General features: G+C 71.9%; 212 protein-coding genes and 6 pseudogenes (2 of these 218 only partly in view). 113 read left to right on the top strand and 105 right to left on the bottom strand.

The window, feature by feature from the left end; all coding sequences use genetic code 11:
- The 4 genes from R2D22_RS14350 to R2D22_RS14335 form a co-directional block, all read left to right on the top strand.
- Window positions 1–806 carry the 3' portion of an ABC transporter permease gene (locus tag R2D22_RS14350; protein WP_318103567.1) on the top strand. Its footprint begins 484 nt before the window's first position, so the window shows 806 of its 1,290 coding nt (coding positions 485–1,290); its start codon lies beyond the left edge, outside the window; it ends in the stop codon at window positions 804–806.
- Window positions 803–1,207, top strand: coding sequence for a cytidine deaminase (locus R2D22_RS14345; RefSeq protein WP_318103566.1), 405 nt, complete (start codon window positions 803–805; stop codon window positions 1,205–1,207). The genes R2D22_RS14350 and R2D22_RS14345 overlap by 4 nt, the downstream gene beginning before the upstream one ends.
- A 90-nt stretch (window positions 1,208–1,297) precedes the next feature.
- Window positions 1,298–2,575 carry a thymidine phosphorylase gene (locus tag R2D22_RS14340; protein WP_318103565.1) on the top strand — a complete coding sequence of 426 codons (1,278 nt, stop codon included), beginning with the start codon at window positions 1,298–1,300 and terminating at the stop codon, window positions 2,573–2,575.
- A gap of 96 nt (window positions 2,576–2,671) precedes the next feature.
- Complete coding sequence (locus tag R2D22_RS14335) at window positions 2,672–3,235, top strand: Uma2 family endonuclease (RefSeq protein WP_318103564.1); 564 nt, start codon at window positions 2,672–2,674, stop codon at window positions 3,233–3,235.
- Here the strand turns inward: R2D22_RS14335 and R2D22_RS14330 are convergent.
- Entirely contained in the window at window positions 3,228–4,313 is a 1,086-nt protein-coding gene (locus tag R2D22_RS14330) for a HEAT repeat domain-containing protein (RefSeq protein WP_318103563.1), read from the bottom strand. The genes R2D22_RS14335 and R2D22_RS14330 overlap by 8 nt on opposite strands.
- Window positions 4,310–4,987: an HAD family hydrolase gene (locus R2D22_RS14325; protein ID WP_318103562.1), complete on the bottom strand. Its 678-nt coding sequence runs from the start codon at window positions 4,985–4,987 to the stop codon at window positions 4,310–4,312. The genes R2D22_RS14330 and R2D22_RS14325 overlap by 4 nt, the downstream gene beginning before the upstream one ends.
- A 21-nt stretch (window positions 4,988–5,008) precedes the next feature.
- On the opposite strand from R2D22_RS14325, the gene R2D22_RS14320 reads away from it, so the two are divergent.
- On the top strand, window positions 5,009–5,326 hold the full coding sequence (locus tag R2D22_RS14320; RefSeq protein WP_318103561.1) for an STAS domain-containing protein: 318 nt from the start codon (window positions 5,009–5,011) through the stop codon (window positions 5,324–5,326).
- 1 nt (window position 5,327) lies between these two features.
- Here R2D22_RS14320 and R2D22_RS14315 read toward each other — a convergent pair whose 3' ends face one another.
- A complete protein-coding gene (locus R2D22_RS14315; RefSeq protein ID WP_318103560.1) occupies window positions 5,328–6,305 on the bottom strand; it encodes a sigma-70 family RNA polymerase sigma factor in 978 nt (325 codons plus the stop codon).
- A 53-nt stretch (window positions 6,306–6,358) separates the two neighbouring features.
- Entirely contained in the window at window positions 6,359–7,669 is a 1,311-nt protein-coding gene (locus R2D22_RS14310) for an MFS transporter (protein ID WP_318103559.1), read from the bottom strand.
- A 62-nt stretch (window positions 7,670–7,731) separates the two neighbouring features.
- Here R2D22_RS14310 and R2D22_RS14305 point away from each other — a divergent pair, with 62 nt between their 5' ends.
- Window positions 7,732–8,700 (top strand): LysR family transcriptional regulator, encoded by a 969-nt coding sequence (locus R2D22_RS14305; protein WP_318103558.1) that lies wholly within the window; start codon window positions 7,732–7,734, stop codon window positions 8,698–8,700.
- 7 nt (window positions 8,701–8,707) lie between these two features.
- On the opposite strand, the gene R2D22_RS14300 is transcribed toward R2D22_RS14305, so the two are convergent.
- Complete coding sequence (locus R2D22_RS14300) at window positions 8,708–9,484, bottom strand: alpha/beta hydrolase (protein WP_318103557.1); 777 nt, start codon at window positions 9,482–9,484, stop codon at window positions 8,708–8,710.
- Window positions 9,485–9,600: 116 nt separating this feature from the next.
- Between R2D22_RS14300 and R2D22_RS14295 the strand changes: the two genes are divergently transcribed.
- The 3 genes from R2D22_RS14295 (at window position 9,601) to R2D22_RS14285 (ending at window position 12,090) form a co-directional block, all read left to right on the top strand.
- Window positions 9,601–10,755, top strand: a complete 1,155-nt coding sequence (locus R2D22_RS14295) for an adenosine deaminase (RefSeq protein ID WP_318103556.1) — start codon at window positions 9,601–9,603, stop codon at window positions 10,753–10,755.
- 167 nt (window positions 10,756–10,922) lie between these two features.
- Window positions 10,923–11,324 (top strand): ATP-binding protein, encoded by a 402-nt coding sequence (locus tag R2D22_RS14290; protein ID WP_318103554.1) that lies wholly within the window; start codon window positions 10,923–10,925, stop codon window positions 11,322–11,324.
- Window positions 11,325–11,400: 76 nt separating this feature from the next.
- Window positions 11,401–12,090, top strand: coding sequence for a hypothetical protein (locus R2D22_RS14285; protein ID WP_318103553.1), 690 nt, complete (start codon window positions 11,401–11,403; stop codon window positions 12,088–12,090).
- Window position 12,091: 1 nt separating this feature from the next.
- Here the strand turns inward: R2D22_RS14285 and R2D22_RS14280 are convergent, their stop codons facing one another.
- From R2D22_RS14280 to afsQ1, 5 genes are all read right to left on the bottom strand, one after another.
- On the bottom strand, window positions 12,092–12,292 hold the full coding sequence (locus tag R2D22_RS14280; RefSeq protein WP_318103552.1) for a PspC domain-containing protein: 201 nt from the start codon (window positions 12,290–12,292) through the stop codon (window positions 12,092–12,094).
- 80 nt (window positions 12,293–12,372) lie between these two features.
- Window positions 12,373–12,993 (bottom strand): VanZ family protein, encoded by a 621-nt coding sequence (locus tag R2D22_RS14275; RefSeq protein ID WP_318103551.1) that lies wholly within the window; start codon window positions 12,991–12,993, stop codon window positions 12,373–12,375.
- A gap of 196 nt (window positions 12,994–13,189) precedes the next feature.
- The gene (locus tag R2D22_RS14270; protein ID WP_318103550.1) at window positions 13,190–13,813 is read right to left on the bottom strand and encodes a hypothetical protein; all 624 of its coding nucleotides are present in this window, start codon (window positions 13,811–13,813) and stop codon (window positions 13,190–13,192) included.
- A complete protein-coding gene (locus R2D22_RS14265; protein WP_318103549.1) occupies window positions 13,810–15,333 on the bottom strand; it encodes an ATP-binding protein in 1,524 nt (507 codons plus the stop codon). Before R2D22_RS14265 ends, R2D22_RS14270 begins: the two co-directional genes overlap by 4 nt.
- A complete protein-coding gene (gene afsQ1 / locus R2D22_RS14260) occupies window positions 15,330–16,007 on the bottom strand; it encodes a two-component system response regulator AfsQ1 (protein WP_189600923.1) in 678 nt (225 codons plus the stop codon). Before afsQ1 ends, R2D22_RS14265 begins: the two co-directional genes overlap by 4 nt.
- A 169-nt stretch (window positions 16,008–16,176) precedes the next feature.
- On the opposite strand from afsQ1, the gene R2D22_RS14255 reads away from it, so the two are divergent.
- Window positions 16,177–16,896, top strand: a complete 720-nt coding sequence (locus R2D22_RS14255) for a SigE family RNA polymerase sigma factor (protein WP_318103547.1) — start codon at window positions 16,177–16,179, stop codon at window positions 16,894–16,896.
- 191 nt (window positions 16,897–17,087) lie between these two features.
- On the opposite strand, the gene R2D22_RS14250 is transcribed toward R2D22_RS14255, so the two are convergent.
- Complete coding sequence (locus R2D22_RS14250) at window positions 17,088–17,783, bottom strand: uridine kinase family protein (protein WP_318103546.1); 696 nt, start codon at window positions 17,781–17,783, stop codon at window positions 17,088–17,090.
- 54 nt (window positions 17,784–17,837) lie between these two features.
- Between R2D22_RS14250 and R2D22_RS14245 the strand changes: the two genes are divergently transcribed.
- Window positions 17,838–18,239, top strand: a complete 402-nt coding sequence (locus R2D22_RS14245; protein WP_318103544.1) for a hypothetical protein — start codon at window positions 17,838–17,840, stop codon at window positions 18,237–18,239.
- Here R2D22_RS14245 and R2D22_RS14240 read toward each other — a convergent pair.
- Together R2D22_RS14240 and R2D22_RS14235 are read right to left on the bottom strand one after the other, a co-directional pair.
- On the bottom strand, window positions 18,236–19,744 hold the full coding sequence (locus R2D22_RS14240; RefSeq protein ID WP_318103543.1) for an MDR family MFS transporter: 1,509 nt from the start codon (window positions 19,742–19,744) through the stop codon (window positions 18,236–18,238). The two genes, R2D22_RS14245 and R2D22_RS14240, sit on opposite strands and share 4 nt — an antisense overlap.
- 13 nt (window positions 19,745–19,757) lie before the next feature.
- Window positions 19,758–20,348, bottom strand: a complete 591-nt coding sequence (locus R2D22_RS14235) for an NADPH-dependent FMN reductase (RefSeq protein WP_318109752.1) — start codon at window positions 20,346–20,348, stop codon at window positions 19,758–19,760.
- A 121-nt stretch (window positions 20,349–20,469) separates the two neighbouring features.
- Between R2D22_RS14235 and R2D22_RS14230 the strand changes: the two genes are divergently transcribed.
- Window positions 20,470–21,201, top strand: coding sequence for a TetR/AcrR family transcriptional regulator (locus R2D22_RS14230; RefSeq protein WP_318103542.1), 732 nt, complete (start codon window positions 20,470–20,472; stop codon window positions 21,199–21,201).
- A 61-nt stretch (window positions 21,202–21,262) separates the two neighbouring features.
- On the opposite strand, the gene R2D22_RS14225 is transcribed toward R2D22_RS14230, so the two are convergent.
- From R2D22_RS14225 to deoC, 3 genes are read right to left on the bottom strand one after another with little or no spacing between them, the layout of a single operon-like run.
- Complete coding sequence (locus R2D22_RS14225) at window positions 21,263–22,156, bottom strand: aldehyde dehydrogenase family protein (protein ID WP_318103541.1); 894 nt, start codon at window positions 22,154–22,156, stop codon at window positions 21,263–21,265.
- The gene (locus R2D22_RS14220; RefSeq protein ID WP_318103540.1) at window positions 22,149–23,585 is read right to left on the bottom strand and encodes an aldehyde dehydrogenase family protein; all 1,437 of its coding nucleotides are present in this window, start codon (window positions 23,583–23,585) and stop codon (window positions 22,149–22,151) included. Before R2D22_RS14220 ends, R2D22_RS14225 begins: the two co-directional genes overlap by 8 nt.
- A 5-nt stretch (window positions 23,586–23,590) precedes the next feature.
- Window positions 23,591–24,547, bottom strand: coding sequence for a deoxyribose-phosphate aldolase (gene deoC / locus R2D22_RS14215; RefSeq protein WP_318103539.1), 957 nt, complete (start codon window positions 24,545–24,547; stop codon window positions 23,591–23,593).
- 274 nt (window positions 24,548–24,821) lie between these two features.
- On the opposite strand from deoC, the gene R2D22_RS14210 reads away from it, so the two are divergent.
- The 3 genes from R2D22_RS14210 (at window position 24,822) to R2D22_RS14200 (ending at window position 27,359) form a co-directional block, all read left to right on the top strand.
- The gene (locus tag R2D22_RS14210) at window positions 24,822–25,856 is read left to right on the top strand and encodes a hypothetical protein (protein ID WP_318103538.1); all 1,035 of its coding nucleotides are present in this window, start codon (window positions 24,822–24,824) and stop codon (window positions 25,854–25,856) included.
- A 155-nt stretch (window positions 25,857–26,011) separates the two neighbouring features.
- The gene (locus R2D22_RS14205; protein WP_318103537.1) at window positions 26,012–26,632 is read left to right on the top strand and encodes a class F sortase; all 621 of its coding nucleotides are present in this window, start codon (window positions 26,012–26,014) and stop codon (window positions 26,630–26,632) included.
- Between the two features lie 82 nt (window positions 26,633–26,714).
- Entirely contained in the window at window positions 26,715–27,359 is a 645-nt protein-coding gene (locus R2D22_RS14200; protein ID WP_318103536.1) for a PH domain-containing protein, read from the top strand.
- Between the two features lie 52 nt (window positions 27,360–27,411).
- On the opposite strand, the gene R2D22_RS14195 is transcribed toward R2D22_RS14200, so the two are convergent.
- From R2D22_RS14195 to R2D22_RS14180, 4 genes are all read right to left on the bottom strand, one after another.
- Window positions 27,412–28,605 carry a hypothetical protein gene (locus R2D22_RS14195; protein ID WP_318103535.1) on the bottom strand — a complete coding sequence of 398 codons (1,194 nt, stop codon included), beginning with the start codon at window positions 28,603–28,605 and terminating at the stop codon, window positions 27,412–27,414.
- Between the two features lie 180 nt (window positions 28,606–28,785).
- Window positions 28,786–30,447 (bottom strand): phospho-sugar mutase, encoded by a 1,662-nt coding sequence (locus R2D22_RS14190; protein WP_318103534.1) that lies wholly within the window; start codon window positions 30,445–30,447, stop codon window positions 28,786–28,788.
- A gap of 214 nt (window positions 30,448–30,661) precedes the next feature.
- Entirely contained in the window at window positions 30,662–31,465 is an 804-nt protein-coding gene (locus tag R2D22_RS14185; protein ID WP_318103533.1) for a purine-nucleoside phosphorylase, read from the bottom strand.
- 183 nt (window positions 31,466–31,648) lie between these two features.
- Window positions 31,649–32,086, bottom strand: a complete 438-nt coding sequence (locus R2D22_RS14180; RefSeq protein ID WP_318103531.1) for a gamma-glutamylcyclotransferase family protein — start codon at window positions 32,084–32,086, stop codon at window positions 31,649–31,651.
- 216 nt (window positions 32,087–32,302) lie between these two features.
- Here R2D22_RS14180 and R2D22_RS14175 point away from each other — a divergent pair, with 216 nt between their 5' ends.
- Window positions 32,303–33,742 carry an NAD(P)H-quinone dehydrogenase gene (locus R2D22_RS14175; protein ID WP_318103530.1) on the top strand — a complete coding sequence of 480 codons (1,440 nt, stop codon included), beginning with the start codon at window positions 32,303–32,305 and terminating at the stop codon, window positions 33,740–33,742.
- Between the two features lie 166 nt (window positions 33,743–33,908).
- Window positions 33,909–34,865 carry a DeoR/GlpR family DNA-binding transcription regulator gene (locus R2D22_RS14170; protein WP_318103528.1) on the top strand — a complete coding sequence of 319 codons (957 nt, stop codon included), beginning with the start codon at window positions 33,909–33,911 and terminating at the stop codon, window positions 34,863–34,865.
- Between the two features lie 66 nt (window positions 34,866–34,931).
- Here R2D22_RS14170 and R2D22_RS14165 read toward each other — a convergent pair whose 3' ends face one another.
- Entirely contained in the window at window positions 34,932–35,483 is a 552-nt protein-coding gene (locus R2D22_RS14165) for a TetR/AcrR family transcriptional regulator (RefSeq protein ID WP_318103527.1), read from the bottom strand.
- A gap of 87 nt (window positions 35,484–35,570) precedes the next feature.
- A complete protein-coding gene (locus R2D22_RS14160; RefSeq protein ID WP_318103526.1) occupies window positions 35,571–37,325 on the bottom strand; it encodes an acetyl/propionyl/methylcrotonyl-CoA carboxylase subunit alpha in 1,755 nt (584 codons plus the stop codon).
- Window positions 37,326–37,775: 450 nt separating this feature from the next.
- On the opposite strand from R2D22_RS14160, the gene R2D22_RS14155 reads away from it, so the two are divergent.
- The gene (locus R2D22_RS14155) at window positions 37,776–38,216 is read left to right on the top strand and encodes a hypothetical protein (RefSeq protein ID WP_318103525.1); all 441 of its coding nucleotides are present in this window, start codon (window positions 37,776–37,778) and stop codon (window positions 38,214–38,216) included.
- Here R2D22_RS14155 and R2D22_RS14150 read toward each other — a convergent pair.
- The 5 genes from R2D22_RS14150 to R2D22_RS14130 form a co-directional block, all read right to left on the bottom strand.
- Entirely contained in the window at window positions 38,203–42,285 is a 4,083-nt protein-coding gene (locus tag R2D22_RS14150) for a caspase family protein (RefSeq protein WP_318103524.1), read from the bottom strand. The two genes, R2D22_RS14155 and R2D22_RS14150, sit on opposite strands and share 14 nt — an antisense overlap.
- Window positions 42,282–43,145, bottom strand: coding sequence for an antibiotic ABC transporter ATP-binding protein (locus R2D22_RS14145; protein ID WP_318103523.1), 864 nt, complete (start codon window positions 43,143–43,145; stop codon window positions 42,282–42,284). The genes R2D22_RS14150 and R2D22_RS14145 overlap by 4 nt, the downstream gene beginning before the upstream one ends.
- Before the next feature lie 90 nt (window positions 43,146–43,235).
- Window positions 43,236–43,841 carry a nucleoside triphosphate pyrophosphatase gene (locus R2D22_RS14140; RefSeq protein ID WP_318103522.1) on the bottom strand — a complete coding sequence of 202 codons (606 nt, stop codon included), beginning with the start codon at window positions 43,839–43,841 and terminating at the stop codon, window positions 43,236–43,238.
- 113 nt (window positions 43,842–43,954) lie between these two features.
- A complete protein-coding gene (gene mmpB, locus R2D22_RS14135) occupies window positions 43,955–44,083 on the bottom strand; it encodes a morphogenic membrane protein MmpB (RefSeq protein WP_318103521.1) in 129 nt (42 codons plus the stop codon).
- Between the two features lie 70 nt (window positions 44,084–44,153).
- Window positions 44,154–44,783, bottom strand: a complete 630-nt coding sequence (locus R2D22_RS14130; RefSeq protein WP_318103520.1) for a TetR/AcrR family transcriptional regulator — start codon at window positions 44,781–44,783, stop codon at window positions 44,154–44,156.
- A 90-nt stretch (window positions 44,784–44,873) separates the two neighbouring features.
- On the opposite strand from R2D22_RS14130, the gene R2D22_RS14125 reads away from it, so the two are divergent.
- On the top strand, window positions 44,874–46,277 hold the full coding sequence (locus tag R2D22_RS14125) for an MFS transporter (protein WP_318103519.1): 1,404 nt from the start codon (window positions 44,874–44,876) through the stop codon (window positions 46,275–46,277).
- Between the two features lie 106 nt (window positions 46,278–46,383).
- Here the strand turns inward: R2D22_RS14125 and R2D22_RS14120 are convergent, their stop codons facing one another.
- Both R2D22_RS14120 and R2D22_RS14115 read right to left on the bottom strand, forming a co-directional pair.
- Window positions 46,384–46,593 (bottom strand): acyl-CoA carboxylase epsilon subunit, encoded by a 210-nt coding sequence (locus R2D22_RS14120; protein ID WP_318103518.1) that lies wholly within the window; start codon window positions 46,591–46,593, stop codon window positions 46,384–46,386.
- Window positions 46,594–46,614: 21 nt separating this feature from the next.
- Window positions 46,615–48,219, bottom strand: a complete 1,605-nt coding sequence (locus R2D22_RS14115; protein WP_318103517.1) for an acyl-CoA carboxylase subunit beta — start codon at window positions 48,217–48,219, stop codon at window positions 46,615–46,617.
- 134 nt (window positions 48,220–48,353) lie between these two features.
- On the opposite strand from R2D22_RS14115, the gene R2D22_RS14110 reads away from it, so the two are divergent.
- The 5 genes from R2D22_RS14110 to hutH all read left to right on the top strand — a co-directional run bounded on the left by R2D22_RS14110 (window position 48,354) and on the right by hutH (window position 54,495).
- Window positions 48,354–49,229 carry a biotin--[acetyl-CoA-carboxylase] ligase gene (locus R2D22_RS14110; RefSeq protein ID WP_318103516.1) on the top strand — a complete coding sequence of 292 codons (876 nt, stop codon included), beginning with the start codon at window positions 48,354–48,356 and terminating at the stop codon, window positions 49,227–49,229.
- 236 nt (window positions 49,230–49,465) lie between these two features.
- Window positions 49,466–50,596: an adenylate/guanylate cyclase domain-containing protein gene (locus tag R2D22_RS14105; RefSeq protein ID WP_318103515.1), complete on the top strand. Its 1,131-nt coding sequence runs from the start codon at window positions 49,466–49,468 to the stop codon at window positions 50,594–50,596.
- Between the two features lie 39 nt (window positions 50,597–50,635).
- Window positions 50,636–51,430: an enoyl-CoA hydratase/isomerase family protein gene (locus R2D22_RS14100; protein WP_318103514.1), complete on the top strand. Its 795-nt coding sequence runs from the start codon at window positions 50,636–50,638 to the stop codon at window positions 51,428–51,430.
- Between the two features lie 127 nt (window positions 51,431–51,557).
- Window positions 51,558–52,676: a GGDEF domain-containing protein gene (locus R2D22_RS14095; RefSeq protein ID WP_318103512.1), complete on the top strand. Its 1,119-nt coding sequence runs from the start codon at window positions 51,558–51,560 to the stop codon at window positions 52,674–52,676.
- Between the two features lie 277 nt (window positions 52,677–52,953).
- On the top strand, window positions 52,954–54,495 hold the full coding sequence (hutH, locus tag R2D22_RS14090) for a histidine ammonia-lyase (RefSeq protein WP_318109750.1): 1,542 nt from the start codon (window positions 52,954–52,956) through the stop codon (window positions 54,493–54,495).
- Window positions 54,496–54,585: 90 nt separating this feature from the next.
- Here the strand turns inward: hutH and R2D22_RS14085 are convergent, their stop codons facing one another.
- Entirely contained in the window at window positions 54,586–54,855 is a 270-nt protein-coding gene (locus tag R2D22_RS14085; protein ID WP_318103511.1) for a hypothetical protein, read from the bottom strand.
- A gap of 110 nt (window positions 54,856–54,965) precedes the next feature.
- Between R2D22_RS14085 and R2D22_RS14080 the strand changes: the two genes are divergently transcribed.
- Entirely contained in the window at window positions 54,966–55,322 is a 357-nt protein-coding gene (locus tag R2D22_RS14080) for a hypothetical protein (protein WP_318103510.1), read from the top strand.
- Window positions 55,323–55,510: 188 nt separating this feature from the next.
- Window positions 55,511–56,779: a L,D-transpeptidase gene (locus R2D22_RS14075; RefSeq protein WP_318103509.1), complete on the top strand. Its 1,269-nt coding sequence runs from the start codon at window positions 55,511–55,513 to the stop codon at window positions 56,777–56,779.
- A gap of 72 nt (window positions 56,780–56,851) precedes the next feature.
- On the opposite strand, the gene R2D22_RS14070 is transcribed toward R2D22_RS14075, so the two are convergent.
- Window positions 56,852–57,433 carry a hypothetical protein gene (locus tag R2D22_RS14070; RefSeq protein ID WP_318103508.1) on the bottom strand — a complete coding sequence of 194 codons (582 nt, stop codon included), beginning with the start codon at window positions 57,431–57,433 and terminating at the stop codon, window positions 56,852–56,854.
- 174 nt (window positions 57,434–57,607) lie between these two features.
- Here R2D22_RS14070 and R2D22_RS14065 point away from each other — a divergent pair, with 174 nt between their 5' ends.
- On the top strand, window positions 57,608–58,729 hold the full coding sequence (locus tag R2D22_RS14065; RefSeq protein WP_318103507.1) for a sensor histidine kinase: 1,122 nt from the start codon (window positions 57,608–57,610) through the stop codon (window positions 58,727–58,729).
- Window positions 58,726–59,352, top strand: a complete 627-nt coding sequence (locus tag R2D22_RS14060) for a response regulator transcription factor (RefSeq protein ID WP_318103506.1) — start codon at window positions 58,726–58,728, stop codon at window positions 59,350–59,352. Before R2D22_RS14065 ends, R2D22_RS14060 begins: the two co-directional genes overlap by 4 nt.
- Before the next feature lie 28 nt (window positions 59,353–59,380).
- On the opposite strand, the gene R2D22_RS14055 is transcribed toward R2D22_RS14060, so the two are convergent.
- A complete protein-coding gene (locus R2D22_RS14055) occupies window positions 59,381–59,911 on the bottom strand; it encodes a hypothetical protein (RefSeq protein ID WP_318103505.1) in 531 nt (176 codons plus the stop codon).
- 103 nt (window positions 59,912–60,014) lie between these two features.
- Between R2D22_RS14055 and R2D22_RS14050 the strand changes: the two genes are divergently transcribed.
- Entirely contained in the window at window positions 60,015–61,358 is a 1,344-nt protein-coding gene (locus tag R2D22_RS14050) for an AfsR/SARP family transcriptional regulator (RefSeq protein ID WP_318103504.1), read from the top strand.
- Between the two features lie 232 nt (window positions 61,359–61,590).
- On the opposite strand, the gene R2D22_RS14045 is transcribed toward R2D22_RS14050, so the two are convergent.
- From R2D22_RS14045 to R2D22_RS14035, 3 genes are all read right to left on the bottom strand, one after another.
- Window positions 61,591–62,337 (bottom strand): class I SAM-dependent methyltransferase, encoded by a 747-nt coding sequence (locus R2D22_RS14045; protein ID WP_318103502.1) that lies wholly within the window; start codon window positions 62,335–62,337, stop codon window positions 61,591–61,593.
- Between the two features lie 88 nt (window positions 62,338–62,425).
- Window positions 62,426–62,836: a hypothetical protein gene (locus tag R2D22_RS14040; protein WP_318103501.1), complete on the bottom strand. Its 411-nt coding sequence runs from the start codon at window positions 62,834–62,836 to the stop codon at window positions 62,426–62,428.
- 9 nt (window positions 62,837–62,845) lie between these two features.
- Window positions 62,846–63,481 (bottom strand): hypothetical protein, encoded by a 636-nt coding sequence (locus R2D22_RS14035; protein ID WP_318103500.1) that lies wholly within the window; start codon window positions 63,479–63,481, stop codon window positions 62,846–62,848.
- Between the two features lie 215 nt (window positions 63,482–63,696).
- On the opposite strand from R2D22_RS14035, the gene R2D22_RS14030 reads away from it, so the two are divergent.
- The 3 genes from R2D22_RS14030 (at window position 63,697) to R2D22_RS14020 (ending at window position 66,269) form a co-directional block, all read left to right on the top strand.
- Window positions 63,697–64,398 carry a VanZ family protein gene (locus R2D22_RS14030; protein ID WP_318103499.1) on the top strand — a complete coding sequence of 234 codons (702 nt, stop codon included), beginning with the start codon at window positions 63,697–63,699 and terminating at the stop codon, window positions 64,396–64,398.
- A gap of 73 nt (window positions 64,399–64,471) precedes the next feature.
- Window positions 64,472–65,176: a response regulator transcription factor gene (locus R2D22_RS14025; RefSeq protein ID WP_318103498.1), complete on the top strand. Its 705-nt coding sequence runs from the start codon at window positions 64,472–64,474 to the stop codon at window positions 65,174–65,176.
- 58 nt (window positions 65,177–65,234) lie between these two features.
- Window positions 65,235–66,269, top strand: coding sequence for a sensor histidine kinase (locus tag R2D22_RS14020; protein ID WP_318109748.1), 1,035 nt, complete (start codon window positions 65,235–65,237; stop codon window positions 66,267–66,269).
- A gap of 27 nt (window positions 66,270–66,296) precedes the next feature.
- Here R2D22_RS14020 and R2D22_RS14015 read toward each other — a convergent pair whose 3' ends face one another.
- Together R2D22_RS14015 and R2D22_RS14010 are read right to left on the bottom strand one after the other, a co-directional pair.
- Entirely contained in the window at window positions 66,297–66,896 is a 600-nt protein-coding gene (locus tag R2D22_RS14015) for a DUF3885 domain-containing protein (RefSeq protein ID WP_318103497.1), read from the bottom strand.
- A gap of 164 nt (window positions 66,897–67,060) precedes the next feature.
- Window positions 67,061–67,294, bottom strand: a complete 234-nt coding sequence (locus R2D22_RS14010) for a hypothetical protein (RefSeq protein ID WP_318103496.1) — start codon at window positions 67,292–67,294, stop codon at window positions 67,061–67,063.
- A 278-nt stretch (window positions 67,295–67,572) separates the two neighbouring features.
- Here R2D22_RS14010 and R2D22_RS14005 point away from each other — a divergent pair, with 278 nt between their 5' ends.
- Entirely contained in the window at window positions 67,573–68,235 is a 663-nt protein-coding gene (locus R2D22_RS14005; protein WP_318103495.1) for a hypothetical protein, read from the top strand.
- Window positions 68,236–68,277: 42 nt separating this feature from the next.
- Here the strand turns inward: R2D22_RS14005 and R2D22_RS14000 are convergent, their stop codons facing one another.
- From R2D22_RS14000 to R2D22_RS13990, 3 genes are read right to left on the bottom strand one after another with little or no spacing between them, the layout of a single operon-like run.
- Entirely contained in the window at window positions 68,278–69,492 is a 1,215-nt protein-coding gene (locus tag R2D22_RS14000) for an MFS transporter (protein ID WP_318103494.1), read from the bottom strand.
- A 7-nt stretch (window positions 69,493–69,499) separates the two neighbouring features.
- Window positions 69,500–69,964 (bottom strand): ArsI/CadI family heavy metal resistance metalloenzyme, encoded by a 465-nt coding sequence (locus R2D22_RS13995; protein WP_318103493.1) that lies wholly within the window; start codon window positions 69,962–69,964, stop codon window positions 69,500–69,502.
- A 39-nt stretch (window positions 69,965–70,003) separates the two neighbouring features.
- Window positions 70,004–71,386 (bottom strand): NAD(P)-binding domain-containing protein, encoded by a 1,383-nt coding sequence (locus R2D22_RS13990; RefSeq protein ID WP_318103492.1) that lies wholly within the window; start codon window positions 71,384–71,386, stop codon window positions 70,004–70,006.
- Window positions 71,387–71,534: 148 nt separating this feature from the next.
- Here R2D22_RS13990 and R2D22_RS13985 point away from each other — a divergent pair, with 148 nt between their 5' ends.
- Both R2D22_RS13985 and R2D22_RS13980 read left to right on the top strand, forming a co-directional pair.
- On the top strand, window positions 71,535–71,897 hold the full coding sequence (locus R2D22_RS13985; RefSeq protein WP_318103491.1) for an ArsR/SmtB family transcription factor: 363 nt from the start codon (window positions 71,535–71,537) through the stop codon (window positions 71,895–71,897).
- Window positions 71,894–72,394: a GNAT family N-acetyltransferase gene (locus R2D22_RS13980; protein WP_318103490.1), complete on the top strand. Its 501-nt coding sequence runs from the start codon at window positions 71,894–71,896 to the stop codon at window positions 72,392–72,394. The genes R2D22_RS13985 and R2D22_RS13980 overlap by 4 nt, the downstream gene beginning before the upstream one ends.
- Window positions 72,395–72,400: 6 nt before the next feature.
- On the opposite strand, the gene R2D22_RS13975 is transcribed toward R2D22_RS13980, so the two are convergent.
- The 4 genes from R2D22_RS13975 to R2D22_RS13960 form a co-directional block, all read right to left on the bottom strand.
- Window positions 72,401–72,943, bottom strand: coding sequence for a DinB family protein (locus R2D22_RS13975; protein WP_318103488.1), 543 nt, complete (start codon window positions 72,941–72,943; stop codon window positions 72,401–72,403).
- A gap of 98 nt (window positions 72,944–73,041) precedes the next feature.
- Entirely contained in the window at window positions 73,042–74,103 is a 1,062-nt protein-coding gene (locus tag R2D22_RS13970) for an ArsO family NAD(P)H-dependent flavin-containing monooxygenase (protein ID WP_318103487.1), read from the bottom strand.
- On the bottom strand, window positions 74,100–74,870 hold the full coding sequence (locus R2D22_RS13965; RefSeq protein WP_318103486.1) for an aquaporin: 771 nt from the start codon (window positions 74,868–74,870) through the stop codon (window positions 74,100–74,102). The genes R2D22_RS13970 and R2D22_RS13965 overlap by 4 nt, the downstream gene beginning before the upstream one ends.
- Before the next feature lie 41 nt (window positions 74,871–74,911).
- Entirely contained in the window at window positions 74,912–75,226 is a 315-nt protein-coding gene (locus R2D22_RS13960) for an ArsR/SmtB family transcription factor (protein ID WP_318103485.1), read from the bottom strand.
- An 81-nt stretch (window positions 75,227–75,307) separates the two neighbouring features.
- Here R2D22_RS13960 and R2D22_RS13955 point away from each other — a divergent pair.
- The 7 genes and pseudogenes from R2D22_RS13955 to R2D22_RS13925 all read left to right on the top strand — a co-directional run bounded on the left by R2D22_RS13955 (window position 75,308) and on the right by R2D22_RS13925 (window position 81,110).
- A pseudogene (locus tag R2D22_RS13955) lies at window positions 75,308–75,785 on the top strand (arsenate reductase ArsC).
- Window positions 75,786–75,828: 43 nt separating this feature from the next.
- Entirely contained in the window at window positions 75,829–76,245 is a 417-nt protein-coding gene (locus tag R2D22_RS13950; protein WP_318103484.1) for an arsenate reductase ArsC, read from the top strand.
- A 56-nt stretch (window positions 76,246–76,301) separates the two neighbouring features.
- Window positions 76,302–76,532, top strand: a pseudogene (locus R2D22_RS13945) (NAD(P)/FAD-dependent oxidoreductase); the annotation flags it as partial.
- 220 nt (window positions 76,533–76,752) lie between these two features.
- A complete protein-coding gene (locus R2D22_RS13940; RefSeq protein WP_318103483.1) occupies window positions 76,753–77,280 on the top strand; it encodes a hypothetical protein in 528 nt (175 codons plus the stop codon).
- A gap of 234 nt (window positions 77,281–77,514) precedes the next feature.
- Window positions 77,515–78,381, top strand: coding sequence for a GNAT family N-acetyltransferase (locus tag R2D22_RS13935; RefSeq protein WP_318103482.1), 867 nt, complete (start codon window positions 77,515–77,517; stop codon window positions 78,379–78,381).
- Between the two features lie 531 nt (window positions 78,382–78,912).
- Window positions 78,913–79,509, top strand: a complete 597-nt coding sequence (locus tag R2D22_RS13930) for a DUF485 domain-containing protein (protein ID WP_318103481.1) — start codon at window positions 78,913–78,915, stop codon at window positions 79,507–79,509.
- Window positions 79,506–81,110, top strand: a complete 1,605-nt coding sequence (locus R2D22_RS13925) for a sodium/solute symporter (protein ID WP_318103479.1) — start codon at window positions 79,506–79,508, stop codon at window positions 81,108–81,110. Before R2D22_RS13930 ends, R2D22_RS13925 begins: the two co-directional genes overlap by 4 nt.
- 122 nt (window positions 81,111–81,232) lie before the next feature.
- Here R2D22_RS13925 and R2D22_RS13920 read toward each other — a convergent pair whose 3' ends face one another.
- The gene (locus tag R2D22_RS13920; RefSeq protein ID WP_318103477.1) at window positions 81,233–81,868 is read right to left on the bottom strand and encodes a TetR/AcrR family transcriptional regulator; all 636 of its coding nucleotides are present in this window, start codon (window positions 81,866–81,868) and stop codon (window positions 81,233–81,235) included.
- Window positions 81,869–81,933: 65 nt separating this feature from the next.
- Here R2D22_RS13920 and R2D22_RS13915 point away from each other — a divergent pair, with 65 nt between their 5' ends.
- Entirely contained in the window at window positions 81,934–82,788 is an 855-nt protein-coding gene (locus R2D22_RS13915) for a class I SAM-dependent methyltransferase (RefSeq protein WP_318103476.1), read from the top strand.
- Window positions 82,789–82,876: 88 nt separating this feature from the next.
- Here R2D22_RS13915 and R2D22_RS13910 read toward each other — a convergent pair.
- A pseudogene (locus R2D22_RS13910) lies at window positions 82,877–83,022 on the bottom strand (transposase family protein); the annotation flags it as partial.
- 36 nt (window positions 83,023–83,058) lie between these two features.
- Between R2D22_RS13910 and R2D22_RS13905 the strand changes: the two are divergent.
- The 6 genes and pseudogenes from R2D22_RS13905 to R2D22_RS13880 form a co-directional block, all read left to right on the top strand.
- Window positions 83,059–83,202 (top strand): annotated as a pseudogene (locus R2D22_RS13905) (transposase); the annotation flags it as partial.
- A 46-nt stretch (window positions 83,203–83,248) separates the two neighbouring features.
- Complete coding sequence (locus R2D22_RS13900) at window positions 83,249–84,118, top strand: hypothetical protein (RefSeq protein WP_318103475.1); 870 nt, start codon at window positions 83,249–83,251, stop codon at window positions 84,116–84,118.
- Window positions 84,119–84,394: 276 nt separating this feature from the next.
- On the top strand, window positions 84,395–85,405 hold the full coding sequence (locus R2D22_RS13895; RefSeq protein ID WP_318103474.1) for a quinone oxidoreductase family protein: 1,011 nt from the start codon (window positions 84,395–84,397) through the stop codon (window positions 85,403–85,405).
- A 156-nt stretch (window positions 85,406–85,561) separates the two neighbouring features.
- A pseudogene (locus R2D22_RS13890) lies at window positions 85,562–85,891 on the top strand (sporulation protein); the annotation flags it as partial.
- Window positions 85,892–86,003: 112 nt separating this feature from the next.
- Window positions 86,004–86,408, top strand: coding sequence for a hypothetical protein (locus R2D22_RS13885; protein ID WP_318103473.1), 405 nt, complete (start codon window positions 86,004–86,006; stop codon window positions 86,406–86,408).
- A 200-nt stretch (window positions 86,409–86,608) separates the two neighbouring features.
- Window positions 86,609–89,329: an Ig-like domain repeat protein gene (locus tag R2D22_RS13880; RefSeq protein ID WP_318103472.1), complete on the top strand. Its 2,721-nt coding sequence runs from the start codon at window positions 86,609–86,611 to the stop codon at window positions 89,327–89,329.
- 178 nt (window positions 89,330–89,507) lie between these two features.
- Here the strand turns inward: R2D22_RS13880 and R2D22_RS13875 are convergent.
- The 3 genes and pseudogenes from R2D22_RS13875 to msrA form a co-directional block, all read right to left on the bottom strand.
- Window positions 89,508–90,422: pseudogene (locus R2D22_RS13875) on the bottom strand (phosphotransferase enzyme family protein).
- Window positions 90,423–90,740: 318 nt separating this feature from the next.
- A complete protein-coding gene (locus tag R2D22_RS13870) occupies window positions 90,741–91,556 on the bottom strand; it encodes a sulfite exporter TauE/SafE family protein (RefSeq protein ID WP_318103470.1) in 816 nt (271 codons plus the stop codon).
- A 202-nt stretch (window positions 91,557–91,758) separates the two neighbouring features.
- Window positions 91,759–92,421, bottom strand: coding sequence for a peptide-methionine (S)-S-oxide reductase MsrA (gene msrA / locus R2D22_RS13865; RefSeq protein WP_318103469.1), 663 nt, complete (start codon window positions 92,419–92,421; stop codon window positions 91,759–91,761).
- A 144-nt stretch (window positions 92,422–92,565) separates the two neighbouring features.
- Here msrA and R2D22_RS13860 point away from each other — a divergent pair, with 144 nt between their 5' ends.
- The gene (locus R2D22_RS13860; RefSeq protein ID WP_318103468.1) at window positions 92,566–93,774 is read left to right on the top strand and encodes an FG-GAP-like repeat-containing protein; all 1,209 of its coding nucleotides are present in this window, start codon (window positions 92,566–92,568) and stop codon (window positions 93,772–93,774) included.
- Between the two features lie 158 nt (window positions 93,775–93,932).
- On the opposite strand, the gene R2D22_RS13855 is transcribed toward R2D22_RS13860, so the two are convergent.
- Complete coding sequence (locus R2D22_RS13855; RefSeq protein WP_318103467.1) at window positions 93,933–95,036, bottom strand: hypothetical protein; 1,104 nt, start codon at window positions 95,034–95,036, stop codon at window positions 93,933–93,935.
- Window positions 95,037–95,109: 73 nt separating this feature from the next.
- Here R2D22_RS13855 and R2D22_RS13850 point away from each other — a divergent pair, with 73 nt between their 5' ends.
- Window positions 95,110–96,264 carry a cystathionine gamma-synthase gene (locus R2D22_RS13850; protein ID WP_318103466.1) on the top strand — a complete coding sequence of 385 codons (1,155 nt, stop codon included), beginning with the start codon at window positions 95,110–95,112 and terminating at the stop codon, window positions 96,262–96,264.
- 112 nt (window positions 96,265–96,376) lie between these two features.
- On the opposite strand, the gene R2D22_RS13845 is transcribed toward R2D22_RS13850, so the two are convergent.
- The 3 genes from R2D22_RS13845 to R2D22_RS13835 form a co-directional block, all read right to left on the bottom strand.
- On the bottom strand, window positions 96,377–96,631 hold the full coding sequence (locus R2D22_RS13845; RefSeq protein ID WP_318103464.1) for a hypothetical protein: 255 nt from the start codon (window positions 96,629–96,631) through the stop codon (window positions 96,377–96,379).
- A complete protein-coding gene (locus R2D22_RS13840) occupies window positions 96,628–97,047 on the bottom strand; it encodes a sigma factor-like helix-turn-helix DNA-binding protein (protein WP_411977022.1) in 420 nt (139 codons plus the stop codon). The genes R2D22_RS13845 and R2D22_RS13840 overlap by 4 nt, the downstream gene beginning before the upstream one ends.
- A gap of 277 nt (window positions 97,048–97,324) precedes the next feature.
- Entirely contained in the window at window positions 97,325–97,855 is a 531-nt protein-coding gene (locus R2D22_RS13835) for a MarR family winged helix-turn-helix transcriptional regulator (RefSeq protein ID WP_318103462.1), read from the bottom strand.
- A gap of 146 nt (window positions 97,856–98,001) precedes the next feature.
- Here R2D22_RS13835 and ilvA point away from each other — a divergent pair, with 146 nt between their 5' ends.
- The 3 genes from ilvA to R2D22_RS13820 all read left to right on the top strand — a co-directional run bounded on the left by ilvA (window position 98,002) and on the right by R2D22_RS13820 (window position 101,313).
- On the top strand, window positions 98,002–99,234 hold the full coding sequence (gene ilvA, locus R2D22_RS13830) for a threonine ammonia-lyase (RefSeq protein ID WP_318103461.1): 1,233 nt from the start codon (window positions 98,002–98,004) through the stop codon (window positions 99,232–99,234).
- A 196-nt stretch (window positions 99,235–99,430) separates the two neighbouring features.
- Window positions 99,431–100,465: an ATP-binding cassette domain-containing protein gene (locus R2D22_RS13825; RefSeq protein ID WP_318103460.1), complete on the top strand. Its 1,035-nt coding sequence runs from the start codon at window positions 99,431–99,433 to the stop codon at window positions 100,463–100,465.
- A gap of 5 nt (window positions 100,466–100,470) precedes the next feature.
- Window positions 100,471–101,313 carry an ABC transporter permease gene (locus R2D22_RS13820; RefSeq protein ID WP_411977136.1) on the top strand — a complete coding sequence of 281 codons (843 nt, stop codon included), beginning with the start codon at window positions 100,471–100,473 and terminating at the stop codon, window positions 101,311–101,313.
- A gap of 16 nt (window positions 101,314–101,329) precedes the next feature.
- Here R2D22_RS13820 and R2D22_RS13815 read toward each other — a convergent pair whose 3' ends face one another.
- The 4 genes from R2D22_RS13815 to R2D22_RS13800 form a co-directional block, all read right to left on the bottom strand.
- A complete protein-coding gene (locus tag R2D22_RS13815; protein WP_318103458.1) occupies window positions 101,330–103,654 on the bottom strand; it encodes a protein kinase domain-containing protein in 2,325 nt (774 codons plus the stop codon).
- A 21-nt stretch (window positions 103,655–103,675) separates the two neighbouring features.
- Window positions 103,676–106,123 (bottom strand): protein kinase domain-containing protein, encoded by a 2,448-nt coding sequence (locus R2D22_RS13810; RefSeq protein WP_318103457.1) that lies wholly within the window; start codon window positions 106,121–106,123, stop codon window positions 103,676–103,678.
- Window positions 106,124–106,249: 126 nt separating this feature from the next.
- On the bottom strand, window positions 106,250–106,747 hold the full coding sequence (gene greA / locus R2D22_RS13805) for a transcription elongation factor GreA (RefSeq protein ID WP_318103456.1): 498 nt from the start codon (window positions 106,745–106,747) through the stop codon (window positions 106,250–106,252).
- A gap of 183 nt (window positions 106,748–106,930) precedes the next feature.
- Window positions 106,931–107,332 carry a DUF4307 domain-containing protein gene (locus R2D22_RS13800; RefSeq protein ID WP_318103455.1) on the bottom strand — a complete coding sequence of 134 codons (402 nt, stop codon included), beginning with the start codon at window positions 107,330–107,332 and terminating at the stop codon, window positions 106,931–106,933.
- A 156-nt stretch (window positions 107,333–107,488) separates the two neighbouring features.
- Here R2D22_RS13800 and mca point away from each other — a divergent pair, with 156 nt between their 5' ends.
- Entirely contained in the window at window positions 107,489–108,370 is an 882-nt protein-coding gene (gene mca, locus R2D22_RS13795) for a mycothiol conjugate amidase Mca (RefSeq protein ID WP_318103454.1), read from the top strand.
- 1 nt (window position 108,371) lies between these two features.
- Window positions 108,372–108,605, top strand: a complete 234-nt coding sequence (locus R2D22_RS13790) for a hypothetical protein (RefSeq protein ID WP_411977021.1) — start codon at window positions 108,372–108,374, stop codon at window positions 108,603–108,605.
- Window positions 108,606–108,680: 75 nt separating this feature from the next.
- Here the strand turns inward: R2D22_RS13790 and R2D22_RS13785 are convergent, their stop codons facing one another.
- Window positions 108,681–111,905, bottom strand: a complete 3,225-nt coding sequence (locus tag R2D22_RS13785; protein WP_318103451.1) for a tetratricopeptide repeat protein — start codon at window positions 111,903–111,905, stop codon at window positions 108,681–108,683.
- A 231-nt stretch (window positions 111,906–112,136) separates the two neighbouring features.
- On the opposite strand from R2D22_RS13785, the gene R2D22_RS13780 reads away from it, so the two are divergent.
- The 4 genes from R2D22_RS13780 to R2D22_RS36120 all read left to right on the top strand — a co-directional run bounded on the left by R2D22_RS13780 (window position 112,137) and on the right by R2D22_RS36120 (window position 116,989).
- A complete protein-coding gene (locus R2D22_RS13780) occupies window positions 112,137–112,529 on the top strand; it encodes a rodlin (RefSeq protein WP_318103450.1) in 393 nt (130 codons plus the stop codon).
- 178 nt (window positions 112,530–112,707) lie between these two features.
- On the top strand, window positions 112,708–114,747 hold the full coding sequence (locus R2D22_RS13775) for a thioredoxin domain-containing protein (RefSeq protein WP_318103449.1): 2,040 nt from the start codon (window positions 112,708–112,710) through the stop codon (window positions 114,745–114,747).
- A 210-nt stretch (window positions 114,748–114,957) separates the two neighbouring features.
- Window positions 114,958–115,191, top strand: a complete 234-nt coding sequence (locus R2D22_RS13770) for a chaplin (RefSeq protein WP_318103448.1) — start codon at window positions 114,958–114,960, stop codon at window positions 115,189–115,191.
- A 280-nt stretch (window positions 115,192–115,471) separates the two neighbouring features.
- Window positions 115,472–116,989, top strand: a complete 1,518-nt coding sequence (locus R2D22_RS36120) for a glycoside hydrolase family 26 protein (RefSeq protein WP_411977020.1) — start codon at window positions 115,472–115,474, stop codon at window positions 116,987–116,989.
- A gap of 37 nt (window positions 116,990–117,026) precedes the next feature.
- On the opposite strand, the gene R2D22_RS13760 is transcribed toward R2D22_RS36120, so the two are convergent.
- From R2D22_RS13760 to R2D22_RS13725, 8 genes are read right to left on the bottom strand one after another with little or no spacing between them, the layout of a single operon-like run.
- A complete protein-coding gene (locus R2D22_RS13760) occupies window positions 117,027–118,142 on the bottom strand; it encodes a GNAT family N-acetyltransferase (RefSeq protein WP_318103446.1) in 1,116 nt (371 codons plus the stop codon).
- Window positions 118,139–118,825, bottom strand: coding sequence for a YveK family protein (locus tag R2D22_RS13755; RefSeq protein WP_318103445.1), 687 nt, complete (start codon window positions 118,823–118,825; stop codon window positions 118,139–118,141). The genes R2D22_RS13760 and R2D22_RS13755 overlap by 4 nt, the downstream gene beginning before the upstream one ends.
- Window positions 118,822–120,276 (bottom strand): glycosyltransferase, encoded by a 1,455-nt coding sequence (locus R2D22_RS13750; RefSeq protein WP_318103444.1) that lies wholly within the window; start codon window positions 120,274–120,276, stop codon window positions 118,822–118,824. The genes R2D22_RS13755 and R2D22_RS13750 overlap by 4 nt, the downstream gene beginning before the upstream one ends.
- On the bottom strand, window positions 120,273–121,076 hold the full coding sequence (locus tag R2D22_RS13745; protein WP_318103443.1) for a polysaccharide deacetylase family protein: 804 nt from the start codon (window positions 121,074–121,076) through the stop codon (window positions 120,273–120,275). Before R2D22_RS13745 ends, R2D22_RS13750 begins: the two co-directional genes overlap by 4 nt.
- Window positions 120,967–122,736, bottom strand: coding sequence for a murein biosynthesis integral membrane protein MurJ (murJ, locus tag R2D22_RS13740; RefSeq protein ID WP_318103442.1), 1,770 nt, complete (start codon window positions 122,734–122,736; stop codon window positions 120,967–120,969). Before murJ ends, R2D22_RS13745 begins: the two co-directional genes overlap by 110 nt.
- On the bottom strand, window positions 122,729–124,237 hold the full coding sequence (locus R2D22_RS13735; protein WP_318103441.1) for an O-antigen ligase family protein: 1,509 nt from the start codon (window positions 124,235–124,237) through the stop codon (window positions 122,729–122,731). Before R2D22_RS13735 ends, murJ begins: the two co-directional genes overlap by 8 nt.
- 2 nt (window positions 124,238–124,239) lie before the next feature.
- A complete protein-coding gene (locus tag R2D22_RS13730) occupies window positions 124,240–125,682 on the bottom strand; it encodes a sugar transferase (protein ID WP_318103440.1) in 1,443 nt (480 codons plus the stop codon).
- Window positions 125,679–126,845, bottom strand: a complete 1,167-nt coding sequence (locus R2D22_RS13725; protein ID WP_411977019.1) for a glycosyltransferase — start codon at window positions 126,843–126,845, stop codon at window positions 125,679–125,681. Before R2D22_RS13725 ends, R2D22_RS13730 begins: the two co-directional genes overlap by 4 nt.
- A gap of 351 nt (window positions 126,846–127,196) precedes the next feature.
- Between R2D22_RS13725 and R2D22_RS13720 the strand changes: the two genes are divergently transcribed.
- The 5 genes from R2D22_RS13720 to R2D22_RS13700 all read left to right on the top strand — a co-directional run bounded on the left by R2D22_RS13720 (window position 127,197) and on the right by R2D22_RS13700 (window position 130,361).
- Complete coding sequence (locus R2D22_RS13720) at window positions 127,197–127,436, top strand: chaplin (protein ID WP_318103438.1); 240 nt, start codon at window positions 127,197–127,199, stop codon at window positions 127,434–127,436.
- A 298-nt stretch (window positions 127,437–127,734) separates the two neighbouring features.
- Window positions 127,735–128,397: a hypothetical protein gene (locus tag R2D22_RS13715; RefSeq protein WP_318103437.1), complete on the top strand. Its 663-nt coding sequence runs from the start codon at window positions 127,735–127,737 to the stop codon at window positions 128,395–128,397.
- Between the two features lie 239 nt (window positions 128,398–128,636).
- Entirely contained in the window at window positions 128,637–128,906 is a 270-nt protein-coding gene (locus R2D22_RS13710) for a hypothetical protein (RefSeq protein WP_318103436.1), read from the top strand.
- Between the two features lie 296 nt (window positions 128,907–129,202).
- Window positions 129,203–129,715 (top strand): hypothetical protein, encoded by a 513-nt coding sequence (locus R2D22_RS13705; protein ID WP_318103435.1) that lies wholly within the window; start codon window positions 129,203–129,205, stop codon window positions 129,713–129,715.
- Between the two features lie 370 nt (window positions 129,716–130,085).
- Entirely contained in the window at window positions 130,086–130,361 is a 276-nt protein-coding gene (locus tag R2D22_RS13700) for a chaplin (protein WP_318103434.1), read from the top strand.
- 72 nt (window positions 130,362–130,433) lie between these two features.
- Here R2D22_RS13700 and R2D22_RS13695 read toward each other — a convergent pair whose 3' ends face one another.
- On the bottom strand, window positions 130,434–131,300 hold the full coding sequence (locus tag R2D22_RS13695; RefSeq protein ID WP_318103432.1) for a tyrosinase family protein: 867 nt from the start codon (window positions 131,298–131,300) through the stop codon (window positions 130,434–130,436).
- Window positions 131,284–131,721 (bottom strand): tyrosinase family oxidase copper chaperone, encoded by a 438-nt coding sequence (locus tag R2D22_RS13690; RefSeq protein ID WP_318103431.1) that lies wholly within the window; start codon window positions 131,719–131,721, stop codon window positions 131,284–131,286. The genes R2D22_RS13695 and R2D22_RS13690 overlap by 17 nt, the downstream gene beginning before the upstream one ends.
- Window positions 131,722–131,877: 156 nt before the next feature.
- On the opposite strand from R2D22_RS13690, the gene R2D22_RS13685 reads away from it, so the two are divergent.
- The 3 genes from R2D22_RS13685 to R2D22_RS13675 are packed head-to-tail and all read left to right on the top strand — an operon-like array spanning window position 131,878 to window position 134,085.
- Window positions 131,878–132,378 carry a DUF5949 family protein gene (locus R2D22_RS13685; protein ID WP_318103430.1) on the top strand — a complete coding sequence of 167 codons (501 nt, stop codon included), beginning with the start codon at window positions 131,878–131,880 and terminating at the stop codon, window positions 132,376–132,378.
- Between the two features lie 32 nt (window positions 132,379–132,410).
- The gene (locus tag R2D22_RS13680) at window positions 132,411–133,061 is read left to right on the top strand and encodes a vitamin K epoxide reductase family protein (protein WP_318103429.1); all 651 of its coding nucleotides are present in this window, start codon (window positions 132,411–132,413) and stop codon (window positions 133,059–133,061) included.
- Between the two features lies 1 nt (window position 133,062).
- Window positions 133,063–134,085, top strand: a complete 1,023-nt coding sequence (locus tag R2D22_RS13675; protein ID WP_318103428.1) for a glycoside hydrolase family 26 protein — start codon at window positions 133,063–133,065, stop codon at window positions 134,083–134,085.
- Here the strand turns inward: R2D22_RS13675 and R2D22_RS13670 are convergent.
- Together R2D22_RS13670 and trhA are read right to left on the bottom strand one after the other, a co-directional pair.
- Window positions 134,051–134,677, bottom strand: coding sequence for an acyl-CoA-like ligand-binding transcription factor (locus R2D22_RS13670; protein ID WP_411977018.1), 627 nt, complete (start codon window positions 134,675–134,677; stop codon window positions 134,051–134,053). The two genes, R2D22_RS13675 and R2D22_RS13670, sit on opposite strands and share 35 nt — an antisense overlap.
- 8 nt (window positions 134,678–134,685) lie before the next feature.
- Window positions 134,686–135,372, bottom strand: coding sequence for a PAQR family membrane homeostasis protein TrhA (trhA, locus tag R2D22_RS13665; protein WP_318103426.1), 687 nt, complete (start codon window positions 135,370–135,372; stop codon window positions 134,686–134,688).
- 197 nt (window positions 135,373–135,569) lie between these two features.
- On the opposite strand from trhA, the gene R2D22_RS13660 reads away from it, so the two are divergent.
- Window positions 135,570–137,393: a phosphoenolpyruvate carboxykinase (GTP) gene (locus tag R2D22_RS13660; protein ID WP_318103425.1), complete on the top strand. Its 1,824-nt coding sequence runs from the start codon at window positions 135,570–135,572 to the stop codon at window positions 137,391–137,393.
- Window positions 137,394–137,535: 142 nt separating this feature from the next.
- Here the strand turns inward: R2D22_RS13660 and R2D22_RS13655 are convergent, their stop codons facing one another.
- From R2D22_RS13655 to R2D22_RS13630, 6 genes are all read right to left on the bottom strand, one after another.
- Complete coding sequence (locus tag R2D22_RS13655; protein WP_318103424.1) at window positions 137,536–138,147, bottom strand: hypothetical protein; 612 nt, start codon at window positions 138,145–138,147, stop codon at window positions 137,536–137,538.
- Window positions 138,134–139,720 (bottom strand): substrate-binding and vWA domain-containing protein, encoded by a 1,587-nt coding sequence (locus R2D22_RS13650; RefSeq protein ID WP_318103423.1) that lies wholly within the window; start codon window positions 139,718–139,720, stop codon window positions 138,134–138,136. Before R2D22_RS13650 ends, R2D22_RS13655 begins: the two co-directional genes overlap by 14 nt.
- Window positions 139,717–140,916: a toxic anion resistance protein gene (locus tag R2D22_RS13645; RefSeq protein ID WP_318103422.1), complete on the bottom strand. Its 1,200-nt coding sequence runs from the start codon at window positions 140,914–140,916 to the stop codon at window positions 139,717–139,719. The genes R2D22_RS13650 and R2D22_RS13645 overlap by 4 nt, the downstream gene beginning before the upstream one ends.
- Window positions 140,917–140,926: 10 nt before the next feature.
- The gene (locus tag R2D22_RS13640; protein ID WP_318103421.1) at window positions 140,927–142,027 is read right to left on the bottom strand and encodes a hypothetical protein; all 1,101 of its coding nucleotides are present in this window, start codon (window positions 142,025–142,027) and stop codon (window positions 140,927–140,929) included.
- 129 nt (window positions 142,028–142,156) lie between these two features.
- Window positions 142,157–142,549 carry an SCO4983 family protein gene (locus R2D22_RS13635; protein WP_318103420.1) on the bottom strand — a complete coding sequence of 131 codons (393 nt, stop codon included), beginning with the start codon at window positions 142,547–142,549 and terminating at the stop codon, window positions 142,157–142,159.
- A gap of 86 nt (window positions 142,550–142,635) precedes the next feature.
- Complete coding sequence (locus R2D22_RS13630; RefSeq protein ID WP_318103419.1) at window positions 142,636–143,847, bottom strand: pyridoxal phosphate-dependent aminotransferase; 1,212 nt, start codon at window positions 143,845–143,847, stop codon at window positions 142,636–142,638.
- Between the two features lie 191 nt (window positions 143,848–144,038).
- Between R2D22_RS13630 and R2D22_RS13625 the strand changes: the two genes are divergently transcribed.
- Together R2D22_RS13625 and mptB are read left to right on the top strand one after the other, a co-directional pair.
- Window positions 144,039–144,389 carry a hypothetical protein gene (locus tag R2D22_RS13625; protein WP_318103418.1) on the top strand — a complete coding sequence of 117 codons (351 nt, stop codon included), beginning with the start codon at window positions 144,039–144,041 and terminating at the stop codon, window positions 144,387–144,389.
- Window positions 144,390–144,400: 11 nt separating this feature from the next.
- Window positions 144,401–145,885 carry a polyprenol phosphomannose-dependent alpha 1,6 mannosyltransferase MptB gene (gene mptB, locus R2D22_RS13620; RefSeq protein WP_318103417.1) on the top strand — a complete coding sequence of 495 codons (1,485 nt, stop codon included), beginning with the start codon at window positions 144,401–144,403 and terminating at the stop codon, window positions 145,883–145,885.
- A gap of 111 nt (window positions 145,886–145,996) precedes the next feature.
- On the opposite strand, the gene R2D22_RS13615 is transcribed toward mptB, so the two are convergent.
- Complete coding sequence (locus R2D22_RS13615; protein WP_318103415.1) at window positions 145,997–147,607, bottom strand: N-acyl-D-amino-acid deacylase family protein; 1,611 nt, start codon at window positions 147,605–147,607, stop codon at window positions 145,997–145,999.
- 8 nt (window positions 147,608–147,615) lie between these two features.
- Complete coding sequence (locus R2D22_RS13610; protein ID WP_318103414.1) at window positions 147,616–148,893, bottom strand: amino acid deaminase; 1,278 nt, start codon at window positions 148,891–148,893, stop codon at window positions 147,616–147,618.
- Window positions 148,894–149,010: 117 nt separating this feature from the next.
- On the opposite strand from R2D22_RS13610, the gene R2D22_RS13605 reads away from it, so the two are divergent.
- From R2D22_RS13605 to R2D22_RS13595, 3 genes are read left to right on the top strand one after another with little or no spacing between them, the layout of a single operon-like run.
- The gene (locus tag R2D22_RS13605) at window positions 149,011–150,036 is read left to right on the top strand and encodes a sugar kinase (RefSeq protein WP_318103413.1); all 1,026 of its coding nucleotides are present in this window, start codon (window positions 149,011–149,013) and stop codon (window positions 150,034–150,036) included.
- Window positions 150,033–150,797, top strand: a complete 765-nt coding sequence (locus R2D22_RS13600) for an IclR family transcriptional regulator (protein WP_318103412.1) — start codon at window positions 150,033–150,035, stop codon at window positions 150,795–150,797. The genes R2D22_RS13605 and R2D22_RS13600 overlap by 4 nt, the downstream gene beginning before the upstream one ends.
- Window positions 150,794–151,204: a RidA family protein gene (locus R2D22_RS13595; protein ID WP_318103411.1), complete on the top strand. Its 411-nt coding sequence runs from the start codon at window positions 150,794–150,796 to the stop codon at window positions 151,202–151,204. Before R2D22_RS13600 ends, R2D22_RS13595 begins: the two co-directional genes overlap by 4 nt.
- A gap of 45 nt (window positions 151,205–151,249) precedes the next feature.
- Here R2D22_RS13595 and R2D22_RS13590 read toward each other — a convergent pair whose 3' ends face one another.
- The 7 genes from R2D22_RS13590 to R2D22_RS13560 all read right to left on the bottom strand — a co-directional run bounded on the left by R2D22_RS13590 (window position 151,250) and on the right by R2D22_RS13560 (window position 159,948).
- Window positions 151,250–153,262, bottom strand: a complete 2,013-nt coding sequence (locus R2D22_RS13590; RefSeq protein WP_411977017.1) for a serine/threonine-protein kinase — start codon at window positions 153,260–153,262, stop codon at window positions 151,250–151,252.
- Window positions 153,263–153,372: 110 nt separating this feature from the next.
- On the bottom strand, window positions 153,373–154,710 hold the full coding sequence (locus tag R2D22_RS13585; RefSeq protein ID WP_318103408.1) for a M14 family metallopeptidase: 1,338 nt from the start codon (window positions 154,708–154,710) through the stop codon (window positions 153,373–153,375).
- A gap of 201 nt (window positions 154,711–154,911) precedes the next feature.
- Complete coding sequence (locus R2D22_RS13580; RefSeq protein ID WP_318103407.1) at window positions 154,912–156,624, bottom strand: chitinase; 1,713 nt, start codon at window positions 156,622–156,624, stop codon at window positions 154,912–154,914.
- A 186-nt stretch (window positions 156,625–156,810) separates the two neighbouring features.
- The gene (locus R2D22_RS13575; protein WP_318103406.1) at window positions 156,811–157,260 is read right to left on the bottom strand and encodes a hypothetical protein; all 450 of its coding nucleotides are present in this window, start codon (window positions 157,258–157,260) and stop codon (window positions 156,811–156,813) included.
- A gap of 106 nt (window positions 157,261–157,366) precedes the next feature.
- Window positions 157,367–157,789: a DUF3592 domain-containing protein gene (locus tag R2D22_RS13570; RefSeq protein ID WP_318103405.1), complete on the bottom strand. Its 423-nt coding sequence runs from the start codon at window positions 157,787–157,789 to the stop codon at window positions 157,367–157,369.
- Between the two features lies 1 nt (window position 157,790).
- Window positions 157,791–158,360 carry an outer membrane protein assembly factor BamD gene (locus tag R2D22_RS13565; RefSeq protein WP_318103404.1) on the bottom strand — a complete coding sequence of 190 codons (570 nt, stop codon included), beginning with the start codon at window positions 158,358–158,360 and terminating at the stop codon, window positions 157,791–157,793.
- 28 nt (window positions 158,361–158,388) lie between these two features.
- On the bottom strand, window positions 158,389–159,948 hold the full coding sequence (locus R2D22_RS13560) for a hypothetical protein (RefSeq protein WP_318103403.1): 1,560 nt from the start codon (window positions 159,946–159,948) through the stop codon (window positions 158,389–158,391).
- Between the two features lie 410 nt (window positions 159,949–160,358).
- Here R2D22_RS13560 and R2D22_RS13555 point away from each other — a divergent pair, with 410 nt between their 5' ends.
- The 14 genes from R2D22_RS13555 (at window position 160,359) to R2D22_RS13490 (ending at window position 172,402) form a co-directional block, all read left to right on the top strand.
- The gene (locus tag R2D22_RS13555) at window positions 160,359–161,213 is read left to right on the top strand and encodes a hypothetical protein (protein ID WP_318103402.1); all 855 of its coding nucleotides are present in this window, start codon (window positions 160,359–160,361) and stop codon (window positions 161,211–161,213) included.
- A gap of 197 nt (window positions 161,214–161,410) precedes the next feature.
- On the top strand, window positions 161,411–162,127 hold the full coding sequence (gene cpaB, locus R2D22_RS13550) for a Flp pilus assembly protein CpaB (RefSeq protein WP_318103401.1): 717 nt from the start codon (window positions 161,411–161,413) through the stop codon (window positions 162,125–162,127).
- 7 nt (window positions 162,128–162,134) lie between these two features.
- Window positions 162,135–163,391 carry a CpaE/TadZ family protein gene (locus tag R2D22_RS13545; RefSeq protein ID WP_318103400.1) on the top strand — a complete coding sequence of 419 codons (1,257 nt, stop codon included), beginning with the start codon at window positions 162,135–162,137 and terminating at the stop codon, window positions 163,389–163,391.
- A 46-nt stretch (window positions 163,392–163,437) separates the two neighbouring features.
- Window positions 163,438–163,854 (top strand): TadE family protein, encoded by a 417-nt coding sequence (locus R2D22_RS13540; RefSeq protein WP_318103399.1) that lies wholly within the window; start codon window positions 163,438–163,440, stop codon window positions 163,852–163,854.
- A 2-nt stretch (window positions 163,855–163,856) separates the two neighbouring features.
- Window positions 163,857–164,225 carry a TadE family protein gene (locus tag R2D22_RS13535; RefSeq protein ID WP_318103398.1) on the top strand — a complete coding sequence of 123 codons (369 nt, stop codon included), beginning with the start codon at window positions 163,857–163,859 and terminating at the stop codon, window positions 164,223–164,225.
- 66 nt (window positions 164,226–164,291) lie between these two features.
- On the top strand, window positions 164,292–165,629 hold the full coding sequence (locus tag R2D22_RS13530) for a TadA family conjugal transfer-associated ATPase (RefSeq protein ID WP_318103397.1): 1,338 nt from the start codon (window positions 164,292–164,294) through the stop codon (window positions 165,627–165,629).
- Between the two features lie 65 nt (window positions 165,630–165,694).
- On the top strand, window positions 165,695–166,633 hold the full coding sequence (locus tag R2D22_RS13525) for a type II secretion system F family protein (RefSeq protein ID WP_318103396.1): 939 nt from the start codon (window positions 165,695–165,697) through the stop codon (window positions 166,631–166,633).
- 17 nt (window positions 166,634–166,650) lie between these two features.
- Entirely contained in the window at window positions 166,651–167,535 is an 885-nt protein-coding gene (locus R2D22_RS13520; protein WP_318103394.1) for a DUF5936 domain-containing protein, read from the top strand.
- Between the two features lie 46 nt (window positions 167,536–167,581).
- Entirely contained in the window at window positions 167,582–168,910 is a 1,329-nt protein-coding gene (locus R2D22_RS13515; RefSeq protein WP_318103393.1) for a sensor histidine kinase, read from the top strand.
- Window positions 168,911–168,929: 19 nt separating this feature from the next.
- Complete coding sequence (locus tag R2D22_RS13510) at window positions 168,930–170,021, top strand: response regulator (protein ID WP_318103392.1); 1,092 nt, start codon at window positions 168,930–168,932, stop codon at window positions 170,019–170,021.
- Between the two features lie 233 nt (window positions 170,022–170,254).
- Window positions 170,255–170,488, top strand: coding sequence for a hypothetical protein (locus R2D22_RS13505; protein WP_318103391.1), 234 nt, complete (start codon window positions 170,255–170,257; stop codon window positions 170,486–170,488).
- Window positions 170,485–171,144, top strand: a complete 660-nt coding sequence (locus tag R2D22_RS13500) for a pilus assembly protein TadG-related protein (protein ID WP_318103389.1) — start codon at window positions 170,485–170,487, stop codon at window positions 171,142–171,144. The genes R2D22_RS13505 and R2D22_RS13500 overlap by 4 nt, the downstream gene beginning before the upstream one ends.
- 29 nt (window positions 171,145–171,173) lie before the next feature.
- Entirely contained in the window at window positions 171,174–171,764 is a 591-nt protein-coding gene (locus R2D22_RS13495; RefSeq protein WP_318103388.1) for a hypothetical protein, read from the top strand.
- Entirely contained in the window at window positions 171,764–172,402 is a 639-nt protein-coding gene (locus tag R2D22_RS13490; protein ID WP_318103387.1) for an OmpA family protein, read from the top strand. The genes R2D22_RS13495 and R2D22_RS13490 overlap by 1 nt, the downstream gene beginning before the upstream one ends.
- 504 nt (window positions 172,403–172,906) lie before the next feature.
- On the opposite strand, the gene R2D22_RS13485 is transcribed toward R2D22_RS13490, so the two are convergent.
- Window positions 172,907–173,293 carry a DoxX family protein gene (locus R2D22_RS13485; protein WP_318103386.1) on the bottom strand — a complete coding sequence of 129 codons (387 nt, stop codon included), beginning with the start codon at window positions 173,291–173,293 and terminating at the stop codon, window positions 172,907–172,909.
- 179 nt (window positions 173,294–173,472) lie between these two features.
- Between R2D22_RS13485 and sigJ the strand changes: the two genes are divergently transcribed.
- Complete coding sequence (gene sigJ / locus R2D22_RS13480; RefSeq protein WP_318103385.1) at window positions 173,473–174,423, top strand: RNA polymerase sigma factor SigJ; 951 nt, start codon at window positions 173,473–173,475, stop codon at window positions 174,421–174,423.
- 72 nt (window positions 174,424–174,495) lie between these two features.
- Here sigJ and R2D22_RS13475 read toward each other — a convergent pair whose 3' ends face one another.
- A complete protein-coding gene (locus R2D22_RS13475; RefSeq protein WP_318103384.1) occupies window positions 174,496–174,942 on the bottom strand; it encodes an anthrone oxygenase family protein in 447 nt (148 codons plus the stop codon).
- 191 nt (window positions 174,943–175,133) lie between these two features.
- On the opposite strand from R2D22_RS13475, the gene R2D22_RS13470 reads away from it, so the two are divergent.
- The 3 genes from R2D22_RS13470 to R2D22_RS13460 all read left to right on the top strand — a co-directional run bounded on the left by R2D22_RS13470 (window position 175,134) and on the right by R2D22_RS13460 (window position 177,096).
- Window positions 175,134–176,027, top strand: a complete 894-nt coding sequence (locus tag R2D22_RS13470; protein ID WP_318103383.1) for a hypothetical protein — start codon at window positions 175,134–175,136, stop codon at window positions 176,025–176,027.
- A gap of 83 nt (window positions 176,028–176,110) precedes the next feature.
- Window positions 176,111–176,707: a DinB family protein gene (locus R2D22_RS13465; protein ID WP_318103382.1), complete on the top strand. Its 597-nt coding sequence runs from the start codon at window positions 176,111–176,113 to the stop codon at window positions 176,705–176,707.
- A gap of 35 nt (window positions 176,708–176,742) precedes the next feature.
- On the top strand, window positions 176,743–177,096 hold the full coding sequence (locus R2D22_RS13460; protein WP_318103381.1) for a hypothetical protein: 354 nt from the start codon (window positions 176,743–176,745) through the stop codon (window positions 177,094–177,096).
- A 60-nt stretch (window positions 177,097–177,156) separates the two neighbouring features.
- Here R2D22_RS13460 and R2D22_RS13455 read toward each other — a convergent pair whose 3' ends face one another.
- The 3 genes from R2D22_RS13455 to R2D22_RS13445 all read right to left on the bottom strand — a co-directional run bounded on the left by R2D22_RS13455 (window position 177,157) and on the right by R2D22_RS13445 (window position 183,177).
- Window positions 177,157–179,565 (bottom strand): protein kinase domain-containing protein, encoded by a 2,409-nt coding sequence (locus tag R2D22_RS13455; RefSeq protein WP_318103380.1) that lies wholly within the window; start codon window positions 179,563–179,565, stop codon window positions 177,157–177,159.
- Window positions 179,566–179,650: 85 nt separating this feature from the next.
- Entirely contained in the window at window positions 179,651–182,134 is a 2,484-nt protein-coding gene (locus R2D22_RS13450) for a serine/threonine-protein kinase (RefSeq protein ID WP_318103379.1), read from the bottom strand.
- Window positions 182,135–182,172: 38 nt separating this feature from the next.
- Window positions 182,173–183,177: a hypothetical protein gene (locus R2D22_RS13445; RefSeq protein WP_318103378.1), complete on the bottom strand. Its 1,005-nt coding sequence runs from the start codon at window positions 183,175–183,177 to the stop codon at window positions 182,173–182,175.
- A gap of 86 nt (window positions 183,178–183,263) precedes the next feature.
- On the opposite strand from R2D22_RS13445, the gene R2D22_RS13440 reads away from it, so the two are divergent.
- The 12 genes from R2D22_RS13440 (at window position 183,264) to R2D22_RS13385 (ending at window position 195,585) form a co-directional block, all read left to right on the top strand.
- Complete coding sequence (locus tag R2D22_RS13440; protein ID WP_318103376.1) at window positions 183,264–185,105, top strand: hypothetical protein; 1,842 nt, start codon at window positions 183,264–183,266, stop codon at window positions 185,103–185,105.
- A gap of 219 nt (window positions 185,106–185,324) precedes the next feature.
- Window positions 185,325–186,740 (top strand): nucleic acid/nucleotide deaminase domain-containing protein, encoded by a 1,416-nt coding sequence (locus R2D22_RS13435; RefSeq protein WP_318103375.1) that lies wholly within the window; start codon window positions 185,325–185,327, stop codon window positions 186,738–186,740.
- A gap of 49 nt (window positions 186,741–186,789) precedes the next feature.
- Entirely contained in the window at window positions 186,790–187,395 is a 606-nt protein-coding gene (locus R2D22_RS13430; protein WP_318103374.1) for an SUKH-4 family immunity protein, read from the top strand.
- A gap of 132 nt (window positions 187,396–187,527) precedes the next feature.
- The gene (locus R2D22_RS13425) at window positions 187,528–189,186 is read left to right on the top strand and encodes a polymorphic toxin-type HINT domain-containing protein (protein WP_318103373.1); all 1,659 of its coding nucleotides are present in this window, start codon (window positions 187,528–187,530) and stop codon (window positions 189,184–189,186) included.
- Window positions 189,186–189,575, top strand: coding sequence for a hypothetical protein (locus R2D22_RS13420; RefSeq protein ID WP_318103372.1), 390 nt, complete (start codon window positions 189,186–189,188; stop codon window positions 189,573–189,575). The genes R2D22_RS13425 and R2D22_RS13420 overlap by 1 nt, the downstream gene beginning before the upstream one ends.
- A complete protein-coding gene (locus tag R2D22_RS13415; RefSeq protein WP_318103371.1) occupies window positions 189,572–189,952 on the top strand; it encodes a hypothetical protein in 381 nt (126 codons plus the stop codon). Before R2D22_RS13420 ends, R2D22_RS13415 begins: the two co-directional genes overlap by 4 nt.
- Window positions 189,953–189,976: 24 nt before the next feature.
- A complete protein-coding gene (locus R2D22_RS13410; protein WP_318103370.1) occupies window positions 189,977–190,216 on the top strand; it encodes a hypothetical protein in 240 nt (79 codons plus the stop codon).
- A gap of 17 nt (window positions 190,217–190,233) precedes the next feature.
- Window positions 190,234–191,115 (top strand): hypothetical protein, encoded by an 882-nt coding sequence (locus R2D22_RS13405; protein WP_318103368.1) that lies wholly within the window; start codon window positions 190,234–190,236, stop codon window positions 191,113–191,115.
- 139 nt (window positions 191,116–191,254) lie between these two features.
- Window positions 191,255–192,700: a toxin C-terminal domain-containing protein gene (locus R2D22_RS13400; protein WP_318103367.1), complete on the top strand. Its 1,446-nt coding sequence runs from the start codon at window positions 191,255–191,257 to the stop codon at window positions 192,698–192,700.
- A complete protein-coding gene (locus R2D22_RS13395) occupies window positions 192,697–193,560 on the top strand; it encodes a hypothetical protein (RefSeq protein ID WP_318103366.1) in 864 nt (287 codons plus the stop codon). The genes R2D22_RS13400 and R2D22_RS13395 overlap by 4 nt, the downstream gene beginning before the upstream one ends.
- 68 nt (window positions 193,561–193,628) lie before the next feature.
- Window positions 193,629–194,765 carry a mannosyltransferase family protein gene (locus tag R2D22_RS13390; RefSeq protein WP_318103364.1) on the top strand — a complete coding sequence of 379 codons (1,137 nt, stop codon included), beginning with the start codon at window positions 193,629–193,631 and terminating at the stop codon, window positions 194,763–194,765.
- A gap of 61 nt (window positions 194,766–194,826) precedes the next feature.
- Window positions 194,827–195,585 (top strand): hypothetical protein, encoded by a 759-nt coding sequence (locus tag R2D22_RS13385; protein ID WP_318103363.1) that lies wholly within the window; start codon window positions 194,827–194,829, stop codon window positions 195,583–195,585.
- On the opposite strand, the gene R2D22_RS13380 is transcribed toward R2D22_RS13385, so the two are convergent.
- Window positions 195,575–195,934 (bottom strand): DUF192 domain-containing protein, encoded by a 360-nt coding sequence (locus R2D22_RS13380; RefSeq protein WP_318103361.1) that lies wholly within the window; start codon window positions 195,932–195,934, stop codon window positions 195,575–195,577. The two genes, R2D22_RS13385 and R2D22_RS13380, sit on opposite strands and share 11 nt — an antisense overlap.
- Before the next feature lie 111 nt (window positions 195,935–196,045).
- Here R2D22_RS13380 and R2D22_RS13375 point away from each other — a divergent pair, with 111 nt between their 5' ends.
- The gene (locus tag R2D22_RS13375; RefSeq protein WP_318103360.1) at window positions 196,046–196,909 is read left to right on the top strand and encodes a prepilin peptidase; all 864 of its coding nucleotides are present in this window, start codon (window positions 196,046–196,048) and stop codon (window positions 196,907–196,909) included.
- A 139-nt stretch (window positions 196,910–197,048) separates the two neighbouring features.
- Window positions 197,049–198,461 carry a DUF2079 domain-containing protein gene (locus R2D22_RS13370; RefSeq protein ID WP_318103359.1) on the top strand — a complete coding sequence of 471 codons (1,413 nt, stop codon included), beginning with the start codon at window positions 197,049–197,051 and terminating at the stop codon, window positions 198,459–198,461.
- 57 nt (window positions 198,462–198,518) lie between these two features.
- Here R2D22_RS13370 and R2D22_RS13365 read toward each other — a convergent pair whose 3' ends face one another.
- Window positions 198,519–199,676 carry a winged helix DNA-binding domain-containing protein gene (locus R2D22_RS13365; RefSeq protein ID WP_318103358.1) on the bottom strand — a complete coding sequence of 386 codons (1,158 nt, stop codon included), beginning with the start codon at window positions 199,674–199,676 and terminating at the stop codon, window positions 198,519–198,521.
- Window positions 199,677–200,011: 335 nt separating this feature from the next.
- Complete coding sequence (gene mgrA, locus R2D22_RS13360; protein ID WP_318103357.1) at window positions 200,012–201,049, bottom strand: L-glyceraldehyde 3-phosphate reductase; 1,038 nt, start codon at window positions 201,047–201,049, stop codon at window positions 200,012–200,014.
- Between the two features lie 109 nt (window positions 201,050–201,158).
- Between mgrA and R2D22_RS13355 the strand changes: the two genes are divergently transcribed.
- The 4 genes from R2D22_RS13355 to R2D22_RS13340 all read left to right on the top strand — a co-directional run bounded on the left by R2D22_RS13355 (window position 201,159) and on the right by R2D22_RS13340 (window position 206,204).
- On the top strand, window positions 201,159–201,920 hold the full coding sequence (locus R2D22_RS13355) for an isoprenyl transferase (RefSeq protein WP_318103356.1): 762 nt from the start codon (window positions 201,159–201,161) through the stop codon (window positions 201,918–201,920).
- A gap of 270 nt (window positions 201,921–202,190) precedes the next feature.
- The gene (locus R2D22_RS13350; RefSeq protein WP_318103355.1) at window positions 202,191–203,513 is read left to right on the top strand and encodes a PhoH family protein; all 1,323 of its coding nucleotides are present in this window, start codon (window positions 202,191–202,193) and stop codon (window positions 203,511–203,513) included.
- Window positions 203,514–203,933: 420 nt separating this feature from the next.
- Window positions 203,934–204,623, top strand: coding sequence for an aggregation-promoting factor C-terminal-like domain-containing protein (locus R2D22_RS13345; protein ID WP_411977016.1), 690 nt, complete (start codon window positions 203,934–203,936; stop codon window positions 204,621–204,623).
- A 129-nt stretch (window positions 204,624–204,752) separates the two neighbouring features.
- Window positions 204,753–206,204, top strand: coding sequence for an AI-2E family transporter (locus tag R2D22_RS13340; RefSeq protein ID WP_318103352.1), 1,452 nt, complete (start codon window positions 204,753–204,755; stop codon window positions 206,202–206,204).
- Between the two features lie 65 nt (window positions 206,205–206,269).
- Here the strand turns inward: R2D22_RS13340 and R2D22_RS13335 are convergent, their stop codons facing one another.
- Both R2D22_RS13335 and R2D22_RS13330 read right to left on the bottom strand, forming a co-directional pair.
- Window positions 206,270–206,806, bottom strand: a complete 537-nt coding sequence (locus tag R2D22_RS13335) for an alkyl hydroperoxide reductase (protein WP_318103351.1) — start codon at window positions 206,804–206,806, stop codon at window positions 206,270–206,272.
- Window positions 206,807–206,808: 2 nt separating this feature from the next.
- On the bottom strand, window positions 206,809–207,363 hold the full coding sequence (locus R2D22_RS13330) for a peroxiredoxin (protein WP_318103350.1): 555 nt from the start codon (window positions 207,361–207,363) through the stop codon (window positions 206,809–206,811).
- 152 nt (window positions 207,364–207,515) lie between these two features.
- Between R2D22_RS13330 and R2D22_RS13325 the strand changes: the two genes are divergently transcribed.
- Entirely contained in the window at window positions 207,516–208,469 is a 954-nt protein-coding gene (locus R2D22_RS13325; RefSeq protein ID WP_318103349.1) for a hydrogen peroxide-inducible genes activator, read from the top strand.
- Here R2D22_RS13325 and R2D22_RS13320 read toward each other — a convergent pair.
- Genes R2D22_RS13320 through R2D22_RS13310 form a run of 3 tightly spaced genes read right to left on the bottom strand, consistent with a single transcriptional unit; the run spans window position 208,456 to window position 212,029 of the window.
- On the bottom strand, window positions 208,456–210,828 hold the full coding sequence (locus R2D22_RS13320) for an FtsX-like permease family protein (protein ID WP_362733615.1): 2,373 nt from the start codon (window positions 210,826–210,828) through the stop codon (window positions 208,456–208,458). The two genes, R2D22_RS13325 and R2D22_RS13320, sit on opposite strands and share 14 nt — an antisense overlap.
- Window positions 210,825–211,508, bottom strand: a complete 684-nt coding sequence (locus R2D22_RS13315) for an ABC transporter ATP-binding protein (protein ID WP_318103348.1) — start codon at window positions 211,506–211,508, stop codon at window positions 210,825–210,827. Before R2D22_RS13315 ends, R2D22_RS13320 begins: the two co-directional genes overlap by 4 nt.
- On the bottom strand, window positions 211,505–212,029 hold the full coding sequence (locus tag R2D22_RS13310) for a PadR family transcriptional regulator (RefSeq protein WP_318103347.1): 525 nt from the start codon (window positions 212,027–212,029) through the stop codon (window positions 211,505–211,507). The genes R2D22_RS13315 and R2D22_RS13310 overlap by 4 nt, the downstream gene beginning before the upstream one ends.
- Window positions 212,030–212,299: 270 nt before the next feature.
- On the opposite strand from R2D22_RS13310, the gene R2D22_RS13305 reads away from it, so the two are divergent.
- Window positions 212,300–214,501 carry a transglycosylase domain-containing protein gene (locus R2D22_RS13305; protein ID WP_318103346.1) on the top strand — a complete coding sequence of 734 codons (2,202 nt, stop codon included), beginning with the start codon at window positions 212,300–212,302 and terminating at the stop codon, window positions 214,499–214,501.
- Window positions 214,502–214,603: 102 nt separating this feature from the next.
- On the opposite strand, the gene R2D22_RS13300 is transcribed toward R2D22_RS13305, so the two are convergent.
- The 3 genes from R2D22_RS13300 to R2D22_RS13290 form a co-directional block, all read right to left on the bottom strand.
- Window positions 214,604–216,742 carry a SpoIIE family protein phosphatase gene (locus R2D22_RS13300; RefSeq protein ID WP_411977135.1) on the bottom strand — a complete coding sequence of 713 codons (2,139 nt, stop codon included), beginning with the start codon at window positions 216,740–216,742 and terminating at the stop codon, window positions 214,604–214,606.
- A gap of 523 nt (window positions 216,743–217,265) precedes the next feature.
- Window positions 217,266–217,940 carry a cytidylyl-2-hydroxypropylphosphonate hydrolase gene (fomD, locus tag R2D22_RS13295; RefSeq protein ID WP_318103344.1) on the bottom strand — a complete coding sequence of 225 codons (675 nt, stop codon included), beginning with the start codon at window positions 217,938–217,940 and terminating at the stop codon, window positions 217,266–217,268.
- A gap of 44 nt (window positions 217,941–217,984) precedes the next feature.
- A complete protein-coding gene (locus tag R2D22_RS13290) occupies window positions 217,985–219,385 on the bottom strand; it encodes a class II fumarate hydratase (protein ID WP_318103343.1) in 1,401 nt (466 codons plus the stop codon).
- A 137-nt stretch (window positions 219,386–219,522) separates the two neighbouring features.
- On the opposite strand from R2D22_RS13290, the gene R2D22_RS13285 reads away from it, so the two are divergent.
- Window positions 219,523–221,049, top strand: a complete 1,527-nt coding sequence (locus R2D22_RS13285) for a ricin-type beta-trefoil lectin domain protein (protein WP_318103342.1) — start codon at window positions 219,523–219,525, stop codon at window positions 221,047–221,049.
- A 71-nt stretch (window positions 221,050–221,120) separates the two neighbouring features.
- Here the strand turns inward: R2D22_RS13285 and R2D22_RS13280 are convergent, their stop codons facing one another.
- The 4 genes from R2D22_RS13280 to R2D22_RS13265 all read right to left on the bottom strand — a co-directional run.
- The gene (locus R2D22_RS13280) at window positions 221,121–221,741 is read right to left on the bottom strand and encodes an HAD family acid phosphatase (RefSeq protein WP_318103341.1); all 621 of its coding nucleotides are present in this window, start codon (window positions 221,739–221,741) and stop codon (window positions 221,121–221,123) included.
- A gap of 144 nt (window positions 221,742–221,885) precedes the next feature.
- Window positions 221,886–222,680 carry an MBL fold metallo-hydrolase gene (locus R2D22_RS13275; RefSeq protein WP_318103340.1) on the bottom strand — a complete coding sequence of 265 codons (795 nt, stop codon included), beginning with the start codon at window positions 222,678–222,680 and terminating at the stop codon, window positions 221,886–221,888.
- A gap of 37 nt (window positions 222,681–222,717) precedes the next feature.
- Entirely contained in the window at window positions 222,718–223,590 is an 873-nt protein-coding gene (locus R2D22_RS13270; RefSeq protein WP_318103339.1) for an NAD-dependent epimerase/dehydratase family protein, read from the bottom strand.
- A gap of 141 nt (window positions 223,591–223,731) precedes the next feature.
- Window positions 223,732–225,117, bottom strand: the 3' portion of a protein-coding gene (locus R2D22_RS13265; protein ID WP_318103338.1) for an ATP-binding protein. The gene runs 1,365 nt beyond the window's last position; the window shows 1,386 of its 2,751 coding nt (coding positions 1,366–2,751); its start codon lies beyond the right edge, outside the window — the gene reads right to left on this strand; the stop codon is at window positions 223,732–223,734.

Below are 225,117 nucleotides of genomic sequence, written 5' to 3'. Positions count from 1 at the left end.
TCAACTCCGGTGAGGCGGCGGCCAAGGGCGGCAGCCCGAAGCAGTCCCCGCCGTCCGAGGAGATCACCTCGGTCACGATCCCGGGCCTGTCCGACTGGCTGGCCGACATCGAGAAGCACCACTGGTTCCTGGTCTCGGACGTCGCAGGCATCCTCGGCGGCCTGGTCACCAACCTCTCGCTCGTCACGGTCCTCGCCGTGGTGCTGCTGATCGCCACGTTCTTCGTGCTCTGGAAGACCGCGTTCGGTCTGCGGCTGCGCTCCTGCGGCGAGAACCCGATCGCCGCCGAGTCGCTGGGCGTCAACGTCTACAAGTACAAGTACATCGCCGTGGTCGTCTCCGGCGGGCTCGCCGGACTCGGCGGCGCGTTCCTGTCGCTGGTCACCTCGCACATCTACAACGAGGGCCAGACCGGTGGCCGCGGCTACATCGGCCTCGCGGCGATGATCTTCGGCAACTGGCGTCCGGGCGGCCTCGCCATGGGCGCGGGCCTGTTCGGCTTCGCCGACGCGCTCCAGCTGCGCAGCGGCGGCGAGTCCGTGCACGCGCTGCTCCTGCTGCTGTTCGTGGCGCTCGTCGGCATCGCGGCCTGGAAGGCGTACAAGAAGCGCTGGATCACCTCCTCGATCGCCATCGTCATCGGCGTCGGCATCCTGATCTGGTACCTCGGCACGACCACGGTCCCGGTCGAGTTCGTCAGCGCCACGCCGTACGTGGTCACCCTGCTGGTGCTGTCGCTCTCCGCGCAGCGGCTGCGGATGCCCAAGGCGGACGGCATGCGGTACCGCAAGGGCGAGGGCAAGTGACCTCGCCCGGCTCCGCCGTCGACTGGGAGGCCCTGTGGGAGGCCGCGCGGGACGCCATGTCCCACGCGTACGCCCCGTACTCGGGCTTCCCGGTCGGCGCGGCCGCGCTGGTCGACGACGGGCGGGTGGTCTCCGGCTGCAACGTGGAGAACGCCTCGTACGGGCTCGCTCTGTGCGCCGAGTGCGGGCTCGTCTCGCAGCTCCAGGCGACCGGTGGCGGTCGGCTCACGCACTTCGTGTGCGTGGACGGCAAGGGCGAGGCCCTCGTCCCGTGCGGCCGGTGCCGGCAGCTCCTGTACGAGTTCGGCGGCCCGGCGCTCGTCCTGGAGACCCCGGCGGGCCGGCTGACCCTGGACGAGATGCTGCCGCAGGCCTTCGGCCCGGACCACCTCGCGAAGTAGTACCTCGGAGCGGCCCTTCCGGCACGATGGAAGGGCCGCTCCTCCCTTTCCTCCCCGCACCACCTCTATGCGCGTAGAAAGAGGCACCACATGGACGTCATCTCCGTCATCCGCACCAAGCGGGACAAGGGTGAGCTGACCCCCGAGCAGATCGACTGGGTCATCGACGCCTACACCCGCGGCGAGGTCGCCGACGAGCAGATGTCGGCCCTGGCCATGGCGATCCTGCTGAACGGCATGAACCGCGACGAGATCGCCCGCTGGACGGCGGCGATGATCGCGAGCGGCGAGCGCATGGACTTCTCGTCCCTCTCCCGTCCGACCGCCGACAAGCACTCCACCGGCGGCGTCGGCGACAAGATCACCCTGCCGCTCGCCCCGCTGGTCGCCGCCTGCGGCGCGGCCGTCCCGCAGCTGTCCGGCCGCGGCCTCGGCCACACCGGCGGCACGCTGGACAAGCTGGAGTCGATCCCCGGCTGGCGGGCGCTGCTCTCGAACGAGGAGATGCTGTCGGTGCTGGACGGCACGGGCGCGGTCATCTGCGCGGCCGGCGACGGCCTGGCGCCCGCGGACAAGAAGCTCTACGCCCTGCGCGACGTCACCGGCACGGTCGAGGCGATCCCGCTGATCGCCTCGTCGATCATGTCCAAGAAGATCGCCGAGGGCACCGGATCGCTGGTCCTGGACGTGAAGGTCGGCACCGGCGCGTTCATGAAGAACATCGACGACGCGCGGGAGCTCGCGCGGACGATGGTCGGCCTCGGCACCGACTCCGGCGTGAAGACGGTGGCCCTGCTCACCGACATGTCCACCCCGCTCGGCCTGGCCGCCGGCAACGCGCTGGAAGTCCGTGAGTCCGTCGAGGTCCTGGCCGGCGGCGGCCCGGCGGACGTCGTGGAACTCACCCTGGCCCTGGCCCGCGAGATGCTCGACGCGGCCGGCATCAAGGACGCCGACCCGGCGAAGGCCCTCGCGGACGGTTCGGCGATGGACGTCTGGCGCCGCATGATCGCCGCCCAGGGCGGCGACCCGGACGCGACCCTCCCGGTCGCCCGCGAGCAGCACGTCGTCACGGCACCCGCCTCGGGCGTCCTGACCCGCCTGGACGCGTACGACATCGGCATCGCCGCCTGGCGCCTCGGTGCGGGCCGCGCCCGCAAGGAGGACCCGGTCCAGGCGGGCGCGGGCGTCGAACTCCACGCCAAGCCCGGCGACACGGTCACCGCGGGCCAGCCCCTGCTGACCCTGCACACGGACACCCCGGAGAAGTTCGACTACGCGCTGAAGTCCCTCGAGGGCGCGTGGGACATCGCGGCGCCGGACGCGGAGTTCACGCCGACGCCGATCATCCTGGACCGCATCGCGTGATCATTTGATCGCCCTTGGCATGTGCCGCTGACACCTTCGGGTGAACGGGACCGGTGGACCGCCGCCGGTCCCGTTCGGCATGTTGGGATCCCTCCCATGAGTGCTGATGAGAGCTGGGCTGAACTGCTCGGCGTCTGGCAGCAGGTGGACGCGCCCAAGAACTGCAAGGTCGAGATCATCGACGGGATCATCACCGTCGCACCCCCGGTGCCGCTGTGGCACCACATGATCGCCGATACGGTGCATCGACCCCTGTACGGGGTGGTCCCGGAGGACTGGGGCGTGTACCAGAGGCAGGCCGTCACGACCCCCGCTCGCAGGGGCCTGTTCGTCCCGGACTTGCTGGTTGTCGGAAAGACGTCCGTGTGCGGATGCGACTACTGGCTTCCAGCCGACGACGCGGAACTCGTCGTCGAGATCACCTCGGACGCCACTGCGCACCACGACCGGTTCGCGAAGCCGCCCGGCTACGCAGTGGCAGGGGTGCCGCTCTACCTGCTCATCGACAGCGTCGCACCTGGGGGATCCACCGTCACCCTCTACGGCGAGCCGAAGGGCGACGTCTACCGCGTCCTGCGCGCGGTTCCGTTCGGCAAGGAGATCCACATTCCCGCCCCCTTCGACCTCACCCTCGGCACCGGCGATTTCCCGGTCAGCTGAGGCTCCACCACGCCTCCCGGTCGTCCGGCAGGTTCAGGCCCCGCAGGGTGATCTTCCGGTTGCCGTTGACCGGGGACCACAGGTCGTCCCTGGCCGCCATTTCCCGTGCAAGGTCGCGTTGTTCGGCCGTCGGCCGCTCGGGCCAGCCGCCCGCGAACAGGACCTCCAGGTACGGGCCCAGGTCCGGGCAGGGGGCCATGCGGAAGGCGTGGGGGAGGGCCGCTACGGCGGGCTCGTACAGGCGGGACGGGGCGACGGGCCTACGGGACAGGACCGCGATCAGCGTCCAGCGCGGGGGTTCGCCCTCGAAGCGGGGGACGCCCTGCAGGGCGTCGAACTCCGTCGGGGTCGCCGCCATTCGCAGCAGCTCCTCGTGCGCCGTCAGGTCGTCCGCCAGCGGGGGTGTCATCGCGGCGGCGCAGCGGACCAGCGGGCTCTCGTCCGCCAGGAAGGGCGTCGGGTCGCCGCCCAGTTGCCCCAGGTCCATCACGAGCGAGACCCGTTCCTCGACCGATTCCGCCGCCGCGGCCAGCCGCGTCAGACGGGGCAGCAGCTCCGGCGTCCGGGCCGCCACGGCCGGGTGGTTCACCAGCCGCGTGACCGCCGCCCACGCGGACGCCCGAACCTCAGGATCCGCGTCCTCCAGGAACTCCGCCACCGGGTCGAGCAGTTCCGGCAGCAGGTCCCAGCAGTCAAGGGCCGCGCCCAGGAGCACCAGATTGCCGGTGTCGTCGTCCCACATGTCGACCTGGTCGTCCTCGTCGGCCGCGACGTACGCGGCGGTCCACTCCGCCGTCGGAGCCGCCGCCACCCGCGCCCGCAGCGCCTCCGCCTCGGTCCCGGCGTTCACCGAGGACGCCACGTCCCGTACGAAGCGCAGGCCCAGTGAGGGCGCCTCGCGCAGCCGCCCGCCGACGACCCGCAGCACCTCCGGCGTCGCCGGCCAGACCGTGCCCTGGTGCAGGATCGCCGACCACAGGTGGTCGGCGGCCGCCTCCAGGGGGCCGTCCAGGATCTCGGCCGTGTCCGTCGCCGTGCCGTACGCGTGGAAGACCTTCGACCAGTCGTACCCGCTCACGCCGTCACCCCCTCCGCCAGCAGCGCCGGCAGCTCGTGCATCGCGCCGAAGACCCGCGTCCCCGGCCCCGCCAGTCGCTCTGCGGGGGTCAGGCCGCCCGCGTAGCCGAACGCCCGCATCCCCGCCGCGCGGGCCGCCCGCACGCCGTACGGGCTGTCCTCGACGACCGCGCACCGCTCCGGCGCCACGCCCATCGATGCCGCCGCGTGCAGGAACAGGTCCGGGGCGGGCTTGCCGTGGGCCACGTCGCGGGCGCTGAAGATCCGGCCGTCGTCGAACCGGTCCAGCAGGCCGGTCCGCGTCAGGTTGCGGCGGATCGATGTGTGGCTGCCGTTCGACGCCAGGCAGTACGGGACCTCCAGCGCGTCCAGGACGTCCGTGATCCCGGCGACCGCCCGCAGCTCGGCGTCGAGCGCCGCGTCGTACAGCGGCCGGTACGTCTCGTGCCAGCCCGCCTCCAGGGGCCGTCCGCGCCGCTCCTCGACGATCGCCGTCAGCCGGTCGTTCGACGAGCCCACGAAGTACTCGACGACCTCGGCCTCGGTGAACTCCGCGCCGAGCGAGGCGAGCACCTCACGGTCGATCCGGCAGTAGATCCGCTCGCTGTCGACCAGGACCCCGTCGCAGTCGAAGATCACCAGCTCCACCGGGGGCATCCCGCGCTCTCGATTCATGCAGCGCAGCCTAGGAGGGCGATGAGTTCCGACCGCCGCCCGGGTCTACTGGTTGTGGACACCACACAGCCGCTCGTCCTCTACGTATCCGGGCACATCACGCGCGCCGACGCGCCGGGTCTCTGCGCCGACCTGGAGCGCCGGCTCGTCGGGCTCGACCCCACCGACGTCGTGTGCGACGTCGGTGCGCTCGCGCAGGCCGACCTGGCCGTCGTCGACGCGCTCGCCCGGCTCCGGCTCACCGCCGGGCGGCTCGGTCACACCCTGCGTTTCCGGGGTGCCGGCCAGGAGCTGCGGCTGCTCCTGGCCCTCGTCGGCCTGGACGAGACCGTCGTCTGACTCAGGCCCCCAGCCGCGCCGGCAGCCCGAACAGCGGGAACCAGCGCTTGGTGTCCAGGAAGAACGACATCTCGTCGATCTTCCCGTCGGAGAGTTCGAGGACGATCAGCGCCCACGGGCTGAACCCGCCCTCCGGGTCCGGGTGGTAGTGCGCGAACGCCGGCGAGCCGTTCGCCACCGTCGGCACCAGCTTCGAGCCCCGGCACACCTCGCCGACCCCGAGCATCCAGCCGACGATGTCGTCGTGGCCGCGCAGCCACAGGTCGTACGGCGGCATGGACATCGTCGCGTCCTCGTGCAGCAGCGCGGTCAGCGCCTTCATGTCGTAGCCCTCGAAGGCCACCACGTACCGCTCCAGGAGCTGCTGCTGCTCCTCGTCCAGCGGGTTCGCCGTGTCCGAGGTGGCCGGGCTCTGCTCCGCGAGCGTCGCCCGGGCCCGCTGCAGCGCGCTGTTCACCGACGCGACCGTCGTGCCCAGCAGCTCCGCGACCTCGGCCGCCTTCCAGGCCAGCACCTCGCGCAGGATCAGCACCGCCCGCTGCTTCGGCGGCAGATGCTGCAGCGCCGCCACGAACGCCAGCCGGATCGACTCCCGCGCGACCGCCGTCTCCGCCGGGTCGGCGACGGACGGCAGCACCCGGCCGTCCGGCACCGGCTCCAGCCAGGTGATCTCCGGCCGCTCGTTGAGCCGGGCCTGCGCGACGGGGGTGGCGGCGGTCAGATCCATCGGCCGGGCCCGCTTGTTGCCCGCGTTCAGCGAGTCCAGGCAGACGTTGGTGGCGATCCGGTACAGCCAGGAACGGAGGCTGGAGCGGCCCTCGAAGGAGTCGATGCTCCGCCAGGCGCGGACCATCGTGTCCTGCACCGCGTCCTCCGCCTCGAAGGCGGAGCCGAGCATCCGGTAGCAGTAACCGGTCAGCTCCGTGCGGTACTTCTCCAGTCGGGAGTCCACGTCCCCGGTCGTCGCCAGATCACTCATCGAGTCCACCCCGCTCGCTCACCGGCGCCCGTACGACGCCGGTGAGCAGGAAGCTACCGCAGCCCGCTGACAGCCGGGGCAGGGTTTCCCGTTCGCGCCCCGCGTGCGCCCCCCTGGAGCCGTACGAGACGTTCCTCGGCCCGTGCCGCGTGCGTCCCGTACAGGGTGATCGACACGACACCGAGCACCGCCACCAGGCCCAGCAGGACCGTGCCGGACCAGCCGCCCAGGTGGAAGGCGACCGCGCCGAGCGTGCCGCCCACGCTGCTGCCCAGGTAGTAGGCGGACTGGTACAGTGCCGAGGCCTGCGCGCGGCCGGTCTTCGCGGTCCGGCTCACGGACGACGAGGCGACCGCGTGCCCGGCGAAGAAGCCCGCCGTGATGAGGACCAGGCCCGCCAGGACGGCGGCCAGGGCCTCGGACATCGACAGCAGCAGACCGGCCGTGGTCGTGCCCACCGCCAGGTACAGCGCGCCCCGCCGCCCCGTCCGGGCGACCAGCTTCCCGGCCGCCGCGGACGAGACCGTGCCGACCAGGTACACCAGGAAGATCGAGCCGACGACGCCCTGCGGCAGCGAGAAGGGCGCCTCGACGAGCCGGTAGCCGATCACGGTGTACACCGCGCCGAAGACCGTCATGAACAGCGCGCCGATCGCGTACAGCCGCATCAGGAGCGGATCGGCCAGATGCGTCCGCACCGTCCGCGCCAGCGCCTTCGGGTTCAGCGAACCCGGCGTGAAGTGCCGGGCCCTGGGCAGCAGCAGCCGGAACGCCACCGCGCACACCACGGCCATCACACCGACCGCGGCCAGCCCCGCGCGCCAGCCCCACAGCTGGGCCACCCAGCCGGTCACGATCCGGCCGCTCATGCCGCCGATCGAGTTGCCCGCGACGAACAGACCGATCGCGCCGATCAGCGCCTTCGGCCGTACCTCCTCCGCCAGGTACGCCATCGCCGACGCCGGCACGCCCGCCAGCGCCGCGCCCTGCACGGCGCGCAGTGCGACCAGCCACTCCAGGTTCGGCGCGAACGGGACCAGCAGGCCGACCACGACGGCCACGGCCAGCGAGACGGTCATCATGGGCCGCCGTCCGAACCGCTCGGACAGGGCGCTCAGCGGCAGCACGCACAGCGCGAGCGCGCCGGTGGCCGCGGACACCGTCCAGGAAGCGGCGGAGGCGGTGGCCCCGAACTCCGCGGAGACGGCGGGCAGCAGGGCCTGGGTGGAGTAGAGGAGGGCGAACGTGGCCACTCCCGCGGCGAACAGCGCGAGGCTCATCCGGCGGTGGCCGGGGGTGCCGGGGGAAAGGCGGGTGTCGGCGACCGCGTCGGTGGCGGCCGCCTTGGTACTGGCAGGAGGCATATGTCGACCGTAGGCATCCCCGTTTGATGCGTCCAATGCATGGAACGGCTTTAATCGTTCCCATGGTGCATGAGTACAGGTCACAGCCTTGTCTGTCACCGAACAGTAACGAAGAAGACATGGGACTGCTGCTCGCGCCGCGGCTCGCGTACTTCGCCGCCGTCGCCCGGCACGAGCACGTGACCCGCGCCGCGGCCGAACTCGGCGTACCGCAGTCCACGCTCTCCCGGGCCATGGTCCGGCTCGAAGAGGACCTCGGCGTCTCCCTGTTCGCCCGCAAGGGCCGCACCGTCGCGCTGACCCCGGCAGGCCGGACCTTCCTCGGCTCCGCCGAACGCGCCCTCGGCGAGGTGGAGAAGGCCGCCGACTCGGTCCGCGCGGACGCCGACCCCACCGCCGGAAAGGTCGCCTTCGGCTTCCTGCACACCATGGGCTCCGAGACCGTCCCCGGCCTCATCCGGGCCTTCCGGGTGGACCACCCCCGGATCCGCTTCACCCTCGTGCAGAACTACGGCGAGGCGATGATCGAGCGGCTGCGCGCAGGCGACCTCGACCTGTGCCTGACCTCCCCGGTCCCCGACGCCCCCGACCTGGTCGCCCGCCGCCTGGACGAGCAGCGGCTGCGCCTGGTGGTGCCGGACGACCACCGGCTCGCCGGCCGCAAGCGGGTCCGCCTCGCGGAGGCCGCCGACGAAACCTTCGTCACCCTGGAGCCCGGCTACGGGCTGCGCCGCATCACCGACGACCTGTGTGCCGAGGCGGGCTTCACACCCCGGATCGCGTTCGAGGGCGAGGAGGCCGAGACGCTGCGCGGCCTGGTCGCCGCGGGCCTCGGCGTCGCCCTGCTGCCGCCGCCGGCCGTGCCCCGCCCCGGCGTCGTCGAGCTCAATGTCACGGCCCCGCGCGCGGTCCGCGAGATCGGCGTCGCCTGGCTGGACGGCCACCCGGACACGCCCCCGGTGGCCGCCTTCAAGAAGTTCCTGCTGAGCAAGCGCGGCACCCTCCTCCCGGAGTGGGACCGCGGCCGGTAGCAGCCGGTCAGTGCCGCAGCGAGCGTCCGAAGCCCGCCGCCAGCGGCATCCGCAGTCCCAGCGGCGGCGGGGCGGCCAGCGCGTCCGCGACCGGCCGGGCGTACGGCCGGCCGAACATCGAGCCCAGCACGAAGTCGGAGGCCAGCGCGAGGACTTCACCGTGGTGCTGGCGCAGCGCGTGCCCGTCCGAGTGGACCTCGAACCGGCAGGTGTCGCGGTTCGCCTTCTTCGCGCGCTCCGCCAGCCGGTACGACAGTTCCGGGTCGCAGCGCGCGTCGTTGGTGCCGTGCACGACCAGCACCCGGCGCCCGACCAGCTGCCGGACCGGCTCCGGTTCCGCCGCCATGTCGTCCTCCGGCAGCCAAGGGGCCATCGCGAGAATCGAGTTGACCGCCGTGTGCCCGGCGGCCCGCAGCGCCGCCCGCGCTCCCATCCCGTGTCCGGCCAGACACACCGGCACGTCCCCGTACCGGCGCACCGCCTCCTCCACCGCCCATTCCGCGTCCTCGGCCAGCCGCGCGTCCGAGCCGTTCCACCCCCGCCCGCGGTACCCGACCACGTGCGCGACGAGCCCCTCGTCCCGCCCGGCCCGCGCCAGTCGCCGCCCCAGCGGCAGCGCCGCCGCGTGCGCCCGCACGGACGCCCGCCGCCCCGACGAGGCCTCTCCGTCCGGCAACAGCAGCACCACGCCGCCGACCGCCGATTCCGTGTCCGATGTGCCGACGGGCCGCCCGAGCCGGGGTCGCCGGCCGCCGGTCGTCCCTACGAGTGCGAACTGCGCCATGACGGAACAGTCTCAGAAGCCGAGGTGTACGCCATCCGTACGCGCGGTCACTGTTACGTATCGACGGGCGAGTTGAGGAGCAGGCGCTCTACGCGCGTAGGGGCTAGAGTGCGAAAATGACGAGCCAGACCCCCAACGTACCCACCGCGGACCAGATCCGCCGTGCCCCGAAGGTGCTGCTCCACGATCACCTCGACGGCGGACTGCGCCCCGGCACCATCATCGAGATCGCCCGGCAGACCGGCTACGACGGCCTGCCCGAGACCGAGCCCGACAAGCTCGGCATCTGGTTCCGCGAGGCCGCCGACTCCGGCTCACTGGAGCGGTACCTGGAGACCTTCGCGCACACCTGCGCCGTCATGCAGACCCGTGAGGCCCTGTTCCGCGTCGCCGCCGAGTGCGCCGAGGACCTCGCCGAGGACGGGGTCGTGTACGCGGAGGTCCGCTACGCCCCCGAGCAGCACCTGGAGGGCGGCCTCACTCTCGAAGAGGTCGTCGAGGCGGTGAACGAGGGCTTCCGGGAGGGCGAGCGGATCGCCCGCGCCAACGGCCACCGGATCCGCGTAGGCGCGCTGCTCACGGCCATGCGGCACGCGGCCCGCGCCCTGGAGATCGCCGAACTCGCCAACCGCTATCGCGACTCGGGCGTCGTCGGCTTCGACATCGCGGGCGCCGAGGCCGGCTACCCGCCCACCCGGCACCTCGACGCCTTCGAGTACCTCAAGCGGGAGAACAACCACTTCACCATCCACGCCGGCGAGGCCTTCGGCCTGCCGTCCATCTGGCAGGCCCTGCAGTGGTGCGGCGCCGACCGGCTGGGCCACGGCGTGCGCATCATCGACGACATCGAGGTCGGCCAGGACGGGACGGTACGGCTCGGCCGGCTCGCCGCGTACGTCCGCGACAAGCGGATCCCGCTGGAGATGTGCCCCACCTCCAACCTGCAGACCGGCGCCGCCGCCTCGTACGCGGAGCACCCCATCGGCCTGCTCCGCACCCTGCATTTCCGGGCCACTGTCAACACCGACAACCGGCTGATGAGCGGCACCAGCATGAGCCGCGAATTCGAGCACCTGGTCGACACATTCGGTTACACGCTCGACGACATGCAGTGGTTCACCGTCAATGCGATGAAATCAGCGTTCATTCCTTTCGATGAACGTCTCGCGATGATCAATGACGTCATCAAGCCCGGATATGCCGAGCTGAAATCCGAATGGCTGTTCCGGCAGACCGCTACGACCAGCGGTTCCACGCCCTCAGAGGGCTGAGTTCGAGCCGTACGACACGGGGGCGGGGCGGCCGGATGACACGAATTCCGGTCGCCCCGATATGTTTGCGGACGGCATCTTCCGGTGGCTAGGTTGCAGAGCCGCTCATCATTTCCCGGATTCCTCGAATCCCGGGATTCCTCGATCCCCCCAAGGATGATTTCTCGATGAAGCAGTCTGCCAAGACGCTCGGTGTCGCCGCTCTGGGCGCCGCTTTCGCCGCCGCTGCCGCCGGAACGGCCTCCGCCGCGCCCATGACCCACGACGCCGCGGGCGCGCTGGGGGCGGTGCAGGCCCTGCCGGTGGCGGACCAGCTCACCGAGCTGCCTGCCGGTGCCGCCGACTCGCTCACCGCGGGCGAGGCCGCCGTCACCGACGGCGCGGCGAACCTGCCGGCCGCGACCGACTCGGCGGGCAAGCAGGTCACGCAGACCGCCCCGAACGCGCTGGCGCAGTCGCCGGTCGGCGGCCTGCTCGGCGGTCTGCCGGTGAACGGCCTGGCCACCAACTCCCTCGTCCCGGGCGGCGGTCTGACGGGCGGTCTGCCCGGCGGTCTGCCGATCGGCTGACGCCCACCGCGTCCATCCGTGGGGCACACACCCGTTACCGGGCGTGTGCCCCACGGCTTTGTGTCACGATCCGGCCATGCACGCGAGAGCATCCCGGGGCGCGCGGGCCGCCCTGACGGCCCTGCTCCTGGCGGCCACGGCCGCCTGCGCCGGCGGCCCGCCCCGCGACACCGCCAAGTCCCCCGCCACCGGGGCGAGCCCGCTGGAACGTGCCGCGCTCGCCGACGGGGATCTCCCCGACTACCAGGTCTCCGCGGTGAAGACCGCCGGCGGCGCCTCCGGCCAGCCCACCTCCGACACCGCCCGCTGCCAGCCGCTCGCCGGGGTCATGGGCGACCGGCCCAGCCCCGAGGCGCTGGCCACGGTCAACCGCGGCCTCGGCTCGTCGCGGACGCCCGGCCTCGCCGTCTCCGCCTCCGTCAGCTCGTACGACCCCGCCGACGCACGCCGGCTCCTGGACGCCCTGCGCGCCGCCGTCGCCGACTGCGGCGAGGGCTTCACCGCGCGGGTCGAGGGGCGCAGCGGCCGCTACTCCGACGTGACCGCCGTCCCGTACGGGACCGGCGGCGACGAGACCGTGTCGTGGACGACCACCGGCACGACCCGCGGTCTCCGCGTTCCGCTCCACATGGTGGTGGTCCGCAAGGACGCCTTCGTACTCCGTTTCATGGCCCTCGACCTGGGCCGCGACGGCCCGCCGGCTCCCCGGGTGCCCCGGGAGATCGCGAACAGACAGCTGGCGAAACTGACCGCCCTCCGGGACTGACTCACCAGGCGGACGAGCCGGCCTTCTCCTGGGGCAGGAACACCCACAGCGCCAGATAGATCAGGAACTGCGGGCCGGGCAGCAGGCACGAGGCGAGGAAGATGACCCGCATCGTGGTGTCCGACGTGCCGAAGCGTCGCGCCAGCGCCGCGCACACTCCGCCGATCATGCGCCCTTCGCGAGGACGGACAAGTGCGGCCATGACGGTCTCCTTCCGGGGAGCCGCTCCGTCGGGCTCCCGATGACTCCATACTGGCCGCGAGCGGTGGACAAAGCGTCGGTCTACGGGGCGATCCCGACCCTGGGAATCGTCGGGGTCGGCCCCTGAGGAGCCTCCTCCCGCAGCAGGGTCCGCACCCGCGTCGTACCCGCGACTGACGGGCGGGCCGCCCGGCGGCGCAGCAGGGCGCGCCCGGCCGGCACGAACAGCAGATGCGCGACCGCGACCCCGGCGGCGTTCAGGAGCAGCGAGTCCACGTCGACGACCTGCCCGGGCACCCCGGTCTGCAGCAACTCGATGACCAGCGACACCAGGGCGCCGGCCATGGTGGTGCGGGTGAAGGACGCCCAAGTCGACACGGTGAGCCGGCCGTCGGCCAGCGGCAGCAGGACGCCGAGCGGCGCGAGCAGCAACAGCCCCTCGCCGATCCGCCGGGCCGCCTCGGCCGGGCCCAGCGCCAGGTCCGCCCGGATGCCGGCCAGCGGCTCCAGATTGGGCGCGGTCATCCACGGCACGTCCAGCGGGCGGAGCGTCAGCCACGCCACGAGCAGCAGATGCGCGAGGAGGAGGACGAACCCCGCCCCGCGGAACCGGATGGCGGCACTGCCGCCCGAGCCATGACGCTGCACGCCCCCCAAGACGCGACCACCACCGGAATCGGTTCCGACGGGTTGCGGGGGCATCCGGGGTAGTTGCCGCGGCCGACGACGGACGGGAGCGGGGGACGTGGAGGGGGTCGCTTCGGGACGTAAAGCGTGATTTGTGGCGCAAGGGAAACGTTCGACGCACAAGGCACCGGAACGCGCCGTAAATCATGCAGTCCCGAATGCGACCCCCGGAACGTCCCCCGTGGCAGCGACCCGTACCGAAGCCCGCAGGTCAGCTCGTCGGCGAGCCGGTCGGCGTGACGGTGGGGACCGCCATGTCCGGGCGGTCCTTGAGTTCGGCCGTGCAGCGGTACCGGTGGGCCGCGTAGTCGCCCGGGCCGCCCAGGACGACCGTGCCGCCGCCGCTTCCGGCGGCGCTCTCCGCGAAGGTGCAGACGATCTGCGCCAGCGCGGTCGGCGCGAGGTCCTCCGGCTGCCGGCTCAGCCGCAGCGCGCCCTTCGGGTCGTCCCGCCGCCCGCCGGTGACCACCAGTGGGCCCTTCACCGCGGTGGAGAACCCTGCCGTGCGCTCGGCGTCCGACGTCTCGCTCTGCAGCTCCATCAGCAGCGCTGAGGCCGTCTTGACCCTGTCCCCGGAGACCTTCTGCTCCGGCACGTTCGTCGTCCGGTCCACGGCCTCCAGCTGCGAGCCGCACACCAGGTACACCCGCAGCGGGATCCCCGGCCGCGGCTGCGCCGCAGTACCCGGCCCGTCCACGCTGCACGCCGCCCGTGACGGCGCCGCCCCGGCGTCCACCGGCACGGACGTGGTCCTGATCCCGCACCCGGCGAGCAGCGCGACACACGCCCCGGCGGCCGCGGCGATCGCCGCGCCCCGCCCCGTACCCGACCTCACTGACCCTGTCCTTCCTGGCCGTCCCGGTCGCCGCCGGTCCGCAGGCTGTCGGCGATGCCCGAGGCGTCGCGCGGGAGGCGCAGCACGAAGATCGCGCCGTCGCCGTCCGGCGAGTTCGCGGCGCTGATGTCGCCGCCGTGGATGTGCGCGTTCTCCATGGCGATGGAGAGCCCGAGACCGGAGCCCTCCGACCGCGGCCGCGAGGCGCTCGCCTTGTAGAAGCGGTCGAAGACGTGCGGCAGCACCTCTTCCGGGATGCCGGGCCCGTGGTCCCGCACCTCGATGACCAGCTCCTCGTCCTCGGTCCGCACCGAGACCCGTACCGGCGAGCCGCCGTGCTTGAGGGCGTTGCCGATCAGGTTCGCGAGGATCACGTCGAGCCGGCGCGGGTCGAGCCGCGCCATGATGCCGCGCTCGGCGTCCAGGTCGACCGCGTCCAGCCAGGCGCGCGCGTCGATGCAGGCGGTGACCTGGTCGGCGACGTCCACGTCGTCGAGGACGAGCCGCGCGGTGCCCGCGTCGAAGCGGGTCACCTCCATCAGGTTCTCCACCAGGTCGTTCAGCCGCCGGGTCTCGCTCACGACCAGCGCCACCGCGGGCGCGATCATCGGGTCGAGGCTGTCCTGCTCGTCCTCCAGGACCTCGGTCACGGCGGTCAGCGCGGTCAGCGGGGTGCGCAGTTCGTGCGACATGTCGGCGACGAACCGGCGGCTGGACTCCTCCCGCGCGCTCATGTCCGCGACCTTCTTCTGCAGCGACTCGGCCGTGTTGTTGAACGTCCGCGACAGTTCGGCCAGTTCGTCGGTGCCGGAGACCCGCAGCCGGGTGTCCAGTTTCCCCTCGCCGAGCCGCCGCGCCGCCTCGCCGAGCCGGTGCACCGGCCGCAGTACGGTCGTCGCCGCGGCCTGCGCGAGCAGTGCCGAGCCGACCAGGGCCAGGCCGGTCGCGATCCCCAGCGACCAGGCGAGCGAGTTGAGGTCGGCCCGTTCCGCGTCCAGGGACTTGAACATGTAGCCGGTCGGGCCGCCGCCGATGATCCGCGTCCCGCCGACCAGGTACGGCTTGCCGCCGCGCTGCGTCCGCTGCCAGAACAGGTGGTACGGGTACGCGTTGTTCTCGGTCACCTTGCGCTCGGTGTTCACCGCGTCCTGGAGCGAGGCGGGCACGTCGGCGAGGGTGAACCGGTCGGGGTCGGAGGCGCCGATGATCGGCTTGCCCGCGTCCCGCTCGCCGAGCAGCAGCACGCTGTACCCGGAGCCGCTGCCCGCCATCTGCTCCGCGGCGACCCGCAGATCGTCCTGCTCGGACTTGAGCGGCAGCCCGGCCGCCCGGTTCTGCATCTGCCGCCGGAAGTCGTTGAGCGCCCCGTCCTGGGTGCGGGTGAGCACCGCCTCGCGGTTGAGCCAGTACGCGATCCCCGACGCGGACACCGCGGCGGTCAGCGCGACGAGCGCGAAGACGACGACGAGCCGCAGCCGCAGACTGGTCAGACGGAGCCCGGCGAATATCCCTTTCCTCACGCAGGGACGTCCAGCCGGTAGCCCACACCGCGCACGGTACGGATCAGCGTCGGCGAGGACGGCACGTCCTCCACCTTGGCGCGCAGCCGCTGTACGCACGCGTCGACGAGACGCGAGTCGCCCAGGTAGTCGTGCTCCCAGACCAGACGCAGCAACTGCTGGCGCGACAGGGCCTGTCCGGGCCGCCGGCTCAGCTCCAGGAGCAGCCGCAGCTCGGTCGGCGTGAGCTGCAGGTCCTCCCCGTTCTTCGTCACGGTCATGGCGGAGCGGTCGATCACCAGCGAGCCGAAGGTCGCGGAGTCCGTGGACTCGCGCTCGCCTCGGCGCAGCACGGCCCGGATCCGGGCGTCCAGCACGCGGCCCTGCACCGGCTTGACGACATAGTCGTCGGCGCCGGACTCCAGGCCCACCACCACGTCGATGTCGTCGCTGCGCGCGGTCAGCAGGATGATCGGCAGCTGGTCGGTGCGCCGGATGCGACGGCACACCTCGAAGCCGTCGATGCCGGGCAGCATCACGTCCAGCACGACCAGGTCCGGCCGCTGCTCGCGCAGCAGCTGCAGACCGTCCTCGCCGGTCGCCGCGGTGGCCACGCGGTGGCCTTGGCGGGACAGCGAGAGTTCGAGGGCCGTGCGGATGGCGTCGTCGTCCTCGATCAGCAACAGGAAAGGCACGGCGTCATTCTGGCGCATGGGGCCGTCGAACTCGACCTCGTGCGTTCTCCTGTACGACACCTACCCCTGTGACACGCCTGTGACAGTCGACGGACACCGTCATGAAGTGACGAGGGCAAGCTCATTGGCACACGGACCGAAGCAGACTCCGACCGATGGGGGGCGCGAGATGAACGCACTGCACAGCACCACCTCAAGCGCAGTTGTCACGCGTCTCCACGACGTCCGGAGCGCGAAGGAGTCCGGCGCGGTGAACGGGCGGGGGTGCGTTCGCAGCGTCGGGCGTCAGCGCAAGGCGCCTTACATGGTGGCCGTGGCTGACGGGGGAGCGGCGTACGGGGAGGTCTCGGGGGAGACCGCGAGCCGGTCGGAGGCCGAATTCACGGCCTACGTCCAGGAGCGTCGCGCCTCCCTGTACGCCACCGCCTACCACCTGACCGGTGACCGCTTCGAGGCCGAGGACCTGCTCCAGAGCGCGCTGTTCTCCACGTACCGCGCCTGGGACCGGATCAGCGACAAGGCGGCCGTGGGCGGCTACCTGCGTCGCACGATGACCAACCTGCACATCAGCGCCTGGCGCCGGCGCAAGCTCAACGAGTACCCGACGGAGGAGCTGCCGGAGACGGTGGGCGAGACCGACGCGATGCGCGGCACGGAGCTGCGCACGGTGCTCTGGCAGGCGCTGGCCCGGCTGCCCGAACTGCAGCGGACCATGCTGGTCCTGCGGTACTACGAGGGCCGGACCGATCCGGAGATCGCGGAGATCCTGGACATCAGTGTCGGCACGGTGAAGTCGAGCATCTGGCGCTCGCTGCGGCGACTGCGCGAGGACGAGGTGCTGAGCTTCGGCCGTGACGAGGAGGAGTCCTTCGGCGAGCTGGTGGCCTGAAGGTCGGGGGAAACACGGGGGAGCAGTACAGGGGGAGCAGTAACAGGGGGGAACGGGGAAACACGGGGGGACGTACGGGGGACGTACGGGGTACGGAAACGCGGGGCGGACAGGGCCGGGGGCCTTGTCCGCCCCGCGTCTTTTCTGCGTGGGCGCGTACGGAGACGTGCTACCGGCGGCGCGTCAGCGCGTCAGCGCGTCGCGGGGGTGCGGCAGCGGCCCGCCGCCGCGGCGGCGAGCCGGCCGAGTGCCTCCTCCTTGGCGCACGGGTGCGCGCCGAGGGCGGCCTGGCGGGCGACGATCGAGCGCTCGGCGCGCATCAGCCGCCAGCCGCGGCGCAGCAGGAACGGGACCGACTTGCGGCCCTCCTTGAGATCTCGGAGCAGCCGGCGGCGGAACGTCGTCGAGGGGCGGCCGCGCAGGCAGAGCGCGTCGGCCAGCACGCCGAGTTCCTGGCAGCGGGTGACGATCTCGGCGGCGAAGATGCCCTCCGCGACGAACAGCGGGGTCCGCTCGATGTCCAGCCGTTCCCGGTCCACCCGCGAGCTGGTGGCGATGTCGTACACCGGGACCTCGGTGCGGCCGGTGCGGCAGAGATCCGTGATCGCGGCGATCGCCGCGTCGGCGTCCCAGGAGAGCGGGGAGTCCCAGTCGATGTCCGCGCTGTCCGCGACCAGCGGGAGGGTGGGGTCGTCGGCCTCCTTGTAGAAGTCGTCGAGGCGCAGTACCGGGAGGCCGGTGACGGCGGCGAGGGACGACTTGCCGGAGCCGGAGGGGCCCGCGAGCAGGACGACACGAGTCGGAATCGGTTGGGAACTCACGGGACACCAGTGTGAAGCATTAGCCCGTGCGGGGGACCACCCGAGACGGCCGTTGGTATCCAGCATCACACCGGAACTACGCTCGGTGCCCGTCCCGTTACCCGATCGACAGGGAATCCCATGGCACGCCACGCCGACACCACGCCACGCCGCTCCCTCCTCCGCACGGCCGGTCTGGCGGTCACCGCCGCCGGCGCGGTGCTCGGCCTCGGGTCCGGGGCTGCCGAGGCGGCCGCCTCGGCCCCGATCCCGCTGCCGGTGGGCACGCTGGCCGGGAGCGACGCCACCGAGGCGGCGCAGGGCGTCGTGAACGCCGTCCCGTACGCCGTCGCCCCGGTGAAGGACCTTCAGCTCGACCCGCTGGCCAACACCGGCGTCGACCCGCTCGCCAACGGCGCCGCCACCCAGGTCGCGGACTTCCAGCCGGTCGGCACGACCACGGCGACGGACCCGATCACGAGCGGCGGCACGCTCGGCACCCTCCCGGTCGTGGGGGAGGCGACCGACCTCCTGCCGGGCTAGGGCCTCTCGGTCGCGCGGTCCAGCGGGATCTCCCGTACCGACCAGGCGACGACGAAGGCGAGCGCCGCCAGCACGGCGACGCCCGCCGCGACCCCGTGCAGGCCGTGCGTCACGGCCGCCCGGAAGGCGTCCCGGGCCGGTCCGGGCAGCGCGTGCGCCTGCTCGGGGGTCAGGTTCGGGTCGGCGCCGCCGAGGCGGGCGGTGAAGACCGCGCCGAGGACGGCGACGCCGAGCGAGCCGCCGATCGTGCGGACCAGGGTGACCGTGCCGCTCGCCGCGCCCATGTCGCGCGGCGGCGCGCTGTACATCGTGATGAGCACCGTCGACTGCATCAGGAAGCCCATGCCCGCGCCCACGAGCACGGTGAGCGCGGACGCGACGGCGGTGGGCGTGTCCACGCGGAGCAGCAGCAGGGCGAGCGCGCCCACGGTCATCAGCGCCCCGCCGAGGATCGGGTAGATCCGGTAGCGGCCGGTACGGCCGATGATCCGGCCGGTGGTCACCTGGACGGCGACCATGGCGAGCATCATCGGGAGCAGCAGCAGACCGCTCGCCGTGGAGGACTGCCCGCGCACGAACTGCAGGTACTGCGGGAGGTAGTTCATCGCCGCGAGCATGCCCGCGCCGACCAGGAAGCTCAGGACCTGCGCCGCGGTGAAGTTGCGGCCGGCGAACAGCCGGGGCGGGAGCACCGGCTCCTCGGCGCGCCGCTCGACCGGTACCAGGGCCGCGAGGGCCGCCGTGGCGACCGCGCCCAGGGCGAGGATCCGCGGCGACGTCCAGGCGTACGAGGTGCCCGCCCAGCTCGCGAGCAGCGTCAGGGCGAGGATGCCGGTGGTGAGGAGCAGGGCGCCCGCCCAGTCGATCCGGGCGCGGACCCGCTGGGTGCGTACGCGCAGGGCGAGGGAGACGAGCAGCAGGGCGGCGAGGCCGACCGGCAGGTTCACGTAGAACGCCCAGCGCCAGCTGTAGTGGTCGGTGAGGAAGCCGCCGAGCAGCGGACCTCCGGCGAAGGCGACCGGCAGCATCGCCCCTGTGATCGCTTGGATCCTGGGGCTGTCCCGGGGCGACACCAGCGTGCCGATCAGGGCGAACGCGCCGACCATCAGCCCGCCCGCGCCGATGCCCTGCAGGGCGCGGAAGGCGATCAGCTGGTCCATGGTCGCGGCCAGGCCGGAGAGGACCGAGCCGGCGAGGAAGACGACGACGGCGGAGACATAGGCGCCCTTGCGCCCGTACAGGTCGCCGCACTTGCCCCACAGGGGCGTGGCGACGGCGGCGGTGAGCAGGTACGCGGTGACCACCCAGGACAGCCGGTCGAGGCCGCCGAGCTCGCCCGCGACGGTGGGCAGCGCGGTGCCGACGACGGTGCCGTCGAGGGCGCCGAGGACGAGGCCGAGCATGAGCCCGGACAGGCCCAGGTAGGGGATGCGGGCGGGTTCTCGAGAGGCCGCCGGGTCGGCGGCGGATGCGGTGGGGGCGGTCGGTGCCTGTGGCTGCGTCATCGTTCCGCCGCCGTCACGCCGCGTAGGGCTGCTTGGCGCGGGCGTCGCGCAGCGCCTCGCCCCACCAGGCGAGCTGGTCGAGCATCGACTTCGCGGCGGCGTCCACGGCCGGGTCGACGGCCTTGCCCTCGGCGTCGAACTGCGCCCAGACGCCCTGGAGTCCGACCGCCTCGCGGACGGTGACGGCGTGCAGCTCGGCGAAGACCCCGCGCAGGTGCTCCACGGCGCGCAGGCCGCCCGAGAAGCCGCCGTACGAGACGAAGGCGACGGGCTTGGCGTGCCACTCCTTGTTGTGCCAGTCGATCGCGTTCTTCAGGGACGCGGGGTAGCTGTGGTTGTACTCGGGGGTGACGACGACGAAGGCGTCGGCGTCGGCGATCCGCGGTGAGACGGCGCGCAGCAGGGCGCGGTCCGCCTCGTCGGCCGGCCCCTGTCCGAGCTGCGGGAAGACGGTGGGCAGCGGCGTCTCGGCGAGGTCGATCAGGTCGACGGTCATGTCCGGGCGGGCGGCGGCGTGGCCGCGCATCCAGTGCGCGACGACGGGGCCGAGGCGGCCGTCGCGGGTGGAGCCCTGGACGACGGCGAGTCGGAGCGGCGTGTTCATGGACATGGGTCCCCCTCGGGCGATGAGTGTGTACGGCGTACACCTACAGGTATACAACGTACACATCGATGTGTACGCCGTCCACTGGGGATACGCTGTACGCAATGAAGGGGAGGTTCTCGTGCCGAAGAAGACCGAGGTGGAGAAGGTCTCGCTGTGGGAACGCCTCGACCGGGCGCCCGCGCCGCGTGCGTCCCTGACGCCGCAGCGCATCGCGGCGGTCGCCGTCGAGCTCGCGGACGGCGAGGGCATCGGCGCCGTCACCATGCGGCGCATCGCGGCCGAACTGGGCGTCGCACCCATGGCCGCCTACCGGCACGTGGACGGCAAGGACGAGCTGTGGGCCCTCATGGTCGACCTGGTCTCGGCGGAGCTCGAGCCGCAGGAGGAGCCGGTGGGGTGGCGGGCGACCCTGCGCGCCCACGCGCTCCGCACCCGGGAGGCGATGCTGCGCCACCCCTGGCTGGCGCAGCTGCCGGCCCCGCTCTTCGCGCTGACCCCGAACCGGATGGCCGGGGCGGAGCGCCAACTCGCCTCGCTGGACGGCCTCGGGCTCGACGCCGACACGATGATGGCCGCGTTCCGCACGGTCGGCGCGTATGTGCACGGTGCGACGCAGACGGAGGTGTCCCTCGCCCAGTACATGCGCGAACAGGGCTGGGAGACCGGCGACGACACCCGCCGGGGGCTCGCCCCGCAGATGGTGTACCTGATGGAGACCGGGCGCTATCCCACGTACCGCGAGTACACCCGGACCGCCGCCCGGAAGGACGACGCGGCCTGGCAGTTCGAGACGGGCCTCGACTGCGTCCTCGACGGGGTCGCGGGCCTGGTGGAGCGGGGGCAGGCATGAGAGACGGCCCCCGGGTGGAACCCGGGGGCCGTTCCGTACGGCTCTGGCCGCTCCGGCCGCTCTAGTACGCCGAGCCGCTCGCGCCCAGCGAACCCGTCGGGTGCCAGACGGTCTTGGTCTCCAGGAAGGCCGTCATGCGGTCCGTGCCCGGGGCGTCGGCGAAGTCCACCGCGCGCGGGCGCAGGACGCGCTTCAGGTTGTCCGCCGCGGCGATCTCCAGCTCGCGCGCCAGATCCGCGTCCGCGCCCGTCAGGTCGATCGCGTTGACGTCCTGGTGGGCCGCCAGGTGCGGGCCCATCTCGGACGCCCTGCCGGACAGGATGTTGACCACGCCGCCGGGCAGGTCGGAGGTGGCCAGCACCTCGCCCAGGGACAGCGCCGGCAGCGGGGCCTTCTCGCTCGCCACGACCACGGCCGTGTTGCCGGTCGCGATCACCGGGGCGATCACGGAGACCAGGCCCAGGAACGACGACTCCTGGGGCGCCAGCACGGTCACCACGCCGGTCGGCTCCGGGGTCGACAGGTTGAAGAACGGGCCCGCGACCGGGTTCGCCCCGCCCACGACCTGGGCGATCTTGTCCGTCCAGCCCGCGTACCAGACCCAGCGGTCGATGGCCGCGTCGACGACCGCCGCCGCCTTGGACTTCGACAGGCCCTCGGCGTCCGCGACCTCGCGGGTGAACTGCTCGCGGCGGCCCTCCAGCATCTCGGCGATGCGGTAGAGGATCTGACCCCGGTTGTACGCCGTCGCGCCCGACCAGCCGCCGAACGCCTTGCGCGCCGCGAGGACCGCGTCACGGGCGTCCTTGCGGGACGACTGCGGGACGTTGGCCAGCCACTTGCCCTTCGGGTCCGTCACCTCGTACACCCGGCCGCTCTCGGAGCGGGGGAACTTGCCCCCGACGTACAGCTTGTAGGTCTTGAAGACGCTCAGCCGCGTCGACGACTCAGACATCGAGGTAGGCCTCCAGACCGTGACGGCCGCCCTCGCGGCCGAAGCCCGACTCCTTGTAGCCGCCGAACGGCGAGGTCGGGTCGAACTTGTTGAACGTGTTGGCCCAGACGACGCCCGCGCGGAGCTTGTTGGCGACCGCGAGGATCCGCGAGCCCTTCTCCGTCCAGATGCCCGCCGACAGGCCGTACTGGCTGTTGTTCGCCTTGGCGACCGCCTCGTCCGGCGTACGGAACGTCAGCACCGACAGCACCGGGCCGAAGATCTCGTCCCGGGCGATGGTGTGCGCCTGCGTGACGTTGGTGAACAGCGTCGGGGCGAACCAGTAGCCGGCCGTCGGGATGTCGCACGCCGCCGTCCAGCGCTCGGCGCCCTCCGCCTCGCCCTGGGCCACCAGCGAGGTGATCCGGGAGAGCTGCTCCTCGGAGTTGATCGCGCCGATGTCGGTGTTCTTGTCGAGCGGGTCGCCCAGGCGCAGGGTGCTCAGCCGGCGCTTCAGCGAGTCGAGCAGCTCCTCGTGGATCGACTCCTGGACCAGCAGGCGCGAGCCCGCGCAGCAGACCTGGCCCTGGTTGAAGAAGATGCCGCTGACGATGCCCTCGACGGCCTGGTCGATCGGCGCGTCGTCGAAGACGATGTTCGCGCCCTTGCCGCCCAGCTCCAGGGTGACCTTCTTGTCCGTGCCGGCGATCTGGCGCGCGATGGCCTTGCCGACGGCGGTGGAGCCGGTGAAGGCGACCTTGTTCACGTCCGGGTGCGCGACCAGCGCGGCGCCGGTGTCCCCGTACCCGGGAAGGATGTTGACGACGCCCTTCGGCAGCCCGGCCTGGCGGCAGATGTCCGCGAAGAACAGGGCGGTGAGCGGGGTCGTCTCGGCGGGCTTGAGCACCACCGTGTTGCCGGTGGCGAGCGCCGGCGCGATCTTCCACGCCAGCATCAGCAGCGGGAAGTTCCACGGGATGACCTGGCCGGCCACGCCGAGCGGCTTCGGGTTCGCGCCGAAGCCCGCGTGGTCGAGCTTGTCGGCCCAGCCCGCGTAGTAGAAGAAGTGCGCGGCGACCAGCGGGAGGTCCGCGTCGCGGGTCTCCTTGATCGGCTTGCCGTTGTCCAGGGTCTCCAGGACGGCCAGCTCGCGGCTGCGCTCCTGGATGATCCGGGCGATCCGGAAGAGGTACTTGGCGCGCTCGGAGCCGGGGAGCGCGGACCACTTCTCGAACGCCTTGCGGGCCGCCTTCACCGCGCGGTCGACATCCTCGGTGCCGGCCTGTGCGACCTCGGAGAGGACCTCCTCGGAGGAGGGGGAGACGGTCTTGAAGACCTTGCCGTCGGCCGCGTCGGTGAACTCGCCGTCGATGAACAGGCCGTAGTTCGGCGCGATGTCGACGAGCGAGCGCGACTCGGGCGCGGGTGCGTACTCGAAGGGGGAGGTCATGTCGATCAGTCCACCGTCACGTAGTCGGGGCCGGAGTAGCGGCCGGTCGCCAGCTTCTGACGCTGCATGAGCAGGTCGTTGAGCAGGCTGGAGGCGCCGAAGCGGAACCAGTGGTTGTCCAGCCAGTCCGTCCCGACGGTCTCGTTGACCAGGACCAGGAACTTGATGGCGTCCTTGGAGGTGCGGATGCCGCCGGCCGGCTTCACGCCGACCTGGATCCCGGTCTGCGCGCGGAAGTCGCGGACCGCCTCCAGCATCAGGAGCGTGTTCGCCGGGGTGGCGTTGACCGCGACCTTGCCGGTCGAGGTCTTGATGAAGTCGGCGCCCGCCATCATGCCGAGCCAGGAGGCGCGGCGGATGTTGTCGTACGTCGAGAGTTCGCCGGTCTCGAAGATCACCTTGAGCCGGGCCGGCCCGGAGGCCTCCTTCACGGCGCGGATCTCGTCGTAGACCTTGAGGTAGTCGCCGGCCAGGAAGGCGCCGCGGTCGATCACCATGTCGATCTCGTCGGCGCCCGCGGCGACGGCGTCGCGGGTGTCCGCGAGCTTCACCGGCAGGGCCGCGCGGCCGGCCGGGAAGGCGGTGGCGACCGAGGCGACCTTCACGTCGGAGCCCGCGAGGGCGGCCTTGGCGGTGGCCACCATGTCGGGGTAGACGCAGACCGCGGCGGTCGACGGGGTCGTCCGGTCGGTCGGATCGGGGTTGACGGCCTTGGCGGCGAGCGCCCGGACCTTGCCCGGGGTGTCCGCGCCTTCGAGCGTCGTGAGGTCGATCATCGAGATGGCCAGGTCGATGGCGTACGCCTTGGCCGTCGTCTTGATCGAGCGGGTACCGAGGGACGCGGCGCGCGCTTCGAGACCCACGGGGTCCACACCGGGGAGCCCGTGGAGGAAGCGACGCAGCGCGCCGGCGGACGCGGTTACGTCGGCGAAAGCGGAAGCTGCGGATGCAGTGGTGGGCATGGTCACCAGTCGAGCATATCTACGCGCGTAGCGGCGTGTACAGGGGGCCTCTTCTTCACGGTGGCGAGCATGCGCTTCGCGGGGGCGAACGCGCTGGTGGACACGTGTCGCCGTGACGGCTGTCACAGGCCCGTGACATGGAACGGACACGTCCCGCACACAAGATCAATAAATTCTTTCTCAGCAGCCAGCGGGAACTCAACGGCCCCACCCGGACGAGACGTCAGCGGCATGCGGCTCTTTCCTCCATCCACCTGTCTTCACAGGAGTCGTTATGCGCATCGCCCTTCGCACCGCCCTCGCCACCGCCGCCGTCGCCGGCGTGGCCCTCACCCCGGTCCTCACGGCCGGCGCGGCCCACGCCGCGGACGCGCCGGCCGCCGCCTCGGCCGCCGAGCCGAAGTCGAGCGAGATCCCGCTGGTCAACGCGCTCGTCGCCTACATCACCGAGACCGAGCCGAAGGTGTTCACCGCCCGGATCGTCAAGGACGGCGAGACCCTCGGCACGCTGCGGGCCGGCAGCGCCCCGGGCGCCCCGGCTGTCGACAGGAAGGTGTTCGCCGGCGTCGAGGTCACCCTGAAGGCGGACGGTGAGATCGGGGCGGTCGTCGTCGACGAGGAGAAGCCGCAGGGCGAGCTGGTCAAGCGGTACGAGTACGCCCACGGGTACGAGGCCGTCGTCTACAAGCAGGGCGACGGGGCCTTCTCCGCGCTGATCCGCAAGGACGGGTCGGTCATCGACACGCTCACGGTCGACAAGGCCAAGGGCAAGACGTACGACTCGGGCAACTACGGAGGGATGAGCGTCGAGCTCTTCTCGGACGGCAACCTGGTCTCCACGGGCGTCCCCGGCGGCCTCGACGACGACTCGAACCAGGAGAACCCGCTCGGCAAGTTCGCAAAGCAGGACCTCGGCCACGGTTACAAGGGCCTCGTCACCCTCAAGGAGGGCGGCAAGCTCACCGCGCGGATCCTCAAGGGGGACAAGGAGGTCGGCCGGCTCCACGTGAACCAGACCGGCAAGACCCGCGACGAGAAGGTCTTCGGCGGCGAGATCCGCGTGACGCTGCACTGGAACGGCGAGCTGCGCGCCGTCTGGCTCGGCGGCGACGCGCAGAAGCCGGGCAAGACCACGCAGACGGGGACCGCCCAGACCACCGTCGTCCCCAAGGGCGGTGTCGCGGCGGGCGCCGAGCTCGCGGACGGCGGCGACAGCACGGTGCTGATCGCGTCCGCCGCGGGCGCCACGGCCGCGGCCGCGGTCCTGGGCTTCGTGGTCGTGCGCCGGCGGGCCGGCGCGGGCGCCTGAGTCGTCGGGCGTGCCGGACCCGTACCTAGGGTCGGGCACGCCCACCCCGCCTGTGATCCCTTGACCCGAGCGCAGGCAGGCACGCATCACCCCACCCCACGGCGGGCTGTCGCATCCCTCGCGACAGCCCGCCGCACCCCTTCCCGGAGCCACCCATGAACCGCCGTCCCGCCGCCGCCCTCCTCGCCCTCGCCGCCACGGTCGCGCTCGCCGGCTGCGGGGCGACCGCACCGAAGGCCACCCCGGCCGCCACCGTCGCCCCGACCTCGGCCGCGCCGGCGCCCGCGGCGAAGAACGTCGCGCCGCTGTCCCGTTCCGAGCCGGTACGGGTCCAGGTGCCGTCCGCGGGCGTGGACACCGGCACCGGGAAGGTCCTGAAGCTGGGGCTCGCGAAGGACGGGACGGTCGAGGTGCCGTCCGTCGCCGACGCGGACAGGATCGGCTGGTACACCAAGGGCGTCACGCCCGGCGAGACCGGGCCGGCCGTCCTGATCGGCCACTTCGACACCGCGAACGGCCCGGCCGTGCTCAAGGACGTCGCCAAGGTGAAGGTCGGCGACCCGATCACCGTCACCCGCGCCGACGGCTCGCGCGCCGTCTTCACGGTCCGCGCGCTGGAGCAGGTCGACAAGAAGACCTTCCCGACACAGAAGGTCTACGGCAACACCGCCCGCCCCGAGCTGCGCCTGATCACCTGCGGCGGCGCGCTGGTCGACGGCCACCGCCCCGACAACATCATCGTGTACGCCGATCTCACCGCGACGCACACCGCCTGATCCGCCCGTACCGCCGGCCCCGGGGCCGACCGTGGCCGACGCCACCCGCGCCGCGCGGGGCGGGTGAGGCAGAATCGGCGACATGACGACCCAGCCCCCGTCCTCACAGCCGCCCGCCGAGCCCGCCTACGCCGACCGCGTCTTCCGGTCGTCCATGGCGATCGCCGGCGGCGTGCTGCTGCTCGCCCTCGGCGGCTGGCTCGGCGGCGATGCGATGGTGCGCGGCGAGGGCCGCACGCCCTGGCTGGCGCTCGCGGGCCTGCTGCTCGTCGTGCCGCTGGTAGTGGCCTTCACCTTCCGGCCGGCGGTCTTCGTCAACGACGACCGGCTGCGGATCCGCAACCCGTTCCGCACGATCGTGCTGCCCTGGGCGCAGGTCGCCGATGTGCGCGCCTCGTACTCCAGCGAGGTCATCACGCAGTCCGGCGCCAAGTACCAGCTGTGGGCCGTCCCGGTGTCGCTGCGCCAGCGCAAGAAGGCCGCGCGGCAGCAGGTCCGCAAGTCCCAGGACGACCCGCACGGCCGGACGTCCGTGACAGCCTCCGTCGACGACAAGGCGCGCGTCGCGCCCGCCGACCAGACCATCGCCGACCTCCGCGAACAGGCCGAGCGGTGCGGCCGGCTGCCCGGCGCGCAGGGCGAGGTCAAGATCCGCTGGGCGTACGAGATCCTCGCGCCGTCCCTCGCCGGCCTCGTGGTGATGATCGTGCTGCTGGCGACGGGCTGACGGTACTCCCGACGGCTGACGGGACTCGCCGCAGCGGTCCGCACGGCGCCCCTCACGGCGGTCCCGGCCAGACCAGGAGCATGTAGCCGCCCAGCCACGCCGACGACAGCGCGGCCCCGCCGAGGACCAGTGCGGCCACATGGCGCCGGGCCCGCGAGACCGCGACGGCGAGCGGCAGCAGGAGCGGGAAGCCCGGCAGCAGGAAGCGGGCGCGCGGGAAGTACACCCCGCCGCTGCCCAGCACCACGAGCAGCAGCGCCCCGGAGAACACCAGCAGCGCGGCCGGCTGCCGGTCCGCCAGACACAGCAGGTACAGGCCCGTCGACACCACCAGGACGACCGAGACGACGACCAGGAACAGGTACGGGTCCCGTGCGTACACGAGATGGTCGCGCAACTGGTCCAGGGTGACCGCGCCGCCGTCCCAGGTGTTGCGCCACAGCCGCTGCACCGCGAAGTAGCCGTCCGCGCGGCCCACCCGCAGCGCCACCCACCCCACGTACCCCAGCCAGCCCAGCGGAGCGGCGAGCGCGGCGAGCAGCGCCGCCCGTCCGGCCGGTCCGCCGCGCCGGGCCGCGAGCAGCCCGGCGACGGCCACCGCCGCGGCGACCGCGACGCCCGTGGGCCGGGTCAGCCCCGCCAGTACGGCCATGCCCGCCGCCCAGGCCCAGCGCCCGTCCAGGACTGCGTACAGCGCCCAGGCGGCGAGCGCGGTGAACAGCGACTCGGTGTAGCCCATCCACTGGACGGCGGCGACCGGCAGCGCGCCCCACAGCACCGCGAGCACCGTGCCGGCGCGCCGCCCGTGCAGCCGGTCGCCCACGGCGAAGATCCCCCACGCGGCGGCCATCGAGCAGACCACGGCGATCACCAGGCCGACGGAGGCGCGCGAGCCCGGGGTGACGGCCGCGAAGCCCTTGATCAGGGCCGGGTACAGCGGGAAGAACGCCAGGTTGTTGGCGTCCATGCGGGTCCCCAGGTCGTGCGCGTATCCCTCGTCGGCGATCTGGAGGTACCAGTCGGAGTCCCAGGACGTGGCGAGGGCGGGCCAGACGCCGTGGCCCTGGAGGTGCGCCCAGCGGGCGAGCACCAGCAGGCCCAGGAGCCGTACCGCCAGATAGCCGAGCAGCGCGGGCGCGGCGTGCCGCAGGGTGCCGCGTACCCGCTCCGGCACCCCGCCGCCGGCCGGCGACGGCGGCCTGCGGGAGGCGGGGACGGTGGGGCGGGCGGTCAGGACCGGGGGCACGGCGGCGGCTCCTGGGCTCGGCGGGCGCTCTCGGGGGCACCCTGGCCCGGACCACCTGTTCGGGTCACGGACCGCTACGTCGTCTGCCGCAGCGAATTCACCCGCACGGGAACGGCGGCGGGCCCGTACGGAACAACGTCCGTACGGGCCCGCGGCCCCGCCTCCCGGGGGCGTCCCGGGTCAGATGCCCGCGGCCGCCGCCAGGTCCTTCTTGATCGCGTCGAGCACCTCGGCGCCCGTGGCGCGGGCCGCGGCGAGTTCGGTCGGGCCGGCGACCGGGACGACGACCTCCAGGTAGCACTTGAGCTTGGGCTCGGTGCCGCTGGGGCGGACGATGACCCGGGCGTCGTACGCGCCCTCCAGGTAGTAGCGCAGGCCGTCCGTCGGCGGCAGCGCCTCGGAGCCCTTGGTGAGGTCCTCGGCGGTGACGACGGTCAGCCCGGCGAGCCGCGCCGGCGGGTTCTCGCGCAGCGCCGCCATGGCGTTCGCGATGATCGTCAGGTCCTCGACCCGCACCGACAACTGGTCGGTGGCGTGCAGCCCGTGCTCGACGGCCAGGTCGTCGAGCAGGTCCTGGAGCGTCCGGCCCTGCGCCTTGAGCTCCGAGACCAGCTCGGTCACCAGCAGCGCTGCCGTGATGCCGTCCTTGTCGCGGACGCCCTCGGGGTCGACGCAGTAGCCGAGCGCCTCCTCGTAGCCGTACCGCAGGCCCTCCACGCGGGCGATCCACTTGAAGCCGGTGAGGGTCTCCTCGTAGCCGAGGCGGGCCGCCTTCGCGATCCGGCCGAGCAGCGAGGACGACACGATCGACTCGGCGAACACGCTGTTCTTGTCACCGCGTGACACCCCCTTGTGCACGAGGTGCGCGGCGAGCAGTGCGCCGACCTCGTCGCCACGCAGCATCCGCCAGTCGCCGTTGTCCGGGACGGCGACGGCGCAGCGGTCGGCGTCCGGGTCGTTGGCGATCACGACGTCCGGCCGGACCTCGCGGGCCTTCGCGAACGCCAGGTCCATCGCGCCCGGCTCCTCCGGGTTGGGGAACGCGACGGTCGGGAACGCCGGGTCGGGCTCGGCCTGCTCGGCGACGAGCACCGGGGCGGGGAAGCCGGCCCGCTCGAAGGCGGCGATCACGACGTCCTTGCCGACGCCGTGCATGGCCGTGTAGACGACGTTCGCGGTGCGCGGGGAACCGTTCGTCAGGACCGCGTCCGTACGGGCCAGGTACGCCTGGAGGACCTCGTCCCCGAGCGTCTCCCAGCCCTCGGCCGGGCGCGGTACGTCGGCCAGCGAGCGGACCGCCGCGATCTCTGCGGCGATCTCCGCGTCGGCCGGCGGCACGATCTGCGAGCCGTCGCCGAGGTAGACCTTGTAGCCGTTGTCGCGCGGCGGGTTGTGGCTCGCGGTCACCTCGACGCCGGCGACGGCGCCCAGGTGCCTTATGGCGTACGCGAGGACCGGCGTCGGCAGCGGGCGCGGCAGCAGCGCGGCGCGCAGCCCGGCGCCGACCATGACGGCGGCGGTGTCACGGGCGAAGTCGGCCGACTTGTAGCGGGCGTCGTAGCCGATGACGACGAGGCCGCCGCTCTGGCCCTTCGCCTTCAGGTACGCGGCGAGGCCGGCGGCGGCGCGGATGACCACGGAGCGGTTCATCCGCATGGGGCCGGCGCCGAGCTCGCCGCGGAGGCCGGCGGTGCCGAACTGCAGCGTGCCGGCGAAGCGGACGGTGAGCTCGTCCCGGTCGCCGGCCTGGATGAGAGCGGCGAGCTCCTCGCGGGTCTCGCCGTCGGGGTCCTCGGCGAGCCACGCCTGGGCCCGGGCGAGGAGGTCGTCCTGCGTCGTCACGGTGATGCCTTTCAGGGATACGGGCGGGCGGGGGCTGCGGTCGGTGTGCGGGCGCGGGTGGGTGGGCCGCTGCGCGGAGCCTTCCCCCACCCGGCCCCTTCCCGAAACTGGGGGCGAGCCCCCAGACCCCGTACGGACTGCGGCCGTGCCCTCGAACGCCGGGCGGGCTGAAGTCTCCGCCCGACGGGCGGAAACCTCAGCCGGCCGGCCGGTCCTAGATGCGGTCGAGCACCCGGGTGAGCAGTTCACCCATGCGCGCCGCCGAGTCGCGGCCCGCCTGGAGGACCTCCTCGTGGTTCAGCGGCTCGCCCGAGAGGCCCGCCGCCAGGTTGGTGACGAGGGAGATGCCGAGGACCTCCGCGCCGGCCTCGCGGGCCGCGATGGCCTCCAGGGTCGTGGACATGCCGACCAGGTCGCCGCCCATGGCACGGACCATGTTGATCTCGGCCGGGGTCTCGTAGTGCGGGCCGGGGAACTGGACGTACACGCCCTCCTCCAGCGTCTCGTCCACCTCCTTGCACAGCGCGCGCAGCCGCGGCGAGTACAGGTCCGTCAGGTCCACGAAGTTCGCGCCGACGATCGGCGAGGCGCCCGTCAGGTTGATGTGGTCGCTGATCAGGACCGGCTGGCCCGGGCGCATGCCCTCGCGCAGACCGCCGCAGCCGTTCGTCAGCACGATGGTCTTGCAGCCGGCCGCGACCGCGGTGCGCACGCCGTGCGCGACCGCGGCGACGCCCCGGCCCTCGTAGAAGTGGGTGCGGCCCAGGAAGACCAGCGCGCGCTTCTCACCGATCTTGTACGAGCGGATCTTGCCGCCGTGGCCCTCGACGGCCGGCGGCGGGAAGCCGGGCAGCTCGGTGACCGGGAACTCGGCCTCGGGCGCGCCGAGCGCGTCGACGGCCGGGGCCCAGCCGGAGCCCATGACGAGCGCCACGTCGTGGTTCTCGACTCCGGTCAGCTCGCGCAGGCGCGCGGCGGCGGCCTCGGCGGCCTCGTACGGGGTGGCAGTTGCGTTCACTGAGTCTCTCGCCTCGGGGAGGGGGGTCCGAGGGGAACCCCGGACGGATTTGATACGCGAAGAAGCGTAGCCCGAGATGGCCTACGCGCGTAGATGACGATGCTGACGGACATGCGATCGTTGTCTTGTCGTTTCCGACGAGCGGAGTGTTCCGTTTCACCCGTCGGTCAGTACGTCACGGCGTCAGCACGGGCGCTTGCGCAGTTCCATCACGTAGTCGTGCGGCGCCCCCGCCGACTCCGCGGCGTCGGCGATCTCGCCGAGATAGCGGGCGGACGGCAGTCCGCCCTCGTACGCGTTCAGCACGTACAGCCAGGCCGGCTCCTCGCCGTCCAGCGTGTCGACCCGCACCCGCATGCGCCGGTAGATGTCGAGGCCGACACCCTCCCAGCGGTCCATGGAGTCCTCGTCCATCGGGGCGATGTCGTAGAGCGCGACGAACACCTGCTGGCGCGGGGCCTCCACGATCGTGGGCAGCGCGCCCTCCCAGCCCATGTGCTCGCCCCCGAACGTCAGCCGCCAGCCGTTCAGCCAGCCGGTGCCGCGCAGCGGGGAGTGCGGGGCGCGGCGGGTCATGAGCCGCGGGTCGAGGTTGCCGGCGTACGCGGCGTAGAGCGACATGGGGTCGAGGGTACGGGAGGGCCCGGGCTGCCCGGCGTACACCGCGGTGAGCACCGTGTACCCCGGGGGCGACACCGTATGGAGGCCCCGGCGCGAGCCGGACCCGCGCGTACGGGACAATGGGGTACGCACTTCAGCCGTGCGGGACAATGGCGTACGCACTGCAGCCCAGCGGGGGAATCCCCGGCAGAACGAGAGCGCGAGGCGTAGATCCCAGTGACCCGGATCGTGATCATCGGCGGCGGACCCGGCGGATACGAGGCGGCCCTGGTGGGCGCCCAACTCGGCGCGGAGGTGACCGTCGTGGACTGCGACGGCCTCGGCGGCGCGTCCGTCCTGACCGACTGCGTCCCCTCCAAGACCCTGATCGCGACCGCCGAGGTGATGACCACCTTCGACTCCTCGTACGAGGAGCTCGGCATCATCGTCGCGGACGACACCCCGCCGCTGGAGCAGGCCGCCCGCGTCGTCGGCGTGGACCTCGGCAAGGTCAACCGCCGGGTGAAGCGGCTCGCGCTCGCCCAGTCGCACGACATCACCGCCTCCGTGACCCGGGCCGGCGCCCGGGTGCTGCGCGGCCGCGGCCGGCTGTCGGGCCGCCAGGCGCTCGACGGCTCGCGCCAGGTGATCGTCACCGCCGCCGACGGCACCGAGGAGGCGCTGACCGCCGACGCCGTGCTGATCGCGACCGGCGGCCACCCGCGCGAGCTGCCCGACGCCCAGCCGGACGGCGAGCGCATCCTGAACTGGACGCAGGTCTACGACCTCAAGGAGCTCCCCGAGGAGCTCATCGTGGTCGGTTCCGGTGTCACCGGCGCCGAGTTCGCCGGCGCGTACCAGGCGCTCGGCTCCCGCGTCACCCTCGTCTCCTCCCGCGACCGCGTGCTGCCGGGCGAGGACCCGGACGCTGCCGCGGTCCTGGAGGACGTCTTCCGCCGCCGCGGGATGAACGTCATGGCCCGCTCCCGCGCCTCTGCCGCCAAGCGGGTCGGTGACCGGGTCGAGGTCACCCTCGACGACGGCCGGGTCATCTCCGGCACGCACTGCCTGATGGCCGTCGGCGCCATCCCGAACTCGGCCGGAATGGGTCTGGAGGAGGCCGGGGTCCGGCTGAAGGATTCGGGCCACATCTGGACCGACAAGGTCTCCCGTACCTCCGCGCCGGGCGTGTACGCCGCGGGCGACGTCACGGGCGTCTTCGCACTCGCATCCGTCGCCGCCATGCAGGGCCGGATCGCGATGTACCACTTCCTCGGCGACGCGGTGGCCCCGCTGAACCTGAAGACGGTCTCCTCGAACGTCTTCACCGACCCGGAGATCGCCACCGTCGGCTTCACCCAGGCCGACGTGGACGCGGGCAAGATCGACGCCCGTGTCGTGAAGCTGCCGCTGCTGAGGAACCCGCGGGCCAAGATGCAGGGCATCCGGGACGGCTTCGTGAAGCTCTTCTGCCGCCCCGGCACCGGGATCGTGGTCGGCGGCTGCGTCGTCGCCCCGCGCGCGAGTGAACTGATCCACCCGATCTCGATCGCGGTCGACAACAATCTGACGGTCGAACAGATCGCAAACGCTTTCACCGTGTACCCCTCCCTGTCGGGCTCGATCGCGGAAGTGGCACGTCAGCTCCACACCCGGAAGGCGACGGGCGAGGTCTGACCTGCGGAACCGATTCCGCGGCGACTGCGCGCTGGCGCGCAAACCCCGGCAAGTGCGTACAAGTGCGGGGCCTCCTATACCACTTGGAGGTCCCGCTTGTGCGCATCTTCTGCAATTCGGCGCATAGTGCTGAAAAGTATCGGCCGCGCAGGTTACTGTCAGTTTCGTGTTCGCTGCAGAACGTCGCCAACTGATCCTCGAAATGGTGCGAGCCAACGGGGCCGTGTCGCTCCGTGAGCTCGCCCGCGTCGTCCAGACCTCCGAAGTGACCGTACGACGTGACGTGCGGGCGCTGGAGGCAGAAGGACTCCTCGACCGCCGGCACGGCGGTGCGGTACTGCCGGGCGGATTCACGCGAGAGTCCGGCTTCCCGCAGAAATCCCATCTCGCGACGGCCGAGAAGACGGCCATCGCCGACCTCGCCGCCGGCCTCGTCGAAGAGGGCGAAGCGATCGTCGTCGGCGCGGGGACGACCACACAGGAACTGGCCCGCCGGCTCGCCCGGGTGCCCGGTCTCACCGTCGTCACCAACTCGCTGCTCGTCGCCCAGGCCCTGGCCCATGCCAACCGGGTCGAGGTCGTGATGACCGGCGGCACCCTGCGCGGCTCCAACTACGCGCTGGTGGGCAGCGGGGCCGAGCAGTCGCTCCAGGGGCTCCGGGTCTCCCGGGCCTTCCTGTCCGGGAGCGGGCTGACCGCGGAGCGCGGTCTGTCCACGTCCAACATGCTCTCCGCGAGCGTGGACCGGGCCCTGGTGCAGGCGGCGGCCGAAGTCGTGGTCCTCGCCGACCACACCAAGCTCGGCACCGACACCATGTTCCAGACGGTGCCGACGGACGTCATCACCCGCCTGGTCACCGACGAGCCCCCGCTGCACGACGACCGGGCGGCCACCGAGCTCCAGGCGCTCGCCGACCAGGGCGTGCAGATCACTGTCGCAGGTGCCTCCGGCGGCGATGCGGTGCCACCGGGGCGACCGCCCCGCCGGGACGTCCCCCTGCCGGGTCAGCGGGCGGGTGTCGCCCGACACCCGGGTGGTCAACTGCGCAGTGCGGCGGCGGTGTTGGGCGCGGAGCAGGCGCCGCAGGACCGGGCCCGGGTGGCCGACCTCCGCCGCCGCTGAGCAAGCCCTGAACAGGCCCTGACCGGGCCCCGGGTAGGCCCTGAGTGGGGCCACGGGGCGCGGGTCCTACGGGGCGGGCCTCAGGCCCTGCAGGGTGAGCGCCAGCAGCCGGTCCGCCAACTCCTCGTCCTCCGGCGACTGTTCGGCGGCCAGCGCGATCGCGTTGGTGAGCTGCATCAGGTCGCCGACCGAGACGTCGCGGCGTACCGAGCCCGCCTCCTGCGCCCGGACGAGCAAACGTTCGCCCGCCGCGTGCAGCGGCACGCTGCACTGCCCGAGCGCCGAACTCTCGTCGCGCGAGGCCGACATGAGTGCCCGAGCCAGCCCTCGGTACGCGCCCGCGTGCGCGACGACGGCCCGTAGCCACTCCACCAGCGCCCTGCACGGCTCGTCCGCCTCCGCCAGCTCGGCGGACCGGCGCAGCAGAGCCTCCAGAGCGTCCTGGAACACCGCGCCGAGCAGCGCCGGCCGGTTCGGGAAGTGCCGGTACAGCGTCCCGATGCCGACGCCCGCCCGGCGCGCCACGTCCTCCAGGGAGGCGTCCGCGCCGTGCTCGGCGAAGGCCGCGCGGGCGGCATCGAGCAGCCGGTCGTGGTTGCGACGCGCGTCGGCGCGCATGAGGGGTACTCCTAGGGTCGGCGAAGGGCCCGCAGACGAAGTCTGCGGGCCCTTCCCAGCGTACGTACGTCCGTACGGGCGCGGACGTCAGTCCTTGATCTCGCAGATCGGGGCGCCCGAGCTGACGGAGGCACCGACCTCCGCGGACAGGCCCTTGATCGTGCCGGAGCGGTGCGCGTTCAGCGGCTGCTCCATCTTCATGGCCTCCAGGACGACGATCAGGTCGCCCTCCTTGACCTCCTGGCCCTCCTCGACGGCCACCTTCACGATGGTGCCCTGCATCGGGGAGGCGAGGGTGTCGCCGGAGGCGGTCGGGCCGGACTTCTTCGCGGCACGGCGCTTCGGCTTCGCGCCGGCGGCCAGGCCGGTACGGGCCAGCGTCATGCCGAGCGAGGACGGCAGGGAGACCTCCAGGCGCTTGCCGCCGACCTCGACGACGATGGTCTCGCGACCCGCCTCGTCCTCGTCGGCCTCGGCGCCCGCCGGGGCGAACGGCTTGATCTCGTTGACGAACTCGGTCTCGATCCAGCGGGTGTGGACCTTGAACGGGTCTGCGGTGAACGCCGGGTCGACCACGACCGCCTGGTGGAACGGGATGGCCGTGGCCATGCCCTCCACCTTGAACTCGGCGAGCGCGCGGGCGGCGCGCTGCAGCGCCTGCTCACGGGTCGCGCCGGTGACGACCAGCTTGGCGAGCAGCGAGTCCCACGCCGGGCCGATGACCGAGCCGGTCTCGACGCCCGCGTCCAGCCGGACGCCCGGGCCGGTCGGCGCGGCGAACAGGGTGACGGTGCCGGGGGCCGGGAGGAAGTTGCGGCCCGGGTCCTCGCCGTTGATGCGGAACTCGAAGGAGTGGCCGCGGATCTCCGGGTCGCCGTAACCGAGCTCCTCGCCGTCGGCGATGCGGAACATCTCGCGGACCAGGTCGATGCCGGTGACCTCCTCGGTCACCGGGTGCTCGACCTGGAGGCGGGTGTTGACCTCCAGGAAGGAGATCGTCCCGTCGAGGCCGACCAGGAACTCGACCGTGCCGGCGCCGACGTAGCCGGCCTCCTTCAGGATCGCCTTCGAGGCGGCGTACAGCTGGGCGTTCTGCTCCTCGGAGAGGAACGGCGCCGGGGCCTCCTCGACGAGCTTCTGGTGGCGGCGCTGGAGCGAGCAGTCACGGGTGGAGACGACCACCACGTTGCCGTGCGAGTCGGCGAGGCACTGGGTCTCGACGTGCCGCGGCTTGTCCAGGTAGCGCTCGACGAAGCACTCGCCGCGACCGAAGGCGGCGACCGCCTCGCGGACGGCGGAGTCGTACAGCTCCGGCACCTCTTCGAGGGTGCGGGCGACCTTCAGGCCGCGACCGCCACCGCCGAAGGCGGCCTTGATCGCGATCGGCAGGCCGTGCTCCTCGGCGAACGCGACGACCTCGTCGGCGCCGGAGACCGGGTCCGGGGTGCCCGCGACGAGCGGGGCGCCCGCGCGCTGGGCGATGTGACGGGCCGCCACCTTGTCGCCGAGGTCGCGGATGGCCTGCGGCGGCGGGCCGATCCAGGTCAGGCCGGCGTCGAGCACGGCCTGGGCGAAGTCGGCGTTCTCGGAGAGGAAGCCGTAACCCGGGTGGATCGCGTCCGCGCCCGCGTCCTTCGCGGCCTGGAGCACCTTGGCCATGTCCAGGTAGCTGGCGGCCGGGGTGTCACCGCCCAGGGCGAACGCCTCGTCGGCCGCGCGGACGTGCAGAGCGTCCCGGTCCGGATCGGCGTAGACGGCTACGCTGGCGATCCCGGCGTCCCGGCAGGCCCGGGCGACGCGGACAGCGATTTCGCCTCGGTTGGCGATGAGCACCTTGCGCACGATGGCTCCCTCCTTGCTGTTTTCCCCGGGGACCACCCCCGGACCCCCGGCCGGATCCACCCGAGCCGGAGCGCTCGACGGGGCACCGTGCCGATGACTTCCCGAAACATGCTGAGTTTAGGGACTGCCGACACGGCACTTCGAGCCGTCCCCAATGGTGAGCTATCCCACACGGAGCGTCGCTCGAGGCTTGCTCGGGTCGTGAAATCCCTTGTCGCACCACGGTACGCACGGATCCTGTACGGCACAGTAGCTCCGAGGTGTGGCGCAGGTCTCTGTTCGGGCGACCAGTCGCCGATCGGGTTTCTTTGTGGAGTCCCTACGAATGGCCCAACGATTCTTTGCGGTTCTCCCGGACTGCACGAGGCCTTGTCCGACGGTTTACCGATCAGTAGCCTTCGCGCTGTCGTACGTACTGCAGGTAACAGTCGTAATTCAGGGGGTGGCGGGGTGGCCCGCAGACCGATAGCGATCGTGGCCGCGTTGGTGCTCCTGGTGGAGGCGGTGGGCATCGTGATCCTCAACGCGGTGATGGCCCGCCTCGTGGAGGCCCAGTCCATGTCCCTCGACGGCCTCGACCCGGACGCGATGGTGACGGGCACCTGGGCGCTGGGCATCGTCTCGGGCGTCCTGCTGGCCCTGTGCGCCGCGGTCGCCCTGATCGCCGCCGTCCGCGACCGCCGCCCCGGCCGCGCGGGCCGGGGCCTGCTCATCGGCTGCGCCGTGATCCACGGGCTGCTGGGCGCGGTGACCGTGGGCCTGATCGGCTGGGGCGCGTTCGCGGCCATGATGGTCGTGCTGGGCCTGGTGGTCCTGACGCTGGTCGCGTACGGCAAGGAGCCGGAGGCCCCGAAGACGGCTGCCCCGGAGGGCGAACCTACGCCCGCGTGAGGACGACGACCTCGTTGCGGAGCCCGAGGACGATGTCGTCGCCATGGACGGCGATGGCGTCGATGGGCAGCGGTGTGGCGAAGGCGTCCACGACCTCGGGTCGGTCACGGGAGAGGTCGCAGAACAGCAGGCAATGGTCCTGCCCACCGCTGAGGAGGTGCAGTCGGCCGTCGATCTCCATGAAGGCCAGGGCGTTCAGCCGGGCGAAGTGATGCTCGAGCCGGTGCCGCACCTGTCGGGTGGTCAGGTCCATCATGAGCACGGATCCGTCGCCGTTGCCGATGAAGGCGTGCGGCCGGCCGTCGACCTCCGCGCAGACGATCGGGGCGACAGGGCCCTCCTGAGTGGACAGTTGCGCGATGACGCTGGACGAGGTCAGGTCCCAAAGCTGAGTGACCCCGTTCACGTGGCCCGTCAGCAGATGCGGCCGGCCTTCGAGATCGACGCAGGCCAGGCTGCGGATCCGGTCGGACACGGGCAGTCGGCCGACGGTCGAGCGGGTGTTCAGGTCCCAGATCTCGACCTCGCGGTCGACCGCACGGGCGACGCGCGGCCGCCCCTCCAGGCTGAAGAGCGCGGCCCTTTCCGCGATGGAATCGCTCGCGCTCCCCTCCAGCGTGGCGACGCACGTCGCGGAGTCCAGGTTCCACAGGCGGAGCGTTCCGTCCATGGACGAGGTGAGCACCAGCGACCGCTGCTCGTCCGGCGTCACGATCAGGGAGTGGATCCAGCCCTCGTGGCCGGTCAGCACGGAGCGTACGGAGCCGTCGGCCAGTTCCCGGACGCACACCGTCCGGTCCGCGCCGGCCGTGACCACGTGCGGCCGTTCGCCCAAGGTGACGGTCACGATGCCCTGGACCCAGTCCGAGTGGCCGGGCAGCGCCGCGAACTCGGCGTCCTCCCGCGGATCCCAGAGCCGCAGGGTCCTGTCCCACCCGCCCGTGAGGACGTACGGCCTGCCCTCGATCACCGTGGCCGCTACCGCGTTCACCCCGTCGGTGTGCCCGGTGAACGAGGCCCTCCGCTGTCCGGCCACGAGGTCCCAGAGCTGGACCGTCTCGTCGTCCGAGACGGTCACCGCGTGCGGCTGACCGTCGACGTCGATGCACGTCAGGCCGTTGAAGCCGTCCTTGTGCTCGGCGAGCAGCGTTCTTTCCGTCCCGGTCGACACGTCCCATACGCTGATCCGGCCGAAGACGTCGTACCCGACGACGTGGGGCCGCCCGTCGAGAACGGCTGTGGACAGCCGGCTGGGAGCGATCGTCCGGGGTGCCACCGGCAACGTCCGGCGTTCCCGGCCGTCTGCCAGGTCCAGCACCCGGAGGTCACCCGCGCGCGCCGACATGACGACGTGCGGTCGCCCGTCGAGTTCGACGCAGGCCAGCGTCCACACCGGCTCCTCGTGTCCGGACGGCAGGGTTCTCCAGGAGTCGTCGACGAGATCCCAGAGCAGCAGGTCGGCACCGTCCGTCAGGACGGCGTGCGGCCGTCCGTCGATGTCGGTGCAGTCGACCGCGTCGAACGCCCGCAGAGCGTCCCCGGGGGCGCTTCGGCGTGTCTCGGTGACGAGATCCCATAGGTCGACGCCGACGTCGTACGCGACCACGACGCAGGGGTGCCCTTCGACGGTCGTCGCCGCCAGCGCCCGGACTTCCGAGGCCGACGCCTCGACCGGGAGCGTCGTGCGCAGTTGACCGGTGTTCAGGTCCCAGACCTCGATGGCCTGGGAGTGGGTGGAGATGGCGTGCGGCTGTCCTTCGACGAGGAGGCAGACCACGCGGTGCACCGCCCGATGCGTCCACATCGCCCGGTACAGCGCCGGATGCACGAGTGCCCCCGTCGCCCAGCGCGGCCGTAGCCACCCCGTGCCGGCCAGCTCGAGCGCCAGCTCGCGCTGCCCGTACCGTGCCGCGTCGACGGAGAGGACGTTGCGGCGGACCGCCGGGTCCGCCGAGGCATGCGCCTCCGCCGATGCCCGGTACACCGCTCTCCGCAGCCTCCCCGCTCCCGTCCGAACTTCCTCCAGCGCCCGCAGCAGCTCCGCCGGGGCCGCGTGGACCAGATACTCCGGGTCGTCGAGCAGGGCGTCCAGGCAGCCGCCCGCGGCCGCGTGGCTGGAGAGGTGGTCGAGGACGTACGGGTGGGCCGCCGGCCAGTCACGGACACCGGTACGGGAGTCCCACCGCACCGTCGCCGTCAGCGCCTCGGCGATCGAGCGGTGCGCCTCCTCGTCCGGGCCCTGTCCGCGCAGGTACTCCGCCATCGTCTCGTGGAAGAGGCGGAAGACGGACGCGCCGTCCGGGGTCGGCGTCTCGACCACGTACGCGCCCGCGTGTTCGTGCAGCCGGCGCAGGTCGTCCTGGGCACAGGGGATGCCCGAGAGAGCCTCCGCCAGCGGGGCCCAGAGCGTCGACCACGGCAGGCCCACGCCCTGCGCGTACGCGAGCGGGCGGAGCAGGCGTTCCACCGTGGGGCGCTCCGGGCCGAAGCGGGCCAGGTAGGCGGCGAAGGCCTCCTTCGCGTCGCCCGGCAGGGACGCCTCCCAGCCGGGCACAGCCGTGTCCACCTCGATCTGGCCCTGCACCAGCGCGCTCGCCGTCATCCGGGCCACCAGGAACGACCGCACCGCGCGCCGCGCGACGCCCTCCGCCACCGCACGCGCCTCCTCCGGGCGGTCCTTGTACGGCGAGAGCGAGTCCGGGTCACCCTCGCCGCGCAGCAGCTTCAGCGCGTACGCGGCGACGTCGTCCGGTGTCGTGTAGGCATCGGAGTCCAGGTCGATCACCTCCACCGCCCTTCCCAGAGCCCCGATCAACGGCCGCCGCGTGCCCACCACGAGCCGCACCGACGGCAGCGAGGCCAGCGGCTGCAGGAACTCGCGGGCGATGCGCAGTCCTTCGCCGGAGTCGCCCGCCGTGCCCGCCTCGTCGAGGGCGTCGACCAGGACGGTCACCGGCTCGACGCGCTGCCCGAGGGCGTCCAGCACCTCGTCCCGGTCCGCCTTCGGCAGCCGAAGCGCGGCGGCCAGGTCGGCGACCAGGTCCTCCAGGACGGCGCGGCGGGCGTGCAGCGGGACGATCGTGCGGCCCTCGGCGATCCGCAGCAGTCGCCCCAGGACCGCCGACTTGCCCGACCCGGGATCACCGGTGACCACCCGCGCCTTGCGGTCGTGCCGGTCGGCCGTCAGCCAGTCGGTCAGTGCGGACAGCGCGGCGGCCCGGCCGGTGAAGTGGTCGCCGCGCTCGCCCAGATGCTCCAGGCCCCGGCCGCGGGCCTCGAAGTGGCCGCGGGTCTCGCGGCGCAGCCGGGTCAGGGTCTCGACGTCGAGGTCGTCGACGGGGAGGCCGGGGATGTGGGCGGCGTTGCGGAAGAAGGGGGCGTGGCCGTCGCTGTCGACGGCGGAGTGGCGGGCGTGCTGGCGCGGGTGGTGCTTCGCGAAGTACTCGTTGATCCGCTCGGTGACCTCGCGGACGCCCAGGTACTCCTGCCGGCTGCCCGCCCGAGGCTGGGTGAGGACCTCGGCGAGAGCGTCCACGAAGGCGTTCTCGGCAGCGCGTTCCTTGCCGCGGGCGGCGGCGAGAACCCAGCGGCCCGCCGGGCCGCGCTGCGAGTGGGCCAGTTCGGCGGCCAGAACGGCGACGTCCTCGGATCCGGCGCCGGCGTAACAGGTGTCGAGCATGACGAGCAGGTGACCGACCGGGCTGAGCATCAGCGGTCGGCACAGGTCCTCGGTGGGCAGCGCGGTCGAGTAGCGGCCCGGCCGGGTCGTGGCGCACAACAGGTAGTGCCGGTCGACGGCCTTGACGCCGTGGCCGGCGAAGTAGACCGCCACGGTGTCCTGTTCGTCCAGGCCGACGGCGTGCGTCCACTCCTCGACGGCCTCCGCCAGATCCCGGGCGTCCGGGTCGGCCGCCAGCTCGGTGAGCACGTGCTCGTACCCCATCGGGAGCAGCAACTCCCTTATTCGGCGCACGTCCTGTGGGACCCCTGGCAGGTCCGCGATGCCCTCGTCGGCATACGCGGACACGCCGATCGTGATCAGGAACCGTCTGCCCGTCGCCTCGCTCACCGCAGCCCCCGCGCGACCGCCGCTCCCGTCTTCGGGGCGCTCAGGTACCGGGCCAGGTCGTGCATGCGGGTGCCGTTGTCGATGCGGTCGTCCGTGACGGTATCCCCGAAGCGCGGGGCCAGTCGGGCCGGCAGGGCCACGATGTCGCCGTGGTCGGCGAGGTTGGTCCAGCGGGTGACCGCGCCCGGCCAGCAGGCGCGGCCGTCCACCGGTAGCGGCGCGAGGCGGTCGAAGACGATGCGGCGCAGGCCCAGCGGGGAGCCGATTGTCACCAGGTCGGTGACGGGGAGGTCCGGGCGGGCGCACAGCGTCTCGTACGCGACGACCGAGCCGAGCGAGTGCGCGACGACGACCCGGGTGTCCGGGCCGATCCGGGAGGCGACCCGCTCCTGCGCGGCGGCGCGCAGGTCCGGTTCGGTGAGGTAGCGGCGGACCTGCTTGAGCGCGAGGATCAGCAGCCGGTCGGAGACCTTGCCGAAGTAGCGGGTGCCGGCCAGGGCGTCCAGGGCGGCCCGTACGCGCTCGGACAGGAGCGCTCGGGAGGCGGTGAAGCCCGCGAACCCTCGCGTGCCCTCCTCCGCGCCCCGCTCCGGGTCCGCCGCCGCCCACCAGGCGTCCAGCAGCTCGGTCTCCAGGCCGTCCTCGACGTCGAACTCGTCCCAGGGCGGCAGGTCGTCCGACCGGCTGCCCGGTTCGAGGTAGAGGTCGCCGTAGAAGGCGCAGTCGACGTCCTCGGCCGCCGGGGCCGCGTGGCCGGCCAGGTGCACGCCGTCCAGCAGGGCGGGCACCGCCGTCCCGCGCATCTGCTCAGGCCCCAGGAACTCCTGGCCGATACCGTGCACCACGACGACGCGCGCCACGCGCCCCACCCCCTGCGGATCCGACTGTGTCGGTCAACGGTACGCCGAAGGGACGCAGGGAGAGTGACGTACCGTCACCTCGGATCGGCCTCAGGTCCAGAGGTCGGTGATCGAGACGCCCAGCTTCTGGAGCAGGGTGCGGAGCAGCGGCAGCGACAGGCCGATGACGTTGCCCGGGTCGCCGTCGATGCCCTCGATGAAGGGGGCCGAGCGGCCGTCGAGGGTGAACGCTCCGGCCACGTGGAGGGGTTCGCCGGAGGCGACGTACGCGGCGATCTCGGCGTCCGTCGGCTCGCCGAAGCGGACCACGGTGGAGGCGGTGGCGGACTCGTAGCGCTTGGCGGCCGTGTCGTACACGCAGTGGCCGGTCTGGAGGATGCCGACCCGGCCCCGCATGTCCTTCCAGCGGGCCGTGGCCTCCTCGGCGTCGGCGGGCTTGCCGAGGGCCCGCTTGTCGAGCTCCAGAACGGAGTCGCAGCCGATCACCAGCGCCCCGAAGGCCTCCGGACGGGCGGCGACGTGGGCGGCCTTCGCCTCGGCCAGGGCGAGGGCGAGCTCGGCGGGCGTCGGCGCGGTCATCTTGTCCTCGTCGATGCCGCTGACGATCACTTCGGGGGAGAGCCCGGCCTGCTTCAACAGCCCGAGGCGGGCGGGGGACGCGGAGGCGAGCACGAGCCGGCGGCGATCAGCAGTCATGACAGCAGCCTAACGACCCGCCCACGCTCTGCCACGACGATCACCCGCGCCGGGCCGCCGGGCCTGGCCGCCGGGCCGGGCCGCCGACGCCGGGCCTGGCCGCCCGGCCCGAGTCAGCGCATGCCCGCCACGAGCATCGCCACCACCATCGCCAGGGCCAGCAGGAAGCCCGCGCGGCGCAGCATCACCTGCATCTCGCGCATTTCCTTCGGCGGCTCGTTCTTCGGGTCGGACCACAGCATGCCTTCGATCCTGCGGGCGGGACGCGCGGTGCGCCTGAGTACGGGTACTCAGGCGCACCGCGCGGAAGGACTAGTTCCCCGCCCGCCCGGCCGCGAAGACGCCCGCCCTCGCGGCCGCGAGGGCCGCGTTCACCGCGCGGTCCGCGACGTCCGGGCCCAGCGGCTCGCGGCTGATCATGAAGCGGTAGTACAGCGGTGCGGAGACCGCGCGCAGCACCTCCACGGCGTCCGTGTCCGCGTCCAGCTCGCCGCGCTCGGTCGCGCGGGCGACCACCGGGGCCCATTCCGTCAGCCGGGCCCGGTAGAAGCCGCGCAGCGCGTCCGCGCAGTCCTCGTCGCAGGCGGCCGCCGCGATCACGGCGCGGAAGACGGCCGCCATGCGCGGGTCGGTCAGGGTCTTCAGGACCAGCGCGGCGTTGGCCCGCAGATCGCCCTCCAAAGTGCCGGTGTCGGCGGACGGCAGTGACCGGTCCGCCATGTCCCGCAGCAGGTCGGTGACGAGCCCGACCGGCGTGCCCCAGCGGCGGTAGACCGTCGTCTTGCCGACCCCGGCCGCGGCCGCGACCTGATCCATGTTCAGCGCGTGGAAGCCGGTGGCGGCCAGCGCGTCCTCGGTGGCCTCCAGGACCGCGGCACGCACCTTCGCGGTGCGGCCGCCGGGGCGCACGGTGCCGGGCACGGCCGGCTGACTCTCGCTCAAACGGGTCTCCTGTTCCATTAGCGCGATTCAGTCTGCTACTGTCCGGGACATCTTAACGGAACCTCCATCCCATTAAGGAGTCCGCTGCTCATGGCTGCTCTCGACGTCGCCGCCGAAACCGCACCCGCCCCCGTGGACGCCCGCATGGACGCCCGCATGCGGCTCGTCCTCCTCGTCCTCCTCCTCGCCCAGTTCATGCTGGCCGTCGACTTCTCGATCCTGAACGTCGCCCTGCCCGTCATCGGCGAGGGACTCGGCTTCTCCCTGGCGAACCTCCAGTGGATCGCCACCGCCTTCGCCCTCGCCGCCGCCGGCTTCACGCTGCTCTTCGGCCGGGTCGCCGACATCCTCGGCCGCCGCCGGATCTTCCTCGGCGGCATGGCGCTGCTCGGCGTCTCCTCCCTCGCCGGCGGCCTCGCCACCGGCCCCGAGATGCTCATGGCCGCCCGCGTCGCGCAGGGCCTGGCCACCGCCGCCGTCACCCCCGCCGGGCTGTCCCTGCTCACCTCCGCCTTCCCCGAAGGCCCCCTGCGCGCCAAGGCCCTCGGCCTCAACGGGGCGCTGATGTCCGCCGGGTTCACCACCGGCGCGATCCTCGGCGGCGTCCTCACCGACCTGCTCTCCTGGCGCTGGGCGTTCTTCGTCAACGTGCCCGTCGCCCTCGCGGTCGTCCTCGTCGCCCCCGCCGTCCTCAAGGAGAGCCGCCCGGCCGTACGGCCCCGGCTCGACGTGCCCGGTGCCGTGACCGTCACCGGCGGCCTGCTCGCCCTCGTCTACGGCCTCACGGTCGCCGGTGAGCGCGGCTGGACCGACCCGGCCGCCCTGACCGCCCTCGCCGCCGGCGCGGCCCTCCTCGTCGCCTTCCTGTACGTCGAGCGGCGAGCCGGCTCTCCCCTCGTCCCGGTGCGGATCCTCACCCGCCGCACCGTCGTCCTGGGCAACCTCGCCGGGCTCGTCGCCTTCGTCACCGAGACCTCGCTGGTCTTCCTGATGACGCTGCACCTCCAGGACGTCCTCGGCTTCTCGCCGCTGGCCGCCGGGCTCTCCTTCGGCGTCCTCGGCGCCGGCACCGTCCTCGGCGGCGTGTACGCGCCCCGCTTCATCGGCCGCTTCTCGGCCCGTACCGCCCTGGTCGCGGGCGGACTGCTCCAGGCCGCCGCCACCGTCTCCCTCGCCGCCCTCGGCGACGACCGGAGCGGGCTGTGGCTGCTGCTCGCCGCCACCTTCGTCGGCGGCGTCGGCAACATGCTCGCCATCGTCGGCTTCATGGTCACCGCCACCTCCGGCCTGCCCGACGCCGAGCAGGGCATGGCCACCGGCCTCGCCACCATGACCCAGCAGATCGGCATCACCATGGGCACGCCGATCATGAGCGCCGTGGTCGTCACCTCCGCCGACCTGCACGTGGGGATCGGCCGTGCGGTCCTCGTCAACGCCGGGATCGTGCTGGCCGGCGCGCTCCTGTCCGGGGCGTTCCTGCGCCGGCGGACGTGACCCTCCGCGACGCCCGCGCACGCACAAGGCCGGACCCCCGCACAAGGGGCCCGGCCTTCGGTGTACGTGTCAGGCGGTGGCGTTTCTCGTCAGGCGGCGGCGCGTGTCACGCCGGCCAGTACGACCGGGCCCACGAGCGGGGGCCCGGGGTGCGGCGCACGCCGCGGGCGATGCGGGACGGGTCCGACCAGCCCTCGGGCGTCGCCGGGCCGTCGCCGTCGGCCATGGAGGCCGTCGCCGCGGCCCGGGCCTGGACCACCGCCAGTGCGGCGGCCAGCTCCTCCGGGGTCGGATTTCCTCGAACGACCTTGATCACAGCAGCAGCTCCTTCCAGGGCCTAGAGCGGGATGTTGCCGTGCTTCTTCGGAGGGAGGGATTCCCGCTTCGTCCGCAGCTGACGCAGCCCCTTGACGATCTGCGGGCGGGTGTCGGACGGCAGGATCACCCCGTCGATGTAACCGCGCTCGGCCGCGATGTACGGGTTGAGCAGGGTGTCCTCGTACTCCTGGATGAGCCGGGTGCGGACCGCCTCGACGTCCTCGCCGTTCGCCTCCGCCTCGGCGAGCGTCCGGCGGTGCAGGATGTTGACCGCGCCCTGCGCGCCCATGACGGCGATCTGCGCGGTCGGCCACGCCAGGTTCAGGTCCGCGCCCAGGTGCTTGGAGCCCATCACGTCGTACGCGCCGCCGAAGGCCTTGCGGGTGATGACCGTGATCAGCGGGACGGTCGCCTCGGCGTACGCGTAGATCAGCTTCGCGCCGCGCCGGATGATGCCGCCGTACTCCTGGTCCACGCCCGGCAGGAAGCCCGGCACGTCGACGAAGGTGATGACCGGCACGTTGAACGCGTCGCAGGTGCGGACGAACCGCGCCGCCTTCTCGCTCGCGTTGATGTCGAGGCAACCGGCGAACTGCATCGGCTGGTTGGCGACGATGCCGACCGGGAAGCCCTCCACCCGGCCGAAGCCGGTCACGATGTTCGGCGCGAACAGGGCCTGGGTCTCCAGGAATTCACCGTCGTCGAGGATGTGCTCGATGACCTTGTGCATGTCGTACGGCTGGTTCGCCGAGTCCGGGATCAGCGTGTCCAGCTCGCGGTCCTCGTCCGTCGCCTCGGTCTCGGCGACCTCCGGGAAGGCCGGCGGCTCGGAAAGGTTGTTCGAAGGCAGGTACGAGAGCAGCGACTTGACGTACTCGATCGCGTCCTTCTCGTCGCCCGACATGTGGTGCGCGACACCCGACGTGGTGTTGTGCGTCCGCGCGCCGCCGAGCTCCTCGAAGCCGACGTCCTCGCCGGTCACCGTCTTGATGACGTCCGGTCCCGTGATGAACATGTGCGAGGTCTGGTCGACCATCACCGTGAAGTCGGTGATCGCGGGGGAGTACACTGCACCGCCCGCGCACGGGCCGACGACCAGCGAGATCTGCGGGATGACGCCCGACGCGTGCGTGTTGCGGCGGAAGATCTCGCCGTACATGCCGAGCGCGCTGACGCCCTCCTGGATCCGCGCGCCGCCGGAGTCGTTGATGCCGACGACCGGGCAGCCGGTCTTCAGCGCGAAGTCCATCACCTTGATGATCTTCTGCCCGAAGACCTCGCCGAGGGCCCCGCCGAACACCGTGAAGTCCTGCGAGAACACCGCCACCGGACGGCCGTCGACCGTGCCGTAGCCGGTCACGACGCCGTCGCCGTACGGCCGGGTCTTCTCCAGGCCGAAGTTGGTGGAGCGGTGCTGCGCCAGCTCGTCCAGCTCGACGAAGGAGCCCTCGTCCAGGAGCAGGTCGATCCGCTCCCGGGCGGTCAACTTGCCCTTCGCGTGCTGCTTCTCGACGGCGCGTTCGGAGCCGGCGTGTGTGGCCTCGTGAATACGACGCTGCAGGTCCGCGATCTTTCCTGCGGTCGTGTGAATGTCGATCTCGTGGTGCGCTGCCGGCTCGGACATCGGGATGCGGCTCCCTGCCTGGTCACGGGGGGTTCGTTGACTACGAATGGGCTACTGCTGGCCTACTGACCCGTAGCGTAGTGGCGGCGATACGGTTCGGCAGTGCGGCGTTTGCCACACCTAGGCTGCCTTGCATGACGCCTCCTATTGGTTCAGGCGACGCGCCCGCGGGCGCGTCCGGCGGACGCTGGTCCGACCTCGAACGACCGCCGCTCAACGGCGCCGCGCTCAGCAAGGGCCTGGTGCATCCCGGCGGGCTGTGGACCGCCCTCGACGTCGTGGCCACGACCGGGTCCACGAACTCGGATCTGGCCGCGCGGGCCGACGAGCTGCCCGAGGGCGCCGTGCTCGTCGCCGAGGAGCAGACCGCCGGGCGCGGGCGCCTCGACCGGTCGTGGGTCGCGCCCGCGCGCTCCGGACTGTTCCTGTCCGTGCTGCTCAAGCCGGGCGTGCTGGTGGAGCGGTGGGGCTGGCTGCCGTTGCTCACCGGCGTCGCGGCGGCGACCGGGCTGTCCCGGGCCGGCGGTGTGGACGTCTCCCTCAAGTGGCCCAACGACCTGCTGGTGAAGGTCGGCGGCGAGGAGCGCAAGACCGGCGGGATCCTCGCCGAGCGGGCCGGGAACGACGCCGTCGTCGTCGGGCTCGGCATCAACGTCACGCTGCGCGACGAGGAGCTGCCGGTGCCCGCCGCCGGTTCGCTGCTGCTGGCCGACGCGGTCTCCACCGACCGGGACACCCTGCTGCGGGCCGTGCTGCGGTCCCTGGAGCAGTGGTACGGGGACTGGCGGTCCGCCGGCGGCGACCCGGAGGCATCAGGGCTGCGGGCCGCGTACGAGGCGAACTGCGCGACCCTGGGCCACCGCGTACGGGCGGAGCTGCCCGGCGAGCGGGCCCTGGAGGGCGACGCGGTCCGGCTGGACGAGCACGGCCGGCTGGTCGTCGAGACGGAGGGCGGCGGCACGGAGGCGGTCGGCGCGGGCGACATCGTCCACGTACGGGCCCAGGAGTAGGGCGCGCCGGGCCCAGGCGTAGGGCACCGGGGCCCGGGGCGTGGGGCGCCGACGCCTGCTTCGGGGTGTCGGGACGACGGCCGGTTCACCCGGCCGCAGGCATGCCCCCCTACCCACTCGTACGCGTTCCGACGACGGGATGCGGCGTGAGCCAGCACACACCTGTCGTATCGTGGAGCGCGATCCAGGCGACAGATCGGCAGGACAGTGGGCAGGGAACGGGCAGGAGGCGGCCGGTGACCGTCGACGACGCGAACTCAGGTGGCGGGGCCACCCATCACACCCCCCACCATGTCGTCGATCACACGGCCGAGCCGACCGACGACCCCTTGGCGATCCGCCTCGAGCAGCTCATCCTGGGCGCGGACCGGCGCTACACGCCCTTTCAGGCGGCCCGTACCGCCGGTGTCTCCATGGAGCTGGCCTCGCGTTTCTGGCGGGCGATGGGCTTCGCCGACATCGGGCAGGCCAAGGCGCTCACCGAGGCGGACGTCCTGGCGCTGCGCCGGCTCGCCGGTCTCGTCGAGGCCGGGCTGCTGAGCGAGCCGATGGCGGTGCAGGTCGCCCGGTCCACCGGGCAGACCACCGCCCGGCTGGCCGAATGGCAGATCGATTCCTTCCTGGAGGGCCTCACCGAGCCGCCCGAGCCGGGCATGACCCGGACCGAGGTGACGTACCCGCTGGTCGAGCTGCTCCTGCCCGAGCTGGAGGAGTTCCTGGTGTACGTGTGGCGGCGCCAGCTCGCCGCCGCGACCGGCCGCGTCGTGCAGGCCGCGGACGACGAGGAGATGGTCGACCGCCGCCTCGCCGTCGGCTTCGCCGACCTGGTCGGCTTCACCCGGCTGACCCGCCGCCTCGAGGAGGAGGAGCTGGGCGAGCTGGTCGAGGCCTTCGAGACGACCTGCGCCGACCTGGTCGCCGCGCACGGCGGCCGGCTGATCAAGACCCTCGGCGACGAGGTGCTGTACTGCGCCGACGACGCCGGCACCGCCGCGGAGATCGCGCTGCGGCTGATCGAGACCCTGACCCCGGACGAGACGATGCCCGCGCTGCGGGTCGGCATCGCGTTCGGCACGGTGACGACGCGGATGGGCGACGTCTTCGGCACGACCGTGAACCTGGCGAGCCGGCTCACGTCGATAGCGCCCAAGGACGCCGTGCTCGTCGACGGCGCGCTCGCCGAGGAGCTGACCCGGACCGGGGAGGCCCCCGTCTCGGAGACGCAGGCGGCGGAGGAGGCGGCCCGCGCGGAGAAGGAGGGCGAGGAGCCCCCGTCGTACCGCTTCGCGCTGCAGCCGATGTGGCAGCGGCCGGTACGCGGACTCGGAGTCGTGGAGCCCTGGCAGCTGAGCCGCCGTCCCACCTAGGATCCCGGTGAACAGTCGTTAACCGGGAGGTCTGCGGTCATGTCCGAGCAGCGTTTTGGGGAGTTCGTCGCCGTACGTCGGCACGACCAGGGGTACGTCGCCGAGCTCGTCCTCGACCGGCCCAAGGCGATGAACGCGGTCTCGTCCGAGATGGCGCGGTCCATCGGGGCGGCCTGCGACGCGCTCGCCGCGGACCCGTCGGTGCGGGTGACGGTGCTGACCTCGTCGAACGAGAAGGCGTTCTGCGTCGGCGCGGACCTCAAGGAGCGGAACTCCTTCACGGACGCGGAGCTGGTCCGGCAGCGGCCGACGGCCCGCGGCGCGTACACCGGCGTGCTGGAGCTGCCGATGCCGACCGTCGCCGCGGTGCACGGCTTCGCGCTGGGCGGCGGCTTCGAGCTGGCGCTGGCCTGTGACGTGATCGTCGCGGACGCGACGGCCGTGGTCGGGCTGCCGGAGGTCTCGGTGGGCGTCATCCCGGGCGGCGGCGGTACGCAGCTGCTGCCGCGCCGGGTCGGTGCCGCGCGGGCGGCCGAGCTGGTGTTCACGGCGCGCCGGGTGAAGGCGGTGGAGGCCCGTGAGCTGGGCCTCGTCGATCTCCTGGAGGAGGACGCGCGGACCGCGGCGCTGGAGCTGGCCGGCCGGATCGCGGCGAACTCGCCGGTCGGGCTGCGGGCGGCGAAGCGCGCGATGCGGCTGGGGCAGGGTCTCGACCTGCGGGCGGGCCTGGAGGTCGAGGACGCGGCGTGGCGCTCGGTGGCCTTCTCCGGGGACCGCGCGGAGGGTGTGGCGGCGTTCAACGAGAAGCGGAAGCCGAACTGGCCGGGTGAGTGAGCGGGTGGGTGAACGCCCCCGTCGATGAGCTGCCGTGGGCAGTCGGGCGGGTGACGTGCGTGACGCTTCGTGATCTTCCGTGACGCCTCGCGAGTGAAAACGGACGAAACCTCCCTAAGCTGGAGGAATGGGAGATGATGTGCGGCTGCGGGCCGTAGTGGCCCTGGCGCAGGCGATGGCGGCGGCACACACCCCGCGGGAGTCCTGGCGGGCGGCGGCGCTCGGCGCCGCCGCCGGGCTGGGTGGCAGCTTCGCCGCGGTGTCGGTGTGGGAGCGGGACCACGGCCGTCTGAAGGTGCTGGTGAACGCGGGGGAGCGGGCCCTGGGCGAGGAGGAGTTCCCGGACTCCGAGACGTACCCGGTGCACGAGTTCCCCGAGATCACCGAGTTCCTGCACGAGCGATGGGCCGGTGGTGGCGGGCCCGACGCGTGGGTCGAGACCGACGCGGACGAACCGCCGACCGGGCGGGTCCTGGGGCTGCGCAAGCGCGGCCGGGGCTCCTGCGTGGTGGCCCCGATCGTGCTGCACGGACGGGCCTGGGGCGAGCTGTACGTGGCGCGGCCGGCCGGTGCGCCGGTCTTCGGCGCGGACGACGCGGGCTTCGCGACGGTGCTGTCTGCGGTGGTCGCGGCGGGGATCGCGCAGGCGGAGCGCCTGGAGGAGGTCCGCAAGCTGGCCTTCACCGACCCGCTGACGGGCCTGGCGAACCGCAGGGCGGTCGACGCCCGGCTCGACGAGGCGGTCGAGCGGTACCGGACGGACGGGACGGTGGTGAGTCTCGTCGTCTGCGACCTGAACGGTCTCAAGCTCGTCAACGACACCCACGGGCACGCGGTGGGCGACCGGCTGCTGGAACGGTTCGGCTCCGTTCTGTCGCGGTGCGGGGCGATGCTCCCCGGCGCGCTGTCGGCCCGGCTCGGCGGCGACGAGTTCTGCCTGCTGTCGGTGGGCCCCACGGCGGACGAGGTGGTGCGGGTCGCCGACGAGCTGTGCGTACGGGCCGAGGAGCTGGAGCTCGGCGAGGGCGTGGCCTGCGGCGTCGCGTCCACCGGGGACGAGATCGGCCCCCTCCGCTCGGCCCGCCGCCTGTTCCGCCTCGCGGACGCGGCCCAGTACCAGGCCAAGGCGGCCCGCTCGGCGAAGCCGGTGGTGGCCGGCCGCGACGGCGCGGTGGTCCGCCTCGCGGACGCCCCGCCTCCGCACCCGAGAGACCGCCGCCGTTTCCGCGACGCACCCCCGGTGTGAGCGGAGCGCTCGCGGGGGCGGCGCACCGCTGCCGGCTCGGCGCGGGTGCGCCGAGGAGCCTTCGCGGGTCAATCTCCCCCGGTCGGCCCCTCGCGCGGCTGCACCTCTCCGGTGCCTGTGGCCCCGCCCCGCCGCGCCCGCCCCCGCAGCGCCCCGCTTCGCCGCGTCCGTCCCTCGCCGCCTGCGGCGACGTCGTCCACCCGGTCGGTGTAAGGGGTCGTCAGGAAGAGGGGTGGTGACATGTTGGGATTCAGTCCGTAGGCTGCTGAATATGGATATGCACTCCGTCGTGCTGGGGACGTCCGGCACCACCGCGCAGGACGTCATCGACGTCGCCCGTCACGGCGCCCGTGTCGAGCTCTCGCCCGTGGCGCTGCAGGCGCTCGCCGCCGCGCGGGCGGTCGTCGACGCGCTCGCCGCCAAGCCCGAGCCCGTCTACGGCGTCTCGACCGGCTTCGGTGCGCTCGCCACCCGGCACATCAGCCACGAGCTCCGCGCCCAGCTGCAGCGCAACATCGTCCGCTCGCACGCCGCCGGCATGGGCCCGCGCGTCGAGCGCGAGGTCGTGCGCGCGCTGATGTTCCTGCGGCTCAAGACCGTGGCCTCCGGCCACACCGGCGTCCGCCCCGAGGTCGCCCAGACCATGGCCGACCTGCTCAACGCCGGCATCACCCCGGTCGTCCACGAGTACGGCTCGCTCGGCTGCTCCGGCGACCTCGCGCCGCTCTCCCACTGCGCCCTCGCGCTCATGGGCGAGGGCGACGCGGAGGGCCCGGACGGCGTCGTGAAGCCCGCCGGCGAGCTGCTCGCCGCGCACGGCATCGCCCCCGTCGAGCTCCGCGAGAAGGAGGGCCTGGCCCTCCTCAACGGCACCGACGGCATGCTCGGCATGCTCTGCATGGCCCTCGCCGACCTCGACACCCTCTACAAGACCGCCGACATCACCGCGGCGCTCTCCCTGGAGGCCCTGCTCGGCACGGACAAGGTCCTCCGCCCCGAGCTGCACGCCATCCGCCCCCACCCGGGCCAGGGCGCCTCCGCCGCCAACATGCTCGCGGTCCTCGACGGCTCCGAGCTCACCGGCCACTTCCAGGCCGACGAGGCCCCGCGCGTGCAGGACGCGTACTCGATCCGCTGCGCCCCGCAGGTCGCCGGCGCCGGCCGCGACACCGTCGCGCACGCCCGCCTCGTCGCCGAGCGCGAGCTGGCGTCCGCCGTCGACAACCCGGTCGTGCTCGCCGACGGCCGCGTCGAGTCCAACGGCAACTTCCACGGCGCCCCCGTCGCGTACGTCCTCGACTTCCTCGCGATCGCCGCCGCCGACCTCGGCTCCATCGCCGAGCGCCGCACGGACCGGCTCCTCGACAAGAACCGCTCGCACGGCCTCCCGCCGTTCCTCGCCGACGACGCCGGCGTCGACTCCGGCCTGATGATCGCCCAGTACACGCAGGCCGCCCTGGTCAGCGAGATGAAGCGGCTCGCCGTCCCGGCCTCCGCGGACTCGATCCCGTCCTCCGCGATGCAGGAGGACCATGTCTCCATGGGCTGGTCCGCCGCCCGCAAGCTGCGCACCGCGATCGGCAACCTCAACCGGATCCTCGCCGTCGAGCTGTACGCCGCCACCCGCGGCATCGAGCTCCGCCACGGCCTCACCCCGGCCCCCGCCTCCCAGGCGGCCATCGAGGCCCTGCGCGGCGCCGGTGTCCAGGGCCCCGGCCCGGACCGCTTCCTCGCCCCCGACCTGGAGGCCGCCGACGTCTTCGTCCGCAGCGGCAAGCTCGTCACCGCCGTCGAGACGGTGACCGGCCCGCTGGCCTAGCGAAGCCTCGCGTACGAAGAGGGCCGCCCCCGGTGCCGGGAGCGGCCCTCTTCGTACGTCTGAGTCCGTCTTCGTGCGTCTGCGTCCGTGTCAGTACGCCCGGCCGCCGCGCCGCATCGCCAGCGTCACGAAGCCCGCGCCGACCACCAGGAAGCCCGTGCCGCCCAGCAGGTACGGCGTCGTGTCCACCCCGCCGGTGTCCGCGAGTCGCAGCTCCTGCTCGCTCTGGGCGACGACGGCGCGCCGCTGTTCGGCGGCCAGTTCCTCGTCGGTGGCGTTCGCGGACGGGACGAACCACAGCGCACACAGCAGCGTGCCGGCGGCGGTGGCGGTCAGCAGCGGTCGGCGAGCGACGGACACGGAAATTCGATCCCCCTTGCGGCATCCGCGAATTGGTGGCGTCCGCCGATGCTAATGAACACAGCGGGTCGCAGGAAAGCCGAGGCCCCGCGCAGCTTACGCTCCGTCGTATGACGACTTCTGAGACATCACGGTATGTACGGCTTCGAGTGGATCTGGTCCTCGAAGTGGCCGACGCGGAGGCCCTGACCGCCGCCGCCCTGGAGCGGATCGCGACCGACGAGGCCATGCCGGCCGAGGAACGGACCTTCGCCGAGGAGGCGGTGCGCGAGGACGAGGCGGAGGCCCTCGCGTACCTCGTGGACCCCGTCGACCTGCTCGGCGCCGTCCGCGGGGTCGACCTCGCCCACGCCTCCTGGAGCACCGAGCCCGTCGAGTACGACCCCGATTCCCTGGAATGGGACCTCGACGAGGAAGATGGGGTCGAGGAAGACGACGAGGACGGCGATCCGGTCGTCCGGGCCTGAGAACCAGAGCCCGGGAGGCCCCGGAGCGCCGTCGCGAGACCGCGCTCCGGGGCCTTTTCCATACACCTGGAACCATCCGCTCCGCGCGCGCGTCGATCAGTGGTGTTCCCCACAAACCCGACGGATTCGGAACCGGCCGGGTTCTCATGGATGTTGTTACGAGTAGTTGGCAGGGGAAACCAGCGGCGATGGAGAAGCGTGTGATCATGGACGGCAAGCGGCGCAAGAAGGGCCTCGCGGCCGCCTCGGCGCTGCTCGGCGGCGTTCTGGTGCTCTCGGCGTGCAGCGGCGGGGACGGCGACGGCGCGGCGAGCGCGAAGACGCCGGAGTCGCAGGCGCAGGTCGACGAGGCGGCGGCGCAGAAGACGTCCAAGGCGCAGATATCCATCACGCCGAAGAACGGCGCGGTGAACGCGTCGATCAACAAGGACACCAAGGTCACCGTCAGCGGCGGCACGCTCACCCAGGTCACCATGACCACCGAGGGCGGCAAGTCCGTCAAGGGCGAGATGTCCGCGGACGGCACCAGCTGGGCGCCCACCGAACAGCTGGACCGCGCCACCGTCTACAAGATCGCCGCGACGGCGAAGGACGCGGACGGCCTGGAGGCGCACGAGAACTCCTCCTTCACCACCGTCTCCCAGGCCAACAGCTTCATCGGCAACTTCACGCCCGAGGACGGCTCCACGGTCGGCGTCGGCATGCCCGTCTCGATCAACTTCAACAAGGCGATCACGGACAAGAAGGCCGTCCAGGGCGGCATCACCGTCAGCTCCAGCTCCGGCCAGGAGGTCGTCGGCCACTGGTTCGGCAACCAGCGCCTGGACTTCCGCCCGGACCAGTACTGGACCGAGGGCTCGACCGTCACGCTGAAGCTGGACCTCGACGGCGTCGAGGGCGCGCAGGGCGTCTTCGGCGTCCAGCAGAAGACCGTCACCTTCAAGATCGGCCGCAACCAGGTCTCGACCGTCGACGTCGCCACCAAGACGATGACGGTCAAGCGGAACGGCCAGGTCGTCAAGACGATCCCGATCTCCGCCGGCTCCCCGGACAACCCGACCTACAACGGTCAGATGGTGATCTCCGAGAAGTTCAAGGAGACCCGGATGAACGGCGCGACCGTCGGCTTCACGGACGACGACGGCAAGGGCGAGTACGACATCAAGGACGTGCCGCACGCCATGCGCCTGTCCACCTCCGGCACGTTCATCCACGGCAACTACTGGGGTCCGGACTCGATCTTCGGCTCCACGAACACCAGCCACGGCTGCGTGGGCCTGAACGACGTCAAGGGCGCCGGCGACCCGAACCAGTCCGCCGCGTGGCTCTACGACAACTCGATCGTCGGTGACGTCGTGGTCGTGAAGAACTCCAAGGACAAGACGATCGCCCCCGACAACGGCCTGAACGGCTGGAACCTGGACTGGGCGTCCTGGAAGGCCGGCTCCGCGGTCTGATCCCCGCACGCACGCACGCACCAGGCGGCGGCGCCCCCGGACGGGGGCGCCGCCGCCTGTCGTCTCTGGGCCCTAGGCGCCCTGGCGCGCGGCCCGGCGGCGGCGCAGCCAGTAGTGCGCGGTCGCCACGGCCAGCAGCGGCCCCCAGGCGAGCAGCGGGGCGTAGCAGGCCGTCATGACCAGGTACGCGAGGCCCTTCGGGGACTCGGGGTGGCCCATGGTCTCCGGGCCGTTCCAGTTGAAGGCACCGAGGACGGTGATCGCCGTGAGCGCGAGCGCCCCGGCGCCCGCCAGGGGCACGGCGAACCAGGTCGGCACTCTGCGCCCGCCGACCAGCGGCAGCCACGACCAGAACACCTGGCCCCAGCGCTGGACCAGACCGAGCGCGAGCAGACCGAGCGTCTCCGCGAACAGGCTCAGCCCGATCATGTAGAGCGAGAAGAAGCCGCCCGGGGTCACGTGGGCCAGCGCGTTCTCCCCGGAGAACCCGACCGGCACGCCCAGCGCGGCGGCCAGCCGCCACAGGCCGCTCGGCAGCGGGGCGAGTGCGGCGAGGTGCGCGGTACGGACGACCCAGCGGGGCGGAGTGGTGGGGTCTCCGGCGGGGTGGGAAGTGGTGCCGGTGGAGGTGCGGTAACGAGTCGCTGCGGTCATCGCTGAAGTCCCTTCGTGGCGTTGCCGGTCGATGGGCTCAGCCTCGCCGTGGACCCCGCCGCGACCCCATCCGCCGACCGGCAGATCCTGGCGCCGGACCGCGGCCGCCCTCTGCCGATCGGCAGAGGGCGGGGGAGGGACGCTGCTCCGTAGGGTGGGGGCGGGGGTGATCGCATGACGGGAACGTCGGGGGCCGTACCGGCCGCTCCGCCCGTACTCGCCGTACTCGCTGTACTTGCCGTGCTGCCGGCGGCTGTTGCGCTGACCGCGCTCGTCGTCGGGCCGGCGCCGTTCAGGGCACGGGCGCGTCGGGCGGCGGGGCGGTCGGCCGGAGTGGCCGGGGCCGCGCTGCTCGCCGTACTGCCCGTGCTCGAAGGGACGTACGGGGAGTCCCGCGCGCTGTTCGCCGGGGCCTGCCTGCTCGTGGTGCTGCAGGCGGCGGCGTACCGCTGGAGTCCGCGCCGTGAGGCGGTGGCCGGTGGCGCTGTCGCCGCGGCGGCGGCCGCGCTGTGGACGCTCCCGCTGCTGCCGGACGCCTCGTTCTTCGAGCACGTGGGCCTGGCCGCGTTCTGGTGCGTGCCCTCCGCAGGGGCGGCCGTCGTCGGCGGCTACCCGCGTCTGACGGAGCGCCGCCGCGCCCGCGCCGTGCACGACGCCGAGCGGGCCGAGCAGTTGCGGCTCGCGCACGACCTGCACGACTTCGTCGCCCACGACATCAGCGGGATCGTCGCCCAGGCGCAGGCCGCCCGGTTCGTCGCCGGTCAGGACCCGGCCGCGGCGCTGCCCGCCCTCGAACGCATCGAGCGGGCCGGCCTGGCCGCCCTCGCCTCCCTGGACCGGACCGTCGGCGCGCTCCGTGTGCCGCTGCCCGGGCTGGCCCAAGTCGTCGAGCTGGTGGCCCGCTTCGGCGAGGAGGGCGGGGTACGCGCGGAGGCCGCGATCGGCGAGGGCGTCGAGGACGCGCTGTCCCGGGAGGTCGCCGCCACCGTGCACCGCGTGGTGACCGAGGCCCTGACCAACGTACGTCGGCACGCGGCCGGGGCGAGCCGCGTCGAGGTACGGCTGGTGCTCGACGGCGCGGCCGTACGGCTCACCGTCGCCGACGACGGCACGTCGCCGCCGCCCGGGGCGCGGGAGCGTGGCGGCACCGGCCTGATCGCCCTCGCCGAGCGCGTCCGCGCGACCGGTGGGGACCTGCGCACCGCCGCCGCCGCGACCGGCTGGACCCTGACCGTCACCCTCCCCACGACGTCCGCCGCGCCCACCCGGCATCCCCAGGAGACCACCACCGCATGAGCACCCGGATCCTCATCGCCGACGACCAGGACGACGTACGCAGCGGCTTCCGGCTCATCCTGGACTCGCAACCGGACATGACCGTCGTCGCCGAGGCGGCCGACGGCGTCGCCGCCGTCGACCTCGCCCGTACGCTCCGCCCCGACGTCGTCCTCGCCGACATCCGGATGCCGAAGCGCGACGGCCTGGAGGTCACGCGGCTGCTGGCCGCCGAGACGAAGGTGATCGTGGTGACCACCTTCGACCTCGACGACTACGTCCACACTGCCCTGCGCCACGGCGCCTGCGGCTTCCTGCTCAAGCGCTCGGGCCCGGCGCTGCTGATCGAGGCGGTACGGGCGGCGATGGCCGGCGACACCCTGATCAGCCCGCAGATCACCGTCCGCCTGCTCCGCCACCTCGCCCCCCAGCCCGGCCGCACCCGCCCCGAGGACCCGCTGACCCCGCGCGAGCGCGAGATCGCGCGCCTGGTCGCGCAGGGCCTGACCAACGCGGAGATCGCCACGGAGCTGATCGTCACACCGGGCACGGTGAAGACCCATCTCGCCAACGTCCAAGCCAAGTTGGACGTCCGCAACCGGGTCGGCATCGCGTCCTGGGCTTGGCGGTCCGGCCTGGCGTGAGGGCCGGCTTCGAGGCCCAGGTGCAACGTCACCCGACGCGGTCGCAGAGGGCGTCGGTGGTTCCGTGCAGCATGGTCAGGGTCTTGTACCCGGTGGCCGACACCTCCAGCGTGTACGCGCCCTCGACGGTGTACAGCCCGCGGGCCAGGGTGCCGCCGTTCGCGGCGAATCCGGCCAGGATCGGGCCCTGGACGGTCCAGAGCTGCGAACGGTCCTCCCGGATCTCGACGACGGCCCGGGCGCTCGCGTCCGCGTCCCAGGTGGCGCCCGTGTCGCCGTTGGTGACCCGGACGACCAGATCGCCCTTGTACTCGACCAGCTTCGGGCTGCCGTCGGGGTGCGTCTCCAGGGTGCGGCGGACGACCTCGTCGAGGACCGGCGCGGTGCTGACCGGGAAGTCGCAGCGCGTGCCCGCCGGGAACGACCACGACGGGGAGGGCGCGGGGACCCAACCGGTCCCGGCCGCCCCCGCCGCCTCGGCGTGGGCGACGGGTGCGGCGGCGAGCAGGGCGCCCAGTGCGGTGAGGGCGACGAACGAAGCGGTCGGACGCGGGGCCATGGGCATGAGAACTCCTCGAAAGGGCCGAACAGCAGGTGCACTTGAGCCTCTCCCCACCCCCTGACCAGATCCTGACCACCCGCTCGGTGAGAAGCTGACGACCATGGAATTCCGGCTGCTCGGCCCCTTCGAGGCGCGCCACGACGGAGAGCGCGTGCTGCTCGGCAGCCGCCGTCAGGAGCGCGTCCTGCTCGCCGTCCTGCTGCTGGAACCAGGTGCGGCGGTGACCACGGACCGCCTCATCGGCCTGCTGTGGAACGGCGAGCCGCCGGCGTCCGCGCGCGCGACCGTCCACACGTACGTCGGCCGGCTGAGGGCCGCCCTTCGCCCGTACGGGCTGCGTGTCGACACCCGCCACGACGGGTACGCGCTCGACCTGGATCCTGACGAACACGCCGTGGACGTACGGGAGTTCCTCGACCTGGTCGGGCAGGCGGCGGTGGCGGGCGACCCCGGTGAGAAGGTGCCCTGCTACGACCGGGCGCTCGCGCTGTGGCGCGGCCCGCTGCTGGCCGACCTGACCGACGACGCGCTCCGCGACCGGCTCGGCGGCCGCCTCGCCGAACTGCGCCTGACCGCGCTGGAGCAGCGGGCCGAGGCCCAACTCACCATGGGCCTGCACGACCGGGTCCTCGCGGACCTGACCCCACTCGCCGACGAACTCCCCGCCCGCGAGGGCCTGGTGGCCGTCCGGATGACCGCGATGTACCGAGTGGGCCGCCAGGCCGAGGCGCTCGCCCTGTACGAGCGGACCCGCGCGCACCTGGCCGACGAACTCGGCATCGCCCCCGGGCCCGCGCTCGGCACCCTCCACGACCGCATCCTCCGCGCCGACCCACGCCTCGACCGGCCGCCCGCCCCGCTGTACGCGGTCCGGGTCGGCGAGGAGTGGCTGCCCTGGTCCACGAGCGGACACCCGGCGCTGGAGTTCTGCAACACGTACGCGGGCTGGCACCACACCCCGCGCGTCCCCGGCTCCGACTGGCTGCGCACGTACCGCACCCTGGCGGTGTGGGCCGGGCACCTGGACCTCGCGGACCAGGGCGTCGTCGCCCAGCTCGTCGACCGCGCCGAGCGCCGGCCGGACGAGGCGGAGCGGGCGCTGGCCGAGGCGAAGGAGTTCCGTACCCGGCTGTACGCGTGCCTCACCGACCCCGGCGACGCGCGCGCCTTCGCCGTGGTCGCGTCGGCGGCCCGCGAGGCGGCACGCGGCGCGGTACTCACCCTCGCCCCCGACGGCCTCGCCCACTGGCGCCTCACCCCCGCCGCGGGCCTGCGCCTCCCGCTCCACGCCACCGCCAGGGCCGCCGCCGACCTCCTCACGGACCCGCGCCGCTTCACGATCCGCAGCTGCCCGAGCGACGACTGCGGCTGGCTCTTCCTCGACTCCACGGGTCGGCGCCGCTGGTGCTCCCTGTCGACGTGCGGAGCGACGCGGAAGCTGTGACCGGGTGCCTGGACGCGCATCGACTCGACTGTGTGGCAAGGGAGTTGGGCCCAGTGAGGTTGGGCCCGTCCCGTGTGGCGGTTGGGCCCCGGGGCCGTTGTCGCGGCCGAGCGGCGCGGGCTGTACTGGCATCGCTCCACGGGGGGATCCCGTCGCTCACACCCACGCCGAGCGGCGGGATCATGGGGGCGGCGTCCGATGCGCCGCCCCCCTCCTGTGGGGGCGGCCGTGGTCAGCGGCGGGCGATCGCGAGGCTGGCCACGTACCGCTCCTCGACGGTGCCGTCCGGGAAGACGAGGCCCAGCAGCTCGCGCTCCTGCTCCATGAAGGCGCGTGTCGTGTCCTCGCCGAGGACGAGGAAGTCGGAGTAGCTGGCGAGGTTCCCGAGGTGCGTGGCGAGCGGGACCCGCCGCATCCACGTCACCTGGCGGCGGGCGAAGGCGAGTTCGGCTGGGAGGCGGCGGAACCGGTCGAGCGGATCGTGGGCGGCGTCCTCCGCGCCGAAGAGACGGCGCATGCGGGCGTCCTGCTCCGCGATCCAGGGGACGGCGCCGTCCGAGTCGTTCCACCAGAGCGCGAGCGCCCCGCCGGGGCGGAGGACGCGGAGCGCCTCGGGGACGGAGCGGCGCGGGTCGGTCCAGTGCCAGGCCTGCGCGTACGTGACGATGTCCATGGACCCGGAGGCGAGCGGCAGTTCGTCGCCGACACCGAGGACCAGGGGGACGCCGGGCAGCCCGAGCCGGAACTGGGCGGCCATCCCCGGACCGGGCTCGACGGCGACGACGCGCGCGCCGCGCCCGTGCAGCACGGCGGTCGCGAGCCCGGTGCCGGCCCCGACGTCCGCGACCCGCGCACCGCGCAGCGGCCGGCCGACGAGTTCCTCGAGCGCGTCGTACAGCGCGGGCGGGTACGAGGGACGGTTGGCGGCGTAGGAGGCGGCCGCCCGGTCGAACGAACGAGCCCGTGCGGTATGGGTCATGGGCTCATGGTCGGCGCTCGGGGGACCGGGGGACACGGTCATTTCCCGCCGAATGTGGCGCGCCCGGCGCGGTTTCGTACGAGGCTTCCTACGCGGGCGGGTCCCGCAGGATGCGTTCGAGCCAGTCCGCGGTGCGCTCGGCGCACAGGGTGGGCGAACCGCCGACCCGCAGCATCCCGGCCGCGGACCCGTGCCGGGGCAGATACATCTGCTCGTGCACCTCGGTCCCCAGCACGCCCTGCCCGTCGTAGAGGACACCGAAGACGTGCGAGAGGACGCCGGTCTCCCGGGACACCACCCGCAGGACGGCCAGCGGATGCGCGAACCCGGTCTCCTCGGGCAGGAGGACGGACGTGTCCGCGGGATCACCGGGCCAGGTCACGGCCCGCTCACGCAGCACCCCGACGAAGGTGCGCCGAGCGCCCTCCAGCGTCGCGAAGGCGTCGTCGTCACCCTCACCGACGAAGAACCAGGGCTCGTACGCGGAGGACGGGGGCACGCCCAGAGGCTAGCCCAGCGACCGCGGCACCTGGCCGGAAGCGGTGGTGGCGTACACGAGGAGGTCCGCGAAGCGCAGCCAGGGGAGGAGGTGCATGCGGAACGGCGCGTGGCGGATCGAGGCGAGCGCGTCGGCGAGGCTGTCGTCGGGCGTCGGGGCGTCTCCGAGGTGCGCCAGATAGGACAGGGCGCAGGAGTCGAGGCGGGCGTGCAGGTCCGCGAGAGGGGCATCGTCGGGTGGCGGGAGCCGTCGGAACGCGGCGTGGCGGTTCGCGACGGCCGCGACGAGCCCGAGGCGTGAGGGCGCCGTGTCGCCGGGCCAGCGCGGCCCCCGGAACGGTGCGGTGTCGGCGGCCCGAGGCGTCCGCCGGCCGGCCGCCTTCTCGCCCCGCCGCCGCTCCGCGAACGCCGCCACCTCCCGCAGCCGCACCGCCCGACTGGCCTCCAGCACGTCGAGCGCACGAAGCAGGGCCCCGGTGTCCCGCCGCATGTCCGGCGCCGGCACCGCCGTAGCGGCGAGGTATGCCCAGGTCGCGTGGAACCCGAGCGGACGGTAGAGCCCGACGGCACACCGCAACGCCGAATGCCGCCGCGCGGACGGCAGCCGTTCGTCACGCACCGTGCGCGCGTAGGTCCCGAACCCCATGTGACTCAGTATCGCCGGGTGAGTCGGACGGCCCCGGTGATCGCGCACGCCGGTCCCACGACCGCGAACGCCCACCCCGGCTCGGCGGGCCGACTCGTCCGTATGCATCGTGGACGTCCTGCTGCATCTGGCCGCCCCACGCCGCCGAGGGTGTATCGCGGGCGTATCGAAAATCGCATACGCCGCGGCAACGGTTCCACGTCTCCAATGGAGGCGTGAACCACAACGCATCCTTGCCCGTGCCGCCCCGTCGCCCGCGCCGTCGCACGCTGCAGATCGTGCTCTTCGGGCTGGCCGTGCTCGGCGTGGTGGGCGGACTGTTCGTCGTGCGGGGGCCGCTCCTGATGGCAGGGCCGATGTGCATGGCCGGGCGGTGGGACCGCTGCCTCGGGACGTTCAACGGTGTGGTCCTCATGGTGGTGGTCGCGGTGCCCGTCGCCGTGCTCGTGGCCTGGGTGCTGGCGTGGCGGCGGCGGGCCGCCGGGGTCGCGGGGGCGTGGCGGATGTCGCTGGCCGAGGTGGGCATGGTCCACGGGACCGTGCCGCTCGTCTGGCTGACCCTGATGCCCGGCGCCGGAGCCGGCGTCGTCCCCGCTCGCGTCAGCCTCGTGCCGCTGCGGGACCTGGCCACGATGGGGACGCTCGGGATCGTCGGCAACCTGCTGATCTTCGCGGCCCTCGGCTTCTTCGCACCGATGCGCTTCGCGGCCCTCGCGTCCGTGCCGCGGATCCTGGCGCTCGGTGCGGGCTGCTCGGTCCTGGTCGAGACCGCGCAGTACGTCCTGCGGCTGGACCGGGTGTCCTCCGTGGACGACGTCCTCGTCAACGCCACCGGCGCCGTACTCGCCGCACTGGCGTCGCGCCGCTGGTGGCGCGCCGCGGACGTGGCTCGCCCCGCCTTGGTGCCGGTCGGCTGAGCCGCGCGTCCGGCGTACCCCCGCCGCCCGCGCGCATACGTCGGCGATACCTCCCCCTGCTTACGCTTCCCCCATGCGCGTACTGATCGTGGAGGACGAGCCCTACCTGGCCGAAGCCGTCCGTGACGGTCTGCGGCTGGAGGCGATCGCCGCCGACATCGCCCTCGACGGCGACTCCGCCCTGGAACTGCTCGGCGTCAACTCGTACGACCTAGCCGTCCTCGACCGCGACATCCCGGGCCCCTCCGGCGACGAGGTCGCCCGCCGCATCGTCGCCTCCGGCAGCGGCATCCCGATCCTCATGCTCACCGCCGCCGACCGGATCGACGACAAGGCGTCGGGGTTCGAGCTCGGCGCCGACGACTACCTCACCAAGCCGTTCGAGCTGCGCGAACTCGTGATGCGGCTGCGGGCGCTCGACCGCAGGCGCGCGTACGCCCGGCCCCCGGTCCGCGAGATCGCGGGCCTGCGCCTCGACCCCTTCCGCCGCGAGGTCTTCCGCGACGGACGCTACGTCGCGTTGACCCGCAAGCAGTTCGCCGTCCTCGACGTCCTCGTCGCCGCGGAAGGCGGGGTCGTCAGCTCCGAAGAGCTGCTGGAACGGGCCTGGGACGAGAACGCCGACCCTCTCACCAACGCGGTACGCATCACCGTCTCCGCGTTGCGGAAGCGGCTCGGCGAGCCGTGGATCATCGCCACGGTGCCGGGCGTCGGCTACCGCATCGACACCGGCATCGGAGCCGGCCCCGACTCCGACCCGGGCACTCCCCGTGCATAGGCGCCGCTCGGGTCCGAGCGCCCGGCTGAAACTGACCCTCAGCTACGCCGGATTCCTCATGGTCGCCGGCGCCCTCCTCCTGGCCGTGGTGTGGGTCTTCCTGCTGCGCTACGTACCCGACAACTCCCAGGGCCTTCTCTGGACCTCGCCCAACCGCTACGTCCTCGTCCAGACGTTCGCCCCCGCCGCGGCCGCCGCGATGGCGTTCCTGCTCGTGTTCGGCCTCGTCGGGGGCTGGCTCCTGGCCGGCCGGATGCTCGCACCGCTCACCCGGATCACGGCCGCGGCGCGGACGGCGGGGGCCGGATCGCTGTCCCACCGGATCAGCATGGAAGGCCGCCAGGACGAGTTCCGCGAACTCGCCGACGCCTTCGACACCATGCTCGAACGACTCGACTCGCACGTCGCCGAGCAGCAGCGGTTCGCCGCGAACGCCTCCCACGAGCTGCGTACCCCACTCGCCATCTCGCGGACGCTCCTCGACGTCGCCCGCAAGGACCCCACGCGTGACCGGGCCGAACTCGTCGAACGCCTGCACGCCGTCAACACGCGGGCCATCGACCTCACCGAGGCCCTCCTGCTGCTCAGCCGCGGCGACCGCGGGAACTTCGCCCGCGAGAGCGTCGACCTCTCCCTGGTCGCCGAGGAGGCCGCGGAGACGCTGCTGCCGCTCGCCGAACAGCGCGGGATCACCTTGGACGTCACGGGCGGAGCGGCACGGACGAGCGGCTCGGCGGAGCTGCTGCTGCGGATGGTGACGAACCTCGTCCAGAACGCCGTCGTCCACAACGTTCCCGCCGGGCAGGGCGGCACCGTGACGGTCCACACCGAGGCGTACGGCGCGACGAGCGTGCTCCGCGTCGAGAACACCGGCCCACGGCTCCCCCCGGAACTCGTACCGACCCTCACCGAGCCCTTCCGGCGCGGAGCGGAACGCGTACGCACCGACGAGCACGCCGGCGTCGGCCTCGGCCTGGCCATCGTGCACAGCATCGTTCGCGCCCACGCCGGGACCCTCGACCTCGCCGCCCGCCCGGCGGGCGGCCTCGTGGTCACGGTCCGCCTCCCCGGCAGCACGCGGGAGAAGCAGTAGGAGCGGTAGGAGCGTTGGTGGAAGGGGTCAGAGGCCGGACGGGTGGATGGAGAGCCAGGCGCGGTGCCGGTCCCGGATCCGGTCCCGTTCGGAGGGCGTGGTGAGGACGACGTCGGCCCCGCCGTCGTAGGGGTGGTGGATGCGACGGAGCTCCGTGTCGGTGACGAACACGTCGACGACCGCTTCGTCGGCGACGGCACGCAACAGATCGTCGACGCAGCCGCGTCGCCACGGCCGCCGGTCGGCGTAGAGACGTCTGTGGGTGGGGAAGTCGGGGTCGAGGTCGTCCAGTTCCGTCTCGGTCCACCAGCGCTCGCCGGCGGGGTGGAGTTCCTGCCGTGGGGTCGGGTATCCGGCCGGCCCGTCCGGTGTGTACGACCAGTCCGTGGTCACGACGAACACGTCCTGGCCGGTGAACAGTTCGTCGAGGACCGTGTTGTACCGCGCGAGCAGGACGGCGTACTCGTCCTCGGACTCCGGGTAGCGCTTCGAGCCGGGCAGGCTGTGGAACCGCACCCAGCGATCCGCGTACGTCCCACGGAACGTGTGCGCGAGCGGCGGCCCCGCAGGCCGCCTCTCCCGCCACAGCGAGGCGAGCAGCGCGGGGGTGAAGCCGGTTCCGGACATGTGGGGACTCGCTCGGGGGAGTCCGGGGGAGGGGGAGTTGATCTGGGCATCACAGCGTACGCGCGCATCGCCGGGCTCGGCCGGGCTCGGCCGGGCTCGGCCGCGCTCGGCCCTGCTTTCGCCCGGGACGGCGCCCCGGGCGAAAGCCTTCGACAATCGGACGATCAGTCGCACCGACCGCACACGTGCCCGCGCCGCAGCGCGGACCGGGACCGGGCGAACACCGGCACAGGGGCCCAGCGGCGACGCCGCGCCCGGCGCGGCGGCGGCCCGTACGGCGACTGCCAGGCAGGCCGCTCGGCGCGCCCCCGGTCGCTCAGCTCACGGCGGAGCTTGGGGTGCGCATCGTGGAGAAGGATCGGCAGGCAGGTGGGCTCGACCACCCGGTTCGTGGACACAGAGATACACCGTTTCCAGTGAGAAGACCGCAGCGAAAAGGAGCACGGCGCACCAGCACGCCGCGCGACGAATCAGCGCTCGGGGGATCTCACTTGGTGTACAACGGCACGTCCTTCACACGATGACTGCGGGCGGTCGCCAGCACGCTAACGGCCCACGGCGGCCGAGCTCCACCCATTTCCGCACGAGCGCCGACGCCTCGCGGCGGCACAGGGCGGAGGCCCTGATAGCCTGCGATCTTCGCCGGTCGCCCGGACGGAGTCCCCGGCAGGTTCCCATGTCTTGCTCCGAACCGCTCATGGCCGCACTCGACGCACTGGACCGCGCCTTCGCCTCGGAAGAGCCGTTCCTCGTCACCGGATGCACGTACTGCTACGGCGCGCAGGGCCTCGCCGAACTCTCCGGACCTGTGCACCTCATACCCGACGACATGGTGTCCTCGGTCGCCGCGGAGACGCCCGATCATTGGGGCGACTTCCCGCGTCTCTACCGACGCGTCACCCCGCGCATCATCCGCTCCCTCGCCACCGGCGAACTCCACGTCGACGAGGAACTCGTCGCCTCCCGCTTGCTCGCGGCCGGCTGGACCACCTGGGACGCGCCCCTGGCCGAGGCCCTCCGCGGCGTCTGGTCCGCCCTGTGGCAGAGCACGCTGCACACCCACCCGAGCCCGGTCCCCGTCAGAGACGTCCTCAGCCTCATCACCGTCGCCACCGGCACCCTGCGTCCCTGGCTGAACATCTGGACCGCGACCCGAACTCCTTCCGCCGACGCGCACCTGACGGAACTCGTCAAGGACGTCATGGTCGAGTGGGAGATCACCGACCTGCACATGGGCTTCTACGACGAGTACCACGCCACTCCCGAACTGCTGGCCTGGCTCCTGACCGACGTACGCGACCGTGTCACCGACGCGCGTCTCGACGAGCTCGGCACCTGAGCGTCCCGGGTGGGCCACCGGTGCCATTGCCGGCTCGGGTGTCTACGCGGCCCGGACGGACGTCGCCGCAGAGATCAGTGCCGCTACGAGCCCAAGGGCGGCCAACGCGACGAACAGTTCGGGGTAGCCGCCCAGTGGCGGAGCGCAGAGCGCTGCGGCGAAGGGGGCGACTGCTGATGCGGTCATGGCCGGGGCGCTGAGGAGACCGGAGAGCCGGCCGTAGTGGCGTGTGCCCCAACGGTCGGTGACGGCGGTGGCTTGGAGGAGGGTGAGGTTGCCGCGGACCGTCCCGGCCGCGATGGACGCCGCGATCATGAGCCCGTACGGGCCGGGGATGAGGGCGAGGGCAGCGGTGGTGAGACTTCCGAGGGCGACGAGGACCACTGTTCGGGTGGTCGTGCCGGTGCGGCGGGCGAGCGGCGCGTAGAGGGTGCGGCCGAGGGTCTGACCGGCGCCGCCGAGGCCGAGGGCCCATGCGGCCTGGCTGGTGGTGTAGCCGCGTTCGAGCAGGAGGGGGACGAGCGCGATGACGGCGGCGTACGTGGCGAACGCCGAGAGCGTGAACGCGAACGCGAGGAGCAGGAACGGTCTGCTGCGGACGACCGTGCGGGGTGTTCCGTCCGTGTGCGTCGGTGCGGGTGGGGCCGGCGGCCAGGGGGCGCGCAGGGCGAGTGCGTGGGCGGGGATCGTGACGGCGGCGAGGATCGCGGCGAGTACGAGGTAGGTGGTGCGCCAGGTCAGGTGGTCGGCGAGGGCGGCGGTGAGCGGGGCGAAGACGGTGGAGGCGAGGCCGCCGGCGAGGGTGACGATGGTGAGGGCGCGGACGTGGTCGGGCGCCCACCAGCGGGTGATCGCGGCGAAGGCGGGTTGGTAGAAGGTGGCGGACATGGCGAACCCGGCGAGGAGCCAGCCGGTGAAGAACACTGCCAGGTTCGGGGCCGAGGCCACGATCACCAGGCTGAGGACGCACACGGCGGAGCCCGCTGTCATGACTGTGCGCGGGCCGCGGAGGTCGATGATCCGGCCGACGCGGATTCCGGCGATGCCGGAGACGACCAGCGCGAGCGAGAACGCCGCCATCGTCAGACCTGTGGACCAGCCGGTGTCGGCGGTGATCTCCGGGTTGAGGACAGGGAAGGCGTAGTAGACGATTCCCCAGCTGGTGATCTGGGTGGCGCACAGCGCGGGCAGGACGGCGCGGGGCCTCGACCGGTCCTCTGTTCCGGTCGAGGCCTCGCGGGTGTGGAGTTCTGTCATCGCGGGATCAGCAGCATCCGCCCGCGGTGACCGGTGCACGCTCGTCGCTCTCGATGGCGGCCGGGGTGGTGCAGCACGTGCTGGTGTTCTGCTTGGTGAGGGTGTCGGCGTCGGCTTTGACGACGTACACCTCCCACGGTTCGCGGCCGGGGCCGTGGACCCACACCTTGTCCTGGAGGGCGTAGCAACAGCTGGTGTCGTTCTCCTCCGTCGTCGCCAGGCCCTCCTGGCCGAGCCGGGTGGTGGCGGCGTGGACGGCCTCGGTGCTGTCGACCTCGACGCCGAGGTGGTCCAGGCGGGTGTCCTCGCCTGCGGTGCCTTCGATGAGGACGAGCTTGAGCGGGGGTTCGGCGATGGCGAAGTTGGCGTAGCCGTCGCGGAGTTTGGCCGGCTCGGTGCCGAAGAGCTTGGTGTAGAAGGCGACGGACGCCGCCAGGTCCGGGACACGCAGGGCGAGCTGTACGCGGGACATCACGTTCCTCCTGTGGGTGATTGAGCGGGTGAGCCGGGGTCAGCAGCCGCCGGACCTGGGCGGGGCGCCGACGCCGATCTGGAGGGTGGCCGGGGCCGCGCAGCAGCCGCCGTCGTCCGACGCCGCATCGGCTTCGGGCTGGTCGAAGAGCCCGGCGCCGCCGCAGACGCCGGTCTCGGGCAGGACGAGCTCGACGCGCTCGGCGGACTCGCGGTCGCCGGCGATGGCGGCGACGACGGAGCGGACCTGCTCGTAGCCGGTGAGGGCGAGGAACGTCGGCGCGCGGCCGTACGACTTCATGCCGACCAGGTAGACACCTTCCTCCGGGTGCGAGAGCTCCTTCACGCCGTGCGGGTAGACCGTGCCGCACGAGTGCTGGTTGGGGTCGATCAGCGGGGCGAGTTCGACCGGGGCCTGGAGGCGCTCGTCGAGGCCGAGGCGAAGTTCGTCCAGGAAGGACAGGTCGGGGCGGAAGCCGGTGAGGACGATGAGCTCGTCGACCGGGGCGAGGCGGCGGCCGTCCTCGGCGACGAGGACCAGGCGCTCGCCGTCGCGCACGACCGCGTCGGTGCGGAAGCCGGTGACGGCGTCGGCGTGGCCCTCGTCGACGGCGGCCTTCGCCGCGAGGCCGAGCGCACCCCGGGCGGGGAGCTGGTCCGCGGTGCCGCCGCCGAAGGTGGAGCCGGAGATGCCTCGGCGCAGGATCCAGGTGGCGTGCGTACCGTCCCCGTCCTCCGACTTCGCGAGGTCGGCGAGCGAGGCAAGCGCAGTGAAGGCGGAGGCGCCCGAGCCGATGACGGCGGTGCGCTTCCCCGCGTAACGGGCGCGGGTGGTGGGGTCGTTCAGATCGGGGACGCGGTACGAGATCCGGTCCGCGGCCGCGCGCTCGCCGAGCGCCGGGAGGCCGTCGCCGCCTGCGGGGCTCGGGACGGCCCAGGTGCCGGAGGCGTCGATGACGGCGCGGGCGAGGATCCGCTCCTCGCGGCCGTCGGCGTAGGCGACGTGGACGGTGAACGGCTGGGTCTCGCGGTCGGCGTCCACGATCCGGTCCCGGCCCACGCGGGAGACACCGGTGACGCGGGCACCGACGCGGACCTTGTCGCCGAGGACCTCGGCGAGCGGCTGCAGGTAGTCGGCCGCCCAGTCGCCGCCGGTCGGGTAGGTGCCCGCATCCGGCTTCACCCACCCGGTCGGGGCGAGGAGCTTCTCGGCGGCCGGGTCGGTGACCTCGCCCCAGGTCGAGAAGAGCCGCACGTGCGACCACTCGCGCACTGCCGCACCCGCCTGCGCCCCGGCCTCCAGGACCAGCGGCTCCAGGCCCCGGTCGACGAGGTGGGCAGCGGCGGCCAGACCGGCCGGGCCGGCCCCGACGACCACGACGGGCAGCTGCTCGGTGGCAGTGGCGACGGCGGTGGCGTTCATGCGAGTCCCCTTTTGCTTCGACGTCTGTCGATCTCTTCTGATCCCAGCATGGCACCTGTATCGACAAGCGTCAACATAGACGTTCGTCGATTTGGGAGAGGGCTCGCGACCCCTGGGAGTCTGGTTCGACATGTGTCAACATAGATATATGTCGAATGCGAAGGTGCTTCCGCTGCTTGAGTCCGCCGTCGAGCCCTGCTGCCCGCCACTCGCCGAGCGCCCGCTGACCGCCGATGAGGCCGAGCGGACCGCGGTGATGTTCAAGGCGCTGGGCGACCCGGTACGGCTGCGGCTCTTCTCGGCCGTCGCCTCGCACGAGGGCGGCGAGGCGTGCGTCTGCGACATCTCCGACGTCGGCGTCTCGCAGCCCACGGTCTCCCACCACCTGAAGAAGCTGAAGGAGGCCGGGCTGCTCTCCTCCGAGCGTCGCGGGACGTGGGTCTATTACCGCGTCGAACCGGCCGTCCTGGCCGCGATGGGCCAGCTCCTCACCAAGGCCGCTGCCGCGTGACGACCTCCACCCTCGTGGTGCCGCTGACCGCCGACCACGCCGCGGAGGTCGTCGCGATCTACCGGGCCGGGATCGACGAGGGCAACGCCACCTTCGAGACCACCGCTCCCACCTGGGCGGAGTTCGACGCGGCCAAGCTGCCCGAGCACCGCTTCGCCGCCGTCGACGAGACCGGGCGCGTGCTCGGCTGGGTCGCCGCCACCAAGGTCTCCGACCGGTGCGCGTACGCCGGCGTCGTCGAGCACTCGGTCTACGTGCACCCCGACGCCCGGGGCCGCGGCGTCGCCTCCACACTGTTGAAGGCGCTGGTCGAGTCGACCGAGGCGGCCGGCATCTGGACCATCCAGTCCGGAGTGTTCCCGGAGAACGCCGCCAGTCTCGCCGTCCACGAACGGGCCGGCTTCCGTGTCATCGGCACCCGCGAACGCATCGGTCGCCACAACGGCCGCTGGCGCGACACCGTCCTCATCGAGCGCCGCAGCCCGCACATCGACTGACCGGCCTCAGTCGCTCGGGCCGAGGGTGAGCTGGGCGTGGTGGAAGTCGAAGTGCTGGGTGGGATACCGGTAGAGGTCCGCGAGGGTCATGAAGTCCTTGAAGAACGGGTCCCACCGGACCGGATAGTGCATCCCCCGCGCCAGATCACGCTCCGACTCCTTCGTGAGCTGCCGTTCCAGCGAACTGGCGATCCGATCGAACGCGGCACCCATCCTGCGAGGCCCGAACACCTTCACCGCCCCGCACGGCCCGAGGTAGTTGACCACGTCGAAGGGCTTCGTCCCCGCGTCGAGCACCCGGGCGAACGCCTTGCTCGCCCGCCGGGGCAGTCGGCTGAAGCCGCGTGCGAGGGTCAGCAGGACGCGGGTGACGAGGTAGCCGAAGAGCATGTGCCACAGCAGTTGCCCGTTGGTCCATCGGGTGCCGCTGGTCGGGCGGGCGAGGTCGGCCGGCGTGGCCTCGTCCAGGAGCGTGTGGAAGGTCCGGCGGGCCCTGTCGTAGTCGTCGAGGACGGCCTGCCGGTCCAGCACTGAACGACTCTCCGCCATCGCACCGCTCCCGCTCCGCGCCCGAATGCTGGGGTCTGGATGATTCCCGCCCAGATGCACCGCGGAACCCGGGCGGGTTTCTCATGCGCCACGTGGGCTCACCTCGCTCCGAGCAGTTCGGCGATCTCCCGGGAAGCATCGCGGGCGGGGCGGCCGACGCCGATGAGGGTGGCGGAGGCGGGGCCGGTCCAGTCGCCGTAGCCGAGGAGGTGCAGGCGCGGCTCGCCAACGGCCTGCGTTCCCACCGTGGGGACGTGGCCGCGGGGCCCGCGCAGGCCGAGCGGGGCCAGGTGGGAGAGAGCGGGGCGGAAGCCGGTGCACCAGATGACGACGTCCGCGTCGGCGCGGGTGCCGTCGGCCCACTCCACGCCGGTCGCGGTCAGTCGGGCGAACATCGGCTGAGCCTTGAGGCGGCCTGCGTCCCGGGCTTCACGCACGGCCGGGACGGCGACGATGTCACCGAGGGAGGCGACGCCGCCGGTGTCGGTGCGGCCGTCGTCGAGGGCGCGGCGGCGGGCGGTGGCGTGGTCGAAGAGAGCACGGCCGTCGATGTCGTCGGCGAGGTAGCGCGGTTCGCGGAGGGTGACCCAGGTGAGGTCGGTGTCGCAGGCGAGGTCGGCGGCGATCTGCGCGCCGGAGTTCCCGCCGCCCACGACGATCACGCGCCGGCCCTCGAAGTCGGCGGGGTGCCGGTACTCGACGGTGTGGAGCTGGGTGCCCTGGAACTGCGTACGGCCGGGGACGGCGGGGACGAAGGGGCGCGACCAGGTGCCGGTTGCGCTGATCACCGCGCGCGCCCGCCACACGCCGGTGTCCGCCTCCACCCGCAGGAACTCGCCGTCCCTGCGGACCGCTTCGGCGCGGACGGGTCGTACGACGGGGAGCTCGTAGCGCTGCTCGTAGTCGGTGAGGTAGTCGACGACGTGCGCCGCTTCCGGGTACGTCTCTCCCGGCTGCGGCGGCATCAGCCGTCCGGGCAGCGAGGAGTACGCGGCGGGTGAGAACAGGTGCAGGGAGTCCCAGGTGTGCTGCCACGCCCCGCCGGGAGTCGCCTGGGCGTCGAGGACGACGAAGTCCAGGCCGAGACGGCGCAGGTGGTAGCCGGCGGCGAGCCCGCTCTGGCCGCCGCCGATCACCACCACGTCCACGACCTGCGTCATGCGGCGGTGGTCTTGCCGCGCATGAAGATGACCGCGACCAGGGCCAGGCCCACGGCCGCGCCGATCACCTGCATACCGATGAAGGCGGGTACGGAGGCCGGGGCGATGCCCGCGAAGGTGTCGGTGAAGGCCCGCCCGACGGTCACCGCCGGGTTGGCGAAGGAGGTCGACGAGGTGAACCAGTACGCGGCACCGATGTACGAGGCCACCGCGACGGGCGCGAAGCGGAGCCGGTCGGTGCGGGCCAGGCCGAAGATCAGCAGGATCAGGCCGGCGGTGGCCACGACCTCGCCGAGGAGGAGGTTCCCCGCCGAGCGGTCGTGCGTCGACCACTTCACCAGCGGCTCGCCGAACATCGCGTCCGCGAGCACGGCGCCCGCGATCGCGCCGACGATCTGGGACGGCACGTAGACGGCGAGCTCGCGCGCGTTCACGCCTCCACCACCCCTGCGGGCGGTCCACCACTCGGCCAGGGTGACGGCCGGGTTGAAGTGCGCACCGGACACGGGTCCGAGGAGAGCGATGAGGACGCCGAGGCCGAAGACGGTGGCGGTGGAGTTGGCGAGGAGCTGCAAAGCCACGTCGTCGGTGAGCTCGGTGGCCTGGATCCCGGAGCCGACGACGACCGCGACGAGAGCGGCGGTACCGACGAGCTCGGCGGCGGCGCGAGCGATCAGCGGTGTGCGGGGCGGGGTCGCGCCGGGCGCGGGCTGCGGCGACGTGTCGGTGGCTATGGCGTCGCTCGCAGCGGGCTCGGTGGCGGTCACGGGCGGGTACTCCTCGGGCGGGTGAGGCACAGGGGCCAGGGTCAGGGGCAGGAACGCCTGAAGTTCGCCTCGGCGGTCAGGCGCGCGGTCTGCGCGAGCGCGGCGAACTGCCCGGCGAGCTGCTCGATGACGTCCGGCTTGAGCCGGTAGTAGGTGAACCGGCCACACGGCTCCGTCTCGACGACCCCGGCCTCGCGCAGCACTCTCAGGTGGTTGGAGAGGTTGGTCTGCTTGGCACCGGTCTCCTCCACGAGATGGGTGGTGCACAGCGTCTCGCGGGCGAGCAGGGTCACGATCTGGAGGCGCAGGGGGTCGCCCAGCACCCGGAGCAGATCAGTATCGACTGACGTCATCATGGGCTGATACTCTCACATCACCCGGGGCTGATACCAGCTCGGGCTGATCTGTTTTGAGTCCGCCGAAGGGGGGTTTTCGCCATGGCAGCGTCCTCGTACCCGGTCCTTCCCGGCGGACGTCTCGCGGCCGGTGTCGCCCGCCTCGAGCAGCACGCCGCACACGCTCACGTCCGGCTGTTCGTGTGCAGCACAATGCCGGGCGCTCCCAGATGGCCGCGGCACTGCTCGCCCACCGGGCCGGGGAGGCGGTGATCGCCTCCTCCGCAGGAACTCACCCTTCCGGCACCGTCGCCCGCAGGGGGTCCAGGCGCTGACCGAAGCGGGCGTCGCACTCGACGAGGTCTACCCCAAGCCGCTGACCGACGAGGTCGTCCAGGCGGCCGACATCGTGATCACCATGGGCTGCGGCGACGCCTGTCCCGTGGTGCCCGGCCACCGCTACCTGGACTGGCCCGTCCCGGACCCGGAAGACGCCCCGATAGCCGTCGTGCGCTCGATCCGCGACGCCCTCGACGCCCGCATCACCGCCCTGCTGGACACCCTGCCGCCCCGCTCCTGAAGCTTCCCGTCCCCCGCACCATCCCTGCCTCAAGGAAGAACCGATGACTGCTCCGCTCGCCTCCGTGCTCTTCGTCTGCGTCCACAACGCCGGCCGCTCCCAGATGGCCGCCGGATTCCTGCGGCACCTGGCCGGCGACCGCGTCGAGGTCCGCTCCGCGGGCTCGGTCCCGGGCGACCGGATCAACCCCTCGGCCGTCGAGGCGATGGCCGAGCTCGGGATCGACATCTCCGACCAGAAGCCCAAGGTCCTCACCGTCGAAGCCGCGCAGGCGTCCGACTACATCATCACGATGGGCTGCGGGGACGCCTGCCCGTACTTCCCGGGCAAGACCTACCTCGACTGGAAGCTGGACGACCCGGCTGGCCAGGGCGTCGAGGCCGTTCGCCCCATCCGCGACGAGATCAAGGGTCTGATCGAGGGCCTGATCGCCGAGATCGACGCGAAGAAGGAGGCGTGACCGAAGTGACCGACCCGACCGCCGCCACCGGCGACGACGTCCGCGACGTCATCGTCATGGGCTCCGGCCCCGCCGGATACACCGCCGCCCTCTACACCGCCCGCGCCCAGCTGAAGCCCCTGCTCTTCGGCAGCTCGATCTTCGTCGGCGGCGCGCTGGCCACAACGACCGAGGTCGAGAACTTCCCCGGCTTCCCGCAGGGGATCGACGGCCCGGACCTCATGAACAACATGCGGGCCCAGGCCGAGCGTTTCGGTGCCGAGATGATCGACGACGACATCGTCTCTCGGCACTGATCTTTTTCAGGCAGCTTCCGGGAAACCGCCGTGGACCTCAGCCGTCACTTCCCTTGTCGGGGTCAGGAGCTCACCTCTGGCATGCGGGTGAGAATCGCACTCGTCCGGGCCGGTACGGCGCGACAGGTGTTCGGGCGGCTGGACAGGGTGGAGTTCCGTCGTCTGCGGGATGGGCGTGCCCACGCGCTCCCGCCTCACGCAAGGAGCACACATGCGCGGTCACCTCGCGCGCGCCGCCACAAAGGCCGGCCTCGTTCTGGCCCTGCTGGGCCTGGTCATTCCCACCACCGCAACGACCGCCGCGGCCCGGCCCGCGCAGGACATCCACCGACTCACCGTCGTACTGCCCCTGAGCGGCACCTTCAGGGCCTTCGGCACGGAGGCGATCGACGTCACCGGCAACATCCGTGTCAGCGTGGTCACCGACACCGAACCGGAGGGTGGCGGCACCGCCCGCGTGACGAGCACCATGCTCCGTACCACCGGCATCGGTCAGGTCAGCGGCGGCCTCTACCGCTTCGTCGGCAGCGACACCAACGAGATTGCCTGGCCGCCGGGGCCGATCGATCCGCTGACCTTCAACCCCCGGTTCTTCAGCATCTACCCGCCGGACCCGATCATCCCGACCCTTCCGCCGCACCCCATCCAGCCCGTCATCGTCGATGTGACGCTCGCACCGGATGGCGCCATCGACAGCATTGGCGCACTGATCGACCCGGGCACGACTGACAACCCCTGAGTCGGTCTACCCGGTGCGCACACGCTCGGCCCGACTCCCGCTGCGCGCGGGAGCCGGGCCGTCGCATGGCGCCGCGGCCGGCGGAGTGTGATCCCTCGTCTGCGGAAGCCGGTGCGACCCCGATCGGGCAGGAGACGCCCGTGCCGCCGATGTCAGTGCGGGTTTCGCGTCTTCTCGCCTGCCCGCCCGGCTAATCGGTTGCGGACCTTCGGGATGGAGTGTCTGATCCCGGCTATGACGATTGTGCTGGGTACGCCGACAGTCGACGGGGTACGCGAGGCCATGGCCGCGCTGCGGGGGTGGCAGTACGACGAGGCGCCGATGCAGTTGCATTCCGGGGACATCGGCTGGAACTACCGTTTCGGAACGGCCGAGACGGCCGCGGTGATCCGGACCTGGAGTCGGGACGGGCGGATTCTCGCGGTCGGGATGCTCGACTCGCCGACGCTGGTGCGGATGACGGTCGCTCCGGATGCTTTCCAGGACGAGGACTTGGCGCGGCGGCTCGTCGAGGACTTCTCGCTGTCCGAGCGCGGCGTGCTGCCGGAAGGAGCGGTGTCCATCGAGGCCCCGCTGGGCCTGCTGCTCCACGACCTGCTGAGCAAGGAGGGCTGGGGCGTCGACGAGCCGTGGACGCCGCTCTTCCGCGACCTCACCGAGCCGGTGGAGGACCCTGGCGTGCGGATCAAGTTGATCGGCCCGGAGCAGGCGCAGGACTTCGCGGACGTCCTGCGGTCGGCGTTCAACACCGCGCGGCCTACGCGCGAGTACTGGCACGCGATGTCGGCGGGACCGTTCTACGCCGACGCCCGCTGCCTGGGCGCCTATGACGACCAGGGCGGCGTGGCGGCGGTGGTGACAGTGTGGTCGGCCGGCCCGGGGAAGCCGGGGCTGGTCGAGCCGATGGGCGTCCACGAGGACCACCGTGGTCGCGGCTACGGCCGGGCGATCACCGTGGCCGGGGCGGCCGCGCTGCGGGAGATGGGATCGTCGAGCGTACGTGTGTGCACGCCGAGTTCCAATGTCGGCGGCGTCGCCACGTACAAGGCGGCCGGGTTCGAGGTGCGGCCGGAGGTGCGAGACCGGATCCGGACGGCCTGACGCCCGGGCTGCTCGGTAAGGCGGCAGTCCGGGGCGTAGATCGTCTGACAGGTGCAGGTTCCTTTTTTGCGAGCTACGGCCCGAGCCCACCTTCAGGGAAAGGCACCGGGGTCCGCTCAGGATTCGCCCGGGCCTCTGAGCACTGGCGTCGACGCACGGGCCCGCTCTCCTCACCACGCGGCGGAGTGCGATCAGCCCTCCGTGGGGGTTCGGGGCCGGGGCGATTCCGGTCGTTGATGTTGCGGTCGAGGTACTGCTGGTGGCAGGCGAGCGCCATGCCCGGCACGATCAGGCCGCGGGGTCCCGTGCGGCCTGCCCGGCCCCAGGGGCGGCCCGAGACTCACCCGTGACCTGCGGAAAGATCCACGACGGGGGTTACCGCGGGTTCTGTCGCCACGCGCACAGGATCGTCACCGAACCGACATACCGAGCGGTCGGAAATGCCCTTACGCAAGGGCTATACCCATGAGTAACGTACGCGGACCGCCAGCGCCACCCGCCCGTTCCCCGGGGCGGTAAGGAGCGAGATCGATGTCGTACCACCAGCCTTTCCCCGGCCCGCCGCCCGCACCCCAGCACCGGAATGCCGGGCGGCACCGCCAAGAGGCGGCGTCGCAGTCCTGGCAGGGGCCTTCCTGGGACACCGATCCACAGGCAGCCTGGGACTCGTCCCCGCCAGCGTGGGACTCCTTGCCGCAGGGCTGGGACTCCGCGCAGCAGCCCTGGGACGTGTCCCCGCAGCCGCAACCGCCCGCCGCCACCGACGATCGTGATGATCTGCACCGGCTCGGATCGGCTTACCGCAGGCTCCGCCGCGTCGCCACCTTCACCGCGCTCGGCTACTTCGTCATCTTCCTTTTCCTGTCCGGCTACGCCCCCTCGATGATGACCAGCAACATCACCGGTGGTCTCACCACCGGTCTGGTCCTCGGGCTCCTCCAGTTGCCCGTGGCGCTGGCTGCCATCGCACTGTACGAGCGGATCGCGCGCAACCGCGTCGACCCGCTTGCCGCGGCGATCCGCGAACGCGCCGAGCAGGCGGCCGCGGCAGCCGCGCCCCGGCCGGAACGCCAGAGCCGCTCCGGACGTCCCGTGTGGCAGCAGCCCTCCGGAGGTACGCGCGCATGACCAGCTTCAGCTCCGAGGCCCAGACCATGTCGCTGATGGCGTTCATCGCGGTCATCACCGTCACGCTGCTGCTGTGCGTGATGACCGCCCCCGATCGTGACGACCTGGGCGAGTACTACACCGGCTACCGCTCGCTCTCCCCCGTGCAGAGCGGCCTCGCGATCGCCGGCGACTACATCTCCGCCGGCACCGTGCTCGGCACCATCGGCATCATCGCTCTCGTCGGCTACGACGGCATCACGCTCGCCCTGAGCACCGTGCTCTCGCTGGTCCTGATGATGTTCCTGCTCGCCGAACCGCTGCGTAACGCGGGCCGGTTCACGATCGGCGACGTCTTCACCCGGCGTCTCCCCGGCCCCGCCGTGCGGATCACCACGGCCGCGGTCACCCTGACCGCACTGCTGCCGCTGGTGATCTTCCAGCTCGCGGGCGCCGGCGATCTCCTCTCCGTCGTCCTCGGCTTCCACGCCGACGGCTTCAAGACCGGGGCGATCGTGTTCCTGGGTCTGCTGATGATCGCGTACGCGGCGATCGGCGGCATGAAGGGCACGGCCTTCATCCAGATCGTCAAGACCGTCGTCCTGTTCGGCGCGTCCCTCGCGATCGCCGCGCTCATCCTCGAGCGCTTCGACTTCAGCCTGCCCTCCCTGCTGGACGCCGCCAAGCGCGGCAGCGGGGCGGGGGACGCCTATCTCGCCTCCGGTCTGCAGTTCGGCGGCAACGAACTCGACATGATCAGCACTCAGCTGACGGTCGTGCTCGGCGCCGCGGTGCTGCCGCAGATCACCATGCGCATGTTCACCGCGCGCAGCGCGGCAGCCGTGCGGCGCTCGATGTCCTGGGCCGTGTCGACCGTCGTGGTGACCTGTCTGCTGATCGCCGTCATCGGCTTCGGCGCGGCGGCGATCGTCGGCCACAAGGGACTCGTCGCCGGCGACCCGCAGGGCAAGACAGCGTTCCTCATGGTCAGCCAGGCCGTCATGGGCACGGACCAGACGACCATCGAGACACTGCTGTTCGCGACCGTTGCGACCGCCATCTTCCTCACCCTGCTGGCCTCGGTCGCCGGGATCACCCTCGCCTGCGCCAACACCCTGGCGCACGACCTCATCACGCACGGGCTGCGCCGCAAGGCGCGGCTGAAGGACGCCACGGAGATGGCCATCGCCCGGACCGCCGCGGCGGGCGTCGGGCTCGTGGCGATCGCGATCGCCGCCGGTGCACGGCATCTGAACCTTCAGGCACTGCTCACCCTGTCGTTCTGCATCGGCGCGTCCGCGGTCGCACCGGCTCTCATCTACAGCCTCTTCTGGCGCCGTTACACCCGTACGGGACTGCTCTGCACCCTCATCGTGGGCAGCGCCTCCGCGTTCATCCTCATGACCGGCAGCAACCTGGTGACCGGATCGCCCCAGGCGATCTTCCCGGACCAGGACTTCAACTGGTTCCCGTTCACCACGTCGGGCATCCTCTCGGCCCCGCTGGGCTTCCTCGCGGGTTGGCTCGGCACGGTGCTCTACGAACGTGACCCGGCCGGCGAGCGAATGCGGTACGAAGCGGTGGAGGAGACGATCCTGGCCGGCACACAGGCGACACGGTGACAGCCCTCGTGCGGCAGGCTGCGGTCGGAGGGCATCGGTCGCTCCGTTCGGCGGTCGACGGTCGACGGTCGACGGTCACGCGTCGTAGCTGACCGGCTGGGTGGCGACCCACTTGTGGGTGGTCAGTGGGTGTCCGCCGCCAGGAGCTGTGCGCGGAGGGTGTCGAATGCCCATCGCTCCCACCTTTCCGGCAGCCACGCGCGGTCGCGGGTCAGGATCAGGAAGAGTTCTGGACTGAGAAGGGCGTAGACGATGTCCGCCGACTCTTCGGCGGTGAGATCGGCATGAGCGCCCGGCTTCTGCATGAGGGACTCCGTCGCCGTCGAGATCACCGTGTACCGAGGGTCGGTCCGTTCCGGCCACAGCTCCTGGATCTCCGGGTTGGACGCTGTCGCGGCCCTGACCATCTCGTTGATGGCTGCGACCCGTTCGAGCGTCGCGCGGCTGCCGGTGACGAGGGCCGCCAGTGCGGACTCGGCGGTGGGAGCGGCCGTGACCTCGGTGAACCACAGCCGGTTCATCGTCGGTACGGGCTCGTCGTCACCCGCGATGGCGACGTCCACGAGTTCCTTGAGCAGCGAGGGCTTGTTCCGGAAGGTGAAGTAGATGGTTTGCACCGCCACCCCGGCGCGGTCGGCGATCTCCTGAAGCTTGGTCGCCCCGTAGCCCTGTTCGACGAAGAGCACGCCGGCCGCCTCGATGATCCTCCGGCGCGTCTCGCGGGACTTGTCGCCGCGCTTCCGCTTGACCTCAGTCATGGCTGGAGTCTATATCTAGAGGCCAACTCTAGAGGTCGACTCTAGTAGAAAAGGGAGGGTGAGCCATGCGCGCCGTCGCCAACCGGCAGCAGTTAGAGGCATGGAACGACTGGGAGGGCATCCACTGGGCCGAACACTCCGAGCGCTACAACGCGATGATGGGCGCGTTCAACGCGCCGCTTTTCGCCGCCGCCGGCATCTCCGCGCGTGCCCGGGTCCTGGACATCGGCTGCGGCACCGGCCACACCACCCGCATCGCCGCGCAGCAGGCGCACGAAGGCCACGCGGTCGGGATCGATCTCTCCGCGCCCATGCTGGAACGGGCCCGCTGTGACGCAGCGGCGGAAAGCGTCTCCAACATCGTCTTCGAGCAGAGCGACGCCCAGGTGCATCCTTTCCCCGAACGGGGATTCGATGCTCTCATCAGTCGCGGCGGTGTCATGTTCTTCAACGACCACATCGCGGCCTTCACCCATCTCCGGCGTGCTCTCGCCCCTGGCGGCCGACTCGCGTTCCTCGGCCCGCAGCCCGGAGGCCCGGACAGCGCCTACGCCCGCGCGACCGCCGCGCTCTCACCGTTCCTGAGCGAGGTGTCCCCCGCAGCCCGGGGCATGGGATCCCTCCTCGACCCCCTGCGCATCCGCCAGGTGCTGACCGCCGCCGGCTTCACCGATGTCGACATCGTCCCCGTCGAGGCCCCCATGAACTTCGGCGTCGACGCCGGGGACGCCGCCGACTTCCTCTTCGCCATGGGCCCCACGCGCTACAACCTGCGCGCCCTCGACGTGGCGACCGTCTCTCGTATCCGTGCCGAGGTTCAGGAGGCGCTGGAGGAGTTCGAGACTGGGGAGGGCGTCCTCATCCCCGGGTCCGTCTGGATCGTCACCGCATCGCCGGAGCAAGCCGCCGCGACCACGTGACACGCCGCCGGGGCACAAGGCCTCCGCAACTCGGCCCACTGTGCCCCGGCCCACGAGTCCGGGGCGCGGTCGTTCATCCAGGTCTCTTGCGTTCGACGGGTGCCTGGGCCTGGGCGCGCTCGGTTGACCGTGCGCTGGGTCGGGGACAGTTCGCCGCCCGGGAGGTCGTCTGCGCCCGGTGGTCACCCACGGTCCGGATCCCTGATATGTGCGGTCGGCAAGGACGGGACGCCCTGGCGAAGGCCCCAAGACCCGCAGGACAGCCCCTGGTGGGTCGTCGAGCGCACCTTTGCCTGGCTCCACCAGTTCAAACGGCTCCGGATCCGCTATGAGATACGAGCCGACCTCCACCCCGCACTGCTCCAACTCGCCTGCATCATCATCTGCTTGCGACGCCCGCGAACCTCATTCTGAGATGATCAGGCAGAGGCGAAAACGTGCAGCACCTACGATCACGCCCATGTCCCTCACCTCACCCATACCCGTCCTGCGTGGTTCCGGCGGAGCCGTCCTCAAATCCGAAGGCGACGGCCTGGTACTGAGCCGGGCGGACGTGGAGACGCGGATCCCGCTCCAGGCCGTCCGGCGGATCCGCGCCGAGGGGAGTGCGGTCGTCGTGGAGCTCACCGCCCCGGCCGGGGCGGCCCCGGCCGTTCACCGGGTCGACGGCTTGAGCCGGGCGGCCGTCACGGTCTTCGCCGACGCGGTCAACGCGGCCCTGCCCGAGCGCGCCGAGGAGGCCGGGGAGACCGCCGACGGTTCGGCCCTCGTCACCGTCCGCGCCCTGACCGAGCCCCCCGAGTCCGAGCAGGACAGGCGTACGCGCGTGTTCAGGCTCTGGCTCAAGACCGTCGCCCTCGTGACTGTCGTGCTCGCCGTGGCTGTCGGTATCACGGCGCAGGCGGTCTTCGGGTTGTCGGTCCTGGTCGTCCTCCCCGTCGGCCTGGCCCTCACCACGGGCGGCTACATGGGGCTGAAGATCGTCTGGAAGCAGTGGTACCTGCCCCGCAAGGGCATCACCGTCGTGGCGGTACGGCGCGAAGGCGCGACCGACAAGTTCGGCGGGACGGGGAACTTCGTGTACGTGGACCTGCACGGCCAGAGCCGCGCCATGTACGCCCAGAGCCGCGCCGAGGACATCCCGGTCGCCTACCACCCGGAGCGCCCCGGCACCGTGGCGGCCTGCCAGTCGTGGCTGCGCAATTCCGCTGAGACTGTGCTCATCGTGGCCCTCTTCCTCCTCGGCCTCGCCATCGACGCCCTCATCGTCGGCCTGACCGTCGGCGCTTTCCTGGGCTTGTACGACGATTACGCGTACACGGCCGGCTGACCTGCACGCCCCGCGACCCCACCCGGTCCGGTGATCCGCTCCGCGCGGCACGGTACGGTCGCCTGTGCGGGCGGACCGGTGCAGGCGCCGGCCGCGCGCAACGGCAAGCCCAACGGCAGTAGACCGAGCAAGCGCAACGGCAAGCAGCAGGGCGGACGCGGACGACGGCGCTAGGGGTATTGCCTCGTCAGGACGCGGCTTGCGGGTGGTTTGCTTGCCGGGAATCGGATCGCCATCAACGGGGTTGGTGAGGGACGAGCCGATATTGGAGGGGTCATGCGAGCGATTCAGGTGTACGAAGTGGGCGGTCCCGAGGTGCTGCGGGAGGCCATGGTGGACCAGCCGCGGCCGGGTCCGGGCGAGGCGGTCGTGGAGGTCGCCGCATCCGGGGTCAACTTCCTCGACGTCTACCACCGCGAGGGCCGGTACAGCCTCCCGCTGCCCTTCACCCCGGGCGCTGAGGGCGCCGGCACGGTCGTCGAAGTCGGACCCGGCGTCGCTGACGTCGCAGTCGGGGACCGGGTCGGTTGGGTGGAGATTCCCGGCACGTATGCCGAGCGGGCCGTCGTGGACTCCTCCCGGCTGGTGCCGCTGCCCGACGATATCGGCTTCGAGACGGCCGCCGCCGTGCTCCTCCAAGGCATGACCGCGCACTATCTCGTCAAGGACGCCTACCCGGTTCAGGGGGGCGACACGGTGCTCGTGCATGCGGCTGCTGGTGGCATGGGGCTGCTTTTGACCCAGCTCATCACCCATCTCGGCGGCAGGGTGATCGGCACGACGTCGACCACGGCGAAGGCCGAGCTGGCGAAGCGTGCCGGGGCCGCTGAGGTGATCCTTTCCTCCGCCGTCGACGACCTCGCAGCCGAGGTGAGGCGGCTCAACGGCGGTCAGGGACTGCCGGTTGTCTTCGACGGCGTCGGCGCGCACACCTTCGACGCGAGCCTCGCCAGCCTGCGAACCCGCGGCCATCTCGTGCTCTTCGGCGCGGCAAGTGGTGCCGTGCCGCCGTTTGATCCGATTCGGCTCGCCCACGGCGGTTCGCTGACCCTGATCCGGCCCAGCCTCGGGGACTTCATCGCCGATCGGTCCGAACTGCTCCGACGGGCCGCCGATGTGTTCGAGTGGGTGCGCTCCAAGGCGCTTGAGGTCACCGTAACGGGCCGCTACGCATTGTCCGAGGCCGCCCAGGCCCACAGCGATCTGGAGGCTCGGCGCACCACCGGCAAGCTGCTCGTCGTACCCGATGCGGCCGCTATCGGACGCCGCGAGGAGACGCAGAGCTGATCGCGGGTGACGAGGTCGGGGATCTTGGAGACTGAGATGTCGAGGGCATGGCCGACCGTCATCGCCAAGATCCCCGACAGCGTCAGGCACTCAGCAGGCCAAGATCAAGTTCTGGCGGGTTTCTGGCGTATCTGGGTCACACCCCTTCAAGATCCCTGCCACTGCTTCCGTGACCTCAGGATGCGCCGAGAGGCAGTCGAGCAGGCTCAGCGCGCCGTGGACAGCACCGACCCGAAGTACGCCCGCACCCTCGGCTTCTGCCGCATGGTCCTCGCTCGGAGCCAGCTACTGAACGGAGAGCTGGAGGCCGCCGTCACTACCGCCGGCCTGGCCGTCGACGGTGGCGAATCCCTTCAGTCCTCCCGCTTCCAAAGCTACGTCACTGACTTCCAGCAGGAGGTCAGCGCTCACGCAGCGAACCCGGCGGTAGCCGCGTTCAACGAGAGGGTGGCAGGCGCACTCGCCCGGCTGGACGATGACGAGTAGGCCGACTGGAGGTCCGGCCACGCCGGGCCCTATTCGCGTCGCATTCGTAGTAGGCGGCTGGGGGAAGCCTCGACGCGTGCACGGGGCATAGCTGGTGGCGGAGGTGAGAGCCATGGACGCACGGATCACCAGGGGCACCGAGGTGCTGGTCCTGTTCGGGCTGCTGCTCGTGACCGCGGCGGCGGTCGTAGGCTGCGGGCCGGGGGCGGAGCAAACGACCGGAACGGTACGGGGCATGGTCGTACGGCCGCCGGGGCGGGACCCGCGGTCCGGCGGAGGAGGCTCGGACGGCGCGGACACAGCCCGGATCCCGGTGAACGGCGACCCGGTGCGGGCCCGGGACCAGCACGGTCGGGTGGTGGCGAGTACGGTCAGCGCGCCGCCTGACGGCGGCTTCCGATTCGAACTGCCGCCCGGTGCGTACCGGATCACCGAGGACATCTTCGGCACAGGTACGCAGGTACGCGTTCGGGCGGGCGAGACTGTCTCGGTGAGGCTGACCGTCCCGTCTGTCTGAGTGACGGCTGCCCGCTCAGGCTCGGCTGATGGGGTGCAGTTCGTCGGCGAAGGGGTGTCCGCTACGGGCTGCCTCTGGCGCTCCTCACGCACGGTGATCACGCTGCTGATCGTCTCGTAACCTCCCCACGAGGAGATCCGCGCGTGAAAGCTGTTCCGGCTCGCCCCGGCCCCAGGCGCTCACGATCAGTAATCGGCCGCGTGCTCGCCGCCACTCTCACTCTGGGCCTGACGGCTCCCCTGCAGGCGTGGGCGAACACGCCGCCTCCGGCACCCGCGCCGGCCGACCGGGAACTGCTCAGCAGCCCGACGGACCTCACGAAACTGCCCCGTTCGAAGAGTGCCGGCCCCGTCAAAGCCGTGCAGGCCACGCCCGGAGTGGCCATCATCGACGCGTCGGCGGCGGCCTCCAGCGGCGGCGGCAACGAAACGTCCATCGCCATCAACCCGGCCAACACCAACGAGATCGTGATCACCCGTTTCAACGGGTCCTGGTCAGGAGTCGGTGGCGGCAACGCGGATCTGCTCTACTCCGACGACGGCGGCATCACCTGGACGAACCGCGCCACCATCCCCTTCCACGGCCTGACCGACACGACGAACGGCCCGAACGACCAGACGGTCGACTTCGACCGCAACGGCAACCTCCACGGCGCGTTCCTCACCTGTAGTTCCGCCACCGCGACAGCCGCGTTCTGCGCCACGTCCCACGTGGTGACGGGCTCGACGGACGACCCCACCGACGCGACGCACTGGAGGTGGTTCGGGAACCCGCCCACCCAGGCGACGAGCGGGGCCCGCACGGGGACCGACCAGCCGTGGCTGCTGATCAACCGCGACACCGCGAACGCCAACCAGGACAACGCCTACATCGGCATGCAGGACTTCGGCGGCGCCCCGGACGCGCGGGTGGCCGTCTACGACGGCGCGGCGGCGTCCCAGCCCGCCGGCGTGAGTCGGGACAACATTGCCGGCGCCATGACTCCTTTGGTCACGAACGGTGCCCTGCGCCTGGCCAAGGACCCGCGCAACGGCACGATGTACTCGCTGTACCAGACCTCGACCGGAACGAACCAGACCAACAGCGTGCTGCGCAACCAGCCCGTCAGCGTCAACTGGCGGCTCAACCGGTCGACGGACAACGGCCAGACCTGGACCCTCAACGGTGACGCCAACGGCATCGTCGTCGCTGCGGAGAACAGCAACCAGGGCCTGGGCTACAAGTTCGGCGGCGTGAACGCGCTGCTCGGTGGCAACAACCACGCGGCCGTCGACCCCAGCAACGGTGACGTGTACGTCGCGTACGGCGCCGACACCGCGACCGGCAACAACCAGCTGCGGATGCGTCGGCTCACCCCGAACGGCTCCGGTGGGCTGAGCATCGGTGCGGCAGTGAACATCTCGACATCGACCGACGCGGCACTGCCGTCGGTCGCGGTCCTCGACAACGGCACCATCGGCGTGCTGTACGACACGTTCGACGGCACCAACACCGCCGGTTTCCCGGTGTTCTCCGCGCACCTGGCGCGCAGCACCGACCACGGCGCGACGTTCACCGACACGCTGCTGCAGACCTTCTCGTCCCCGCAGACGGACCAGACAGGCTGTGACACCCGCCCGCAGCCGCCGAACCCGAACCCGCCGAACCTGACCTGCGCCCGACAGCGCGTCCTCGGCGACTACCAGCAGCTGAAGGCCGTCGGGAACACCTTCTACGGCGCCTTCCCCGGCCACACCGGCGGCCGTGACCCCGTCGGATCGCCGCCGATCCACGCCTTGTTCTTCAGCATTCCGCAGGTCACCGAGACCTCGCTGTCGTCCTCGGCCAACCCGTCGGTGTACGGGCAGCCGGTGTCGTTCACCGCGGCCGTACGACCCGTCCCCGACGGCGGCACCGCGAGCTTCACCGTCGACAGCAACGCTCTCGGCAGCGCGGTCCCGGTCGACACCACGACCGGCCGGGCGACCTCCGCATCGATCTCCACGCTGAGCGTGGGAGACCACACCGTGAACGCCACCTACAGCGGCACCACGGACTTCCGGGGCAGCACGGCAGACGCCCTCACCCAGACAGTGAGCAAGGCGCCGACCGTCACCACGATCACCTCCAGCTCGAATCCGTCGTCGTTCGGTGGGCCAGTAACCTTCACGGCGGTCGTCTGCCCGAGCGGCGCCAGCACCGCGCCCGCCGCGGCTCCGACGGGCACCGTCACCTTCCGGGACGGCACCACCGTGCTGGGCACCCGGACACTGAGCCCCGGCGGCGGCACGAACTGCGCGCGGGCGCAGCTCACCCACGCGAACCTGCTGCCCGGCAGCCACACCGTCACGGCCCAGTACAGCGGTGACGGCAACTACCTCGCCGGCGACGCCGCGAGCCTGACGCAGACCGTGGCGTGCACCCGGACCATCACCGGCGACTACCCCCGGGACGTGTTCGCCAGCCGTGAGAGCACCTGCATCATCGACGCGAACGTGGGCGGCACGGTCCACGGCATCTCACAAGGTGCGCTGTTCATCGGCAACTCGACCATCGACGGCAGCGTCCTTTCGTCGCGCGGCACCCTGTTCGCCATCTGCGACAGCCTGATCGACGGAACCGTCTCCGTCGACCGAGCCACCGGCTTCGTCCTCCTGGGCGACCCCGGTGACGACGGCTGTGCACCCAACCGGATCACCGGAAGCGTGCACCTGACCGACAACCGAGCCGGCGTCGAACTCGTTTCCAACAACATCCGAGGCTCCGTCCAGGTGAACGGCACCACGGGCGCAGGACCGTTCCCGATCGACGACCGGGCCTCGATCGTGGGCAACACGATCCGCGGGTCGCTCAGCTGCGCGCGCAACGTGCCCCCGCCGACCAACCGAGGTGTCCTGAACACCGTGACCGGCAGCCGCCACGGCCAGTGCGCCGCTCTGTAGCCCTACGGCGACAAGAACGGTGAGGGCCGCCACCCATGTGGGGTGGCGGCCCTCACTGTGTGAGGCAGCCTGAGCCGCTGTAGTTGGATCATCGAATCGTTGCTCCGGGAGCGCAGGCCGAAGCCGGGTGGCCAGTGGCGGGAGCACGTGAGGTGATCGACGCGATCGCCAGCAGCCGCTACCTCGGCCGCCAATTACGCGGGGCATCATCGTTCCGCAGTCCCTCAATGCGCCGCCGGTACTCCTCCGCCGTCGCCGCATCCTCCTGAACGTTCTGCATGAGCCACGTCGTCATGCCGAACTCTTGGAGCCCGCGCAGGGTGTCGTACCCCGGCCAGTCGTGCAGGTCCCGCCCGTAGGCCTGCACGAAGTCGGCGTACTGCTCATCGGTCTGCCACTGGAGGCTGTGATGCTCGACGGAGGTGACCATGAGGTCCCACTCAGGATGATCGAAGCAGAAGTACTCGAAGTCGATCAGGATCACTTGGCCCTGATCGTTCACCATGAGGTTCTGCACATGGGCATCCCCATGAACAGGCCCCTTCGGTGACTCGAACCGCAACTCGGCGAACTTGTCCCGCAGCTCCCGCTCGCGCTTCAGCAGGAAAGCCTTGTCGTCCGCCGGGATCTACGCCCGCTCCAGGCGCAGGGCCGACTTGTCGAACGGCTTGTAGGCCGGAAGGTCGAGGCCGGCCGGGACCGGCATGGAGTGCAGATCCCGCAGGACCCCACCCAACTCCCCGTACGTTGCCTTGCGGTCGCCCTCGACGATCAGGTGCCAGCAGGTCACAGGATGCCCGTCGACCAGCAGCGGTTGCTCCAGGTCATCGACGATCCGAGTCGCCGGAAACCCTTCGCCGGCCAGCCATCGTGAGACGGCAACTTCCTTGTGAGCCTTGGGGAGCCACTCCTGCCCCCGAGCTACGCGAACGACAACTGGCACCGAGGCAAGCCGAAACAACGCGTTCTCCCCGAGCCGGATCAAGTCCGCGCCGGTGTCATCGAGCCCCGCAGCCCGGCAGGCGGCACCCAACACCCGCGCAGCCCTAGCCGACGTAAACCCCTCTTCCGAGCGAGCAGCATCAACCGCCATGCCCGTACCAGCTCCCTAGTCGCGCGCGATCAACCAGCGCACGCCACAGGTGACCAACCCGACGTGCGCCAGACACGACTTAGACCGTACAGAGGTCCGACAGCGCGCGGCGAGGGCGGATCAGTCTGACAGGCGTTGCGATCTCGCAAGGCTCTGGCCGTGCCCGAGGGACAGAGCCCTGCGGTTCAGCGCCGCCATTCGTGGGCACTGGGAGGCAGATGCGGATGACTCAGTTGCAGCAGTCGCAGCCGGGCCGACAGTTGCAAGCATCCGGCACAGAGTCGATGGACGAAGTCACCGGGCGGCCGAGGCGCACAGTCATTCGTGACGTGCGAGCTTGACCGCGGAAACCAGCAGGATCACGGCCAGGACAGGGACGAGCACGAGGTCCGGGAACACGCCGAGGAGCAACCCGCCCAGCACCGCACCGGCGACGGAGCCCGCGGCCATGACAAGGACGAAGCGGAGGTTGGCGCCGAGCACGGCGAAGCTGCCGTCGCGGCTGTAGCGGGCGAACGCGACCAGCATCGTCGGCAGGGACACCAGCAGCGAGAGGCTTCCCGCGGTCTTGATGTCCTCTCCGAAGAGCAGCACGATCGTCGGGATCAGCAGCTCGCCCCCGGCCACGCCCATGATCGCAGCGACCACCCCGATGCCGAACCCGGCCACGACCCCGCACGCCACCTGAGCCCACAGCGGCAGCGCGAGCGTGTCCAAGGTGGTGGTGTGCGTGAGCACCAGGGCTGCCGCCATGAGCACCATCAGAGCGGCCAGCACCTTGTAGAGGGTGGTGCTGCGCATGCGCACCACCCAGGTTGCTCCGACCCAGGCCCCCAGCAGGCTGCCGGCCAGCAGGTTGACCGCGACGGGCCAGCGCGCGGCGAGCTCGGCGGCGGGGACCGCTGCCAGCCGGGCAGGTAGCGCGACCAGGACCACGACCAGGCTCATCGCCTTGTTCAGGATGACGGCCGAGAGCGCGGCGAACCCGAAGAGGCCGATCAGCAGCGGCAGACGGAACTCCGCGCCGCCCAACCCGATCATCCCGCCCAGAACACCAATGGCCGCTCCCGCACCGAACACCACGGGTACCGAGTGCGTCGAGCGGGGAGGAGCGAGGTCCTGGCCAGTGGTCATGACAGGCATCGTCGCTGGTGGCCGCCCTTGCAAGCTACGGCCCGACCCGACCTTCAGGGAAAGGCACCGGGTGTCCGCGCAGGGGTTGTCCGGACGTCCAAACGCCGGCGTCGACGTCTAGGCCCGCTCTGCTTACCACACGCCGAAGCGCCCCGGACCAGCGTGGATCCGGGGCGCTTCTGTCCGACTGGAACCGCAGGGGTCAGTCCTCGGTCTTCGCGACGCCGATCGGGCAGCTCACGCCCGTGCCGCCGATGCCGCAGTAGCCGGCTGGGTTTTTGTCCAAGTACTGCTGGTGGTATGGCTCCGCCGGGTAGAAGGGGCGGTCTGCCGCGGGGGCCAGCGTCGTGGTGATCCGGTCGTAGCCGGAGCGGGTCAGGACCTGCTGGTACGCGTCGCGGGACGCCTCCGCCGCTGTGGCCTGGTTGGGGGAGTGGGTGTAGATCGCCGAGCGGTACTGCGTGCCGACGTCGTTGCCCTGGCGGAAGCCCTGGGTCGGGTTGTGGGACTCCCAGAAGACCTTGAGCAGCTGCTCGTACGAGACCTTCGCCGGGTCGAAGACGACCCGGACGACCTCCGTGTGGCCGGTCAGGCCCGAGCAGACCTCCTCGTACGCGGGGTTCTCCGTGTAGCCGCCCTGGTAGCCGACCAGCGTCGTCCAGACGCCGTCGGTCTGCCAGAACTTGCGCTCGGCGCCCCAGAAACAGCCGAGGCCGAAGTCGGCCACCTCGAGGCCCTCGGGGTACGGGCCCAGCAGCGGGTTGCCCAGGACCGTGTGGCGCTCCGGGACCGGGAACTCGGGCTCCGAGCGGCCCTTCAGCGCCTGCTCGGGGGTGGGGAGGACAGGGGTGCGGGACAGGTACATGCGGCATCTCCTCGACTGCTCGGCGCCCCCATGACAACGCAGGGGCCCACGAGGAGATTCCCCCAGGTCTTGTTGGTCGAGTGACGTGTACCGTACAGCCACTCGATGTCCGTGGGGGGCATGGGACTCAAGGGAGGGGTGCGTATGAAGCGTGTATTCCGGAGGGCCGTCGTCGCGGGGCTTTCCGCGCTGGGACTGCTCACGGCCACGGTGTCGCCGGCGCAGGCGGCGACCGGTTACGACCGGTGTCCGGCGGGGCGGTTCTGTCTGTTCGACAACGCCGACGGTACGGGCGCCATGGCTACGTACAGCGGCAGCATGGCGACGCTCGGCGCGTACGACAACTGGGCGGCGGGCATGCGCAACCGCACGGGCCTGCACGCCTGCGTCTACAGCCAGCCGAACCACGCCTACACGGACAGCGTGCACCACGTCGTTCTGCAGACGGGTACGTCCAGCGAGGCCGTCGACCTCACGCCCTACCAGGACGCGAACAGCCGGCTCGCGAACAACGTCAGCTCGTTCCGGCTGGCCCGCACGTCCCACGAGTGCATGAGCGGCGCGGCGTACATGGTCTGGTACTCGCCGTCGTGGGGACGCCAAGGCGTCCAGCCCTTGGGCGACTTCAACCGTGACGGTGCCACGGACCTGCTCTTCCGTACGGTCGCCGGTGCCCTCTACTTCCAGCGCGGTGACGGCACGGCCACCCGCATCGGCGTCGGCTGGAACTCCATGAACGTCCTCCAGCGGCACGGCGACCGGGACGGTGACGGGGCCGAGGACATCGTCACCCGTGACGGCAACGGCGTGCTGTGGATGTACCCGGGCAACGGCATGGGCGGGCTCAAGCCGCGCGTGCAGATCGGCGTCGGCTGGTCGACCCTGCGCAACATCACCACGATGGGCGACTTCAACGGCGACGGCCGCCGCGGCGACGTCGTCACCAACGACTCCAGCGGCCGGCTCTGGCTCTTCGCGGGCCGCGCCAACGGCACCCTGGAGCCGCGCAAGCAGATCGGCTCGTCCGGCTGGCAGGGCATGACCGCTCTCGTCGGCGCCGGCGACGTGAACAGCGACGGCAAGAACGACCTGGTGGCCCGCGACGGCTCCGGGAACCTGTGGCTCTACCCCGGCAAGGGGACCGGCGGCGTCGGCGCGCGCAAGCAGATCGGCAGCGGCTGGAAGCGGTTCGAGCGCATCATCGGGCTGGGCGACGTCAACGGCGACGGCCGGTACGGCGATCTGTACGGCAAGGACGCGCCGCTGCTGACCCTGTACCGGAACAACGGCTGGGGCTCCCTCGCCGAGGAGGGCCTCGACTACGACTGGGACGACCGCGAGACGGCCTTCTGATCCACGGGTCGCACGGCAGACAAGGTCGTCCGGCAGACAACACGTCGTACGGAAGACAGCGTCGTACGGCAGACAACACGTCGTACGAAGACAGCGTCGTCCGGGAGACAAGAGGGGGCGCGGCGGATCCGGCCGCGCCCCCTCCCCGGACCCGGACGTCACCCCGGCAGCGTCGCCGGGTTCCCCCCGTTCGCCTCGTACCCCGCGACCGCCAGGTTGCGGTAGACCACGTACTCCGCAGCCGGGTCCTGGGACGTCGTCCACGGGACGGCGCCGACGTGGCCGTCGATGTGGACGAGCTGGTGCATCGCCTCCGCCCAGCGTTCGGCGCGGACCAGGAAGAGGACCAGCAGGTGGCGGACGTGCGCCAGCATCGGGTCGTCGGCACGCGCCGAGTTGACCGCGTACAGCGCGCCCTCCATCGCCTTCGTGACGACCTCGCTGCGGTAGAAGCCCTGCACCAGGTTGACCTCGGGCAGGTGCTCGTACACCGCGAACAGGGGCAGCGCCGCCAGCAGCGAGCCGCGCGGGGCGCGGGCGGCGGCCGTGGTCGCGAAGTGGTCGGCCTCCTCGCGGGAGCCGTGCCACTTCTCGCACCAGTACTGCAGCGCCGCCAGATGCGCGCCCATGTGCTCCGGCGCCCGGTCGATGACCTGGGCCCACACCCGGTCGAACTGCTCCGGCGGGTAGCCGAGCCCGCGCGCCACGGCCAGTTCCACGATGTAGGGCACCGGGTCGCCCGGCGCGAGCAGCGCCGCCTCGCCGCAGGCCTTGCGGGCCTCCTCCAGGATGATCCGGAACTCGTCCGTGCCGGCCGTCGACGAGCGCCACGCCTGCTGCACCAGGAACTCCGCGTGCACCGCCGCGCCGCCCGCGTCCTTCGGCTGCTCCGCGCGCCAGGCGCGCAACCACGCGCCGCCGACGCCCGGCCGGTCCCGCAGCTCCAGCGAGGCCGCGCCGGCGAACGCCTGCACCCGCTGCCAGCGCAGCTCGTCGCTCTTGTCCGTACCGGCCAGCAACTGCGAGGCCGCCCGCCAGTCCTGTGTCCGCTGGACGACGTTCAGCACGTCCAGCAGGTCGTGGTCGGGGCCGGGCATCCGTACGTCCTGCTCCTCCTGCCGCAGGAAGCCGTACGCCTCCGGGTCGGCGGCGTCGGGCGAACCGGGCAGCGCCAGCCGAATGCCACGACGGCGCCGCATCATGACCGGACCGAGGACCGCGAACAGCATCGCCATCGCGAGCAGGACCCACAGAATCTCCATGTGTCCATTGTCCAGGACACCCGCTGAGACGATGGGCGGCGGTGCACCGTCCTCAGGACTACGCTCCTGACTCATGAGCGACCAGCACATCCACCAGAGCTTCGAGACCCGCGCGATCCACGCGGGCAACACCGCCGACCCGCTGACCGGCGCGGTCGTCCCGCCCATCTACCAGGTGTCCACCTACAAGCAGGACGGCGTGGGCGGGCTGCGCGGCGGATACGAGTACAGCCGCAGCGCGAACCCGACCCGTACCGCGCTGGAGGAGAACCTCGCGGCCCTGGAGGGCGGCCGGCGCGGCCTCGCCTTCGCGTCCGGTCTCGCGGCCGAGGACTGCCTGCTGCGCACGCTGCTCGTGCCCGGCGACCACGTGGTCATCCCGAACGACGCGTACGGCGGCACCTTCCGGCTCTTCGCCAAGGTCGTCCAGCGCTGGGGCGTCGACTTCTCCGTGGCGGACACCTCCGACATCGAGTCGGTGCGCGGTGCGCTCAACGAGCGGACCAAGCTGATCTGGGTCGAGACGCCCTCCAACCCGCTGCTCGGCATCACCGACATCGCGGCGGTCGCGGGTGTGGCCCGCCAGGCCGGTGTGAAGCTGGTCGTCGACAACACCTTCGCCTCGCCGTACCTCCAGCAGCCGCTGTCGATGGGCGCGGACGTCGTCGTGCACTCGCTGACGAAGTACATGGGCGGCCACTCCGACGTCGTCGGCGGCGCGCTGGTCGCGGCCGACGAGGCGCTCGGCGAGGAGCTGGCGTACCACCAGAACGCGATGGGCGCGGTCGCCGGTCCGTTCGACTCGTGGATCGTGCTGCGCGGCATCAAGACGCTCGCCGTCCGCATGGACCGGCACAGCGAGAACGCGAGCCGGGTCGTCGAGATGCTGACCCAGCACCCGAAGGTCACGAAGGTCCTGTACCCGGGTCTGCCCGACCACCCGGGTCACGAGATCGCCGTGAAGCAGATGAAGGACTTCGGCGGCATGGTGTCGTTCCGGGTCGAGGGCGGCGAGCAGGCGGCGGTCGACGTCTGCAACCGGGCCAAGCTGTTCACGCTCGGCGAGTCGCTGGGCGGCGTCGAGTCGCTGATCGAGCACCCGGGCCGGATGACGCACGCGAGCGTCGCGGGCTCCGCGCTGGAGGTCCCGGCGGACCTGGTCCGGCTCTCCGTCGGCATCGAGAACGTCGACGACCTGCTGGCCGACCTGCGCCAGGCGCTGGGCTAGTCGCCACGACGGCGAGCCGGGCGCCCTGCTGGAGCGGGGCGCCCGGCTCACCGTGTCTGCCTGCCCGGCCTTCCGCGTCTGCTGCACGGCTCACCAACCTCCCCGACCCGCCTCACCAGCCTTCCAGCGGCGGTGTCGTGCCCGCCGGGGGGACCTCCCACGGCTGCACCACCGATGCCCACACCACGAACGCGACGACCGCCGCCGCGAGCAGCGTCCACAGCGCCCGGCGCACCGCGCGGTCGCGGTGCAGCAGCCGCGTACCGCGCTCCACCGCCCGCTCGGCCAGATCGGCCGGCAGCTGCGGATGGCCCGCGTCGAGCATCCGCCGCACCTCCTCGTCGCGGACGTCCCGGGATCGGCTCATGACGCCGCCCGGTCCTGCGCCGAAGCTGAGGGCGGGGGAGCGGTGCGGCGCAGGGCGGCCACCGACCGGGCGCAGACCGCCCGGACCCGTTCCGTCGGCAGCCCCAGCATCGCCGCGGTCTGCTCCTCGGCCACGCCCTCGTACACGCGGAGCACGACGATCAGCCGTTCCTGCGGGGTGAGCCGGGACAGGACGCCACCGTGCCCGCGGTGGTGGCGCCAGGCGGCACGGGCGAAGCGGGCGGCGAGGTCGGTGCGGGTGCGGTCGTACGGGTCCTCGCCGCGCAGCCGGTCCCAGTGGGCGTACGTGTGCGCGAGCGAGGCGGTCAGCAGGGCGTGGGCGCGGGGGTTGCGGGCCGGGGTCTCGGCGGTGAGCAGCGTCGCGGCATGCAGCAGCCGGCCCCCGGCTCCTGCCACGAAGGCCTCGAACTCGCGTGTATGGCGGAGCTGTTGACCGCCGTTCCGATCGCGCCCGTCTCCCACGTCCTCATATGAGGACAGGGGTGCGGTTCAGGTCAATAGCCGCGCGATGACGGTCGGGACTCGACGCCGACTGTCGGCTCGCAGGCGCCGGGAGACGCCACGACACGGGCGCCGGAAGACGCCACGACGCGCGCCCCCTCAGACGTCACGACGCGGACCGAAAGGTCGCCACGCCGCGGACCCGGAGGACGCCACGACGCGCCCGCCGTCGTCACGCCTCCGTCGACGGCTCCGCCCGCGACGCGCCCGCCTCCGGCTGCGCCGGAAGCCCCGACTGGCGTGCGGACAGGGCCGAGTTGAAGCGGGTGAGCAGCATGCAGAACGACTCCCGCTCGTCCGGCGTCCAGCCCTCCGTGACCTCCACCATCAGCTGGCGGCGCGAGGAGCGGACCTCCTCCAGGCGGGCCAGGCCGCGCGGCGACAGCTGGAGCACGACCGCGCGCCCGTCCTCCGGGTGCGAGGTGCGCTTGACCAGGCCGGTGTCGACGAGCGGGGCGACCTGACGGGTGACGGTCGACGAGTCGATCCCCATGCCCGCCGCGAGCGCCTTGACGCCCATCGGCCCTTCCTGTTCCAGTCGGTTGAGGAGCAGGTAGGCGGCACGGTCCATGGAGTTGCGGAGCTGGCCGGTGCCGCCGAGCCTGGTCTGTTCGGCGCGCCGGGCGAACACGGCCACCTGGTGCTGGAGGGCATCGAGGAGACCGGGGTCGAGCGCAGTCGTCATGTCCTGAGACGTGGGCATGGCTGTGGGGGCTCTCTCGTGCGTGGTCGGTTGGTGGGGGACAGAGTACGCGTGCGGGCGGGGGTCCGTACCGGGGCTGCGCAAACCGGCCCGGACGCGTGGTCTCCCGGCGGCCGGAGGGCCGGTGAGCTGGGAGACTTGCGGTCATGAGCTTCCGTTCGCCTGACCCCTGGCACCCTCTGATCCTGGACGACGTGCGCGGGGCGCAGAAGATGCTGTCGGGTGTCGCCCGGGTGACCGCGATGGAGGGGAGCCGGTACCTGTCGTCGCTGGTCGGGGCGCCGGTGCACCTCAAGTGCGAGAACCTGCAGCGGACCGGTTCGTTCAAGCTGCGCGGCGCGTACGTGCGGATCGCGGGGCTGCGGCCGGAGCAGCGGGCGGCCGGGGTGGTCGCGGCGTCGGCAGGGAACCACGCGCAGGGCGTCGCGCTGGCGTCGGCGCTGCTCGGGGTGCACGCGACGGTGTTCATGCCGGTCGGGGCGCCGCTGCCGAAGGTCGCGGCGACCCGCGACTACGGCGCCGACGTGCGGCTGCACGGGCAGGTGGTGGACGAGACGCTGGCGGCGGCGGAGGAGTACGCGGACGAGACGGGGGCGGTGTTCATCCACCCCTTCGACCACCCGGACATCATCGCCGGGCAGGGCACGGTGGGCCTGGAGATCCTGGAGCAGTGCCCGGAGGTCCGCACGATCGTCGTCGGCATCGGCGGCGGGGGGCTCGCGGCGGGGATCGGGCTCGCCGTGAAGTCGGTGCGGCCGGACGTGAAGGTGATCGGCGTGCAGGCGGAGGGTGCGGCGGCGTACCCGCCGTCGCTGGCCGTGGGGCACCCGGTGTCGATCGACGCGCCGACGACGATGGCGGACGGGATCAAGGTGGGCCGGCCCGGCGACGTGCCGTTCCGGATCATCCAGGAGTACGTGGACGAGGTCCGCACGGTCTCCGAGGACGCGCTGTCCACGGCGCTGCTGCTCTGCCTGGAGCGGGCGAAGCTGGTGGTCGAGCCGGCCGGGGTGAGCCCGGTCGCGGCGCTGCTGAGCGACCCGAAGTCGTTCCGCGGGCCGGTGGTGGCGGTGCTGTCCGGGGGCAACGTGGACCCGCTGGTGCTGCAGCGGATCCTGCGGCACGGCATGGCGGCGGGCGGGCGCTACCTGAGCCTGCGACTGCGCGTGACGGACCGGCCGGGAGTGCTGGCGAACCTGCTCGGCGTGCTGTCGGCGGTGGACGCGAACGTCCTCGACGTCGGCCACGTCCGCACCGATCCGCGCCTGGGTCTGACGGAGGTGGAGGTCGAACTCCACCTGGAGACGAAGGGCCCGGAGCACTGCGCGGAGGTGGAGGCGGCGCTGCGGGAGGCGGGGTACGTGGTCACGGCGGGCTGAAGGAGGCGGGTCACGTGGTGACGGCGGGCTGAAGGGCGTGGGTCACGTGGTGACGGCGGGCTGAGCGCCGTAAACACGTTGTCGCTCGCGATGTATCGCGTTACGGTGTGCTCCAGGTCACTCATTCGCTGGGCGCGTGGCGTCCGGCCTACCTAGACTTGGGCGGGAAACGCCCGAAATCCCTGGGAGAACCCACATGCCAGGCGCGATATACGCCGAGGGTCTGGTGAAGACCTTCGGCGACGTACGAGCTCTGGACGGCGTCGACCTCGATGTGCCCGAAGGCACGGTCCTGGGCCTGCTCGGCCCGAACGGCGCGGGAAAGACCACCACGGTGCGCGTGCTCACGACGCTCCTCCAGCCCGACAGCGGCCGCGCGGTCGTCGCCGGGATCGACGTGCTCAAGCACCCCAACGAAGTACGGCGCTCCATCGGCCTCTCCGGCCAGTTCGCCGCGGTCGACGAGTACCTGACCGGCCGCGAGAACCTCCAGATGGTCGGCCAGCTCTACCAGATGAAGGCCAAGCAGGCGAAGGTCCGCGCGGACGAACTGCTCGAGCGCTTCAGCCTCGCCGAGGCCGCCGACCGGCCCGCCAAGACGTACTCCGGCGGCATGCGCCGCCGGCTCGACCTTGCGGCCGCCCTGGTCGTCTCGCCGCCCGTGATGTTCATGGACGAGCCGACGACCGGCCTCGACCCCCGCAACCGGCAGGCCCTGTGGGGCATCATCCAGGAACTCGTCGCGGGGGGTACGACGCTGCTCCTGACGACCCAGTACCTGGAGGAGGCCGATCACCTCGCCCACGACATCTGCGTCGTCGACCACGGCAAGGTCATCGCCCGCGGCACCTCGGACGAGCTCAAGGCCCAGACCGGAGGCGAGCGCGTCGAGGTCGTCGTCCACCAGCCCGAGCAGATCGACCCGGCCCGGGACGTCCTCGCCCGCTACGGACTGGCCGGCATCGGCCACGGCGAGGTCTCCGTCGAGAACCACACCCGCAAGCTGACGGTGCCCGTCACCGGCGGCGCGAAGCTGCTCGCCGAGGTCATCCGCGATCTCGACACCGTCGGCGTCGAGATCGACGACATCGGCCTGCGCCGGCCCACCCTCGACGACGTCTTCATCTCGCTGACCGGCCATGCGGCCGAGCTGCTGGACGAGGAGGAGAACGGCGGCGCGGACTCCCGGAGCCGGGGCCGTGACCGGAGCGGAAAGGAGGCGGTGAAGTGACCACGATCTCCCACACCGTCCCCACGCCGGCCCCCAAGCCGCGCGGCGGCATCTCCCAGTCGATCGGCGACTCGCTCGTCGTCGCCAAGCGCAACCTGATCCGGATGACCCGCATCCCCGAGATGGTCATCTTCGGGCTCATCCAGCCGATCATGTTCGTGGTGCTGTTCAGCTACGTGTTCGGCGGCTCCATGAACATCGGCGGCTCGACCTCCCCGCAGGTCTACCGCGAGTTCCTGATGGCGGGCATCTTCGCCCAGACCGTCACCTTCGCCACGGCCGGCGCGGGCGCGGGCATCGCCGACGACATGCACAAGGGTCTGATCGACCGATTCCGCTCGCTGCCCATGGCCCGCGGCGCGGTCCTCACCGGCCGCACCCTCGCGGACCTCGTGCAGACCACGCTCACGCTCGTCGTCCTCGCGATCGTCGCCCTGCTGGTGGGCTGGCGCATCCACAACGGCATCCCGAAGGCGCTCGCCGCGTTCGCGCTGCTGCTCCTGCTCGGCTACGCCTTCTCCTGGATCGGCGCGCTGATCGGCCTGTCGGTCCGCACCCCGGAGGCGGCGACGTCCGGCGGCCTGATCTGGCTGTTCCCGGTCACGTTCATCTCGAACGCGTTCGTGGACTCCAGCCAGATGCCGTCCTGGCTCCAGCCGATCGCCGAGTGGAACCCCTTCAGCGCGACCGTCCAGGCCTGCCGCGAACTCTTCGGCAACCCGGGCGTCTCACCGTCGGACGCGTGGCCGATGCAGTACCCGGTGTGGGCCTCGCTGATCTGGTCGTTCCTGATCATCGTGGTGTTCCGGACGCTGTCGGTACGGAAGTACCGGTCGGCGACGGTGTGAGGCGACCGCCGTCCGGTCAGGGCAGGTGACCGGAGACGACCAGGCCGTCGGGGAAGGGCAGGAACACCGCCCCTCCGGCGGCCAGCGCCTCGCTGGAGGACAGGGCGGACGCGTCGATCGAGTCCGGCAGGTTCAGGCGGATCACCTCGATGTTCTGCGACCGGGCCGGCGGCCCCGACACCGGGATGGCGTGCACCTCGTGCTTTCCTCCGGCCAGGACGCGGTCACCCGCGAAATAGACCCGGCTCAGTCGCTCCAGGTGGGGCATCGTCTCCGCACGCCACCGCTCGCGCCCGCTCTCGAGGTCGTACGTGATCACCGTATGGTCCAGGTCGCCGCCGACCACGGCCACCAGTCCGTCCGCGCTCACCGCCGGTCCGCCGGCCATCTCCGTGCCCTTGCCCAGCGTCCGTACCTGCCGGAGCGTCCGGGCGTCGAGCACGGGGACCCCGCCGTCCATGGAAGGTGAGCACAGCACGTACTTCCCCTGTACGGCGATGTCGCCGCACGGCTCGCTGCCGGAGCTCCTTGCGGTCTCCTTGCCCGTCCGGGCGTCGAGGGCCATCGTGACGGCGCCCACCGGTACGTAGACCCTGCCCCCGGCGGTGACCGGGTGCTCCGGGGTGCCGTCGAGCCGGCTCCGCCACAGCTCCTTGCCCGTGCCGCCCAGCTTCACGGCGATGACGAGCCCCTTGTCGGCGTCCGCGAGGTTGACGTACGTGGAGTAGAGGACGCCCTCGTGCAGGTCGGAGCCCTTCACCGCCCAGTCGCCGCCCGGCGCCGGGATCTTCCCCCGCTGCTTGCCGTCCGCGATCCCGTACGCCGTCAGCCCGTCGGGACCGGAGATGTACGCGGTCTCGCCGACGATCGCCGGGTACCCGGCCGTCGAGTACAGGCCTTCCCCGTTGGGTGTCTTTCGCGCCGGCGCCGACCAGAGCTTCTTCCCGTCCGCCGCGTTCAGGCCCACCGCCGCGCCGCCGCTCCCGGCGCACACGAGGACCTTCGGGGCGAGCGCACAGGAATCGGTGCCCGCCTCGACCTGCGCCTTCCAGGGTGACCAGCCCGCCGGGCGGAACGCGCGGTCCGTGCCCGCCTTCCCGAAGTCGTCGGGATGGCCCTCCCCGCCGTACGGCAGCACGACCTGGCTGAGCGTGGCCGGGGCCCCGGGGCCTGTGCTGGAGCCGGTCGTGGGACCGGGACCGGCCGCGCCGCCCGTCGAACCTCCCTGGCCCTCCCCGCGGTTGAGCAGCACGACGCCCACGGCCGCCGCGACCACCGCCACCGCGACCGCCCCGGCCGTGATCCGCCCCCACGGCCGGCGGCGTGCCTCCGGCCCCTCGGGCACGGCGGGCCGGTATCCGGCCGCCGTGGGGGAGTACGGCACCTGCGGGCCGATCGTCGGGAGGTCGGCCACGCCTGCCCCGGACGCCGCGGCCTCGCCGAACCGCCGCGCCGTGTCCGCGTACTCGGAGAGCAGCGAAAGCACGCCGCCCGGCCATGGGAAGGCCGTCGGCTCCTCCCCGCCGAACAGCTCGACCAGCTCCGCCGCCGTCGGCCGCTCCGTCGGGTCGAGTCGCAGGCAGCGCTCGACGACCGGTCGCAACTCCTCAGGTACGCCGTCCAGTTCGGCCTGGGCCCGGCTGATCCGGAAGACGACCGAGGCCATCTCCTCGTCGTGGAACGGCCCGCGCCCGCTCGCCGCGAACGCGAGCACCGCGCCCAGACAGAACACGTCCGACGCGGGCACGACGGCCCGGCTGCCGACCAGATGCTCCGGCGACATGAAGCCGGGTGAGCCGACCACAAGTCCCGTCGAGGTCAGTGCCGTTGCCTCAAACGCCTGCGCGATGCCGAAGTCGATCAGCTTCGGCCCGGCGGCCCCCAGCAGCACGTTCGCCGGCTTGAGGTCCCGGTGCAGCACCTTCGCCGCGTGCACCGACTCAAGTGCTCGCGCGAGCGCCGCGCCCAGCGCCCGTACCGCCTCGACCGGCAGCGCGCCCGCCCGGGTCACCGCCTCGGCCAGCGAGGGCCCGGGAACGTACTCGGTCGCGAGCCACGGCACCACGGCGTCCGCGTCGGCGTCGACGAGTTGCGCCGCGTACGGGCCGCTCACCGCGCGCGCGGCGGTGATCTCGCGCCGGAACCGGGTGCGGAAGTCCCCGTCGACCTCCAGGTCCGCGCGGACGGTCTTCACCGCGACCATCAGATGCGGATCGGCCGTCGGCGCGTCCGTCCGGCAGGCCAGGTGGACCTCACCCATGCCGCCCGCGCCGAGCGCGGCGAGCAGCCGGTAGGGCCCGACGAGACGCGGGGGCTGCCCGTCGGGAAGTGCCTTCAGCACCGAACACGTCCTCTCAGTAGGTCACTTGGGCAGCTCTACGGAGGCGACGACACCCTTGTCGTACACGACGTAGGCGATTCCGCCGACGGGCAGGACCTCGGGTGAGCGGATCTCCTTCGCATAGAACTGGCCGTAGTTCGGGTCGTACGCCTCCTCCTTGGCCCGCGGCCCCGGCGCGCCCGGAACCGGCGTGACCTTCAGCCCGGCGGGCTTGCCGTCCGAGCCGAGCCGCACGGTGTAGAGCGAGGAGTAGTCGGCGTACACGACCTGGTCGCCCGCGAGCAGCGGTGCGGACCGGGCATGGGCGAGGCCGGCCGGGGCCTCCTTCGCCGCGAACGTCCCGAGCGTGTTCCCGCTGCGCGGGTCGAGGACCGTCAGCCCCTTTTCGAGCCCCGCCACGATGTTCGGGCCGATCGCGCTCGGCCCCAGAGCCGCCACCGGCGCGGGCAGGGAGCCCGTCGTGGCGAGCGTGCCGGCGTCCAGAACGTGCATCTTCGCCTGGTCGGTCCTGCTGTACGGGGCGTCCGTGCAGTACGCGGACGAGCCCAGGATCTTGATCTCGGCGCAGGTCCGGGCGTCCTGGTCGACCTGCCCGCGCAGGTCGCCGGTCTTCGCGTCGTAGGCCACCAGGCCGCCGTCGCTGAGGGCGTACACCGCGCCCTTCGCATAGGCGACCGCTTCGTAAGGTCTCCGTTCGGACATCGAGATCGTGGCGGTGGTGAGCGCCTTCGTCCACAGTTGCTTGCCGTCGGCGAGGGCGAACGCGGTCAGGGCCACCTGGTCCGAGTCGACGTCGTCCTCGGTCCCGGCGACCGGCGTCGTCGCGAAGACCGTGCCGTCGGCGACGATCGTCCGTGCCTGTTCGAACCGTGCGCCGTACGCCTCCTTCTCCCAGCGGACGGCCCCGGTCCGGGCATCGCGGACCTGGAGCTTCTCGCCGGAGACGAAGGCCACGAGACCGTCGTGGACGGTGGGCCGGGTGCTGTGCCGGGCGATGAAGATCTGTGAGGAGACGCTGATGTAGCTCTCGGTCGGGGAGGTGCCCCCGTCGTCGACCTCGGCGTCCCACAGCTTCTTCCCGCTCACCGTGTCCAGCGCCTCGTACCGCCCGTGCGTCGTCCGGCACACGAGCACCGACTCGCCGGCCGAGCAGCCGAACGCGGGCGCGGTCAGCTTCGCCTGCCAGGGCTTCCAGCCGGCCGGGCGCTGGGCCGCGTTCTGGGGCACGACCCCGGACGCGTCGGCCAGGCCGCGGTCGTCCACGCCGGGGACGCGGGGGCCCGACGGGGCCGGGGGCTTCTTCGCGTCCGCCGGGGGCTTCTTCGTCTCCTCCGGCCACAGCAGGTACGTCCCCACGCCGCCCGCCACCAGTGCCAGCGCGACCGCCGCCGCGAGGAGCCCCTTGCGGCGCTTCCGTGGGGCCGGGGGGACCGTCGGGTCCATCGGCGGCATCGTCGGCTGCTGGTCCGGGGCGATCGGCGCCGGCGCGACCTCCCGCAGGGCCGCGCCCGAGGCGATCAGCTGGGCCAGCTCGCGGCCGTACTCGCCGATGTGGTCGTGGACGGCATGCGGCCACGCGGCCTTCTGACCGGCGCCGCCCAGCAGCTCCGCGAGCCGCTGTGGCGTGGGACGGGCCGCCGGGTCCGCGGCCAGGCAGGCGGCGATGACGTCGCGGAGCTCGTCCGGAACCCGGGTCAGGTCCGCCTCGGCCTGCGAGACGCGGTACAGCACGGCCGCCAGCGGGCCGTCGCCGAACGGGTCCTCGCCGGTCGCCGCGTAGCAGAGCACCGAACCGAGGCAGAAGACGTCGGACGCGCCGCTGACGTGCCGGGCGCCCGCGACGTGCTCCGGGGACATGAAGGAGGGCGTGCCGACCATCATCCCGGTCGCCGTCATCGTCGTCGCGCCGCTGCTGCGGGCAATGCCGAAGTCGATGACGCGCGGTCCGTCGACGGCGAGCATGACGTTGCCGGGCTTGAGGTCGCGGTGCAGCACCCCGGCCGCGTGCAGGTCGCCGAGCGCGCGGGCGAGCGCCGCGCCGAGGGCCCGTACGGCCGGGACGGGCAGCGGGCCGTCGCGGCGCACCGCCTGGGAGAGACTGGGCCCGGGGACGTACGCGGTGGCCAGCCAGGGCACCTCCGCGTCGGCGTCGCCGCCGAGCGGCGCGGCCGCGTACGGGCTGGAGACCAGGGCCGCGACCTTGATCTCGCGGCGGAACCGGTCGCGGAAGGCGGGCTCGGCGACGACGTCGCGCCGCACGGTCTTCACCGCGACGTACGTGCCGTCGTACGTGACGCCCTGCGAGCCCTGCGAGCCCTGCGAGCCCTGCGAGCCGGTCGCGCTGGCCGCGCCGGTCGCGCCCGGCGTTCGCCCGAGGAAGACCTCCCCCATGCCGCCGGCGCCGAGCCGGGCCAGGATCTCGTACGGCCCGATCCGATCGGGCGCGCCTCCGCTCAGCGGTAACAGCACGTGCCTTCATCCCCCTCAAGACGTGACGGCGCCCGCATCATCGCACGCAACTCTGCATGTGCATGCAGAAGGCCGGACCGCCGTCGGCGGTCCGGCCCTGGTCCTTCCTTCCGGAAGGGAGGAGTCTCAGCCGGTGTACGGCTTGGCGCTCAGGATCTTGACCGTGGCCTTCTTGCCGTTCGGCAGCTCGTACTCCGCGTCGTCGCCGGCCTTCTTGCCGTTGACGCCGACGCCGAGCGGGGACTGCGGCGAGTAGGTCTCGATGTCGCTGCTCGCGTACTCGCGGGACGCGAGCAGGAACGTCATCGTGTCGTCCTCGTCGCCGTCGAACGCGATCGTGACGACCATGCCGGGCTCGACGACGCCGTCGTCCGCCGGGGTCTCACCGATCTTGGCGTGCTCCAGGAGCTGGGTGAGCTGGCGGACGCGGAGTTCCTGCTTGCCCTGCTCCTCCTTGGCCGCGTGGTACCCGCCGTTCTCGCGCAGGTCGCCCTCCTCGCGCGCCGCGGCGATCTTGGCGGCGATCTCGGTACGCGCGGGACCAGACAGGTACTCAAGCTCGTCCTTGAGCTTGTTGTACGCCTCCTGGGTGAGCCAGGTGACGTTGTCGCTGGTCTGGGTCACAGGTGCTCCTCGTAGGTACTGGGAATACAAAGCATCGCCCTACCCAGAAGGATGTGCCTTCCTGGGTGGGCGAAACCACGAGCCTAACAATTACCCGGGAAAAGGGAAGGGACGAAAGTCATCAGAATTACGTCAACGCAGGTCAGGGCGTTGACGCGCGGGGCCGTCCGGGGGCCCGGCCGCCTACTCGGCGGTGCAGCCGACCAGCTCGGCGCTGGTCGCGCGGGCGGTGGTGCGGATGGAGACGACCTCGTCGATCCGGGTCCGGGGACCGTCGAAGCGGACGTCCTTGCGGCCGACCTCGGAGCCGTCCTCCGCGCGCGAGCGCAGGGTGCAGGAGCCGGCGGCGTCCTTCTCCTTGCGGACCTCCAGGTGCATCTGCACCTCGCGGTCGCCCACCACCTCGAACTTGATCACCTCGGCGCTGAGCTTCTCGGCGACCACGTAGTGCCAGCCGAACCAGCCCATCATGGCGACGAACAGTGTGCCCAGCACGACGGCCGCGATCCTGAGCTTGCGGTCGGCGCGCTCGTCCGCGGAGCGGCCGTACCGGCCCTCGGGCAGCGACTCGCGTACCGAGCTCATGATCGATCCTTTCGTGCCCCGGGAAGGCGGAATTTTCGGCCCCCCGATTCCGTCACTATAAGAGTTGCCCTCCCGCCACCCGACCGCCGCCCCACAACGACGTCCCTGCGGGACGGCACCTGTCCATATCAGTGACCAGTGACCGAGGATCGAGCTTTGACTGAGCAGCTGCGTCTGATGGCCGTGCACGCCCACCCCGACGACGAGTCGAGCAAGGGCGCGGCGACGATGGCCAAGTATGTGTCCGAGGGGGTGGACGTGCTGGTCGTCACCTGCACGGGGGGCGAGCGCGGCTCCATCCTCAATCCGAAGCTCCAGGGTGATGCCTACATCGAGGAGCACATCCACGAGGTCCGCAAGAAGGAGATGGACGAGGCCCGCGAGATCCTGGGCGTCGACCAGGAGTGGCTCGGCTTCGTCGACTCCGGGCTGCCGGAGGGCGACCCGCTGCCGCCGCTGCCGGAGGGCTGCTTCGCGCTGGAGGAGGTCGACCACGCGGCCGGGGCGCTGGTCCGCAAGATCCGCGCGTTCCGCCCGCAGGTCATCACGACCTACGACGAGAACGGCGGCTACCCGCACCCCGACCACATCATGACCCACAAGATCACGATGGTGGCGTTCGACGGGGCGACCGACGCGGAGAAGTACCCCGAGGCCGAGTTCGGCCCGGTCTGGCAGCCGCTGAAGGTCTACTACAACCAGGGCTTCAACAAGCCGCGCACCATGGCGCTGCACCAGGCCCTGCTGGACCGGGACATGGAGTCGCCCTACGGGGACTGGCTGGAGCGCTGGAAGGAGTTCGGGCTCAAGGACCGGACGCTGACCACGCACGTGCCCTGCGCCGACTTCTACGAGATCCGTGACAAGGCCCTGATCGCCCACGCCACGCAGATCGACCCGGACGGCCCCTGGTTCCGCGTGCCGCTGGACATCCAGAAGGAGGCCTGGCCTACGGAGGAGTACGAGCTGGCGAAGTCGCTGGTGGACACCTCCCTCCCCGAGAGCGACCTCTTCGCGGGCATCCGCGACAATGCCTAGCATGAGCGCACACCTCGCACTGGCCCAGTTCGTCCCGCTGGCGAAGGAACTCGACGAGAACAAGGTGACGCCCGGCGTCCTCGGGTTCGTCGTCTTCGCGGTGATGGCGGGCGCGGTCTGGCTGCTGATGAAGTCCATGAACCGCCACATGGGCAAGGTCGACTTCGAGGAGACCCCGGCCCCGGCGGCGGGCGCTGCGCAGCCGTCGCCGGCGAAGCAGGCACCGCAGGAGTAACCGCGCGCGGCGCGGCAGGGCCCCGGGAGACACGCCCCCGGGGCCCCGCCGCGCGTGTACGGACGCCCGCCACGCCTACGGGACCGCGACCCCCATCACCTCGCGCGCGTGGCGGTTCGGGGTGAGCCCGAGCGTCCACGCCTGCCAGCCGGCGTCCAGCTGGACGCCGCGCGTCAGCGCGACCGCGTACGTCGCGGCACAGTCCGCCAGTCGCGGATCCCGCAGGTCATGACCGTCCTCGGTCAACCGGACCAGCTCCTCCTCGGCGACCACCGTGCCGACCTCCACACCCCCCGGCGACGCGTACGGCAGCAGCGTCACCCGCAGGAAGCGGGCCCAGTCCTCGCCGCGCCGGTCGCCGTACGAGGCGAACAGCCGCTCCGCCTCGTCGCACAGCGCCACGGCTTGGGCGGCCTTGCTGTTGCCCGCGTCGACGACCGCCAGCTCCAGGCACGTCCACGCCTCGCCGTGCGCCACCCCGATCCGGTGGAAGTCCGTCCGGGCGTCGCTGAGCAGCTGCCGGGCGAACCCCGAGTTCCGCAGGTTGCCGGTCTGCGCCGCGCGCAGGTCCCGCGTGACCCGGCCCGAGTGGTGCCGGGCGCAGGCCAGCCCGTACACGTCCCGCATCCGCGAGAACATCGTCCGCGCCCGCTCCAGCTCGCGCACCGCCTGGTCCAGGTCGCCGCGTTCCTCCAGCGCCTGCCCCAGGTAGTACAGCGTCCACGCCTCGCCCCGGGCGTCCTCCTGCTCCCGGTGCCGCGACAGCGCCTGCCGCAGTCCGTCGACCGCCGACGCCGCGTCCCCTGCGACCAGCCGGGCCCGGGCCAGCTGCGTCAGCGCCCATGCCTCGCCGCGGCCGTCGCGGGTCCGGCCGTACAGGTCGAGCGCCGCCCGCAGCTCCTCCTCGGCCCCCGGCACGTCGCCCTGCCGCAGCCGCACCTGCCCGAGCTGGAAGTGCGCCCACGCCTCGCCGTGCACCGACTCCGACGCCTGGTGCAGCTCGATCGCCCGGCCGAGCAGCTCCACGGCCTCCGCGAGGTTCGCCCGGTCCCGCTCCACGCCCGCCAGCGCGTGCAGCGTCCACGCCCGGTCCGCCGCCAGCGACTCCGGGACCTGTAGCTCCAGGGCCTCGCGCAGCCGCGCCGACGCCTCGGACAGGTTGCCCTGGTGGTGCAGCGTGATCCCGAGCGAGCACAGCGCCAGCGCCGCGCCCGCGTCCTGGTGCGCCTCCTGGTAGAGCGAGACGACCGAGGTCAGCGTCGTACGGGCCTTGTCCAGCTCGCCGAGCTGACGCGCCGCGATACCCGTCCGCCACTGCACCGAACGGGACAGCAGCCCCTGCCCGACCGCCTCCGTCAGCTCGTTGATCTCGCCCAGCCGGTACAGGTCGCCGCGCAGCAGGCAGTAGTCGCACAGCGCGCCCAGCAGGTTCAGTACGGCCTGCTGGTCGACGCCCTCCGCGTGCCGCAGCGCGGCCGTGATGAAGCTCGACTCGTCGTCCAGCCAGCGCAGCGCCGCGTCCAGCGAACCGAACCCGTGCCCGCCGAACCGGTCCGCCCGCGTCGACATCTTGCCGTCGACCATCCGGATCACCGCGTCGGCCAGTTCCGCGTAGTTCCGGATCAGCCGCTCCTGTGCGGCGGCGACCTCCGTCGCCTCCTCCTCGTCGAGCAGCCGGGCGGCAGCGAAGCTCCGCACCGCGTCGTGCAGGCGGTACCGGTCCCCGCGCACATGGTCGAGCAGCCCCGCCCGGGCCAGCTCGCGCAGCAGCCGCGCCCCGTCCGCCTCGCCGCCGTCGAGCAGCGCCGCGGCCGCCGCCGCGCCGAGCGAGGCCCGCCCGGCCAGCGCGAGGCGCCGCAGCAGCCGCCGCCCGTCCTCGTCGAGATCGGTGAAGTACCGCACGGACAGGGCCCGTTCGACAGAGCCGCCGACCTTCCCGTACACCTCCAGGTGCCGCGCCTGCTCGGCCATGGACCGCGGCCCCAGCGACGACCCCGCGACCCGCAGCGCCAGCGGCAGCCCGCCGCACAGTTCCCGGATCCGCGTCGACGCCTCCGCGTCGTACGGCCCCGCGTCGGGGGCCTGCGCCGCCTCCCGCAGCAGCTCCTCGGCGCCGGCCGCGTCCAGCGCCGCGACCTCCAGCTGATGCACCCGCGCCGGCACGTCCCCGCCCAGCTCCAGCGGCTGCCGCGCGGTCACCAGGACGAGGCTGTCCGAGCGCTCCGGCAGCAGCGTCCGCACCTGCGCCGCGTCCACCGCGTCGTCCAGCACGATCGTCACCGGCAGCCCTGTCAGATGCTGGTGGTACAACTCCGCGAGCCGACGCACCTGTTGCTCCGCCGAACTGCGGTCGCGGAACAGCAGCTGCTCGCGCGGCGCGCCCAGCCGGTTCAGCAGATGCAGCAGCGCGTCCCGGGTCGACAGCGGCTTCTCGCCGCGGCTCGCGCCCCGCAGGTCCACCACGCACGCCCCGCGGAACTGGTCCCGCAGCGCGTGCGCCGCCCGGACCGCGAGCGTCGTCCGCCCCGCACCCGGCTCGCCGTGCAGCACCACGACCGTCGGCCGGGTCGTCGTCGCGGCCCGCGCCGCCTGCACCCACTGGGTGATCCGCGCCAGCTCGGCCCGTCGGCCCGCGAACGGCCCTGCGGGGTCCGGCAGATGGCCGAAGGACTGCTCCAGGACGGTCCGCCGGCGCGCCGCCGCGCTGCGGTCGCCGCCGCGCAGCGACGGAACGGTCTGCGCGGCCTTCGCGGCCTGCTTCGCCGTGGCAGCCGTCGCCGTCAGCAGCATCCGCTGCTGGTCCAGGAACGGCCGGATCCCGCGCACCTCCAGCGCCGTCAGCCACTGCAGCCGCAACTGTTCCGGCCCGCCCGGCCGGCCCCTCTCTCCGGCCCGGCGGTGCGCGTCCGGCCAGTGCGCCGCCGTCACCTTCAGGACCGTGGCCGCCGCGCCCGCGACGGCCACCACCGCGCCGGCGCCCAGCGCCGTCCCGGTGGCCGTGCCCAGTGCCATGTCCGCGCCGATCGCCGCCACCGCGGCAACGGCCGTGACCAGCGCGGGAGTTCCGAGCGCCGGGCCGGTTAGCCGCTCGGCCAGGGACAGGCTGCCCGCCTCGGCCTCCTCCAGCGCAAGCCGGTACGCCGTGTACTCCTCGCCCGCGCTCGCCGCCATGGAGTCCAGCGCGTCCCGCCCGCGTGCCAGCAGTGACGTGGCGTCGAAGCGACCGCCGGATCGGCGCACCTCCTCCTCCACGGCGCGTGCCAACAGCCGCTCGGCTTCCGCCCGGTGGCCGTCCCGCATGTGCGTCCCCCTCCGAGAGCCTCCGCTTCCGGCCCCAAGTCTCCTGCGTGACGCGCGAAGACGCGAGGGACCCCTGGCGATCGCGTGACCGAATTCTCCGTGTTCGGTGGCGTTGATCTGCCGAATGAGGCTTCCGGGTGACTGCCCGGAACCAAACTGCGGCGGGGCAGTTGATCAGCGTGCTTCGGCAACGGAGCATTCCAGGCCCCTCGGCTCAAGAAGGACGATCTCGTGATCAAGAAGGTTCTCGCCACCGCGGCTGTTGCTGCTTCCGTCGCCGGCATGTCCGCGACCACGGCGATGGCGGCCGGCAACGACGGTGGTTCCGCCAACATCATCGGCAACACCTCGAAGCAGTCCATCGGCTCCAACGAGACCGGCGGCTACATGAGCCCGAACTTCGGTCTCGTGAACGGCGGCGTCCTGCACTGCTTCGACATCCAGAAGGTCCAGGCCCAGGTGCCGGTCGGTGTCATCGCCGTCCCGGTCGCCGTCCAGGACGTGCTCGGCAACCCGATGTCGAACCAGACCTGCACCCAGAACTCCGTGCAGCAGAAGGGCGACGACGCCCTCTCGCACATCCTGGGCGAGGTCCTCTCCCAGAACGGGAACGTCGGCGGCTGACCCAGCCCCCTCAGGGCCCGGCCGTAAGGCCCTCCGTCCCCGGCTGCCGGCCGGGGACGGACGGATCCCCTTCCGAGCGGCCCCGTTCCCCGCGACTGCGCGGGGAACGGGGCCGCTCGCCCGTTTCCCCAGCCACGGCACACGGGCGGCCCCCCACCGTGTGAGCAAGGATGGACCCATGCCCAACCGACTGGCGGACGCCACCTCCCCTTACCTCCTTCAGCACGCCGACAACCCCGTCGACTGGTGGGCGTGGGAGCCCGCCGCCTTCGAGGAGGCCCGGCGGCGCGACGTCCCCGTGTTCCTGAGCGTGGGGTACAGCTCGTGCCACTGGTGCCACGTGATGGCGCACGAGAGCTTCGAGGACGCCGGGACGGCGGCGTACATGAACGAGCACTTCGTCAACATCAAGGTCGACCGCGAGGAGCGGCCCGACGTCGACGCCGTCTACATGGAGGCCGTGCAGGCCGCCACCGGACAGGGCGGCTGGCCGATGTCCGTCTTCATGACCCCGGACGCCGAGCCGTTCTACTTCGGCACCTACTTCCCGCCCGAGGCCCGGCACGGCATGCCGTCCTTCGCCGAGATCCTCGACGGCGTCTCCACGGCGTGGACCGAGCGGCGCGACGAGGTCGGCGAGGTCGCCGGCAAGATCGTCCGCGATCTGTCGTCCCGCACCCTCGCGTACGGCGGACAGGGCGTCCCCGGCGAGGAAGAGCTGATGCAGGCGCTGCTCGGGCTCACCCGCGAGTACGACGACCGGAGCGGCGGCTTCGGCGGCGCCCCGAAGTTCCCGCCGTCGATGGCGCTGGAGTTCCTGCTGCGCCACCACGCCAGGACCGGGGCCGAGGGCGCTCTGCAGATGGCCGCCGACACCTGCGAGGCGATGGCCCGCGGCGGCATCTACGACCAGCTCGGCGGCGGCTTCGCCCGCTACTCCGTGGACCGCGCGTGGGTGGTCCCGCACTTCGAGAAGATGCTCTACGACAACGCCCTGCTCTGCCGGGTGTACGCCCATCTGTGGCGGGCCACCCGCAGCGATCTGGCCCGCCGGGTCGCGCTGGAGACCGCGGACTTCATGGTGCGCGAGCTGCGGACGGCCGAGGGCGGGTTCTCCTCCGCGCTCGACGCCGACAGTGACGACGGGACCGGGAAGCACGTCGAGGGCGCGTACTACGTCTGGACGCCGGCGCAGCTCGCCGAGGTCCTCGGCGAGGAGGACGCGCGCTACGCGGCCCGGTACTTCGGGGTGACCGAGGAGGGCACCTTCGAGGAGGGCTCCTCGGTGCTCCAGCTCCCGCAGGACGCGGGCCCGGCCGACGCCGACCGGATCGCGTCGATCCGCGAGCGGCTGCTCGCCGCCCGGGACCGGCGCGAGCGCCCAGGCCGGGACGACAAGGTCGTCGCCGCCTGGAACGGCCTCGCGATCGCCGCGCTCGCCGAGACCGGCGCGTACTTCGACCGGCCCGACCTGGTCGCCCGCGCGACGGAGGCCGCCGACCTGCTGCTCCGCCTCCACATGGACGACTCCGCCCGGCTGACCCGTACCTCGAAGGACGGACACGCGGGCACGAACGACGGAGTCCTGGAGGACTACGCCGACGTCGCCGAGGGCTATCTGGCGCTCGCCGCGGTCACCGGGGAGGGCGTCTGGCTCGAGTTCGCCGGCTTCCTCCTGGACGTCGTCCTCGACCGGTTCCGGGCCGAGGGCGGGGCGTTCTACGACACCGCCCACGACGCCGAGACCCTGATCCGCCGCCCGCAGGACCCCACCGACAACGCCACCCCCTCCGGCTGGACTGCCGCCGCCGGCGCGCTCCTGTCGTACGCGGCCCACACCGGCTCCGAGGCGCACCGCACCGCCGCCGAGGGCGCCCTGGGCGTCGTACGGGCGCTCGGCCCGCGGGCGCCCCGCTACATCGGCTGGGGTCTCGCCGTCGCCGAGGCGCTGCTCGACGGGCCGCGCGAGGTCGCCGTCGTCGGCGACCGGGACGACGCGGCGGCGCGGGAGCTGCACCGTACGGCGCTGCTCGGCACCGCCCCGGGCGCGGTCGTCGCCTTCGGGCCGGCGGACGCCGAGGAGTTCCCGCTGCTCGCGGACCGGTCGCTGGTCGGCGGGGCCCCCGCCGCGTACGTCTGCCGGCACTTCACCTGCGACGCGCCGACGACCGACCCGGAGGCGCTCGCACGGGCCCTTTCCGGGCCTCGGGAGAAATGAGCGCGGTCGGTGGGCGCATTCCTCCGAATGCCCCGGCATGAGGGGGAATTCAGGCCCTTCGATGGGGTGAAGAGGCCGCGTCGCACGCCGTACGGATGTTGTCCTTCTGCATGATCGTCCTGATGTATGCAGCGGAGGCCCGGGTCCCCCGAATGGCCCGGGATGCGCGAGAGTCGCGTTCTCCTCCGCCGCAGAAAGGAACCAGACGAAATGCTTGGTAAGAAGGCTGCAACCGTCGTCGCCGGACTCGTCATCGCCATGGGTGCGGCGTCGCCCGCCTTCGCGGACTCCGAGGCGGTCGGCTTCGCGGCGGGCAGCCCGGGCATCCTGTCCGGCAACAACGTGCAGGTGCCGATCAACATCCCGATCAACGTCTGCGGCAACTCCATCAACATCGTCGCTCTGCTGAACCCGGCGGTAGGCAACGTCTGCATCAACCGCTGACGCACCCGCGAAAGAGGCCGGTTCCGGCCCGGGCGCCCCGCGCCCGGCTCGGGACCGGCCTTTTGTCGTCTTCTTCCGCCATCCGAGCGAGATCCGCTGACGCCTGATCAGGTGACTGGCTTCCCAGTCGGCTTATTAAGCATATTTTCTGAGCACACCTGGGGTCGACGGAACGCGGCGCGATGCGTGAAGGAGCACGGCCATGACCCACAGGAACCGACGGACGACGAGAAGATGGCTGGGGGTGTTCACCGCAGGTCTCCTTGCCTCAGGTTCAGTCGTGTTGTCTTCACCGAGTCACGCCGCCGAATCCATCAGTACACGGGACCCCGAACCGGCCCTGTCCACCGCACTGGGCGCCTACCTCGACTACGGCCCCCGCGGCGTCGCCCGCATCGCCGAACTGGAGAAGTGGCTGGGCGGCAAGGAGCTGCGGGTCGGCCACACCTATCTGCCCGGGGACCTCTGGACGAACATCGAGGGGAGCCCGCGCTTCCTGGAGTCCTGGGCGGAATGGCGCAAGCAGAAGTCCGACCGCCTGTTCGTGCTCAACGTCCCCATGTTGGAGCGGAACGAGGCCGGCCTCTCGGACCAGGAGGTCCGCCGCGAACTGAAGCGCGGCGCGGCGGGCGAGTACGACCAGCACTTCACGGCCCTGGCGGAACGGCTGGTCGGGCTCGGGGTGCCCGACACCGTCGTCGTCCTCGGCTGGGAGATGAACGGCATCACGTACACCCATCGCTGCGGGCCCGACCCGGAGGCGTGGAAGGCGTACTGGAACCGGATCGTCACCGCGATGCGCGCGGTGCCGGGGCAGAAGTTCCGCTTCGACTTCACGCCGAGCCGCGGGCGGGACGCGGTGCCGTGGACCGAGTGTTATCCGGGTGACGACGTCGTCGACATCGTCGGCATGGACTCCTACGACCAGCCGCCGGGATCCGACTTCGACCAGCACATCAGCGAGCCGTACGGGCTGCGGCAGCACGTCGATTTCGCGAAGGCGCACGGAAAGGCGATCTCGTACCCGGAATGGGGGCTCTTCCGGAACGGCGACAATCCCGACTACATGCGGCGCATGCTGCAATGGATGGCCCAGCACAAACCGCTGTACCACACCATTACGGACTACTGCCCGCACGGCGTGTGGCAGTGCGGCGCGAATCCGGATTCGGCGGAGGTCTTCCGGAAGATGCTGTCGGAGGTCGACCCGACGGAGCCGACGGAGCCGACCGAGCCGACGGAGCCGACGGAGCCGACGGAGCCGACGGAGCCGACGGAGCCGACGGATCCCACGGACCCGGTGGACCCGACGGAGCCGACCGAACCCACGGAGCCGACGGAGCCGACCGACCCGACGGACCCGATCCCGCTCCCCGAGCCGAAGCCCGAGCCCAAGCCGGAACCGAAGCCGGAACCGAAGCCCGAGCCGAAGCCCGAGCCCAAGCCGGAACCGAAGCCCGAGCCGAAGCCCGAGCCCAAGCCGGAACCGAAGCCCGAGCCGAAGCCCGAGCCCAAGCCGGAACCGAAGCCCGAGCCGAAGCCCGAGCCCAAGCCGGAACCGAAGCCCGAGCCCAAGCCGGAACCGAAGCCCGAACCGAAGCCCGAACCGAAGCCCGAACCGAAGCCCGAGCCCAAGCCCGAACCGAAGCCCGAGCCCAAGCCCGAACCGAAGCCCGAGCCGAAGCCCGAGTGTTGGACGGTCAACCTCGGGTCCTGGGTGGAGGAATGGGCCGGCGGGAGCGTCTGTGTCCCGACCGAAGGGTGGAAGGACGACCTGAAGGGCATCTGGCCCTTCTGATCCGTCCCCCGCGTCACCGTCCGCACGGCGGCGGAGGTCACCCTCCGCCGCCGTGCGGCCTTCCCGACAGCCGTGCCACCCAGGCCCGTTGACGCGCCTGCCCCGCCGCCCAGCGCCGCGCCCCCGCCGCCGCCGCGCGGAGCAGCAGCAGCGCCCCGGTGCGCCGCCGGGCCAGCAGCAGCCGGCGGTTGCCGACGGTCTCGGGGCGCCAGTGGTTCTTGTACGGCTCGGTGCCCCGCAGCATGCTGAGCGTCGCCCGGCCGCTCGCGTCGGCCTCCCGCGCCCCGTGCCGCAGCAGCATCGTCGCCACGTCGACCTTCCGCTCGCGCAGACCGGGGTCCGCGCCGTACAGGTACCCGCCGGCGAGGCTCGGCGACATCAGCGTGAGGTCGGCCGCGACCACCTCGCCGCCGAGCCGGAACTCGGTCACCATCGCGTTGCCGCTGTCCACCATGGGCCGTACCGCACGGGTCAGGTGCTCGGCGAACCGTCCGCTGGTGTGCTCGGCGGTCACCCCGCGCCCTTCCCACTGGCGTTGATGGAGCGTCAGGAGCCTTGTCAGGGCCGCCGGTACGTCGTCGCCGCGGACGACGCGCTCCTCGATGCCGAGCGCGTCGAGCTTGCGCAGCTTGGCGCGGGTGCGCTGGGCCTTCGCCGTCGGCATCCGGGTGAGCAGCGCGTCCATCGGGACGGCGGGCAGCTCCAGGCAGAGGGAATCGGCGAGCCGGCGGCGCGGGCCGGGCCAGGACGCGTAGATCCGCTCGGCCGCCGCGCCGGGGCGTACCTCCCGCAGGTCGATGAGCGCGGTGCGGGCCGCGTCGGCGAGGGCGGCGGCCAGCGCGTCGGCGGCCTCCGGGCAGGCGTCGTCGAGCAGGACGTCGAAGAAGTCGGTGATCGTGCCGCCGAGCGGGGTGAGCGCGGGCAGCGGGCCGCGGCGCAGCATCAGCGGGGCCGCGCCGACGAGCCGGCCTTCCCGGTCGCGGACGAGGAAGACGCGGAGCGCGGCGGAGGCGCCGTACGAGGTCCACCAGGAGTGCAGCCAGGCGTGGCTCTGGAACGGGGTGGCGGTGGCGCAGCGCGCGTACAGCGCCGACCATTCGGCGGCGAGCCGCCCGAACTCGGCGCCGTCCCGGCAGACTTCGGTCGTCGTCACACCGGCTCCGTGGCGGGCGCGGCGGACGCGGACGCGGGCGCCGGAACGGAGGCGGTGACCTCGGCTGTCTGCGCGCCCCCCTCCGGCGCGCGGCGCGGCCGGACCAGCAGCGCGAGCCCGCCGAGCAGCCCGCCCGCGCACCCGCCGACCAGCGCGGACAGCGGCGCGGACGGGGAGACGGGGCTGGTCGGCTTCGTCGCGCGGGAGAACTGGACGACCTTCACGCCGGTTCCGGCGGACGCGTGCGTGCCGCTCTGCACGAGCGCGCGGGCGACGCCGTCGGCCATGGCCACCGCGGTGGCAGGGCGCGGCGAGCGCGCCGTGAGGGAGATCATCGGCGCGTCGGGCGAGGTGGCGGCCTGCACGTTCGCGCGCAGCGTCGCGGCCGAGACCCCGGCCCACACCTGGGCGTCCCCGGTCACCGCGAGGTCGGTGGCGACCCGCCCGTACGCCTGGGCGAAGCCGAGCGCCGCCGCCGGGTCGGACTTCTCGCCGGGGACGACGATGACGTAACTGGTCGCCGCGTACTCCGGGGTCTTCAGGAGCCCGTACCCACCGCCGGCGACGGCGCCGAGCACGACGGCCGCGGGCAGCGCCCACCATCGGCGACGGGCCCGCAGCGCGGCGATCAGGGACGGGGAGCCGGAGCCGGAGTCGGAGTCGGGGGTGGGTTGCTGGGTCATGAGCTCGCTCGCTTCGCGGGGAGGGACTCGTACAGGGACATCAACTGCCGTGCGCTGTGCGCGATGTCGTACCGGTGCGCGGCGACGGGCTGCGGCAGCCGGCCGAGCCGGGCCTCCCGGATGCCGCGCAGCGCGGAGATCAGCTCGGGTACGGACTCGCCGATGCGTCGCGCGCCCGGCGCGGCGTCCGGCGGCAGGTCGTCGACGGCCGGGCAGGCGACGTACAGCACCGGCAGCCCGGCGGCCAACGCCTCGACGATCGCGAGCCCGAACGCCTCGTCGGGGGAGGTCGACACGAACACGTCCATGGCGGACAGCAGCGCGGGCAACGACGGCAGCCCGCCGTCGGTCGCGAGCACGGGCAGGTCGGGCCGGCCGCCGGCCGCTTCGTACGACTCGCTGTCGCCGGCGACCGGACCGAGCGCCCCGGGGACGCCGACGGCGGGCGAACCGACGGCGGCCCGTACCGGGACGAGACCGTCGCCTGCCGCGCCTGCCGCGCCTGCCGCGCCTGCCGCGCCTGCCGCGCCTGCCGCGCCTGCCGCGCCCGCCGCGCCTGCCGCGCCTGCCGCGCCTGCCGCGCCCGCCGCGCCCGCCGCGCCCGCCGCGGCGGCGGCGCGCCGTGGCCCGCACGGCACCGTGACGGGTGTGGCTTCTCGCCCCACCCCGCCCGCCCCCGCCGGCGGGTCCTCGCAGGCGCCCGTCAGCAGGACGCGGTCCGCGGCGCCGCATTCGCGGGCCACCGCCTCCAGGTGGGCGCGCCGTTCGCCGTCGCCGACCAGCAGCAGGCGGGTGTCCGGGACGGAGGCGACCGCGCGGATCAGGCGGTCGAAGCGTTTGCCGGGGGCGAGGCGGCCCACGCCGCCGACGACGAACGCGTCCTCCGGCAGGCCGAGTCGGGCCCGCGCCTCCCGCCTCGCGGTCTCGTCGTAGCCGAAGCGGTCGCGCTCGATGCCGTTGGGCACCAGCCGGATGCGGGACGGCCGCACCCCCCACGCCTCCAGCCGCCGCGCCACGCTGTCCGACACCGCGACCGTGGCCGCGCCGAGGCGCTCGGTGGCCAGGTACAGGCCGCGGGTGCCGGCGCTGAGCGGGCGGCCCTCGATCTGGCTGTCGCCCAGCGAGTGCTCGGTCGCGACGACCGCCCGGACGCCCGCCGCCCGGGCCGCGATCCGCCCGTAGACGCACGCCCGGTACAGGTGCGTGTGCACGACGTCGTACCTGCCCTGCCGGACGACCCGGACCAGGCGCGGCAGCGCGCCGAGGTCGCGGTTGCCGGCCATGCCGAGGTGCGTGACGGGGACGCCGTCGGACTCGATGCCGCGGGCCACCGCGCCCGGCGCGGTGAGCGTGACGACCTCGCTCCGCACCGGCAGATGCCGCAGCATCAGCCGCAGTTGCTGCTCCGCGCCGCCGATGCCGAGGCCGGTGATGACGTGCAGCACCTTCATGACAGCGCCGCCCCGACCGGGCGGAACCGCTCGGGCAGGTCGGCCGGGCGGCGCCGCCGCAGCGCGTGCAGGGCGCGTTTCGCGGTGAGCCGCCAGGGCGTGTCGCGTTCGCCGATGTGGATCCGCGGCAGCGCGTACGCGCCGGTCAGCGCGCCCGGGCTGATCGCGCAGCCGTACCGGTAGCCGGCCTCCCGCACCGCGCGGACCGCCCGCGCGTCGATGTCCCCGTACGGGTAGCAGTAGCCCGCGGTCGCCGTGCCGGTGATCTCGCTGAGCAGCGCGCGGCTGCGCCGGGTGTCCTCGGCGAGCGTGGCGTCGTCGGCGGTGACGAGGGAGGTGTGCAGCAGCCCGTGCGAGCCGACCTCCATCCCGGCCTCGACGATCCGCGCGATGTCGTCCTCGGTGAGCAGCGGCTTGCGCGGGCCGCGCTCGTCCCAGGCGTTGTCGCCGCCGAGGCGGCCCGCCAGAACGAACACGGTCGCGGTGAAGCCGTGCCGGCGCAGCAGCGGCAGCGCCGACTCCAGGAAGTCGGCGTACCCGTCGTCGAAGGTGAGGCCGACCAGGCCGCGGGCCCGTCCGGCGGCGGTCGCGTCGAGCAGCTCGCGTACGGAGACGCCGCGCAGCCCGCGGTCGCCCAGCCAGTGCAGCTGCCGGGCGAAGCGGACGGGGGAGACGGTCACCTGGTACGGATCATCCGCGGCGTCCGTGATCGAGTGGTACATCGCCACCCACGGGGGCGGCGTCGGCAGCAGACGGCGGATCCGTGCGCGGGCGCGGTCGGGGGCCGTGACAGCGGACATGGGCGAGTCTCCGTTGTGCGGGACGGAACAGGGGTGGGGCCTCGGGCGCCCGTACGGCGCGCGCGGCGAACGGCAGGAAGACGAGGGCGACGGCCGCGCAGGCCGCGGCGACCCCGGCGGTGGGGGCGAGGGAGGCGGGCGTGGCGCCGGCGACGGCGACCGTGGCCAGCCAGGCCGCGGCGGTGGCGCAGCCGGCCACGGCGGCCAGCCGGGCCACTCCGGCCGCGACCCGGCCGGTGCCCAGCGGCACGCTCTGCCGCCTTGAACCGGCCAGCAGCAGCACGGCGGTGAGGCTGATGCCGAGCGCGTTGGCCGCGGCGATCCCGAGCACCCCCCACAGGCGCACGCCGACGGCCCCGGCGACTGCGGTCGAGGCCAGTCCGGCGAGCATCGCGGCGGCAGGGAACCACAGCGGGCGGGCGGCCGAGAAGTAGCAGCGGACGAGGACGCCGACGAGCGTCTGGCCGAGCAGCCCGAGCGCGTACACGCGCATGACGGCGGCGGTCGCCGCGGTGTCGGCCCGGTCGAACGCGCCGCGCTGGAACAGGACGTCGACGATCTGCGGGGCGGCGGCGATCACGATCGACGCGCCGGCGAGCACGACGAGGACGGCGAGCAGCAGGTCCCGCTCGACGCGGCGCCGGGCGGCGTCCCGGTCGCCGGCGGCGACGGCGCGGGCGACGACCGGGAAGGTCACGGTGCACAGCATCAGCGAGAGGATCATCGGCATCTGCGCGATCTTCTGCGCGTAGTTGAGGTGCGAGATCGCGCCGGGGGGCAGCGGGGCGGCGAGGAAGCGTTCGATGAGGACCTGCGACTGGCGGGCGACGGCGAACACGACGACGGGCGCGACGAGCGCGAGCACGACGAGCCGTCGCTCGCCGTCCCCTTCGGCCGGGGCGACCGCCGGCGGCACCGGGTGGGGGTCCCTCAGGGCCCGTACCAGCGACGGCGCCTGGACCAGCACCATCAGCGCGCCGCCGACCGCGACGCCGACGGCGGCGGACGGCACGCCCAGTGGCTCGCGGAGCACCAGGACGGTGGAGACGATGCCGGTGTTGTACGCGACGTAGATGGCGGCCGGCGGCAGGAACCGGCCGTGCGCGCGCAGCGCGGCGCTGCAGTACCCGGCGAGCGCGAAGCTGAGCACGCAGGTGGCGGTCAGCCGCGTGCAGTCGACGGCGAGCCGCGGATCGGGCAGGCCGGGCGCGAGCGTCGCGACGAGCCGCGGCGCGAGCACGACGAGCAGCAGCGCGACCGCGGCCACGGTCAGCACGAGGCGCGGCAGCGTGGCCCGTACGAGCGCGAGCGCGCCGCCGCGGCGCAGCAGGGCGCGGCTGAACGCCGGGACGAGGATCAGCGCCATGGCGTCCTCGATCAGCAGCGTGGACGCGAACTCCGGCACGGTCCAGGCGACGAGGAACGCGTCGCTGTCGGCGCCGGCGCCGAACGAGTCCGCGAGGATCTGGTCCCGTACGAGCCCGAACAGCGAACCGGCGGCGGTGAGCCCGGCGGTGACGAACGCGGCGCGCGCGAGGAAGCGGGAGCTTGCGGCGCGGTCGGCGCGGTGGCGGCCGCGGGACTGGCGCACGACGGCGCGGGGCGGGGTGTCGGAGGTCGTCGCCTCCACGAGCGCGTCGACCGGAACGGGCTCAGGCATCCCGACCGCCCGTCCGGAACGGCGCCCCTGCGGGCGCCTCCGCCTCATGCTCGTACCCGCACCCCGTGGGCGCCGCGCTTGCAAGGGGCGTCGCCCCCGTGGTGCGGGCAGGAGCATGTGCGGAACGCGCCCGCAGGGGCGCCGTCCCGTGTGCCCACCCTCCCCCAAGCTCTCGGCTTCGCTCGAGCAGGGGGGACCCCCATCGCCCTGCGGGACGACTGCCCACACGGTGCGCGTCCGCCCCGCACAGCGCCGGCCACGCCGCCACGCCCAGGACCACCGCCGTCAGGACCGTCGACGGGCCGCCGATGTCCGCGTAGGCGAAGTCGATCAGTTGCCAGCCCAGCAGGCCCACCGCGACCAGCGCGCCCGGCGTGCCGCGTGTCAGACGGCGGCCGGCCGCGGCGAGGAGGGCGAGCCAGCTGCCCGCCAGGGCGAGTACTCCCAGGAGCCCCTGCTCGCTGAGCACCAGCAGGTACATGTTGTGCGGGGACAGCAGCGGCTGGCGCCGGAACGCCTGGCCCGCGCCGGCCGTGTCGCTGCCGGAGGACAGCGCCAGCGACGCGTGCCCGTCCCGGTACTGCGGGAAGCCCTTCAGGCCCACGCCCGTCAGCGGGTCGGTGCGCCACATCCCGGCCGCCGCCGCCCACATCGTGTACCGGTCGGTGACCGACTGGTCCGGGGCGGCGGTCACCTGCGTGATGCTCGCGACGCGTTCCTTCACCATGGCCGAGCCGATCCCGAACCCGCCCACCAGCACCACCGCGAGCGCCCCCACCGCGAGGCCGACCCCCACGGCCCGCCGTACACCCGACAGCACCAGCTGCGCCGCGCAGGCCAGCACCGTCGCGATCCACGCGCCCCGGCTGAAGGACAGCACCAGCGGCACGACCAGCAGCCCCGCGCACACCAGAGCGGCCCGACGGCCCGTCCCGCCGTCGAGCGCCAGGCCCACCGCGACGACCAGGCCGAAGGCCACCACCGTCGCCATGCCCATCACGTCCGACGGCCCGAACGTGCCGACCGCGCGGACGTCCTCGCCCATGTACGAGGCGCCCGTCCCGGTCAGGTACTGGACGACTCCGACGCCGCCCTCCAGGAGCGCCAGCGCGACCAGCGCCCAGGCGAGGACGGTGAAGTCCCGCCGGTCCCGGACGAGTACGACCACGGCCGCCGGGACCAGGACGAAGATCTGCAGGTACCGGGCCACCCCCGGCAGGCTCGCCGCCGGATCGTTCGAGGTGATCGCGGCCAGACAGACCCCGAGCACCGGCAGCCCGAGCACCACGGCCGCCGTACGGGTCAGGGGCCGCGCCCCGCTCCGCACCACCCGCACCAGGCAGTACAGCACCAGCAGCCCGGACGCCGCGTCCGCGAGCGTCCCCGAGCCGCCGGTGCCTCCCTCCGCCCCGCCTCCGCCCGGCACCGTCAGCAGCCCGATCACCGCGATCACCGGTGCCAGGTGCAGGTGCCGGCACGGATGCCCTCCCGCCCCCTCCATCGTCAGCTCCCTGTCGGACGGACCAGGCCGGCGGCGGTCCGCAGCAGAATGCAGACGTCCTGCCAGAGCGACCAGTGGTCGATGTAGTGGTTGTCGAACCGGCAGCGGTCCTCGATCGAGGTGTCGCCGCGCAGCCCGTGCACCTGGGCGAGCCCGGTCAGCCCGACCGGCATCCGGTGCCGGGCCGCGTAGCCGGCGTGGATCCGGCTGAACTGCGCGACAAAATACGGCCGTTCGGGGCGTGGGCCGACCAGGCTCATGTCCCCGCGCAACACGTTCCACAGCTGCGGCAGCTCGTCCAACGAGCTGCGCCGCAGGAAGTTGCCCACCGCGCTCATCCGGGCGTCGTTGGCGACGCTCCACTTGGTCGCGGATTCGGTCTCGTCGGCGGGCCGCAGCGTACGGAACTTCAGCAGCGTGAACAGCCGGCCGTGCTGGCCGACCCGCTCCTGCCGGAACAGCACGCCCGGACCGTCCGAGAGCCGTACCGCGAGCGCGCACAGCATCAGCACCGGTGCGGCGACGGCCAGCGCGGGCCCGGCGACCGCCAGGTCGAGCAGCCGCTTCGCGGACCGGCCGCGCCGCTCGCCGAGCGGCGTCGTGCGGCGGCAGGCGTAGCCCCACAGGTGCTCGCCCATGGGCGTGTCCCCGGAGCCGGCGCCGACCTGCCAGGTGGCGCAGCCGTAGTGCTGGAACAGGGTCACGAGCGCGGGGTCGTCGGCGAGGAACACCGCCTCGCGAACGCTGTTCTGGATGACCGCGCGGTGGATCTCCTCAGCGGTCGTCAGGACCGGCAGGGCGGGCAGGTCGGCTGCGGGCGGCATCCCGTCCTCGCGCAGGCCGACCACGCCGACCGGCCGGATCCCGTACTCCGGGCGCTGCCCGAGCGAGGCGGCGAACCGCTGTGCCTCGCCGCCCGGTCCGACGACGAGCGCGGAGCGCGGCCGGGCCGCGGCGACGCGCCGCGTCCGCCCGTGCACGGCGGCGCGGCCGGCCGTCACCACCACGAGGTGGATCGCGTACGCGGTGAGCAGCGCGGCCGGGCCGATGGCGCGGGTCGGTTCGAGCACGGCGAGCGCGGCGGCCGCGGCGCACCAGGCGGCGGCGGCCCGGGCGGCCAGCGCGGGCAGTTCGTCGAGCACGGCGGCCGGCGCGCCGCCGGGCCGGTGCAGCCCGGCCTGCGCGTCGAGGAGCAGGACGCCGACGACGAGCGGGACGAGCAGCGGCGGCGCGTGGTGGGCGGCGGGCAGCAGTGCGACGGCGCACAGGATGGCCAGGCAGTCCACGGCCATCAGCGGCCCGGCGGCGAACCGGGCGGGCAAGGTCCGCCGGCGCGGTGGCAACGCGAGCCGGTCCGAGGAGCCGCGCGGCGGCGCGACGGACGGGCGGCCCGCGGTGGACAGGGGGCCGGACGAGGAAGGAACGCTGGTGCTTTCCGTGGTCACTGGAAGATCGGCTCTCCGCGCTGGGTGCACCGCACGGCGGTGAGCTCGCGGTAGACGTCCGCGATGGCCGCACCGGTGCGCCGCACATCGAAAGTGCTGAGTACGTGCTCGCGGGCCTCGCGGCCCAGGGTGTGCCGCGGTTCCGGCCGGCCGAGCAGGCGGCCGACGGCGGCGGCGAGAGCGGCCGGGTCCTCGGGCGGGACCAGGCAGTGGGACGCGTGGCCGGGCGGCAGGCCCTCGCGGGCTCCGTCCACGTCGGTGACGACGACCGGCCGGCCGGCCGCCATGGCCTCCAGCGGGGCGAGCGCCATGCCCTCCCAGCGGGACGGCAGGACGACGAGATCGGCCTCGCGGTACCAGGGGGCGGTGTCGTCGACGGCGCCGGTGAACCGCACCGACGCGGGTGCGGCGGCGCGCAGCCGCTGCTCGTCCGGGCCGTCGCCGACCAGGACCAGCCTGGCGCCGGGCACTTGGTCGAGCACGGCGGGCCAGGCGCGCAGCAGGACGTCCTGGCCCTTCTGGCGGCACAGCCGGCCGACGCACACGACGGTCGGGGCCCGGCCGGCCGGGTCGGGGGAGTCCTGTGCCGCGGCGAACCGCGCGACGTCGACGCCGTTGCGGACCACCGACCAGGAGACCGCCCGCACTCCGGCCCGTTCGCCGGTGAGGCGCTCGGCCTCGCTGACGCAGACGACGCGGTGCGCCCAGCGGGCGCCGTACCGCTCCCAGCGCCGGGCGAGCGCGGCCATGGAGCCGTCCACGGCCTCGAACGACCAGGCGTGCGGCTGGTACACGGTCGGGATCCGGCCGCGTACGGCGAGTCGTCCGCACAGCCCGGCCTTGGCGCTGTGCGCGTGGACGAGATCGGGTGCGGCGGTACGGATCAGCCGGGCCAAGTCCCGGGTCTCGCGGACGAGTCGGGGGCCGGGCTGGCGGCCGGCCCGCCAGTCGTACGGGACGGCTCCGTGCTCGCGCACGGCGGCGGCGAGCGGGGTGCCGGGCGGGCAGGCGACGGCGACGCGCATCCCGCGGCCGAGCTGGTCGGCGACCAGGTCCGTCACGACGCGGGCGACTCCGCCGTCACCGGGCTGGACCAGGTGCAGGACGGACAGCGGGAACGAGTCGGAAGACTCGCTGGATGGCGGCATGTCAGGGCCCGACATCCGCCTGGACAGCAAGAACCCCTGAATTGTGCATATCGGTTCTCCGCTTGGACGAGTGAAGGTCTCCGGAGCGCTTCAGAAGAGGACCGGAGGGTGGCAGGTATAACCCCAACGCCGGGCGATAGTAAGCATTAGATGCTCCTAAACGCTAACTTCCGTATCCTTTCGGCAGGTTCCTCGTTGAAAGGGTTGCGCCTTTCTCCGGCCACCTTCGGATCTGGTCCTTCCTTTGGCCCAAAGATCTGCTGAACGTCACCCGTTCGGGAGAGCAACCGATGAATAGGGGCCGCGTTGTTGATGGAGTCGGGCGATTCCGTCCGCACCGAAAGCACAATCGAGGAGCGCTTCTCCATGTCCCGTATCGCGAAGGCTGTAGTCCTGTCCGTCGGTGTCGCCGCGTCCGTCGCGGGAGCCACCGGTGTCGCCGCCGCCGACGCCGGCGCGCACGGTGCCGCGGTGCACTCCCCGGGCGTCCTGTCCGGCAACGTCGTCCAGGTCCCGGTCCACATCCCGATCAACCTGTGCGGCAACACCGTCAGCGTCATCGGCGCCCTGAACCCCACGTTCGGCAACGCCTGCGTCAACGCCTGACCCCACGCGACGGCGCGGCTCGGGCCGTGCGCGGATCGCGGCCGGTGCGCCGCCGCTCCCTCGCCGGGAGGGCGGCGCACCGGCCTTTTGGCGCCCCGGTCCGACGCCCCGGCACTCGTTCGGCGGCGCGGGGATGCGCCGTCCGAAGGAACCGGTGGGCCCGGAAGACACCAGGTCAGGGCGGGGAATTCACCCGGAAGCCACGAGTCGCGCCGTGTGGTCGAGCGGTTGCGGAGCGCAGTCGGGCCGTTTCAGGGTGAGGGGGAAGTTGTCCGACGCATACGGAAAAGGAACACACATGCGTCCCCAGGTATCGAGCCGCGCCACCGCGATCGCGATATGCGCCGCTCTCACCCTCGGCACGGCGGGACCCGCCTTCGCCGAAACGTCCCCGGCCTCCCGTACGGAGGCCACCGCTGAATCCACCGCCGCCCGCGCGCCGCTCCCCAACGCCGCCGCGCTGCTCGCCCAGACGAAGGCACTGGGCGACATGGGCGGCGTTCTCGCGCCGGTCACCGAACTCCTCACCGACGTGCTCAAGGCGGACGACGGCCAGCTCCCGGCCGCCGATGCCGCGGCGCTCGCCGCGAAGATCAAGGCCGCCATCGCCGCGGCCAAGCCGCCGGTGCCCACCCCCGCGGCCCCCGGGGCAGCCGCCGTCAGCCCGTCGGCGATCCGCGCCGCCGCGCCCGCCGCCGCGGACCTGAAGGCCGACGCCCTCGCGACCGTCGAGGAGGCCGTCGCCGCACTGCTCGCCGCCGTCACCGCCGGTGATCCGGCCGGTGTCGTTCCGCAGGTCACCGCGACGCTCACCTCGCTGGTCAACCTGGTCGTGGCCACCGTCCTGGGAAGTGGCCTGCCCGCGCCGAACCTGCCCGGCCTCCCCGCGCTGCCGACCCTCCCGGTCGACCCGCCGGTGGAACTCCCGGTCGACCCGCCGGTCACCGTGCCGACCTCGTAGCAGTCGTCGCGCCCGTTCCGTGCCGGCCCGGAATTCCCGGGCCGGCACGGCCGTGTCCGGCGGCGCATCAGTGTGATGAAAAGACCGGTATTCATCGATCGAGTGCAAGGTCGAGAATTCGCTCCCCTCGGAGTTTCCGGTGCGAGCAGGGCTCGTTACAGAAAGCGGAACGACGTGCAGGAATCGGCCAAGAGGCCTGTACGCCATGTGACTTGCTCGCAGAGGGAAGGACCTCTTTCATGAAGCCCACCAAGGTTGCCGCGGTCGTCGCCGGATCCGTGATGGCCCTCGGTGCCGCCGCACCTGCCATGGCCGCCGGGCCGGCCGCGGCGCCCGCCGGTCTGAACAACGCGCTCGGCGCGCTCACCAGCAGCCAGCCGCTCAAGACGGACGCGCTGAGCAGCACCACCGACGGCTCCGCGCTCAAGACCGTCACCGACACCGCGGACACGGTCAACGAGACCACGCAGTCGGCCCCGCTGCTCGGCGGTCTCCCACTCCCCAAGTAGGCGCAGTCCGCCGGTGGTTCACCCAGGGCGCACCGGTCGTCGCATGCGCGGTCAGGGTCTGCTCAGGACGGGCGTGTTCCGTCCGAGCAGACCCTGCGCGCGTATTCGGACGGCCGTTCCACCGAGCCCGTCAATCGGGCGTGCCGCGCTCACCGGCAAGGGTCGTCGCGTTGCTGCAACCGGGCGAACTTCGCGACGACGCGGTCAAGGGCCTCGTTCTTGACCACACAGCACCCACCCCCACCACAAGCTCCCGAAGGGCGTGCGCAGTGATGAACCTGCGAAATCGAGCCGGCATGGGAATCCTCATGTCCTGCCTGGCCTCCGCCGCCATGGCGTCGACCGCCTCCTCCGCCGTGGCCACCGAGGCTCCCGTGACCCTGCCGCTGCAGGGCCTGGAGACCGCGGTGCCGGCGCTGGACGCGCCGACCGTCCACAGCGGTGTGCCGCTGCCCGTACCGGGTGCGCCCGCCGGTCTGCACGAGGGCGCCGGCGGCGGTCTGCCGGACGCCGGCCTGCCGCGCGTCCCGATCGCGAGCTCCGTGCCGCAGACCCTCGTCGACGCCCCGCTGCCCGAGCTCCTGGACGGCAGCGAGTCCGGCGACGCGCAGCTGACGACGCCGGGTTCGGACGTGCAGACCGCCACCCCGGGCGCCGTCGTCGGCACCCCGGTCAGCACCCCCGCCGGCTCGGGCCCGTTCGGACTGCCCGGGCTGCCCGGCCTCTCCGTGCCCGAGGCCGGCGTCCTCACGCCCTCGGTCACCGGGGCGCTCGACCCCACGCTCGGCATCCAGCCCCCGGGGCTCTGACGGATCGTTCTTGTATGACGGATGGAGGGGTCGTGAAGACACGATTCTTCCCCGCCACCCCAAGGGCTTCCGCTCGTTGCGACAGGAGGCTTGTCGCATGGCCGCGGCCCGCGGGTCCGGTGTTCGTCCCGTCGTATCCGACGACGGGCGGGCGCCGGCCCGCGGGCCATTCCCGTGATGCGGAAAGGCGGCCCCGTGGGCCCGGTGTGCTCGTACGGAATTCGCACGAAGAAATCGCACGGGGGGAGCGTCGGGCGAATGATCTGGGCCGGCTGACGTAATACCCCGTTACCCCTTCCGCGTCACGGCGTTGAACGGCTGTGACGGCCGTGGTTCTCGCGGTCGCGTTCAAATGTCCAAGGAGTTCTTGATGTCTCGCATCGCGAAGGCTGCAGCTGTTCTCGCCGGCACGGGTGCCGTTGCCCTCAGCGGAGCCGGCATGGCCGTCGCCGACTCGGGCGCCGAGGCCATTGCCGCCCACTCGCCCGGTGTCGGCTCCGGCAACGTCGTTCAGGTCCCGGTCCACATCCCGATCAACCTGTGCGGCAACACCGTCAACGTCATCGGTCTGATCAACCCGGCGTTCGGCAACCAGTGCGCCAACATCGACGGTGGCGACAACGGCGACGGCGGCTACGGCAGCTGATCGCCGGCCTCGATGCCGAGAGCGGCCCCCCGGTCCTTCGACCGGGGGGCCGCTCTCTGTCTCCGGGCCGCTCTAGGCGTACCGGTAGATGTGCGAGACGTCGAGCATGTCCGCCGGGGTGACCCGCCACGGGTCCATCGGCTCGTGCAGCGCCGCCACCCGCCCGTGCTGGAGGTCGCCGGGCGGCAGCGGCTCGGCCGGCCGGTAGCCGGACCGCGGATGCCGTCGCATCCAGCGCGACCACAGCAAGTCGACGAACGCGTGGTGCAGCCAGAAGACCGGGTCGTTCACCGACGCACCGCCCAGCATCATCCCGCCGACCCAGCGGTGCACCCGGTTGTGGTTGCGCCAGCGGGCGTTGCCCACCCCCGGCGCCCAGCCCTCCAGCAGATTGCGGAAGCCGGAGCCGCTCGTCGAGTTCCACGGGGAGACGTCGTACACCGGGTCCCGCATCGCGCGCTCCAGATCCGCGGGCGTCGGCAGCGCCAGCGGCTCGCGAGGCCGGCCGAGGTCCCGGGTCAGGAACCGGATCTCCGTCATGGCCACCGCGATCGGCCACCGGCCGCCGGAGTACGCGAACGGGCCGGTCGTCACCTGGAGGTCCGCGCGCCGCCCGTTGCCGCCCATGAAGTCGGCGCCCCACAGCGACGAGGTCGTGCTGTTGTCCCGGGTCCAGTCCCAGTACGGGACGGTCACCGAAGGGTCGATCCGGCGCAGCGCCCGCTCGAAGTCGAGCAGGAAGCGGCGGTGCCAGGGCAGGAAGGTCGGCGTGCCGTGGGCGAGCCGGAGACCGCCCTCGCCGTCCGCCCGGTAGAAGTCGATGTGCCTGCGGACGAAGTCGTCGTACGTCCCGCGGCGCTTGAGTTCGAGGACCGCGGCGACGAACCGGCGCCGTTCGGCCGCCGTCAGGTCGCGCTGGTTCTTACGCACGTACGCCACGCGGGCTCCCTCCCGGATGGCCGCCGTGGGCGGCGGCGAGCGGGGTCAGCGGCGCGGACCCCAGTTCGTCGACGGCCGCGCGGGTCGCGGCCAGCGGGGTCGGACAGGACCGGTAGTGGTCCAGGGGGGTCAGGTAGCCGCCGTCGGCGCAGCGCATGACGTGCAGCGGGCGGCCGTCGACGCGGACTCGGACGGTGCCCGCGGCGGCCGGCTCGCCCTGGATGCGGCGGCCCCGGTACACCTCGTCGAAGCGCGTGCCGGCGGCGCGCGGCAACTCGTCGGCGCGGGGCCCCGGGGCGCGCGGTGCCGTGACGGGTCCGTCCTTCTCCGCGGTGGCGATACGGGCGAGGGCGCCGCCCGTGAAGGCGGTGACGGCCACCGCGAACAGAGTCCGCAGGGCGTAGCGGCGCGGGACGCTCATGAGTGATCTCTCCTGGCCGAAAGGGCGAATTGCCATCTGGGTAGAACGAATGAGAAAGCCTTCGGTCACGGGCGAAACGCGGGGTCGGGTGAATGTCTGCCGGACGGGTGACACGGGCTCGGGACATTCCCCCGAGGGCCACTAGCATCCGGCTTCATGACCTCACCGAACGCGATTTCCCAGGCGCGCAGCGCCAATCCGCTGGGAACGCTCACCGTCATTCCCTGGACCATCGGTCCGACCCCGCAGAACAACATCACCGCATTTCTGATGGTGTATTCGCTCGGCGACGGCCGGGACGGCCCCGAGGCCGGCGAGATCGCGATGCGGCAGGCCCTGGAGAGCATGGGGCTGCAGGTCGGCGGCGAGATCGCCGACGGCGCACAGGCCGCCCTCGGGGTCCACCTGCTCGTCGAGGCGCAGCGGGCGGTGCTCAGCCTGCCGTTCATGAAGGTGCAGTGCCCGGTGCCGGCGGAGTGGGAGGCCGCCGCACACCAGAACGGCCAGGTCGTGCTCATCTGCGCGACGACGCCGTGGCCGGACGCGCGGCCCGGCGAGACGGTGACCGAGGCGAAGCTCAAGACCTTCGTCGCCGACGAGCGGGTCGTGCGGAACGCGGCGCACCTGCTGATGCCGGTGCGGCGGATCCAGGGCTGACCCGCGAGGGCCGACACGTGAGGGGCGACGCCATGGCGACGGTGGGTGTACGGGACGGGGTGCCGGGTCAGCGGCACCGGCGGGAGAAGGCCGAGGAGCCGGACGCGCGGATCGGCGCGAGCCGGGCGTTCGGCTGGATGCTGGTGGTCACCGGTGCGGCGGGGGTGCTCGCGGGCTGGGTGATCACGCTCGACAAGTTCCTCCTCCTGGAGGACCCGAACTTCACGCCGGGCTGCAGCCTCAACCCGGTCGTCTCCTGCGGCAGCGTCATGAAGAGCGAGCAAGCGGCGGTGTTCGGCTTCCCGAACCCGATGCTGGGGCTCGTCACGTACGGGATGGTGGTCGCCATCGGCGCCGGGCTGCTCGCCGGGGCCCGCTACCGGCCCTGGTTCTGGCTCGGGCTGAACGCCGGCACGTTGTTCGGCGTCGGGTTCTGCACCTGGCTGATGTACCAGTCGCTGTACGAGATCAACGCGCTGTGCCTGTGGTGCTGCCTGGCCTGGACCGCGACGGCCGTCATGTTCTGGTACGTCACCTCGCTCAACGTCCGCACGGGCGTGCTGCCGGCGCCCGCCGGAGTGCGCGGCTTCTGCGAGGAGTTCACCTTCGCCCTGCCGGTGCTGCACCTGGGCGTCATCGGCATGCTGATCCTGACCCGATGGTGGGACTTCTGGACGAGCTGACGTGACGCGCCCCGGGGCGTCGTCCGCCCGGCCGCGAGTGGCACTGGTCGTGCTGCTCGCGGCCTTGTGGTGTGCTCTCGTCCAGCACCGCGGGATCGCCCCCGACGACCGGGACAGCGGGCGGTGGGCCGCCTCGCTGCCGCCGCTGACCACGCCGTCCGGGTTCTTCACCGGCTCGGACGCGGCCGGTGTGGCGCGGATCGGCGAGGCGCAGCGGTGGCTCGGGGGAGGGGCCCCGCTGACCGTCGGGCACACGTACCTGCCCGGCGACCTGTGGTCCAACATCGAGGGCCACCCGGCCCTGTTCGGGCCGTGGGCGCGCTGGAAGGCGGAGCGGCCGGGGCGGATGTTCGTGCTGAACGTGCCGATGCTGGAGCGCAACGAGGCGGGGCTCGCCGACGGAGAGGTCCGGGCCCAGCTGCGGCGCGGCGCGGCCGGCGCGTTCGACGGGCACTTCCGGACGCTGGGGGAGCGGCTGGTCGCGCACGGCCTCGGCGACGCGGTCCTGGTCCTCGGCTGGGAGATGAACGGCACCACGTACAGCCACCGCTGCGCGCCGGACCCGGCGGCCTGGCGGGCGTACTGGCGGCGGCTCGTCGGCGTGCTGCGCGCGACGCCGGGCGAGCGGTTCCGGTTCGACTTCACGGCCAGCCGGGGGCGGGACGCGATCCCGTGGCCGGAGTGCTATCCGGGGGACGCGTACGTCGACATCATCGGCATGGACGCCTACGACCAGCCGGAGGGCCTCGGCTTCGCCGGGCAGGTCGCGGAGGAGTACGGGCTCGCGCACCATGTGCGGTTCGCAGCGGCGCACGGCAAGCCGGTGTCGTACCCGGAGTGGGGGCTGTTCCGGAACGGGGACGACCCGGCGTACGTGTGGGGGATGCTCGACTGGTTCGCCCGGCACCGGCCGGTGTACCAGACCCTCACGGACTACTGCCCGCACGGGGTGTGGCAGTGCCCGGACAACCCGCTGTCGGGCCGGGTCGTCAGGGGTGTGCTCGGAGCGCCGGCCCGGCCTTGAGGGTGTCGACGGCGCGGCCGAGCAGCGGGACGAGATCGCGGGGGTCGCGCCCGTGCTCGGCCCAGTAGACGGTCGCCTCGCGCAGCGCGCCGAGGACGGCCGCGCAGAAGACCCGTACCTCCAGGTCGTCGGCGTCCCGGCCGGTCCGGTCGGCGATCGCGCCGGCCAGCCGCTGGGCGGTCTCGGCGGTGGTCTCGGTGAGCCGGGCCCGTACGGCGGGGATCTCGACCATGAGCCGGGCCCGCAGCAGGACGGCCTCGGGCTCCGCCGCCAGGGTCGCGCGCACCGCGTCGGTCACCACCGCGCGCAGCGACTCCAGCGGGTCCTCGCCGGCCGGGCGGGCGCGCAGCCGGGCCTCCAGGAGCTCGTCGCCCTCGTCGCTGAGGAGGATGTCCTCCTTCACCGGGAAGTAGCGGGCGACGGTGCTCGGCGAGACGTCCGCGGCGGCGGCGATCTGCTCGGTGGTCGTCGCCTCCCACGGCTGCTCGGCGACGAGCGCGAGCGCGGCGCGGCGGATCGCGGCGCGGGTCTTGAGCTTCTTGCGTTCGCGCAGGCTGAGCGGGGACGAGGGGTCGGCGGCCATGGCCGTCATTGTGCGGGTCAGGCGTGCTGGTAGGCCACCAGCGAGATGCCGACGTAGTGGACGACGAAGGCGGCCAGGGTGAAGGAGTGGAAGACCTCGTGGAAGCCGAACCAGCGCGGGGAGGGGTTGGGCCGCTTCATGCCGTAGATGACGCCGCCGGCGCTGTAGAGCACGCCGCCGACGATCACCAGGACGAGCACGGCGATGCCGCCGGCCCGCATGAAGTCGGGCAGGAAGAAGACCGCGGCCCAGCCCATCGCCAGGTAGCAGGGCGTGTACAGCCAGCGAGGGGCGCCGACCCAGAAGACCCGGAACGCGATGCCGGCCACGGCCGCCGCCCAGACCGCCCACAGGAGGGGCCGGCCGGTGGAATCGGGGAGCAGGAGCAGCGTCAGCGGGGTATAGGTGCCCGCGATGATCAGAAAGATATTGGCGTGGTCGAGACGGCGGAGCACGGCTTCGCCGCGCGGGCCCCAGTTGCCCCGGTGGTAGAGCGCGCTGATGCCGAAGAGCAGGCAGGCGGTGAGGACGTAGATCCCGCAGGCGATCCGGGCCCGCGGCGAGTCGGAGAGCGCGACCAGGGCGAGTCCGGCGACGATCACGGCGGGGAACATCCCGGCGTGCAGCCAGCCCCGCAGCCGTGGCTTCAGCGGCACCGGTAGGGCCTGCTCCATCTGGGTCTCCTCCGGCACGGCTGCAGTCATGCGCCGAATGCTACCCACGCGTCCTTATGCTCCGGGCCGGAGTGGTGATGCTCACGTGTGCACCCCTCTGGACATATGGGCACGCGCGTCGGATACGATCAAATGAGTGTGGTCGGCACCGGATGAGCAGCTACGACGCATCCGGGTCGCAGCCCCCACGGGGCAGACATCTAAAAACCCCTCACCAAGGAGCAATCGTGGCGCGCGACAACGCGGCTCCCACCACCGTCCCCACCCAGCACCAGGAACTGGTCTCCTGGGTGAACGAGATCGCGGCGATCACCCAGCCGGACGACATCGTCTGGTGTGACGGGTCCGAGGCCGAGTACGAGCGCCTGTGTGAGGAGCTCGTCGCCAAGGGGACCTTCAAGAAGCTCGACGCGACCCTGCGCCCGAACTCCTACTACGCCGCCTCCGACCCCACCGACGTCGCGCGCGTCGAGGACCGGACCTTCATCTGCTCCGAGAAGGAGGAGGACGCGGGCCCGACCAACCACTGGAAGGCCCCGGCGGAGATGAAGGACATCTTCGCAGGTGAGAAGGGCATCTTCCGCGGCTCCATGAAGGGCCGCACCATGTACGTCGTGCCCTTCTGCATGGGCCCGGTCGGCTCCCCGCTCTCCGCCATCGGCGTCGAGATCACCGACTCCGCGTACGTCGCCGTCTCCATGCGCACCATGACCCGCATGGGCCAGGCCGTCCTCGACGAGCTCGGCACCGACGGGTTCTTCGTCAAGGCCGTGCACACCCTGGGCGCCCCGCTCGCCGAGGGCGAGGCGGACGTGCCGTGGCCGTGCAACTCCACGAAGTACATCTCCCACTTCCCGGAGACCCGCGAGATCTGGTCGTACGGCTCCGGCTACGGCGGCAACGCCCTGCTCGGCAAGAAGTGCTACGCCCTGCGCATCGCCTCCGTCATGGCGCGCGACGAGGGCTGGCTCGCCGAGCACATGCTGATCCTCAAGCTGACCCCGCCGCAGGGCGAGGCCAAGTACGTCGCCGCGGCCTTCCCGTCCGCCTGCGGCAAGACCAACCTGGCCATGCTCGAGCCGACGATCCCCGGCTGGACCGTCGAGACCATCGGTGACGACATCGCCTGGATGCGGTTCGGCGAGGACGGCCGGCTGTACGCGATCAACCCCGAGGCCGGCTTCTTCGGCGTCGCGCCCGGCACCGGCGAGCACACCAACGCCAACGCCATGAAGACCCTGTGGGGCAACTCCGTCTTCACGAACGTCGCGCTCACCGACGACGGCGACGTGTGGTGGGAGGGCATGACCGAGGAGGCGCCCAAGCACCTCACGGACTGGAAGGGCAACGACTGGACCCCGGAGTCCGAGACCCCGGCGGCCCACCCGAACGCCCGCTTCACCGTCCCGGCCGCGCAGTGCCCGACGATCGCCCCCGAGTGGGAGGACACCAAGGGCGTCCCGATCTCGGCGATCCTCTTCGGTGGCCGCCGCGCCTCCGCCGTTCCGCTGGTGACCGAGTCCTTCGACTGGAACCACGGCGTCTTCCTCGGCGCGAACGTCGCCTCCGAGAAGACCGCCGCCGCCGAGGGCAAGGTCGGCGAGCTGCGCCGCGACCCGTTCGCCATGCTGCCGTTCTGCGGCTACAACATGGGCGACTACATGGCCCACTGGATCAAGGTCGGCGCGTCCGCGGACGCCACGAAGCTGCCGAAGATCTACTACGTGAACTGGTTCCGCAAGAACGACGCCGGCAAGTTCGTCTGGCCGGGCTTCGGCGAGAACAGCCGCGTCCTGAAGTGGATCGTGGAGCGCCTGGAGGGCAAGGCCGAGGGCGTCGAGACCCCGATCGGCATCCTGCCGAGCGCGGAGGCCCTCGACACCGACGGCCTGGACCTTCCGGCGGAGGACCTGGAGTTCCTGCTCAAGGTCGACCGCGACGTCTGGCGCGAGGAGGCCGCCCTGGTCCCCGAGCACCTCAACACCTTCGGCGACCACACGCCGAAGGAGCTGTGGGACCAGTACAACGCCCTCGTGGAGCGCCTGGGCTAGTCCCCCCATGACTCGTGCCGGGTTGCCCCGAACACCGCCCTGACCTGTGGGGTCACGACGGCCCGTCACGACGCATCGGCCCCCGGAAGCCATCCTCACCGTGCTTCCGGGGGCCGCGGCACGTCCGCGTGCGGGGCCAGGATCAGAGGCGGTCCTGACGCTCCTCCGTCACGATCGTGTGGGCCTCCTGGCGGCGCTCCTCGGCGTCCCGCAGGGCGCCCGCGATCGCGGTCATCTCCCGGTGCAGCGCGGTCAGCTGCCGTTCGAGGTGCCGCTCCGGGGGTTCCGAGCCCGGTGCGACCCGGGACCACCACCGGGTCCGTACGAACGCGTCCACGGCCTCCGGGACGTCCTGGCGCACCGCCCGGGACAGCGCGTGCACGGCCTCCGGGTCCTTCGCCAGCACGTCCGCGACCGAGCTCGGGTCGAGCAGCGCCTCCAGGACCCCGTCCAGCTCCGTCAGCCGGCCGGCCGCCGCCGGCGGCAGGTCGACCTCCGCCAGGTACGTCCGCAGGGTCGCGAAGTTCTCCCGGAGCTCGTCCAGTTCCTCGGCCGGGTCCGGGAAGTCAGGCGCCGGCGGCCGCTCCGGCGGGGCGATCAGCGCGCCCGCGCCGTACAGGCCGGCCACCACCACCGGCCAGTACGCGCCCGCCAGGCCGGTGAAGGTCAGCGCCAGGCCGGCCAGGCCCGCGGCGGAGCCGGTGAGGTTCTTGCGGGACTCGAGATACCGCAGGACGCGGTCACTGATAGCCACGGATCTCCTCGAAGGCGCCGTCCAGGGAGCCGGTCGTCGCGTCGAACAGCCGGCCGCCGGTGAGGGTGGCGATCCGGTCGAGCTCGGCCCGGTCGGAGTCGCCGAACAGGATCGGGAAGACGGGCGTGCGACGGCGGTCCTCCGGCAGGGCCCGGTAGTAGTCCTCGAAGTCGCCGGCCTTGTCGCCGGAGGTGTTCTCGCCGTCCGTCATCAGCACGATCGAGGTGAACACCGAGCCGGTGTCGCCGGCACCCAGCCGCTCGTACGCCTCCCGCAGGCTGCTGTAGACCGCGGTCTCGCCGGAGGCGGACAGCCGGCCCGCGTCGCCGCGGATCGCGGCGAGCGCCCGGTCCGGCGCCTTCGGGTCGACGGTGTGGGTACGGACCTGGTCCCGCTTCACCGACGAGCCGAACGGCAGCAGCGTGACCTCTTCGCGGTCCCGGAAGTCCTTCGTCAGCTCGCTCAGCGACGTCTTCAGCCGCTCCAGGCGGTCGCCCGCCATGGAGCCGGAGGTGTCGAGCACGTACACCGTGCGGGACGGGCGGCGCAGCCGGTTGTCGTACGCGTCGAGCAGCCCGTCCGCGACCGACCGGCTGCCGGGGAACGGCAGTTCACGGCGCGGCTCGGTGGCGATCGCCGCCGCCGGACGCACCCCGGGGACGACCGGGCGGCGCAGCGTCTTCTCGGTGATCGTCCGCTGGGCGTCCGCGCCGCGCAGATGGGTGGTCAGCCGGCGGGCCGCGTCCTTCGCCTCGGGGCGGGCGGAGGCGAGGGTGGTGAACGGGTAGTCGGCGGTGACGACGCCGTCGCTGGGGCGGACCACCGTCAGCCGCGGCCGCATCGAGAGCAGCACCGACTCGTAGTTGACCAGCGCGTCCACGTCGGACCGGCGGGCGTACGCGGTGGCCAGCCAGCCGGAGGAGCCGGAGGTCAGCTTCTGCCCCGCGAAGAACTCCTTCAGGCGGGGCGTGGCCCGGGCGACGTCGGCGTCGGTGAGCGCGGACTGGGCGCCGGAGAGCCCGGACGCGATCGAGACCAGCGCGGAGAAGCCGGAGTTGGAGCGGACCGGGTCGGTCATCCCGTAGCTCAGCTTTCCGTCGGCGACGGCCCGGTGGACCTGCGCCCAGGTGACTCTCGCCGGGTCCCAGCCGAGCCGGGCGACCGCCTCGGACCGCAGGCCCAGCGCGACGGGCGAGGTCATGATCGGCGTCTCACCGGTGATCCGCGCGGCGGTCTCCGGGCGCAGCCGCAGGTAGTCGTTGGAGGACAGCCACACGGCGTCGTAGCGGCCGTCCGCCTTCCCGGACGCCACCTGCTCGACGGCGTCGAGGGTTCCCGCGTACGTCGGCCGCACGGTCACCCCGGTGGCCTTCGCGGCCGCGTCGAGCACCGGCTTCATGTCCGCAAGCTCGGAGGACGCGAGGACGCGGAGGGTGCCGGGCCTGTACGTGTGGTCGTCCGTCCCGCCGCCCTTGTCGTCGGCCACGCCGCAGGCCGCCGTCCCGGCGAGCAGGGCGCCCACGGCGAGCCCGGCGACGATGCGGGCCGCGGTGCCCGTTCTCGGCGCCCTCATCCGAGACCGCCTTCCAGCGCGCTCGTGCGCCGGGTGCGCTCCAGGTAGGCACTTGCCGACCGGAGTTCGGTGGTCAGCGACTCGACCGTGGTCGCCATCGCCTCGGTCGCCTGGACCTTGTACGTGTCGATCGCGTCGAGCGTGCGGTAGATCTGCTGGAACGCGGTGCGCAGCGTCTCCGCCCCGACGGCCGGGTCCGCCGCGATCCGCTGGATCTCGCCGGACTGGGTCGCCATCATCTCCGCGTTGCCGCGGATCAGTTCCTCCGTCGTCGACCGCAGCACGTTCACCTGCTCGGTCACCCGGCGCTGGTTCTCCAGCGCGGACGACAGCATGACGGCGATCCGCAGCGCCGACACCGTGGTCGTCGCCGCCCGGTCCACGCCCTTGATCAGCTCGTCGTTGTTCCGCCGGACCACGTCCATCGCCAGGTAGCCCTGGGCGCACACGGCCAGCTGGGTCAGCAGGTCCTGGTGCTTCTGCCGGACCGGGAACAGCACGTCCGCGCGGAGCGCGTCGGCAGCCGACGGGTCCGGGGTGGCGGCGATGTGCGCCTCGACGGCGGCGTCCAGGGCGTCGGTGAGCACCGCGTACTCCTGGAGCTTGCCCATGGTCTCCCACAGCCGCGCCCGCTCGGTCTGCAATGCCGCGTTGTCGCGGCGCAGTTCGTCCTGACCGCCGCGCAGTCCGCCGACGATCCGGTTGAGCGTGGCCTGCGAGGAGGCGTACTTGGCGATGTGGTCGCGGACCTTGTTGCCGCCGGGCAGCCGGGACAGCAGCTTGCGGGCGCCCTTCGCGGGCGTGTCGCGCGGATCGAGGTCCTCGATCGTGCGGCGCAGCTCGACCAGCGAGGAGCCGACCCGGGTCTGCGCGTCGCCGCCGCCCTCGGACAGCGAGCGGACAGTGCGGTCCAGCATCCGGTTCGTCTGCTGCGCGGCGCTGCGGATGTCGCCCGCGCCGAGTGCGGTGATCTCCCCGATCCGGCCGGCGAACTCGGGCGAGCGGGGATCGATCCCGGCGAGCGAGCCGACGTACTCGGTGGCGCGCCGGGTCATCTCGGTACGGACGGTCTCGTCCAGCGGGACGAGACCGGACGCCTGCTCGGTGCGGACCGGGGCGACCGGCTCGGGCGGGGTCAGGACGAGCGGCGGCTCGTCGGGCGGGGTCAGGAGCGGGCCCTGCGGGCTGGTGGTCATGCGGTTCCCCCTAGGAACGGGCCCGCCGCGCCATCTCGTGCAGCACCTCGCTGGTGGGCACGGGCGCCTGGCGGACTCCGGTGAGCGTCTGGTTGATGCGGCCCTTGTGGGCTGCGGTGGCGGCGGTGAACTCGGCGGCGGCGCCCTGCGGGCGGAAGCCGTGCCGGACCGCGAGCTTGCGCAACTCCGGGTCGGTGGCGAGCAGTTCGCCGAGCGCCCGGCCGTTCTCGCTGAGCGCGACGACGGTGTGGTCGCTGTTGACCGTGGTGTCCGGGTAGAGCAGCACCAGGTCCCCGAGGTCCTGCTTCGCGAGCAGCTGGGAGGCGACCTGGGACTCGTACACCAGGACCAGCGGGTTGCCGACGCCGCTGATGAAGTCGCGGAACGGCGCGTCCGAGCCGGCCTGCTGGGCGCCCTGCACCTGCGTGAGCTTGCGCAGCAGCGGCGCGGTGCGGTCCACGGCCGCCTTGTCGCCGGCGACCTTGCCGCCCTCGGCGACGTAGCTGGCCGCGGCGAGGTAGAGCGCGCCGGAGTTCGAGGCGACCGGGTCGGTCGAGGTGATGAACAGCGTCCCGCTCAACTCATGGTGCTTCTCGGCACCCTTGAGCTGCTGCCAGGTCCGGTCGGCGCGGGCGGCGGCCAGGTACGCGTCCATCTTCAATGTGCCGCCGGCCGGACTGTTCAGCTGCGCGAGCCCGTTGGCCGCCAGGACCTCGGCGGCGCCGCGGTGCGCGACGACGACGAGCGGCGAGTAGAACGGGCGCTGCGGCGCGCCGGTGACCTTCGCCTTGGCCCGAATCTCGTCGGCCGGCGCCTTGGACGACGGGAACGCGAAGTCGTACCCCTTGAGGGGGAGTTGCTCCATGTCCCAGGAGCCTGAGGTCTCCGTCCTCACGGTGAAGCCCTGGGCGGCGAGGGCCTTCACCACATCCGGATCGGCGAAGAACTCCGCCTTCTCCGACCCGATCACTCCACGCACGGTCTTCGTTGCCGTGCCTGTCCCACTGTCGCGGCCTGCGACGACGGCTGCTGCCACTCCGCCGATCAGCAGCACCGCCAGGACGATTCCCACGATGCGTCTCACGGGAGCAATGTGCTCGCGGAAACCCACATTCCAGGGGGAGTTGGGTGTACGGGCGGTGAAGTGACGATCGCGGTACCGAACCGGAGTTCGGGGTTCAGGGGGGAAGAGGGTGGCAACCCGGTCCGCGGACCTCCCCGGCTCGCGGACCGGGGCCGTCTAGGGGGCGCCGACCAGGTTCTCGTCGGCGAGGGCCGCGCTGTGCGCGTCCATCCGCTCGGCCGCGAGGATCGCGGCGGCGGTGTCGGCCCGGGAGGCCGCCACCAGCAGCGCGCGGCCCGCGAGGGCGTGTGCGCGGCGGTGCAGGGCCGGGCCGTCCGCGCCGGAGAGTCCGGCGTGCCGCGCGGGCGGTGCGCCGCGCAGCCTGGCGACCTGCTGTGCGATGAGCTCACCGGCCGCCTCGTCGCCCAGCTCGTCGGTGACGGCGAGCAGCGCGGCGAGGTGTCCGGCGAGCTGGATGTCCAGCTCGTCCTCGCGGGAGCGGTGCGGGAACCCGTCCTGGTCGTCGTCGGCCATCCGGTGGACCGACTTGGTGCGGATCGGTTCGTACATGGGGATGGCCTCCTGAGGCGGTAGCTCTGGAAGCATCCTACATTGGATTTGGTCTAAAGTTGAGTGCGGTCCGGAGTGTGCTCGGGCTATGGCTGGCTGTAGCCGTCCAGGAAGCGCCCGATCCGCGTCACCGCGTCCGCCAGGTCCGTCGCGTTCGGCAGCGTGACGATCCGGAAGTGATCCGGCTCGTGCCAGTTGAAGCCCGTGCCGTGCACCACCATGATCTTCTCCGCCCGCAGCAGGTCCAGGACCATCAGCCGGTCGTCCTTGATCTTGTAGACGCTCGGGTCGAGGCGCGGGAAGAGGTACAGCGCGCCCTTCGGCTTCACACAGGTCACGCCCGGGATCTGGGTCAGCAGCTCGTACGCCACGTCCCGCTGCTCGAGCAGTCGCCCGCCCGGCTGGACCAGGTCCTCGATCGACTGCCTGCCCTGCAGTGCCGCCGCCACCGCGTGCTGCGCCGGCATGTTCGCGCACAGACGCATGTTGGCGAGGATCGTCAGTCCCTCGATGTACGAGGAGGCGTGCGCCTTCGGGCCGCAGACCGCGAGCCAGCCGGAGCGAAAACCGGCCACCCGGTAGTTCTTGCTCATCCCGTTGAACGTCAGGACCAGGAGGTCCGGGGCGATCGCGGCGGTCGGGGTGTGCGTCGTGCCGTCGTAGAGGATCTTGTCGTAGATCTCGTCCGAGCAGACGATCAGGTTGTGGCGGCGGGCGATCTCCGTCAGGCCGCGCAGCATCTCGTCGTCGTAGACCGCGCCGGTCGGGTTGTTCGGGTTGATGATCACGATCGCCTTGGTGCGGTCGGTGATCTTCCGCTCGATGTCCGCGAGGTCCGGCATCCAGTCGGCCTGCTCGTCGCAGCGGTAGTGCACGGCGGTACCGCCGGCCAGTGAGACGGAGGCCGTCCACAGCGGGTAGTCCGGCGCGGGGACGAGGACCTCGTCGCCGTCGTCGAGCAGCGCCTGCATCGCCATCTGGATCAGCTCGGAGACGCCGTTGCCGAGGTAGATGTCCTCGACGGAGAGCGGGATGCCCTTGGTCTCGTAGTGGCTCATGATCGCGCGGCGCGCGGACAGCAGGCCCTTCGCGTCGCCGTAGCCGTGCGCGTCGGCCAGATTGCGCAGCACGTCCTCGAGGATCGCCGGCGGGCACTCGAAACCGAAGGCAGCCGGGTTGCCGGTGTTGAGCTTGAGGATGCGATGACCGGCAGCCTCCAGCCGCATCGCCTCCTCGAGCACCGGGCCCCGGATTTCGTAACAGACGTTGGCGAGCTTCGTGGACTGGATCACCTGCATGCCGAGAGCTTACGGCGGGGGCGGGCGGGACGCTTCGTGTTTTGGGACACGTCGGGCGGACCGGGCGGCGGAGCGGGCGCGCAGGGTGGGGCATGCACGGGCCCGCCGCGGCACCATTACGATCTGCACACATGTGTGCGTCCAGGCATCGAAGGCGGAGCCGGATACCGCGCTGGGTCCCGGTCGGCGGCGTGGCCGTGGCGGTCCTCGGCGTGGTGGTCGGCGGACTTGCCGCGCTGTTCGGCGGCGGCTCCTCCGGTGGGCCCTCGCGTCCGGAGTCCGAGCAGCGCCGGGAGGCGCCGGAGCTGATCGGACGTGGCGACGGTGAGGGGTCCGGCGAGCCCTCGGCGCCGTCGTCGGCGTCCTCTCCGAGCGGTTCGCCCGACGCGGCACGGCCGTCCGCGTCTCCCTCTGACTCGGCGCCGAAGACCACCGCGTCGAGTTCCGCGTCCGCGCCCGTGAAGGGCTCCGAGTCCACCAAGCCGCAGGAGGAGCCCACGAAGCCCGGCAAGGGCCATGGAGCGACCCGGCGGCCCAGGTAGGTTGACCCGTCATGTGGGTGCGGGCGTGGGCGTGGGCTTCGAGCGTTTCCGGCTGCCGGTGGCTGGGTGCGGCCGGGTCGCTCGGCGTCGCCGTGGGCGGGCTGGCCGCGGGGACGCTGCCGGTCCGTGAGCCGTGGGGGCTCTGGGTGGCCCGGGGGTCGGGGCTCACCGTGGCCGCGGCGATCCTCGCGTACCTGGGGCTGACGCTGCTCGTCGCGGCGTGGTGGCGGTACGGGGTGCTGCTCGCGCGGGGCGTCGAGGACGTCGTACGGGACCGGGTGGGCGTCACGCTCGCGTTCTGGGTCGCGCCGCTGGTGCTCGCGCCGCCGCTGTACAGCGCGGACGTCTACAGCTACATCGCGCAGGGGGCGATGGTGCTGGAGGGGCACGACGTGTACGGGGCCGGGCCGTCCGTGCTGGGGCCCGACGATCTCGGTGCGGACGCGGCCGACAGCGTCGGCGGCCACTGGACGGACACACCCGCGCCCTATGGGCCGGTGTTCCTCGTGCTCGCGCAGGCCGTCGTGAAGCTGACCGGCGGGGAGATCGTGCCTGCCGTGCTCGGGATGCGGCTGATCGCGCTGGGCGCGGTTCTGTTGATCGTGTGGGCCGTGCGGGGGCTGGGGGGCGGATCCGGTGCGTTGTGGCTGGGTGTGCTCAATCCGTTGGTCCTGATCCATGTGGTGGGGGGTCTGCACAACGACGGGTTGATGGTCGGGCTGATGCTGGGGGGCGTGCTGCTCGCTGTGCGGGGGCGGTGGGTGCTCGGGAGTGTGCTCGTCGGGCTCGCGATGATGATCAAGTCGCCGGCGGCGGTGGCGCTGCTGTTCATGGGGGTCGTCGTCGCGCGGCGCAGGGGCGCGCCGTGGGTCGTCGGGCCGGGGCTCGTCGCGACGGCCGTCGCGGCCGGGGCGACGGTGGTGGCGGGCACGGGCTTCGGGTGGGTGCGGACGCAGGGGGTGGCCGCGGCCATCCACACGGCGCTGTCGGTCACGAGCGACGTGGGGCTGGGGCTCGGGCTGCTGGTGACGGGTGAGGCGGAGCCGGTGAAGGGGGTCGTGCAGAAGCTGGGGCTGCTGGCGGCGGTGGTGATCATCGCGGTTCTCGCGTGGCGCGCCTGGAAGGGGCGGATCGAGCCGGTGCTGGGGCTGGGGCTGTCACTCGTGGTGCTGGTCGCGCTCTCGCCGATGGTGCAGCCCTGGTACCTGCTGTGGGGGACGGTCGTGGTGGCCGCGGCGGGGGCGTGGCGGACGCGGGTGGGGCAGGTGCTGGTGGTGCTGTCGGCGGCGCTCGTGTACGAGACGCAGCCGTCGGGGCACACGCCGGCGTACGGGTTCGTGCTCGCCGGGGTCGTGGTGGTGCTGGGATCGTGGTGGATGCGGCGGGTGCCGTGGGGCGGGGCGGGCGGTGGTGGCGGCGCGAGCAGTGGTGGCGGTGCGGGCAGTGAGTCCGGTGCCGCGGGGGCCGTTCCGGGGGCGATGTCCGGGACTGCATGATTTACGGCGCGTGCGGGGACTCCACCGTGAAGCCCCTCCCATGCGCCACAAATCACGCTCCACGTCCCGGCCACCACCCCCTCCACGTCCCCCGCTCCCGTGTGTGGGCGGCTATCCCGCCGTGCGGCGGATCGCTCGGCCTGCCAGTACGTCCGTTCGCTCGCCGTCCTCGATCACGAAGCGGCCGTCGACGAGGACGTGGGGGATGCCCTGGGGCGTCGTTCTCGGGGAGTCGTATGTCGAGCCTGCGGCTACCGTTCTCGGGTCGAAGAGGACCAGGTCCGCCTTGTAGCCCTCCTTGATCAGACCCCGGTCGGGGAGGCGGAGACGGGCTGCCGGGCGGGACGTGAGGTGGGCCACGCATTCCTCGAGAGTCAGGACGCCCTCGTCGCGTGCGTAGGTGCCCAGGTATTTCGGGAACGTGCCGTACGCGCGGGGGTGCGGTTTCGCTCCCTGGAGGATGCCGTCCGAGCCGCCGGTGTGGACGCGGTGCCGCATGATCGTGCGGACGTTCTCCTCGTGGCCGACGTGATGGAGGATCGTGGAGCCCCGGTCGTCGTCCAGGAGGAGGCGGCGTGCGGTGACCCAGGGTGTCTCGTTGCGCAGGTGGGCCGAGTCGGCGATCGTTTTGCCGATGTGGGGCGTGAGGGCCTTGTTCGAGACGCCGGAGATCTCGATCGTGTCCCATGCGATCGGTACGCCGTGGCAGCCGTCCGAGCCGAGCTCTTCGAGGTGGTGGCGGATGCGTTCGGCCGTGGCGTCGTCCCGGAGGCGGGTGAGGAGTGCTTCCGGGCCGCCCTCGTGGGCCCAGCTCGGGAGCATCGCGGCCAGCGTGGTGCTGCCGGGGGTGTACGGGTACGTGTCGAGGGTGATGTCCGCGCCCTGGTCGAGCGCCTTGTCGAGGAGGGCCAGGAGCTCCGGCGCGCGGCCCTCGTTCACGCCGAAGTTCATCGTCGCGTGCGCGAGATGGAGGGCGCAGCCTGCTTCGTGGGTGAGGGCGACCATCTCTTCGTAGGCCTGCAGCGCCCCGGCTCCGTACGAGCGGTGGTGCGGACAGTAGTAGCCGTCGTAGCCCGCCACCACCTTGCACAGTTCCGCGAGTTCGGAGTCGGGGGCGTACATGCCCGGGGTGTAGGTGAGGCCGGACGACATGCCTACCGCGCCCTGTTCCATGCCCTCCGACACGAGTTGCCGCATGCGGTTCAGCTCGGCCTCCGTCGCCGGGCGGTCCTCCCAGCCCACGGCGTACATGCGGACTGTGCCCTGGGGGATCAGGTACGCCGCGTTGACCGCGATGCCGCGGTCGAGGCGGTCCAGGTACTCGCCGACCGTGCGCCAGTCGAAGTCGATGTCGGAGCCGTCACCGTTCCAGCCGGTGATCGCCCGGCGGACCTCGGCGAGCGTGCGGTCGTCGACGGGGGCGTACGACAGGCCGTCCTGGCCGAGGACTTCGAGCGTGACGCCCTGCGCGGCCTTGGCGCTGTGGTCCGGGTCGCGGAGCAGCGCGAGGTCGCTGTGGGCGTGCATGTCGATGAAGCCGGGGGAGAGGGCCAGGCCCTCGGTGTCCAGGACGCGGGTGCCGGTGGGGCGCTGGCACCCCGCCGCCGCGGCCTCCTTGACGATCGAGACGATGCGGCCGTCATCGACGGCGACGTCGGCGCGGTAGGAGGGGGCGCCGCTGCCGTCGACGACCTCGGCGTCACGGAGGACGAGATCGATCATGGCCTCCCCTAGAAGAAGGTGCGGACGAAATCGACGACGGTGCCGTCGGCCTCGACCACCGGGATCAGCTGCCACTTGTCGAACGACGTGCACGGGTGCGACAGGCCCATGCCGACCCAGTCGCCGACCTCCAGGTCCGCATCGGGGCCGGTACGGAGCCAGGCGTGCTGGTCGGAAAGGCCGGTGACGGTGAGGCCGGCGGCCTCGCGGACCTCGCCGGTGCGGGCGTCGCGGACCACCTGTGCCACCGGCAGGTCGAGGTCGTACGCGGCGTCCCGCTTGCCCGCGTTGGTGAACGCCTGCTCGGAGGTCGGCCGGGACACGACCTGCGACCAGAGGCGGAACGCCGGCTGCAGGGCGCCTTCCTCGGGGACCCGGTTGAACGGCGTCAGCTTGCGGTAGTGGCCGTCGTCGTGCGAGACGTACGCGCCGGAGCGCAGCAACTTCAGCACGGGGCGCGAGAGTTCGGGGGCCTCCGCGAGGACCTCGGCGACCACGTCGAACCATGCGCTGCCGCCGGCGCTGATCACGATCTCGTCCAGGTCGGACGCGAAGCGGCCCGCCTTGTCGAAGTCCGCGGCGATCGAGACGAGGCGGTTCATCCAGTCCCGTACGCGATCCGCCGTGGCCTGCGGGACCTCGCCCTCGTACCCGGCGACGCCGACCAGACGCAGCGTGCCGACGGAGGCGACCGCGTCGGCGACGGCGGTGCAGTCGGCCTCGGTGCGGGCGCCGGTGCGGGCACCCTCGCCCGCGCCGAGCTCGACGACGACGTCGACCGGGCGGGTCGCGCCGGCCGCGCGCAGCGCCTCGTCCATGAGCTCGACGCCGCGCACGGAGTCGACGTAGCAGATGAAGCGGAAGTCGGGGTCCGCCGTGAGCTCGCCGGCGAGCCAGCGGAGGGCGGCCGGGTCGACGAGCTCGTTGGCGAAGAAGATCCGCTGGATGCCGTACACCCGGTAGACCCGCGCCTGGTGCGGGACGGCGGCGGTGATGCCCCACGCGCCGTGGTCCAGCTGGCGGTCGAAGAGCTGCGGGGACATCGACGTCTTGCCGTGCGGCGCGAAGGCCAGGTGATGGTGGCGGGTGTACTCCTCCAGGAGGCGGAGGTTGTGCTCAAGACGCTCGGCGGAGAGGGCGAGGACGGGGGTGGTGAAGCCGTCGGTGAAGAGGTTGCGGCGCTCGGCGGCCAGCTCGCCGACCGTGCGGCCCTCGGCGTCCGGGGGGAGCGCCTTGAAGCGGTGGTCGACGCGCTCGTCGCTGAGCCGCTCGCTGGGGCGGGGCATGGGGCCTCCTCCATTTGTGTTGCAGCATATGCAACGGTCATTGCGCATATCGCTAACGGGTGTCTAACATCCGGGCCGACGCCGGGTCAATGGACCCCGGAGGGGAGGAGCTCGACGGTGACCAGTAACGCAGGTACGGACGTGGATGTCGTCTGCCTCGGCGAATCCATGGTCACCTTCGTGCCGTCGGCCCCCGGACGCCTCGCCGACGTGCCTTCCTTCGCCCGCACCATCGGCGGCGCCGAGTCGAACGTCGCCTGCGCGCTCGCCGCGGCCGGACACCGCGCGAAGTGGGTCGGGCGGGTCGGGACCGACGGCTTCGGTGAGCATCTCGTCGAGGCGATTGCCGCGTACGGCGTCGACACCTCGGCGGTCGCGCGCGACCCGGAGCGCCCGACCGGCGTCTACTTCCGCACGGCCACCGATCGCGCGACCAGCGACCACGAGGTCGTCTACTACCGCGCCGGCTCCGCCGCCTCGGCCATGTCCCCGGAGACCGTGCCGTGGGAGACGGTGGGAGGCGGGCGTGTACTGCACTTGTCGGGGATCACCGCCGCCCTGTCCGAGGACTGCCTCGCGCTCATGCGTGAGCTGGTGGGTGGGCGGCCGGGACGCCCGCTCGTCTCCTTCGACGTGAACCACCGCGCCGGGCTGTGGCGTGACGGCCGGGGGCCGGAGGTGCTCCTCGGACTCGTTCGGGGTGCGGACGTGGTGTTCGTCGGGGAGGACGAGGCGGAGGAGGCGTGGGGGGTGGTCGGCCCGGATGCCGTACGCGAGCTGCTGCCCGAGCCCGCCGTGCTCGTGGTCAAGCGGGGCGGTGACGGAGCGGTGGCCTTCGAGCGCGGCGCCGCCACCCGTACCGCCGTCCCCGCCCCCCGTGTCGACGTCGTCGCCCCCGTCGGTGCCGGGGACGCCTTCGCCGCCGGGTTCCTGTCCGCGACCCTTCGGGGGCTCGGGGTCAAGGAGCGGCTGCGGCACGGGCATCTCATGGCCGCCGCGGCGCTCACCGTGCCCGGCGACCTCGCCGTCCCGGCGCGGCGCTCGCACGCCGACCGGCTCGCCGCCCTGTCCGACGACGCCTGGGGGAGACTTCGTCTCGGCCCCGGCTGGACGGGGGACCATCAGGAGGTACGTACGCCATGAGCCAGACCGTCGACCGCGCGCTGAGCATCCTGCCGCTGCTCGCCCAGGGCCCCGCCGACCTCGGCCAGGTCGCCGCCGCGCTCGGCGTCCACAAGTCGACCGCGCTGCGCCTGCTCCGCACCCTGCACGAGCACGGCCTCGTCTACCGGCAGGAGGACCAGCGGTACCGGCTGGGCGCCCGGCTGTTCGCGCTGGCGCAGCAGGCCGTCGAGAACCTCGACATCCGCGAGATCGCCCACCCTCATCTCGCCGCCCTCAACGAGCAGATCGGGCACACCGTCCATCTCGCCGTCTACGAGGAGGGCGAGGTGCTCTACATCGACAAGGTCGAGAGCCGCTACCCGGTCCGCATGTACTCGCGGATCGGCAAGCCCGTCGCGATCACCGTCGCCGCCGTGGCCAAGCTGCTGCTCGCCGACCTGTCCGAGGCGGAGCGGCGTGCCCTCGCCGTGAAGCTCGACTACCCCATGTACACGCCCCGTTCGACCCCCGACGCCGCCGCGTTCCTCAAGGAGCTGGCGACCGTGCGCGAACAGGGCTGGGCCGCCGACCTCGGCGGTCACGAGGAGTCCATCAACTGTGTCGGCGCGCCCATCCGCGGCGCGGACGGCCGGGTCACCGCCGCCATGTCGGTCTCCGCGCCGAACGTGGTCGTCACCGCCGAGGAACTCCTCACCCTGCTCCCGCTGGTGCGCCGCACCGCCGACGCCATCAGCCGGGAGTACTCCGGCACCACCCCTCCGAAGGAAGCCTCCGCATGACCGAGAAGACCGCGATCACCCCCGCCACCCACACCGCCCCGCCCGCGAAGTTCTCGCACGGCGTGAAGAAGGGCAACATCCTCCAGGTCGCCGGCCAGGTCGGCTTCCTGCCCGCCGTCGAGGGCCAGGCCCCGACGCCGGCGGGCCCGACGCTGCGCGAGCAGACCCTCCAGACCTTCGCCAACGTCAAGGCGATCCTGGAGGAGGGCGGCGCGAGCTGGGACGACGTGATGATGATGCGCGTCTACCTGACGGACGTGGACCACTTCGCCGAGATGAACGAGATCTACAACGCCTACTTCGAGGAGGAGGGCCTGAAGGCTCCCGCCGCGGCGCGTACGACGGTGTACGTCGGCCTGCCCAAGGGTCTCCTCATCGAGATCGACGCCCTCGCCGTGCTGGGGTGACCGGCGCGGTCGCGGCGCGCGCCGAGTCCGGCCGTCCAGCGGTCGTCAGGTGCCGCGGGAACACAGGACCGTGTCCCCGCCGTCGACCTTCCAGTTCCAGTAGCCCTCCCCGCAGTCCTGGCCGGGTTTGAGGAAGCCGGTGATCTGCATGACCTCGTTGTTCCCCTGGGGCACCTTCTCGGCGCCGCAGCGCCAGATCTCCATGAGGTCCGCGGAGGCGGAGCCGTCCGCCTTCACCTGGGCCGGGAAGCACTGCCCCACGGTGAACTTCCGCTCCAGGCACAGGAGGACGTCCGCCTCCGTGTCGGATCGGTGCAGCCAGTAGTCCAGGTCGATGTCCTTGTCGCACGAGTCGGAGTCGACGGCGCCCGTGTACTTCGCGTACACGCGGGTGTACGCGGTCGGGGTCCCGCACTCGACGACCTGGGGGAGCTGCGTGGACCACTTGTCGTAGCCGTCGTCGTACACGGTGAGGCAGTCGCCCTGGTCGACGGCCGCGAAGGCGAGGTCCTCGGGTTCCGGGGTCGGAGTCGGGGTGGGTGTGGGTGTGGGCGTGGCGCTGTAGGAGCTGCTGGGGCCGGTCCCGCCCGTGGGGGTGTCGGACTCCCAGGGCTGCCAGACGAAGACGACGAAGGCGACGGCGAGGAAGGCGAGCACGGTGCCGAAGGCCTTGCCTCCGGAGTCCGTTGCCGTCGGAGAAGGCGTGCCGCCGCCCGTGCCGCCCGTCGAGGACGTGGCCGGGCGGGGGCCGTTCGAGGGATTTCCGGTTGCTTTCGCGCGGTCCGGGCCCGCGGGCGGCTTCTGCCGTTTCCGGGCCTCCTCGGCGGCCCGCGCCGCCCTGGCCTCAGCCTCTTTCCGGGCCTTGGCCTCGGCTTCCTTGCGGGCCTTGGCCTCCGCCTCCGCCTGCGCGCGACGTCGTAACTCCTCCTCGCGCCGTCTGCGGGCCTCCCGGGCCTCGCGGGCGCGGGCTTCCTCCGCCTCGCGCTCGTGCGCCTCCCGTGCCTTGCGCTCCCACTCCTCCCGGGCGGCCTGCGCCGGGTCCGTGCCGTCGGGCACCTGGGTGTACACCTGCGTGGGGCCGGGCCCCGGGACCGGCCCGGTCCGCTGGTTCACGGTCAGGTCCTCGGGGCCCGATGTGGGCGCGCCCCGGCCCAGGGTCCGCCCCTGGCGGGCGTACTCCTCGATGAGCGCGGTCCACTTCGGCGGCAGCCAGCGCGCACCGGAGGACGACGCCGGGAGGCCGGCCAGGGCGGTGGTGAACTCCGTCAGGACGTCCCTCGGCTCGGGCCGTGCGCCGGGGTCCAGCGCGAGGCACGGGGAGACGAGCGGGGCGAGTGCCTTCGGGAGGCCGGAGAGGTCCAGCTCGGCGCGCTGCACCTTGACGAGCAGCCGCAGCGTGTCGTCGTCGTGCGGGTACGGGGGCCGTCCGACCGCGAGATGGAAGAGCGTCGCCCCCAGGGAGTACACGTCGGACGCCTCGGTCGACGGCTCGCCGCGGGCCTGCTCGGGGGAGGTGAACGCGATGGTGCCGAGCGTGAGGCTGGTCCGGGTGAGGTCGGCGGCGTGCGAGATGCCGAAGTCGATGAGCCGGGGGCCGCCGAGCGGCAGCAGGATGTTCTGCGGTTTCACGTCCCGGTGGACGATCCCGGCGTCGTGCAGGGTGACCAGCGCCTCGGCCGTTCCGGCCGCCACCCACCGCACCGCCGAGGCCGGCACCTTGCCTTCCGCGCGCACCAGTTCGGCGAGCGAGGGCGCCGCGATGTACTCGCTCGCCATCCAGGGCTGTTCGGCGTCGGGGTCGGCGGCGAGCACCCGCGCGGTGTACGCGCTGTCGACGCGCCGGGCCACCGTCACCTCGCGGGCGAACCGCCGCCGGTCGGTGGCGCTGATGTCGCCCTCGGCGAGCGGTGTCTTGACCGCGACCAGCCGGTTGTCCCCCGCCGCGCGGGCGAGATAGACCCGTCCCATGCCGCCCGCACCCAGCCGACCGATCAGCCGGTACGGGCCGAGCTGTCGTGGGTCGTCCGTGCCGAGCGGCTGGACGCGCGCCCTCGTCATGCCGTACCTCCCCCGTGGCACCGGTACCCCTCCACAGTGGCACGTCGGGGGCGGACTGGCCATGGGGTTCCCTGTCCCGGACGGGTCCGGGACAGGGAGTCGTGCGGGTGTCAGCTCGTGCAGTACTGCGCCTGCTTGCCGATGGAGCGGTACATGCAGTCCGAGTTCTCCAGGAGCTGGAGGACCGCGTCGCGGTTGCGGCTGGTCTCGCGCTCGATGACCTCGTCGGGCGGGTAGAAGCCGCCGTTCCAGGACGACGCCGGATACATCTCGAAGGTGTAGCCGAAGATCTTCTGCGTGCCCCACAGGTAGTCGTCGATCGACCCGTCCGTGATGTACAGGTCACTGGACTGCTCGGGGGTGTAGCCGTTGCTGGCGGCCATCTTCTGGCCGACGGCGGCGAAGGCGTTGCGGTCGTCCTGGGTCATGCCCGGGGCGGTGTCCGCGTTGGTCCAGCCGAACGGCCAGAGCACCAGCTCGCTGTACGTGTGGAAGTCGATCGCGGCCTTGATCTGCTGCTTGCCGCCGACGACGCGGGACCGGACGAAGTCCGCGACGACCTTGACCTCGGGCGCGGACTCGGGCGCCGTGCCGCGGTACGTCTCGGAGCTCTTCGAGCCGGAGGAGCCGCCGCAGCAGCCCCACTTGTAGTCCCAGTTGCGGTTCATGTCGGTGCCGACGTACGAGGAGCCGGAGTTGGGCTGCCGGTTCTTGCGCCAGCTGCGGTAGGAGCCGGAGGCGATGTCGTACTCGCCGCCGTCAGGGTTGAGGTCGGGCACGATCCAGATCTCGCGGTTGTTCACCATGTTGGTGACCCGGGAGTCGGAGCCGTAGCCGGCGCCGAGTTCGCGCATCAGGTAGAGCGCCATCTCGACGGTGAGGTGCTCGCGGGCGTGCTGGTGGTGGGTGAAGAGGACCTCGGGCTCGGCCTCGTCGGTGCCCACGTTGTCGCTGATCTTGATGGCGACGATGTCCCGGCCCTGGTACGTCTTGCCGATGACCCGCTTGTTCATGATGTTCGGGTACTGGGCGAGACGCTGGTCGATCTCCGCGTTCATCTCCGCGTAGTTGTGGTACTTGGAGTCCGCGGAGGGGAAGTCGAAGGGCTGGACGGCCTGGCCGGCCAGGGACCGGTTCGGCGGGGCGGGCAGCGCCTCGGGCCGGTGGCCGAGGGCGCGGAGCTTGCGCAGTTGGGCGGCGTTGGCGCTGACGACGACGGAGTGGTCGTCGGCCTCGTCGATGGACACGCCGGTCGCGGCGAGCGCGGTGCGTTCGGCTGCGGTGGACGGGCCGTGGATCTCGTACTGGCGGATCACCTCCTCGGTGGCGGCGGTCGGCTCGGAGTCGGCTCCGGCCTGGTACGCGCCTGCGGAGAGGGGCGCCGCGAGGGCGAGCGCCACAAGGGCCGCGAGGGTGGCGGTCCTTCTTCCGCGGGTTCGAAGTCGCATGCTGTCTCCTGGGTGGGGAGTGTGGGGGTGTGCGACAAGCAAGCTGTGCGGGTGTGTCCGGCCACATCGTGCGGCGGTGACATGCTCCGGTCAAGACGACTTCCGGGCGTGAGGAGTGAAACACGGCAGCGCCGCCGGGGGAGCGGCGGCGCTGCGGTCCTTACGGGTGACGTGCGGTCAGGGCGGTTCGTGGACCTGCGGTCACGGCAGGTTGTGCACGTGCGCGCCCACCGCGTTCGACCAGGCGTTGCCGGCCGTCGCGTCCCAGTTCGTCGACCAGGTCATCGCGCCGCGCAGGTTCGGGTACGTCTGCGACGGCTTGAAGCTGCCACAGCCGGTGCCCCGGGCCAGGCAGTCCAGCGCGTTCTTCACGATCTGCGGGTCGACGTAGCCGCTGCCCGCACCCCGCGTCGAGGCGGGCACCCCGAGGCCGACCTGCGAGGCGTCCAGGCCGCCCTGGAGCTGGATACAGGCCAGCGCGGTGAGGAAGTCCACCGAGCCCTGGCTGTACACCTTGCCGTCGCAACCCAGCATCGAACCGCTGTTGTAGTACTGCATGTTGACCACGGTGAGGATGTCCTTCACCGCGAGTGCCGTCTTGAAGTACTCGGTCCCGGTGGACTGCATGTCGATGGTCTGCGGGGCCATCGTCAGCACCATCGACGAACCCGCCTTGGCGGAGAGCTGGCGCAACGCCTTCGTCAGATAGGTGGAGTTGATGCCGTGCTCGAGGTCGATGTCGACGCCGCTGAAGCCGTACTCCTGCATCAGCGCGTACGCGCTGTCGGCGAAGGCGGTCGCGGAGGCGTCGCTGTTGATCGTGACGTTCCCCTTCTCGCCGCCGACCGAGAGGATCACGGACTTGCCGGCTGCCTTCTTCGCGGCGACGTCGGCCTTGAAGTCGGCGACGGAGCCGTAGCCGACCGCCGGGTCCAGGTTGAAGGTGATCTGGCCGGGCGTGGCCGTCGCGTCGGCGAAGGAGACGGCGATGATGTCGTACTGCGCCTGCACGTCGCGCAGCTTCTGCACCGTCGCGCCGTTGTCGAAGTTCTGCCAGTAGCCGGTCAGCGCGTGCCTGGGCACGGCCGGATTCGGGTTCGGGCCCGGGTCGGTGACCTTGGCGGTGCGGGCCGTCACGGCGGCGGACTTCGCGGACTCGCCCGCCGCGTTCGTTGCGGCGACCTGGAACTGGTACGCGGTGTCGGCGGTCAGCCCGGTCACGGTCGCCGAGGTGCCGGAGACGGTCTGGGCGGCGGTGCCGTTCTTGTAGACCTTGTAGCCGGTCGCGCCGGAGACGGCGTTCCAGTTCAGGGCGACCGACGAGGTGGTGACGGTACCCGCGGCGAGGCCCGCCGGGGTGGCCGGGACGACCGGGTCGGGGTCGGTGCCACCGCCCCCGTCCGGACCGAAGACGCTCACGTCGTCGACCTGGTAGGCGGCGGTGCCGTACCAGCCGTGCGTGTACACCTGCACCGAGGTGGTGGAGGCACCGGTCGTGAAGGTGGTCGTCAGCTGCTTCCAGGACGGCGAGTCGGGCGTCCAGGTGGAGACGTCGGTGGTCCCGATGCCGGACGCGCCGAGGTACGCGTACCCGCCCTGCACCCACGCGCTCAGCGTGTACGTGGAGTTGGGCTTCACGGCGACCGTCTGGACGCACTTGGCGTTGTCCATGCCGGCCGGGGTGGCCCTGAGCGCACCTGCCCCGGTGCGGACGGGCGAGGAGACGACGGTGCCGGATCCGGCGGAACAGCTCCAGTTGGTCAGTCCGGACTCGAATCCGGCGTTCTTGGCGACATTGACGTCGGCCGCCTGGGCGATGCCGGCGCCGCCGACGAGGACGAGTCCGGACCCGACGGCGAGCGCGACCGAGACGGCCGGCCATCGGCGCCCGCGCGAACGTGTGGTGCGGTCCACTTGCTGCCTCCGGTGGGGGAGTTGGGGGTGTGGAGGTCGTACGGAACGGTGGCCACCGGTGCTGCAATCTGGTCCAGACCAATCGGGTTGTCAAGACCTCTGGTGCCGGGCGGTGCGTCGGCGAGGCGTCCGGGAACGCCGAAGGCCCCCGCGTCGGCGGGGGCCTTCCGGCGTACTCGTCGCAGGTCAGTCCTGCTCGCGCAGCCGTTCCGCGGCGTACCCAGCCACACAGCCGACGACCAGCACGGCCACGGACATCAGCACGCTCAACGCCCCGAGATCGCGGTACGGCAGCCCCGCGGTCAGCACGAACGCCACGATCTGCGCCGCGACCGGCACCACGAACGCCGCGCTCATGTGCTGCACGGCGGATTCCCGGTGCGGCTCGGCGTGGACGCGCGCGGACACCCACACCGAGAGCGCGATGCACACCGCGTTCGGCAGGTGGATCAGCCACAGCACGTTGCTGAACGACTCCAGCCGCTCGGGCGTGGCGAAGGTGCCGTAGAAGTACGAGGTCTGCAGGTACGAGGCTATGAGCAGCACGATCAGCCCGGCCGCCCAGGCCTTCATGAGGGCGAAGATCGGTCGCCCCGCGTCCGGGGCCGGTGCTCCGTAGTTCTGGTAGTACGACATGAGTGTCCCTGGGATCCGAGTGGGGGGAACGGGGGAGTAGGGGGCAGGGGGTGGGGCCGTCGTCGGCGGAGTGGGGTCCGCGGTCGGCCGGCCGGCCGGCTCGGGTTCAGCCGGTGAGCTCGTGGAACAGCAGGATGAGGAAGACCAGACAGGCCAGACCGCAGCCGACCGTCACGACCAGGCCGAGGCGGATCGGCGCCCAGTTGTCCCGGCCCGCGATGGTCGCGGTGCGCTCCGGGTCCGCCGGGTCGTACGCGACGGTGACCTGGGCGCCCTTGCTCATCGTCCAGCCGGCGAGGTCCTTGAACTCCACCTCGCGGCCGTCGGCGGTGCGGAACACGAAGTAGTGGTCCTTGGCGTCGGAGTCCCGGTCCGGGTACTCCACCTTGCTGCACTCGCCCGTCGTGCGGACGCCCCGGCGGACGGTGTGCAGCACGGTGAGCAGCCGGCGCCCGTACGACACCGCGAACACACCGAACAGCGCCGCCATGAAGCCGAAGAACAGCAGGCTGCCGCCGGGGACCTCCATGTCAGTGGACCTCGATCGACGCGACGATCTTCGCCAGCTCGTCGTCCGAGATCTTGCCCTGCTGGGCGTCGACGCGGATGGCGAAGGTCTTGTCCTTCGAGTCCAGGCCGGTGACGATCGTGCCGTGGATCTTGGCGCCGCGGACCGGCTGGCCCTTGTCGCCCACGGACACGAACTCGAAGTCGATCCGCCGCGCGTCGTCGGTGCCCGCGATCTCGACCTTCTTCGTGGGCTGAACCTTCGAGCCGAGCTGCACCCCCGCCTCGGCGGCGATCGCCGCCTGCTCCGCGGAATGCGCGGTGGTGAAGTTCAGCTGGACGGTGATGATGCCCACCCGCCGGTCGCCCTCGGTCAGCGTGGCCGCGGCGGCGTTGTAGTCGCTCCGCTCGGCGTCGCTCTGCGGCTTGAAGGCCGGCGGGTAGGCGACGTCCACACCCTTGGTGGTCAGCTCGGACCAGCCCTCGGGCACGGTCGCCTTGGCGCCCTCGTCGTCCGTTCCGCCGCAGCCCGTCAGGGCGAGGGCCAGGGCGGCCCCCACGCCGAAGGCGGTCGCACGCTGGATGATTTTCATGACCGTACTCCTGCTCCCCTTGTCCGGATCAGTTCGCACAGTAGCTGTACGGGACATACGACCGCGATCCACCCTGGGGGGCGCCCAGGAATTCGGCGTCGTTGAGCGTTTCTTCCTTGTGCTCGGTGGAGAGCGAGAATCCGAGACTCAGACCGAGGTTCAGATCGAATCCGTATTCCGCGGCGTCGGTCTTTCCGGTGTACTTCGTCTTGCTGGACATTCCCTTGTCGAACATGAGCTGGCCGAACGGGTCGTCGTTGCCCGGGCGCGTCGTCGGGGCGTTGTTGTTGAACATGTAGTCCCACGGCGTGCCGAGATCGCTGTTCTCGGAGAGCCAGTCCTCGACGATCTTGCGGTCGGCGTCGCCCTTCTCGTCCTTCGGGATGACGATCGAATTCGTGACGACCTCGATGCCGGTCTCCGCGTCGGAGCCCTTCACGCCGGCGCTGCCGCCGCGCTTGTCGTCGTCCTTCTTTCCGTTGTCGCCCTTGCCCTTGACACCGTCCTTCGTGCCGCCCTTTTCGACGGTGCGGGTCATGTCGACCCGGATGATCTTTCCGGTCTCCTTGTCCTTGGTGACCGTCATCGTGCCCGTCTGGGTCGAGGTGGCCGAGTGCTCGCCGTTCAGCGGGCCGGCCTCGTACCCGAGCTTCGTGCCGTACTCCAGGGCCATGGAGTAGGTGTACGACTTGGTGCCCTTGTAGTTGTTGTCGGTCCAGGTGACCTCGGGCGAGAGCTTTACGTTGCCGCCCAGTGTCGCGCTCAGCTTCTTGTCGTCACCGGCCGAGATCTTCAGGCCGCCGGACGCGGAGCCCTCGGCGCCGAGCTTGCCGTACGTGATGTTCCGGTTCTTGCCGAGGTCGCGCTCGATCCGCTCCCGGGTCTCCTCCTCCTCCTTGAGGGGGCCCGTGCCGAACAGGTACAGGATGCTGTCGCCCATGCTGGCCTCGGCACCGCCGGGCATCGTGCGCCGCATCTCGTACATCTGGAGCTTCTCGATGTCCTCGCGGAAGCGCTTGGCCTCGTCCTCGCTCTCGAACACCCAGGTGTCGCCGTTGGTCACCTTGACACCGGCGCCGAGCTCCAGCGTGTCCGCGCCGATCTTGCCGACCTTGAGGCCCGGCTTGAACTCCTTCTTGGCGGCGATCGAGGCGGCGTCGGTGAACGTCATCATGACCATCTGGTCGTTGTCGTCGACCTTGCCGTCCTTGTTGACGTCCGTGTTCGCCTTGTAGTGCTGCTCCTGGAAGCCGTACTCCTTGCCGAACTCCCAGAACAGGAACTTGGCCTTGGAGCCGGCCTTGTCGCTGATGGCGGAGATCTGGCAGAGGGGGGGTTGGTAGTCGGCGTCGGTCTTGGGCTTCGACGCCTCGTCACCGGTCCCGTTGCTGCCGCAGGAGCCGAGGTCGAGGGAGGCCAGGCACCGGAACTTGTCGGCGAGCCGGCCGTCCATGCTGGTGCCGAGCAGCGCGCCCACGATGGCGACGACGACGATGGTGACGCCGACGTAGTCGAGGGCGGTGGCACCGCGGTCGTCGAGCGGGAGGCTGTCGACGCGGAGGGGACGGCCCCATGTGTCGCGCTCCATATGTGTGTCGCGCCACATTCTGGATCTGGCCGGTATTCGGCTTCCTCGTCGCATACCGCGCCCCCTCCGAAGGCTGCCGCACGGCCGCGGCCTGCTGGTGATTCCAGTGAACGGAACCAGACGGTACGGATCGTGGGAGGGGACGGCGTGGGCCCTGGGACCCCAATGTGGGCCCACCTGGGACATTGGGCCCGGTCCGGTGACGGGCGGGAGAGATGATAGAACCGTTAACTACCGGCCTTTTTGCCCGAATTGACCGTAGAGGCCTTGTGATGGTTGCCCGCCTGGGACCTGATAGGTGTTCTCTGTGTCGTAGGAGGTGGATAAAGTGCTGATACTGAGCGCGAAAGAGTATGAGGGAACTGCGGCCACCGGGACCCCGGTGGACGGAGCCTGAACGGGGAATCAGCGTGCCGACCGCCATTGCCGTCACCAGTACGGAACTGGTGCTGCCACCACAAGATCATCAGACACCGACCGCCGCACTACTGCAGCACCCGGACGCACAGCCACTGGAGGCCGCGCTCGCCGACATGCAGGTCCTGGTCGAGCAGCACGGATACGTCGTCGCGGCGTACCCGGCCAACATCTCGCCTGCCCACGAACGGCGGTTGCACACCATCCGCGCGGTCCTGGAGAGCGACCGCATCGCCCTGCTGAAGCTCGACCTGCCTCCGCTGGGCGTCGCGGTCCTGGTCCGGCAGCTGCGCCAGCTGTCCATCTGCGACTTCAGCGCAGGGGTGGTGGCCTCGGCCGCCCGCCTGCTCTCGCACTACATCTACTCCGGAGCCCTGCTGAACTCGGTTACCCGGCTCGACCGCGTGCCCGTCAGCCTCAAGACGCACGCCAAGTCGTGGGTCCCCGGATCCCAGTTCGCGGTCCTGGCCAACCCGACGCCCCAGCTCATCAAGATCGGCGGCGGGGACCTGGCCGGCCCGGAGTTCGGCACCCATCTCGCGGTCGCCAAGGGTCAGCTCCAGTCCGACTGGGTCACGAGTACCCTGGCCCCCGCCTGGCAGGTGCAGGGGGTGCAGGAGGTGACACTGCCGGCGGAGTCCGCCGGATGGTGGGGCACTTCGAAACTCGTCGAGTTCGCCGCGTTCCTGCCCAACATCTCCATCGTCTACCAGCTGGTCTCATCCGTGCGACGCGAGGTCTGCACCTGGTGCGGCCTCGAACTCATCGGTGACCGGTGCGGGTTCTGCGCGGCCCCGTTGAGCTCGGCGGAGAACCAAAACCACGCTCAAGGTGTCCTGAACGCTTAGGGGGCACCGAGGAACGCCGGGGGGCGCGTCCTGCGGACGCGCATGTTCCTCCCCTCTGCTTCCTCGGGTGCCCGGTCAGAAGCCCGGTACGACGGAACCGCTCGAAGCCCGACTCGCAACTCCCGCTCGAAGCGCGCCACCTGAACCGCTGCCCATCCGCTTGCCCGTAGTCGTCTCCCAATGAGGTTGTCCCGCCCATGAATTCACGCCAACGCCGCGGCGTCGTTCTTCTGCTTCTCTCCGTACTGTGCGCCTTTGCCGCGTTCGCCGGTGTTCTGTCGGTGATCAGCGACGTGAATTCCAAGGTGGGACCGGAAGTCACGGCATACCGACTGAAGACGGACATAGCCGCATATAGCAAGCTGACGCCCGCGCAGTTCGAAAAGGTCAAGATGCCGAAGCGCTGGCTCTCCTCGACCGCGGTCACGGACATCAGCGTGATCGACCAGAAGACCGCCGTGACCGGCCTCCGGCGTGGCTCCCTCCTCCAGGAGGACATGATCGTCCAGCGCCCGGCGCTGGAGAACGGCCAGCAGGAGATCGCGATCATGATCGACGCGGCGACCGGTGTCGCCGGCAAGATCACGCAGGGCTCGCTGGTCAACATCTACGCGACGTTCGCCGGTGACGAGCTCGGCAAGGGCAAGCCGTCGGAGTCGCGCATCATCGTGGTCAACGCCAAGGTGCTGGACGTCGGTCAGCTGACCGCTCTCGAGCCCACGAAGGAAGACCGCAACCAGGCCGCCAACGCGGTGCCGATCACCTTCGCCCTGAACACCCTGGACGCGCAGCGCGTGGCGTACGCCGAGTCCTTCGCGGCGAACCTTCGCCTCGCCCTTGTCGCCAAGGGCAGCCCGACCACCCTGCGCCCGGGCGACGACAAGTACACGCTGCAGGAAGACGCGAGTAGGTGACATCCGGATGACCACACGTATCCTCCCCGCCGTCGGTGACGCCGACGCCGCCCGATCCATCACCACCCTGCTGAGCCAGCTCCCGGACGCGGAGCCGGCCCAGCCGGTCGGTGACTCGACCTCACTGCTCGACACACTCGCCCGCCTGGCGGGCGAGTCGCTCGACGAGCTGCCCGAGGTCGTCCTGGTGCATGAACGGATCGGTCCGGTCCCCGCGCTGGAGCTGATCCGTGAGGTCTCCATGCGGTTCCCGGCCGTCGGCGTCATCCTCGTCACGGCCGACGCCAGCCAGGGCCTCTACCAGGCCGCCGCGGACTCCGGTGCGCGCGGCCTGGTCGGCCTGCCCCTCTCGTACGAGGAGCTGGCCCAGCGCGTGCAGGCGGCGGCGGCCTGGTCCGTCGGCGTTCGCCGCCACCTGGGCCAGGGGCCCGATGTCCTGAGCGGCCCGGGCGGCATGGTCGTCACGGTCAGCGGAGCCAAGGGCGGCGTCGGCACGACGCTTATCGCCGTGCAGACGGCGCTGGCCGCCCAGGCGTCGGGCATGAGCACGGTCCTCGTCGACCTGGACCTCCAGGCCGGCGACGTGGCCTCGTACGTCGACGTCCAGCACCGCCGGTCGGTCGTCGACCTCGCCGGCATCGCGGACATCACGCCCCGCGTCCTCCAGGACGTCGTCTACTCCGGAGACAAGGCGGGCAAGGTCGCACTGCTGCTCGCCCCGGCGGAGGGCGAACGGGCCGAAGAGGTCAACGACCGGGCGGTACGGCAGACCATCAGCGCCCTGCGCAACAAGTACGAGATCGTGGTCATCGATTGCGGCACCGTGCTGAACAGCGCGAACGCCGCCGCCATCGAGATGGCGGACACGACGCTGCTGATCACCACGCCCGACGTCGTCACGGTGCGGGCGGCCAAGCGCATGGTCAAGCTCTGGGACCGGCTCCAGATCCGCAAGGCGGAGGAGACCACGACGGTCGTCAACCGCTACATCCGCAACACGGAGATCCAGCCGCCGCTCGTCCAGAAGATCACCGGGACCAAGGTCGCCGGCGTCGCCATCCCGTCCAACTTCAAGGAACTTCAGGCGGCCGTGGACGCGGGCCGCATGCAGGACCTGGAGGCGCGGGCCGTGGTGAAGCAGGCGATGTGGGCCCTGGCGGGCGAGCTGGGCATGGTGAAGCAGGCCGAGCAGCCGGAGAAGGCCGGCGGGCGTGCGAAGGGCGGGGACCGCGGGTCCTTCGGCTTGCGCAAGCCGCGCTCGTAAGTCAGTCGTCAGCCGTCAACACGGAGTCAAGGGGGAACGTTGAATCATGAGTTCACCAGGGATAGGAGCGGGAGCGCTCACCCGGTCGCGTGACGACCGGGGCCAGGGCACGATCGAGTTCGTCGGCACGGTCCCGATGATGCTCGCGGTACTGGTCATCCTCTGGCAGTGCGCCCTCGTCGGCTACACCTTCTCGCTCGCGGGGAACGCGGCGGACAAGGGGGTGCGGGCCGGTACGGTGACCGACTGGATCTGGGTGCCCGGCGGCCGGGAGCTGGCCTGCGAGAAGGCCGGCGAGGAAGACCTGCCGGGACCGTGGCGCGAGGGTGCCGACATCGACTGCTGGCCGGACGGCGACCTGGTCAAGGCCACGGTCAATCTCAAGGTTCCGCTGCTCTTCCCCGGCGGTCCGAAGATGGACATCCGGATCCCGGGCGAGTCCGCAGCTGTGAGGGAGAACTGACCATGAAGCTCCGAGCAGTGCGCCGCGACCGCGGCCAGGCGGCCCTGGAACTCGTCGGCTGGATCCCGATCCTGCTGATCGTCGCCCTCCTCGTGATTCAGCTTGGGCTCGGCGTCTTCGCCGCGCAGCAGGCCGGCACCGGTGCGCGAGCCGCGGCTCGAGCCGTGACCGACCAGCGGTCCGACACGTCGGCCGAGACGGCCGGCCGCGAGGCGATCTCCGACTTCCTGGAGAGTGGCGGCGGCGTGATGATCCTCCCCATGGGCTGGGGCGACGAGGCCACGGTGACCGTCCGCGTCAAGGTCCCGTCCGTGGTGCCGGGAATCGACTTCGGCACGGCCGAGAAGCGCGCCACGATGCCGAAGGACTGACCGCCTCTGGCAGAGGCGATTTCGCAGTACCGAGCAACCGACCAGTGAAAAGCAGGAGTTGACGACATGAGCTTGAGGGCACGCATCAACAGCCCTGAGCCGAACAGTGGCCAGAACGAGGGAGACCTCCTCGTCGGTGTCTACCGCGCCAAGCTCCTGCAGGAGATCGACCTCGCGGAGATGTCCTCGCTGGCCGCGGCCGACCGCCGGGCGCGCCTGGAGCGCGTCCTCGGCCACATCATCAGCCGCGAGGGCCCGGTTCTCTCGACGGTCGAGCGCTCGCAGCTCATCCGTCGCGTCGTCGACGAGGCCCTCGGTCTCGGCATCCTGGAACCGCTGCTCGAAGACGCGTCCGTCTCCGAAATCATGGTCAACGGACCCGACCAGGTTTTCGTCGAGCGCGGCGGTCGGCTCGAACTGCTGCCGATGCGCTTCTCGTCGTCCGAGCAGCTCATGCAGACGATCGAGCGCATCGTCTCCACCGTCAACCGGCGTGTGGACGAGGCGAATCCGATGGTCGACGCCCGTCTGCCCTCCGGCGAACGTGTCAACGTCATCATCCCGCCGCTGTCCCTGACCGGCCCGATCCTCACCATCCGTCGATTCCCCCGCGCGTACACGCTCGCGGAGATGATCGGCCTGGGCTCGCTGGACGAGCACATGATGGTGCTGCTCTCCGGTCTGGTGCGGGCCAAGTTCAACGTGATCGTGTCCGGCGCCACCGGTACCGGCAAGACCACGCTGCTGAACGCGCTGTCGGGTCTCATCCCCGACGGCGAGCGCATCGTGACGATCGAGGACTCCGCCGAGCTCCGGCTCCAGCAGACCCACGTCATCACCCTGGAGAGCCGCCCGCCGAACGTCGAAGGCAAGGGCATGATCACCATTCGTGACCTGGTGAAGAACTCCCTGCGTATGCGCCCCGACCGCATCATCGTCGGTGAGGTCCGTGGCGGTGAGACCCTCGACATGCTCCAGGCGATGTCGACCGGTCACGACGGGTCGCTCGCCACCGTCCACGCGAACAACGCCGAGGACGCGCTCATGCGACTCCAGACCCTGGCGTCCATGTCCGAGGTCGAGATCCCCTTCGTGGCGATCAAGGACCAGATCAACAGTGCCCTCGACGTGATCGTCCAGCTGACGCGTCATGCCGACGGTTCCCGTCGCATCACCGAGATCGCCATCGTCGACTCGCACGGCCGCGAGGACTACCGGATCGTCTCGGTCTGCCGGTTCAACGCCCAGCCGATGGCGTCCGACGGCCGGATCTACGGCAACTTCGAGTACTACCCGCTGCCCAGGCGCATCGCCGAGAAGCTCTACATGAGGAGCGAGCCCATTCCCGCCGCGTTCGGTGTGGCGCAGTCCGACGACCAGCTCGTGATGCGCAAGTCGGCGTAGGCCCCGGCCGGCGCCGTCCCCACACGTCCCCCCATCCGCCGCTCACCCAGAAGGTTCCGCCCGACATGGACAAACTCCCGCTCCTGACGATCGGAGTCACACTCGTCGCGTGTGTGCTCGTTGTCATCGGCGTCCACACCTTCTCGTCGGGCAAGGCCCATCAGGACGAGCTGTACCGACGGATGTCCCAGACGGGACAGTACGAGGGCCTGGGCCGGCGCCGCCGGTTCGTCGGCGTCGACCGTAGGATGCGCGGCACCCAGCTGGGCAAGAAGATCGCGCGCAAGCTGGCTGCGACAGGTCTCGACATCACCGTGGGCGAGTACGTCGTGTACGTGGTCGGCGTCCTGGTCGGCGTGTACTTCATCGCGACGGCGATCTTCGCCTCGTTCTTCGGTCTCCTCGCCGTGGCCATCGGTATCTGGGGCGGCAAGGCCTTCCTCGACATGCAGATCGCCAAGCGCACCGACGCGTTCATCAACCAGCTGCCCGAGCTCAGCCGTCTGCTGGCCAACGCCACTCAGGCCGGCCTGGCGCTGCGTACCGCCATCGTGATGGCGTGCGAGGAACTGGACGACCCGGCCCAGGAGGAACTGCGCCGGGTGGCGGACCAGCTTGCCGTCGGCCACTCGCTGGAGGACGCGCTCAACGAGCTCAGCGAGCGGCTGCCCTCGCGCGAGCTGACCGTGCTGCTCACCACTCTGATCCTGTCCAGCCGCGCCGGTGGCACGATCGTCACCTCGCTGCGCAACCTCACAGAGACGCTGGAAGAGCGCAAGGAGACCCGGCGTGAGGTCAGCACCCTGCTGTCGCAGGTCAAGATGACGGCGATCATGGTGCCCGTGCTCGGCGCGGGCTTCCTGCTGGTCATCAACAGCATGCGGGACGGCGCACTGGACGACATGACCGCGGCGACCGTCGGAAAGATCGCCGTCATCATCTCGGCCGGGCTCTACGGACTCGGCTTCTTCCTCATCAACCGACTCACCAAGATCCGTACCTGAAAGGCGGGGAAACCACCATGGATCTCATACTTTCCCTGGTCATCGGCCTCGCCGTGTGGGGTGTGTTCCAGGGCGTACGGATGTACCGCGCCGACGCGAAGCTCCCCGGAGACCTCGTGTCCGCCCTGGAGTCGGGCTCCTCGCGCACCACCGCCACCGGATCGCTCATCGACAAGCTGGGCGAACGGCACGTGGACCGCGTGCTGCGGATCATGGGCCAGAAGCGTGCCGACGCCATGCGTCGGAAGCTCGACCTGGCCGGTAACCCGAACGGTCTGACCCTCAACCGCTACGCCGCCCGCAAGGCGGGTTACTCGATCCTCGGCGGCGCGGCGGCCTTCTCCGTACTGATCAATGGCCAGATCTTCCTGGGGCTCATCTTCGCCGTCTACGGCCTCTTCTGGGTGGACTTCCTCCTCCGTATCGCCCTGCAGAAGCGGCGGGAGAACATCGAGCGGACGCTTCCCGACTTCCTCGACGTCCTCGCCGTCGTCGTCTCCGCCGGTCTCGGCTTCCGGCAGGCGCTGGAGCGTGTCTCGGAGAAGTACGAGGGCCCCTGGGCCGACGAGCTCAAGATCACGCTGCGCCAGATGGACATGGGTATGAGCCGTCGTCAGGCCTTCGACGAGCTGCGCAAGCGGAACGACTCGGAGCAGGTGTCGATGTTCGTCTCCGCCCTCCAGCAGGGCGAGGAACTCGGTGCTCCCATCGTCGACACGCTCATCCAGATCGCCACCGACATGCGGCGCACCGACGCGCAGCTGGCCCGGCAGAAGGCGTCCAAGGCCGTTCCGAAGTCCACGCTCATCGTCACCAGCTTCATGCTTCCGGCGACGATGATTCTCATCGGTGTGGGCTTCTACTACGCCGCCGACGTCGACTTCGACTCCATGTTCGGCTGATCGGCATCACGAGGCGAGGCGAGGACGACAGGGAGGTGACGACCGCATGACGCTTCAGGCCGGCGGGATCAGCGGGGGGCTACCTCAGCAGGCGAGTGAGCCGGCCCCCGGCATACCCATCCAGATCAATGCGCTCCAGGCGCTGTGTCGGCAGCTCTTCGGCTTCCGCCTCGCCATGACGGCGCTCGCCACTCCCTTCGCTCTGGCCAAGGCGGAGCAGGGGCCCGCCGGTTGGCTCATAGGCGCAGCCGTCCTGGTCACAGTCATGGGTTCCTACGCCCTGCTGCGTGACTGGGAGCGCTTCGGTCCCTTCCTGCTGAAGCACCCGTGGCTGCTCGCCGTGGACATGGTGTTCGGCGCCATGCTGCTCTTCGCCGCCTCGCCGAACTCCACGCTCGCGTACGTCACCATCTGTACGCCGCTGCTCGCCGGACTGGTCTACAGCTGGCGCGGCGGCGCGGTGTTCGCCGGCTGCCAGGTCGCCCTCCTCGGCGCGGCCTACGGCGTCAGCCCGGCGGAAGCCGACATCTCCGCGCTCCTGCTCGTCGGTCTCTGTCTGATGGCCGGCGCCGTTGGCAGCACCCTGCGCGGTCTGCTGCTCCGTTTCGGCGCCGCGTCCACCGCGCTGACCGAGACCCGCGCCCGCCTGGCCGTCAACGAGGCGGTCGAGGGGGAGCGGGCCCGGCTCGCCCGGGAGATGCACGACTCCGTGGCGAAGACGCTGCACGGTCTGGCGCTCGCGGCGGACGGTCTGGCGAGCACGGTCGAGCGGATGGATCCGCTGACCGTCAAGCACCAGGCCGAACTGGTCGCCCGCTCGGCCCGGCGGGCGGCGGCGGAGTCCCGGGAGCTGCTCTCGGACCTGCGCCGCGAATCGGGCCTCGACGGCGGCGTCGACGTCATGACGGAACTGGAGGCGCGGACCGCCGACTTCTCGCGCCGCCACAGCTTCCACGCGACGTTCCGCCACCTCAGCACGGTCCACGTGCCTCCGATGCCGCAGGTGATCGCGCGTCACGCGCTGACCATCGCGGGCGAGGCCATGGAGAACGCGCACCGCCACGCGCACCCGACCCACGTGGAGGTCTCCGCCGGCATTGTCGGGGACGTCCTGCGGATCAGCGTGTACGACGACGGCACCGGCCTGCCGGCCGGGACCACGCTCGACGATCTGAAGCGGGCCGGGCACTTCGGCCTGGTCGGCATGGTCGAGCGGGCCGCGTCCGTCGGCGCCCGTATCCGCATAGGAAAGGGCCGGGCGGCACAAGGCACCGAAGTACGACTGGAACTGTCCATCGCAGCCCTGGGCCCGGAGTGGGCCCAACTGCTCCCCCCACAGCACTTTGTCGCTCCTTCCCTGACCCCCACCTTCTGAGAGAGAGGAGGCCACAACCATGCCGGACGACGTATCCCACAGCTCTGGGCAGCATTGGACCCAGCAGCATCACGTCTCGCAGCACACCTCGTCGCATCCGTCACCGCTCAGCTCCCACCACACGGCAGGGACACCGGTGTCCGGATCGCCCGTTCCCGCCTCACCCGTCCCCGCGTCCGGAGGGTTCCCCGCCCTGCCCGACCATCCGCCCTCCGCAGCCCCGCCGCTGAGGGTGGTCGTCGCCGACGACAACCCCGTCGTACGGGCCGGACTGACCGTCCTGCTCTCCGGGCGTGACGACATCGAGGTCGTCGCCGAGGGCGCGGACGGGCGTCAGGCCTACGAGGCGGCTGTCCAGCACCGCCCCGACGTCGTCCTCCTGGACGTCCGCATGCCGGGGGTGGACGGCATATCCGCCCTGCCCCACCTGGTGCGGATCGCGCCGGTGCTGATGATGACGTACAGCCGCGAGAGCGAGATCGTGCACGAGGCGCTGCGGCTGGGCGCCGGCGGCTACCTCGTCCACGGCGAGTTCACCGCGGACCAGCTGGTGGCGGCCGTACGCGACATCAAGCAGGGACGTGCCCACTTCACCCACTCCGCCTCCTCCGCGCTCCTGGAGCAGCTGCGTGGCGGGGTGCCGGGTCAGGGCGGCCAGGCCCTGCCCGAGGGCCTGGGAACGGCGTTCACCGGGCCCGGCTACCAGCCGACAGTGCCGCAGCAACCATCTGCACCCGCATACGAAACAAGTGGGCATCACCGGCCCATGCCGCCAATGAACCCGCAGGTGAACGCTGTTGCCCCGGTGACGGCCGCGCAACATTCACCTCAAAACCCTTCGCTTTTGCAAGCGAATATGGGACAGTCTTCGACGAGCCCCCAGAACGCGGGGGCCCTGCTGTCCGAACTGAGCCAGAGGGAGGTGGAAGTGATGGACCTGATCGCGTCGGGCATGACCAATCAGCAGATCGCTGCCACCTGCTTCATCAGCCAGAAGACCGTCAAGAACCACATCAACCGCATCTTCGCCAAGCTCAACGCCGGCAGCCGTGGCGAGGCCATCGCCATCTGGCACGGCATCGCGAGAGGAGGTGCGTCCCGCAATGCCTGAGCGAGACGCCTCCCTGGGCCTGGGCCTTCAGGCCCACGCGAGCGAGCACAGGGCCCAATCCCCGCGTTGGGACCGGAGTTGGGCCCTAGGGCCCATGTCCGAGGGTGTTGCCCCGGCGTACGTTTCTCATGTCGAAAGCGAGACCGGCCAGGAGGAAGCCGGAAGCGCGGAAGACACGAAGACTTACGCAGAGTCGGCCGACTATCGGTCGGCCGAACCCGAAGGGGAACATCATGAACGACGTCATGCTGAAGACCGCCACCGCCACCAAGGTCTACGTCGGTTCCTGGGTCGACACCCGCATCGACGCCCTGCAGAAGAAGCGCGAGCGTGGCCAGGGCGCGCTGGAGTACGTCGGCATCACGATCCTCGTGGTCGCCATCCTGGTCGCCCTGCTGAACACCAAGATGGGCGAGACCATGGCGAACAAGTTCACCACGAAGATCAACGAGGTCCTCAACAAGTGAGCCGACTCGCTCGCGGCGAGGAAGGGCAGGCCACACCGCTGTACATCACAGCGGTTGTCGGCCTGCTCTTCCTTGCGTTGATGTTCTTCGCGTTCGGTCAGGCCGATGTCAGCCGCAACAAGACACAGACGGCGGCGGACGCCGCCGCTCTGGCGGCGGCACAGCAGTCCCGAGATGATCTCGACGACCCTCTCCGTGAACACATCCTCGCCCGCGACGTGCCGTGGCTCATGGCTCTCTTCGCCAATGGCAACGTGCCGGAGCGGCGCAGCGGTTGCTACGGAGGACCGCGGTTCGCCCAGGCCAACGGCGCGCATCAGCTCAGCTGCAACGAGCTGTGGGGCGGACGATGGGGCGTGACGGTGGACGTCAGGGCGCAGCAGTCCATGGGCAACAGCATTGTCGACGGGACCGAGACGAAGCACGCGGAATCCAAGGCCACGGCCGTGGTCGAGTTCCGGTGCCAGTTCAAGCCCCCAGAGGCGCCGAAGCCCGAGGACGGGGACGACGACGATCAGGGCAAGGGCAACGACAAGCCTAAGCCCTCCCTGGGCGGTCTCATCTGTGACGGCAGCGACTGGGAACTAGACCCAGGGAATCTTGACCTCCTTCCGGGCATGGCGGACCTGTTCAACGTCCGCCTGGCCGAGGACTGACCGCGAGCGAACACAAAGGAAGACCATTCATGAGCATTCGGCATGTGAGGACGACGCGTCGAGCCGGCGCAGCCGCGCTGTTGGCGGCGGCCCTGGCCTTCTCGCTGACGGCCTGCGGTGAGGACCCCGGGACGTCGAAGGAGAACGCCTCCTCGTCGTCGTCCTCGGGTAAGCAGCAGCCGTCGAAGAGCGGTGACGGCAAGACCTACCCGGACAACAGCAAGGTCGTTGCGACCCTCAAGGGCAATGACGGCATCGAGATGGTCATCCACGAGGTCAAGCGGGACGCCGGTGGGTTCGTCACCGTGAGCGGTGCGTTCAAGAACACCACTCAGAACGCGTACACGACGCCGATCCAGTGGAGTGGTCAGGAGCAGGACGTTGCCGGCAGCGGCCGCTCGGTGGCCGCCATGACGCTGGTGGACTCCAAGGAGAAGAAGCGCTACTACGTGCTGAGGGACACGGACAACCGTCCCCTCACCACCGCGGGATTCGACCCGTCCATCGCGGCGGGCGCGACTTTCCAGTTCTTCGCCCAGTTCCCGGCGCCTCCTACCTCGACCACCACCGTCGACCTCCAGTTCCCGGGCTTCCCCAACGCGCCGATTGAGATCTCCTGATGACCGTGACCCTGACCCGTACCCGGCGAATCGCCGTGCGCGCGGCCGGTGTCGCTGTCACCGGAGCGCTCGCCTTCGGTGTGCTCACGCCGAATGCTCTTGCTGACGAGAATCCGTACCCGTCCGCGTCCGCCGCGGCGCCCGTGAAGATCGATGCCAACGACCCCGATCTGAAGCTCCCCGACGGCGGCACGCTCGCGCCGGCCAAGGTGCTCGACATCAAGTCCGTGATCGAGGACCTCGAGGGCAACGAGCGTCGCGAGGACACGAACGCCGACATCAAGTTCGCGCTCCAGGCGGAGGTGCTGTTCGGCAAGGACAGCGCCAAGCTGTCTTCCGCCGCGAACTCCCGCATCGCCGCGATCGCCGCCGAGATCAAGAAGCAGGACGCGAAGAAGGTCCGCGTCTTCGGCTTCACCGACAACCTCGGTTCCTCGGCGCACGGCGACGTGCTGTCCAAGCAGCGCGCCGAGGCGGTGCACACCGTGCTGGCGAAGGAACTCGCCTCCGCCGGGATCACCTACGAGATCCGCGGCTACGGCGAGCAGTACCCCATCGCCGACAACGGCACGGAGGAAGGCCGGAAGAAGAACCGCCGCGTGGAGGTCTCCTTCCAGCGCGCCGCGAGCGGCGCGTAGTCACACCACTTACGACGCGCGGGGCCGTCGCCGAGTTTCGACTCGGCCGCGGCCCCGCTGCGTTGTGCGGCACCGGGTCAGGGCCACAGCGGAAGGCCCGTCCGATGAAGGCGCTGGAGTACCTGGGAGTGAAGTGACGGCCGACAACAAGCCGCTGCTGCCGGCGCCCTTGCGAGCCATGCCGTTCGACTGGGGCCAGTGGCCCGACGAGGAGGACGAGGGGACCGTCCGGCTCGCCCGCGCCGTTCTCGAGGCGGCACTGTTGGTGGAGCCGCTTGCGTACTTTCGGATGACCTCAGCCGGTTCGAGCCGTGGTTGCCGGCACTGGCCGAGCAGTACTTTCGGCGCGGCCTTGCCGGGGAGGAGATCCGGGAGTCGATCAAGAACGGCCTGCGGGAGCAGGCCCCGTAGAAGTCCGAGTCGTGAACGGGCCGTACACGAGGGGTCTCCCGTACGGCCGTTCACTCCTTGGTGCGTACAGACGACCGTCGCCCATGCTCTCCGTCAGCCGATGAAGGACTCGGGGCCGAAGCGGCCCCACGCCACGAAGGCGGCCAGGGCGACATAGGCCAGGTCCACCATCACGAGCTTGGTCTCGTGGCGTCGGATGCGGGTGGCTGCCGCACCCAGCATGAGCAGCACCAGACCGAGGGCGGCCAGGGGCACCAGAACCGGCGCGATGCCGAGTACGGCGGGCAGGACCAGGCCCGCCGCGGCCAGGACCTCGAGGGCTCCGATGGCCTTGACACCGCCCTCGCTGAAGTCCTCGACCCATCTGCCGCTCGACCCACCAGCGGCTATCTTCTCCTTCGGCGTGATCACCTTGAAGGCTCCCCCGAGCAGGAAGGCAGCGGCGAGCAGTCCGGTCACGATCCACAGGGCGAGGTTCATCGGATTCCTTTGTCGTTGTTCGCTGTTGCCCCTCTCAGACAGGGCACCCCGGTGAGCTGTGACAGGAGCCGAACGTGACCTGGGTCACCCGCTCCGTTCTTGATCCGCAAGCCGGACGTCTCGGATAGCCTGCGCGGTACGGGAGTCGGGCTGGAGCCGGGGGAGTCGAGGGGGTTTCCGTGCCGGAACCGACGGATCTGGGGGACGCGGCGGGCTACCGGCCGCTGCTCTTCTCCATCGCCTATGGGATGACAGGGTCCGTGGGCGACGCCGAGGACATCGTGCAGGACGCGTTCCTCGGTCTGACCCGGGCCCACCAGGTGGGGACCGAGATCGCCGCCCCAAAGGCGTATCTGACGACGTCGGTGACGCGTCTGGGCATCAACCACCTGCGTTCGGCGCGAGTGCGGCGGGAGACCTACGTGGGGGAGTGGCTGCCCGAGCCGGTCGTGGTCTCCGCCGACCGGCCGGGTCCGGCCGAACACGCCGAACTGGCCGACTCCCTGTCGATGGCCTTCCTCGTCCTGCTGGAGGCCCTGTCGCCGGTGGAGCGGGCGGTGTTCATGCTGCGCGAGGTGTTCGGGTACGACTACCCGGACGTCGCGAGGACCACCGGCAAGTCCGAGGCGAACTGCCGGCAGATCTTCGCTCGTGCCAGGAAGCGCATCGCTGCCGCGGGACCCGTGGCGGACAGCGCGCCGGCCCCGGCGAGGCGGGCGGAGGGCGGGGAGCTCGCCCGTACGTTCTTCGAGGCCGCGGCGGGCGGCGAGATGGACGCGCTGCTCGGCATGCTCGCGCCGGGCGTGGTGTTCCACGGGGACGGCGGCGGCAAGGCGCGGGCGATCGGGAAGTCGGTGACCGAGCCTCTGCGTGTGGTGCAGCTGTTCGTCGGCGGGCTGCGACGGCTTCGGTCGCTCGGTGCCGCGCTCCGGCCTGTTTGGATCAACGGCCGGCCGGGGGCGCTGATCGTCGACGCGGAAGGGCGCGTGGCAAGCGTGGTCGAACTCGATGTCGTCGACGGCATGGTGCGGGCGATCCACTCCGTGTCCAACCCCGACAAGCTCGGCCACATCGGACCGGTGTCCGACATCGCGCGACTGCCGGAGGCGCGGCTTCGGGAGACGCGGTAACCCGACGTCGCACGGGCAGGCCGCCGATGGCCCGCTGTTCCCGGAAGCCGCCTGCGGTGTCGGCCCGGGGGCTCAGGTGAGGGCGGTGACCAGCAGGGTGAAGGCGCCGATGATGACGGCGACGCGGACGTAGTGGTAGCGGTCCCAGCGGTTCATCTGCTCCTTCCAGTCGGCGGGCCGGTTCTCGGGGGTCCACGTCTTGCCCCGGTTGTTGATCGGGACGAGCAGCACGATCGACATGATCACGCTGACGATCAGCAGCGCGGCGGCGGTGACGACGAGGCCGGCGCCGGGTCGGTGCCATCCGGCGATGGCCCAGATCGCGCTGAGGACGAGCGAGCCGATGTACCAGAACGGCATCAGGGCGCCGAGCATCCGGCCCCCGTGGGCGCGGGCGAGTTGGTCACTGTCCTCGGGCAGTGCGTTGAAGATCCGGTTCATGACGAAGGCGACGGAGAACTCCACCCCCACCATCAGGCCGACGACCACGGTGGTGAACACCTCGAGTGCGTTGAGCATGATGACCCCTCCAGGATCTAGCGCTGCTAGCCAGTGAGGCAAAGCTAGTACTGCTGCCGCTCGATTGTCTAGCGTTGCTAGGGTCGAACCCTGTCGCAACAGGATCGTGGTCGCGGCTGTCGCGGGGTGGTGTCGCCTCCCTGGGACTCCTGCAGTCCAGCTGACCTTCATAGCGGAAGAAGTGGGAGAACGTGAGCAACGTGCACCTGTCGGAGAGTGTGGGGCGCTTCGCCCACTCGGCATCCTTCGCGCAGGCCAGGGCCTTCGTGGCGGGCTGCGCGGAGCGTGCCTGCGCGGTGGCCTTCTGGGCCGTTGCCGAGTCCACGGGCGAGGCCGCGCCCGATGCCTGGTTCCGGGCCCTTGATTTGCTGTGGGAACCGGGGGCGGTGGACGAGGCGCGGGTCGAACTGCTCTACCGTGAGCTGCAAGAGCTGCTGGACGCGGCATCGGACGAAGGAGACCTCGACTCGGTAGCCGTCGAGGGCTTCGACGCGGTCCACTCGGGGCTGGGCTTCCTGCTGTGGGGGAAGGCGCAAGGCGCGGATCAGATCGCCCTGGCGGCCGGAGAGTTCGTGGCCGAACTCGGTGAGCGGGCGGGACAGGATCTGGGCTCCCGCGAGCAGGCCGCGCAGAAGGGCGATGTCGGGACTCTTTCGTCCCGGAGTGATGACGCTGTTGCCGTCCTGCTGCCCACGCTGCGCGTGAGTGCTGCGGAGGTGGGCCGGCATTACGTGGCGGTCGCGGCGGCTTGGCGTGACGGCGTCGCCGGCACCTCGTCGGAGTCGACGATCCGTGTGACGGCGGTCCTCGACCGCTCGGCGGTCATCGCGAAGTACGGGAACTCTGTGCCTCGCTTCGGGGCTGTGGGTCGGATCGTGGCCGGCGCCGATGCCGGCAGGTACGTACGGGTCGACCGCCTCGCAGACCTCGCTCAGACAGAGGAGGAGGGAGAGGCCGAGGGCGTCATGATCTTCGTCGCGGACGACCCGGAGATGACGGTCGCCCCCGTCGGAGAGTGGGTCGAGGACTGGGCCGGTGTCGAGGAGTCCTTCGAGCGTGACGGCCATCGGATCGACTGGACCTGACGGGCTCGCGTGCCGTGGGGCCGGGCGGCAGCCCGGCGGCCGTCCCTCGGCCCGTTGTCAGTGCCCGGTGGAAGACTCGGTGTATGGACGACTCTCAAGCCAAAGCGGATCTTCTCCGCTATCTGCAGGACGCCCGTGACGCGCTGCTCTGGAAGCTCGACGGGCTGTCCGAGTACGACATGAGGCGGCCCATGACGCCGACCGGCACCAACCTGCTCGGCCTCGTCAAGCATCTGACCGGGGTGGAACTCGGGTACTTCGGCGACACGTTCGGGCGGCCGTTCTTCGGCGACGACGCGCCGGAGTGGTACCGGGAGACCGCCGAGGACAACGCCGACATGTGGGCGACCGCGGAGGAGTCGCGGGAGCACATCGTGGGGCTCTATCGGCAGGCGTGGGAGCACACCGCCGCCACCGTCGCCGAGTTGCCGCTGGACGCGACCGGTAGCGTGCCCTGGTGGCCGGCCGATCGGCAGTCGCCGACGCTCCACCACCTGCTGGTGCGCGTCCTCGCGGACACCCAGCGGCATGCCGGGCACGCCGACATCCTGCGGGAACTCAGCGACGGGGCCGTCGGGTACACGGCGGAGAGGGACAACATGCCACCCGGCGACCAGGCGGCCTGGGAAGAGCATTGGCGCCGCGTCGAGGCCGCCGCGCGGGAGGCGGGGAAGTCCTGACCGGGTACGTTCCGGCCGACGCCGCTGTGCGGCTCGTGAAGGACCTCGTCGCGAAGGTGCCGGGGTTCGAGGAGGCGTACGAGGCGCACATCATCGGTGAGGGCGGCGTCCTCCCGCATGTGTTCTTCTTCGTCGACGTCGTCGACGAGACCGTCCGGTCCTACCTCGGTGAGGGGGATCCGGACGGTCCCGACTGGCGGCAGGTGCTCGCGTTCCTGGAGGAGGAGAGCCGGCGCGCCGTGCCCGGGGCGTATCCGGTGATCGTGACGTCGTTCCTGGACGGCCTCCCGTACCAGGGGCAGTCCGGCTGCGGGATCGAGGCGCACCTCGGTCCCGTCATGGCGGCCAAGTTCGCGGAACTGCGGCCCTGGTGGCCCGGCTCGCCGTAGCGACGGGTGGGCGGACGTCGGTCCGACGTCCGCCGGCCGCCGTCTTCCGTGTCCCCCGTGTCAGCGGGGGACACGGGCCGAGACGACGGAGCCGCCCCACGTCAGGAAGAACACGTCCCCCGCCGCCAGGAACGTGGGCTGCGCGTTGGGGTCGTCCTGCGGGATCCGCCACGTCGCCGGTACGGGCGCGGCGAGCGGCTTGCCGTCCTTGAGCCCGTACGAGGCGACGCCCGAGGCTGTGGCGACGACGACACGGTCACCCACGACCAGCGTGTTGCCCAGCCCGACGAACTCGCCCGCGGTGTCGATCGGCCGGGACCACAGCACCTGGCCCGTCGACTCGATCGCGGCGTAGAGCCGCACCTCGCCGACTTCGGAACCCGCCTGCGCGATGACGACGCCGTCGGGTCCGGCGGCCACGATCGGGTCCTGGACCTTGCCGCCCATGGTGGAGCTGCAGTGCATCTCGCCCGTCGGACCCACCACGGGGTCGAGGCAGACCTCCTTCTCGGCGAGCGTCTTTCCCGTCTTCGGGTCGAGGACGGTCAACGGACCGGCCACCGGAATATAGAGCTTGCCGCCGAGGAGGGTGAGGCCCCACGGGTAGGCGTTGTGGACGGTCGACTCCCAGAGCATGGAGCCGTCGCTCTCCCGGTACGCGCGGAACATCATCTCGCCCGCCGTGCCGATTCCGGCGTCCCCGAGATAGCCGACGTACACGACGCCGCCCGCGGCCAGCGCCCGCGTGGGAACGAAGCCGGCCGCCCCGGGCCAGCGCCCCACCGGCTTGCCGTCGGAGCGCTGCGCGACCACGACTCCCTCCCCCTCGCCGAGATAGACGCGGTCGTGGGACATGCCGGGGATCATCCCGGAGTTGGGGCTGCGCCAGACGGTGGAGCCGTCCGCGGCACGGTAGGCCGTCGCGTGGGTCCCGCCCGCGCAGATCAACAGGTCGTCCTGGAGGACGCAGCTGCTCGCGCCGTCCTTGTCCTCGACCCGCCAGGGCTTCCAGCCGCGGGGGACGTCGCGCCCGTCGCCCGCGGGAGCGGGGTACGAGAGTGTGTGCGGGGAGCCCACCGCGCCCTGCGCGCTCACGCTCTCGACGCCGTCCACGGGCGGGGGCGCCGGGGAGGCGGAGGGACTCGGTCCGCGCCCGGCTCCGTCGCGATCGCCCCCGTCGTCGAAGTAGCCGAGACCGACGAGGAGTCCGGCGACGAGCGCGAGCGCCCCGGCCACCGCCGTCGCGGCCACGGTCGCGCGACGCCGCGTCCGCGCGTTCGGGGAGGGAGCGGTGACGGGCGTCGGGGGCGTGACGTAGGCCGGGCCCGGGCCCGGCATCGGCGGGACCGGGCTCCCACCCGCCGGCGGCATCGGCGGGACCGGGCTCCCACCCGCCGGCGGCGTACGCGGTGCCTCCGGCGGCGCCGGCGGCGCGGACGCCAGCAGCCGCCGGGTCTCCGCCTCGTAGGCCCCGATGAGCTCGCGCACCCCCGGGCTCCACGGGAACGGGCCCTCCCGTCGGGCGAGTACGGCGCCCGGCCGCTCGCCCGCCGCCCGCGCGTCCAGCGCGCGGACCAGGTCGTCCGTCGTCGGCCGGCCGGCCGGATCGACGGCCAGACAGGCGGACACGACCTCGCGCAACTCGTCCGGCAGACCGGCGAGATCGGCGCGTCCCTCCGAGATACGGCTGAAGACCGCGGCGAGCTCCGGATCGTCGAACGGGCCGCGCCCGGTGGCAGCCCAGCACAGCAGCCCGCCCAGGGCGAAGACGTCCGAGGCCGGGCCGATGTCGTCCTGGCCCGCGACCTGCTCCGGTGACATGAACCCGGGCGTGCCGATCACCTGCCCGGCGGCGGTCAGGACCGTGCCGTCGAAGGCGCGGGCGATGCCGAAGTCGATGAGCTTGGGGCCGTCGGCCGACAGCAGGACGTTGGCCGGCTTGAGGTCCCGGTGCAGCAGCCGGGCCCCGTGCACGGTGCGCAGGGCGCGCGCGAGGTCGGCGCCCAGCGCGCGGAGCACGGGGAGGGGCAGCGGACCGAGGCGGGTGACGGCCTCGGCGAGCGAGGGGCCGGGGACGTACTCGGTGGCCAGCCACGGGGGGTTGCCGTCCGGGTCGGCGTCCAGCAGGGCGGCCGTGTACGGGCCGCGGACGGCCCGGGCGGCCTCCGCCTCGCGGCGGAACCGGATGCGGAACCCGTCGTCGATGCCGAGGCCGTCGTGGATCGTCTTGACCGCCGCCAGGGCCGGACCCGCCTGCGCGGCGGTCGCCGAGGCCGCGCTTCCCGCGCCCGCGTCTCCCAAGGCCGCGCTTCCCGCGCCCGCGTCTCCCCAGGTCGCGCCTCCCGCGCCCCCGTCTCCCTCGGCCCGCCGCGCGAGGTGGACGGACCCCATGCCGCCCGAGCCGATGACGGCGACCGTCACGTACGGGCCGACGCGGCGGACGCCGGCGGCGTCCAGTGGCTGAAGCATGACGACTCCCCAAGTCGTTCGAAAGGTCACTGTCTACGGAGCGGTTCGCGGCACCCGACCGCCGGATCCCGGATCTCGGATCGCCTCACTCGCCGCCGGACGGCAGGGCGAGGCTGTGCACGGTCCCGTCGGCGTACGCGAGGAGGACCACGTCCCCCACGGACAGCAGCTCCGGCGGTCGCTGCCCGGACGACACGTTCCCCGGCGCGCCCTTGACGGGCACGACCTTCAGAGGGCCGTCCTCGGGGCGGGCCGGGCGGAGGTACAGCGAGGCGTTGTCGGCGTACGCGGAGACCGAACCGAGCAGGACGGGCGCGCCGACGGCGGCCGGAGAGCCGTCGCGGGCGCGGGGCACGGTACCGGCCGTGCCCCCGGGCTTTCCGTCGGTCTGGCTGTTGCCGACCCAGACGACGCGGCCGTCCGCGGGCAGCGCGACGAGCATCGTGCGGCTGTGCACGGGGCCGAACACGACGCGGCCGGGGGCCGCGGTGCGCGGGACCCTGACGATGTCGCCGAAGGTCTCGAGCTGCGTCAGATCGCGGAGGACCCGTACGTGCATGCCCTTGCCGTCCGGGTCGGGGCAGAACAGCTGGCCCGACGAGATGCGCGGGTCGGGGCAGGCCTTGGTCGTGCCGGCGCCGCCGAGGGGCGTGGCCGCGGGCGCGGTCAGCACGGTCCGGCCGGTGGCGGGGTCGTGGGCGGTGAGCCCGCGCTCGCCGTTCACGAGCAGGTGGTTCAGGCCGTAGGCCTTCGCCCCGTACCGCTCGGCCTCCTTGCCGCCGCCGGTCGGGGCCGTCGACACGGCTTCGGTCCACCGCCGCTTCCCGCTGGCGAGGTCGTACGCGTCGACGTGCACGCCGGTCCGGTCGGCGCGGTTGACGAAGACGTGCCGGTCGACGCCGAGCAGCCGACCGACGGGCTTTCCGGCGAACGGGGTGTCCCAGCGGATGGCGCCGTCGCCGACGGCTCGCGCACGGACGTGCCCGTCCTCGACGGAGACCACCACGTCCCCGGCGACGACCGGCCCGGTTGTCGCGTCGCGCGTGGAGCCCTTGCCGAGCGGGGCCCGCCACAGGAGCCGGCCGTCCGAAGGGGCGACGGCCTGCAGGGAGCCGTCGCCCAGCCGGCAGGCCAGCGTGGCCGGGTCGGCGGCGCAGGCGGTCGGGCCCGCGGGGAGGCGGGCCGTCCAGGGCTTCCAGCCCGCCGGCCGCTGGGACGGGGAGGCGTCGAAACTGCGGTTCCGGTCGGCGGATCCGAGGGCGTCGAGCGAGGTGACGGTACGGGGGAGGCCGGCGCCGGGCGGCACCGAACCCGATGCGGTGGGCCCGGCGTTCGACGGGCCGCCGCCCTGTTCGGCGCCCGGCCACAGGCCGGACAGGCGGGCCGCGACGAGCGTGCCGGACAGGACCACGAGGGTGGCCACGGCGGCGGCGATCCGCGTACGGCGCCGGTGTCGGCTCGCGTCCCGGACCCGCGCGTCCCTCGCGGGCGCGGCCATGGTGGCCGCATCGTGCAGGCCGCCGGGCACCTGGCCGCCGGGCGCGTGCGGGCCGGGTGCGTGCGGCCCCGGCGCGTGCGGGCCGGGTTCGCGGCCGCCGGTCTCGGTGCGCGGATGGACGGACGGCGGGCCCAGGCGGGCGTCGAGGGCGGCCAGTTCGCCGACGCGCTCGGCGATCGCGCGCGCGAGCGGCGCCGGCCACAGCGGATCGCCCGCCGCGTCCGCGGGCGTGGCCCCGGCACTCGCCGCTGCCACGGCCGCCTCGAAGCGGCGGTCGAGTTCGGCGGTGTCGGGGCGGGCGGACGGGTCGAGGCGCAGACAGTCGGCGGCCAGGTCCCGCAGCCCGGTCGGTAGGACCGTGAGGTCGGCGTCGGCGCGGGCGATGCGGTAGAGCACGGCGGGCAGCGGACCCTCGCCGAACGGGCCGCGTCCGGTCGCCGCGTAGCAGAGCACGGCCCCCAGGCAGAACACGTCGGACGCGGCGGCGACGTGCTCGGCGCCCGCGATGTGCTCCGGGGACATGAAGCCGGGCGAGCCGACCATCATGCCCGTGCCGGTCAGCCGGCTCGCGCCGAACGCGCGGGCGATCCCGAAGTCGATGACCTTGGGGCCGGCGTCGGTGAGCAGGATGTTGGCCGGCTTCAGATCACGGTGCAGGATCCGCGCGTGATGGATCGAACGCAGCGCGCGCACGAGGTCGCGGCCGAGCCGGGCCACCGACGCCTCGGGCAGCGGTCCGTGGTCGCGTACGGCCTGTTCGAGCGTCGGGCCGGGCACGTACGCGGTGGCGAGCCAGGGGCGGACCGCCTCGTGGTCGCCGTCCAGGACGTCGACGGTGTACCGCCCCACGACGGCCCGGCCCGTCTCGATCTCGCGCCGGAACCGGGCACGGAACCCGGCCTCGCCCGCGAGCCCGGGCAGGACGGTCTTCAGGGCGACGAACGTCCGTACCGCGGGGGTGCGTTCGTCCGCGCCCAGGTAGACCTCGCCCATGCCGCCCGCGCCGAGCCGGGCGACCACCCGGTACGGGCCGATGGCGCGGGGAGCACCCTCGTGCAACGCCCCCAGCACCTCTCCTGCCTCCCCGTCTCACCTCTGTGTACGCGTCATCACAGCACAGGCGCCGAAACGGAACAAGTGACGTCCGGCGCAAGGCCTTTCGGCGCGTGCCCCGACGCTGTCGCCGCCGCCGTCGGCGTCGCCGCCGCGAGGGCCGTCCGGACGGTGGCGATCACGCGCTCCGGGTGCCGGAACACCTCCGCCGCGGTGAAGCGGAGGATCCTGCGCACGCCGGGGCAGCCGGACAGGTCGTTGAAGCGGCGGATGTCGCGCTCGTGGGCGTGCCGGGTGCCGTGGAACGCGTACCCCTCGATCTCGACGACCAGGCCGGCGGCGCGGAAGTAGAAGTCGGGCCGGACGGTTCTGCCGTTCGGCGCGCGGAGTACCGGCTGGGACTCGGGGTGGAGCCCCGCGTCGTGCATGCGGAGCCGGGCAACTGTCTCGGCGGGGGAGCCGGCGGCCGGGTCCGCGAGGCGCAGCCAGGCGCGGGCGGCCGGGGCGCCGGGCCGGCGGGCGCTCAGCTCGGCGGCCAGCGCCTCGGGGCGGACCAGGGCCTCGCGGCGCACGCCTCTGATCACGCGCCGTGCGAGCGCCGAGTCCGCCACCACCACGGCCTCGTCGCGGCAGCGGGTGTGGCGCATGAGGTCGGCGGCGGTCCGCGCGGGCGTCGTCACACGCAGCCCTCTGCGGACGACATGGTCCCGTTCGCCGAGGCCGGGCGCGCGGTGGACGCGCACGCCCGGGCGTTCGGCCGAGGTGCACGGGTGCAGGAACTCGAGGGTCGTCATGTCGGGCTCTCCGGTGAGCAGTTCGATGCGGAGGACGGCGGCGGCCGTCCGATGGCTGCAGACGAGGTGCGGGGAGAGCAGTTGTATCGCCGTGGCGCGTACTCGCCAGTCCACGTCCCTTCCCGGCACCGCCCAGGCGCCCCGGCAGACGGGCTGCCAGCCCTCGGCGCGCAGCACACCGCGCAGCCTGCCGGGAGGGACACCGGCGGCCTGGGCCCATGCGGTCAGGAGGATGCCTCCCCTGGCCATCACCGTGAGGTCGCGCATGCGGCAACGATCCACCGGAGGCAAAGACTTCCGCACCCCTTGTGGATAACTCCGGCACCGTCGGCGCGGGGGCCTAGGGTCGATCCATGACCGAGACGGTTACCGAGCTTGCACCCGAGCCCGACTGGGGCGCGCTGAAGCACGCGTACGGCAGCGCCGAGGACGTGCCCGCGCTGCTGCGCGCGATGGGGTCCGAGGACGCGGACGAGCGTGCCGAGGCGATGGACGGGCTGGTCTCCTCGCTCTTCCACCAGGGCGACGTGTACCCGGCGTCCGCCGCCGCGCTCCCGTACCTGGTCCGGCTCGTGCTGGACGGTCCCGGACACCGCAAGGAGCTCCTGTGGCTGGTCGGCGGCATCGCCGGCGGCGCGGGGAACCGGCGGGTCCGGGCCGAGGTGCGCCGGGCCGTCGCCGAGGCGCTGCCGTCGCTGCTCCCGCTCGCGACGGACGACGAGACCGGCGTTCGGCAGGCCATGGTGTGGCTGATCGCCGCCGCGGAGGATGCCGCACTGCCGCTGATGCCGCTGCTGCGGGCCCGGTTCGACGAGGAACGGGACGCCGACGTGCGCGCCGATCTCGTCACCGCGCTCGGCCTCCTCGACCCCGACGACACGGCCCGTACGGCACGGGCGACGGCGCTCCTCGACGACCCCTCCGAGCCGCCCGCGGTACGGCTCTCGGCGGTCACCGACCTGCTGCGGACGGCCCCGTTGCCGCTCCCCACCGACCTGGTGCGCCGGGCCGCCACGACGTACCGGGAACACCCGGGGGAGCAGTACGGCGAGCGGTGGCCGGACCTCTACCGCACGCTCTCCGACCGCCTCCTCGACGACCCCGACGCGGCGCTCCTCGCACTCGCGGAGGGCGGGCCGCCGCTCGCCGGGGAGGTGGTGGAACGCTGGCGGGACCGCGAGCGGCGGGCACTGCCCTGGCTCGTCGCGGACCTCACGCACCCGTACGAGATGCACGATGTGGCCCGCCTGGGAGAGGCGTTCCCCGGCGACGAGGAACAGCCGTGGCTCACGCCCCACCTGGCGTCGGAGGACCCCGAACTGCGGGCGGCGGCGGTCGTCGCCGCGGTCCGCTTCCGGGTGCCCGGCGCGCTCGGACACGTACTCCGCCTGATCGACGACCTGCCCGACGAGGACGGCACGGGCCACGCGGTCCGCGCGGCGGCGGAGGTCCACGGCGCGGCGGCCGAGCCGGTCGCGGCCCGGGTCGCGGACCTCCTGGCCGCGGGAGCCGCCCCGGCCCGCGAATGGGCCGGGGTGCTGGAGGGCTTCCCGCAGCAGGCCGCCCGCTGCCTGCCCGCGCTCGTCCGGCTGGTGCCGGAGTCGGCGGCGGCCTGCGCCGCCCTGGCGGCGGCGGTGCCGCACGCGCTCCCGGGCGACGACACGGAGGCGGCCGTACGCGTCCTGTACGAGAGGGCCACGGCCGGCGGCGAGGCGGCGGCGTTCGCGTACCTGCAACTCACCGGCGACCACGGGCCCGCGCTGGCGCTCGTACGGGACGCGGTGCACGGCGAACGCGGGGCGTCGGCACTGCCCTTGGCGGGCCGGCTCGGCCCGGCCGCAGCCGAGCTGCTGCCGGAGGCCGAGCGGCACTTCGGGGCCGTCACGCGGGAGACGCGGGCCGTCGCGGCCGCCGCGGTCTGGCGGATCACCGGCCGCACCCAGGACACCGCGCCGCTCCTCGCCGACGTGGTCGCCCGCGGCCGGTACACGGCCGGCCCCCGCCTCGACGCGCTCCACGCGCTCACCGAGATGCGCCTCCTCCCGGAGTCCGCCCGCGCGGCCGTCGAGGACCTTGCCCACGGCCCCCTCCGCGCCGCCCACGTGCTCGGGATCTTCGACGACGGCGCCCGTCACCCGGACGCCGTCCTCCGCGAGGCGGCCCGCCGCCTCCTGGCGGCCGCGGGCGACTCATGAGGCCGGAACTCGACGTCCGGAGGGACGAATCCGCCGCGGACCGCTACCTGGCGATGGCGCTCGTCGCAGCGGCTGACGTCAAATAACGGCGACCAGCGAGGAGTTGAGTCCCACTTTGGGTCTCTGGGCCCATGAATGTCGGGCGTGTCGTGCCGTAGCGTCGGGTACATGTCGCTCTTACTGGGTGTCCGCAGGGTCCGGCGTCGTGTTCGTGTGCTGATGCCGCGTACGAGGGGGCGGCTGCTGGGACTGCGCAGGGCGCAGTCGGGGCAGGGGGCGTTGGAGTACGTCGGTCTGATCGTGATCGTCGCCGCGATCGTGGGTGCGCTGTTCGCGACGAACATGGGCCCTGAGCTGGCTGGTTCGTTGAAGACGTCCGTCTGCAAGGTGACCGGCGGCGACAACTGCGGCGACGGCGGTACGGACGACCAGGCGGAGGGCCCGAACGACGAGGGCGAGCAGCCGGTCGACGAGGGTGGCGGTGATCAGCCGAAGTCGCAGGCGCAGATCGACTACGAGAACGCGGTCAAGGAGCTCCAGGACGCGAAGGACGCGGAGAAGTCCGCGGGTGACAAGGCGATCGACGCGGCGAAGGAGCTGGCGAAGATCCTGGCCGACGAGCTGGGGATCACGGATGCCCTGGACTGCATCACCAAGGGTGACATGGGCGCCTGCACGGAGACGCTGGTCAACATCCTGCTGAGCCTCATCGGTGGCGCGGTCGGCAAGCTCGCGGCGAAGTACGGGGCGCCGTGGAAGTGGAAGAAGGCCGCCGAACTGATCGGGAAGCTGAAGAAGCACGGCGGTGATCTCTACGACGGCATCAAGGACCTGATCAAGAACCGCAAGAAGGTCAAGGACGCCGAGAAGAAACTCGACGACGCCAAGAAGAAGGTCGACGGCGAGAAGAAGGACAAGCCCGACGAGAAGAAGCCCGACGAGAAGCGCAAGCGCTGCCTCGTCAACGCGGGCTCGAACGCCGGCCCGCAGGGCTTCCGCGGCGGCGTCGTGGGTGTGGCTGCGGCAGCGGTCGAGCGTCCGTCCGGTGGTGTCGTCACCGCGGTGTCCGCCGTCGCGACCACGACTGCGACCACGACTGCGACCACGACCGCGAGCCTCGTCCGAGGCCGGCTGGTCACTCTCCCGTCCGAGACGGGCAAGGGCAACTGCGGCGAGGAAGTCGACCTCGACTCCACCGAGATGGCCGCCATGGCCATGGCGGCGCGCATCGCGGACAAGGTGCCGCTCGGCCGCAACGTGGCCGTCATCAAGATCGAGCACAACGGCAAGGTCGAGTACATCGCCGCGGCCAGCGAGGGCAAGGTGGCGCCCGGGAAGAAGAGCCGCCACTCCGAGGAAGTCCTCGACGACTACCTCAAGGCGAACAACATCCCCCGGTCGGCAGTGAAGGAGATGTACAGCGAGCGCGCCCCGTGCACCAGCCTGTCCCACGACTGCTCGGCGCTCGTGTGGCGGGACTGGCCCAACGTGAAGGGCAACGTGTCGTGGAGCCTCACCCCGAGGCCTGGCATTTCCGCCGCGGCCAACGCCGCGCGGGACAAGCAGGCCCTGGAGGGGGCGCGGAACAAGCACAAGAAGCCGGACGGCCTGCCGGGGTTCAAGATCGTCAAGTAGCGCGCCGCGTATGCTGCCGCACGCGACGTCCGCGGAGGTCAGGAGCGACATGGACAAGCAGGCACAGCGGGACCTGGAAGAGCTGCTCGCCCGCGACATGGACGGCGTCGCCGTTCCGCCGCCGCCCGTCGCCCGTCCGACGGACGTCGCGCGCCGGTGGGACCTGCCGGCGCGGGACGTCGAGGCGCTGATGCGCTGGGGCCTTCCGCTCCTGAACGAGGACGGGGAGCTGCCGTCGCACCTGCCGTCGGCCGACTTCCAGAGCGAACTCCTGCCGCAGCTCGATCTTTCGGTCCCGACCGGCGGCCCCTTCGACCCGGAGCACCACCGCGGCGTGGGCCTGAGCGCCTACCGGCTGGCTGCGAGCGACTGGCTGACGTACGGCGTCGTCCGGGGCGAGGGGTCGGTGTGCGCGATCCGTAACCGAACCAGCGCGGCGACCGCCCTGGTGAACACATCGGTGGCGGCGTTCGTCGAGTGCTCCTGGCGTTGGTGGCGCGCCCTGGACATCATCGGGCCGCTGGAGGACGAGGACGACGAGACGTACTGGTGGTGCCTGGAACGATTCGCCGAGTGGTCGGTGGGGATCGACCCCCAGGCGAAGGTCCGGTCACCGGTCGAACAGAGCTGGTGGGAGAGCGTGGCCCTCAGCTGACGCGTCGGGTCCTGGAGAGTTCGAGCCTGTACCCATGGACCCGCTCGACTCAGGCATTCCCGCCAAGAGTTGGGGCCAAGATGGGTCTCTGGGCCCATGATTCGCCCGGGTGTCGTGCGTAACGTCGGGCCCATGTCGCTGTCACGGGGTACCTACACGGTCCGGCGCCGGTTGCGCGCGCTGATGCCGCGTACGAAGGGTCGTCTGCTGGGGTTGCGGAAGTCGCAGTCCGGTCAGGGCGCCTTGGAGTACGTGGGTCTGATCGTGATCGTGGTGGCGATCGTGGGCGCGCTGCTGGCGACGAACATGGGCCCGGAGCTGGCGGGTTCGCTGAAGACCTCCGTCTGCAAGGTCACGGGCGGCGACAACTGCGGTGGCGGTGCGGGCGATCAGGCGGCCGGTCCCGACGGCAAGGGCGACCAGCCGGCAGGCGACGGCAACGATCAGCCCAAGTCGCAGGCGCAGATCGACTACGACAACGCGCTCAAGGAACTCCAGGACGCGCAGAACGACGAGAAGTCCGCGGGCGACAAGGCGAAGGACGCCGCCAAGGAACTCGCGAAGATCCTGGCCGAGGAGCTCGGCATCACGGACGCGTTCAACTGCATCACCAAGGGCGACATGGGCGCCTGCACCGAAACGCTCATCAACATCCTCACCAGCCTGATCGGTGGCGCGATCGGCAAGCTCGCCGCCAAGTACGGCGCGCCGTGGAAGTGGAAGAAGGCCGCCGAACTCATCGGCAAGCTGAAGAAGCACGGTGGCGACCTCTACGACGGCATCACGGACCTGATCAAGAACCGTAAGAGGGTCAAGGACGCCCAGAAGAAAGTCGACGACGCGAAGGCGAAGGTCGACGGCGAGAAGAACAAGCCCGACGAGAAGAAGCCGGACGACAAGCCCACGGACTGCCCGGTCGGCCACAGCTTCCTGCCGGGCACCCGGGTCCTCGTCGCCGGTGGCCTGTCCGTCCCGATCGAGTCCGTCCGCCTCGGTGACGAGGTCCTCGCGACCGACCCGGTCACGGGTCTGACGAGCCTGCGCACGGTCAGCCGCATCTTCACCACCTACGACGACAAGGACTTCACCCGGCTCACGACCAGCGCCGGAACGGTCACCGCCACGGACACGCACCCGTTCTGGCTGGTCGACGAGAAGCGCTGGGCCGACGCCGGCGACATCGAGGCGGGGGACCTCCTTCGGCAGGCGTCCGGCGACACCCTCACCGTGCGGTCCGTCGAGCGGTACACCCAGCGGCAGACCACGCACGACCTGACCGTCAACGACGTCCACTCGTACTACGTCGGCATGGGGACGCGGTTCGCCCTCGTCCACAACAACGACCCGTGCGACAACCCGGACTACGACGACGACCCCAACTACGGGATCACCGACGACGCGCACGAGAAGATCAGGAAGGCGCACGGCACCGACATCGCCGACGGCGTCGACTACAACGTGCAGCGCATCAAGTCCAAGGACCAGGCGCCGCCGAACGAGACCCCCGAGGCCAAGGCCAAGCGCCTGAAGAACGCCGACGACCACATCATCCCGGGCACCAACGGAGACCCGACGAAGATGGCGGATTACTTCGCGTCCTTCAAGAACAAGCAGTTCACCCACCATGACGCGCGGCCGCCGGACCCGAGCCGTCCCACGTCGCAGGCGGACGTTCTCTACGATAAGGACCGCGGCTGCGTGATCATCAAGAACGGCACGATGATCCACGGCTACAAGATGTCCGAGGACGAGTTCAACCGTCTGTACACCCCGGGAGCCCTGCGCAATTGATGAGGCCCGAGCTGGAAGCGCGGCGGGAGACCCCCGACGGCGGCCGCCATGTGTTCGCCGTGGACGAGGAGCAGTTCCACCTGCTGCGCCGGGCCCTGGTCACGTACCTCGGTGAGGAGCGGGACCCGGTCGCACGGGCGCTGGTCCTGGGCCCGGACCGGGCGGGCCTCGAAGCCGCGCTCCAGGTGGAGCGGAACTACGCGGACGTGGTCCCCGGTCCGCTTCCGCTCACCTTCGACGAGGTCCGCGGGCTGTACGGGATGCTGCTCACCGTGGCGACCTTCTGGCCGGCGTCGGAGGAGGACTTCGTGAAGCGGGTCGGTCACTTCCGGGAGACCGTGCGACAGCTTGCGGGACTTCTCGTCTGGGCCCTCAGGGGGAGCGCGTGAACCGGGTCCGCATCGAGAGTGCCCCGCACGGGAGCGGAGGGACGCTGCGCCTGACCGCGGCGCAGTACGACCTGCTGCACCGGTCGGCGCACGCGTTCCTCGCGCTCGTCCCCGGAGGGCCGGGCCGCGACCTGGCGCTCGGGCCGGGCGGCGCGGATCTCCCGGCGCTGCTGGCGTCCGCCGGCCCGGCGGACGACGAGGGGTTCGTTCCGGTCGTCGTCACCCCAGGGCAGTTGCACGCGGTGCACGCGATGCTCACGACCCTCGTGGTCCTCGTCCCGTCCGAGCTCTCCTTCATGGAGCAGGTGGGTCACTTCCGCGAGAACGCCGCCGGGTTCGCGGCGGGTCTCCGCCGCGCCGCCGGCCGTCTTTCCTGACACCGTCGGTACGAGGCAGGCGAGTTGAGCCGAGTGCGGTGGGTGCTGGAAGAGTTCGGCCGCGAGTCGGAGGAGTTCCGGAGCCGGCACGAGCTCCCCGGCCTCGGGGACGACGAGGCGTGTGCCCTGCTGGAGCTGGAGCGGCTGGGGGACGGTGACCTCTTCGACGTGCCCGACGCGGCACTGGAGACGCTCTCCCGCCGCTTCGCCGTGAAGACGGACCCGGCAGGCGCCACGTACCTGCTGGGACGCGAAGCGGTCTGACCGGACAGGAGGTCCCGGTGCAGTACGACTTCTGGACGGTGCGCGGGCCCGTGCCCGAGGAGATGGCGCGGGCGCTCGCCGACGTGGTGGGCGTGCCCGTGGCAGACGTGGACGTCGCGGATCTGGACGGCGACCTGGAGGGGCGTCGCTGGGACGCGCCCGTGCTCTGCGGGTACGAGGTGCGGCGCGGCGACGTGGCGCTGTACTGGGACGTGTGGATCTCCGGCGCCGTGCCGAACCCGCCCGACCCGGCGACCGCCGCCCTGCGCCTCGCCGCCGTGATCGGCGGCACCGTTCTCCACTCGGCCGATGACATGCCCAACCCCTCCGCATACATGGCCTGCCTCGCCGACGGTCGGGTCGTCCGCGCGCGCGTCGACGACCCCGAGGAACCGGACTTCCTGTTCACGGTGGACGCGGTCGAGGACCCTGTCCCCGACCTGCCGGGAGCGCGGGTGCACCTGCTGCCGGAGGTGTACTGGTCCGAGCCGATCGACCTCCCCGTCACCACCGCGTTCGCCGCCGAGACGGACCCCGACGCGATCGCGCCGGCGCAGAGCCGGGCCAACCGGGCACGGGAGACGCTGATCGGCTGGGAGCGGCTGGTCCGGCGCATGGCGGGCGACTGGGGGCCGACCGGGCGGTACCCCGAGGAGTCGTACCTGGAGGACCTGCGGACGCGGGACTCGCTGGCCAGGCGGCTGGCCGACGCGCCGCCGGCTCTGGAGGAGCCGTTCGCCCGGGCCGCGGACGCGCTCGACGAGGTGTTCCGTGCGCACAGCAGCGACGACGGCGGGGAGTTCCTCGGCCGGGTGACCAAGTCCGGCACCGCGGTGCGGGACCGTGGCTGGTGGTGGCAGCGGCGGCCCCGCCGGGTGCCCTGGCCGCAGCCGCGCTGAGCAACGCCGTTCCAAATATTGCAAGTTGAGCCCCGTTTGGGCCCTCGGGCCCATGATTGTCAGAGGAGTTGTCCGTAGCCTGGCGCCCATGTCGTTGTCTCGGGGTGTCCGCAGGGTCCGGCGTCGTGTTCGTGTGCTGATGCCGCGTACGAGGGGGCGGCTGCTGGGACTGCGCAGGGCGCAGTCGGGGCAGGGGGCGTTGGAGTACGTCGGTCTGATCGTGATCGTCGCCGCGATCGTGGGTGCGCTGTTCGCGACGAACATGGGCCCTGAGCTGGCTGGTTCGTTGAAGACGTCCGTCTGCAAGGTGACCGGCGGCGACAACTGCGGCGACGGCGGTACGGACGACCAGGCGGAGGGCCCGAACGACGAGGGCGAGCAGCCGGTCGACGAGGGTGGCGGTGATCAGCCGAAGTCGCAGGCGCAGATCGACTACGAGAACGCGGTCAAGGAGCTCCAGGACGCGAAGGACGCGGAGAAGTCCGCGGGTGACAAGGCGATCGACGCGGCGAAGGAGCTGGCGAAGATCCTGGCCGACGAGCTGGGGATCACGGATGCCCTGGACTGCATCACCAAGGGTGACATGGGCGCCTGCACGGAGACGCTGGTCAACATCCTCTTGAGCCTCATCGGTGGCGCGGTCGGCAAGCTCGCGGCGAAGTACGGGGCGCCGTGGAAGTGGAAGAAGGCCGCCGAACTGATCGGGAAGCTGAAGAAGCACGGCGGTGATCTCTACGACGGCATCAAGGACCTGATCAAGAACCGCAAGAAGGTCAAGGACGCCGAGAAGAAACTCGACGACGCCAAGAAGAAGGTCGACGGCGAGAAGAAGGACAAGCCCGACGAGAAGAAGCCGACCAAGTGCCCGATCCGGCACAGCTTCCCGCCCGGCACCCGGGTCCTCGTCCCCGGCGGCCTGTCCGTCCCGATCGAGTCCGTCCGCCTCGGCGACGAGGTCCTCGCCACTGACCCGGAGACCGGCCTCACCACCCTGCGTACCGTGGGCCGCACGATCACCACTTACGACGACAAGGACTTCACGCGCCTCACGACCGCGGCGGGCACCGTCACGGCGACCGACACGCACCCGTTCTGGCTGACCGACGAGCGCCGCTGGGCGGAGGCCGGCGAGATCGAGTCCGGGGACGTGCTCCTGCTGGCGTCCGGCGCCACCCTGCCCGTCTCGAAGGTCGACCGCTTCACCCGGCGGCAGACCACTCACGACCTGACCGTCGTCGACCTCCACACGTACTACGTGCTGGCCGGTGACTCGCCGGTCCTGGTCCACAACAACGACGCCAACTGCAACCCGGTCACCCGCCAGCAGGCCGACGACATCGCCAAGTACCTGGGCTACAAGAAGACCAACAAGAAGTCCGCCACCGGCGCGCCCATCTGGGAGAACAAGAAGGGCAACCCGAAGTACATCACCTGGGACAGGAACGGTCACAAGGGCGGTATTTTCAAGGGAGCGAATTTCCGCGACCCCTTCCAGTCGACCAAGGACTCGGCCCGGGACGGCACGTACGACCTGGACATCTCGCCCACCGGAGATGTCCTGGGCCTCAAATGGATTGCGAAGTGAAGACAGAACTCGTCGCTTGCCCCCGCGCCGACGCCGTACGGTCCGATCTGACCGAGGCCCCCGGCTGGGACGCCTACGCCGCCGAGCTCCGCCGCCTGCTGGCAGTGCTGACGGAGGCGAGCGGGGCGGGCCGACTGGAGGTCGAGGAGCTGATCGTGAGCCGGCCGCTGCCGGACCGGTTCGCGGAGCTCCGGAACGGCTCGCGGGTCGACCCCGCCGAGGCCGCGGAGCTCCTCGTGGGCATGGCGGCCGGTGAGGGCCCGTACTGCCGGCTGATCGGCGCGGGGCGGCTCCGGATCGAGTCGGGCTGGGACGGGGCGATGCACTTCTACGTCACGTCGGAGACCGCCGAGGAGCTGGCGGGCTTCGACAGTGAGTCCCTGGAGCTCGGGCGGCGCACGGCGGAGCCTGATTCCGACGAGGTGGAGAATCCGGTCCGCGGCGTGGCGGACGAGGCGTTCTGGGCCGGGGTGCGGGACGACGCCGGGGACGTCACCCTCCTGTGCGAGCGCTGGGCGCACGGCGCGTACGGCTGCCGGTGGTTCCGGGTGACCCGGGAGAACGTGGGGGAGGTGGCCGAGGCCGTCCGCCCCCGTTCCCTGCTGAGCCTCGCCGTCGATCCGGACCTCGGACTCGACCCTGTCCTCCTGGACGACGACTTCACGGCCTTCAGGCCTCCGCTGGTACCCGGGGAACTGGCGTACCGCGCCTTTCCCGGCGGCGCCGACGATCTGGCCGAAGTGACCGACGACGGTTTCGCCTTCATGCTCGGGGAATCCGCGCCTGCCGCCCGTCGCGCCGTCGTGCCGGACCCGGACGGAATCGTCCGGGCCCGGTGGGAGGACTTCGACGAGGCGTAGGCGCGGTGTACGCCGCGGAGGAGGCGGCGGCCGTCGGTCCGACGCGCCGCCCGGACATAATCGAGCGCATGTCCGCAGACCAGGCCCTTCGTCCCCGCCGCAGCCCCGCCCTCCCGCCGGCCATCCGGCTCGCCGCCCCCGCGCTGCTCGGCTACGCCGCCGTGCGGGTCGTCGGCATGGTGGTGTTCGGGGTGGCCGCGGCCGTGCAGGGGAAGGACGCGCTGCATCTGCTGAAGGGACGCTGGGACGCCGTCTGGTATGTCCGGATCGCGGAGAACGGCTACGGCTACGAGGTCACGCTGCCCGACGGGGCCGTCCACTCCGACCTGGCGTTCTTCCCGCTGTTCCCCGCCCTGGAACGGGGCCTCGCCGCCCTCACTCCGTTCGACGCCGCCACGGCCGGGCTCGTCCTCGCCTGGCTCGCCGCGTTCGCGGCGGCCTGGGGGATCTTTGCCGTCGGCGCGCATGTCGCCGGCCGGCCGGCCGGGATCGCGCTGGCCGTCCTGTGGGGGGTGTACCCGACCGCGTTCGTGCAGTCGATGGCGTACACGGAGACCCTCTTCACCGCCCTCGCCGCCTGGTCGCTGTACGCCGTCCTCCGCGACCGCTGGATCCTCGCCGGCCTGCTCTGCGCGCTCGCCGGGCTCACCCGTCCGTCCGCCGCCGCGCTCATCGCGGCGCTGGGGATCACCGCGCTCGTCACCGTCGTACGCGAGCGCCGGCTGCCGCCGCGCACGGCCGCCGGCGTGCTGCTCGCGCCGCTCGGCTGGCTCGCGTACATCGTGTACGTCGGCGTCCGCGAGGGCAGCGCCACCGCGTACTTCGACGTCCAGGCCGCCTGGGGCAACAGCGTCGACGGCGGGGTCGCGCTCGCCCGCTTCATCTGGGGGCTGCCGCCGCTCGCCGCGCTCGGGCTCTGCGCCGTCCTCGCGCTGCTCGCCTGGGTGGTCGTGCTCTGCGTACGGCAGCGCCAGCCGCTGCCGCTGCTCGTCTACACGATCACGATGGTCGTGATCTCGCTCATCGGCGCCGCGTACTTCGGCTCCCGGCCGCGCCTGATGATGCCCGCGTTCGGCCTGCTGCTGCCCGCCGCGGTCGCCCTCGTCCGGCTTCCGGTCCGCGGCCGGATCGGCGTTCTCGCGGCTCTCGCGCTCGCCTCGGGCGCGTACGGGGCGTTCACCCTGCTCGGCTCCGGACCTCCCTAGCCCGCTCCATGGGCCCATGGGCCCATGCACCCGTCCCAACTGCCCTGTTAGCGTGCGGTACATGACTCGACGAGGTATCGCACGGATCACCACGGCGACCGTGGTCGCCGCGCTCACCCTGGGGCTGACCACAGCCTGCGAGGGCGACGAGGGCAAGAAGGACGAGGGCAAGAGCGTCGTCGAGAAGAAGCCCACGCCCAGCACGTCCGCGCCCGCCGGCCCGGGGCCCGAGCCGTACGCGCCCGCGCCCACCGGCAAGCCGCTGGCCAAGCCCGAGCTGGAGAAGGCGGTGCTCGTCGCCGCCGACGTGCCCGGGTTCAACGTCGGCCCGATGGACGCCCCGCCGCCGCAGGGCGAGACCCCGGAGAAGCCCGAGTGCGCCCCGCTCACCTCGGTCCTGAACGGGCAGCCCGAGCCGGCCGCGCAGGCCTCGGTGTACCGGCAGATCACCGGCGCGAACAAGGACCTGAAGCCGGCCGTGTCGGTGTTCCTCACCAGCCACGGCCCGAGCGCGACGACCGTGCTGCACCGGCTGCGCGTCGCCGCCACCGCCTGCAAGGGCGGCTTCACGACCCGCAGTAGCTCGGGCCCGTCGACGTACAAGGGCGTCAAGGAACTCACGATGCCCAGGGCCGGCGACGACAGCTTCGCGTACCAGCTCACCGGCGACTTCGAGGGCACGCCGGTGCCGCTGGTCTTCCAGGTCGTCCGCCAGGGCCCGACGGTCGCCACCTTCTACACGGCGAACTTCGAGGGCCCGGCGACCCCGCAGATCCCGCCGGCACTGGCCGCCGCACAGGTGGCCAAGCTCAAGGAGTAGCCGCGACCGTCACCCGAACCCCCGGCCGCACACCCCACGCCGCCATCGCACCCGCCTCGGCCTCCAGCACGTGCCGGGCGCGGAGGCTGATGCGTCCCATGCGGCCGGGCTTCATCGTCTTCACGGCGACGACGTCCAGGTTCCGGTTCAGGTAGGCCACGTCGATGGTGAACCGCATCCGGAAGGTGTGGACGCTGTTGCACGGGGTGATCAGCAGCGCGCCGTCGACGCCGTCGCGCCCGAGCAGCCCGCGCCGCCTCGTCCCGTACGAGGCGGCGATCTCGACCGGTATCGCCTCGTCCCGTCCCTGGACGGTCAATGTGCCCTTGCCGTTCCGCCATTTCGCCATGGTCGAAGACCGTAGCGCCTCCCTGTCGAACCGTGCTTTGGGCCCCGTACGAGCGCGCAGTGGGCCCCTGGGCCCATGTCCCCCGCGTTCCGCCGCCCGTAGGGTCGGGGTGTGTACGTCACGCTGATCGCCGTCGCCGCCCTGTGGGGTGCCGCCACCGGGCTGCTCGTGCCGCGCGCCGCGTACCGGCTCTCCGTCGAGCCGGAGGAGGGGTGGCGGAACGACTGCCCCGAGGGGCATGCGCTCATGGGCCCGGCCCGGGGCTGGCTCGGCGGGACGCGATGCCGTGTGTGCGCGGTGACCGTCCCGGCACCCCGACGCGCGACGGTGGAAGTGGGCGCGAACAAGAACCCGGCCGCCGCCGCCCTCGGGGAGACGGACACGGACACCGCCCCGGACGACACGCCCGCCACCCCGACCCGGCGCTTCCCCCTGCGCACCACCCCCGCCATCCCGCTCGTCACCGCAGCGGCCTGCGCCGCGCTCGCCGCGGCCACCGGGTTCCGGCCCGAGCTGGCGGTCTGGCTGCTCTGCGCGCCGTTCGCGGTGCTGCTGGCCACGGTCGACGCCCGGGTCCACCGGCTGCCCGACCACCTCACGCTCCCGCTGGCCCTGGCCGCGCCGCTGCTGCTCGGGGCGGCCGCGCTGGCGCCGGAGGCGGCCGGATCATTCGCGCACGCCCTGCTCGGCGGACTCGTCCTGGGCGCCGCGTACTTCCTCCTCTTCATCATCAACCCCAACGGCATGGGCTTCGGCGACGTCAAACTCGCGCTCTCGCTCGGCGTGCTGCTCGGCTGGTACGGCTGGGGGATCCTCTTCGCCGGCGCGTTCGCGGGCTTCCTGTTCGGCGGGGTGTACGGGCTCGGCCTCGTCCTGCTGCGCAAGGCGAACCGCAAGTCCGCGATCCCGTTCGGGCCGTTCATGATCGGCGGCGCGCTGCTCGGCGTGCTGTTCGGAGCCCTCGCCGCGAGCTGACGCTCCCCGGAATCACTCCCGTACCGCCCTAGCATCACGGCGTATGCGGACATTCACTGACAATCAGGACCGACAACCCGCAACCCTTCCCTCCCCGAGAAACGCGGCACGTCCGCCCCGGGTCTCCCTCCTCCCGTGGATGTGGGCCGCCGCACTCTGCACCCTCTACGCCACCGTCGCCGTACGCCGCCACGCCCTCATCCGGACGACCGGCTACGACCTCGGCATCTTCGAGCAGGCCGTCCGCGCATACGCCCAACTGAGCGCCCCCGTGGTCCCGTTGCGCGGCGAGGGCTTCAACCTGCTGGGCGATCACTTCCACCCCCTGGTCGCGGTCCTCGCCCCCTTCTACCGAATCTGGCCGTCCCCGCTCTGCCTCCTCCTCGCCCAGTCCGCGCTGCTCGCCCTCGCCGTCGTCCCGCTCGCCCGCTGGGCAGCGCGCGCGCTCGGCCGCCGCTCCGCGCACGTGATCGCAGCCGGTTACGGACTGAGCTGGGGCGTGGCGTCAGCCGCCGCCTTCGACTTCCACGAGGTCGCCCTCGCCGTCCCGCTGCTCGCCTTCGCCCTGGAGGCACTGGCCCGACGGCGCTGGAACCAGGCAGTGGCCTGTGCGGCGCCCCTGCTCCTCATCAAGGAGGACCTGGGCCTGACGCTCGCCGCAGTGGGCGGGTACATCGCGCTGAAGGGCCCCCGCAAACTGGGCCTGGTCACCATCGCCGCAGGTCTGCTCGGCTCCCTCGTCGAGATCAAACTCCTGCTCCCCGCCTTCAACCCGGGCGGCGGCTACGCACACGGCGGCAACCTGGCCGCCGGATACGGCTCCCTGCTCTCCACCCTCGCGCACGCCCCGCTCGACGTCCTGCGCCCCGACATCAAGCCGATGACCCTGGTCATGGTCTTCGCCCCGTCCGCGATGCTGGCGCTCCGCTCCCCCCTGTCCCTCATCGCGGTGCCCACCCTGACCTGGCGGATGCTGTCGGAGAACGGCTTCCACTGGGGGACGGCGTTCCACTACAGCGCGATCCTCATGCCCGTCGTCTTCGCCGGCCTGATCGACGCGCTCTCCCGCTGGCGAGGCGAGACACACCCCCTCGCCACCCGGCACGTCCGCGCCTCCCTGGCGACGGTCCTCGCCGTGACGTTCGTCCTGCTCCCGTCCTTCCCGCTGGCGCAGCTGGCCCAGCGGGCGACCTGGCGGACCACCCCGCACATCGAGGCGGCCCGCGCCCTGCTCGCCCGGATCCCGGACGGGGCGACCGTGGCCGCCTCCAACCGCCTGATCCCGCAGCTGACCTCGCGCTGCACGGTCGTGGTCTTCCCGACGTTCCCGGTCGACAGCGAGCTCTACCGCTACGACCGCAACCGCCTCCCGCCGCCCACCGCCGAGTGGATCGTGCACGACCGCGAGGCCCCGGAGGCCTGGCCGTACAAGGTCGGCCACTGGCCCTACCCGATCGAGCAGCAGGAGGCGGAACTGGCGGCAGCGGAGAAGCACGGCTACGAACGGGTCGCCCGCCGCGACGGCATCACCCTCCTCCGCCGCGCGCCCTGACCGCGGACGGGAGCGGGGGAACGTCCCACGCGGCACCGTGCACACAGACGCCCGCGCTCAGGCGTGCGCCCCCACCGAGACCGGCCCGACGGTCAACTCCGCCACCCCCTCCAGCACCTCACCCACCCGCGCGGCCTGCTCCTCGAGTTCACGCAGGCGGGGCGCGGCCAGCGGAGCCAGGGGTTCCACCGTCACCGCGACACGCTTGCCGGAGCGCCGCTGGTGCCAGACCCCCGCGACCTCGCCGTCGACGAGCAGCACCGGGAAGTTCCCGGCCTGGCCGCGCGCGAGGGCCCGCTCGTACGCTCGCCCCGGGAAGAGGCGGGCGCGCGGCTGGGAGGCGATGGCGAAGGCGTCGAAGTACGGCAGCAGCCGCACCCCGCGCACCGGTTCAGCCGGCACCTCCGTGTCGCCGGCGACCACCCAGGCCGACTCGCCCTCCAGGTCGACCTCCTCGATCCGCCCCGCGCCCGAGAGCGAGGCGAACAGCGCGCCGGCCCACCCCGCGGGCGCCGCCAGCCAGGTGGCGAAGTGCCGCGGCGTCGCGGGCCCGTACGCGTACAGGTACCGCTCCACCAGCTCCGCGAGCGCGGTCGGCCCCGCCGACGGCTGCACTCCCGGGTTCGTGTACGTGACCTTCCGCCCCCGGTTCTCCCCGAAGCACAGCACCCCGCGGTGCGCGGCCGTCGCGGTCGCCTGCCGCCATCGGGGCCACTTGTCCTGGAAGGCCTCCATGACGCGCTCGCCCGCCCACGGCCCGGTGCGCTCAACGATCGCGTCGGTGAGCTCGTCCACGGTCAGCTCCGCGCCGGTCAGCGCGTCGCCGATCGCCGCGACGACCTCGTCGGTCTGCTCGGCCGTCATCCGGACGTCCCCGGGCTGGCCGCCCGGCCCGGCGGGCAGTGCCGACAGCGCGCCCGTCCACAGCGCGAGGTCGGCGGCCGGCAGCAGATGCACGGTGCCGCGCGGTCCGAACGTCTTGATCAGCGAGCGCTCCTGCCACAGGGCCGCGCGCACGTCGGCCCGGGTCGCGCCGACGATCCGCAGCGCGAGGGACAGCTCGGCGGCCGACAGGATCTGGGCGTGCGCCCCGAGCATGGCAGCGGCCACGGTCGAAGGCGCCGAGTCGGCGGGCTCGGCGGGCCGGTCCAGGAACTGTCGGCGGATGCGCCGCGCGTCGGCCTGGTCCCAGCTGAAGAACACGGTGGAGGTCATACCCCCGACGCTAGGAGAGAACTAGGCCAGAACCTGTCCTCTCACCTCCCGGGAACTCACCCGGACCCACCCACCCCGTCAACCGGAAACACATCCCCGGGGGTCCCCCGTCGGAGGGACGGAACCCGCCGCCACGCCCGGGCGTAAACCCGCCACCGCCCCCCGGGACCCTTGTCCCGCAAGGGCTCCGAGGAATCCGTGGCACTCCGTCGGCGCCGTGTGGCACGCAGCACGACTAATGAAGGGTTATGGTGGAAACCCCCCCTCGGGCCGGTCCGTATCCCCCCACGGACCGGCCCGTTTTCTTTTCCCCGAACGCGCTCCGCCCGCGAAGGTCAGTTCCGTCCGGCCCAGATGTTGGTCCCCGCGGTGTCGACGGCGAAGGAGTCGATCTCCGTCAGCTCCTCCTCGGTCAGCGGCGCCGCCGCCAGCGCGGCGACGTTCTCCTCCAGCTGGGCCACGCTCGACGCGCCGATCAGCGCCGACGTCATCCGCTCGTCCCGCAGCACCCACGACAGCGCGAGCTGCGCCAGCGACTGGCCGCGCCGCGCGGCGATGTCGGCGAGGCCGTGGAGGCGTCGCAGCACCTCGTCGGAGAGCAGGTTCGGGTCGAGGGACTTGCCCTGCGTCGCCCGCGAGCCCTCGGGGATGCCCTTGAGGTACTTGTCGGTGAGGAGCCCCTGCGCCAGCGGCACGAAGGAGATGCAGCCCATGCCGGCCGCCTCCAGGGTGTCGAGCAGCGCGTCCTCCTCCGTCCAGCGGTTGATCATCGAGTACGACGGCTGGTGGATCAGCGGCCGGACACCCATGTCGGTCAGGATCCGCGCGGCCTCGGCGGTCTGCTCGCTGTTGTACGAGGAGACGCCGACGTACAGCGCCTTGCCCTGATGGACGGCGGAGGCGAGCGCCCCCATCGTCTCCTCCAGCGGGGTGTGCGGGTCGAAGCGGTGCGAGTAGAAGATGTCGACGTAGTCGAGGCCCATCCGCTGCAGCGAGGCGTCGAGCGACGACATCAGGTACTTGCGGGAGCCCCACTCGCCGTACGGCCCGGGGTGCATCAGGTAGCCGGCCTTCGTCGAGACGAGGATCTCGTCCCGGTACGGCGCGAAGTCCTGCGCGAAGAGCTTGCCGAAGTTGAGCTCGGCCGAGCCGGGCGGCGGCCCGTAGTTGTTGGCGAGGTCGAAGTGGGTGACGCCGAGGTCGAAGGCGCGGCGGAGGATCGCGCGCTGCGAGTCGAGCGTGCGGTCGTCGCCGAAGTTGTGCCACAGGCCCAGCGAGACGGCGGGCAGCTTGAGCCCGCTGCGGCCGCTCCGGCGGTACTCCATGGTGTCGTAGCGGTCCGCGGCGGCGCGGTAGAGGGGGGAATCAGTCACGTATCTCTCCTTATCACGGACTTGTGACAGTCCCGGGCTGGGAGCCGGTTACCCGTCCGCAGTAATGTGGCGGCTTCGGGGGCCGCCGCAGATGGAGGGGTAAGGAACAGTGAACCTGCGCGACCTGGTGTACGGGCTCTATGCGCGCCGGGTGGAAGGCCGACTCGATCACGCCCAGGTGCCGAAGCACATCGGCGTCATCCTCGACGGCAACCGGCGCTGGGCCAAGGCCTCCGGTGGCACCCCCGAACAGGGCCACAAGGCCGGCGCGGACAAGATCCAGGAGCTGCTCGGCTGGTGTGCCGAGACGGACGTCGAGGTCGTCACGCTGTGGATGCTCTCCACCGACAACCTGAACCGGCCCGAGGAGCAGCTGGTCCCGCTGCTCGGCATCATCGAGAACGCGGTGCGCGCGCTCGCCTCGGACGGCCGCTGGCGGGTGAACCACGTGGGCACGATGGACCTGCTGCCCGCCCGCACGCAGTCGGTGCTGAAGGAGGCCGAGCAGGCCACCGTGGGCAACACCGGGATACTCGTGAACGTCGCGGTGGGCTACGGGGGCCGACAGGAGATCGCGGACGCGGTCCGCTCGCTGCTCCTGGAGCACGCGGAGAAGGGGACGAGCTTCGAGGAGCTGGCCGAGGTCCTCGACATCGACCACATCGCGGAGCACCTCTACACCCGCGGCCAGCCGGACCCGGACCTGGTGATCCGTACCAGCGGCGAGCAGCGGCTGTCCGGCTTCATGCTGTGGCAGAGCGCCCATTCCGAGTACTACTTCTGCGAGGTGCACTGGCCGGCCTTCCGCAAGGTCGACTTCCTGCGGGCGCTGCGCGACTACGCCGCCCGGCACCGCCGCTACGGCACCTGAGCCAGGCGCGCCCCGGGCGCGCCTCGGTCACCCCTCGTTCACGAACACGCCGTCATATGCCATGGCATGGCTGAGGTTGTTCGAGGGAATACCACTTCCAGAGTGAGCGGCACGGAGACCGCTCGCCCGGGAGGCCCTTTGCACCAGGACGACCGTGCAGGACGTGTACGGACGACGCGGAGGGCCGGTGCTCGGCCCACGCATCGTGGCCAGAGCCCGGCCCCAACCACCCGCGATCATGCGTCCCAATAAAGGGGGGTCTGTCCTTCCGTGGTGACCAGCACAAAGCGCCGCATGCCCGACCGGCGCACCTACGTTCTCGACACCAGCGTCCTGCTGGCCGACCCCAAGGCGATGGCCCGGTTCGAGGAGCACGAGGTCGTGCTCCCGATCGTCGTGGTCACCGAGTTGGAGGCCAAGAGGCATCACCCCGAGCTCGGCTACTTCGCCCGGCAGGCGCTGCGCCTGCTGGACGACTTCCGGGTCCGGTACGGACGCCTCGACGCCCCGCTTCCCATCGGGGACCTGGGCGGGACGCTGCGGGTCGAGCTGAACCATTCCGACCCCGGCGTGCTCCCGGCCGGCTACCGGTTGGGGGACAACGACTCGCGGATCCTTGCGGTCGCGCGCAACCTCCAGGCCGAGGGGTACGACGTCACGGTCGTCTCCAAGGACCTGCCGCTCCGCATCAAGGCCTCCTCGGTCGGCCTGCTGGCCGAGGAGTACCGGGCGGAGCTCGCCATCACGGACTCCGGCTGGACCGGAATGTCCGAACTGGCACTCTCCGCGGACCAGGTGGACATCCTCTACGGCGAGGAGACGCTGTACGTCCCGGAGGCCGCCGAGCTGCCGGTGCACACCGGCCTGGTGCTCCAGTCGGAGCGCGGCAAGGCGCTCGGCCGGGTCACGGCCGAGGGCAACGTCCGACTGGTGCGCGGGGACCGGGAGGCCTTCGGGATCCGGGGCCGCAGCGCCGAGCAGCGGATCGCGCTGGACCTGCTGCTCGATCCGGACGTCGGCATCGTCTCGATGGGCGGCAGGGCCGGTACCGGCAAGTCGGCGCTGGCGCTCTGCGCCGGCCTGGAGGCGGTGCTCGAACGGCGCCAGCACCAGAAGGTGATGGTCTTCCGGCCGCTGTACGCGGTGGGCGGGCAGGAGCTGGGCTATCTGCCGGGCACCGAGGCCGAGAAGATGAGCCCCTGGGCGCAGGCGGTGTTCGACACGCTGTCGGCGGTGGCGAGCCGTGACGTGATCGAGGAGGTGCTGGGCCGCGGGATGCTGGAGGTCCTGCCGCTCACCCACATCCGCGGCCGTTCGCTGCACGACGCGTTCGTGATCGTCGACGAGGCGCAGTCGCTCGAACGGAACGTGCTGCTGACCGTGTTGTCCCGGATCGGGTCGAATTCCCGTGTCGTGCTGACGCACGACGTGGCCCAGCGGGACAACCTCCGGGTCGGCCGGTACGACGGAGTCGTCGCCGTGGTCGAGAAGCTGAAGGGCCATCCGCTCTTCGCGCACGTCACGCTCACCCGTTCCGAGCGTTCGCAGATCGCCGCGCTCGTGACCGAGATGCTGGAGGACGGACACATCTGACGGGGTACATCCCTAATGTCCCCCATGTACCGGACCCCAATGTCCCGAAAGGGATCGGGATCGTCCTGAAAGGGAGTTGGCGCCGCCCGGCGAAGCGCAGGAGCTTAGCCGGGCGGCGCCGCGCTGTCTGCGGATCGGTCAAAACTCCTGTGACTGCCGAGGTGTGAGCTTTCCCACGTAACCGGGAATTGCCTTGCGGCATCGGCTTCCGGCAGAGTCTTGCTTCCGTCAGGCCCCGCATACGGCACACGTGCATCCTCAGGGATGCTCAGCACCACACAACTCCAGACTTGTCCGCCGTATGCCGCCCACAGCACCACGGGCCCGTGTCTTTTGTGACCGAGTAGTTCGAAGACCAGCGCCAGGGGCACGATTTCGCCCACGAGGTCACCTGTGTGGGCGATGCTGGAAGGAAACCCCTTGAGCCGGATCTCGGTCCGGGGATTCGCGGTGGCTTCGGCCACTGCGGTCACCACTGTCGGCGCCGTCGTCGGCGTTGCCGCGGGCAATACGCAGGCCGCTGACGACAACTTCGAGGCCACCGCGGCCGACACCACGCTGCTCGCGGACATTCCCGTCGGCGAGCAGGCCCAGGTACAGGTGTCGTCGCTGTCGCAGCAGGCGGACGCCCAGGCCGCCGCCGCCGACTCGACCGCGCGCAAGGCCGCGGAGGAGTCCGCCCGCATCCAGGCCGCCAAGGACGCCGAGGCCAAGAAGAAGGCGGCCGACAAGGCGGAGCAGGAGCGCAAGGACAAGGAGCTGCGCGCCAACCGCGCCTCCGTGCGCGACGCGTCGGACTTCGCCGCGCAGGGCTCGTACTCCATCTCCGAGGTCAAGGCGATGGCCCGCCAGATGATCCCGGCGGACCAGTTCCAGTGCTTCAGCAACATTGTGGACCACGAGTCCGGCTGGAACTACCGGGCCACCAACCCGTCCTCGGGCGCGTACGGTCTCATGCAGGCGCTGCCGGGCTCGAAGATGGTCTCGGCCGGCGCCGACTGGCGGACCAACCCGGCCACCCAGATCAAGTGGGGCCTCAGCTACATGGAGGGGCGCTACGACAGCCCCTGTGGCGCCTGGTCCTTCTGGCAGGCCAACCACTGGTACTAGGCCGCCGGTAGCCACGCTCAACCTCGCGCAGCCCCTCGCCGTCCTTCGGTGAGGGGCTGCGTGCGTGTAGGTTCGGGGCCGGTCCGTAAGCGGGCTCCCGAGGGGAGTGGCGGGGGAAGAGGGAAGAAGATGTCGAGACTGCCGGGCTGGCTCAACGGGTTGGGCGATGCGCTGCACCGGATGGGCGAACGCCTGGACGCGCGCAGGGCGGCGGCCGAGCGGGACGATCAGCTCTCCCCTCCCTACCTCGCGCCGGACGCGAACCACACCTCCTCCTCCGGGGCCTCGACCGCCGGGAACGGCTCCGCGGAACCCGCGGGCGCCGGCACCGACAAGAGCGCGCCCGGGGACGCAGGCCCGCAGCCGGCCGGAGCCGCGGCGAAGTCCGGCGATTCGGTGCCCGCGCCGCCCGCGTACGCGCCGGCCGTCGCCGCGCGCCCCGACCCCGTCGTCGCCCTCCCGTGGGGCATCCGGGTCGCAGCCGAGGCCGGCTGGCGGCTGCTCGTCCTCGCGGGCACGCTGTGGGTGCTGATGAAGGTGATCAGCACCATCGAGCTCGTGGTGCTGGCCTTCGTCGCGGCGCTGCTCATCACCGCCGTGCTCCAGCCCACCGTGACCCGGCTGCGCCGCGTCGGGCTGCCGCACGGCTTGGCCACCGCCGTCACGGCCGTCACGGGCTTCGTGCTCATGGGGCTGATGGGCTGGTTCGTGGTCTGGCAGGTGATGGACAACATCGACAACCTGTCCGACCGGGTCCGGGACGGCATCGAGGAACTCAAGCGCTGGCTGCTCGACAGCCCGTTCCACGTGACCGAGCAGCAGATCAACGACATCGCCAAGAACCTCAGCGACACCATCGGCGCCAACACCGAGCAGATCACCTCCGCCGGACTCCAGGGCGTGACCGTGGTCGTCGAGGCGCTGACCGGGATACTGCTCGCGATGTTCTGCACGCTCTTCCTTCTGTACGACGGGAAGAAGGTCTGGCAGTGGACGCTGAAGCTGGTGCCGGCCCAGGCCAGGCCGGGTGTCGCGGGCGCGGGGCCGCGGGCCTGGCGGACCCTCACCGCGTACGTGCGCGGCACGGTTCTGGTGGCGCTCATCGACGCGATCTTCATCGGCGTCGGCATCTACTTCCTCGGCGTGCCGCTGGCGGTGCCGCTCGCCGTGTTCATCTTCCTGTTCGCGTTCATCCCGCTCGTCGGCGCGGTGGTGTCCGGGGCGCTGGCCGTGGTCGTCGCGCTGGTCACCAACGGGGTGTTCACCGCGCTGATGGTGCTCGTGGTGGTCCTCGCGGTGCAGCAGATCGAGGGCCATGTGCTGCAGCCGTTCATCCTCGGCCGCGCGGTCCGGGTCCATCCGCTCGCGGTCGTCCTCGCGGTGGCGTGCGGCGGTCTGATCGCCGGCATCGGCGGTGCGGTGGTCGCGGTGCCGCTGGTCGCGGTCACCAACACGGTGGTCGGCTACCTCCGCGCGTACTCGCACGAACAGGCGCTGCGGGCCTCGCCGGAACCGCGCGGCGCGACGGCGCACGGGGTCGCCTTCACGGCCGCGCCGGGGACCGTGAGTCGGGACGACTGAGCCGGGAACGAGACAAGGGCCCCGGGGACATGATGTCCCCGGGGCCCTTCGTCACGTACGGCCCGCTACTCGGAGATGACCGCTTCCGCGTCGAGCACCGTGCCGACCGCCTGGATCACCGAGGCGATCTTGAACGCCTCCTGGATCGTCTCGCGGTCCACGCCCGCCTTGCGGAGCACCTGCTCGTGCGAGTCGAGGCACTGGCCGCAGCCGTTGATCGCCGAGACGGCCAGCGACCACAGCTCGAAGTCGATCTTCTCGACGCCCGGGTTGCCGATGACGTTCATCCGCAGACCGGCGCGCAGCGTCCCGTACTCCGGGTCCGACAGCAGGTGCCGGGTCCGGTAGAAGACGTTGTTCATCGCCATGATCGCGGCGGCGGACTTGGCGGCCTGGTACGCCTCGGGCTTGAGGTTGGCCTTGGCCTCAGGCTCGAGCTCCGCGAGGACCTTCGGCGAGCGCGCGGCGATGGCGCAGGACAGGACGGTGCCCCACAGCTGCTGCTGGGTGAGCGCGTCGTTGTTGCCGATGACCGAACCGAGGTTCAGCTTCAGGTCCTTGGCGTAGTCCGGTATCGCGGACTTCAGCTCATCGAGGGCCATGCTCACTCACCGGCCAGGAGCTTGCCGGCGTCGAGGGTGTCCTCGCCCTTGTTCCAGTTGCACGGGCACAGCTCGTCGGTCTGCAGGGCGTCCAGGACCCGCAGGACCTCCTTGGGGTTACGGCCGACGGAGCCCGCGGTCACCATGGTGAACTGGATCTCGTTGTTCGGGTCCACGATGAAGACGGCGCGCTGCGCGAAGCCGTCCTCGCCCTGGACGCCGCAGTCGCGCATGAGCTCGTGCTTCGAGTCGGCGAGCATCGGGAAGGGCAGGTCACGCAGGTCGGCGTGGTCCTTGCGCCAGGCGTGGTGGACGAACTCGGAGTCGCCGGAGACGCCGAGGATCTGGGCGTCGCGGTCCGCGAACTCGTCGTTCAGCTTGCCGAAGGCGGCGATCTCGGTCGGGCAGACGAAGGTGAAGTCCTTCGGCCAGAAGAACACCACGCGCCACTTGCCCTCGTAGGACTTGTGGTCGATCTGCGCGAACTCCTTGCCGCTCTCCAGCGACACGCAGGCGGTCAGGTCGTAGGTGGGGAACTTGTCACCGACAGTGAGCACGCGCTCTCCTTGCAGAGTCGGAAGGATCCCTTTTGGGGGCTTCCGTGAGGGGTTGGACGTCTCACATACTGGCACGGGGTGCATTGATCAGTGAAATAGCTAGACTCGGTCGGGTTGATCGAAGGTGGTTATCAGTGGTTCCCGTCCGGCGCGTGAAGCAGCCCAGCCTGTCCCAGCTCAGAGCCTTTGCGGCGGTCGCGGAGCACCTCCACTTCCGGGACGCCGCAGCGGCGATCGGGATGAGCCAGCCGGCGCTCTCGGGCGCGGTTTCGGCTCTCGAAGAGGCACTCGGTGTCCAGCTCCTCGAGCGTACGACGCGCAAGGTGCTGCTCTCGCCCGCGGGGGAGCGGCTCGCGGCGCGGGCCGGTGCGGTGCTCGACGCGGTGGGCGAGCTGATGGAGGAGGCGGAGGCCGCGCAGGCCCCGTTCACCGGGGTGCTGCGGCTCGGGGTGATCCCGACGGTCGCGCCGTACCTGCTGCCGACCGTGCTGCGCCTGGTCCACACCCGCTACCCGGAGCTGGATCTCCAGGTCCACGAGGAGCAGACCTCGTCCCTCCTGGAGGGGCTGGCCGCCGGGCGGCTCGACCTGCTGCTGCTCGCGGTGCCTCTCGGGGTACCCGGGGTCACCGAAGTGCCGCTGTTCGACGAGGACTTCGTCCTGGTCGCGCCCGACGCGCACCCGCTGGCCGGGCGTACCGACATCCCGCGCGAGGCCCTCAGGCAACTCGACCTGCTGCTGCTCGACGAGGGGCACTGCCTGCGCGACCAGGCCCTCGACATCTGCCGCGAGGCCGGCCGCACCGAGGGAGCCCCGGTCACCACGACCGCGGCGGGCCTGTCGACGCTGGTCCAGCTGGTCGCCGGCGGCCTCGGCGTGACGCTGCTGCCGCGCACCGCCGTGAAGGTGGAGACGGCCCGCAACTCGGCGCTGCTCACCGGGGACTTCGCCGCCCCGGCCCCGTCCCGCCGGATCGCGCTTGCGATGCGCACGGGAGCGGCCCGCCAGTCCGAGTTCGAGGAACTGGCGGGCGCGCTCCGCGGCGCGATGAAGCGCCTCCCGGTCCGGATCGCGACCCCGGAAGCCGCTCCGGCTACTCCGTCCTGAGTCCGTCGGCGCGCATCAGGCGCCACAGCAGCGGCATGCTGAGCAGCGTGACCGCGGCGATCAGCGCGGCCCCGACCCCGGTCACCGGCAGGAAGGCCCACCAGTCGTGGACCCGCTGGCCGGTCGTCCTCAACAGGACGACCCCGAGGCCGAGTCCGCCCGCGACGGCGAGGGTCAGACCGAGGACGATCGGCACCGCCGTCTGCCACAGCACCGACCAGCCCAGAGTGGAGCGCCGGGTGCCGAAGGCGACCAGCGAGGACAGCAGTCGTCTGCGGTCCCTGAGCTGCTCCAGGGTCGACACCAGGAGCGAGGCCGCCACCAGCAGCATCGTCAGGGTGGAGCCGATCAGGATGCCGGTGCGCACGCTGCTGAACTGGTCGCTCTGCTGCGTGTTCTGGAGCGAGTGGACCCAGGAGGTCGGGTCGATGGCCGCCGCCGCGTTCCGTACGTGGTCGGCGGCGTCCGGCACGGACGGGTCGAGCCGGAGCATCGTCTCCGCGTCGGGCTCCTCGAGCAGGCCGGCGTCGATCGCCGACGGGGTGGCGAGGATCCCGTACTCGTACATGCCCGTCGGGGCGGGGCGGGAGTCGACCAGCCGGGCGGTGGCGGGGATGTGCCACCGGGGTGCAGGACCGCTCGCGGGGGCGCGCCGGCCGTCGGCGGGGGCGGAGGGGTCGCGCAGGACGACCGTGGCGCCGGGGCGCGCGGTGCGGGTGACGAGGGTGTCGTCCGGTGCGCCCTGCTCGCCGTGCGCGAGGAAGACGAACACGTCGCCGTCGCGGCAGGAGGGCAGGGTCGCGAACTCTCCGAGGGAGGCGCAGTCGCCGACCCTGATCGAGGTGAACGAGGGGGCCTCCTCGCCCTGCGGCGGAGGTCCGGGCCGGTACGCGTGCGACCTGATCACGCTGATCGCGCCGCTGACGCCCTTCGTCCGCTCCAGGCGGGTGAGCATCGTGCGGGCCTCGTCGCCGGACTTCGCGTCGACCGAGATCGCGAGCTGCGCGCGGGACGAGTCCTCGCCCGTGAGCTCCGTGAAGTCGGTCTCCATCGCCTGGAAGAGCATCTGGAGCGCGATCGCCCCGGTCGCCGCGACGACGATGCCGCTGACGGCGCGGGCCGCGGTTCCGCTGCTCAACTGGAGCCTGCGGACGGCGAGCTGCCAGGCCACCGGGCCGCCGTGCAGCCGCTTCACCCCGGCCTCGACGAGCCAGGGCAGCAGGGTGGTGAGGCCGATCAGGAACAGCGTCGTCGCGGTCACGATCCAGGCGGTGTCGACGCTCGTCTCGGTCACCCGCACCCGGCCGACGAGTGGGACGAGCAGCGCCACGCCGATCGCGAGGATCAGCAGCCGCCACCACAGCCTGCGGCGGCGCGGCGTGGCGGTCCGGACCACCCCGAGCGGCTCGATCGCCACCCCGCGCAGCGCGAACAGGGTGACCACGACCGAGGCGGCCGGGACCGCGACGAGGACGAGCGCGGCGAGCGCGGGCATCGGCACGACGTCGGACGGGTAGGCGTTGACGTCCCAGAGGGTGAAGGACCCGGAGAACTGCCGGGCCACGGCGAAGATCCCGAGGCCCACGAGCAGCCCGAGCAGGGCGCCCACCAGGGATTCGCCGGCGGCGATCCGGCGGGTCGCCGCGGTGTCCGCGCCGACGAGCCGGAGCGCCGCGAGGCGCCGGTCGCGCTGCTCGCCGCCGAAGCGGACGGCGGCCGCGACGAAGATGAGCACCGGCAGGAGCAGGACGACACAGGCGACGACGACGAGCAGGAGCAGGAAGGCGTTCAGCGGCTCCTCGGGTACCGACCAGCCGTAGCGCGTGCCGCGCCCGTCGTAGGTGTCGGTGGTGAGGAAGTCGACGTGGGCGACGTAGCGCAGTTCGGCCGGGCCGATGAGTCCGGCCGGCCCGATCGTGCCGACGATCTTGTAGGGGAGCCGCTCGGCGAGCAGCGCGCCCTCGGGGGAGTCGAGCAGTTCGCGCAGCGCGGGGGAGACCAGCATCTCGCCGCTCGCCGGGAACCGCGCGGCGCCGGGAGGCAGCGGCGGGGCGTCGCCCTCCGGGCGCAGCAGGAGGCCGGTGACGACGACGTCGCGGTACTCGGTGGTCTGCCCGAGGTGGAGAAAGGAGTCGGGCCGGGGGGAGGTGACCTGCTCGCTGCCGTCGACGGAGCGCTCCGACTCCCGCACCTCCCGCTCGAAGAGCATGTTCGGCAGGGAGGCGGCGAGCAGCAGCAGGGCCACGCCGAAGCCGACGCCGGTCGCGGTCAGGAGGGTGCGGAGGAGGCCGGAGGGGCCTCCGGCGGCGGCGAACCGGGCGCCGAGGGCCAGGTCGCGGGCCCAGACGCGGAGGTTCATGCCGCCCACTCCGTGTCCCGGACCCGGCCGTCGCGGACGACGACCTCGCGGTCGGAGTAGGCCGCGACCCGAGGCTCGTGGGTGACGAGGACGACCGCGGCGCCGGTGTCCCGGGCGGCCTCGGTGAGCAGCCGCATGACCCGCTCGCCGTTGAGGGAGTCCAGCGCGCCGGTCGGCTCGTCGGCGAACAGCACGCGCGGGGCGGTGACGAGGGCGCGGGCGACCGCGACGCGCTGGCCCTGGCCGCCGGATATCTCACCGGGGCGCTTCCTCGCGATGTCCCCGACCTCCAGGCGGTCCAGCCACTCGGTGGCCCGGGCCTCGGCGGCCTTGCGCCGCTCGCCGTTCAGACGCAGCGGCAGGGCCACGTTCTCCACGCAGGTCAGCTCGGGGACGAGCTGGCCGAACTGGAAGACGAAGCCGAAGTCGGTACGGCGCAGGGCGCTGCGCGCGGCGTCCGACAGGGCGGTCAGCTCCCGCCCGTCGTAAAGGATCGTCCCCGCGTCGGGGCGGACGATCCCGGCCAGGCAGTGCAGCAGCGTGGACTTGCCGGAGCCGGAGGGGCCCATGACGGCGACGACCTCGCCGGCCCGGATCGCGAAGTCCGCGCCGGCGAGGGCGGGCGTGGGCCCGTACGCCTTGTCGAGCCCGGTGGCGCGCAGGAGGGGTGCGGCGGTCACCGGCGGACCTCCGCTGCGAGCGCGTCGAGCCGGGCCGCGGTGAGTTCCAGCCAGCGGAGATCGGCTTCGAGGTGGAACAGGGCGTGGTCGCAGATGAGCTGGTCGGCGAGGTCGCCGGCCTGCTTGCGCCGGGTGAGCTCGCGCATCAGCCGCAGATGCTCGGCCCGCTGGGCGTCGAGCAGCTCAGCCGCGCCGCGGCCGGTGAGCAGGGCGAGGACGACCTTGGTGTACAGCACGGACTGGAGGTACGGCTCCGGCTTCTCCGGCTGCCTCAGCCACTGCTCGACGTCGGTGATCCCGGCCTCGGTGATGGCGTACCGCTTGCGCTCGGGGCCCTCGCCGGGCTCGATCGCCTCGACCTCGACGAGGCCGTTCTTCAGGAGCCGGGACATGGTCGAGTAGACCTGCCCGTAGTGCAGCGGCCGGTCGTGGCCGAATCTCTCGTCGAACGCGCGCTTGAGGTCGTAGCCGTGGCGGGGGCCGGATTCGAGGAGCCCGAGAAGGGTGTGACCGATGGACATGAGCGTCACTCTACACGGAGTGTATACGCGGCGTGTATAGCTGCCCGTCCCGGGGCGCTCGACGGCTCGAACGGGTGATGTGCCGGGCGCCGGGCGCAACCCTTCGGGCGTTCCGCGCGTCGGTTCCCACAGGAGTGGGTGCTGATTCTCACGTCCGGAAAAGACCGGATCGGTTGCCCTTTGTCATAGGTGGCGGTGTTAGCTTCTTCAGCTGATCCCGATCCTGAATCCGAAGCGGACCTACGACACGACGAGCGGAGCAACGAAGCGATGGGCCGAGCCAACACGCGACGGGCGGCGTCGCAGGGCGGCGGCGGCATACGCCGTCTCTTCACCTGGCGGAAGCTGCTGGGCACCTTCCTCGTGGCCTGCCTGCTGGGGATGGGCGCCCTGTACGCGATCTACCTGATGGTCCCGGTCCCGGCGAACGCCAACGCCGAGGCGACCATGCAGAGCAACGTGTACAAGTACAGCAACGGCAAGGTCCTCGCCCGGGACGGCAAGGTCAACCGGGAGATCGTGGGTCTGGAGAAGATCCCGCTGCCGGTCCAGCGCGCCTTCGTCGCCGCGGAGAACAAGAGCTTCTACAAGGACAACGGCGTCGACATCAAGGGCACCACCCGCGCCGCGCTCACCACGCTCACCGGCAAGGGCAAGCAGGGCGGTTCGACGATCACCCAGCAGTACGTCAAGAACTACTACCTGGACCAGAGCCAGACCGTCACCCGCAAGCTCAAGGAACTGGTCATCGCCCTCAAGGTCGACCAGCGCATGACCAAGAACGAGATCCTCGCGGGGTACATCAACACCAGCTACTACGGTCGCAACGCCTACGGCATCCAGGCCGCCGCCCAGGCGTACTACGGCGTGGACGCCGAGAAGCTGACCGTCGCCCAGGGCGCGTACCTCGCCTCGGTGCTCCAGGCCCCCAGCCAGTACGACTGGACCTCCGCCACCGAGACCGGCCGCCGCCTCGTGCAGGAGCGCTGGAACTACACCCTGAACAACATGGTCGAGGAGGGCTGGCTCCCCGCCGAGGAGCGCGCCGCGCTGACCTTCCCGGTCCCCAAGGCCCCCAAGGCCGCCCCCGGGATGGAGGGCCAGACCGGCTACATCGTCGAGGCCGCCAACGCGGAGCTGATCCGCCAGGGCGTCAACGAGGAGGACCTGAAGGCCGGCGGCTGGACGATCACCCTCAACATCGACGAGAAGAAGCAGAAGTCTCTGGTCAAGGCCGTCGACCAGCAGCTCGAGGACAAGATCGACCGCAAGGGCGACAAGAGCCAGGCGGTCGTCCAGGCCGGTGCGACCTCCGTCGACCCGAAGACCGGCGCGGTCGTCGCCCTGTACGGCGGCGTCGGCGCCACCGAGCACTGGATGTCGAACGCCACCCGCCGCGACTACCAGCCCGCCTCGACCTTCAAGCCGATCGTCCTCGCCTCCGCCCTGGAGAACGGCGCCGAGACCCAGGACGGCCGCAAGATCGGCCTGGGCACCGTCTACGACGGCACCAGCAAGCGGCCCGTCGAGGGCAGCGACGAGCGGTTCGCCCCGGAGAACGAGGACGACCGGGACCACGGCATGGTGAACGTGCAGACGGCCACCAACAAGTCCATCAACTCGGTCTACGCCCAGATGATCGTGGACGTCGGCATGGGCAACGTGAAGAAGACCGCCCTCGACCTCGGTATGAAGGACGGCAAGGACTTCGGCGAGCACCCGGCGATGTCGCTCGGCACCATGGGCGCCTCCACCTGGGACATGGCGGGCGTCTACGCGACGCTCGACAACCACGGCAAGAAGGTCACCCCGTCCATCGTGAAGTCGGCCACGCACAAGGACCGCCAGGTGCAGCCGGTGAAGTCGGGCGGCGAGCAGGTGGTCAGCCGCGAGACGGCCGACACCGTCACGAAGGCGATGACCGGCGTGGTCAAGTCCGGCTCCGGCTTCCGCGCCGCCGGCGACTACGACGCCGCGGGCAAGACCGGCACCTCGGAGAACAACCGCTCCGCCTGGTTCGTCGGTTACACCCCCGAACTGGTCACCGCGGTCGGCCTGTTCGGCGAGAAGCCGGACGGCACCGGCCAGGTCACCCTGACCGACACCATCAACGAGGGCCGCGCCAACGGCGGGCGGACGCCCGCGCTGATCTGGAACGCCTACACCACCAAGGCGCTGGGCGGCGGCTCCGACGAGCGGTTCGACCTGGAGCTCGGGGACAACGCGGTCGTCGAGCCGGTCCCGACCCGGTCCGAGACCTCCGAGAGCCCGGACCCGACCCCGCCGGCCGAGACGGAGACCCCGGACCCGACGCCGCCCGCGGACACGGAGAGCCCGGCCCCGCCGCCGCCGTCCGACCCGTCCACGCAGGACCCGGACCCGCTGCCCACCCGCACCCGGACCGGCCGGCCGACGGGGCCGACGAGCCCGCCGGACCCGGGCGACGAGGTGGTCTCGGACACCATCCCGTAGCGACGGCCCGGGAACGACCGACGAAGAAGGGCCGCGGCCCGGACCCCTCTCAGGGTCCGGGCCGCAGCCCTTGTCGTGTGCGGCGTGTGCGGCGCCGGACGCTCAGCGCGTCGGCAGCTCGAACCAGACCACCTTGCCGCCGGACAGCCGCGTCGCGCCCCACCGCCGGGCCAGCCGGTTCACCAGGAACAGCCCGCGGCCGCCCTCGTCGGTGTCCCGGGCCCTGCGCTGCCGCGGCAGCTGCGGCGAGTCGTCGCCGACCTCGCAGCGCAGCACGTTCGTCCGCAGCAGCCGCAGCGTCACGGGCCGCTCCGCGTACCGGACCGCGTTCGTGACGACCTCGCTGACCAGCAGCTCGACCGAGTCCGTCAGCTCCTCCAGGTCCCAGCGGGCCAGCGCCCGCCGGGCCAGCCGGCGGGCCCGGCCCGGGGCCGCGTCCTCCGGCTCCAGGAACCAGTACGCGACATCGCTCGGCGCGATCCCGTCGAACCGGGCGGCGAGCAGCGCGATGTCGTCGTCCCGGTCGCCCGGGCCGAGCATGTCGAGCACGTCGTCGCAGAGCGCCTCCAGCGGCGGCGAGTGGTCCGGCCCGGTCAGCTGCGCGGTCGCGGCGAGCCGCTCGCGCAGCTGCTCGATGCCGGTCCAGACGTCGCGCAGCCGGGACTCCACGAGGCCGTCGGTGTAGAGCAGCAGCGTCGCCCCGGCGGGGGCGTCCAGCTCGACCGCCTCGAAGTCCACCCCGCCCACGCCGATCGGCGCGCCCGGCGGGACGCGGAGCACCTCGGCCCGGCCGCCGAGGTGGAGCAGTATCGGCGGCGGGTGACCGGCGTTGGCGATGGTGATGCGGTGCGAGACCGGGTCGTACACCGCGTACATGCAGGTCGCCATGCGGTCCTGACCGAGCCGCTGGGCCTGCTCGTCGAGGTGGTGCAGCACCTCCTGCGGCGGCAGGTCGAGCCCGGCCAGGGTCTGCGCGGTGGTGCGCAGCTGGCCCATGATCGCGGCGGAGGTCATGGAGTGGCCCATGACGTCGCCGACGACGAGCGCGACCCGGCTGCCGGGCAGCGGGATCGCGTCGTACCAGTCGCCGCCGACCCGGGCCGTCTCGGCGGCCGGCAGGTAGCGGGAGGCCAGCCGGACACCGGTCGGCTGGGGCAGCGAGTCCGGCAGCATCGTGCGCTGGAGCTCGTCCGCGATGTACGCCTCGCGCCCGTACAGCACCGCCTTGTCGATGCCGAGCGCGGTGTGCGTCGCCAGCTGGGCGGCGACGAGCAGGTCGTTCGGCTCGAACGCCGGCCGCTCGGGGCGGCGCAGGAACACCGCGGCGCCGATGACGCGCCGACGGCCGCGCAGCGGCGCCAGGATCGCCCGGTGGCCGGGCGGCAGCGGGTGGTCGGGGCCGAGCAGTTCGGGCAGCGCCGCGAGGGCCGCCGCGGAGTCGCCGAACACCGGCCGCACCCCGCGCAGCACTTCGGCGAGCGCGCCGCCGGAGCGGACCTCGCACAGTTCGGCGGCCGGGGTGGGGTCGGGATCGGGGACCAGTACGGCGTCCTCGCCGTCGCCTTCGGTTAAACGGAGCCGGTCGGTACGGCGCAGCCGCAGCACGAACGGCGCGACCGGCCGCTCGTCGCCCACGGGCAGGGGATCGCGCAGGTAGACCAGGATCGCGTCGGAGAACGTGGGCACGGTGGCCCGGCACAGCCCGAGCACGATCTCGTCGAGGTCTATGCCGCGGGCGACGCGCCGCGTGGCGGCCCCCACGAACCGCAGCCGGTCGCCCTCGCGGCGCGCGGGTTCGGCGCCGGAGCCCGCGGAGCCGTTCCCGCCCGGACGCCCGGGCCCGTCGCCCCCGGCGGAGCCCGCGGAGCCGCCCGGAGCGGTGCCGCCGGGGCCGTCGTCGCCCGCCCGCTGTGCCGGCGCGGAGCTGCCCTTGGGCGCGGCCCTCCCCGCGTCCGCCGCCCGTCCGCCGCGGCCGGACGGCCGCGCCGCCGCCTCGGCGGCCCTGGCGTCCGGCGCGTTCCGGTCTCCGGTGTCGGTCCGCCGGACGGCCCGGGTGGCGTCGCCCGCCGCGTCGGTCCGCGCGTGCGCGTCCGCGGGTTCGCCCGGGCCCGCCGGGGCCGGGGTCCGGCCCTTGGCCGGTGTCTCGTCGGGGGTGCGCCGGCCCCGCCGGGGCGGCTTCGCCGCCGCCTCGGCGGCCCGGACGTCCGTCTCGGACCGGTCCGTGCCGGGCTGAGCGGGCAGCGCCGTACCGGAGCCGCCCTTGCGGGCCGGCTTGCGGCGGCGGGACGGCTTCGCGGCGGCACGGTCCTGGCCGCCCGGCCGCGGCTGCTCGCCCTGCCGCCCCGGCTCGACCCCGCGCGGCGACGGCGCGGCGTCGGGCAGCACGCCGTGATCGCCCGGCGCCGGGACCGCCGGGGCGTCGGGGCGCGGCCGGGTGCGTTCCTGCGGGCGGTCAGCCAGGGGCTGGCGGCCTTCGTGGGAGGTGGGATGCTCCGTCACGCGTGGGATTCCGTCCGTCCGGGCCGGTTGTGCGATGCCATCGCTCTGTCAGCCGATGCCGCGCCGTCACCGGGGCTAAACCCCGGACGGGACGTCGATGCGAACACGGAATCGGCAGGGGTACGCACACCCGGGCACACGTCCGGCACGCTCTCCCCCTCTTGAATGACTTACGGTCAGGTCCTGCGCTGTACTCACTGGTTGATGCGTCACGGCCTTGCGGAGGACGATCCTACGTTTGCACCCCGGGGGCGCATCAAGGGTCTCACGGTGCCGTGTGCGCCGGGGTGCGGTCCCAGTCCGCCGGAAGATCCGGAACCGTCCAGGCCGGATCCGGCCGCCAGTCCTCCCAGCCGTCCGAGAACGGCGCCCCCCACGCGCCGATCAGCTCGACGGCCGCGGCGCCGGCCCGCCGTACCCGCTCGGCCTGCGCGGCGCCCATCAGCCCGCACCGCTGTGCCTGCGCGAACTCGTCCTCGTCGCGCCAGAACCAGCTGCGGTCGGGGTACACGGAGATGTCCAGGAAGTGGTCCTCGGAGTCGACCCCGCCGGACCACCGGGTCCGGGGCTCCTCCAGGTTCACGTACCAGCTGCGGAACCGCCAGCCCCGCTCCCAGAACAGCCACACCGACCACGGCTCGTCGGGCCGCGCCAGCTTCAGCACCCCCGTGCCGTGCCAGTGCGCGCGGGTCGTCGTGCGCGGGGCGGTGTACCGGGTCGCCAGCGGCTCCTCGTGGACGGGCGTGCCGTCGGTGAGCACCGGCTTGACGCACTCGGTGCCCGGCGCCATCCAGACCGCGAGCAGCTCGGCGGTGTCCTGCACGACGGTCACCGGCCGACAGATGTGCACGTCACCGGAGCCGATGCCGCGGTAGCGCCAGAGGATGCGGTCCCCCGGCGCCCAGTGCGCGCTGTGCTGCGAAGCTGCCGATGCTGTCATGCGCAGATCTTAGGTGGGCCGCGCGGGGGCCGCTGCGGCGAACGTCACGGATGCGTCATGCGCAGCACGTCCAGCGCCTCGTCCAACTGCTCGACGGTGAGGTCCCCCCGCTCGACGTAGCCGGAGTCCAGGACCACCTCGCGGATCGTCCGCCGCTCCGCCAGCGACTTCTTGGCGACCTTCGCCGCCTCCTCGTAGCCGATGTACTTGTTGAGCGGCGTGACGACGGACGGCGAGGACTCCGCGTACTCCCGGGCCCGTTCCACGTTCGCGGTGATCCCGTCGACGGTGCGGTCGGCGAGCAGCCGCGAGGCGTTGGCCAGCAGCCGGACCGACTCCAGCAGGTTCTTCGCGATCACCGGCAGCATCACGTTGAGCTCGAAGTTCCCGGCCGCGCCGGCCACCGCCACCGTGGTGTCGTTCCCGGTCACCTGCGCGGCAACCATCAGGACCGCCTCGGGGATCACCGGGTTGACCTTGCCGGGCATGATCGACGAGCCCGGCTGGAGGTCGGGGAGATTGATCTCGGCCAGTCCGGTACGCGGTCCGGAGGCCATCCACCGCAGGTCGTTGGAGATCTTGGTGAGGCCGACGGCGATGGTGCGGAGCTGCCCGGACGTCTCCACCAGGCCGTCCCGCGCGCCCTGCGCCTCGAAGTGGTCGCGGGCCTCGGTCAGCGGCAGCCCGGTCGCCCGGGCCACCTCGGCGATCACGGCCGCGGAGAAGCCGGGCGGGGTGTTGATGCCGGTCCCCACCGCCGTACCGCCGAGGGGGAGTTCGGCGAGCCGGGGCAGCGAGGCGCGCAGCCGCTCGATGCCGTACCTGACCTGGGCGGCGTACCCGCCGAACTCCTGGCCGAGGGTGACCGGGGTGGCGTCCATGAGGTGCGTGCGGCCGGATTTCACCACGTCCGCGAATTCGGCCGATTTCCGCTCCAGGGAGGCGGCCAAACGATCGAGCGCGGGGATCAGATCGCCGGTGACGGCGGCGGTCGCCGCGATGTGGATGGAGGAGGGGAAGACGTCGTTGGACGACTGCGAGGCGTTGACGTGGTCGTTGGGGTGCACGTCCGTGCCCTCGGGGAGGCGCTCGGTCGCGAGGGTCGCGAGCACCTCGTTGGTGTTCATGTTGGACGAGGTCCCCGAGCCCGTCTGGAACACGTCGACCGGGAACTGGTCGTCCCAGCGGCCCTCCGCGACCTCGGCGGCGGCCTCCTGGATCGCTCCGGCCACGTCCGCGCCGATCACTCCCAGCTCGGCGTTGACCTTGGCCGCCGCCGCCTTGATCCTGGCCAGCGCCTCGATGTGGGCCCGCTCCAGGCGCTGCCCGGAGACCGGGAAGTTCTCCACCGCCCGCTGCGTCTGGGCCCGCCACTTGGCACGCGCGGGGACGCGGACCTCGCCCATGGAGTCGTGCTCGATCCGGAACTCTTCGCCGCCGGTCATCTCGTCCCACCTCTCACTGCGCCGTCCCGGGGATCATGATCTCCCCCAAAAACATGAGCAGTTGTCTTGTTGCGTGTATTCCCATCGCGCGTACCGGCCAGTAAAAACCGTGGGTAACCCCACATCCAGGAGGCGCAATGAGGCGCACCAGGTACAGACTCCGATGGGCGATCGCGGCCTCCGCCGCGGCCGCCGCCACCCTCGGATCCATGACGGCCGCGGCCCCCGCCGGCGCGGCCGAGACCGCACCCCGCACCACCGCTTCCGTACCGCTCTCACCCGAACTGGAGGCGATCCGGGCCGCCGAGGCCACCAAGATCTACGGCAGCCCCGAGGAACGGCCGCTCACCCAGCGCAAGACCGGCCTGATCTCGCTCGGCGACAGCGAGATCTCCGGCGAGGGCGTCGGCACGTACGAATCGCCGACCAACGGCCCCACCAACTGGTGCCACCGCTCGCCCGAGGCCGCCATCCACCGCACCGGAATCCCCGCGGACCTCACGTTCAACGTGTCCTGCTCCGGCGCGTACACCGGCAACATCAAGATCGGCGGCGCCAAGCAGTACGCCGACGAGCTGGTCCAGAGCGACAGCCTCGCCATCAAGGCCCGCAACACCAAGATCAAGATGGTGCTGCTGGTCGCCGGCGCCAACGACGACCTGCAGTTCGGCCCGGTCATGACCGACTGCGTCCAGCGCTTCCTGCTCTCCCAGGGCCCCTGCGAGCCCAAGTACGCCCCCGGCTGGCAGGCCCGCGTCGACGCCCTCGTCCCCAAGGTCGAGGCGAGCGTGCGCGACCTGCGCACCGTGATGCGCGACGCCGGGTACGCGGACACCGACTACAAGCTCGTGCTCATGGGTTACCCCAGCCCGATCGGCCCGGACTTCTACGACAACCCGAACTTCCCCGGGAAGCTCGTCTGCGGCGGCATGGGCTACGACTCCGACACCGTCTGGGGCCGCAACACCGCCGTCCCGGCGTTCGAGCGGGGCATGCGCCGGATCGCCCAGTCCACCGGGGCGACCTTCCTCGACAACTCGCGGCTGTTCCACGGCCACGAGGTCTGCATGGAGGACCCCTGGGCCCGGGGCCTGTACATCGACCTCTCCAAGCCCGGCACGCCGGACGAGAACTCGGTCCGGCAGTCCTTCCACCCGAACGCGCGGGGCCACGCGGCCTTCGCGTCCTGCCTGACCCAGATCTACAACTCGGGTCTGCGTGAGGCGGGTTGCGCGGACGTCAACTCGACCGGGACACCGACCCTGTTCCCGGTCGCCTGGGACGACGCGTACCGGCCGCTGAAGAACGAGGCGACCGCCAACTGCGTGGACCTCGACGGCTCCAAGAGCGCCAACGGCACGAAGGTGCTCGGTTGGGACTGCCACGGCGGCCGCAACCAGACGTGGTGGTACGACACGGCGCGTCAGACGATCCACACCGGGCTCACCCAGGACCGGTGCCTGGACGTGCCCAACACCTCGTACCCGGCGGGCACGGCGCTGCTCGTCTGGAACTGCCACGGGCTCGCCCACCAGAAGTTCACGAAGGTCGGCGCGACGATCCGTCCGGCGGCGGCGACGGGCATGTGCCTGACGCAGTCGGCGGCGCGGGAGCCGATCCGGATCCAGACCTGCAACGGCTCGGCGAACCAGAGATTCGCGTAGCAGCGGAAGCAGGAGAGGCAAGCGCGGAGGGGCCCGGCCACCGGGGGGTGGCCGGGCCCCTTGCGCGTGCGTCAGGACAGCTTGCCGTCGTAGTCCGGCAGCTTGAAGGCCCGCTCGGCGTGCCCGCCGACGATGTCGGTGGTGTTGTTGCCGATGTTCGCGATGATCGTGTAGCCCTTGGCCTCGATCTCCGCGCGCTTCGCCGTCTTGTACGTGCTGACCTCGGCGAACAGGTCGGGCAGCGACCGCACGTACAGACCGTCGACCGGGTAGCCGGCCTGCTTGAGGTTCCAGTCGGTGAGGGAGTAGATGATCCCCGGCCGGGCGGTCACGAAGAAGACCGCGACCCCGCGCTCGTGCGCGTCGGCGACCAGCGCACGCACCTCGGGGATGGCCGGCGTCGGCAGCTCCCAGAACGGGTGGAAGTCCGTCTCCAGCGAGGAGTTGTCGATGTCGAGCACGATCGCCTGCTTCTCGCGCCCGGCGTTCTCGGACCGCTTCTCGATGTACGGCCGCGCCTCGTCGACCACGGTCGCCACGTCGTGCCGCCAGGTCGTGTAGTCGACGTGCTTGATCGCAGCGGTGGACGTGTGGTGGCTGTCAGGATCGGCCGCGGAGGCCGCGGGGGCGACGCCGACGACGAGGACGGCCGTGAGGCCGAGCGTGGCGGCGGTGTTCTTGGCGGAGGGCATGGGGGCTCCCGAGTGGTCTACCTGGCTCAGTGGTTGACATGCTCGCGGCCAATACTGACCGGTAGGCAACGAGAGGGCTACCGGTCGGTAGCGAGTTTCTGATCAGAAGGCCGCCACGTCCCGGCCCCATGCCCCGCCGCTACGTCACTCGCCCCGCTCGAACCGCAGATAGCGCTCCACGGAACGGGCCAGGACCTCCTCGCCGCCCGACGTGACGACCCGGCCCCACCAGGCGCCGTAGATCCGCTCGAAGCGGTAGCCGGCCAGCAGGTCGGCGGCGGCGCGGACCTTCTGGGGCTGCTCCGGTACGTGGTTGGGGAAGCTGTACATGATGCTCACCCAGCGCGGGTCCGGTCCGACGTTGACCACGTCACCGGTGAACAGCGCGCCGTCGCCCGCGCTCGAGTGCAGCACCGTGCTGCCCGGGAAGTGCACGCCCGGGTTGATCAGCGTCAGCTCGTCCGTCAGCGGCTTCGTCCGCCCGCTCCAGAACTGCAGCGCCGGATCCGGCCGGCCCACCCACTCCCGGTCCGCCTCGTGCAGGTGGACCGGGGCGTCGAAGGCGTGCGCCCACTCCACCATCACCGAGTAGAAGTGCGGGTGGCTGATCGCGATGTGGTCGATGCCGCCGAGTTCCTCGACGCGGCGCACCATCTCGTCGTCCAGGTACGGCACGCAGTCCCACAGCACGTTCCCGGCGGGGGTGCGCAGCAGCAGCGCGCGCTGACCGATCGAGAACTCCGGCGTGACGCCGATGCCGAACACGTCCGGCCCCTGCTCCTCGAACCGCCCGGAGTGCCCCTCGGCCTGCAGCTCCTTGAGCGAGGTCCACCGCTGGCCGCCCGGGGCCACGTACTGCCGCTCGTCCAGGCACACCGGGCAGTCGTCGCGCGGTTCGGCGTACTGGGTGCCGCAGGCGCGGCAGATGGGGTGGGTCATGAACTCCTCCTTCAAGTCGTGCTTCAGGTCGTCGAGGTCAGGCACGCGTGCCCGCGGCCAGCTCGGTGAGGACGTGCGGCCGGCTCGGGCGCCAGCCCAGGTTCTCGAAGGACCGGCGCGCGGACACCACTTGGTGCAGGGCCAGGGCCTCCGCGAACGGGGCCCCGAGCGCCTCCGCGGCCTGCTCCTGCGGCCACGACTCGGCCCGGCCCGTGCCGCCCGCCGCCAGGTCCGCGACCGCCGCGAGCGCGGCGACCGGCACGGCCTCGTCCGCCACGCCGTGCAGCAGGGCGCCCGCCTCGGCCTTGGTCAGGGCGAGCACGTACAGCTCGGCGAGGTCGTCCACGTGCACCATCGGCCAGCGCGTCGTCGCCGAGCCCACGTACCGGCCCGTACCGTGCTCCCGGGCCCAACCGGTCATCATCCCCGGGATGCCGCCCCCCTGGCCGTACACGATGCCGGGGCGGACCACGAGCGCGCGGACGCCGTCACCGGCGGCGTCGAGCACCTGCCGCTCGATCCGCGGCCGGTAGCCGACGAGCGCGACCGGGTCCGTCGCCGCCTCCTCGCCCACCGGGGCGTCGCCGGTGGCGCCCAGCACCCACACGCCGCTGGTGTAGAGGAGCGCCCGGCCGGTGCCGCGCAGCGGCGCGAGCAGCGCGTCGAGCGCGGCGGCGTCCACCGCCTCCTCGCCGGTCGGGGGCGCCAGGTTCACCACCGCGTCCACGTCGTCCGTCACCGCCGCGCGCAGCGACTCCGGATCGGTGAGATCACCGACCTTCACCGGCGCGTCGGGCGCGAGCGCGAGCGCGTCCCGCACCAGCGGGACCACCTCGTGGCCCTCCTGCGTCAGCCGCGCCACCACCGCGGAACCGATGTAGCCGGTGGCTCCAAGGACCAGGACCTTCATGACAACTCCACTGGATCGGACTCCCGTTGACCGCCGACCGATCAACTCGCGGAAACGGTAGGAGCTGAGCCGGGCTCCGCGGATCTGTCGGATGACCGGGGTCGTGGCGCCTAAGTGCCTTAGTCGGCCCGTGAGGAAGCCTTACTCGAGCTCGAGTCCGCCGAGGGCGGCCCGTGAGGTCACGCCGAGCTTGGGGTAGGCGTTGGAGAGGTGGTAGCCGACCGTGCGCGGGCTCAGGAACAGCCGGGCGCCGATGTCCCGGTTGCTCAGACCCGTCGCCGCGAGCCGCACCACCTGAAGCTCCTGCGCGGTCAGCCGGCCCACCGGATCCGGCCCCGCCACGCTCGGCGCCGGAGCCGCGCCGAGCGCCCGCAGCTCGGCACGGGCCCGGTCCGCCCACGCCCGCGCCTGCGTCCGCTCGAACGTCTGCAGCGCCATCGCCAGCGCCTCGCGGGCCGCCGCCCGTCGTTTCGCCCGCCGCAGCCACTCCCCGTGAAGCAGCCGGGTCCGCGCCTCCTCGAACGGCCGGCCGTCCCCGACGTGGGCGTCGAGCGCCCGCTCGTACCACTGCTCCGTCTGCCCCTCGGGGGCGACCAGGGCCCGGCAGCGCAGCTCCACGGCCCGCGCCCACGGCGTCCCGGTCGCGCTCGCCCAACGGGCGAACCGCGTCTGCGCCGGGCGGGCGTCCTCCGCCCGGCCGAGCCGCACGGCCGCCTCCACCTGGTCGGGCAGGCTGTGCCAGGCGAGCATCAGGTGCCGCTGCGGCCCCTCGGTGAGCACCGCGAACCGCCGCAGGGCCGTCTCGTAGCGGCCGAGCCCGAGATCGAGCAGGCCCTGCGCCCGCATCCGCAGGAACGGATTCGGCTCGACGCCGGAGAAAAGACCCCGCGTGGGACCGTCCGGCTCGTTCACGTCCTCCCCGTCGAGCGCGGCGAGCGTCTCCAGTTCGGACCGCAGCAGCCCGGCCAGGTGGTGCTGGCCCGTGTCCAGGGCGATCTCCAGGCCCTCGACCGCCGTCGTGTACGCGTCCCGGTGCCGGCCCAGGAACAGCCGGCAGCGCGCGAGCCGGAGCAGCACCCGCGGCAGCACCCCGACCGCACCCTCCGCGCGGCACTCCTGCTCCAGCGCCACGGCCTCGTCGTGCACCGCGCCGTACTCGCCGAGCAGCATGTCCCAGCCGTGCAGCCGCACCTGCTGGGACAGACCGCGCTCCCGCCGGGTCCGGTTCACGTACGCGGCGAACTCCCGGACCGCCGCCGCGTCCACCCCGTCACCCGCCAGCGCGCCGAGCACCCCGTTCGCGCCCCGGTGCACCGGGCAGTCCCCGAAGTCCAGACCGGCCAGGCGCTCCCGGGTGTCCCGGGCAGCCCCGGCCGGGTCCGGCGCGTCCCACGCCATCGCCGCCGACTCGAACAACAGCCACGCGCCCGTCGCGGGCCGGTCCGCCGTCACCTCCCGGGCCGCCTCGACGAGCAGCACCCGCGCCGGCTCCGCCCGGCCCCTGGCGTGCTCCAGAGCCGCCCGGAT

This window comes from Streptomyces sp. HUAS YS2 (assembly GCF_033343995.1).
Classification (GTDB): Bacteria; Actinomycetota; Actinomycetes; order Streptomycetales; family Streptomycetaceae; genus Streptomyces; species Streptomyces solicathayae.
The sequence above is the reverse complement of the archived record's forward strand: the minus strand, read 5'-3'. Positions and strand labels throughout refer to the sequence as shown.

Excerpts from the sequence above, each read along its gene's own strand:
- R2D22_RS14055 (WP_318103505.1), bottom strand. The coding sequence starts at position 59,911 with ATGGCCCCGCGTCCGACCGCTTCGTTCGTCGCCCTCACCGCACTGGGC.
- R2D22_RS13585 (WP_318103408.1), bottom strand. The coding sequence starts at position 154,710 with ATGCGACTTCGAACCCGCGGAAGAAGGACCGCCACCCTCGCGGCCCTT.
- R2D22_RS13930 (WP_318103481.1), top strand. The coding sequence starts at position 78,913 with ATGTCGTACCACCAGCCTTTCCCCGGCCCGCCGCCCGCACCCCAGCAC.
- R2D22_RS14065 (WP_318103507.1), top strand. The coding sequence starts at position 57,608 with ATGACGGGAACGTCGGGGGCCGTACCGGCCGCTCCGCCCGTACTCGCC.
- R2D22_RS14200 (WP_318103536.1), top strand. The coding sequence starts at position 26,715 with ATGACGACCCAGCCCCCGTCCTCACAGCCGCCCGCCGAGCCCGCCTAC.
- R2D22_RS14015 (WP_318103497.1), bottom strand. The coding sequence starts at position 66,896 with ATGTCCGGAACCGGCTTCACCCCCGCGCTGCTCGCCTCGCTGTGGCGG.
- R2D22_RS13975 (WP_318103488.1), bottom strand. The coding sequence starts at position 72,943 with ATGGCGGAGAGTCGTTCAGTGCTGGACCGGCAGGCCGTCCTCGACGAC.
- R2D22_RS14335 (WP_318103564.1), top strand. The coding sequence starts at position 2,672 with ATGAGTGCTGATGAGAGCTGGGCTGAACTGCTCGGCGTCTGGCAGCAG.
- R2D22_RS13615 (WP_318103415.1), bottom strand. The coding sequence starts at position 147,607 with ATGATCGATCTCGTCCTCCGTGACGCCGAGGTCGTCGACGGCAGCGGC.
- R2D22_RS13370 (WP_318103359.1), top strand. The coding sequence starts at position 197,049 with ATGTGGGCCGCCGCACTCTGCACCCTCTACGCCACCGTCGCCGTACGC.
- R2D22_RS14305 (WP_318103558.1), top strand. The coding sequence starts at position 7,732 with ATGGTGCATGAGTACAGGTCACAGCCTTGTCTGTCACCGAACAGTAAC.
- R2D22_RS14115 (WP_318103517.1), bottom strand. The coding sequence starts at position 48,219 with ATGTCCGAGCCGGCAGCGCACCACGAGATCGACATTCACACGACCGCA.
- R2D22_RS14050 (WP_318103504.1), top strand. The coding sequence starts at position 60,015 with ATGGAATTCCGGCTGCTCGGCCCCTTCGAGGCGCGCCACGACGGAGAG.
- R2D22_RS14250 (WP_318103546.1), bottom strand. The coding sequence starts at position 17,783 with ATGCTGGATACCAACGGCCGTCTCGGGTGGTCCCCCGCACGGGCTAAT.
- R2D22_RS14315 (WP_318103560.1), bottom strand. The coding sequence starts at position 6,305 with ATGAGTGATCTGGCGACGACCGGGGACGTGGACTCCCGACTGGAGAAG.
- R2D22_RS14285 (WP_318103553.1), top strand. The coding sequence starts at position 11,401 with ATGCACGCGAGAGCATCCCGGGGCGCGCGGGCCGCCCTGACGGCCCTG.
- R2D22_RS13775 (WP_318103449.1), top strand. The coding sequence starts at position 112,708 with ATGCCCAACCGACTGGCGGACGCCACCTCCCCTTACCTCCTTCAGCAC.
- R2D22_RS14045 (WP_318103502.1), bottom strand. The coding sequence starts at position 62,337 with ATGACCCATACCGCACGGGCTCGTTCGTTCGACCGGGCGGCCGCCTCC.
- R2D22_RS13445 (WP_318103378.1), bottom strand. The coding sequence starts at position 183,177 with ATGCGCGACCTCACGGTGATGGCCAGGGGAGGCATCCTCCTGACCGCA.
- R2D22_RS13855 (WP_318103467.1), bottom strand. The coding sequence starts at position 95,036 with ATGGAGATTCTGTGGGTCCTGCTCGCGATGGCGATGCTGTTCGCGGTC.
- R2D22_RS13835 (WP_318103462.1), bottom strand. The coding sequence starts at position 97,855 with ATGCCCACGTCTCAGGACATGACGACTGCGCTCGACCCCGGTCTCCTC.
- R2D22_RS13925 (WP_318103479.1), top strand. The coding sequence starts at position 79,506 with ATGACCAGCTTCAGCTCCGAGGCCCAGACCATGTCGCTGATGGCGTTC.
- R2D22_RS13770 (WP_318103448.1), top strand. The coding sequence starts at position 114,958 with ATGCTTGGTAAGAAGGCTGCAACCGTCGTCGCCGGACTCGTCATCGCC.
- R2D22_RS13710 (WP_318103436.1), top strand. The coding sequence starts at position 128,637 with ATGAAGCCCACCAAGGTTGCCGCGGTCGTCGCCGGATCCGTGATGGCC.
- R2D22_RS13340 (WP_318103352.1), top strand. The coding sequence starts at position 204,753 with ATGTCGAGACTGCCGGGCTGGCTCAACGGGTTGGGCGATGCGCTGCAC.
- R2D22_RS13455 (WP_318103380.1), bottom strand. The coding sequence starts at position 179,565 with ATGCTTCAGCCACTGGACGCCGCCGGCGTCCGCCGCGTCGGCCCGTAC.
- R2D22_RS13515 (WP_318103393.1), top strand. The coding sequence starts at position 167,582 with ATGACGCTTCAGGCCGGCGGGATCAGCGGGGGGCTACCTCAGCAGGCG.
- R2D22_RS13720 (WP_318103438.1), top strand. The coding sequence starts at position 127,197 with ATGTCCCGTATCGCGAAGGCTGTAGTCCTGTCCGTCGGTGTCGCCGCG.
- R2D22_RS13320 (WP_362733615.1), bottom strand. The coding sequence starts at position 210,828 with ATGAACCTCCGCGTCTGGGCCCGCGACCTGGCCCTCGGCGCCCGGTTC.
- murJ (WP_318103442.1), bottom strand. The coding sequence starts at position 122,736 with ATGCCTGAGCCCGTTCCGGTCGACGCGCTCGTGGAGGCGACGACCTCC.
- R2D22_RS13575 (WP_318103406.1), bottom strand. The coding sequence starts at position 157,260 with ATGTCGTACTACCAGAACTACGGAGCACCGGCCCCGGACGCGGGGCGA.
- R2D22_RS13275 (WP_318103340.1), bottom strand. The coding sequence starts at position 222,680 with ATGACCCACCCCATCTGCCGCGCCTGCGGCACCCAGTACGCCGAACCG.
- R2D22_RS13510 (WP_318103392.1), top strand. The coding sequence starts at position 168,930 with ATGCCGGACGACGTATCCCACAGCTCTGGGCAGCATTGGACCCAGCAG.
- R2D22_RS13950 (WP_318103484.1), top strand. The coding sequence starts at position 75,829 with ATGACTGCTCCGCTCGCCTCCGTGCTCTTCGTCTGCGTCCACAACGCC.
- R2D22_RS13825 (WP_318103460.1), top strand. The coding sequence starts at position 99,431 with ATGCCAGGCGCGATATACGCCGAGGGTCTGGTGAAGACCTTCGGCGAC.
- R2D22_RS14095 (WP_318103512.1), top strand. The coding sequence starts at position 51,558 with ATGGGAGATGATGTGCGGCTGCGGGCCGTAGTGGCCCTGGCGCAGGCG.
- hutH (WP_318109750.1), top strand. The coding sequence starts at position 52,954 with ATGCACTCCGTCGTGCTGGGGACGTCCGGCACCACCGCGCAGGACGTC.
- R2D22_RS14000 (WP_318103494.1), bottom strand. The coding sequence starts at position 69,492 with ATGACAGAACTCCACACCCGCGAGGCCTCGACCGGAACAGAGGACCGG.
- R2D22_RS13750 (WP_318103444.1), bottom strand. The coding sequence starts at position 120,276 with ATGAAGGTGCTGCACGTCATCACCGGCCTCGGCATCGGCGGCGCGGAG.
- R2D22_RS14325 (WP_318103562.1), bottom strand. The coding sequence starts at position 4,987 with ATGAATCGAGAGCGCGGGATGCCCCCGGTGGAGCTGGTGATCTTCGAC.
- R2D22_RS13435 (WP_318103375.1), top strand. The coding sequence starts at position 185,325 with ATGCCGCGTACGAGGGGGCGGCTGCTGGGACTGCGCAGGGCGCAGTCG.
- R2D22_RS13870 (WP_318103470.1), bottom strand. The coding sequence starts at position 91,556 with ATGACCACTGGCCAGGACCTCGCTCCTCCCCGCTCGACGCACTCGGTA.
- R2D22_RS13525 (WP_318103396.1), top strand. The coding sequence starts at position 165,695 with ATGGACAAACTCCCGCTCCTGACGATCGGAGTCACACTCGTCGCGTGT.
- R2D22_RS13725 (WP_411977019.1), bottom strand. The coding sequence starts at position 126,845 with ATGTCGGGCCCTGACATGCCGCCATCCAGCGAGTCTTCCGACTCGTTC.
- R2D22_RS14180 (WP_318103531.1), bottom strand. The coding sequence starts at position 32,086 with ATGTCGCTCTACGCCGCGTACGCCGGCAACCTCGACCCGCGGCTCATG.
- R2D22_RS13610 (WP_318103414.1), bottom strand. The coding sequence starts at position 148,893 with ATGCCCCGCCCCAGCGAGCGGCTCAGCGACGAGCGCGTCGACCACCGC.
- msrA (WP_318103469.1), bottom strand. The coding sequence starts at position 92,421 with ATGTACCTGTCCCGCACCCCTGTCCTCCCCACCCCCGAGCAGGCGCTG.
- R2D22_RS14110 (WP_318103516.1), top strand. The coding sequence starts at position 48,354 with ATGACGCCTCCTATTGGTTCAGGCGACGCGCCCGCGGGCGCGTCCGGC.
- mmpB (WP_318103521.1), bottom strand. The coding sequence starts at position 44,083 with ATGCTGTGGTCCGACCCGAAGAACGAGCCGCCGAAGGAAATGCGCGAG.
- R2D22_RS13390 (WP_318103364.1), top strand. The coding sequence starts at position 193,629 with ATGTCCGCAGACCAGGCCCTTCGTCCCCGCCGCAGCCCCGCCCTCCCG.
- R2D22_RS14340 (WP_318103565.1), top strand. The coding sequence starts at position 1,298 with ATGGACGTCATCTCCGTCATCCGCACCAAGCGGGACAAGGGTGAGCTG.
- R2D22_RS13715 (WP_318103437.1), top strand. The coding sequence starts at position 127,735 with ATGCGTCCCCAGGTATCGAGCCGCGCCACCGCGATCGCGATATGCGCC.
- R2D22_RS14060 (WP_318103506.1), top strand. The coding sequence starts at position 58,726 with ATGAGCACCCGGATCCTCATCGCCGACGACCAGGACGACGTACGCAGC.
- R2D22_RS13755 (WP_318103445.1), bottom strand. The coding sequence starts at position 118,825 with ATGACCCAGCAACCCACCCCCGACTCCGACTCCGGCTCCGGCTCCCCG.
- R2D22_RS14240 (WP_318103543.1), bottom strand. The coding sequence starts at position 19,744 with ATGACGCAGCCACAGGCACCGACCGCCCCCACCGCATCCGCCGCCGAC.
- R2D22_RS13530 (WP_318103397.1), top strand. The coding sequence starts at position 164,292 with ATGAGCTTGAGGGCACGCATCAACAGCCCTGAGCCGAACAGTGGCCAG.
- R2D22_RS14125 (WP_318103519.1), top strand. The coding sequence starts at position 44,874 with ATGGCTGCTCTCGACGTCGCCGCCGAAACCGCACCCGCCCCCGTGGAC.
- R2D22_RS13790 (WP_411977021.1), top strand. The coding sequence starts at position 108,372 with ATGAGCGCACACCTCGCACTGGCCCAGTTCGTCCCGCTGGCGAAGGAA.
- R2D22_RS13935 (WP_318103482.1), top strand. The coding sequence starts at position 77,515 with ATGACGATTGTGCTGGGTACGCCGACAGTCGACGGGGTACGCGAGGCC.
- R2D22_RS14020 (WP_318109748.1), top strand. The coding sequence starts at position 65,235 with ATGGTCGCCGGCGCCCTCCTCCTGGCCGTGGTGTGGGTCTTCCTGCTG.
- R2D22_RS13745 (WP_318103443.1), bottom strand. The coding sequence starts at position 121,076 with ATGTCCGCTGTCACGGCCCCCGACCGCGCCCGCGCACGGATCCGCCGT.
- R2D22_RS14205 (WP_318103537.1), top strand. The coding sequence starts at position 26,012 with ATGAACCGCCGTCCCGCCGCCGCCCTCCTCGCCCTCGCCGCCACGGTC.
- R2D22_RS13430 (WP_318103374.1), top strand. The coding sequence starts at position 186,790 with ATGGACAAGCAGGCACAGCGGGACCTGGAAGAGCTGCTCGCCCGCGAC.
- R2D22_RS13860 (WP_318103468.1), top strand. The coding sequence starts at position 92,566 with ATGAAGCGTGTATTCCGGAGGGCCGTCGTCGCGGGGCTTTCCGCGCTG.
- R2D22_RS13845 (WP_318103464.1), bottom strand. The coding sequence starts at position 96,631 with ATGAGCCGATCCCGGGACGTCCGCGACGAGGAGGTGCGGCGGATGCTC.
- R2D22_RS13985 (WP_318103491.1), top strand. The coding sequence starts at position 71,535 with ATGTCGAATGCGAAGGTGCTTCCGCTGCTTGAGTCCGCCGTCGAGCCC.
- R2D22_RS14165 (WP_318103527.1), bottom strand. The coding sequence starts at position 35,483 with ATGCGCGCCGACGCGCGTCGCAACCACGACCGGCTGCTCGATGCCGCC.
- R2D22_RS13685 (WP_318103430.1), top strand. The coding sequence starts at position 131,878 with ATGACCTCACCGAACGCGATTTCCCAGGCGCGCAGCGCCAATCCGCTG.
- R2D22_RS13365 (WP_318103358.1), bottom strand. The coding sequence starts at position 199,676 with ATGACCTCCACCGTGTTCTTCAGCTGGGACCAGGCCGACGCGCGGCGC.
- R2D22_RS13700 (WP_318103434.1), top strand. The coding sequence starts at position 130,086 with ATGTCTCGCATCGCGAAGGCTGCAGCTGTTCTCGCCGGCACGGGTGCC.
- R2D22_RS13800 (WP_318103455.1), bottom strand. The coding sequence starts at position 107,332 with ATGAGCTCGGTACGCGAGTCGCTGCCCGAGGGCCGGTACGGCCGCTCC.
- R2D22_RS13270 (WP_318103339.1), bottom strand. The coding sequence starts at position 223,590 with ATGAAGGTCCTGGTCCTTGGAGCCACCGGCTACATCGGTTCCGCGGTG.
- R2D22_RS13400 (WP_318103367.1), top strand. The coding sequence starts at position 191,255 with ATGCCGCGTACGAGGGGGCGGCTGCTGGGACTGCGCAGGGCGCAGTCG.
- R2D22_RS14210 (WP_318103538.1), top strand. The coding sequence starts at position 24,822 with ATGCGCATCGCCCTTCGCACCGCCCTCGCCACCGCCGCCGTCGCCGGC.
- R2D22_RS13690 (WP_318103431.1), bottom strand. The coding sequence starts at position 131,721 with ATGAGCGTCCCGCGCCGCTACGCCCTGCGGACTCTGTTCGCGGTGGCC.
- R2D22_RS14080 (WP_318103510.1), top strand. The coding sequence starts at position 54,966 with ATGACGACTTCTGAGACATCACGGTATGTACGGCTTCGAGTGGATCTG.
- R2D22_RS13705 (WP_318103435.1), top strand. The coding sequence starts at position 129,203 with ATGGGAATCCTCATGTCCTGCCTGGCCTCCGCCGCCATGGCGTCGACC.
- R2D22_RS14280 (WP_318103552.1), bottom strand. The coding sequence starts at position 12,292 with ATGGCCGCACTTGTCCGTCCTCGCGAAGGGCGCATGATCGGCGGAGTG.
- R2D22_RS14290 (WP_318103554.1), top strand. The coding sequence starts at position 10,923 with ATGAAGCAGTCTGCCAAGACGCTCGGTGTCGCCGCTCTGGGCGCCGCT.
- R2D22_RS13310 (WP_318103347.1), bottom strand. The coding sequence starts at position 212,029 with ATGTCCATCGGTCACACCCTTCTCGGGCTCCTCGAATCCGGCCCCCGC.
- R2D22_RS13420 (WP_318103372.1), top strand. The coding sequence starts at position 189,186 with ATGAGGCCCGAGCTGGAAGCGCGGCGGGAGACCCCCGACGGCGGCCGC.
- R2D22_RS14225 (WP_318103541.1), bottom strand. The coding sequence starts at position 22,156 with ATGTCTGAGTCGTCGACGCGGCTGAGCGTCTTCAAGACCTACAAGCTG.
- R2D22_RS13385 (WP_318103363.1), top strand. The coding sequence starts at position 194,827 with ATGACTCGACGAGGTATCGCACGGATCACCACGGCGACCGTGGTCGCC.
- R2D22_RS13850 (WP_318103466.1), top strand. The coding sequence starts at position 95,110 with ATGAGCGACCAGCACATCCACCAGAGCTTCGAGACCCGCGCGATCCAC.
- R2D22_RS13635 (WP_318103420.1), bottom strand. The coding sequence starts at position 142,549 with ATGTACGAACCGATCCGCACCAAGTCGGTCCACCGGATGGCCGACGAC.
- R2D22_RS13915 (WP_318103476.1), top strand. The coding sequence starts at position 81,934 with ATGCGCGCCGTCGCCAACCGGCAGCAGTTAGAGGCATGGAACGACTGG.
- R2D22_RS13560 (WP_318103403.1), bottom strand. The coding sequence starts at position 159,948 with ATGGAGCGCGACACATGGGGCCGTCCCCTCCGCGTCGACAGCCTCCCG.
- R2D22_RS13590 (WP_411977017.1), bottom strand. The coding sequence starts at position 153,262 with ATGACGAGGGCGCGCGTCCAGCCGCTCGGCACGGACGACCCACGACAG.
- R2D22_RS13540 (WP_318103399.1), top strand. The coding sequence starts at position 163,438 with ATGAGTTCACCAGGGATAGGAGCGGGAGCGCTCACCCGGTCGCGTGAC.
- R2D22_RS14235 (WP_318109752.1), bottom strand. The coding sequence starts at position 20,348 with ATGAACACGCCGCTCCGACTCGCCGTCGTCCAGGGCTCCACCCGCGAC.
- R2D22_RS13960 (WP_318103485.1), bottom strand. The coding sequence starts at position 75,226 with ATGATGACGTCAGTCGATACTGATCTGCTCCGGGTGCTGGGCGACCCC.
- R2D22_RS13535 (WP_318103398.1), top strand. The coding sequence starts at position 163,857 with ATGAAGCTCCGAGCAGTGCGCCGCGACCGCGGCCAGGCGGCCCTGGAA.
- R2D22_RS14300 (WP_318103557.1), bottom strand. The coding sequence starts at position 9,484 with ATGGCGCAGTTCGCACTCGTAGGGACGACCGGCGGCCGGCGACCCCGG.
- R2D22_RS13735 (WP_318103441.1), bottom strand. The coding sequence starts at position 124,237 with ATGGAGGGGGCGGGAGGGCATCCGTGCCGGCACCTGCACCTGGCACCG.
- R2D22_RS13920 (WP_318103477.1), bottom strand. The coding sequence starts at position 81,868 with ATGACTGAGGTCAAGCGGAAGCGCGGCGACAAGTCCCGCGAGACGCGC.
- R2D22_RS13505 (WP_318103391.1), top strand. The coding sequence starts at position 170,255 with ATGAACGACGTCATGCTGAAGACCGCCACCGCCACCAAGGTCTACGTC.
- R2D22_RS13895 (WP_318103474.1), top strand. The coding sequence starts at position 84,395 with ATGCGAGCGATTCAGGTGTACGAAGTGGGCGGTCCCGAGGTGCTGCGG.
- R2D22_RS13970 (WP_318103487.1), bottom strand. The coding sequence starts at position 74,103 with ATGACGCAGGTCGTGGACGTGGTGGTGATCGGCGGCGGCCAGAGCGGG.
- R2D22_RS13280 (WP_318103341.1), bottom strand. The coding sequence starts at position 221,741 with ATGCCCTCCGCCAAGAACACCGCCGCCACGCTCGGCCTCACGGCCGTC.
- R2D22_RS14295 (WP_318103556.1), top strand. The coding sequence starts at position 9,601 with ATGACGAGCCAGACCCCCAACGTACCCACCGCGGACCAGATCCGCCGT.
- R2D22_RS13440 (WP_318103376.1), top strand. The coding sequence starts at position 183,264 with ATGACCGAGACGGTTACCGAGCTTGCACCCGAGCCCGACTGGGGCGCG.
- R2D22_RS13475 (WP_318103384.1), bottom strand. The coding sequence starts at position 174,942 with ATGCTCAACGCACTCGAGGTGTTCACCACCGTGGTCGTCGGCCTGATG.
- fomD (WP_318103344.1), bottom strand. The coding sequence starts at position 217,940 with ATGACAGCATCGGCAGCTTCGCAGCACAGCGCGCACTGGGCGCCGGGG.
- R2D22_RS13565 (WP_318103404.1), bottom strand. The coding sequence starts at position 158,360 with ATGAAAATCATCCAGCGTGCGACCGCCTTCGGCGTGGGGGCCGCCCTG.
- R2D22_RS13490 (WP_318103387.1), top strand. The coding sequence starts at position 171,764 with ATGACCGTGACCCTGACCCGTACCCGGCGAATCGCCGTGCGCGCGGCC.
- R2D22_RS13900 (WP_318103475.1), top strand. The coding sequence starts at position 83,249 with ATGTCCCTCACCTCACCCATACCCGTCCTGCGTGGTTCCGGCGGAGCC.
- deoC (WP_318103539.1), bottom strand. The coding sequence starts at position 24,547 with ATGCCCACCACTGCATCCGCAGCTTCCGCTTTCGCCGACGTAACCGCG.
- R2D22_RS14245 (WP_318103544.1), top strand. The coding sequence starts at position 17,838 with ATGGCACGCCACGCCGACACCACGCCACGCCGCTCCCTCCTCCGCACG.
- trhA (WP_318103426.1), bottom strand. The coding sequence starts at position 135,372 with ATGACTGCAGCCGTGCCGGAGGAGACCCAGATGGAGCAGGCCCTACCG.
- R2D22_RS13285 (WP_318103342.1), top strand. The coding sequence starts at position 219,523 with ATGAGGCGCACCAGGTACAGACTCCGATGGGCGATCGCGGCCTCCGCC.
- R2D22_RS13425 (WP_318103373.1), top strand. The coding sequence starts at position 187,528 with ATGTCGCTGTCACGGGGTACCTACACGGTCCGGCGCCGGTTGCGCGCG.
- R2D22_RS13650 (WP_318103423.1), bottom strand. The coding sequence starts at position 139,720 with ATGAGGGCGCCGAGAACGGGCACCGCGGCCCGCATCGTCGCCGGGCTC.
- R2D22_RS13885 (WP_318103473.1), top strand. The coding sequence starts at position 86,004 with ATGGACGCACGGATCACCAGGGGCACCGAGGTGCTGGTCCTGTTCGGG.
- R2D22_RS13600 (WP_318103412.1), top strand. The coding sequence starts at position 150,033 with ATGAGCCAGACCGTCGACCGCGCGCTGAGCATCCTGCCGCTGCTCGCC.
- R2D22_RS14140 (WP_318103522.1), bottom strand. The coding sequence starts at position 43,841 with ATGACTGCTGATCGCCGCCGGCTCGTGCTCGCCTCCGCGTCCCCCGCC.
- R2D22_RS13940 (WP_318103483.1), top strand. The coding sequence starts at position 76,753 with ATGCGCGGTCACCTCGCGCGCGCCGCCACAAAGGCCGGCCTCGTTCTG.
- R2D22_RS14035 (WP_318103500.1), bottom strand. The coding sequence starts at position 63,481 with ATGGGGTTCGGGACCTACGCGCGCACGGTGCGTGACGAACGGCTGCCG.
- R2D22_RS14310 (WP_318103559.1), bottom strand. The coding sequence starts at position 7,669 with ATGCCTCCTGCCAGTACCAAGGCGGCCGCCACCGACGCGGTCGCCGAC.
- R2D22_RS13570 (WP_318103405.1), bottom strand. The coding sequence starts at position 157,789 with ATGGAGGTCCCCGGCGGCAGCCTGCTGTTCTTCGGCTTCATGGCGGCG.
- R2D22_RS13305 (WP_318103346.1), top strand. The coding sequence starts at position 212,300 with ATGGGCCGAGCCAACACGCGACGGGCGGCGTCGCAGGGCGGCGGCGGC.
- R2D22_RS13595 (WP_318103411.1), top strand. The coding sequence starts at position 150,794 with ATGACCGAGAAGACCGCGATCACCCCCGCCACCCACACCGCCCCGCCC.
- R2D22_RS13785 (WP_318103451.1), bottom strand. The coding sequence starts at position 111,905 with ATGCGGGACGGCCACCGGGCGGAAGCCGAGCGGCTGTTGGCACGCGCC.
- R2D22_RS14005 (WP_318103495.1), top strand. The coding sequence starts at position 67,573 with ATGTCTTGCTCCGAACCGCTCATGGCCGCACTCGACGCACTGGACCGC.
- R2D22_RS14075 (WP_318103509.1), top strand. The coding sequence starts at position 55,511 with ATGGAGAAGCGTGTGATCATGGACGGCAAGCGGCGCAAGAAGGGCCTC.
- mptB (WP_318103417.1), top strand. The coding sequence starts at position 144,401 with ATGTGGGTGCGGGCGTGGGCGTGGGCTTCGAGCGTTTCCGGCTGCCGG.
- R2D22_RS13520 (WP_318103394.1), top strand. The coding sequence starts at position 166,651 with ATGGATCTCATACTTTCCCTGGTCATCGGCCTCGCCGTGTGGGGTGTG.
- R2D22_RS13380 (WP_318103361.1), bottom strand. The coding sequence starts at position 195,934 with ATGGCGAAATGGCGGAACGGCAAGGGCACATTGACCGTCCAGGGACGG.
- R2D22_RS13485 (WP_318103386.1), bottom strand. The coding sequence starts at position 173,293 with ATGAACCTCGCCCTGTGGATCGTGACCGGACTGCTCGCCGCTGCCTTC.
- R2D22_RS13290 (WP_318103343.1), bottom strand. The coding sequence starts at position 219,385 with ATGACCGGCGGCGAAGAGTTCCGGATCGAGCACGACTCCATGGGCGAG.
- R2D22_RS14070 (WP_318103508.1), bottom strand. The coding sequence starts at position 57,433 with ATGACCGCAGCGACTCGTTACCGCACCTCCACCGGCACCACTTCCCAC.
- R2D22_RS14255 (WP_318103547.1), top strand. The coding sequence starts at position 16,177 with ATGAACGCACTGCACAGCACCACCTCAAGCGCAGTTGTCACGCGTCTC.
- R2D22_RS14025 (WP_318103498.1), top strand. The coding sequence starts at position 64,472 with ATGCGCGTACTGATCGTGGAGGACGAGCCCTACCTGGCCGAAGCCGTC.
- R2D22_RS14275 (WP_318103551.1), bottom strand. The coding sequence starts at position 12,993 with ATGCCCCCGCAACCCGTCGGAACCGATTCCGGTGGTGGTCGCGTCTTG.
- R2D22_RS13645 (WP_318103422.1), bottom strand. The coding sequence starts at position 140,916 with ATGACCACCAGCCCGCAGGGCCCGCTCCTGACCCCGCCCGACGAGCCG.
- R2D22_RS13680 (WP_318103429.1), top strand. The coding sequence starts at position 132,411 with ATGGCGACGGTGGGTGTACGGGACGGGGTGCCGGGTCAGCGGCACCGG.
- R2D22_RS14320 (WP_318103561.1), top strand. The coding sequence starts at position 5,009 with ATGAGTTCCGACCGCCGCCCGGGTCTACTGGTTGTGGACACCACACAG.
- R2D22_RS13335 (WP_318103351.1), bottom strand. The coding sequence starts at position 206,806 with ATGGCCCTCGATGAGCTGAAGTCCGCGATACCGGACTACGCCAAGGAC.
- R2D22_RS13995 (WP_318103493.1), bottom strand. The coding sequence starts at position 69,964 with ATGTCCCGCGTACAGCTCGCCCTGCGTGTCCCGGACCTGGCGGCGTCC.
- R2D22_RS13630 (WP_318103419.1), bottom strand. The coding sequence starts at position 143,847 with ATGCAGGTGATCCAGTCCACGAAGCTCGCCAACGTCTGTTACGAAATC.
- R2D22_RS14220 (WP_318103540.1), bottom strand. The coding sequence starts at position 23,585 with ATGACCTCCCCCTTCGAGTACGCACCCGCGCCCGAGTCGCGCTCGCTC.
- R2D22_RS14100 (WP_318103514.1), top strand. The coding sequence starts at position 50,636 with ATGTCCGAGCAGCGTTTTGGGGAGTTCGTCGCCGTACGTCGGCACGAC.
- R2D22_RS13495 (WP_318103388.1), top strand. The coding sequence starts at position 171,174 with ATGAGCATTCGGCATGTGAGGACGACGCGTCGAGCCGGCGCAGCCGCG.
- R2D22_RS13465 (WP_318103382.1), top strand. The coding sequence starts at position 176,111 with ATGGACGACTCTCAAGCCAAAGCGGATCTTCTCCGCTATCTGCAGGAC.
- ilvA (WP_318103461.1), top strand. The coding sequence starts at position 98,002 with ATGAGCTTCCGTTCGCCTGACCCCTGGCACCCTCTGATCCTGGACGAC.
- cpaB (WP_318103401.1), top strand. The coding sequence starts at position 161,411 with ATGAATTCACGCCAACGCCGCGGCGTCGTTCTTCTGCTTCTCTCCGTA.
- R2D22_RS13990 (WP_318103492.1), bottom strand. The coding sequence starts at position 71,386 with ATGAACGCCACCGCCGTCGCCACTGCCACCGAGCAGCTGCCCGTCGTG.
- R2D22_RS13545 (WP_318103400.1), top strand. The coding sequence starts at position 162,135 with ATGACCACACGTATCCTCCCCGCCGTCGGTGACGCCGACGCCGCCCGA.
- R2D22_RS13670 (WP_411977018.1), bottom strand. The coding sequence starts at position 134,677 with ATGACGGCCATGGCCGCCGACCCCTCGTCCCCGCTCAGCCTGCGCGAA.